This is a genomic window from Amycolatopsis sp. lyj-346, assembly GCF_046548975.1.
Lineage (GTDB): Bacteria > Actinomycetota > Actinomycetes > Mycobacteriales > Pseudonocardiaceae > Amycolatopsis.
This window is the reverse complement of the sequence record NZ_JAJPWT010000006.1, coordinates 230,687-433,374: the sequence shown is the minus strand read 5'-3', so window position 1 is coordinate 433,374 and position 202,688 is coordinate 230,687. Positions and strand designations below refer to the sequence as shown.

The 202,688-nt window shown below is 73.4% G+C and carries 158 protein-coding genes and 1 pseudogene (1 of these 159 cut by a window edge); 74 read left to right on the top strand and 85 right to left on the bottom strand.

Annotation, left to right across the window (positions count from 1 at the left end):
• Together ACLJQE_RS21785 and ACLJQE_RS21780 are read left to right on the top strand one after the other, a co-directional pair.
• Nucleotides 1–131 (top strand): annotated as a pseudogene (locus tag ACLJQE_RS21785) (hypothetical protein); the annotation flags it as partial.
• A gap of 127 nt (nt 132–258) precedes the next feature.
• On the top strand, nt 259–1,839 hold the full coding sequence (locus tag ACLJQE_RS21780) for a cellulose binding domain-containing protein (protein WP_410641145.1): 1,581 nt from the start codon (nt 259–261) through the stop codon (nt 1,837–1,839).
• 7 nt (nt 1,840–1,846) lie between these two features.
• On the opposite strand, the gene ACLJQE_RS21775 is transcribed toward ACLJQE_RS21780, so the two are convergent.
• The 8 genes from ACLJQE_RS21775 to ACLJQE_RS21740 all read right to left on the bottom strand — a co-directional run bounded on the left by ACLJQE_RS21775 (nt 1,847) and on the right by ACLJQE_RS21740 (nt 9,991).
• Nucleotides 1,847–2,848, bottom strand: a complete 1,002-nt coding sequence (locus tag ACLJQE_RS21775; RefSeq protein ID WP_410641144.1) for a proline racemase family protein — start codon at nt 2,846–2,848, stop codon at nt 1,847–1,849.
• Nucleotides 2,849–3,760, bottom strand: coding sequence for a dihydrodipicolinate synthase family protein (locus ACLJQE_RS21770; RefSeq protein ID WP_410641143.1), 912 nt, complete (start codon nt 3,758–3,760; stop codon nt 2,849–2,851).
• Nucleotides 3,761–3,833: 73 nt separating this feature from the next.
• Nucleotides 3,834–5,117 (bottom strand): NAD(P)/FAD-dependent oxidoreductase, encoded by a 1,284-nt coding sequence (locus ACLJQE_RS21765; protein WP_410641142.1) that lies wholly within the window; start codon nt 5,115–5,117, stop codon nt 3,834–3,836.
• Nucleotides 5,114–5,380: a (2Fe-2S)-binding protein gene (locus ACLJQE_RS21760; RefSeq protein ID WP_410641141.1), complete on the bottom strand. Its 267-nt coding sequence runs from the start codon at nt 5,378–5,380 to the stop codon at nt 5,114–5,116. The genes ACLJQE_RS21765 and ACLJQE_RS21760 overlap by 4 nt, the downstream gene beginning before the upstream one ends.
• Nucleotides 5,377–6,543 carry an NAD(P)/FAD-dependent oxidoreductase gene (locus ACLJQE_RS21755; protein ID WP_410641140.1) on the bottom strand — a complete coding sequence of 389 codons (1,167 nt, stop codon included), beginning with the start codon at nt 6,541–6,543 and terminating at the stop codon, nt 5,377–5,379. Before ACLJQE_RS21755 ends, ACLJQE_RS21760 begins: the two co-directional genes overlap by 4 nt.
• A gap of 66 nt (nt 6,544–6,609) precedes the next feature.
• A complete protein-coding gene (locus ACLJQE_RS21750) occupies nt 6,610–7,221 on the bottom strand; it encodes a helix-turn-helix domain-containing protein (protein WP_410641139.1) in 612 nt (203 codons plus the stop codon).
• Nucleotides 7,222–7,532: 311 nt separating this feature from the next.
• Nucleotides 7,533–7,829, bottom strand: a complete 297-nt coding sequence (locus ACLJQE_RS21745) for a DUF1540 domain-containing protein (protein ID WP_410641138.1) — start codon at nt 7,827–7,829, stop codon at nt 7,533–7,535.
• Between the two features lie 143 nt (nt 7,830–7,972).
• Nucleotides 7,973–9,991 carry a phosphocholine-specific phospholipase C gene (locus ACLJQE_RS21740; protein ID WP_410641137.1) on the bottom strand — a complete coding sequence of 673 codons (2,019 nt, stop codon included), beginning with the start codon at nt 9,989–9,991 and terminating at the stop codon, nt 7,973–7,975.
• Between the two features lie 455 nt (nt 9,992–10,446).
• Here ACLJQE_RS21740 and ACLJQE_RS21735 point away from each other — a divergent pair, with 455 nt between their 5' ends.
• The gene (locus ACLJQE_RS21735; RefSeq protein ID WP_410641136.1) at nt 10,447–10,773 is read left to right on the top strand and encodes a lycopene cyclase domain-containing protein; all 327 of its coding nucleotides are present in this window, start codon (nt 10,447–10,449) and stop codon (nt 10,771–10,773) included.
• 296 nt (nt 10,774–11,069) lie between these two features.
• On the opposite strand, the gene ACLJQE_RS21730 is transcribed toward ACLJQE_RS21735, so the two are convergent.
• Nucleotides 11,070–11,666 (bottom strand): TetR/AcrR family transcriptional regulator, encoded by a 597-nt coding sequence (locus ACLJQE_RS21730; protein ID WP_410641135.1) that lies wholly within the window; start codon nt 11,664–11,666, stop codon nt 11,070–11,072.
• A gap of 48 nt (nt 11,667–11,714) precedes the next feature.
• Between ACLJQE_RS21730 and ACLJQE_RS21725 the strand changes: the two genes are divergently transcribed.
• On the top strand, nt 11,715–12,569 hold the full coding sequence (locus tag ACLJQE_RS21725; RefSeq protein WP_410641134.1) for an alpha/beta hydrolase: 855 nt from the start codon (nt 11,715–11,717) through the stop codon (nt 12,567–12,569).
• Nucleotides 12,570–12,612: 43 nt separating this feature from the next.
• On the opposite strand, the gene ACLJQE_RS21720 is transcribed toward ACLJQE_RS21725, so the two are convergent.
• The 3 genes from ACLJQE_RS21720 to ACLJQE_RS21710 are packed head-to-tail and all read right to left on the bottom strand — an operon-like array spanning nt 12,613 to nt 16,008.
• Nucleotides 12,613–13,359, bottom strand: coding sequence for a succinate dehydrogenase/fumarate reductase iron-sulfur subunit (locus ACLJQE_RS21720; RefSeq protein ID WP_410641133.1), 747 nt, complete (start codon nt 13,357–13,359; stop codon nt 12,613–12,615).
• Nucleotides 13,356–15,278, bottom strand: a complete 1,923-nt coding sequence (locus ACLJQE_RS21715) for a fumarate reductase/succinate dehydrogenase flavoprotein subunit (RefSeq protein WP_410641132.1) — start codon at nt 15,276–15,278, stop codon at nt 13,356–13,358. Before ACLJQE_RS21715 ends, ACLJQE_RS21720 begins: the two co-directional genes overlap by 4 nt.
• A gap of 16 nt (nt 15,279–15,294) precedes the next feature.
• Complete coding sequence (locus tag ACLJQE_RS21710) at nt 15,295–16,008, bottom strand: succinate dehydrogenase cytochrome b subunit (protein ID WP_410641131.1); 714 nt, start codon at nt 16,006–16,008, stop codon at nt 15,295–15,297.
• Between the two features lie 85 nt (nt 16,009–16,093).
• On the opposite strand from ACLJQE_RS21710, the gene ACLJQE_RS21705 reads away from it, so the two are divergent.
• The gene (locus ACLJQE_RS21705) at nt 16,094–17,035 is read left to right on the top strand and encodes a LysR family transcriptional regulator (RefSeq protein ID WP_410641130.1); all 942 of its coding nucleotides are present in this window, start codon (nt 16,094–16,096) and stop codon (nt 17,033–17,035) included.
• On the opposite strand, the gene ACLJQE_RS21700 is transcribed toward ACLJQE_RS21705, so the two are convergent.
• Nucleotides 17,028–17,858 (bottom strand): TIGR03619 family F420-dependent LLM class oxidoreductase, encoded by an 831-nt coding sequence (locus ACLJQE_RS21700; RefSeq protein WP_410641129.1) that lies wholly within the window; start codon nt 17,856–17,858, stop codon nt 17,028–17,030. The two genes, ACLJQE_RS21705 and ACLJQE_RS21700, sit on opposite strands and share 8 nt — an antisense overlap.
• A 62-nt stretch (nt 17,859–17,920) precedes the next feature.
• Nucleotides 17,921–18,331: a YkvA family protein gene (locus ACLJQE_RS21695; protein WP_410641128.1), complete on the bottom strand. Its 411-nt coding sequence runs from the start codon at nt 18,329–18,331 to the stop codon at nt 17,921–17,923.
• Nucleotides 18,332–18,583: 252 nt separating this feature from the next.
• On the opposite strand from ACLJQE_RS21695, the gene ACLJQE_RS21690 reads away from it, so the two are divergent.
• On the top strand, nt 18,584–22,759 hold the full coding sequence (locus ACLJQE_RS21690) for an HAD-IC family P-type ATPase (protein ID WP_410641156.1): 4,176 nt from the start codon (nt 18,584–18,586) through the stop codon (nt 22,757–22,759).
• A 429-nt stretch (nt 22,760–23,188) separates the two neighbouring features.
• On the opposite strand, the gene ACLJQE_RS21685 is transcribed toward ACLJQE_RS21690, so the two are convergent.
• Nucleotides 23,189–23,767: a helix-turn-helix domain-containing protein gene (locus ACLJQE_RS21685; protein WP_410641127.1), complete on the bottom strand. Its 579-nt coding sequence runs from the start codon at nt 23,765–23,767 to the stop codon at nt 23,189–23,191.
• A 67-nt stretch (nt 23,768–23,834) separates the two neighbouring features.
• On the opposite strand from ACLJQE_RS21685, the gene ACLJQE_RS21680 reads away from it, so the two are divergent.
• Genes ACLJQE_RS21680 through ACLJQE_RS21665 form a run of 4 tightly spaced genes read left to right on the top strand, consistent with a single transcriptional unit; the run spans nt 23,835 to nt 27,017 of the window.
• Nucleotides 23,835–24,452, top strand: coding sequence for an SAM-dependent methyltransferase (locus ACLJQE_RS21680; RefSeq protein ID WP_410641126.1), 618 nt, complete (start codon nt 23,835–23,837; stop codon nt 24,450–24,452).
• A gap of 11 nt (nt 24,453–24,463) precedes the next feature.
• Nucleotides 24,464–24,943, top strand: a complete 480-nt coding sequence (locus ACLJQE_RS21675; RefSeq protein WP_410641125.1) for a DinB family protein — start codon at nt 24,464–24,466, stop codon at nt 24,941–24,943.
• Between the two features lie 17 nt (nt 24,944–24,960).
• Complete coding sequence (locus tag ACLJQE_RS21670; RefSeq protein ID WP_410641124.1) at nt 24,961–25,638, top strand: response regulator transcription factor; 678 nt, start codon at nt 24,961–24,963, stop codon at nt 25,636–25,638.
• Nucleotides 25,635–27,017, top strand: a complete 1,383-nt coding sequence (locus ACLJQE_RS21665; RefSeq protein ID WP_410641123.1) for an ATP-binding protein — start codon at nt 25,635–25,637, stop codon at nt 27,015–27,017. The genes ACLJQE_RS21670 and ACLJQE_RS21665 overlap by 4 nt, the downstream gene beginning before the upstream one ends.
• Here ACLJQE_RS21665 and ACLJQE_RS21660 read toward each other — a convergent pair.
• Entirely contained in the window at nt 26,997–27,497 is a 501-nt protein-coding gene (locus tag ACLJQE_RS21660) for an SgcJ/EcaC family oxidoreductase (RefSeq protein ID WP_410641122.1), read from the bottom strand. The genes ACLJQE_RS21665 and ACLJQE_RS21660 overlap by 21 nt on opposite strands.
• A 157-nt stretch (nt 27,498–27,654) precedes the next feature.
• Between ACLJQE_RS21660 and ACLJQE_RS21655 the strand changes: the two genes are divergently transcribed.
• A complete protein-coding gene (locus ACLJQE_RS21655; protein ID WP_410641121.1) occupies nt 27,655–28,149 on the top strand; it encodes a hypothetical protein in 495 nt (164 codons plus the stop codon).
• 55 nt (nt 28,150–28,204) lie between these two features.
• Here the strand turns inward: ACLJQE_RS21655 and ACLJQE_RS21650 are convergent, their stop codons facing one another.
• Together ACLJQE_RS21650 and ACLJQE_RS21645 are read right to left on the bottom strand one after the other, a co-directional pair.
• Nucleotides 28,205–28,558, bottom strand: coding sequence for an STAS domain-containing protein (locus ACLJQE_RS21650; protein ID WP_410641120.1), 354 nt, complete (start codon nt 28,556–28,558; stop codon nt 28,205–28,207).
• Between the two features lie 702 nt (nt 28,559–29,260).
• Nucleotides 29,261–29,680 carry an STAS domain-containing protein gene (locus tag ACLJQE_RS21645; protein ID WP_410641119.1) on the bottom strand — a complete coding sequence of 140 codons (420 nt, stop codon included), beginning with the start codon at nt 29,678–29,680 and terminating at the stop codon, nt 29,261–29,263.
• 306 nt (nt 29,681–29,986) lie between these two features.
• On the opposite strand from ACLJQE_RS21645, the gene ACLJQE_RS21640 reads away from it, so the two are divergent.
• The 4 genes from ACLJQE_RS21640 to ACLJQE_RS21625 all read left to right on the top strand — a co-directional run bounded on the left by ACLJQE_RS21640 (nt 29,987) and on the right by ACLJQE_RS21625 (nt 35,080).
• Complete coding sequence (locus ACLJQE_RS21640) at nt 29,987–31,363, top strand: protein kinase domain-containing protein (RefSeq protein ID WP_410641118.1); 1,377 nt, start codon at nt 29,987–29,989, stop codon at nt 31,361–31,363.
• 165 nt (nt 31,364–31,528) lie between these two features.
• On the top strand, nt 31,529–32,914 hold the full coding sequence (locus ACLJQE_RS21635) for a serine/threonine-protein kinase (RefSeq protein WP_410641117.1): 1,386 nt from the start codon (nt 31,529–31,531) through the stop codon (nt 32,912–32,914).
• A gap of 152 nt (nt 32,915–33,066) precedes the next feature.
• Nucleotides 33,067–34,131, top strand: coding sequence for a LacI family DNA-binding transcriptional regulator (locus ACLJQE_RS21630; RefSeq protein WP_410641116.1), 1,065 nt, complete (start codon nt 33,067–33,069; stop codon nt 34,129–34,131).
• 94 nt (nt 34,132–34,225) lie between these two features.
• The gene (locus ACLJQE_RS21625; protein WP_410641115.1) at nt 34,226–35,080 is read left to right on the top strand and encodes a protein kinase domain-containing protein; all 855 of its coding nucleotides are present in this window, start codon (nt 34,226–34,228) and stop codon (nt 35,078–35,080) included.
• Between the two features lie 64 nt (nt 35,081–35,144).
• Here ACLJQE_RS21625 and ACLJQE_RS21620 read toward each other — a convergent pair whose 3' ends face one another.
• From ACLJQE_RS21620 to ACLJQE_RS21610, 3 genes are all read right to left on the bottom strand, one after another.
• Nucleotides 35,145–35,453 (bottom strand): hypothetical protein, encoded by a 309-nt coding sequence (locus tag ACLJQE_RS21620; protein ID WP_410641114.1) that lies wholly within the window; start codon nt 35,451–35,453, stop codon nt 35,145–35,147.
• A gap of 182 nt (nt 35,454–35,635) precedes the next feature.
• On the bottom strand, nt 35,636–36,742 hold the full coding sequence (locus ACLJQE_RS21615) for a substrate-binding domain-containing protein (protein ID WP_410641113.1): 1,107 nt from the start codon (nt 36,740–36,742) through the stop codon (nt 35,636–35,638).
• Complete coding sequence (locus ACLJQE_RS21610) at nt 36,742–38,574, bottom strand: heparinase (protein ID WP_410641112.1); 1,833 nt, start codon at nt 38,572–38,574, stop codon at nt 36,742–36,744. Before ACLJQE_RS21610 ends, ACLJQE_RS21615 begins: the two co-directional genes overlap by 1 nt.
• Before the next feature lie 107 nt (nt 38,575–38,681).
• Between ACLJQE_RS21610 and ACLJQE_RS21605 the strand changes: the two genes are divergently transcribed.
• The 6 genes from ACLJQE_RS21605 to ACLJQE_RS21580 all read left to right on the top strand — a co-directional run bounded on the left by ACLJQE_RS21605 (nt 38,682) and on the right by ACLJQE_RS21580 (nt 48,631).
• Nucleotides 38,682–39,998 (top strand): ABC transporter substrate-binding protein, encoded by a 1,317-nt coding sequence (locus ACLJQE_RS21605; protein WP_410641111.1) that lies wholly within the window; start codon nt 38,682–38,684, stop codon nt 39,996–39,998.
• Nucleotides 39,998–40,930, top strand: coding sequence for a carbohydrate ABC transporter permease (locus ACLJQE_RS21600; protein WP_410641110.1), 933 nt, complete (start codon nt 39,998–40,000; stop codon nt 40,928–40,930). Before ACLJQE_RS21605 ends, ACLJQE_RS21600 begins: the two co-directional genes overlap by 1 nt.
• A gap of 104 nt (nt 40,931–41,034) precedes the next feature.
• Nucleotides 41,035–41,844 (top strand): carbohydrate ABC transporter permease, encoded by an 810-nt coding sequence (locus ACLJQE_RS21595; RefSeq protein ID WP_410641109.1) that lies wholly within the window; start codon nt 41,035–41,037, stop codon nt 41,842–41,844.
• Entirely contained in the window at nt 41,841–42,854 is a 1,014-nt protein-coding gene (locus ACLJQE_RS21590) for a hydroxyacid dehydrogenase (protein WP_410641108.1), read from the top strand. The genes ACLJQE_RS21595 and ACLJQE_RS21590 overlap by 4 nt, the downstream gene beginning before the upstream one ends.
• On the top strand, nt 42,851–44,776 hold the full coding sequence (locus ACLJQE_RS21585; protein WP_410641107.1) for a DUF2264 domain-containing protein: 1,926 nt from the start codon (nt 42,851–42,853) through the stop codon (nt 44,774–44,776). Before ACLJQE_RS21590 ends, ACLJQE_RS21585 begins: the two co-directional genes overlap by 4 nt.
• Before the next feature lie 159 nt (nt 44,777–44,935).
• Nucleotides 44,936–48,631, top strand: coding sequence for a glycoside hydrolase family 2 TIM barrel-domain containing protein (locus ACLJQE_RS21580; RefSeq protein ID WP_410641106.1), 3,696 nt, complete (start codon nt 44,936–44,938; stop codon nt 48,629–48,631).
• Nucleotides 48,632–48,694: 63 nt separating this feature from the next.
• Here the strand turns inward: ACLJQE_RS21580 and ACLJQE_RS21575 are convergent, their stop codons facing one another.
• From ACLJQE_RS21575 to ACLJQE_RS21560, 4 genes are all read right to left on the bottom strand, one after another.
• On the bottom strand, nt 48,695–48,982 hold the full coding sequence (locus tag ACLJQE_RS21575) for a hypothetical protein (protein ID WP_410641105.1): 288 nt from the start codon (nt 48,980–48,982) through the stop codon (nt 48,695–48,697).
• Nucleotides 48,983–49,033: 51 nt separating this feature from the next.
• A complete protein-coding gene (locus ACLJQE_RS21570; RefSeq protein ID WP_410641104.1) occupies nt 49,034–49,333 on the bottom strand; it encodes a hypothetical protein in 300 nt (99 codons plus the stop codon).
• Nucleotides 49,334–49,427: 94 nt separating this feature from the next.
• Nucleotides 49,428–50,822, bottom strand: coding sequence for an amino acid permease (locus ACLJQE_RS21565; RefSeq protein WP_410641103.1), 1,395 nt, complete (start codon nt 50,820–50,822; stop codon nt 49,428–49,430).
• Nucleotides 50,823–50,996: 174 nt separating this feature from the next.
• Nucleotides 50,997–51,461 carry a hypothetical protein gene (locus ACLJQE_RS21560; protein ID WP_410641102.1) on the bottom strand — a complete coding sequence of 155 codons (465 nt, stop codon included), beginning with the start codon at nt 51,459–51,461 and terminating at the stop codon, nt 50,997–50,999.
• Between the two features lie 359 nt (nt 51,462–51,820).
• Here ACLJQE_RS21560 and ACLJQE_RS21555 point away from each other — a divergent pair, with 359 nt between their 5' ends.
• Nucleotides 51,821–52,078, top strand: coding sequence for a hypothetical protein (locus ACLJQE_RS21555; RefSeq protein WP_410641101.1), 258 nt, complete (start codon nt 51,821–51,823; stop codon nt 52,076–52,078).
• A gap of 126 nt (nt 52,079–52,204) precedes the next feature.
• On the opposite strand, the gene ACLJQE_RS21550 is transcribed toward ACLJQE_RS21555, so the two are convergent.
• Nucleotides 52,205–52,594 (bottom strand): hypothetical protein, encoded by a 390-nt coding sequence (locus ACLJQE_RS21550; RefSeq protein WP_410641100.1) that lies wholly within the window; start codon nt 52,592–52,594, stop codon nt 52,205–52,207.
• Nucleotides 52,595–52,820: 226 nt separating this feature from the next.
• On the opposite strand from ACLJQE_RS21550, the gene ACLJQE_RS21545 reads away from it, so the two are divergent.
• The 3 genes from ACLJQE_RS21545 (at nt 52,821) to ACLJQE_RS21535 (ending at nt 56,835) form a co-directional block, all read left to right on the top strand.
• Nucleotides 52,821–53,828 (top strand): LacI family DNA-binding transcriptional regulator, encoded by a 1,008-nt coding sequence (locus tag ACLJQE_RS21545; RefSeq protein WP_410641099.1) that lies wholly within the window; start codon nt 52,821–52,823, stop codon nt 53,826–53,828.
• A 185-nt stretch (nt 53,829–54,013) separates the two neighbouring features.
• Nucleotides 54,014–55,099 carry a PucR family transcriptional regulator gene (locus ACLJQE_RS21540; protein ID WP_410641098.1) on the top strand — a complete coding sequence of 362 codons (1,086 nt, stop codon included), beginning with the start codon at nt 54,014–54,016 and terminating at the stop codon, nt 55,097–55,099.
• Nucleotides 55,100–55,242: 143 nt separating this feature from the next.
• Entirely contained in the window at nt 55,243–56,835 is a 1,593-nt protein-coding gene (locus ACLJQE_RS21535; protein WP_410641097.1) for a histidine phosphatase family protein, read from the top strand.
• 235 nt (nt 56,836–57,070) lie between these two features.
• On the opposite strand, the gene ACLJQE_RS21530 is transcribed toward ACLJQE_RS21535, so the two are convergent.
• The 4 genes from ACLJQE_RS21530 to ACLJQE_RS21515 form a co-directional block, all read right to left on the bottom strand.
• Nucleotides 57,071–57,913, bottom strand: coding sequence for an NAD(P)H-binding protein (locus tag ACLJQE_RS21530; protein ID WP_410641096.1), 843 nt, complete (start codon nt 57,911–57,913; stop codon nt 57,071–57,073).
• Nucleotides 57,914–57,939: 26 nt separating this feature from the next.
• A complete protein-coding gene (locus ACLJQE_RS21525; protein ID WP_410641095.1) occupies nt 57,940–59,115 on the bottom strand; it encodes an NAD(P)/FAD-dependent oxidoreductase in 1,176 nt (391 codons plus the stop codon).
• An 82-nt stretch (nt 59,116–59,197) separates the two neighbouring features.
• Nucleotides 59,198–60,142, bottom strand: coding sequence for an RNA polymerase sigma-70 factor (locus ACLJQE_RS21520; protein WP_410641094.1), 945 nt, complete (start codon nt 60,140–60,142; stop codon nt 59,198–59,200).
• Nucleotides 60,143–60,280: 138 nt separating this feature from the next.
• Nucleotides 60,281–60,427: a hypothetical protein gene (locus tag ACLJQE_RS21515; protein ID WP_410641093.1), complete on the bottom strand. Its 147-nt coding sequence runs from the start codon at nt 60,425–60,427 to the stop codon at nt 60,281–60,283.
• 221 nt (nt 60,428–60,648) lie between these two features.
• Between ACLJQE_RS21515 and ACLJQE_RS21510 the strand changes: the two genes are divergently transcribed.
• Nucleotides 60,649–62,076, top strand: a complete 1,428-nt coding sequence (locus ACLJQE_RS21510; protein ID WP_410641092.1) for a phytoene desaturase family protein — start codon at nt 60,649–60,651, stop codon at nt 62,074–62,076.
• Nucleotides 62,077–62,506: 430 nt separating this feature from the next.
• Here the strand turns inward: ACLJQE_RS21510 and ACLJQE_RS21505 are convergent, their stop codons facing one another.
• Genes ACLJQE_RS21505 through ACLJQE_RS21485 form a run of 5 tightly spaced genes read right to left on the bottom strand, consistent with a single transcriptional unit; the run spans nt 62,507 to nt 67,366 of the window.
• On the bottom strand, nt 62,507–63,160 hold the full coding sequence (locus tag ACLJQE_RS21505) for a LuxR C-terminal-related transcriptional regulator (protein WP_410641091.1): 654 nt from the start codon (nt 63,158–63,160) through the stop codon (nt 62,507–62,509).
• 2 nt (nt 63,161–63,162) lie between these two features.
• Nucleotides 63,163–63,714, bottom strand: a complete 552-nt coding sequence (locus ACLJQE_RS21500) for a hypothetical protein (RefSeq protein ID WP_410641090.1) — start codon at nt 63,712–63,714, stop codon at nt 63,163–63,165.
• Entirely contained in the window at nt 63,711–64,739 is a 1,029-nt protein-coding gene (locus tag ACLJQE_RS21495; RefSeq protein ID WP_410641089.1) for an alpha/beta fold hydrolase, read from the bottom strand. Before ACLJQE_RS21495 ends, ACLJQE_RS21500 begins: the two co-directional genes overlap by 4 nt.
• Complete coding sequence (locus tag ACLJQE_RS21490) at nt 64,736–66,496, bottom strand: ABC transporter ATP-binding protein (RefSeq protein ID WP_410641088.1); 1,761 nt, start codon at nt 66,494–66,496, stop codon at nt 64,736–64,738. The genes ACLJQE_RS21495 and ACLJQE_RS21490 overlap by 4 nt, the downstream gene beginning before the upstream one ends.
• 9 nt (nt 66,497–66,505) lie before the next feature.
• Entirely contained in the window at nt 66,506–67,366 is an 861-nt protein-coding gene (locus tag ACLJQE_RS21485) for a hypothetical protein (protein ID WP_410641087.1), read from the bottom strand.
• A 199-nt stretch (nt 67,367–67,565) separates the two neighbouring features.
• Here ACLJQE_RS21485 and ACLJQE_RS21480 point away from each other — a divergent pair, with 199 nt between their 5' ends.
• Both ACLJQE_RS21480 and ACLJQE_RS21475 read left to right on the top strand, forming a co-directional pair.
• Nucleotides 67,566–68,873 (top strand): M16 family metallopeptidase, encoded by a 1,308-nt coding sequence (locus tag ACLJQE_RS21480; RefSeq protein ID WP_410641086.1) that lies wholly within the window; start codon nt 67,566–67,568, stop codon nt 68,871–68,873.
• Between the two features lie 162 nt (nt 68,874–69,035).
• On the top strand, nt 69,036–70,325 hold the full coding sequence (locus ACLJQE_RS21475) for a M16 family metallopeptidase (RefSeq protein WP_410641085.1): 1,290 nt from the start codon (nt 69,036–69,038) through the stop codon (nt 70,323–70,325).
• Here ACLJQE_RS21475 and sbnA read toward each other — a convergent pair.
• A complete protein-coding gene (gene sbnA, locus ACLJQE_RS21470; RefSeq protein ID WP_410641084.1) occupies nt 70,292–71,230 on the bottom strand; it encodes a 2,3-diaminopropionate biosynthesis protein SbnA in 939 nt (312 codons plus the stop codon). The genes ACLJQE_RS21475 and sbnA overlap by 34 nt on opposite strands.
• A gap of 182 nt (nt 71,231–71,412) precedes the next feature.
• Nucleotides 71,413–76,680: an amino acid adenylation domain-containing protein gene (locus ACLJQE_RS21465; protein ID WP_410641083.1), complete on the bottom strand. Its 5,268-nt coding sequence runs from the start codon at nt 76,678–76,680 to the stop codon at nt 71,413–71,415.
• A 146-nt stretch (nt 76,681–76,826) separates the two neighbouring features.
• On the opposite strand from ACLJQE_RS21465, the gene ACLJQE_RS21460 reads away from it, so the two are divergent.
• From ACLJQE_RS21460 to ACLJQE_RS21445, 4 genes are all read left to right on the top strand, one after another.
• The gene (locus ACLJQE_RS21460) at nt 76,827–78,506 is read left to right on the top strand and encodes an ABC transporter ATP-binding protein (RefSeq protein ID WP_410641082.1); all 1,680 of its coding nucleotides are present in this window, start codon (nt 76,827–76,829) and stop codon (nt 78,504–78,506) included.
• Nucleotides 78,503–80,215: an ABC transporter ATP-binding protein gene (locus ACLJQE_RS21455; protein ID WP_410641155.1), complete on the top strand. Its 1,713-nt coding sequence runs from the start codon at nt 78,503–78,505 to the stop codon at nt 80,213–80,215. Before ACLJQE_RS21460 ends, ACLJQE_RS21455 begins: the two co-directional genes overlap by 4 nt.
• The gene (locus tag ACLJQE_RS21450) at nt 80,216–81,151 is read left to right on the top strand and encodes an NAD(P)/FAD-dependent oxidoreductase (protein WP_410641081.1); all 936 of its coding nucleotides are present in this window, start codon (nt 80,216–80,218) and stop codon (nt 81,149–81,151) included.
• A gap of 142 nt (nt 81,152–81,293) precedes the next feature.
• Nucleotides 81,294–81,599, top strand: coding sequence for a hypothetical protein (locus tag ACLJQE_RS21445; RefSeq protein ID WP_410641080.1), 306 nt, complete (start codon nt 81,294–81,296; stop codon nt 81,597–81,599).
• Nucleotides 81,600–81,649: 50 nt separating this feature from the next.
• Here the strand turns inward: ACLJQE_RS21445 and ACLJQE_RS21440 are convergent, their stop codons facing one another.
• The 10 genes from ACLJQE_RS21440 to ACLJQE_RS21395 all read right to left on the bottom strand — a co-directional run bounded on the left by ACLJQE_RS21440 (nt 81,650) and on the right by ACLJQE_RS21395 (nt 100,049).
• Nucleotides 81,650–82,627 (bottom strand): 3-oxoacyl-[acyl-carrier-protein] synthase III C-terminal domain-containing protein, encoded by a 978-nt coding sequence (locus ACLJQE_RS21440; RefSeq protein WP_410641079.1) that lies wholly within the window; start codon nt 82,625–82,627, stop codon nt 81,650–81,652.
• Complete coding sequence (locus tag ACLJQE_RS21435) at nt 82,624–84,579, bottom strand: ATP-binding cassette domain-containing protein (protein ID WP_410641078.1); 1,956 nt, start codon at nt 84,577–84,579, stop codon at nt 82,624–82,626. The genes ACLJQE_RS21440 and ACLJQE_RS21435 overlap by 4 nt, the downstream gene beginning before the upstream one ends.
• Before the next feature lie 613 nt (nt 84,580–85,192).
• Nucleotides 85,193–86,092, bottom strand: coding sequence for an ABC transporter permease (locus ACLJQE_RS21430; protein WP_410641077.1), 900 nt, complete (start codon nt 86,090–86,092; stop codon nt 85,193–85,195).
• A complete protein-coding gene (locus tag ACLJQE_RS21425) occupies nt 86,077–87,567 on the bottom strand; it encodes an ABC transporter substrate-binding protein (protein WP_410641076.1) in 1,491 nt (496 codons plus the stop codon). The genes ACLJQE_RS21430 and ACLJQE_RS21425 overlap by 16 nt, the downstream gene beginning before the upstream one ends.
• Nucleotides 87,564–88,250, bottom strand: a complete 687-nt coding sequence (locus ACLJQE_RS21420; RefSeq protein ID WP_410641075.1) for a hypothetical protein — start codon at nt 88,248–88,250, stop codon at nt 87,564–87,566. The genes ACLJQE_RS21425 and ACLJQE_RS21420 overlap by 4 nt, the downstream gene beginning before the upstream one ends.
• A gap of 1 nt (nt 88,251) precedes the next feature.
• Nucleotides 88,252–96,459, bottom strand: a complete 8,208-nt coding sequence (locus ACLJQE_RS21415; RefSeq protein ID WP_410641074.1) for an SDR family NAD(P)-dependent oxidoreductase — start codon at nt 96,457–96,459, stop codon at nt 88,252–88,254.
• A gap of 30 nt (nt 96,460–96,489) precedes the next feature.
• Entirely contained in the window at nt 96,490–97,596 is a 1,107-nt protein-coding gene (locus ACLJQE_RS21410) for a class I SAM-dependent methyltransferase (RefSeq protein WP_410641073.1), read from the bottom strand.
• A gap of 26 nt (nt 97,597–97,622) precedes the next feature.
• The gene (locus ACLJQE_RS21405) at nt 97,623–98,501 is read right to left on the bottom strand and encodes a sensor histidine kinase (protein WP_410641072.1); all 879 of its coding nucleotides are present in this window, start codon (nt 98,499–98,501) and stop codon (nt 97,623–97,625) included.
• Nucleotides 98,498–98,914, bottom strand: coding sequence for a hypothetical protein (locus ACLJQE_RS21400; RefSeq protein WP_410641071.1), 417 nt, complete (start codon nt 98,912–98,914; stop codon nt 98,498–98,500). Before ACLJQE_RS21400 ends, ACLJQE_RS21405 begins: the two co-directional genes overlap by 4 nt.
• 10 nt (nt 98,915–98,924) lie before the next feature.
• Entirely contained in the window at nt 98,925–100,049 is a 1,125-nt protein-coding gene (locus ACLJQE_RS21395; RefSeq protein WP_410641070.1) for a PucR family transcriptional regulator, read from the bottom strand.
• Between the two features lie 435 nt (nt 100,050–100,484).
• On the opposite strand from ACLJQE_RS21395, the gene ACLJQE_RS21390 reads away from it, so the two are divergent.
• Both ACLJQE_RS21390 and ACLJQE_RS21385 read left to right on the top strand, forming a co-directional pair.
• Complete coding sequence (locus tag ACLJQE_RS21390; protein ID WP_410641069.1) at nt 100,485–101,645, top strand: PucR family transcriptional regulator; 1,161 nt, start codon at nt 100,485–100,487, stop codon at nt 101,643–101,645.
• Nucleotides 101,646–101,760: 115 nt separating this feature from the next.
• The gene (locus ACLJQE_RS21385; protein WP_410641068.1) at nt 101,761–102,468 is read left to right on the top strand and encodes a response regulator transcription factor; all 708 of its coding nucleotides are present in this window, start codon (nt 101,761–101,763) and stop codon (nt 102,466–102,468) included.
• Nucleotides 102,469–102,526: 58 nt separating this feature from the next.
• Here the strand turns inward: ACLJQE_RS21385 and ACLJQE_RS21380 are convergent, their stop codons facing one another.
• Nucleotides 102,527–102,799: a hypothetical protein gene (locus ACLJQE_RS21380; protein WP_410641067.1), complete on the bottom strand. Its 273-nt coding sequence runs from the start codon at nt 102,797–102,799 to the stop codon at nt 102,527–102,529.
• A gap of 146 nt (nt 102,800–102,945) precedes the next feature.
• Complete coding sequence (locus ACLJQE_RS21375; protein WP_410641066.1) at nt 102,946–103,221, bottom strand: hypothetical protein; 276 nt, start codon at nt 103,219–103,221, stop codon at nt 102,946–102,948.
• Between the two features lie 285 nt (nt 103,222–103,506).
• Here ACLJQE_RS21375 and ACLJQE_RS21370 point away from each other — a divergent pair, with 285 nt between their 5' ends.
• Nucleotides 103,507–104,934, top strand: a complete 1,428-nt coding sequence (locus ACLJQE_RS21370) for a sensor histidine kinase (protein ID WP_410641065.1) — start codon at nt 103,507–103,509, stop codon at nt 104,932–104,934.
• A gap of 260 nt (nt 104,935–105,194) precedes the next feature.
• Here ACLJQE_RS21370 and ACLJQE_RS21365 read toward each other — a convergent pair whose 3' ends face one another.
• Nucleotides 105,195–106,673, bottom strand: coding sequence for an FGGY family carbohydrate kinase (locus ACLJQE_RS21365; RefSeq protein ID WP_410641064.1), 1,479 nt, complete (start codon nt 106,671–106,673; stop codon nt 105,195–105,197).
• A gap of 17 nt (nt 106,674–106,690) precedes the next feature.
• Entirely contained in the window at nt 106,691–107,569 is an 879-nt protein-coding gene (locus ACLJQE_RS21360; RefSeq protein WP_410641063.1) for an aldo/keto reductase, read from the bottom strand.
• Between the two features lie 255 nt (nt 107,570–107,824).
• Here ACLJQE_RS21360 and ACLJQE_RS21355 point away from each other — a divergent pair, with 255 nt between their 5' ends.
• The 4 genes from ACLJQE_RS21355 to ACLJQE_RS21340 all read left to right on the top strand — a co-directional run bounded on the left by ACLJQE_RS21355 (nt 107,825) and on the right by ACLJQE_RS21340 (nt 113,743).
• On the top strand, nt 107,825–108,919 hold the full coding sequence (locus ACLJQE_RS21355; RefSeq protein ID WP_410641062.1) for a helix-turn-helix domain-containing protein: 1,095 nt from the start codon (nt 107,825–107,827) through the stop codon (nt 108,917–108,919).
• A 12-nt stretch (nt 108,920–108,931) separates the two neighbouring features.
• Nucleotides 108,932–109,966, top strand: a complete 1,035-nt coding sequence (gene sbnB, locus ACLJQE_RS21350) for a 2,3-diaminopropionate biosynthesis protein SbnB (RefSeq protein ID WP_410641061.1) — start codon at nt 108,932–108,934, stop codon at nt 109,964–109,966.
• A 104-nt stretch (nt 109,967–110,070) separates the two neighbouring features.
• Entirely contained in the window at nt 110,071–112,269 is a 2,199-nt protein-coding gene (locus ACLJQE_RS21345) for a SulP family inorganic anion transporter (RefSeq protein ID WP_410641060.1), read from the top strand.
• Nucleotides 112,270–112,348: 79 nt separating this feature from the next.
• Nucleotides 112,349–113,743 carry an amino acid permease gene (locus ACLJQE_RS21340; protein ID WP_410641059.1) on the top strand — a complete coding sequence of 465 codons (1,395 nt, stop codon included), beginning with the start codon at nt 112,349–112,351 and terminating at the stop codon, nt 113,741–113,743.
• A 61-nt stretch (nt 113,744–113,804) separates the two neighbouring features.
• Here the strand turns inward: ACLJQE_RS21340 and ACLJQE_RS21335 are convergent, their stop codons facing one another.
• Nucleotides 113,805–114,950, bottom strand: coding sequence for a PucR family transcriptional regulator (locus ACLJQE_RS21335; RefSeq protein ID WP_410641058.1), 1,146 nt, complete (start codon nt 114,948–114,950; stop codon nt 113,805–113,807).
• A gap of 307 nt (nt 114,951–115,257) precedes the next feature.
• Between ACLJQE_RS21335 and ACLJQE_RS21330 the strand changes: the two genes are divergently transcribed.
• The 3 genes from ACLJQE_RS21330 to ACLJQE_RS21320 all read left to right on the top strand — a co-directional run bounded on the left by ACLJQE_RS21330 (nt 115,258) and on the right by ACLJQE_RS21320 (nt 116,531).
• Nucleotides 115,258–115,593: a winged helix-turn-helix domain-containing protein gene (locus tag ACLJQE_RS21330; protein ID WP_410641057.1), complete on the top strand. Its 336-nt coding sequence runs from the start codon at nt 115,258–115,260 to the stop codon at nt 115,591–115,593.
• A 145-nt stretch (nt 115,594–115,738) separates the two neighbouring features.
• Nucleotides 115,739–116,080 (top strand): hypothetical protein, encoded by a 342-nt coding sequence (locus ACLJQE_RS21325; protein WP_410641056.1) that lies wholly within the window; start codon nt 115,739–115,741, stop codon nt 116,078–116,080.
• 169 nt (nt 116,081–116,249) lie between these two features.
• Nucleotides 116,250–116,531, top strand: a complete 282-nt coding sequence (locus ACLJQE_RS21320; protein WP_410641055.1) for a hypothetical protein — start codon at nt 116,250–116,252, stop codon at nt 116,529–116,531.
• Between the two features lie 58 nt (nt 116,532–116,589).
• On the opposite strand, the gene ACLJQE_RS21315 is transcribed toward ACLJQE_RS21320, so the two are convergent.
• Both ACLJQE_RS21315 and ACLJQE_RS21310 read right to left on the bottom strand, forming a co-directional pair.
• Entirely contained in the window at nt 116,590–116,871 is a 282-nt protein-coding gene (locus ACLJQE_RS21315) for a hypothetical protein (RefSeq protein ID WP_410641054.1), read from the bottom strand.
• 48 nt (nt 116,872–116,919) lie between these two features.
• Nucleotides 116,920–117,192, bottom strand: coding sequence for a hypothetical protein (locus tag ACLJQE_RS21310; RefSeq protein ID WP_410641053.1), 273 nt, complete (start codon nt 117,190–117,192; stop codon nt 116,920–116,922).
• Nucleotides 117,193–117,468: 276 nt separating this feature from the next.
• Between ACLJQE_RS21310 and ACLJQE_RS21305 the strand changes: the two genes are divergently transcribed.
• Both ACLJQE_RS21305 and ACLJQE_RS21300 read left to right on the top strand, forming a co-directional pair.
• Nucleotides 117,469–117,747, top strand: a complete 279-nt coding sequence (locus ACLJQE_RS21305; RefSeq protein ID WP_410641052.1) for a hypothetical protein — start codon at nt 117,469–117,471, stop codon at nt 117,745–117,747.
• Nucleotides 117,748–117,863: 116 nt separating this feature from the next.
• Nucleotides 117,864–119,510, top strand: coding sequence for a glycoside hydrolase family 13 protein (locus ACLJQE_RS21300; RefSeq protein WP_410641051.1), 1,647 nt, complete (start codon nt 117,864–117,866; stop codon nt 119,508–119,510).
• A 34-nt stretch (nt 119,511–119,544) separates the two neighbouring features.
• Here ACLJQE_RS21300 and ACLJQE_RS21295 read toward each other — a convergent pair whose 3' ends face one another.
• From ACLJQE_RS21295 to ACLJQE_RS21255, 9 genes are all read right to left on the bottom strand, one after another.
• A complete protein-coding gene (locus tag ACLJQE_RS21295) occupies nt 119,545–120,150 on the bottom strand; it encodes a helix-turn-helix transcriptional regulator (RefSeq protein WP_410641050.1) in 606 nt (201 codons plus the stop codon).
• Nucleotides 120,151–120,269: 119 nt separating this feature from the next.
• Nucleotides 120,270–120,872 (bottom strand): LuxR C-terminal-related transcriptional regulator, encoded by a 603-nt coding sequence (locus ACLJQE_RS21290; protein ID WP_410641049.1) that lies wholly within the window; start codon nt 120,870–120,872, stop codon nt 120,270–120,272.
• A gap of 134 nt (nt 120,873–121,006) precedes the next feature.
• A complete protein-coding gene (fabG, locus tag ACLJQE_RS21285) occupies nt 121,007–121,741 on the bottom strand; it encodes a 3-oxoacyl-[acyl-carrier-protein] reductase (protein ID WP_410641048.1) in 735 nt (244 codons plus the stop codon).
• Nucleotides 121,738–122,697, bottom strand: a complete 960-nt coding sequence (locus tag ACLJQE_RS21280; RefSeq protein WP_410641047.1) for a beta-ketoacyl synthase N-terminal-like domain-containing protein — start codon at nt 122,695–122,697, stop codon at nt 121,738–121,740. The genes fabG (ACLJQE_RS21285) and ACLJQE_RS21280 overlap by 4 nt, the downstream gene beginning before the upstream one ends.
• Nucleotides 122,694–123,917 carry a beta-ketoacyl-[acyl-carrier-protein] synthase family protein gene (locus ACLJQE_RS21275; RefSeq protein ID WP_410641046.1) on the bottom strand — a complete coding sequence of 408 codons (1,224 nt, stop codon included), beginning with the start codon at nt 123,915–123,917 and terminating at the stop codon, nt 122,694–122,696. Before ACLJQE_RS21275 ends, ACLJQE_RS21280 begins: the two co-directional genes overlap by 4 nt.
• Nucleotides 123,917–124,168: an acyl carrier protein gene (locus ACLJQE_RS21270; protein WP_410641045.1), complete on the bottom strand. Its 252-nt coding sequence runs from the start codon at nt 124,166–124,168 to the stop codon at nt 123,917–123,919. The genes ACLJQE_RS21275 and ACLJQE_RS21270 overlap by 1 nt, the downstream gene beginning before the upstream one ends.
• A complete protein-coding gene (locus tag ACLJQE_RS21265) occupies nt 124,165–124,389 on the bottom strand; it encodes an MbtH family protein (protein ID WP_410641044.1) in 225 nt (74 codons plus the stop codon). Before ACLJQE_RS21265 ends, ACLJQE_RS21270 begins: the two co-directional genes overlap by 4 nt.
• Nucleotides 124,386–134,393 (bottom strand): amino acid adenylation domain-containing protein, encoded by a 10,008-nt coding sequence (locus ACLJQE_RS21260; RefSeq protein WP_410641043.1) that lies wholly within the window; start codon nt 134,391–134,393, stop codon nt 124,386–124,388. Before ACLJQE_RS21260 ends, ACLJQE_RS21265 begins: the two co-directional genes overlap by 4 nt.
• A 91-nt stretch (nt 134,394–134,484) precedes the next feature.
• The gene (locus ACLJQE_RS21255) at nt 134,485–146,724 is read right to left on the bottom strand and encodes an amino acid adenylation domain-containing protein (RefSeq protein ID WP_410641042.1); all 12,240 of its coding nucleotides are present in this window, start codon (nt 146,722–146,724) and stop codon (nt 134,485–134,487) included.
• A gap of 132 nt (nt 146,725–146,856) precedes the next feature.
• Here ACLJQE_RS21255 and ACLJQE_RS21250 point away from each other — a divergent pair, with 132 nt between their 5' ends.
• From ACLJQE_RS21250 to ACLJQE_RS21240, 3 genes are read left to right on the top strand one after another with little or no spacing between them, the layout of a single operon-like run.
• Complete coding sequence (locus tag ACLJQE_RS21250) at nt 146,857–147,792, top strand: ATP-binding cassette domain-containing protein (protein ID WP_410641041.1); 936 nt, start codon at nt 146,857–146,859, stop codon at nt 147,790–147,792.
• On the top strand, nt 147,789–148,580 hold the full coding sequence (locus ACLJQE_RS21245) for an ABC transporter permease (RefSeq protein WP_410641040.1): 792 nt from the start codon (nt 147,789–147,791) through the stop codon (nt 148,578–148,580). Before ACLJQE_RS21250 ends, ACLJQE_RS21245 begins: the two co-directional genes overlap by 4 nt.
• 23 nt (nt 148,581–148,603) lie before the next feature.
• Nucleotides 148,604–148,798 (top strand): hypothetical protein, encoded by a 195-nt coding sequence (locus ACLJQE_RS21240; protein WP_410641039.1) that lies wholly within the window; start codon nt 148,604–148,606, stop codon nt 148,796–148,798.
• Nucleotides 148,799–148,813: 15 nt separating this feature from the next.
• Here the strand turns inward: ACLJQE_RS21240 and ACLJQE_RS21235 are convergent, their stop codons facing one another.
• Complete coding sequence (locus tag ACLJQE_RS21235) at nt 148,814–151,636, bottom strand: helix-turn-helix transcriptional regulator (RefSeq protein ID WP_410641038.1); 2,823 nt, start codon at nt 151,634–151,636, stop codon at nt 148,814–148,816.
• A gap of 396 nt (nt 151,637–152,032) precedes the next feature.
• On the opposite strand from ACLJQE_RS21235, the gene ACLJQE_RS21230 reads away from it, so the two are divergent.
• On the top strand, nt 152,033–154,621 hold the full coding sequence (locus ACLJQE_RS21230) for a hypothetical protein (RefSeq protein WP_410641037.1): 2,589 nt from the start codon (nt 152,033–152,035) through the stop codon (nt 154,619–154,621).
• A gap of 22 nt (nt 154,622–154,643) precedes the next feature.
• Here ACLJQE_RS21230 and ACLJQE_RS21225 read toward each other — a convergent pair whose 3' ends face one another.
• A complete protein-coding gene (locus tag ACLJQE_RS21225; RefSeq protein WP_410641036.1) occupies nt 154,644–154,934 on the bottom strand; it encodes a helix-turn-helix transcriptional regulator in 291 nt (96 codons plus the stop codon).
• Between the two features lie 193 nt (nt 154,935–155,127).
• Here ACLJQE_RS21225 and ACLJQE_RS21220 point away from each other — a divergent pair, with 193 nt between their 5' ends.
• The 4 genes from ACLJQE_RS21220 to ACLJQE_RS21205 all read left to right on the top strand — a co-directional run bounded on the left by ACLJQE_RS21220 (nt 155,128) and on the right by ACLJQE_RS21205 (nt 157,986).
• The gene (locus ACLJQE_RS21220) at nt 155,128–156,054 is read left to right on the top strand and encodes a TerC family protein (RefSeq protein ID WP_410641035.1); all 927 of its coding nucleotides are present in this window, start codon (nt 155,128–155,130) and stop codon (nt 156,052–156,054) included.
• A 26-nt stretch (nt 156,055–156,080) separates the two neighbouring features.
• Nucleotides 156,081–156,461, top strand: a complete 381-nt coding sequence (locus tag ACLJQE_RS21215) for a bacteriophage spanin2 family protein (protein ID WP_410641034.1) — start codon at nt 156,081–156,083, stop codon at nt 156,459–156,461.
• Between the two features lie 379 nt (nt 156,462–156,840).
• Nucleotides 156,841–157,488 (top strand): DedA family protein, encoded by a 648-nt coding sequence (locus tag ACLJQE_RS21210; RefSeq protein ID WP_410641033.1) that lies wholly within the window; start codon nt 156,841–156,843, stop codon nt 157,486–157,488.
• Nucleotides 157,489–157,497: 9 nt separating this feature from the next.
• A complete protein-coding gene (locus ACLJQE_RS21205; protein WP_410641032.1) occupies nt 157,498–157,986 on the top strand; it encodes a hypothetical protein in 489 nt (162 codons plus the stop codon).
• Between the two features lie 19 nt (nt 157,987–158,005).
• On the opposite strand, the gene ACLJQE_RS21200 is transcribed toward ACLJQE_RS21205, so the two are convergent.
• The 5 genes from ACLJQE_RS21200 to ACLJQE_RS21180 form a co-directional block, all read right to left on the bottom strand.
• Nucleotides 158,006–158,974 carry an RNA polymerase subunit sigma-70 gene (locus tag ACLJQE_RS21200; RefSeq protein ID WP_410641031.1) on the bottom strand — a complete coding sequence of 323 codons (969 nt, stop codon included), beginning with the start codon at nt 158,972–158,974 and terminating at the stop codon, nt 158,006–158,008.
• A 16-nt stretch (nt 158,975–158,990) separates the two neighbouring features.
• Nucleotides 158,991–159,563, bottom strand: a complete 573-nt coding sequence (locus ACLJQE_RS21195; RefSeq protein ID WP_410641030.1) for a maleylpyruvate isomerase family mycothiol-dependent enzyme — start codon at nt 159,561–159,563, stop codon at nt 158,991–158,993.
• A gap of 408 nt (nt 159,564–159,971) precedes the next feature.
• Nucleotides 159,972–160,733 carry an isocitrate lyase/phosphoenolpyruvate mutase family protein gene (locus ACLJQE_RS21190; RefSeq protein WP_410641029.1) on the bottom strand — a complete coding sequence of 254 codons (762 nt, stop codon included), beginning with the start codon at nt 160,731–160,733 and terminating at the stop codon, nt 159,972–159,974.
• 6 nt (nt 160,734–160,739) lie between these two features.
• A complete protein-coding gene (locus tag ACLJQE_RS21185) occupies nt 160,740–162,149 on the bottom strand; it encodes a DHA2 family efflux MFS transporter permease subunit (RefSeq protein ID WP_410641028.1) in 1,410 nt (469 codons plus the stop codon).
• Nucleotides 162,150–162,284: 135 nt separating this feature from the next.
• On the bottom strand, nt 162,285–163,235 hold the full coding sequence (locus tag ACLJQE_RS21180; RefSeq protein ID WP_410641027.1) for a helix-turn-helix transcriptional regulator: 951 nt from the start codon (nt 163,233–163,235) through the stop codon (nt 162,285–162,287).
• Between the two features lie 63 nt (nt 163,236–163,298).
• Here ACLJQE_RS21180 and ACLJQE_RS21175 point away from each other — a divergent pair, with 63 nt between their 5' ends.
• Nucleotides 163,299–164,447, top strand: a complete 1,149-nt coding sequence (locus tag ACLJQE_RS21175) for an epoxide hydrolase family protein (protein ID WP_410641026.1) — start codon at nt 163,299–163,301, stop codon at nt 164,445–164,447.
• A 30-nt stretch (nt 164,448–164,477) separates the two neighbouring features.
• Here ACLJQE_RS21175 and ACLJQE_RS21170 read toward each other — a convergent pair whose 3' ends face one another.
• On the bottom strand, nt 164,478–165,047 hold the full coding sequence (locus ACLJQE_RS21170) for a copper resistance protein CopC (protein WP_410641025.1): 570 nt from the start codon (nt 165,045–165,047) through the stop codon (nt 164,478–164,480).
• 70 nt (nt 165,048–165,117) lie between these two features.
• Entirely contained in the window at nt 165,118–165,696 is a 579-nt protein-coding gene (locus ACLJQE_RS21165; protein WP_410641024.1) for a DinB family protein, read from the bottom strand.
• A 75-nt stretch (nt 165,697–165,771) separates the two neighbouring features.
• On the opposite strand from ACLJQE_RS21165, the gene ligA reads away from it, so the two are divergent.
• Nucleotides 165,772–167,763 carry an NAD-dependent DNA ligase LigA gene (ligA, locus tag ACLJQE_RS21160; RefSeq protein WP_410641023.1) on the top strand — a complete coding sequence of 664 codons (1,992 nt, stop codon included), beginning with the start codon at nt 165,772–165,774 and terminating at the stop codon, nt 167,761–167,763.
• Nucleotides 167,764–167,865: 102 nt separating this feature from the next.
• Nucleotides 167,866–168,312, top strand: coding sequence for a hypothetical protein (locus tag ACLJQE_RS21155; protein ID WP_410641022.1), 447 nt, complete (start codon nt 167,866–167,868; stop codon nt 168,310–168,312).
• 70 nt (nt 168,313–168,382) lie between these two features.
• Here ACLJQE_RS21155 and ACLJQE_RS21150 read toward each other — a convergent pair whose 3' ends face one another.
• On the bottom strand, nt 168,383–169,744 hold the full coding sequence (locus ACLJQE_RS21150) for a beta-1,3-glucanase family protein (protein ID WP_410641021.1): 1,362 nt from the start codon (nt 169,742–169,744) through the stop codon (nt 168,383–168,385).
• Nucleotides 169,745–170,081: 337 nt separating this feature from the next.
• On the opposite strand from ACLJQE_RS21150, the gene ACLJQE_RS21145 reads away from it, so the two are divergent.
• Entirely contained in the window at nt 170,082–170,999 is a 918-nt protein-coding gene (locus ACLJQE_RS21145) for a LysR substrate-binding domain-containing protein (protein ID WP_410641020.1), read from the top strand.
• A gap of 67 nt (nt 171,000–171,066) precedes the next feature.
• Here the strand turns inward: ACLJQE_RS21145 and ACLJQE_RS21140 are convergent, their stop codons facing one another.
• Entirely contained in the window at nt 171,067–172,116 is a 1,050-nt protein-coding gene (locus tag ACLJQE_RS21140) for an aldo/keto reductase (protein WP_410641019.1), read from the bottom strand.
• 100 nt (nt 172,117–172,216) lie between these two features.
• On the opposite strand from ACLJQE_RS21140, the gene ACLJQE_RS21135 reads away from it, so the two are divergent.
• The 8 genes from ACLJQE_RS21135 (at nt 172,217) to ACLJQE_RS21100 (ending at nt 180,111) form a co-directional block, all read left to right on the top strand.
• On the top strand, nt 172,217–172,801 hold the full coding sequence (locus ACLJQE_RS21135; protein ID WP_410641018.1) for a TetR/AcrR family transcriptional regulator: 585 nt from the start codon (nt 172,217–172,219) through the stop codon (nt 172,799–172,801).
• A 291-nt stretch (nt 172,802–173,092) separates the two neighbouring features.
• Nucleotides 173,093–173,854 carry a 3-oxoacyl-ACP reductase FabG gene (gene fabG, locus ACLJQE_RS21130; RefSeq protein ID WP_410641017.1) on the top strand — a complete coding sequence of 254 codons (762 nt, stop codon included), beginning with the start codon at nt 173,093–173,095 and terminating at the stop codon, nt 173,852–173,854.
• Between the two features lie 5 nt (nt 173,855–173,859).
• A complete protein-coding gene (locus tag ACLJQE_RS21125; RefSeq protein WP_410641016.1) occupies nt 173,860–174,312 on the top strand; it encodes a MaoC family dehydratase in 453 nt (150 codons plus the stop codon).
• A 150-nt stretch (nt 174,313–174,462) separates the two neighbouring features.
• Nucleotides 174,463–175,488, top strand: a complete 1,026-nt coding sequence (locus ACLJQE_RS21120) for a phosphotransferase family protein (RefSeq protein WP_410641015.1) — start codon at nt 174,463–174,465, stop codon at nt 175,486–175,488.
• Nucleotides 175,489–176,712 carry an acyl-CoA dehydrogenase family protein gene (locus ACLJQE_RS21115; protein ID WP_410641014.1) on the top strand — a complete coding sequence of 408 codons (1,224 nt, stop codon included), beginning with the start codon at nt 175,489–175,491 and terminating at the stop codon, nt 176,710–176,712.
• The gene (locus ACLJQE_RS21110; protein WP_410641013.1) at nt 176,709–177,893 is read left to right on the top strand and encodes an acyl-CoA dehydrogenase family protein; all 1,185 of its coding nucleotides are present in this window, start codon (nt 176,709–176,711) and stop codon (nt 177,891–177,893) included. The genes ACLJQE_RS21115 and ACLJQE_RS21110 overlap by 4 nt, the downstream gene beginning before the upstream one ends.
• Nucleotides 177,890–179,005, top strand: coding sequence for an acyl-CoA dehydrogenase family protein (locus ACLJQE_RS21105; RefSeq protein ID WP_410641012.1), 1,116 nt, complete (start codon nt 177,890–177,892; stop codon nt 179,003–179,005). Before ACLJQE_RS21110 ends, ACLJQE_RS21105 begins: the two co-directional genes overlap by 4 nt.
• 206 nt (nt 179,006–179,211) lie before the next feature.
• Entirely contained in the window at nt 179,212–180,111 is a 900-nt protein-coding gene (locus ACLJQE_RS21100) for an alpha/beta fold hydrolase (protein WP_410641011.1), read from the top strand.
• Here the strand turns inward: ACLJQE_RS21100 and ACLJQE_RS21095 are convergent.
• From ACLJQE_RS21095 to ACLJQE_RS21080, 4 genes are read right to left on the bottom strand one after another with little or no spacing between them, the layout of a single operon-like run.
• On the bottom strand, nt 180,098–180,955 hold the full coding sequence (locus ACLJQE_RS21095; protein ID WP_410641010.1) for a hypothetical protein: 858 nt from the start codon (nt 180,953–180,955) through the stop codon (nt 180,098–180,100). The two genes, ACLJQE_RS21100 and ACLJQE_RS21095, sit on opposite strands and share 14 nt — an antisense overlap.
• 59 nt (nt 180,956–181,014) lie before the next feature.
• Entirely contained in the window at nt 181,015–181,641 is a 627-nt protein-coding gene (locus tag ACLJQE_RS21090) for a TetR/AcrR family transcriptional regulator (RefSeq protein WP_410641009.1), read from the bottom strand.
• A gap of 41 nt (nt 181,642–181,682) precedes the next feature.
• Nucleotides 181,683–182,651 (bottom strand): phosphotriesterase, encoded by a 969-nt coding sequence (locus tag ACLJQE_RS21085; RefSeq protein ID WP_410641008.1) that lies wholly within the window; start codon nt 182,649–182,651, stop codon nt 181,683–181,685.
• 4 nt (nt 182,652–182,655) lie between these two features.
• Nucleotides 182,656–184,308: an AMP-binding protein gene (locus ACLJQE_RS21080; RefSeq protein WP_410641007.1), complete on the bottom strand. Its 1,653-nt coding sequence runs from the start codon at nt 184,306–184,308 to the stop codon at nt 182,656–182,658.
• A gap of 355 nt (nt 184,309–184,663) precedes the next feature.
• On the opposite strand from ACLJQE_RS21080, the gene ACLJQE_RS21075 reads away from it, so the two are divergent.
• Nucleotides 184,664–185,506: a hypothetical protein gene (locus ACLJQE_RS21075; RefSeq protein ID WP_410641006.1), complete on the top strand. Its 843-nt coding sequence runs from the start codon at nt 184,664–184,666 to the stop codon at nt 185,504–185,506.
• A gap of 42 nt (nt 185,507–185,548) precedes the next feature.
• On the opposite strand, the gene ACLJQE_RS21070 is transcribed toward ACLJQE_RS21075, so the two are convergent.
• Nucleotides 185,549–188,623, bottom strand: a complete 3,075-nt coding sequence (locus tag ACLJQE_RS21070; RefSeq protein WP_410641005.1) for a glycoside hydrolase family 2 TIM barrel-domain containing protein — start codon at nt 188,621–188,623, stop codon at nt 185,549–185,551.
• 169 nt (nt 188,624–188,792) lie between these two features.
• Between ACLJQE_RS21070 and ACLJQE_RS21065 the strand changes: the two genes are divergently transcribed.
• The 3 genes from ACLJQE_RS21065 (at nt 188,793) to ACLJQE_RS21055 (ending at nt 191,509) form a co-directional block, all read left to right on the top strand.
• Entirely contained in the window at nt 188,793–189,578 is a 786-nt protein-coding gene (locus ACLJQE_RS21065) for an enoyl-CoA hydratase-related protein (protein ID WP_410641004.1), read from the top strand.
• Nucleotides 189,579–189,633: 55 nt separating this feature from the next.
• A complete protein-coding gene (locus ACLJQE_RS21060; RefSeq protein ID WP_410641003.1) occupies nt 189,634–190,140 on the top strand; it encodes a dihydrofolate reductase family protein in 507 nt (168 codons plus the stop codon).
• 133 nt (nt 190,141–190,273) lie between these two features.
• Nucleotides 190,274–191,509 (top strand): DUF222 domain-containing protein, encoded by a 1,236-nt coding sequence (locus tag ACLJQE_RS21055; RefSeq protein ID WP_410641002.1) that lies wholly within the window; start codon nt 190,274–190,276, stop codon nt 191,507–191,509.
• Nucleotides 191,510–191,640: 131 nt separating this feature from the next.
• Here the strand turns inward: ACLJQE_RS21055 and ACLJQE_RS21050 are convergent, their stop codons facing one another.
• Together ACLJQE_RS21050 and ACLJQE_RS21045 are read right to left on the bottom strand one after the other, a co-directional pair.
• Nucleotides 191,641–192,411, bottom strand: a complete 771-nt coding sequence (locus ACLJQE_RS21050) for an SDR family oxidoreductase (protein WP_410641001.1) — start codon at nt 192,409–192,411, stop codon at nt 191,641–191,643.
• Nucleotides 192,408–193,160 carry an SDR family oxidoreductase gene (locus ACLJQE_RS21045; protein WP_410641000.1) on the bottom strand — a complete coding sequence of 251 codons (753 nt, stop codon included), beginning with the start codon at nt 193,158–193,160 and terminating at the stop codon, nt 192,408–192,410. The genes ACLJQE_RS21050 and ACLJQE_RS21045 overlap by 4 nt, the downstream gene beginning before the upstream one ends.
• 170 nt (nt 193,161–193,330) lie before the next feature.
• On the opposite strand from ACLJQE_RS21045, the gene ACLJQE_RS21040 reads away from it, so the two are divergent.
• On the top strand, nt 193,331–194,161 hold the full coding sequence (locus ACLJQE_RS21040; protein ID WP_410640999.1) for a hypothetical protein: 831 nt from the start codon (nt 193,331–193,333) through the stop codon (nt 194,159–194,161).
• Nucleotides 194,162–194,166: 5 nt separating this feature from the next.
• Here the strand turns inward: ACLJQE_RS21040 and ACLJQE_RS21035 are convergent, their stop codons facing one another.
• Nucleotides 194,167–194,991, bottom strand: a complete 825-nt coding sequence (locus ACLJQE_RS21035) for an alpha/beta hydrolase (protein ID WP_410640998.1) — start codon at nt 194,989–194,991, stop codon at nt 194,167–194,169.
• Nucleotides 194,992–195,048: 57 nt separating this feature from the next.
• Here ACLJQE_RS21035 and ACLJQE_RS21030 point away from each other — a divergent pair, with 57 nt between their 5' ends.
• From ACLJQE_RS21030 to ACLJQE_RS21015, 4 genes are all read left to right on the top strand, one after another.
• The gene (locus ACLJQE_RS21030) at nt 195,049–195,657 is read left to right on the top strand and encodes an SGNH/GDSL hydrolase family protein (RefSeq protein ID WP_410640997.1); all 609 of its coding nucleotides are present in this window, start codon (nt 195,049–195,051) and stop codon (nt 195,655–195,657) included.
• Between the two features lie 233 nt (nt 195,658–195,890).
• Complete coding sequence (locus ACLJQE_RS21025) at nt 195,891–196,253, top strand: hypothetical protein (RefSeq protein ID WP_410640996.1); 363 nt, start codon at nt 195,891–195,893, stop codon at nt 196,251–196,253.
• A gap of 180 nt (nt 196,254–196,433) precedes the next feature.
• Complete coding sequence (locus tag ACLJQE_RS21020) at nt 196,434–196,580, top strand: hypothetical protein (protein WP_410640995.1); 147 nt, start codon at nt 196,434–196,436, stop codon at nt 196,578–196,580.
• 63 nt (nt 196,581–196,643) lie between these two features.
• Complete coding sequence (locus ACLJQE_RS21015) at nt 196,644–199,838, top strand: BTAD domain-containing putative transcriptional regulator (RefSeq protein WP_410640994.1); 3,195 nt, start codon at nt 196,644–196,646, stop codon at nt 199,836–199,838.
• A gap of 5 nt (nt 199,839–199,843) precedes the next feature.
• Here the strand turns inward: ACLJQE_RS21015 and ACLJQE_RS21010 are convergent, their stop codons facing one another.
• From ACLJQE_RS21010 to ACLJQE_RS21000, 3 genes are read right to left on the bottom strand one after another with little or no spacing between them, the layout of a single operon-like run.
• A complete protein-coding gene (locus tag ACLJQE_RS21010) occupies nt 199,844–200,575 on the bottom strand; it encodes a metallophosphoesterase family protein (RefSeq protein WP_410640993.1) in 732 nt (243 codons plus the stop codon).
• Nucleotides 200,572–201,381, bottom strand: a complete 810-nt coding sequence (locus ACLJQE_RS21005; RefSeq protein WP_410640992.1) for a nucleotidyltransferase family protein — start codon at nt 201,379–201,381, stop codon at nt 200,572–200,574. Before ACLJQE_RS21005 ends, ACLJQE_RS21010 begins: the two co-directional genes overlap by 4 nt.
• A gap of 30 nt (nt 201,382–201,411) precedes the next feature.
• Entirely contained in the window at nt 201,412–201,795 is a 384-nt protein-coding gene (locus tag ACLJQE_RS21000; protein ID WP_410640991.1) for an STAS domain-containing protein, read from the bottom strand.
• Between the two features lie 235 nt (nt 201,796–202,030).
• Between ACLJQE_RS21000 and ACLJQE_RS20995 the strand changes: the two genes are divergently transcribed.
• Nucleotides 202,031–202,688, top strand: partial view of a hypothetical protein gene (locus ACLJQE_RS20995; protein WP_410640990.1) — the 5' portion only. It continues 152 nt past the right edge of the window; only the first 658 of its 810 coding nucleotides appear in the window; its start codon is at nt 202,031–202,033; its stop codon lies off the right edge, out of view.

The following is a 202,688-nucleotide window of genomic DNA, read 5'->3' as shown; positions in this document are numbered from 1 at the left end:
GCCTCAACGTCCGCTTCATGGGCATCAACGACCAAGCCCTCATCTCCTACCTCGTCTCCGCCTACTACTCCGCCGCCGTCCTCGTCCCCGACGCCCTCGCCATCCTCGAAAACGCCGAAATCGGCCGCTGAACCGCGGGAAACCGAAACTTTCGAAATTGCTGCCGCTTCGAAAGTTTCGGAACTCGCCCCCTTCTTGACGACGGAAACGAAACGGTCCTACCGTTTTCACATTCGTTTCACGGAAGGGAGCACCCCCGTGCCCGGTTCGCGGCTCCGCCCTGCCCTCGTCCTGCTGGTGACCACGCTGCTCGCCGCAACCGGAATGGTCACGGTGGCCTCCGGCGCCGCCGCGGCCGTCGAGGACGACGGCGCCGACTGCCCGGTTTCGCTGCCCGCCTCGTTCCCGTCGACGGCCAAGCTCCCCGATCCGTTCAAGAAGATCGACGGCACGCGCATCACGTCGAAGTCCGACTGGCGGTGCCGCCGCGCCGAGATCAAGAAACTGGCGGAACGGACGATCTACGGCCAGAAACCGACGAAGCCGGCCGGCGTCACCGGGAGCGTCTCGGCCACGAACATCACCGTGAACGTCAGCGAAAACGGCCGTAGTGCCAGTTTTTCCGCGGGTGTTCAGCTGCCGAGCGGAACGGGACCGTTTCCCGCCGTTTTCGTCGTCGGCGGGTTCGGCGCGGACACCGCCACGATCAGGGCGTCCGGCGCCGCCGTCATCAGTTACGACCCGTTGGCCGTCGGCAAGGAAGGGACCCCGCGGAACAACAAGCAAGGGGCGTTCTACAGCATTTACGGCTCCTCGAGCGGCACCGGGCTGCTGGCGGCCTGGGCGTGGGGCGTGAGCCGGATCATCGACGTCCTCGAGCAGTCGGGCAGTCAGTTGCTCAAAGTGGACGCGCTGGGCGTCACGGGCTGCTCGCGGTACGGCAAGAGCGCCTTCGCGATCGGCGTGCTGGACCAGCGCATCGCACTGACCATGCCGATCGAGTCCGGCACCGCCGGCGTCCCGGCGCTGCGCGCGATCGCCGGGGAAAGCGGGTCGCAGGGGCTGGGCAACGCCTACGGGGAACAGCCGTGGTTCGGGGACGCGTTCAGCGCGTACACCGGTAATCCGGCCGGGCTGCCGGTCGACACGCACGAACTGGCCGGCCTGGTCGCACCGCGCGGGCTGTTCATCATGGAGAACCCGCACATCGACTGGCTGGGCGCGCGTTCCGGCAGTGTCGCCGCGCTGGCCGGCGCGGAGGTGTACAAGGCACTCGGCGCGGGCGGCAACATCACCTACTGGTCCGACGTGCAGGACGGCACCCACTGCGCGGCCCGGCCCGAATGGCGGACACCGTTGCAGCAGCACATCCAGAAGTTCCTGCTGAAGACCGGCAGCGCGGCCGGGACGTTCCGGATCTCGGCGAAGAAGGCCGGGAACCTCGCCGAGTGGCGGGACTGGGCGACGCCGACCCTGACCGACGGCCCCGGCACGTCCACGACTCCCACCACGCCGACAACCCCGACGACGCCGACGAGCCCGGCGGGCGGTGACTGCACCGCGGCCGTATCGGTGAACCAGTGGCCGGGCGGGTTCGTCACGACGATCCGCGTCACCGCCGGCTCAGCCCCGCTGACGGGCTGGGCGGTGACGGCGAACCTCCCCGCGGGCGCGGCGATCACGTCGGTGTGGAACGCGGGCCGCAGCGGCACCACCGGCACGGTCCGGTTCACGAACACCGGCAACAACGGGACGCTCCCGCCGGGCCAGTCGACGGAGTTCGGTTACCAGGGCACGGGAACCGGCACGGGCACGACGGCGAGCTGCGCGACGGCCTGAGCGGAAGTCAGAGCACGAACCCGGTCGGGAACGGGTCGTCCGGGTCGAGCAGGTAGGTGGCCGTGCCGGTGATCCAGGCCCGGCCGGAGAACTCGGGGACGACCGCCGGCACGCCACCCACCGTCGTCTCGGCGACCAGCTCGCCCGTGAACGTCGTACCGATGAACGAAGAGTTCTCGAACGGCGTGTGCAGCGGCAGTTCGCCGCGGGCGTGCAGCTGGGCCATCCGGGCGGAGGTTCCCGTGCCGCACGGCGACCGGTCGAACCAGCCCGGGTGGATCGCCATCGCGTTCCGCGACGCCCGCGCGTCCGAACCCGGGGCGAGGAACTGGACGTGCTTGCAGCCGCCGATCAGCGGGTCGTCCGGGTGCTTCGGCGGCCGCTGCTCGTTGATCGCGGCCATGATCGACAGCCCGGCCGCGAGGATCCGCTCCTTCTCGGCCCGGTCGAACGGGATGTCCACTTGGGACAGTTCGAGGATGGCGTAGAAGTTCCCGCCGTACGCGAGGTCGTAGCGGACCTCACCCAGGCCGGGCACGGAAACCACGGCGTCGCGCTCGGCGAGGAACGACGCCACGTTGCGCAGCTTGACCCGGGTCGCCCGACCGTCGCGGACGGAAACCTCGGCGTGCACCAGCCCGGCCGGGGTGTCCAGGCGCACCACCGTCGTCGGCTCGGTCACCTCGACCATGCCCGTCTCCACCAGCACCGTCGCCACGCCGATCGTGCCGTGGCCGCACATCGGCAGGCAGCCGGACACCTCGATGTACACCACTCCCCAGTCGGCGTCTTCCCGGCAGGGCGGCTGCAGGATCGCGCCGCTCATCGCCGAATGGCCGCGCGGCTCGTTCACCAGGAACTGCCGGAGGTGGTCCAGGTGCGCCATGAAGTAGCGGCGGCGCTCGGCCATCGTGGCCCCCGGGATCGGGGCCACGCCGCCGGTCACCACCCGGGTCGGCATGCCCTCGGTGTGCGAGTCGACCGCCGTGATCGCGCGCGAAGACCGCATCTACGCCACCCCCAGCGCGGCGAGTGCGCGGCCCATGTCGGCGCGGACCTGCTCGCGGTGGACGTCCGAGAGCGGGCCACGCGGCGGGCGGCACGGCCCGCCGCGACGGCCCACCATGTCCATCCCGAGCTTGATGGCCTGGACGAACTCCGTGCGTGAGTCCCAGCGGAACGCGGCCACCAGCGGTTCGTAGAGCGCCCTGGCCTCCTCGAGCTTGCCCGCCGTGGCGAGCTCGAACAGGCGCGCCGACTCGGCCGGGAACACGTTGGGGAACCCGGCGAACCAGCCCGTGGCGCCCATCAGCAGGCTTTCCAGGACGACGTCGTCGGCGCCGCCGATCACGGCCAGCCCCGGCGCCCGCTCGCGGATCTCCAGCACCCGGCGGACGTCGCCGGAGAACTCCTTGACGGCCACGACGTTGTCGATCTGCGCGATCTCGGCCAGCAGGTCCGGCGTGAGGTCGACCTTGGTGTCGAACGGGTTGTTGTAGACCATCACCGGCAGCCCTGCCGACGCGACCGCCTCGAAGTGGGCGAGCACCTCGCCGCGGTTGGCGCGGTAGAGCGTCGGCGGCAGGCAGAGCACGCCGTCCGCGCCGTCCTCGGCCGCCGCCTCGGCCCAGTACCGCGCCTGGTGCGCGCCGGGGCCGTGGACGCCGACGACGACGATCCCGTCCGCTCCGACGGCCTCGATCGCGGTGCGGGCGACGCGGCGGCGTTCGTCGTCGGTGAGCGAGGAGTACTCGCCGAGGGAACCGTTCGGGCCGACGCCGCGGCAGCCGTTGCCGACGAGCCACCGGCAGTGTTCGGCGTAGGCGTCGTAGTCGACGGCCAGCCCGGCCGGCGCGGCGTCGTCGGCCCGGTACGGCAGCGCGGCGGCGACGACCACGCCGCCGAGGTCGCGGGTGCTCATGCGCACACCTCGCTGACGCTCGGTGCGGCCTGAGCCGACGGCGCAGCGTTGAATGATTCGCTCGCAAGCTCACTCATGGGAACTCCTTCGGATCGGCGAGCTCGCCCAGGCGGATCGGCTGGGCGATCGGACGGTGATGCCGCTCGGTGCCTCCACAGAGGTCGGCGACGGCGGGGCCGCACATCCGGCCCTGGCACGGGCCGAGCCCGGCGCGGGTGCCGAGCTTGAGCGCGTGCGGGCCGGGCGCGGCCGGATCCGCGGTGGCAGCCTTCAGGTCGCCGTAGGTGGTTTCCTCGCAGCGGCAGACGACGGTGTCCTCGCGCAGCCAGCCGGGCCACGCCGCGCCGATCGGATGGGCCGCGGCGAGTAGGCGAGCGAAAGCGCGCGCGTGGTCACGATTCTTGGTCAGTGCGCGGCTCGGTGGTTTCCCGGCGGCGGCCCACCCGGCGACCGCGCCTTCCGCCGCGGCGGCCACCGAACCGCCGATGCCGGTGATCTCCCCCGCCGCGAACACCCCGGTCACGCTGGTGGCCTGGTCGTCGCCCACCCGGACGTAGCCGCCGTCGAGGGCGCAGCCGGCCGCGACGGCCAGTTCGGGTTGCGGCACGAAGCCGTGTGCGACGCAGAGCGCGTCGACCTCGTAGGTGCGTTCGGTGCCGGGGACGACCGACCAGTCCGCGCGGACGCGCGCGGTGACGGCTTCGCGGATCCGGTCGTCCCCGCGGGCTTCGACCACGGCGCGGCCCATGCGGTACGGCACGCGGTGCCGGGCCAGCGTGCCGGCGTAACGAACCAGTTCGTTCATCTTGCCGACGTGCGCCGCTGCGCGCCACGACCATCCCTTGAGGACAGTGCGCGCCGGGTTCGCCTCCAGCACGGCGGCCACTTCGGCGCCGACGTTCAGGAGCGATTCGGCGACCGGCAGCAGGAACGGCCCGGCTCCGGCGACGAGCACCCGCCGCCCGGCGGCGACCCGCTCGCCCTTGGCCAATGCCTGCGCGGCACCCGCGGTGAACACGCCGGGCAGCTGCCAGCCGGGGAACGGCAGGACGCGGTCGTGCGCGCCGGTGGCCAGGACCAGCGCGTCGGGTTCGAGGGTGCGCCGGCGCCGGTTCGTCCCGTCGGCCGGCCCGCGCAGCACGTGGACCCGCTTGCCTTCCAGCGCCCAGACCGTGCTTTCCGGCCACCACGTGCACCGGTTCAGGAGTGCTTCGAACCGGTCCGAGGCTCCCCGGTGGTACTGCCCGCCGGGTCCGTCCGCCTGGTCCAGGACGGTGACCTCGGCCCCGGCGGCGAGCGCGTGCCCGGCCGCCGCGAGCCCGGCGGGCCCGGCGCCGACGATGACGACGTGCGTCACGCGCCCTCCTCCCGCGACTGGGTCCGGATCTCGTCGCCGTCGACGGCGCGACGGCGGCAGGCGCGGACGTCGGCGACGCCGTTGACGGTGAGCAGGCAGTCGAAACAGGCGCCGATCCCGCAGAAGACCCCGCGCGGCGCGCCGGACCGCGTGGTGCGCCAGGACAGCCGGCCGGCGGCGAGCAGCACGCCGGCCACCGTCTGTCCCGCGACCCCGGGCACGGTCTCGCCGTCGACGGTGATCGCGATCGGCCGCCCGGTCACGCCGGCACCGCCGGACGGTCCACCCGGAACTCTTCCACCGGCATCGACGGCGGCGCCCCGGTCAGCAGTTCGCGCAGCAGCCGGGCCGTCCCGACGCTCAACCCGATTCCCGCCCCTTCGTGCCCGGTGGCGTGCCACAGGTTTCCCAGCCGGAAGTCCTCGCCCAGCACCGGCAGGTGATCGTCGACGTACGGCCGGAAACCGCCGTACGCGCGCATCACCGCGGCGTCGGCCAGCGCTGGGAACAGCCGGACCGCCTTCGCCGCGATCGCACCCAGCACGTCCGGCCGGATCGTGTCGTCGAAACCCACGCGGCGGCGGGACGAGCCGATCAGCACCGTGCCGCCCCAGGTCGACTCCACCACCGCCGACGTCTGCAGTTCGCCGCTGCCCGTGCCGACCGCGCCGACGTAATCGGCGTCGTAGACCTTGTGCCGCACCACACCCGGCATCGGCGTGGTCACCAGGACCTCGCCGCGGCGGGGCCGGACCGCGATCGGCGCACCGAGCCGGGCGGACACGGGGCCCGACCACGGTCCGGCCGCGTTCACCACGACGTCCGCCTCGACCACTTCACCGGCCACGAGCACCCCGGTGATCCGGCCGGCCCGGACCTGCGCGCCGGTGACCTCGGCTTCGGTGCGCAGCCGGGCGCCGTGGCGCAGCGCCGAACCCAGCAGGACGAGCGCGGCCGCGGCCGGTTGCACCTGGGCATCCTCGGGGTAGCGGACGGCGGCGGTCAGCTCCCGGGTCAGCGCGGGCTCGGCCGCCGCGACGTCCGCCGCGGAGAGCCGCTCGGTGCGCACGCCGGCCCTGCGCTGGGCCTCGGCGAACGCGAGGAGCGTGCCGGCCCCGGCATCGGTGGTGGCCACGACGATGCCGCCCTTCGGGTCGAACTCCGTCGCGGCGGCCGCCCGCGGGTCGTCGTCGGCGATCTCGGCCAGCACCTGCGGCCACAACCGGGCCGACAGCTGCGCGAGCGTCAGTTCGGCACCCGGTCCCTTGTCGGAAACCAGGAGGTTGCCTTCACCGTGCGACGTGGTGCCGCCAGCGGGCCGGCCACGGTCGAGGACCAGGACGTCTAAGCCGGCCAGCGCGAGTTCCCGCGCACACGCCGCGCCGATGATTCCCGCCCCGATCACCACCACCCGCGTTCGGTTCATCGACCCTCCAGCGTTCGGTATAGCGAACGATAGGTCTCGATCAGGCCAGGGTCAATCCTGCCCGGCTCACTCCGGCAGGACGGGGTGCGGCCTGCCGTCGAGCCGTTCGTCCGCGCGGTACTGCAGCAGCAGCACCGACTGCACGGGACCGTCCGGCGCGGTGTAGCTGTGCGGCTCGCGGGCGTCGAACGCGACGTAGTCGCCCGGTCCGAGGTCCACCGTCCGGCCGGCGACCCCGACCCGCAGCCGCCCGGTCTGCACGACGGTGTGCTCGACGCCGACGTGCCCCTGCGAGCGCTGCGGCGCGTCGCCGCGGACGAGCTGGTCGTACACCTCGAAAACGCTGTTGTCGGCCTCGATCCGGCGCAGCGGCCGCAGGTCGACGCCCTCGCCGCGGAGCACCTCGACCTCGGCCGCCCGCACGACGGTCAGCCCGCCGCGCGGCCGGTGGTCGAGCAGGTCGGAGATGGCCACTTCCAGGGCCCGGGACAGGCTGAACACGGTCTCGATGGTCGGGTTGCCGGTACCCCCCTCCAGCTGCGAGAGCGTGGCCTTGCCGATGCCCGACCGCCGGGACAGCTCGGACAGAGTCAAGCCGCGCGCCGCCCTCGCCGCGCGGAGGTTGACCGCCAGCATGTCGCGGATCGACGGCTCACCGTCGTTCGGTAAAGCGTCCATCAGCGACGCCCTTCGTTCGATTTGCCGATCGGGCCAGGCGTCATGATGCCACGCTGTCGTTTAGGTGGCCGGCGCGCGGCAACGCGGCGGAGCGGCGGGCGCGGGGGCGATGCGGCAGGGACCGCAAGTGCGGGCGGTGCAGCAGGTGCAAACGGGTGCGGTGCGGCAGGTGCCAGCGGTGCGGCAGGTGCAAACGGGTGCGACGGTGCGGGAGGTGCCGGAGGTGCGAGCGGTACGGAAGATGCGGCAGCGCGGCAGCCGCCGCCGGGTGCCCTCGCGGCACGATCCGCCGCGAGTGCACCCGGCGAGCGCTACTTCGTGTACGTCAGGCAGTTCGCCGCGTGGCCGCCGTCGCCGGGGCCGACCCGGATGCTGTCCGCCGTGCACTCCAGGGACGAGTTGTGGCGGCAGTCCGTCCGGGAACACGCGCCGACCTGGGCCACGACGCGGTCCAAGCCGCCCTTCGTGTTCAGCGGGACGAACGTGCCGCAGTCGGCCGACCCGTTGTCGCCGCCGACGGTGATGGCGAAGGCGTGGCAGCCGTCGTGGTTGTAGCTACAGCCGCTGACCGTGCACTCGTGCACGGCGGGCATCTCGGTGGTGGTCATCCGCTCTCCTGGCTCCGTGGTGGGAAAACAGTCGGTTCCCCGACGCTCCCACCCGGAACCGGGCCTCGCAACGGAGGCGGCCACGGCCGGGTGATCCCTACCCGCCCGACCGGGTGACAAACACCCCCGATCGGGCAGGAACCTCACTGCGTGAGCGTGTTCGGGTCGCTGGTGCTCGGCCGCCCGGTCTCGATGTGTCCCGCGAGCCGGCGCAGGAAGCGCGGATCGCGGTCCGAAACGACCGAGACGTCGTACCAGTTGCCGCTGCGCCGGGTGTCCACCACCTCGACCACCCGCGCGCCCGGCCGCAGGAGCCGCGACGTCGAGCGGCGGCCGTACGCGTCGGTCAGCGTGAGCCGCACCGGAGCCGGGCCGCTGTTGGTCAGCACCAGGGCGAGGTTCCCGCCGCGGCCCTCCTGACGCGCGCTCACCTCGGGTCCGGCCTCGCCGCCGCGGAACTGCCGGACGAACCCGTTCGGCCCGTGGACGGTGTAGTCGTAACCCCCGGAGCCGGGCAGCGTCGCGGCGAGCGAGCGGCCGGCGCCCGCGGTGTACGTCCGCGGCTCGCCCCCGGGTGCGGTGACGTGGAACGTCGCGCCCGCCCGGCCCTGGTTGACGAACGTCAGGTGCAGGCCGTCGGTGGCCACCCGGGCGTCGGCGGCGAGGTCGTACGGCAGCGCCCGCGCCGGCCGCAGCCCGGGTTCCTGCTTCGGCAGCACGGCCCGGTCCGGGACCGCGGGCACGTAGTCCGGGTGCCGTTTCCGGTCCGGCGGGAAGTAGCCGGCCGTGTCCGGCAGCGCCGGAACCGCGGAGTCGGTCCGCGCGAAGTCGAACGCCGACGTCAGGTCGCCGCACACCGACCGGCGCCAGGCCGAGATGTTCGGCTCGTGCACGCCGAACCGCCGTTCGACGAACCGGATGATCGACGTGTGGTCGAACGTCTCCGAGCAGACGTAGCCGCCCTTGCTCCACGGCGACACCACCAGCATCGGCACGCGCTGACCGAGCCCGTACGGGCCGGCCGGGTTCGCCGCCGAACCGGCGAAGATCTCCCCCGCCGTGTCCACAGTGGACTGACCGGCCGTCGCGTAGGGCGGGACGACGTGGTCGAAGAAGCCGTCGTTCTCGTCGTAGGTGATGAACAGCGCGGTCTTGCTCCACACGTCCGGGTTCGCCGTGAGCGCGTCGAGGACCTGCGCGATGTACCAGGCGCCGTAGTTCACCGGCCAGTTCGGGTGCTCGCAGAACGCTTCCGGCGCGGTGATCCACGAGACCTGCGGCAGCGCCCCGGCCTTGACGTCCGCGCGCAGCCGGTCGAAGTAGCCTTCGCCGGCCTTGGCGTTCGTGCCGGTGCGGGCCTTCTCGTACAGGGCGTCGCCGGGCTTCGCGTTGCGGTACGAGTCGAAGTACAGGAGCGAGTTGTCGCCGTAGTTGCCGCGGTAGGCGTCTTCGATCCAGCCCCAGCTGCCGGCGGCGTCGAGGCCGTCGCCGATGTCCTGGTAGATCTTCCACGACACCCCGGCCTGCTCGAGGCGCTCGGGGTAGGTCGTCCAGGAGTAGCCCTTTTCGTCGTTGCCGAGGACCGGGCCGCCGCCCTTGCCGTCGTTGCCCGTGTAGCCGGTCCACAGGTAGTAGCGGTTCGGGTCGGTCGAGCCCATGAACGAGCAGTGGTAGGCGTCGCAGATGGTGAACGAGTCGGCGAGCGCGTAGTGGAACGGGATGTCCTCGCGCGTCAGGTAGGCCATCGTCGTCGAGCCCTTGGCGGGCACCCACTTGTCGTAGCGGCCCGCGTTCCACGCCGCGTGCGTGTCGTTCCAGCCGTGCGGGAGGTCCTGGATGAACTGCAGGCCCAGGTTGTCCGCTTCGGGGCGGAAGGGCAGGATGTCGCGCTTGCCGTCCGACTGCGCCCACACGGACTTCCCGTTCGCCAGCGTCACCGGCCGGGGGTCGCCGAAGCCGCGGACGCCGCGGAGCGTGCCGAAGTAGTGGTCGAACGACCGGTTTTCCTGCATCAGCACCACGATGTGCTCGACGTCCCGCAGTGTCCCGGTGCGGTGGTGCGCGGGGATCTCCGCGGCGCGCGCAATGCTGGTGGACAACACGGAAAGGGCGGCGGTACCGCCGGTCAGCTGCAGGAAACGTCGTCGGTTGACGTCCGTCATGGGGACTCCGGAGGTGTCGTGGTGGCGAGCCGGGTCAGTATGGGTGGCCGACGGCGAACCTGCACCGGAACCGAGGCCAACACCGCGGGAAACCCTGGTTAACGGCTGCGAGCGGACAGGCCGTCCGCAGCGCACTGGCCGGGTTCACCCTCGGGGAAGACACCGGCTCTTACGGCCGGCGGAGAACCAGCACCACCGGGCCCGGTTCGACGGCGATGACCCGCCCGGATGCCCGGGTTGTGGAGACCACGGGCTGAGCTCGAACACCGGACGGGGCACCGCCGGACCCGGGGTACCCGGCGCGCGCTCCGGCAAACGCGCGATCTGCGCGGGCCCGGCTGCGGAAACCGGTGAGGCCGGGCAGAATCCGGGGGTGCTGACCCGAGGAAGCCGAGGCCGGGGAACCGGTGTCCACGCCACCGGACGGACGACGCGGCGTTCCGGAGCGCGCTGACGTGGGCCGCGCGGAGTACCTGGTCGTCCTCGGCGCGTGCGTGCTGGTCACGCTGCCGATCGAGCTGGCGGGCGCGCGGGTGTACCGCAGGCCGGGCCGCCTGGTCCGCGCGGTCCTCCCGGTGGCGCTGGTGTTCCTCGTCTGGGACGCACTGGCCATCGGCGCCGGTGTCTGGCACTTCGACCCGGCGTTCGTCACCGGCCTGCGTGCCCCGTTCGGGATCCCGCTCGAGGAAGTCCTCTTCTTCGTCGTCATCCCGGTGTGCGGCATCCTGACCTACGAAGGGGTCGGCCTGACCGGACGGCTGCTGCGGCGGTTCCGCCGGTGAGGCCCGCCTCCGCTCAGCGGAGGTCCGAGGGGGGTCGACCTGCGAGCGGAGACGGGAGTTCAGGGCCGGTACGGGGATCGCCTCGCGGCGAAAGGCACGACACGGCTCCAGCCGGACTGGCTTCTTCGAAAAGGTCTTCTTCGAAAAGGCAGAGCCGTGAAGGCAAGGGGTGAGGCCCGGGGACACCGCCGTACCGACACTCTCTACAACGTCGTGGCCCTGCTGGTGTTCCGGACGGCGGGCGTGACGTGCGTCGCTCAGCGGACCGCCATCGGCCCGCCGGCACGGCTGCCTGCTCAAGGTCCCGGAGGTGTCCGTGGGACGGATGGGCCCTTGCCCAGGCGCAGGATCAAGGCGACCGCGTCCTCCGAGCGGCCTGCCGGAGCCAGGACCTCCTGGAGGAGCAGGCCACGAATCGCGGCAATGGTGACGGTGGCCGCGGTCAGCGCTTCCCGGGTGCCGAACCCTTCGCGTTCCGCCAGTGAGGCCAGCACGGTGGTCAGGTCGTCGAGCGAGTCGATGAACTCGCGAAAGTTCTCCGGGTGGTACGCCGCCAGTCCTGCGACGTGGAAGAAGCCGCGGACGCGCGACAGTTGCTCCGGGCGGGTGTAGGTCCGCCAGATCGCCACGACGAGGTCGTCGAAGGTGCCTTGCCGGGCGGCCTCGAAAAGCGCCTCGTTGTCACGGGAGCGCTGGGCCGTGAGCATGGCCGCCAGGACGCCCGGGAGCGACCCGAAGTGGTATCGCAGCAGGGCGTGGCTGGTCCCGGTCCGGGCGGCGATCTCACGGAGTGACACCTCCGGTGCGGGAAGGGCCTCGCCGAAGGTGTCGAGAAGCCGAGCCAGGAGGCGCTCGCGCGCGTCGCCGGTGCGTTCCGTGCTTGACAGGATCACTCCCACAGTTTATCCATTGGAAAAGACTAACGCTGTGAGGGATCTCCGATGAGCACCATGTGGCACGGCTGCCTCGCCGACACCGACTACTTCGAGCTGCGCTCCAGCGGTGGGCACGACTACGGCGTCTGGGTCACCACGCCACCGGGCTACGACCCCGCCTCGACGCGATTGCCTGCCGTGTATGTGCTCGACGGCAACTGGGCCGTGGGCATGACGGCTCCGCTCATCGTCACCCAGGCGGACCCCATGCAGCGGATCCGGCCCTACCTCCAGGTCAGCGTCGGCTACGCGGGCGCGGACGCACAGCACTGGGATCGGCTGCGCAACAGAGACCTCGTGCCACCCGGCGAGCCCGTCGCCAAGGAGCTCGTCGACGCCGTGGAGCTGGGAGTCCAGGCGGGCGCGAGGACACGCGAGGAAGCCGACGCCTACCTCGCCGAACTACGCGACACCCACGCCGATGCGTTCCTGAGCTTCCTCACCGCGGAACTGCACCCGCGGATCGAACGCGACTACCGCACGGCCACGAGCGGTCACGGCCTTTTCGGCTACTCCTACGGCGGGCTCTTCAGCCTCCACACCTGGCTCACCGGCAGCACGCTCTTCGAGAGCATCGGAGCGGGCAGCCCCGGCGTCGCCGGTGAAGACAGTCAGATCTTCGCCCAGCTCCGAGAGCTGGGTGACAGGCCGCACGCCGCCAAGCTCCACGTGACCGTCAACGAGCGAGAGCTGCTCGGAGACCTGGCCATCTACCAGAACATCACGAAGAACACGGCCACCGTCCTGCACCGCCTCACCGCACACGGCGCAGCCGTCACCAGCGCGGTCCTGCGCGAAACGCACGTGACCGGCCTGCAGGCCTCCTTCCTCAGCTACCTCAGGACCTGCCGGGCCCGGTGAGCGCGAACGCCGCCGGCCGGGCTCGCACGATCCTCGTGCGTCGTCAGCGGCGCCCGGCGCGGGTCGCCGCCAGGTACTCGCGGTTGAGCGTCGCGATGCTCGTGAACGGGATGCCCTTCGGGCAGGACGCCACGCACTCGCCCGTGTTGGTGCAGCCGCCGAAGCCCTCGGCGTCCATCGCGTCCACCATGTCGAGCACCCGGCTCGCGCGTTCCGGGCCGCCCTGGGGCAGCAGGCTCAGGTGGGTCACCTTCGCCGCCGTGAACAGGGTTGCCGAGCCGTTCGGGCACGCCGCCACGCAGGCGCCGCAGCCGATGCACGTCGCGTTGTCGAAGGCCAGGTCCGCGTCCGGCTTGGGGACCGGGGTCGCGTGCGCGTCCGGTGCGCTGCCCGTCGGCGCGCTGACGTACCCGCCGGCCTGGACGATCCGGTCGAGGGCCGAGCGGTCGACGACCAGGTCCTTGATGATCGGGAACCCCTTGGCCCGCCACGGTTCCACGTCGATGACGTCGCCGTCGGCAAAGGCGCGCAGGTGCAGCTGGCACGACGTCGTGCGCTCGGGACCGTGCGCCCGGCCGTTGATCACCACCCCGCACGAGCCGCAGATGCCCTCGCGGCAGTCGTGGTCGAACGCCACCGGCTCGTCGCCGGCCTCGATCAGCCGCTGGTTCAGCACGTCCAGCAGCTCGAGGAACGACATGTCCGGGCTGACGCCGTCGACCGGATAAGCGACCAGGCGGCCTTCGGCGGCCGGTCCGGCCTGCCGCCAGACGCGGACGGTGAGTTTCATGTGTAGCTCCGCTGGGTCGGGTGGACGTGCTCGAAAACCAGTTCTTCGCGGTGCAGCACCGGCTCGGCGCCGTACTCCCACGCGGCGACGTGGGCGAAGTTCTCGTCGTCCCGCAGGGCTTCGCCGTCGGCGGTCTGGTGCTCCTCGCGGAAATGGCCGCCGCAGGATTCCTCGCGCGCGAGCGCGTCGACCAGCATGAGCTCGGCCAGCTCCAGGAAGTCGGCGACGCGGTTCGCCTTTTCCAGCTCCTGGTTGAACTCCGCGCCACGGCCCGGGACCCGGACGTCGCGCCAGAACTCGGCCCGCAGCTCCGGCACCCGGTCCAGGGCCTTGCGCAGGCCTTCGCGGGTGCGGGACATCCCGCAGTGGTCCCACATCAGCAGGCCCAGCTCCCGGTGGAACGAGTCGGCGGACCGCGTCCCCCGCACCGCCAGCAGCCGGGAGATCCGGTCGCGCACCTCGGTTTCCACCTGGCGGACCACGTCCTCGGAGACGTCGCCGAGCCGCGTGCCGCCGAGGTAGTCGTTCACCGTCGCGGGCAGCACGAAGTAGCCGTCGGCGAGGCCCTGCATGAGCGCCGACGCGCCGAGCCGGTTGGCGCCGTGGTCGGAGAAGTTCGCCTCGCCGATCACGAACAGCCCGGGGATCGTGCTCTGCAGGTCGTAGTCCACCCAGAGCCCGCCCATCGTGTAGTGGATGGCCGGGTAGATCCGCATCGGCACCGCGTACGGGTCTTCGGCGGTGATGCGCTGGTACATGTCGAAGAGGTTGCCGTAGCGGGCTTCGATCGCCGGACGGCCGAGGCGCGCGATCGCGTCGGCGAAGTCGAGGTAGACGCCCAGCCCGCCGGGGCCGACGCCGAACCCGGCGTCGCACACGTTCTTCGCCGCCCGCGAAGCGATGTCCCTCGGCACGAGGTTGCCGAAGCTCGGGTACAGCCGTTCGAGGTAGTAGTCGCGCTCGCCCTCGGGGATCTCCCCCGGCGGCCGCGGGTCGCCGCTGCGCTTCGGCACCCAGATCCGGCCGTCGTTGCGCAGCGACTCGCTCATCAGCGTCAGCTTCGACTGGTGCTCGCCCGACCGCGGGATGCACGTCGGGTGGATCTGGGTGAAGCACGGGTTCGCGAAGTAGGCACCGCGCTTGTGCGCCCGCCAGATCGCCGTGGCGTTGGAGCCCTTCGCGTTCGTCGACAGGAAGAAGACGTTGCCGTACCCGCCGGTCGCGAGCACGACGGCGTCCGCGAGGTGCGTCGTGATCTCGCCGGTGACCAGGTCGCGCGCGACGATGCCGCGGGCCCGGCCGCCGTCGACGACCAGGTCGAGCATCTCCGTGCGGGCGTGCAGCTCCACGTTCCCGGCGTCGATCTGGCGGGACAGCGCCTGGTACGCGCCGATCAGCAGCTGCTGGCCCGTCTGGCCGCGCGCGTAGAAGGTCCGCTGCACCTGCACGCCGCCGAACGACCGGGTGTCCAGCAGCCCGCCGTACTCCCGGGCGAACGGCACGCCCTGGGCCACGGCCTGGTCGATGATCTGCGCCGACACCTGGGCCAGCCGGTACACGTTGGACTCGCGGGCCCGGAAGTCGCCGCCCTTGACCGTGTCGTGGAAGAGCCGGTACACCGAATCGCCGTCGTTGCGGTAGTTCTTCGCCGCGTTGATGCCGCCCTGTGCCGCGACGGAGTGCGCCCGCCGCGGCGAGTCCTGGAAGCAGAACTGGACGACGTGGTAGCCCTGCTCGGCCAGCGTCGCGCCGGCCGAGCCGCCGGCCAGCCCGGTGCCCACGACGATCACCCGGTGCCGCCGCCGGTTCGCCGGGTTCACCAGTTTCGCGGCGAACTTCCGTTCGTCCCACCGCTGTTCCAGGGGAACGGCGGGGGCCTTGGTGTCGGCGATCGGGTCGCCTGAGCGATAGCCGTTCATGTCACAGCCGTCCATGTCAGTGCACCAGTCCCGTCATGATCGCGACCGGGACGAGGGCGTAGCCGCCCGCGACCACGACCGCCGTCGTGCTGCCGAAGATCCGGATCGCCCGTTCCCGCCGCGGGCGGGTGACGCCCAGCGTGCGCGCCGCGCTCGCGAAGCCGTGGTGGATGTGCAGGCCCAGCATGGCCAGTGCGACCAGGTAGATCAGGTTCACCCACCAGACCTGGAAGTCCGCGACGAGGTTGTGGTACGGGTCGCCGGGGACGAAATCGCGGTTCACCGTGCCGACGGTGAAGTCGAGGATGTGCCAGACGACGAACACCGCGAGCGTCGCACCGCCCCAGCGCATCGTCCGCACCGCGAAGGTCGCGCGCGCCGGCTGCCGGTGGACGTACCGGACCGGCCGTGCCCGTCGGTCGCGCCGGGCCAGCTGCACCGCCGCGGTGACGTGCAGGACCAGCGCGGCGAGCAGGACCGCGCGCTGGAGCCAGAGGAACCACTCGCGGCGCAGCACCGGTTCGCCGATCGTGCGCAGCCAGTGGGCGTAGTGGTTGAGGTCGTCGGCGCCCAGGAACGTCTTGAGGTTGCCGGCCATGTGCGCGAACACGAAGGCGAGCAGGAGCAGGCCGCTCACCGCCATGACGGCCTTCTTGCCGATCGTCGAGGCCCAGAAGCGCCGGACGGCCGATCGTCGTCTTGCCGGGGGCCTGGTTGCGAGCTCGTTCACCACCCGGTCGACGTTAGGAGCGCGTCGACCAGAGGTCAAAGACATGATAACTCTGTTCTCCATAGGCAACAGCTATCGTGATGGCATGCAGTTCCAGCAGCTCGCCTACTTCGTCGCCGTCGCCGAGCACCGGCACTTCACCCGCGCCGCCGAACAGGTGCGGGTGGCCCAGCCGTCGCTGTCCCAGCAGATCCGCGCGCTCGAGCACGATCTGGGCGCCCCGCTGTTCCACCGGATCCGCGGCAACGTCTCCCTCACCGAGGCCGGGGAAACGCTGCTGCCGATCGCGCGGCGGATCCTCGCCGACACCGAAACCGCCCGGCTGGCCATCCGGGAACTGGCCGAGCTCGACCGCGGCCGCGTCCGGCTGGGTGCGCCGCCGAGCCTGTGCACGGGCCTGCTGCCCGCCATGCTCGCGGCGTTCCGCCGCCGGTACCCCGGCATCCAGCTGGAGCTGCACGAAAGCGGCTCGGGTGACCTGCGGCAGCGGCTGGCCGAGGGCGCACTGGACCTGGCGCTGCTGGCGGGCGCCCGGACGACGGCCGAGGCCGGCCTGACGGCGACACCGCTGCTGCTCGAAGAGCTGGTGGTGATCTCCGCCCCGGACACGCCGGTCGCGGGCGACCGCCTCGGCATCGCCGAGCTCGCCGACGTCCCGCTGGTGATGTTCCGCCGCGGCTACGACGTGCGGGAAGCCACGGTCAACGCCTGCCGCGCCGCCGGGTTCGAACCGTCGTTCGCGATCGAGGGCGGCGAGATGGACGCGGTGCTGGAACTGGTGCGCGCCGGCGTCGGCGCGGCGGTGGTCCCGAGCACGGTGGCCGGCGACCGGTTCCGGATGACCCGGTTCACGCCCGACGCGGGGATGACGCGCGTGGTGCAGCTGGCCCACCGCGCGGATCTGGAGCCCACCCGGGCGGTGCGCGCGCTGCGTTCGGCGATCACCGGGTTCGTGGCCGACCCGGCCCGCCGGGCGAGCCTGCCGCCGGGCATCGAGTCCCTGGTGGACGAACGGACCGTCAGCTGAGGCCGAACCGCTCGGCGAACGCGGCCAGCTCGGCACGCCGCCGGCCGGGTTCGGCCGTGCCGGGCGTCACGACCACCCGCGTCACGCCCTGGCGGGCGAGCTCCTCGACGTCCTCTGTGGACAGATCGAGGGAGCCCCACCGCGTGTACTGCAAGCCGTCCGGGTCACGGCCCGCTTCGCTCGCCGTGGTCCGGACGAGCTCGAACTGACGGCGCCGCTCGTCCGCCGTGAGCGCCCCGCCGGGGAAGTACCCGTCGCCGCGACGGCCCGCCCGGCGCGCCGCGGCCGCGCTCGAACCGCCGACGTGGATCGGCAGCTCGCGCACCCCCACGGGCTTCGGGAAGCTGCAGACGCCCTCGAACGAAAAGAACTCGCCGTCGTGGCCGACCCCCTCTTCGCCGCCCGACCACAGCAGCCGCAGGACGTCGATGGCCTCGTCCGCCCGGCGCCCGCGGGTGGCGAAGTCGACGCCGGCCGCACTCGCCTCGCCGGGCAGCGCGCCGATCCCGACGGTGAGCAGCCGCATGCGCCCGCCGGACAGCACGTCGACGGTCGCCAGCCGCTTGGCCAGCACCACCGGGTGGTGATACGGCAGCAGCAGGACGCCGGTGCCCAGCAGGATGCGGCTCGTGACCGCGGCGACGAAGCTCAGGCATTCCAACGGATCCGCGTACGGCAGCGACGGGGGCAGCGTCACCGGCCCGATCTTCGCACCCGGGTACAGGGCGACGTGTTCCGGCAGGTACAACGACTCGAACCCGCATTCCTCCGCGTCCCGCGCGAATCCCGCGATCGTTTCCGGGGCGGCACCGAAAAAGGGCATGCTGTAACAGATTCCGAACTTCACGCTCGCCAAGCTAGACCTTGACGCCGACGTCAAGGCAACTACCGGATCCTCGTCAGCCGGACGAGGGCGGCGAACCCGTCTTCGGTGCCGGGCCAGTGGGCCCGCACGGCGTCGAGCCCGGCACGGCGCACCACCGAGCGCAACACGGCGCTGACGATGATCGCGTCGTCGGCGTACCCGAGCACCGGGATGAAGTCGGGCACCAGATCGATCGGCAGCGCGAGGTAGGCCAGCAGCAGGCCGAGCCGGATCCGCACCCCGCGCGGCAGCGTCTTGTCGGCGGCGAGCCGGCGGACGAGCCGCAGCACGTCCGGCAGCAGCCGCAGCGCCTCCCGCAGCAGTCCCCCACGAGGCCGGACGACCACGAGCGCGACGACGAGGGCGGCCCACGCCAGCAGCAGCGCGGCCACGACCCCGATCAGCAGGTCCCACCAGAACGAACCGCTCACGGTCCCGCACCCACCACGGCGCCAAGGGTACGTCCGGGCGGCGCGCCAACACCGCACTTTCCCTATGAAAGTGTTCCGGAGTTACCACCTCCGGAACACTTTCATAGGGAAAGTGCGGACTACGGAGCCGAGTGGCACGGCCCGGCCCGTCGCGCGATCCGGGCGGCCGGGTTTTGACCTCCGTCCACCGGGGAACGCCGGACGGAGAGGGATCGGCAGGCGGAGGTCGGGGTGCTCGGTGGGTTGTTCGCAGTGACCAAGGCGGGGATGACGCTGGCCCTGGCCGGTCCGGTCCTCGTGACGCAGCAAGCGAAGAAGGCGGTCTCGGCGCTCGGCCCGCTCGCCGGGGAACTGGCCGCGGGGGCGGCGGGCACCGCGGCGGAAGCGACCCGGACGAGCAGCCGCACGGCCGTGCGGGCCGCGCGGGTCGTGCGCAACGCCGCGGGTGCCCGGTCCGCCGTGTGGCGCGCGGGGCGGCGGCTGCACGTGCCACTGCGGCCCACCGAAGACGCCGATCGCCCGGACGGGTCCGCGTTCGCCGCCGAACTGGCCGGGCTCACCGGCGTGGCCGGGGCCTACTGGGACGGCGGGCTCGGCAGCGTGGTCCTCTACCTGGCCGAAGAGGCCGCGGCCGACCACGTCCTCGACCGGATCGCCGACCGCTGCGAACGGCACGGGCTGACGCCCGCCGAGCCGGGTGACTCCGCTCCGGCCCACCCCGGTGACACCTACGGGGTGCGGACGGCGGCGCTCGCCCTCGCGATGGACGTCGCCGGGCTGGCCGTTTCGGTCGGTACCCGCGCGGTGCGCTCCGGCCGGGTGCACGAAGCCGTGCGCGCGGCGGTGTCCGCGGCCCGGGAACACCCGGCCGTCCGCGCGGCGCTCGACGAGCAGTTCGGCTGGTACACGGCCGAACTGGCGCGCTCGGGCGTGTCCGCCGCGGTGCGGGGGCTGAGCCAGGACCCCCTCGAACTGGTGCTGGACGCGCTCCTGCGCACCGGGCAGCTCACCGAGGCGATCGCGCGCCTCACCGCGTTCGACGCCGGGCACGACGACCTCTGCTCGCCGCAGCGGCCCAGCCTCGGCGTGACACCGCCGGAGCGCCGGACCCGGATCCCTTCGGAGGACTACGCCCGCAACGCCGTCGGCGGTGGCCTGCTCGCCGCGCTCGCCGACCTGCTGGTGCGCCGCAACCCCCGCGAAGCCGCCGAAGCGTTCCTCGCGGCGTCGCCGATGCCCGCCCGGTACGCCGACACCGCCTTCCACACGGCGATGGGCACCGCCTTCGCCCGCGAAGGCGTGCTCGTCCGCGACCCGGACCGGCTCAAAGCACTGGACACTGTGGACACCGTCGTGCTGCACGCCGACGCGCTGCACGGCGAAGACGGCCTCGACCCGCACGCCGAAGCCGTGCTGGACGCCGCGCGCCGGGCCGAAGCGCGGGTGGTCATCGCCGGTGCCGGCGCCCGGGACCGGCTCGGCGAGTTCGCCGCGCTCGCCGACGACGTCGCGCAGGAATCGTTCTTCGGGCTGGTGACGCGGCTGCAGGACGAAGGCCGGGTGGTGCTCACCGTCGGACGGCCGCCGTCCCGGTGCGCGCCGAACTGCGACGAGGTGACGGGCCTGCTCGCCGGCGACCTCTGCGTCGCCCTCGCCGACCGCAACGCGCCGGTGCTCTGGGGCGCCGACCTGATCGTCCGGCCGGGACTGACCGGTGTGTGGCGGGTGCTGCGGGCGGCCGGTGCCGCGCGGGTGAACAGCAAGCGGGCCACCCGGGTGGCGACCGCGGGCGGCCTGATCGGCGGGCTGCTGCTGATGTCACGCCGCCGGCGGACCCTGGTCCCGGCCATCCCGCGGCTGGACCCGGTGCTGCTCGGCGGGCTGACCGGGCTGGCGATGGGCACGCTCGCCGCGGTGCGGGTGGCCGCCGCCCGGCCCCCGGCCGGCCGGACCCGGATCGCCTGGCACGAGCTGACCGGCGAGGAAGTCCTCGACCGGCTGGCCGCCGCGGAAACCGAGCCGACGCACTGGGAGCTGACCACCCGGCGGCTGCGGGCGGGGGCCGCCGCGGTGACCCGGCACCCGGCCGCGGCGCCGGTCCGGTTCGGGGCCGGGCTCACCGCCGACGTCGTCGCCGAGCTGAACGACCCGCTGACCCCGGTGCTGGCGCTCGGCGCGGTCGCGTCCGCCGTGGTCGGCTCGCCGGTGGACGCGCTGCTGGTGGCCGCGGCGATGGGTCTCAACGCCGTCGTCGGCGGGGCCCAGCAGTTCCGCGGCCGCCGCGCGCTGGCGAAGCTGCGCGACGGCGAGCGTCAGCGGGCACGCCGGGAAGGCGGCCGGGTCGTCGACGCGCGGGCGCTGGAGCCGGGCGACCGGATCGAGCTGCGGGTCGGCGACGTCGTGCCGGCCGACGCCCGCCTGCTGACCGCCAACGACCTCGAAGTGGACGAATCCGCGCTGACCGGCGAGTCGCTCCCGGTCGCCAAGCAGCTCGACCCGGTCCCGGGCGCGCCGATGGCCGAGCGCAGCTGCCTGGTCTTCGCCGGCACCACGGTGGTCAGCGGCGAAGGCACCGCGGTGGTCGTGGCGGTCGGCTCGGAGACCGTGGCCGGCCGGGCGGTGGAGCTGGCCACCCGGACCGCCGCCGCGGTGGGCATCCAGGCGCGGCTGCAGGACCTCACCCGCCGCGCCCTGCCGCTGACGATGCTCGGCGGCGCGCTCGTCACGGGCCTCTCGGCGATCCGCGGCCGTCCGCTGCGCCGGGCACTGGCCGGCGGGGTGGCGATCGCCGTCGCCGCGGTACCCGAAGGGCTGCCGCTCGTGGCGACCGTGGCCCAGCGGGCGGCCGCCCGGCGGCTGTCCGCGCGCGGCATCCTGGTCCGCGCACCGCGGGCGCTGGAGGCGCTGGGCCGCCTGGACGTCGTGTGCTTCGACAAGACGGGCACGCTGACCGAGAACCGCCTGCGCGTGGTGACCACGACCGGGCCCGACGGCGAAGCGCGCGAGCCGGGGCCCGAGGACGGGGTGCTGCGGGCCGCCGCCCGCGCGTGTCCCGGCACGCTCGACGACCCCCACGTCCGCGCGCACGCCACCGACCACGCCGTGCTGGACGCCGCCGGCCCGGACGAGGGCTGGACCGAGCTCGCCGGCCAGCCGTTCGAGGCGAACCGGGGCTACTCGGCGACCGTCGGGCGCGACGGAGACGGCGAGGTGACGCTGGTCGTCAAGGGCGCCCCGGAGATCGTGCTGCCCGCCTGCGCCGGCGCGGACGAGCTCGCCCGCGCCGCGGAAGCGCTGGCGGACAAGGGGTTGCGGGTCCTGGCCGTGGCGTCGCGGAAGGCCGGGCCGTCACTCGACGGCGACGACGAGGAAGTGCTGGCGGACCTGGAGTTCCTCGGGTTCCTCGGGCTGGCGGACACGGTGCGGCCCACGGCCGAGCCGCTCATCGGCGGGCTGCGCGCGGTCGGCATCGCCCCGGTGATGCTCACCGGCGACCACCCGAACACCGCGCGGGCCATCGCGACGTCGCTCGGCTGGCCGTCCGACGCCCCGGTCGTCACCGGGGACGAACTCGCCGCGCTCGACCGCGCCGGCCGGGCCCGGCTGCTCGACGGCGCCGGCGTGATCGCCCGCGTCGCGCCGGAGCAGAAGCTGCAGGTCGTCGAGGCGCTGCGCGAGGCCGGGCGGGTGACGGCGATGGTCGGCGACGGCGCGAACGACGCGGCGGCCATCCGCGCCGCCGACGTCGGCATCGGCGTGCGGGCCAAAGCGTCGACCGCCGCCCGCACCGCGGCCGACGTCGCGCTGACCGACGAGGACCTGACCGTCCTGCTGGAGGCGGTCGCGGAGGGCCGCGCGCTGTGGCGCAGCGTGTCGGACGCCGTGGTGATCCTCGTCGGCGGCAACGCGGGCGAGATCGGCTTCTCGGTGCTGGGCACGCTGCTGTCGGGCGACTCGCCGCTGGGCACCCGCCAGCTGCTGCTGGTCAACCTGCTGACCGACCTGTTCCCGGCGATGGCCGTGGCGGTCACCCGCCCGGACGACGACGGCGCCGGCGGTTCCGGCGGCCTCGGGGAGGGGTTGTCCCGCGCGATCACCAGCCGGGGCGTGACGACCGGCGTCGGCGCGACGACGGCGTGGCTGATCGGCCGGTTCACCCCGGGAACGGTGCGCCGCACGAGCACGATGGCCCTGTGCGGCCTGGTCGGCACCCAGCTGGCCCAGACCCTGCGCGGCCGGAGCCGCAGCCCGCTGGTGGTCGGGACGGCGGTCGGGTCCGCCCTCGCGCTGGCCGCCATCGTGCAGACGCCGGGCGTGAGCCAGTTCTTCGGCTGCACCCCGCTCGGCCCCGTGGCGTGGGCCGGAGTCGGCGCGGGTGTCGCGACCGGCGCCGTGACCTCGGCCCTGCCGATCCTCCGCCAGCCGTAACTCACGTGATCCGGGCCGCAACTGGCGTGATCCGGGCCGCAATTCGCGTGATTGGAGCCGGAACTCGCGAGTTCCGGCTCCAATCACGCGAGTTCCGGGTTTGATCACGCGAGTTACGGGCTCAGTCCCGGCCGGCGGCTTCCGGGTACACGAAGTGGGGGTCGGCGTCGCCGAGTCCGAACAGGCGCCGGCCCTCCGCGAACCGGGACGTCAGGAATTCCGCCGGCCGCGGCGTACATCGTGCCGCCCAGGATGACCGCCGCCCCGGCTCCGGCCGCGGCGCCGAGGCCGACCGCCGCGACCCCGACCTCGGCGACCCCGACGCCCGCCGCGACGATCGCGCCGCACGGTTCGAGGATCGCGCAGCCGACGCCGCCGATGATCGCGCCGCCGATCGCGAGACCCCAGCCGGAAATCGCGAGCGTTTCGTCAGTGTGCGCGGGCGCGCAGGTGCGCCCGTTCCCCCTGGCGGCCGAACAGGATCAGCAGCTCGACCGGCTTCCCGTCGGCGCTGCCGAGCCAGTGCGGGATCGTCGTGTCGAACTCCGCCGCCTCGCCCGGGGGCAGGACCAGGTCGTGCTCGCCGAGGACCAGCCGCAGCTTCCCGTGGAGCACGTACAGCCACTCGTGGCCCTCGTGGGTCTGGTGGTCCGGTACCGGCGGCCGGTCCGCGCTGGGGATGATCATCTTGTAGGCCTGCATGCCACCGGGCCGCCGGGACAGGGGCACGAACGTCATGCCGTGGCGGTGGATCGGGGTCAGGTGGATGCGGGGGTCGCCGGTGCGGGGCGCGCCGACGAGGTCGTCGAGCGGGACGTCGTAGGCGCGGGCCAGCGGCAGCAGCAGTTCCAGGCTGGCCCGCCGCTGCCCGCTTTCCAGCCGCGACAGCGTGCTTTCCGACACCCCGGTGGCGGCCGCGACGTCGGCCAGCGTCATCCCGCGGTGCCGGCGCAGCGCCCGCAGCCGGGGGCCGACCGCGTGCAGCACGTCCTCGAAGTCGTCGCTCACCCCGGCCATCTTGCCGGAACCGCAAGAACGCGTGCCGGATCCGCCGGTGCCGGGTCAGGGTGGGCCCATGACACCGACCACCGAAGCGTCCCGGTTCTGGGACGGCCACTACACCGCCCACCTCCCGGCCACCGAGCCGGGTGCCAACGTCCGGCTCGCCGAGGTCGCCACCCGGCTGTCCCCCGGCCGGGCCCTCGACCTCGGGTCCGGCGCCGGCGGGGACGCGCTGTGGCTGGCCCGCCGCGGCTGGCGGGTGACCGCCGCCGACATCTCCGCCGTCGCACTCGACCACCTGGCGGCCCGCGCCCGTGACCTCGGGCTCGGCGACCGGATCACCACCGAGCGGCACGACCTCGCCGCGACGTTCCCGGCGGGCCCGTTCGACCTCGTTTCGGCGCACTACCTGCACACCTCCTTCCCGCTGCCCCGTGACCGCGTGCTGCAGCAGGCCGCTCGGGCCCTATCCCCCGGCGGCCGGCTGTTGGTCGTCGAGCACGGGTCCGTCGCGCCGTGGTCGTGGAACCAGGATCCGGGCAGCTACCCCGCCGCACCGCGGGTGCCGCCCCTCGATCCGGCGGAGTGGACCGTCGAGCGCGCCGACGCCCTCCCCCGCCGCGCGACCGGCCCCGGCGGGCAGACCGCCGAAGTCGTCGACCACCTGCTGCTCGTCCGCCGCACCCGCTGAAAGGCCCCGCCATGCCCCGAACCCGGCGGGACACCCCGCCCCCGCGCACCGGACCGTCCGAAAAGGACGTGCTGCGCGGCTTCCTCGACCACCTGCGGGCCGCGGTCGCCGCCAAGGCCCAGGACGTGCCGGAGCCGCAGGTGCGGACGCCCGGCGTCCCCTCCGGCACGTCGCTGCTGGGCCTGGTCCGGCACCTGGCGCACGTCGAACGCTTCACCTTCCTCGGCGAGGACGTCGCCGACTGGCCCGGCACGTTCCGGCCGCGGCCGGAGGAGTCCGTCGCCTCGGTCGTGGCGGACTACCGCGCCGCCTGCGAGCGGGCGAACGCGGTCATCGACGCCTGCACCGACCTGACGCGCCCGGTCGCCCGGCCCGGCCGCGGCGCGCCGTCGATGCGCTGGGCGCTGGTCCACCTGATCGAGGAGACCGGCCGCCACGCCGGGCACGCCGACATCCTCCGTGAGCTGCTCGACGGCAGCACCGGCCGGTGACCTGGCATGATCCGTCCGTGCGGGTACTGCTGGTGGAAGACGACCAGCCGATCGCCGACTCGCTGCGACGCGGTCTGGTGCGATACGGCTATGAAGTGACGTGGGTGCGGACGGGCGCGGAGGCCTTGGACGCCGGGCCCGCGGACATGGTGCTGCTCGATCTGGGCCTGCCCGATGTGGACGGTCTCGACGTCTGCCGTGAGCTGCGCGCGCGGGGTGACGTGCCGATCATCGTGATCAGCGCGCGGGCCGACGAGGTCGACCGGGTGGTCGGGCTGGAGATCGGCGCGGACGACTACGTGTCGAAGCCCTTCGGCGTCCGCGAGGTGATCGCGCGGATGCGGGCGGTGGCGCGCCGCGTGCGGCCGGTCGCCGACGAGCCCGCCGGGGCACCGTCGCCCGATTCGCCGGCCGGCGGGCGGCTGGTCATCGACCGCCGGGCGCGCCGGGTCCACGTGGACGGCGACGAGCTGGCGCTGTCGCCGAAGGAGTACGACCTGCTGGCCTTCCTCGCCGACGCGCCGGGCGCGGCGCTCACCCGGGAGCAGATCATGGAGGCCGTCTGGGACGCCCACTGGTTCGGCCCGACGAAGACCCTGGACGTCCACATCGGAGCGTTGCGCCGCAAGCTCGGCGACGCGGCCGTGGTCGAGACGGTCCGCGGGGTCGGGTTCCGGCTGGTGGTCGCCGGGTGACCGGCCCGACTTCGCTGAACCGCCGTCTGGTCGTCAGCTACGTGCTGCTGGTGGCGATCGCGATCGCCGCGTTCACCGTGCCGGTCGCGTTCGTGCTCACCGCCCAGCTGCGCGGCGACGTCGAGACGTCGGTGCGGCGCGAAGCCGACACCGCCGCGCTGCTGCTCTCGGCCGGGGACCAGCCGTCCCGGCAGGCGCTGGCGCGGCTGGCCGAGGCCTACGGCAAGGAAACGCCGGGGCGGCTCGACGCCGTCCTCGCGGACGGAACCGCGCCGGGACCGCTGCCGGTGCCCACCGCCGCGGACGACCCCGCCTTCCGCGACGCGCTGGCCGGGCAGGCCTCCACCCGGTGGACCCACGCGGCCGCGCTGGACGCCGACGGTCTCGTGCTGGCCGTCCCCGCGCGGGACGCGGCGGGCCGCGTGGCCGGGGCGATCCGGGTCAGCTACCCGTCGGCGCCGCTGGAGGCGCGGCAGCTGCAGATCTGGGGTTTCCGGGCGGTGCTCGCGGTCGCGGTGCTCATCGTCGCCGCGTTGCTGGGCGCGTTCTTCGCGCGGCGGCTGACCCGGCCGTTCCGGGAGCTCAACCAGCTGGCGGGCCGGCTGCGCGACGGCGAGCTGACCGCGCGTGCCGAGGAGTCCGGCCCGGTCGAAACCCGCACCCTCGCCCGCACGCTCAACAACGCCGCCGAAACCATCGACACGCTGGTGCGCGCGCAGCGGGCGTTCATCGCCGACGCGTCGCACCAGCTGCGCACGCCGCTCACGGCGTTGCGGCTGTCGCTGGACAACATCGCCGACGGCGTGCACGACCCGGACGTCCGCGATGACGTCGACCAGGCCACGGCCGAAGTCGTCCGGATGAGCAGGCTGGTGACCGGCCTGCTCACCCTGGCCAAGGCCGAAGCGGCGATCGCCGCGCCCGAACCGGTGCGGGTCGCCGACGTGGTCGGCGGGCGGCTCGGCGTCTGGCGCGCGGTGGCCGCCGACCGCGGCGTCGAGCTGCGCCAGGACGACGCCGACGCGGACCTGCTCGCCATGGTCAGCCCCGGGCACCTCGAGCAGGTGCTGGACAACGTGCTCTCGAACGCCCTGGAGGTGTCCCCCGACGGCGGCGCGGTCACCGTGTCGAGCGGCCGCCGCGACGACCACGCGGTGCTGGAGGTCGCCGACGAAGGCCCCGGGTTGTCCGAAGCCGAGCGGAGCCGGGCGTTCGACCGGTTCTGGCGCGGCCAGGGCCGGACCGGGCCGTCGGGGTCCGGTCTCGGCCTGGCCGTCGTGAAACAGCTGGTCACCGACGACGGTGGCACCGTGTCCCTCGGTGCCACCGACGGCGGCGGGTTGCGGGTCCGGATCGTGTTACCCCTCGGGCATCACTGACGAGTGGTGGTTGACGATCAGCCACTTGCCCTCGCGCAGTTCGTAGACGTAGGTGTAGCGCGCCCGCACCTTGTCGGCCTTGCCGTCCTTGGTCAGGACGAACTCGTAGACGCCGGTGTTCACCGCGGTGTCGGCGTCGAGGACGTCGACCATCTCGTCCTTGATCACGCCTTGGGGCTTGTTCTGGAGGAACTTCGTGAAGTAGTCCACGATCTGCGCGCGGCTGCGGCGGACCTCGTCGGACACGGTCGGCAGCAGGACGGCGTCCGGCGCGTAGAGGTCGGCCACCCGCTGCGGGTCGCCCGTCGCCAGCGCCGCGTTCCACTCCGGGAACAGCGCCGCGATCTGCTGTTCGGTGGGTCGCGCCGGGCCGGCCGCGGCACCGGTGGGCGTCGCGGCGGAACCGGTCCCACACCCCGCCGCCACTGCCGTGACCGCCGCGGTCGCCACCACGACCACACCCACCTGCATCTTGCGCATTTTCGCCTCCTGGCCGGGGAACTGCTGACAAATCCACTGTGGAACGGCGACCGGAAGGGGAATTCCAGCGCGCGGACAGGACCGGGGAAAAGTTCGGCCAAGGCGGCCGCACGCGTTCGCTCTGCGGGTCACCCGGAAGAGTGCTATTTGATCCGTTATGAGCGAATCACCCCACTACCCGCAGTCGTCCGCCTCGACGGGCCAGGCGCCCGCCCCGCCCCGGCCGGGCACGGTCGAAGGGGCCTTCTGGGCGTTCATCGCCGCGCCGGTGATCGGCCTGATCGGAAGCCTGCTGATCTTCGGCAACCGGGACAAGATCGCGTCGGCCATGCGCGACACGGACAGGCAACGCGGCGGCAACCTCACCGAGGCGCAGCTCGACCAGGCGGTGAACGTCACGATGATCACCGCGGTGGTGATCGCGGTGATCATCGCCGGGTTGTACCTGCTGTTCGCGTTCAAGCTGCGCGCCGGCCGCAACTGGGCGCGCATCGTGCTGACCGTGCTCGCCGCCCTGCAGCTGCTCTCGGTGCTGACCGGGCAGAGCACGATCGGCAGCTACGTCGCGGTGCTCGCGGCGGTGGTCGGCGTGGTGCTGTCGTACACGGGCCCGTCGAACGCCTACTTCGCGGCGGCCAAGGCGCAGCGCTGACCGGTTCCGCGCCCGGCCACTGACGTCAAGCGAGCAGACTGTCCGATTTGGACGGTCAGGCGTACCACATCCGGGCGGCCAGCCGGAGGAATTCCCGGCCGTCACCGGCACCCAGCGCGGTGCCGCGGTCGGGGTATACGTCCAGCACCCGGTCCGCCCCGGTCAGCCGCAGCGCCCGGCTCACCACGGCGTTGCCGCCGGTGACGATCCGGAGCCGGGCGTTCTGGGCGGCGGCGTGGTCGGTCACCGCGCTCAGCACGCGGACCCCCGCCGCGCCGAGGAAGTGCAGCCCGCCGAGGTCCAGCACGATCACCCGCGGTTCCGGGCTGCCGGCCAGCGCGGCGGCCACCGCCCCCACGACGACGAGCACCGTGCCGGCGTCGAGCTCACCGGCCAAGGTCAGGAACACCGGCTCACCGCGCGAGCACGAGACCCGCAATCGCCCCGACGCCACGCAAAAACACCCCATCTTCGAAAGAACCGGCACGAACGGGCACTGCGGCTCCTGCACGACCCGCCCGCGCGCCAGGCTAGTAAGGGCTTCGGACTGATCACAAGCCGTGACGGCGCGAGTCGACCCGATCGTGTTTCACCAGGGAGAGACGGGGGAAGACACGCGGAGCGGTTCGCTTCCAAGGAGGGTTGTCGTGGCGGCACCACCCGATCCGGCGGCCACCGGGGTGCGCACGCTCATCCCGGCCCGCATCGACCGGTTGCCCTGGTCCCCGTTCCACACGCGGATGGTGGTCGCCCTCGGAGTCGCCTGGATCCTCGACGGCCTGGAGATCACGGTGGCCAGCGCGGTCGCCGACACCCTCACCAAGCCCGAGACGCTGAACATGTCGTCGGCGGCCGTCGGGCTGCTGGCGACGGTCTACCTCGCCGGCGAGGTGGTCGGGGCGCTGTTCTTCGGCAGCCTCTCCGACAAGCTCGGCCGGCGGAACCTGTTCATGCTGCCTCTGGCCGCCAAGCGCCCCAATGTGGCCTTCGGTGCGTTCAACGCACCGAAGGCCACCTTGGGTGCGTTCAACGCAACCAAGGCCACCTTGGGGCGCTTCAGCCTGCGGCCCCTGCGGCGCTGCGGCCCCGCCCGGCCGGTCCAGGGCCGGGATCAGCCCGGCCCGCTGCTCCGCAACCGCGGCAGCACCGCCAGCCACTCCAACGCCTCCTCGGCGGTGCCGTGGACCGGCAGCAGCCGCTCCAGGCCCAGCACCCGGATCGGGCGCAGCACCGCCCGGCCCGCGGCCGCGATCGCGAACGGCACCCCGCTCACGTGCGCCTCCGAAGCCGCCACCAGCAGCTCCGTGATCCCGCCCGCGCCGCAGAACGACACGCCCGACAACTCCAGCACCAGGGCCCGCGGGGCGAGGTCGATCTCCTCACCCACCCGCGTGCGGAGCCGGCGCAGCACCGGCAGGTCTACCTCGCCGCGGATGGCGACGATCGTCGCCTCCGCCGTGGCGGTCACCCTCAGTGCCATCGCGGACGGGACGTCGACGCGAAACTGCGGCGGGGCGATCTGGTCGAGCACACGGGCCTCCTCGAAGCGAGGGACGACCGGGAGGCAGCCCGGCCTCCCGGCCCACCCACGGAACGGACGCGCAGGGTGGAGCGGGCGGCTGCCGGCTGAACCGCGATGCCCACACCGTACGCCTCCGCGGCGGCGGCGTCCGCCCCCGCCCGAATTCGTCGAATTCGGGCGCACGCGGGACGAATTCCCGGAATGCACCGGCCCGATCCGGATAACGGTTCCCGGTCCAGTCGGCCCCGAAGTCACACCGAACGCCCGTCTTCTGCTAAGAAGTGCATCGTTTTGTCGACCGATGCAGGGGTGCGGGTGGCTTTCGAGGAACAGCTCGTCAACGGGCGGTACCGGCTACTGGGGCACCTCGGCCACGGCGCGATGAGCCTCGTGTGGCGGGCCAAGGACGAGCGGCTGGACCGCGTGGTGGCCGTCAAGCAGTTCCTGCACGAGCCGGACGCGGGCGGCGACGTCTGCGAGCGGGCGATCCGGGAGGCGCGGCTGGCCTCGCGGCTGCGGCACCCGAACGCCGTCGCGGTGTACGACGTGTTCGAGGACGCCGGCTCGATGTACCTGGTCATGGAGTACGTGCCCGCCCGCTCGCTGACCGAGCTCCTCGTCGAACGCGGGCCGCTGCCCCGGTGCGACGTGCTGCGGCTCGGGCGGCAGATCGGGGCGGCGCTGGCCGCCGCGCACGGCGACTGGATCCTGCACCGGGACGTCACGCCCAACAACGTGCTGGTCACCGACGACGGCACCGCCCGGATCACCGACTTCGGCGTGTCCCGCGCGCTCGGCGAGCACCCGGCCGCCGACGACGGCGTCGTCGTCGGCACGCTGCCGTACCTGGCCCCGGAGGTCGCCCGGGGCGGCGAGGCCGGCCTGCCGTCCGACGTCTACTCGCTCGGGGCCACCCTCTACACCGCCCTGGAGGGCACGCCGCCGTTCGGCACCAGCGACGACCCGATCACCCTGCTGCGGCGGATCACCGAGAACCAGCTCAGCCCGCCGTCCCACGGCGGCCCGCTGACCGCCGTGCTGATGCGGATGCTCGAACGCGATCCGGCCGCGCGCCCGTCGATGCAGGAGACGGTGGACCTGCTGGCCGCCGTCGGCAGGCCGGGCCCGGCCGTCGTGCCCCGCCGGTCCCGGTTCCGCCGCGCCGCCGTGACCGGGGCGGCCGCGTGCCTGACTTCGGTGAGCGTGGCGGCCGGCCTCGCCCTCGCCGACCGGCCCGGGACCACCGCCGCGGCCCCCGTCGAGCACCCGCCGACGACGATCACCGCCGACCGCACCGTCCGCAGCACCACCACGGCCCCCGCACCGGTGCCGCCCCGCGCGTCCGGGGAGCCGTCCCGGCGCCCCGCGGTGCAGCCGTCCGGGACCGGCGGCTGCACCGCGCGCTACGAGGTCACGAACGCCTGGCCGGGTGGCGCCCAGGTGCAGGTGACCGTGCACAACGACCGGCCGACGCGGCTGACCGGCTGGACGGTGACCTGGGTGCAGCCCGGCGGGGCCGGCATCCGGGACCTCTGGAACGGCACCCTGAGCCAGGCCGGTTCGTCGGTGACCGTCACCGACGCCGGCTGGAACGCCCTCGTCGAGCCGGACGGTTCGGCCACGTTCGGGCTGAACCAGGACATCACCGGCGGCCGTCCCCCCGCTCCGGCCCTCAGTTGCCAGACGAACTGATACCGTTATCGTTCCGTCACATCCGGATTGCCCATTCTTCCGTAGCGGCCGTATTCGTTTCCGGCATCCGGAACGAATACGTCGAACGCTATTTCCTACCCCCACCCAGGTGAGTGAATTGGGCCGACCCGGCGAACTGCGCGCCGCCACCGGCCGTGTTCCCTGATGACGGAAACGACTGAGGGGAGCGTGCCCGTGCACGAAGGGGCAGTGATCGCCGGCCGGTACCGCGTACTCGGCCGGGCGGGTCACGGCGCGATGGGCACCGTGTGGCGGGCGAAGGACGAGCGGCTCGACCGCCTGGTCGCGATCAAGCAGCTCTTCCCCGACTCCCCCGCCGATCCGACGGCCGCGGAGCGCACGCGCGAGCGGACGATCCGGGAAGCCCGCGTCACCGCCCGGCTGCGCCACCCGCACGCGGTCGTCGTGTACGACGTCGTCGAGCAGGGGTCCGCGGCCTACATCGCGATGGAGTACCTGCCGGCCCGCACGCTGACCGACCTGCTGGAGGAGCAGGGCCCGCTGGTGCCGGAGTACGTGGCCGAACTGGGCGCCCAGCTCGCCTCGGCGCTGGCCGCGGCGCACGCGGAAGGCGTGGTGCACCGCGACATCAGCCCCAACAACGTCCTGGTCACCACCGACGGCTCGGCGAAGATCACCGACTTCGGGGTGGCCCACGCGCGCGGGGAAGGCACCGCCACCGGCCGCGGGCTGGTCGTCGGCACGCCGGCCTACCTCGCCCCGGAAGTCGCGGACGGCGCCGAACCCGGTTTCCCGTCCGACGTCTACTCGCTCGGCGCGACGCTCTACACCGCACTCGAAGGGCGGCCGCCGTTCGGCACCGACGAAAACCAGCTGGCCCTGCTCAAACGCGTCGGTGCCGGTGCCATCACCCCGCCGGCCACCAGCGGCCCGGTCACCGACACCGTCCTCCGGCTGCTGCACCGGGATCCGGCCGCCCGCCCCGCGATGGCCGGGGCCGCGCGGCTGCTGACCCGCGCCACCGTTCCCGGGGTGGCCCCGGCGGCCGCCCCGCCGGACAGCGCACCCGCGCCGGCCCGCCGCCGCCGCTCCCGGGTGGCCTTCGCCGGGACGGCGCTGGTGCTGACGGCGGCCGCCGTCGTGGCGGCGACGTCGCTCTCGTCCGGCCGGGAACCCGCGAGCGCGGCGGCCCAGCTCGCTTCGGCGCCGTCCGCCACCCCCTCCACGACCGCCCCGGCCGCTCCGCTCGCGTCCCGGACCACCGGCTGCGCCGCGCGCTACCAGGTGGTGAAGTCGTGGAACGGGGGCTTCCAGGGGCTGGTGACCGTCCGCAACAGCGGGCAGGCCGAAGTCACCGGGTGGACGGTCAGCTGGGCGACGCCGGCCGGGACGAGCATCGACGACCTCTGGAACGGCAGGCTCGTGCGGACCGGCGCCACCTCGGCGATCGTGAACGCCGAGTGGAATGCCGTGCTGAAGCCGGGTGAATCGACCACCTTCGGCTTCATCGCCCTGGCCCGCGGCGGCAACCGCGGGATGCCGGTGACCGAGTGCCGTCCCGGGGAATGAATCGGTGCACCGGCGTTTCCGGCCATCCGACCAAGGTGGCTTGACCAGCGGCATTGACCGGCATTAAGGTCGACATCCACCCCCTTCTTGTTAGCGTTAACTTCCGGCCGGACAACGGACCGGACAATGGGTCTCGAGAAAGTCCTCACCAAATGACGAATTTCCGCGACGTGGCGGACGAGCCGTCGGGCGGCGGCCGCGCCGCGGTGACGATCACCGACGTGGCGAACGCGGCCGGTGTCTCGGCGAGCACCGTGTCCTACGTGATCACCGGGAAGCGGACGATCTCCCCGGCCACCCGGCGCCGGGTCGAGGAAACCATCCGCGCCCTCGGCTACCGGCGTCGCGGCGGCGCGCCGTCACCCCGCGCCGGTGTCCTCGCGGTGGCGGTGCCGCCGCTCGGCGACCGGCAGCTGGGCATGGAGATGGAGTTCTTCTCCGCGGCCGCGGGCGCGGCCCGCGAACTCGGGTTCGACCTGCTCCTGGTCACCGACGAGGAAGGCACGACGGGCCTGCACCGGGTGACGTCGGCCGCGCTGGCCGACGCGGTGATCGTGCTGGACGCCGCCGACGACGACCCGCGCGTGCCGGTCCTGCTGGCCTCCGGCCGCCCCGCGGTGCTGGTCGGCGCGCCGGGGACGTACCGCGGGCTGACGTCGGTGACGCTCGACTTCGCGCCGGCCGGCCGGGCCTGCCTCACCCACCTCGCCGACCTCGGGCACCGGTCGGTCGCCCACCTCACGCCGTCCGCGCCCCGGCTCCGCTACCTGAAGGGCTTCGCGGAAAGCTTCCACGCCGCCGCGGGGGAACGCGCCGTGAAAGCGATTTCCCAGCCGTGTGCGCCGACGGCCGGAGACGTCGCCCGCTGCCTGGACGAGCTGCTCGCCGACGGCGGCCCGACCGGGCTGGTGGTGCACGACGAAGCGACGCTTCCCCTGGTCATGGGCACTCTCCGGCAACGCGGGCGGCAGGTCCCCGATGACGTCTCCGTCGTGGCGGTCTGCTCGGACACCGTGGCGGGACGGCAGCGGATCCGGCCCACCACGGTGGTAGTCCCGGCGGCCGAGCTGGGTGCGCTGTCCGTCCGGCGGGCGGTGCGCCAGCTCGACGGCGGACCGGCCGCCGAGCCCGGCACCGTGGTCCCCGTGCTCGTCACCGGGGAAAGCACCGCGGCCGCCCCCGCCGTCCGGGAAGGGGCAGCGTTGTCCGGAGGGTGAGAATTCCCGGACAATCGGGCTCTACACCGAACCCGGTGCCCGTCGCGGCCGTATTTTCTTTCGAGGGTCCGTCGACGTCGACAGGGGATTACGGGTGGCAGCGAAAAAGGGCGCATTGGCCGGGCGGTACCGCCTGCTCGAACCGAACGGCCACCACCCCGGCGGCACCGCGTGGCGGGCGAGGGACGAATTGCTCGACCGGTTCGTCGTCGTCGAGCAGCTGCCACCCGGCTGCCCGTTCGACGCGGCCCATTCCGACCGCGTCCGGGCGAAGGCGATCCGCGACGCGCGCGTGGCCGTCCGGCTGCACCACCCCCACGTGGTCGTGGTGCACGACGTCTTCGAGCACGACCTGACGCCGTACGTGGTGACGGAGGACCTGGCGACCAGCACCCTGGCCGAGCTGGTCGAGCGGCGCGGCAGCTTCCCCCCGGACCGCGTCGCGGCGCTCGGCGCCCAGCTGGCTTCGGCACTGGCGGCCGCGCACGCCGCGGGCATCGTCCACCGCGGGTTCGGCCCGGACAAGGTGCACCTCACGGCCGACGGGACGGCCAAGATCGCCGGCTTCGGGCTCGGCACCGGCGGTTTCCCCGCCCCGGAGGTGGCCGGGAGCGCGAGCCCCGGATGCCCCGCGGACGTCTATTCCCTGGGCGCGACCCTGTATTTCGCCCTCGAAGGGCGGCCGCCCGGCTCCGCCGTCCCGCCGCGGGCCCACGGGCCGGTTCTCACCGCCCTGCTGGACCTCGTGCGCCCGGAACCGGCCACCCGGCCGTCGATGGCCGAAGCCGAACGAACACTCACCGATCTCGCGGTTTCCCGTCCACTGGCGGCAATCCCGGCCCGAAGTGCGCGGCGAGGGCGTGTCCTGGTGACGGGCACCGTGCTCGTCATCGCCCTCGGCACGGCAGTGACGACGCACGCGGCCCTCCGCCGCCTCACGGCTTCCTGAGCCCCCCAGCGCCCCAAGGTGGCCTTGGTTGCGTTCAACGCACCCAAGGCCACCTTCGGTGCGTTCAACGCACCGAAGGCCACATTGGGGCGCTGGGGGCTGGGATCGGCGGGGGGACCGCCGGATCTTCCTGTGCCACGAAGGAAATGAGCGCGAACGCGCTCAGCGCGGTGACCACCGCCGCGCCCGCGACGAGCCACCGCGTGAGGTGGTCGGGGCCGGACCTGGCCTGCTTTTCCAGCGCCACGGCCGCCCGGACGCGGCGTTCCACGCGATCCGCCGCCGGCGGCGGAGAACTCTCCGCGCGGACCCGCTGAATCAATTCCTGAACCGAAATCTGCCGCCGGGCCGCGGACGCCGTCGGGCGCGCCAACCGAACCACCTCCGATTCCCCACATGCGAGATGTCGCATGTCCCGTCGCGGAGACTAGAAGGTGATCCACTTCTTGTAAATCGCGAGATCGCGATCCGGTCGTTATCGATTCGACACAACCGGATTCCCGTTCCGGCCGTAACACGGGAAAACCGCGATCGAATTCGACGATTTCACCCGCGCTACGGCAACGCCGGTTCCGCCGCACTGCCGCAGGATTCGCGCACCACGAGCGTCGGCCAGAGCTGCAGCCGGTGCACGGGCCGCTCGGTCGTGTCGGCGAGCCGGGCCAGCGCGAGCTCGGCGGCCACCGCGCCGAGCCGGTGCTTCTGCGGGCACACCGCCGTCAGCGGCGGGTCGGACGCCGCCGCGACCTCGTCGTCGTAGGAGACCACCGCCAGCTCGCCGGGCACCGCGATGCCGCCGTCGCGGGCCCGTTCGATCAGGCCGATGGCCTCCCGGTCGGCGTGCACCACCAGCGCCCGGACACCCGCCCGGCGGCAGCGCTCCAGCAGGGCGTCGTACTCCCCCGCCCAGCCCGGGGAGCCGTAGACCGGGACGTCGAGGTCCAGCGCCGTGGCGGCGTCCAGCCCCAGGGAGGCGATCGTCTCCCGCCAGCCGGCGCGCAGCGCCCGGCTGGTCGGGCTGGTCCGGGACGTCACGAGCCCGACCCCGCGGTGGCCGAGGGAGACCAGGTGCCGGACGGCCAGTCCCGCGCCGAGCGCGTGCGCCGTCGTGGCCGCGTCCAGGGCCAGCGTCGGCAGCTCCGGCGGCGGCAGGCGTTCGACGAGGACCACCGGGACGCTCAGCGACCCCAGCCAGCGCAGCAGGTCCAGCGCGCCGCGCCCGGTGGTGGCCGGCGCGACCAGCAGCGTCTGCACGCCGCGTTCGAGGAGCTTGGTGATCTGACGGCGGTCTTCGGCCGCGTCGTAGCTCGACGCGCGCAGGACCAGCCTGCCGCCCGTGGCGGCCACTGTGGACTGGGCACCTTGGACCACCGTCGGCCAGTAGTACTCCACCGACGGCGCGACCATGCCGACCAGCGCGCCGGGTGCGACCGGGCCGAACCCCGAAGCGGCGCGTCCGGGCTCCGGGTGGCCGCCGCGGGGCCGGGTCAGCGTGACGCCGCCGTGCACGCGCGTCAGCAGGCCGCGGTCGGCCAGCTCGGTGACGTCGCGGCGGACGGTGACGGCAGTGACGCCCAGCCGCTCGACCAGCTCGGTGAGCCGGACCGCGCCGTGTTCGCGCACCAGCGAAAGGATCAGCTGGTGCCGTTCGGAGGCGAGCATCACCGGACCTGCTCCAGCCGGACCCGCGCCGGGCCCTCGCGCACCAGCAGGGTGAGCCGGCTGAGGTGATCGCCCCAGGACGCCCGCAGCAGCGGGTCGGCCAGCGGCCGCCGCTCGAGGTCCGCGGTGGTCCACCGGGGCTCCCAGCTCAGCCGCAGGACCCGCCGGCCTTCCCGTGACACGAACGCTTCGCCGTCGCCCAGCTCGACGTCGCCCGCCAGGACGTGCCGGAGCCGGACCGGCCGGACGGACTCGTCGTCCTCCACGAGGACGTGGGGGCGGGGGTCGCGGACCAGCCGCACCGAACGGAGCCAGCGCGGCACGCCCGGGTAGGCACTGGCGAGGTCCGCGGACAGCGTGGCTTCGGCCGCGGTGAGCTCGACCCGGACGTCTCGCGCCCCGAAGTCCTCCCCCGGTTCCTGCGTGACGCCCGGCTCGGGCACGTTGTGCCACTCGCCGCGCAACGCCCAGGCCCGGTACCGGTCCGGGCCGAAGCTGGCCGCGGTGTAGGTCGGCTGACCGACGTCCGCCACCACCGGCACGCCGTCGACCGCCACCCAGTAGGACCCGACGTCGAGGTGGTTGTGCCGCTCGCCGTTGTGCCCGGCCTTGACCGCCATGGTCAGCCCACGCGTCGTGCCCGCCGTCTCCCGGGCGACGAGCACCTGCACCCGCGGCAGCCATTGTTCGCGGGCCAGCCAGGTTTCGCGGGGGTCCTCCGCCAGCGCGGTCCGCCAGCCCGGGTCGGCCAGGCCGGACAGGGCCCGGCCGAGGCCGGCCGACGGCCACACGAGCCGCCCGCCCGCGCGCGCCCGGCTCACCGCGTGCGCCCGGACGTCGTCGTCGCCGAGCCGCTCGCCCCACCGGTGCAGGACGTGCCACGGCTGGGCCGGCGACAGGCGGGCCGGAGCGTCCCCGGCGTTGACGTAGGCGTCGCCACCCAGGTGCATCCGGTGCGGGAAGCGGATCAGCGGGGCCAGCACGGGAAGGTCCCGCGCGTCGAGGCCGGTCGCGTCGGCGAGCAGGTCGAGGCACTCCAGCAGGCGGCAGGCGCCGTGCCACCAGTAGGCGACGCCCTCGTCGATCCCGCCGTCGTCGGGCAGCACGGCGACGTAGTGGTCGAGGCCTTCGGCCACCAGCCGCACCAGCCGCAGGCGCCGCTCGTCGTCGGGCTCGAGCAGGAGCGCGGCGGTGAGGACCCCGCTGTGGATCCACGGGTTCCAGTTGTGCGCGTCGCCGTCCAAGCCGAGCCAGTGCCAGTCGCGGATCCGCTCGAACGGCGTCAGGACGCGGAGGTCGACCTCACGACGCAGGCGCTTGCGCAGGCCGGGGGCGCGGAGGTCGAGGTGCGGGCCGAGGACGTGCCCGGCCCAGGCGAACAGCGCCGCGACCTCGGCCGCGCCCAGGTCGAGGAAGGGGTCGTCGGGGTCGGCCACGACTTCACCCCGCGCGGCCGTGTGCCGGTCGTGCGGGGCCCAGCACCAGGTGGTCGCCTCGGCCAGCGCGACCAGCCCGTCGATCGCGCCGTCCAGGAACGGCACCTCGCCCGGCGGCGCCTCGCCGGTCAGCACCGCGGCCAGCACCAGCGTGCTCACGCGTGCGCGCAGCTCTCCCGCGGGGTCTTCGTAGTCGGTCCGGACGCCGTCGCGGAACGTCCGCGCCCACGCCGTGGCCGTCAGGACCGGCGCCGGCCGCGCGAGCAGGGCATGGGCGTCGGCCAGCAGCGCGGCGCCGTCGGCGGCGTCCCAGACCGCCCGGTCGCGCACGTCCGGAAAGGAGGCTCGCACCATCGGATGCCCGTCGAAGAGCGCGCTCAGCCGCTGCCGCACCACCAGGGTCCCCTTCGATCCTGATCGTTTTTGATCGTTTTTGACCTGAATTGTTGACTCGAACTATGACACACCCCGACAGTGACAGCCATCACTTCGACGGAGGAGCAATGAAGCTTCGGGGATCGGCGGGACTGAACCGCCGGACGTTCCTATCGGCCACGGCCGGCCTCGCGGCCGGCGGGCTGCTCGGCGGCTGCGCGTCGTCGACGACCACCGCGTCCGGCGCCACCCGCGTGCGCGTCTGGTCGTGGCTCACCGGCATGGACAAGTACGTCGCCGGGTTCAACGCCGCGCACCCGGACATCTCGGTGGAGCTCAACGTGATCGCGGCCGGGCTGAAGGGCGGCTACGCCCAGCAGACCAACGCGCTGCGCGCCCACAACGCCCCGGACATCCTGCACGCCGAGTACCAGGGCCTGCCGCAGCTGCTCACCACCGGCGGGCTCCGGGACCTCACCGACGACCTGGCGGACCTGGAGCGCGGGTACTCCACCGCGGCCTGGCAGGGCGTGCGGCCCGGCGGGCGCACCTGGGCGGTCCCGATGGACCTCGCCCCGATGGTGCTCTACTACCGCCAGGACCTGTTCGACCGGCACGGCATCGCGGTGCCGCGCACGTGGGACGAGTTCCGGGCCGCCGCGCAGGCCGTGCAGAAGGCCGACCCGGCGGCGCGCCTGACGACGTTCCCGCTCAACGACGGCTCGTTCTTCGCCGGGATGTGCTGGCAGGCGGGCGATCCGTGGTGGCGGGTCGACGGCGGCTCGTGGCGGGTGGACATCAGCGGCGAGGGCACCCTGCGCACCGCGGACTACTGGCAGGGCATGATCCGCGACCGCCTGGTCGCCACCGCCCCGACCGGCGACCAGGACTGGATCGGCGCCATGCACACCGGACGGCTGTGGGGCCTGCTCGGCGCTTCCTGGAGCGTCGGCTCCCTGGTGAAGTCCATCCCGCAGGACAAGGGCCGGTGGGCGGTCACCACCATGCCGACCTGGGACGGCGTTCCCGCCAACGGCGTGCAGGGCGGCAGCGCGTTCGCCGTCTCGGCCGAAAGCAAGGTGCCGGACGCCGCCGTGAAGTTCCTGCGCTGGCTGAGCACCGACCCGGCCGTCGCGAAGATCGGCACCACGTTCACCACCCCCTTCCCCGGCTACCTGCCGAGCCGCGACGTGGCCAGGAACGCCTACAAGGGCGGGTACTTCCTCGGCACCCCGGTGTACGACGTGCTCGACGAAGCCGCCCGCCGGGTCCCGGACTGGACGTGGGGTCCCAACGCCCTGCGGATCTTCTCCACCGTCGTCGACCGCATGAGCGGGGTGAAGACGGGTGGCACGACACTGGCCACCGCCGTCCGGCAGACACAGGCCGACGCCGTCGCCGCGTTGCGGGAGCGGGGATTGACCGTGCTGGAAGGGAAAGCCTGATGACCGTCCTCACCCCCGAGCGCGCGGCGGGCGTGCCGGCACCGGCCCGCCCCGGCGCTCCGGCGCGGGGCCGCCGTGGGCGCGGCCGCGCCGGCCTCGTGCTGGTGGCACCGTTCGCGGTCCTGCTGACCGCCACCGTGCTCGTCCCGATCGGCTACGCGCTCTACCTCAGCCTGTTCACCGATCGCTTGTCCGGCCTGGGTTTCTCCGGCCCGCGGCAGGCGTTCGTCGCCCTCGGCAACTACGTCGACGTGCTCACCGACAGCGCGTTCCACGCCAGCTTGGGCAACGTGGCGCTGTTCGTCGTCGTCCACATCCCGATCATGCTCGGCTTGGCCCTCGTCCTCGCGCTGCTCATCGACTCCGCCGTGGTGCGGCTCAAGCGGGTGTGGTCCCTGTCGGTCTTCCTGCCCTACGCGGTGCCGACCGTGATCACCGGGCTCATCTGGGCCTACCTGTACAGCCCGAACTCCGGGCTGACCGCGCTCCTGCCGTTCGACCCGCTGGGCAAGACCGGCATCCTGCCCTCGATCGTCAACATCGCGACCTGGCAGTGGGTCGGCTACAACATGATCATCTTCTACACCGCGCTGCAGGCGGTCCCGCGTGACGTCCTCGAAGCCGCCCGCGCCGACGGCGCCGGGGGTTTCCGGACGGCGTGGTCGATCAAGGTCCCGATGATCCGGCCGACCATGTTCGTCGCCCTCGTGTTCACCGTCATCGGCTCCCTGCAGCTGTTCACCGAACCCCTGGTGCTGCGCGGGTTCACCGGCTCGGTGACGAGCACCTGGTCACCGAGCCTCTATGTGTACGAGGCCGCGTTCATCGCCAACGACTACGGCCGGGCCGCCGCCGCGTCCGTGCTGCTCGCGCTGGTTTCCGCCCTGCTCTCGGCGCTGGTCATGCGCCTGTCCGCCCGGAGGTCCCGGTGACCCTGTCCCCTGCCGCCGCAACATCCGAGGCCTCGCCTCGGGCCGGGGGCTCCGCCACCCGGAACCCCCGGAAAGCAGCTTCGCGGTGGACGTCACGCACGGTCGTGCACGTCCTGCTGGTACTGGCCGCGTTGTACGCGGTCCTGCCGCTGATCTGGCTGGTCACCTCGGCCACCAAGTCCGTCGGCGACTTCTCCACGACCGGGGCGTTCGAGTTCGGGCAGTTCAACCTCGGCGCCAACCTCAGTGCCCTGTTCACCCAGGAGAACGGCGTCTTCCTCGCCTGGATCCGCAACTCGCTGCTCTATGCCGGCCTCGGCGCGGTGCTCGGCTCGCTGATCTGCGCGGCCTGCGGGTACGCGATCGCCAAGCTCGACTTCCCGGGCCGCCGCGCCCTGTTCGCGGTGACGCTGGCCGGGGTCCTCGTGCCGACCACCGCGCTGGCCCTGCCGCTGTACCTGCTGGCGTCGCAGCTGGAGGTGGTCGGCACGTTCTGGGCGGTGTTCATCCCGTTGCTGACCAACCCCTTCGGCGTCTACCTGGCCCGCGTCTACGCCGAGGCGGCGGTGCCCGGCGAGATCCTGGAGGCCGCCCGGACCGACGGCGCGGGCGAGCTGCGGACGTTCTTCACCATCGGGCTGCCGATGATGCGGCCCGGCCTGGTGACGATCTTCCTGTTCCAGTTCGTCGGGATCTGGAACAACTTCTTCCTGCCGCTGGTGATGCTGACCGACCCGAAGCTGTTCCCGATGAGCCTCGGCCTGTACCAGTGGAGCACGCGCGTGACCCAGTTCCCGCAGTACAACCCGCTCGTCATCACCGGATCGCTGCTGGCCGTGCTGCCGCTGGTCGTCGCGTTCGTGCTGCTGCACCGGCAATGGCGGTCCGGGCTGGCGGCGGGCAGCGTCAAGTGACGCGCCGCCCGGAGACCCTGCTGGTGATGGCGCGGGACACCGCCGCGCTGCAGTTCGGCGACGCGGAGCTGGCCCGGCTGCGCGCCGCGGCCCGGCTGGGCGAGCCGTTGTGCACCGACGAGCTCACGTCGGCGCCGGTGCGCGCGCGGCTGGCGGAGGTCGAGGTGCTGATCACGTCGTGGGGCTGTCCCCCGCTCGACGACGCGGTGCTGCGGGCCGCGCCGCGGCTGCGGGCGGTGCTGCACGCGGCAGGCAGCGTCCGCGACCACGTCGGCGCGGCGGTGTTCGACCGGGGCCTGCTGGTCACCACGGCCGCCGATGCCAACGCCGAGCCGGTCGCCCAGTACACCCTCGGCGCGATCCTGTGGGCGTTCAAGAAGGTGCCGTTCCTCGCCGCCGACGCCCGGAAGTTCCGGGAGGACTGGGGTTACCGCGACCAGCGGGGCGAGCTGTCCGGCCGGGACCGCACGGTCGTGCTCGTCGGGTTCTCCCGCGTCGGACGGCGGGTCGCCGCCCTGCTGCGGCTGCTGGACCTGGCCCGCGTGCTCGTCGTCGACCCGGTGGCCGACGCGAGCGAGATCCGGGCGGCCGGCGCCGAGCCCGCTACCTTGGCCGAAGCCCTGCCCCAGGCGGACGTTCTGAGCCTGCACGCGCCGTCGCTGCCGGAGACGCGGCACATGATCGGCGCCGCCGAGCTGGCCGCCCTGCCGCCCGGCGCGGTGCTGGTCAACACCGCACGGGGAGCCCTCGTCGACACCGCGGCCCTGGAACACGCCTGCGCCGCCGACGGCCTGCACGCCGTCCTCGACGTCACCGAGCCGGAACCGCTGCCCGCCGGCTCCCCGCTCTACGACCTGCCGAACGTCGTGCTGACGCCGCACGTGGCGGGTTCGCTGGGTTCGGAAACCCGCCGGATGAGCGCCGAGGCGCTCGGCGAGCTGGAACGCTACGCCGCGGGCCTGCCACCCCGGGCCCCGGTGACCCGGCATTCACTGGCCGTGCAGGCATGACCGCCGTCGAGGACCGGCGGCTGTCGCCGTACACCGGCTGGACCCGCGGGCACTGGGCGGCGTACGCGGATCGGCTGCTCGCGGCGGCGGGCCGGTACCGCTCGCCGGCGGGCGCCCGGATCGACCTGCCCGGCCCGGCCAGCCGCAACGGCCGGGCCTCGGACGGGCTGGAGGGTTTCGCCCGGACGTTCCTGATCGCCGGCTTCCGCGTCGCCGGGGAGGGCGGCGCGGATCCGGGCGGGTTCCTCGAGCACTACGCCCGCGGGCTGGCCGCCGGCACCGATCCGGCCTCGCCCGAGGCGTGGCCGCGGCCCGACGAGCTCGGTCAGTCCAAAGTGGAGGCCGCGTCGATCGCGCTGGTGCTGCAGCTGACCCGGCCGTGGCTGTGGAACCGCCTGGAAGACGCCGTCCGGGAGCGGGTCGTCGCCTGGCTCGCGACGGTGATCGGGCAGCCCTACCCGCCGATCAACTGGGTGTGGTTCCGGATCGTCGTGGAGTCGTTCCTGCGCGAAGCGGGCGGCCCGTGGTCGGCGGCGGACATCGAGGAGGACCTCGCCGTGCACGCGTCGCTGCGGCGGCCGGGCGGCTGGCTCAGCGACGGCGACGAGCGCGCCTACGACCACTACACGGGCTGGGCGCTGCACCTGTACCCGTTGCTGTGGACGCACTTGTTCGACGTCACCGGTTCCCTGTGCCCCGGCTCGCTGCGCCACGAGTGGGCCGCGGATCTGCGGCAGTACCTCGACGACGCCGTGCGGCTGGTGGGCAGCGACGGCTCCCCGCTGCTGCAGGGCCGCAGCCTGGTCTACCGCTTCGCCGCCGCGGCGCCGTTCTGGGTCGGCGCGCTCACCGGGACGTCCGGGCTGTCCCCGGGGCTGACCCGGCGGGTGGCCGGCGGGATGGTCCGGCACTTCGCCGACCGGGGCGCCGCCGACGGCCTGCTGGACCTCGGCTGGCACCACGCCTGGCCCGCGATGCGCCAGGCGTACTCGGGGCCCGGCTCGCCGTACTGGGCGGCCAAGGGGCTGCTGGGACTGGCCCTGCCCGCGCACCACCCGGTGTGGACGGACGTCGAGGAGCCGCTGCCGATCGAGACGGGCGACGTCGCCCGCGTCGTCGCCGCGCCCGGCTGGCTGGTGTCGGGACGGCGCCGCGACGGCATCGCCCTGGTGGTCAACCACGGCACGGACCACGCGCACCCGGGTGACCAGCGCGCCGACGCTCCGTTCTACGCCCGGCTCGGCTACTCCACGGCGACGGTCCCGCCGCTCGGGGCCGTCCCCGACAACACGGTGGTCGTGCTGGACGCGGACGGCAGGCCGAGCCAGCGGGCGGGGTTCTCGACGTGCTACGCGACCGAGCTGCCGGGCGGCGTGCTGGCGGCGGCGTCCCAGGGCCGCGTCCGCTGGGTCGACACGTCCGGCGACGACGCTCCCGACCACGGGTCCGGCCGCGGTGGGCCGGTGGTGCCGGGGCCGGTGCTGACGGTCGCTTCCGTGGTGCGGCGCGGCGTGGAGGTGCGGCTCGTGCGCCTCGACGGCTTCGACGGTCCGGTCCGGTCGCTGCGGCTGAGCGGCTGGCCGGTGTCCGGCGGGACGCCACCGGTGACCGCTCCGGGGGTGGCCGCCGCGCGGACACCGGACCTGCGGTCGGAAGTACGTTCACTGCACGGCTTCACCACGGCGGACGTGGCGGTCGAGTCCGGCACCTCACCGTTGGGCGAGTGGACCGCCGTTCCCTTCGTCGCCACCGAGGGGCCGCCGGAACCGGGAGCCGTGTTCGCCGCCGTCGTGGTCCTGGATCGCGGCGGCCCGGCTGCTCCCGATCCCGTCCTGACGATCGCCGCGGCCGGCCGCAACGTCACCCTGGCCTGGCCCGACGGTGTCATCGCCGAAGTCGCCTTGCCCGCGGCAACCTCCTGAAGAGGAGGCCTTGTTCTGCACCGAATGTCCTATTGACCTTACCCGGCGCATCCTGTTCCATTTTGTTGGGTTCTGTCTGGGTCTTGTCGGAACATGGAGGTTCCTGCCGTGCGGCTGCGCACTCTGGGTGTGGTTCTGTTGGCTCTCGCGGGAACCCTCGTGCCCGTCGGCCAAGGCAACGCGGCGTCGGCACCGCCTGACGACGTCTACACGTACCTGGAAGACCCGCGGAAGGTCGGCGAAGGCCAGGAGCCGCCGCACGCGTTCCTCGCTCCGCACGCCGACGTCGATTCCGCCGTCCGGGGACGGGAACACACGCCGTTCACCCAGACGCTCGACGGGAAGTGGCGGATCGCCATGGCGGACAACCCCGCCCAGGTGCCCGCCGGCTTCCACGCCGCCGGGTACGACACCTCGGGCTGGCGGGAGGTCTCCGTGCCGCACACCTGGCAGACCGACGGCCTCGACCACCCCGTCTTCCGCAACATCGCCACCGAGATCCAGCCGGACGCGCCACCGCGGGTGCCCCGGGACGTCAACCCGACCGCGGCCTACACCCGCGACTTCGACCTGCCCGCCGACTGGGCACCGCGGCGCACGGCCCTGCGCTTCGAAGGCGTGACTTCGGCGTACTTCGTGTGGGTCAACGGTCAGTACATCGGCTACGACCAAGGCGGCTACACCCCGGCGGAGTTCGACATCTCCGCCGCGCTGCGGCCCGGCCCGAACCGGCTCGCCGTGCAGGTGCACCGCTGGAGCGCGGGCGCCTACCTCGAGGACTTCGACCAGTGGCGGTACGCGGGCATCTTCCGGTCGGTGACCTTGACCTCCACGCCCGCCACCCACATCCGGGACGTCACGCTGCGGACCGACCTCGACGCGACGTACACCGACGCCGTCCTCTCCGCCGCCGTCGAGGTCGCGCACAAACCGGAGGGCACCACTGGGAAGCACACCGTCGGGCTCAGCCTGCGCGACGCGGCCGGCAAGGAGGTCGGCGCCACCAGCCAGGACGTCGAGGTCGGCGACGCCGGCGCCGCGGTCACCCTCACCCTGCCCGTGCGGAACCCGGCCAAGTGGACCGACGAGACGCCGAACCTGTACACCACCGTGCTGACCCTCGCCGGCCCGGACGGCAGGACCACGCACGTCACCCGCGAGACCGCAGGTTTCCGCGAGCTCGAGATCCGCGACCGGCAGCTGCTGGTCAACGGCAAGCGCGTGCTGTTCAAGGGCGTCAACCGGGCCGAAACCGACCCGGAGCACGGCCGGCACGTGCCGCGCAAGGCGCAGGAACGCGATGTCGCGCTGATGGAGCAGCTCAACGTCAACGCCGTCCGCACGTCCCACTACCCGTCGGACCCGTACTTCTACCGGCTCGCGGACGAGCACGGCCTCTGGATCGACGACGAGGTCGACATCGAGACGCACAACCACGAGAACTGCGCCAACTGGTGCCAGGCCAACCAGCCCGAGTGGCGTGACGCCTTCCTCGACCGGCTGATCGGCATGGTGGAACGCGACAAGAACCACCCCAGCGTCTTCCTCTGGGACACCGGCAACGAAGCCGGTCTCGGCGCCCACCACTACGCCATGGCGGACTGGCTGCGGGCCAACGAGCCGACGCGCCCGATCTACCACCAGTCCAACAACCCCGACGGCGACGCGCCCTTCGCGGACGTCTGGGGCCCGCGGTACCCGTCCCCGGAAAGGTTCGCCGACCAGGCGAAGAAGACCACGAAACCGCTGATCTTCGGCGAGTACGCGCACGCGATGGGCAACAGCCTCGGCAACTTCCGCGAGTTCTGGGACATCATCCGGGCGAACCCGCAAACCCAGGGCGGGTTCATCTGGGACTGGGCCGAGCAGAACATCCGGCAGCCGGTCCGCACGGTCCCGGACGTCTCCGGGCACGGCATTTCCACGCACCTGTCCGGGGCGCCGAAGCTCGTCGACGGGCACCGGGGCAAGGCACTGGAACTGTCCGGTTTGGACGACTTCGCCGAGGTCTACCGCGACCGCAGGCTGGACCTCACCGGCACCGCGCTGACCCTGGACGCGTGGGTCAAACCGGGCAAGTGGACCGGCGAGTTCCCGATCATCACCAAGGGCGACCACCAGTACTCCCTGAAGATGAAGAACGAGACGACCCTCGAGTTCTTCGTCCACAGTGGCACGTGGATCCCGGTGCAGGCGCCGGTGCCGGCGGACTTCTACGGCAACTGGCACCGCGTCAGCGGCACCTACGACGGCACCACGCTCCGGCTGTACATCGACGGTCGCGAGGTCGCGCAGAAAGCCTTCAGCGGCCGGATCGACTCCTCGTCGGCCGAGGTGAACATCGGGCGTGACTTCGAGACGTCGTGGAACGACCCCTCGACCATCGGGTGGCTGGCCCGGGGCGTAGTGGACGACGTCCGCATCCACGACCGTGCGCTCGGCGCGGCCGAGCTGGCGGGGCCGGAACCGGCGCCCGGCGCGCTGCTGGCGCTGGACTTCGACAGCGTGACCGAGCGGGGCACGTCCCTGTCCTACGGCTCCAGCCTGTCCGGAGTGGACGGCCTGATCGGCTCGGACCGCAAGCCGCAGCCGGAAACCACGCAGCTGGCGTGGGCGCACCAGCCCCTGCGCTTCGCCTACGCCGACGGCGTGCTGTCGGTGACGAACGAACGCCAGTTCAGCGACACCGGGGACGTCGACCTCAGGTGGCGCGTCACCGAAGGCTCGAAGACGATCAACAGCGGCCGGCAGCCCTTGCGCGTCGCGGCGGCCACCACCGGCCGGATCCCGCTGCCGGCCGGGGCCGGTGCCCGCGAGCGCTTCCTCACGGTCGAGGCGGTCGTCAAGACCGCGCGGCCGATGCTGCCCGCGGGGCACGTCCTGGCGCACGACCAGTTCTCGCTCGGCGGCACGCGGATGCCCGGCCTCGACCAGGCTCCGCCGGACTGGGGCCGGGTGACGGCGCGGGAGACCGCGGACGCGGTCACCGCCCAGGCCGGCCCGGTCGCCTACCGGGTGGACAAGCGCACCGGGACGCTGTCGTCGATGCAGTCGTGGGGCAAGGAGCTGCTGGCGAGCGGGCCGAAGCTCGACGCGTGGCGCGCGCCGATCAGCAACGAGACGTTCGCCTGGGGCCGGGCCGAGGGCGAGGACTGGCGCAAGCTGGGGCTCGACCGGCTGCAGACCACGGTCACCGGGGTCCGCGTGGACCGCGCGGGCAGCAACGTCACCGTCGTGGTGGACAGCCGGGTGGCGGCGCCGGACGTGGCGAACGCGTGGTTCGACCAGACCATGACCTACACCGTGGACTCGACGGGTGTGCTGCGCCTGGGCCACAAGGTGACGCCGCAGGGCGCGGTGCGCACCCTGAACTACCTGCCGCGCATCGGGGTGTCCCTGGGCGTGCCGGACAGCTTCAACCGGTTCTCCTGGTACGGCCGGACCGCGGAGAGCTACGTCGACCGCAAGGACGGCACGCCGATCGCGGTGAACAAGTCCACTGTGGACGAACAGTACGTGGACTACCACCGCCCGCAGGACCACGGCAACCACACCGACGCCCGGTGGGCGCTGCTGACCGACGGCAAGCTGTCCGGCCTGCTGGTGAGCGGGATGAAGGACGTCAGCGTCACGCCGTACGACGACCTGGACCGGGCGGCCTACCCGTTCCAGCTGCAGCGGAACCCGGGCTGGTTCACGCTGCACGCCGACCACGCGGCGACCGGCGTCGGCGACACGCCGAACCCGGTCCGGGAGAAGAGCCAGGTGGCGGCGGACACGACGTACGAGTACACGTTGTCGATGCGGCCGCTGAGCCTGACCGAAGCGTGGGCCGCCCTGCCCGCGGGCGGCTGAGACCCGCACGGACGAAGAAGCCGCACCGAGGGCAGTCCCCCGGTGCGGCTTCTTCGTCAGCACTCAGACCAGGTCGCTCCGGACCGCGAGCAGTTCCTCACTCGACAGGTCTTCGCGGGCCGCGCCGGCCGCACGAAGCCCGTCGAGATCCGTGAAGCCGCCGTGGTGCACGGCCTGACGTGCGAACTTGGCCGCCACCTCGTAGTCGACGGCCTTCGTCGCGTTGAACGCGGCCATGGCCGCGTGGAACGCGGCGTCGAGCGTGCAGCCGACCGGCTGGAGGACCGACGGCACCTCCAGCGCGGCGATGACGGCGTCGGGCGTGTTCGCGAATTCTTCGATGCGGGTCACGTTCACTACATCCATTTCAATTGCGGAAATCGGCCGGGAAAGTCCCGGTGGTCAGCGGTTGGTGATCGCGTCGATCAGCTGCCGGGCGGACATGTCACCCGGCGAGGCGACCTCGACGGCCGGCACCCCGGGGTGGTAGCCGGTGCCGAAGGCCCTGCGGTACGCCTGGTCCGCCAGGTTGTGAGCCCGCGCCGTCTGAGTCGCCTCCTCGGCGGCGGCCACGGCCCGCAGGAGGTTGATGCAGCAGGTGGTGGGGTCCTCCGCGGTCGTGAACTCGAGCGGGCCGAGCTGCGACGGCGCGCCGGTCAGGTAACGGGCGACGGCGGTGTCGGAAGTGTTGATTTCGTTCATGGCACCGAGGTTAAGGTGCCGGATCCGCCGTGACATCCACCGAAACAACGAAACGGGAACGGCGATCGCCGAAGGTTTTTTTCCGCAGAAGCGGTCACTCGGTTCCGACACCGGCTGGAACGTCCCGCTTCGCCCGGATCTGCCGGGTAACGCCGACCGCCACCACGACCACGGTCAACGCGAGGCTGGCCAGCAGCTGCGGACGACCGGACGGCGAGAAGAGCATCGCCACGAGCAGGCCCGCCATCGCCACGATCGCCAGCCAGGTCAGGTACGGGAAGGCCCACATCCGCAGCGGCAGGCCGGCGGGGTGGGCGGCTTCCAGCCGTCGCCGCATCCGCAGCTGCGTCACGGAGATGGCGAGCCAGATGAACACCGCCAGCGCGCCGGAGGTGTTGAGCAGGAAGCTGAACACCTCTTCGGGCACGAAGTAGTTCAGCACCACGGTGGCGAACCCGACGACCGTCGACACCAGGACGGCGGCCCGGGGGACGCCGCCGGGCGAGATCCGCCGCCACGAGCGCGGCGCGTCGCCGCGGCCCGACAGCGAGAACGCCATCCGGGAAGCGGTGTACAACCCGGAGTTCAGGCACGACAGGACGGCCGTCAGCACGATCACGTCCATCACGGTCCCCGCCGCCGGCAGCCCGATCAGGTCGAGCACGGCGACGTACGGGCTCTTGCCGACACTGGCGTCGTCGTAGGGCAGCAGCGTCACCACGACGGCGATGGAGCCCAAGTAGAACACCAGGATACGCCACATGATCGAGCGCACCGCCCGGCGCGCGGCCCCGACCGGGTCCGGCGACTCCGAAGCCGCGATCGTGGCGATTTCGGCACCGAAGAAGGAAAAGACCACCACGAAGATCGCCGCGAACACCGGCCCGGCACCGTGCGGGGCGAACCCGCCGTGGCCGGTGAGGTTGCGCAGCCCCGGCGCCTCGACGCCGGGCAGCACGCCGAGCACCGCCGCGAGGCCGAGCAGGACGAAGACGACGATCGCGGCGACCTTGATCGAGGCGAACCAGAACTCGAACTCGCCGTAGGACTTCACCGAGAACAGGTTGGTCACGGTGAGCACCGCCATCAGCACGAGCACCCACGCCCACTGCGGCAGCAGCGGGATCCAGCGGTGCACGATGGCCGCGCCCGCCGTGGCCTCGACGCCGATCGTCGTCACCCAGAACCACCAGTAGAGCCATCCCACCGAGAAGCCCGCCCAGCGGCCGATGCCCTCCTCGGCGTAGGCGGAGAAGGAGCCCGTTCGCGGGTCGGCGGTCGCCATCTCCCCCAGCATGCGCATGACGAGGATGACCAGCACGCCGGCGAGGGCGTAGGTGATCAGCACGGCGGGTCCGGCGTCGGCGATCGCCTGCCCGGACCCGACGAACAGGCCGGCGCCGATCACCCCGCCGACGGCGATCATCGACAGGTGCCGGGAACTCAGTGTCCGGGACAGGCCCGGACCGTCTTCCCTCGGTGGTGCCATCAGGATTCCCCTGTTCTCGAAAACGGCGGTGAGAGCGCCATCACGCTAGGGCTACCGGCACCGGCCGTTCACTGCGCGAAGCCGGGAAATTCTTCCCCGGATCGACGGCACCGCGATCGGGCAACGGGAAATCCGGAAGACGCGGGTTCCGCCGCCGCGGAACCCGCGTCTTCGTCACGCCGGAACCGCGCCCAGCCGGGCGGCGATCAGGCTGTCCACGGAATCGGGTCCCGTTTCCGCGCCGCCGGGTCCGGTCTCGGCGCCGAAATGGCCGTGGCCGCCGAAATGGTGCGCGGCCGTGACGAGCGCCGCACCGGTCGCGAAAGCCGTCGCGACGCCGGCCAGAGCCGCCGCCGCCGCGGCGTAACAGGCTACCGGGGCGCCTGGCCGCTCATCGGCGAATCCGAATTGCCCGTCGCGCACGTCGAGCAATTCGGCCAGTGAACCGCCGGCGACCCCGGCGCCCCGATGAGCGCCCGCGTCCGGCTGGTGCCGGTGCCCGCGGTTGTGGCCGACGTTGGCGGCCCAGGCGTTCGCGACGTAGCCCGCGCAGGCCGTGACCGCGGCACCGGCGGCGACCGCCGCGACCAGCACGGCGGTTTCGCACAGGGTGGGCGCGACCGCGGGGGTGAGATACATTCCGCTCGCTCCGAAATCGGTGGCATCGGCGGCGGTGACGACCCGGGACGGTGTGGCCACGGACATTGTTCCCCTTCTCGGAAAATTGTCTCGGCATTGACTGTGCATTTCGGCGACTTGCCGGACATTCGATTGCCCCGGCCGCCGCCTTTGTCACGATGACACGGACCGGACAGCGGAACCAAGCGTGTTCAAGAAGTGTTCACCGCGATCGCCGTGTGCCTTGAATCACCCCTTCGCGCCCGGAAAAACCGCCACCGAATCGCACTTCCCCGTCATTCGGTGGATGCGGCGGACGGCCGGTGATCGCTAGCCTTTGCGGCACACAGCCCGGCTTCTCGATCCCCAGTGGAGGTACTGTGACCACGTCAGCCACCATCGAATCCCGCGTTCCGTCGCTCGAGGAGATCACCCCGCTCGAAATGGGGCTGCCCCAGACCGACAAGGCGTGGTTCCACGCTTTCGCCCACAAGGCCGTCGACGCCTGGGTCAACATCACCGGCGGCAGCGACGGCGTGCTGCACGAAAACCCGGACCCGGTCGACTTCGGCGAGGCCGGGGCCGCCCGGTTCTCCCTGGACGACCTCCTCGAGACCCGCGCGCGGCGCGTCTCCTGACCCCGGGTCCCCGACCGAGAACCGGGCCGGTTCCCGCCGGCCCGGTTCTCGCGCGTCCGGAAAAGAGAGATGCCGGAAGGGCCGTGGCCCTTCCGGCATCGGATCACCGAGCACCCGCCGGTGCGGTCACGGACGGCACGGGGTGACCGGGCCCTGGATCCGGCCGTTCCAGCTCGCCGGCGCGCGGAAGCACCAGTCCTGCGTGTTGGCCAGGTCCGTGCCGAGCATCTGCGTGCCGCGGTCGGAGGCGGTGAACCGCGTGGTGGCGGCGTTGGCCGGCACCCGGTACTTGTAGGTGCCGCCGAGCGCGCCCGCCGCCCAGGTCGTGCACTTGTGCTTGACCTCCGCACCACCGCCGTCGCGCGAGGTGAAGCAGATTTTGAAGACCACGGACTTGTTGGAGAAGACGATGGTGTGCTCCCCCGCTGCCGAGGCCGCCGGAGCGGCGCCCACCGCCGCCGCCATGGCGAGCGCACCGGCCGCGAGCCCCACGGAGATCTGCTTCTTGACGTTCATGGACGATCACCTTGATTTCTGTCGGGGTAAAATACTTACCAAGGAAATACAAGGGAGACTTTGACCTGTCCGGGGAAGCCCCACAATGAGCAGGTCGGGCAAGTATCTTCCGCGGCCCGCGGAAACCCCCGCGCACTCCGGAGCTGCTTTCCGCGTCGCGCGGAATCGTCCCGTTGCCGGGCGCCGGGCCCGGACACCCGGTACCGTGCGCTCGGAGGAGGTACGCATGCCCTCGATCCGCGACGTCGCAAGACAGGCGCACGTCTCCACGGCCACCGCGTCGCGCGCGTTGCGCGGGCTGCCTTCGGTCACCGCGGAAACCAGAGCCCGGGTCGAACGCGTGGCCGCCGAACTCGACTACGTGATCCCGTTCAACGCCTCCAGCCTGGCTTCGGGCCGCACCAACTCGGTCGGGATCGTGGTGCCGTTCGTCTCGCGCTGGTTCTTCGGCACGGTGATCGCCGGCGCCGAGACCGTGCTGCGCGAAGCCGGCCTGGACCTCGTCGTGTACGGCGTGCCCGACGAGGCGAGCCGGGCCCGGTTCTTCGACCGGATGCCGGTGCGCCGCCGGGTCGACGCGCTGCTGGTGCTGTCCCTGCCGCCGGCCCCGCGCGAGGCCGACGCGCTCCGGGCCCTGCAGGTCCCGGTGGTCCTGGTCGGGAGCACCGCTGAAGGCCTCTCCGCGGTCGGCATCGACGACCTCGCCGCCGCGACGCAGGCGGTGCGGCACCTGACCGAGCTCGGCCACCGCCGGATCGGCCTGCTCGGCGAGACCGATCCCCCGCCCCACGGGTTCACCACCCCCGGGCTGCGCCGCCGCGGTTACCTGCGTGCCCTGGCGGAAGCGGGGATCGAGCCGGCGGCCGGTCTGGAGGCCGCCGGCGGCTTTACCGCCGCCGCCGGCGAGACGGCGATGGAACGCCTGCTCGCGCGGCCGTCCCCGCCCAGTGCCGTGTTCGCGATGTCCGACGAGATGGCCTTCGGCGCGTTGAGAGCGCTCCACCGGGCCCGCGTCGCCGTCCCGGGCGAAGTGTCGGTGATCGGGTTCGACGACCACGAACTGGCGGCCGCCCTCGACCTTTCGACGATCGCGCAACCGGTGTTCGCCCAGGGGGAACGCGCGGCCGGGCTCCTGCTGGACCAGCTGCGGCGGCAGGCCCCGCCCACCGACGTGGTGCTCCCGACCGAACTGGTCCACCGGGGCACCACCGGACCGGCGCCCGCGGCACGCTGAGCCCCGCATGTTCCGCGATTTTCGGATCGGTTCCGCGGCCTGCCGCGCATCTTCCCGAAATCCGCGCAGGAATACCCGGCCGCAACGGTGCAACGCTTACACTGAACACGGCGGCCGTGGCCGCCCACGTCGAACTTCGCCGCGAAAGGGAACTCACGCTCGATGTCCGCTCAAAGAGCAGTCAGGTGAACGGCCTCCGCGCCGAAATCTGGAGCCGGCTGGCCGGCGAAATCGAGCAGGTGCCGCCCGAGCGGCGCGAGAAGGCGCGCGATCTGGTCACCATGGCCATCTCGTTGCTGTGCGAGGACATCGAAGAAGCGGCCCCGTGGGACGCGACCAAGGTGGCCGCGGCGCGGACCATGGGCAACGGGTGCGCCGCCGACGGCTGGCCGCTGGACCAGGTGCTCGAACTGCTGGGCCGGGCCGGCGAGGAGACGGTGGCCGCACTGGCGGCCGCGCCCGGCACCACCACCGGCCGGCTCAAGGCGCTCGCCGAGACGTGCAACCGCTTCCTGCGGGAACTGCTGCGGGGGTACCAGGAAACGACGCTCGCGGTGGTGTCCCCGCGGTCCGCGGCCCACGACGAAGCGGTGGCGCTCCTGCGGGGCACCGCGGCCACCGACCAGGGCCGGTTCGCGCCGGCCTACGCCGTGATGGCGTTCCGGACCGTTTCTTCATCCACAGTGGACGAGTCCGCGTTCGGCGAGCCGGGAACCGGCGTGCTCGCCGCACTCTGTGAACACGGCGGGTACGTCCTGATCCCCGCCGGCGACGAGGAAACCGGCTTCGCCCGGTGCGCCCGCCTCCACGCGTCCCTGCCGGACGGGACCTGGGCGGGGGTCTCGTGGCAGAAGACCGGGCGGCTGCCGGTGGGGCGGGCCGAAGCGGCGGAAGTGGTCACGGCGGCACTGGCGGCCCGGCGGCCACCCGGGTGCTACCTGCTCGGCGACGTGCTGGTGGAGTACGCCGTGCTGACCCAGCGGCCGGTGGCCGACCTGCTCGTCGCCAAGATCGAGCCGATCACGCGCAACGAGGTACTGCTGGAAACCCTGCGCGCGCTCCTGGCCGCCGACGGCAACCGCTCCAAGGCCGCGGCCGAGCTGATCATCCACCGCAGCACCCTGGACTACCGGCTGCAGCGGATCGAACAGCTGACCGGCTACGACCCGACGTCCCTGCGGCAGCTGCACGTCCTGAGCACGGCCCTCACCGCCCACGAGGCGACGACCACCCCGCCACCGCCGTTGCCGCTGGAGGACACCGGTTCCTGAGCCCGCGAACCGCGTCCGGCGGTTCCGGCCGATGCGGATGGCCTCCGCCGCCGGATCGGATGACGATACCGGAGCCGGTCACCGACCGGCGGTCGGTCGGCGCGGACCGGGTACTTTTTCCGCATTCTCGGAAGCAGGCGCGGATGGCCATTCACTTCGTCCGGCACGGTGAATCGCTGGCGAACGAGCAGAACCTCTTCGCGGGCAGGCAGGACACCCCGCTCACCGAGCTGGGCCGCAGGCAGGCACGGCAGGCGGGTGACCGCGTCGCCGCGCTCGGCGTCCGCCTCGACGAAGTCCACGTCTCGCCGCTGGAGCGGGCGAGGCACACCGCCGACGTCATCGTGGACCGGCTCGGCGAGCACCCCGAGCTGGTCGTTTCGGACGCTCTCGTAGAGCGTGACTTCGGCGTGTTCACCGCGCGGAACAAGAGCCTGGTCAAGAAGAGCATCGGCTTCCGCGCCTACACGGGGTACTTCCACCGCAGCACCGGATGCCCGCCCGGCGGCGAGTCCTGGGCACTGCTGCACGAGCGGGTCCGCCGGTACTACGAACAGGTCCTGCTGCCCCGGTCCCGGGCCGGGAAGAACATCCTCGTCGTCGCGCACAAGTACGTGGTCGAGATGTTCGCGGTCGTCGTCGCGGGCCTCGCGGACGAGGACTACCACGACCTGAAGGTCCCCAACGCGCGTCCGCTGTCCGAAGAAGACCTGCGCCGGATCGCCGGCGGCTCGGCGAAGACCTCGGCGGTGCACGACTTCGGCGAGCTCGTCGAGATCCGGCTCCCGGTGCTGGTGGCCGGGGCCGCCGCGCTGGGTGCGGCCGCCCAGCTGGCGCTGCACGTCCCGGTCCCGCCGCCGGTGTTCACCGCGGTGCTCGTCGCCCTGCTGGGGCTGAGCACGTTCTTCGGCATGCTCCGGCTGCATTCCGGCGTACTGCGGGGGTTCGGCCCGAGCCTCCGGAAAGCGCTGCCGCTGACCGGCCTGCGGGTCGGGGCCGGCCTGGCCCTCGTCTGGCTCTTCGCCGGTGGACCCGCGTCGTCGCTCGGCCTCTTCCTGCTCTTGCCGCCGGCCTTGCTGACTCCCGCGCTTTCCCTGTTGTGGGGCGGCGACTACTTCGCTTCCATCCGGCAGACGGTGACGGCTTCGCTCGTCCTCCCGGTCGTGGTGCTGGCCGCCGCGTGGTTCCCGCACCGGCTGCCCGGCCTCGCCGCCGCGGCGGCCGGCTACCTCGCGGTGCTGGGCGGGGCCATGGTGCTGCCTGCGGTCGCCGCGCAGGTGCTCCGCCGGCGCAACCCCATCCGGGCCGGGCAGCTGAGCACCAACTGGACGTGGGCCGGCGGAGCCGCACTGGTGCCGCTGGCCGCGGTCGCGACCTTCGCGCTGACCCCGGCGGACGGCGTGCACCCGGCCGACCTGCTGCCGACGGCGGCCGCCGTCCTCGCGACGTTGCTCGTCCTGCGCACGGTCACCTGGCTGTACCTCAGGAACCGGGCCATCCCGCCGGGCGAGGCCCGCGACCTGTTCATCACCCAGTGCACGCCCAACATCTTCCTGTGGTTCACGTTCACCGGCGCCCTCGGGCACGGCGCGGCGCTGCTGGCCCCGGTCGCCGCTTTCGCGTTCTTCGCGGCGATGCCGGTGGACGAGTTCGTCTTCGTGCGGCGGCACCGGACGGACCTGCGGGCCGCCATGGCGCGCGCGGTCCGTCCGATCGCGACTCCGCTGCGAGCGTGACGATCTCGTTCATCCGGTCGATGTGCGCCCCGGAACGGGCCGCTGACGGTGGTCGAGGCCGCGTCGGTGACCGGGTGCACCGTCGACGTGGCCGACGGCGCGGCACTGGGTTCGGCGCGGCCGCGCACGGACGGCCGGCACACCAGCTCATCGGCCTGCTCACGGACCTGTCCTGAGCGGGTGGCCGGCCTCACCCGCCGGAGTTCCGGCCGGTGCCCGCCGTGCCCGCGGGTGCTCAGCGGCCGAAGGCGGCGGCGTTGTCGCGCGCCCAGCCGGCGAAGGTGAGCGCGGGCCGGCCCAGCAGGTCTGCCACGGTCCCGGTCGTCGGGCCGGGACGCTCGCGGTAGTCGGCCAGGGAGCCGAGCAGGCGGGCGGGGACCTCTTCGGGCAGTCCCTGCGCGAGCATGCCGTGGCGCACCTGCTCGGGCGGGAGCTCCTGAAACGACAGTTCCCGCCCGATGGCGGCGCCGATGAGCCGTACCTTCTCCTCCTGGTCGAGGGACTCCGGCCCGGTCAGGGTGTACACGGACTCCGCCGGGGTGGTGCCGCGGAGAGCCCGGACGGCGACCGTGGCGATGTCGGTCTCGTGGATCGGCGAGCTGGCGGCCCGTGCGTACGCGCCGCGCACCACGTCGCCCGCCTTGATCTGCGGCGCCCAAGCCAGCGCGTTGGCGGCGAAGTCGGCCAGGCGCAGGACCGTCCACTCCAGACCGGAGCGGGTGACGAGGTCCTCGGCGGCCTGGAACTGGGCGGCGAAGCGGGCTTCCCCCGCGGGATACGCCACGGTGGTGGCCGACAGGAGCACCGCGCGCCGCACCCCCTGCTTGACGGCCAGCTTCAGCAGCTCGTCGAGGCCGGGGCCGGTGGCGCGCGGGCTGATCTGCACGGCTTCGACTCCCGCCAGCGCCGCCTCGATCCACTGTGGACGGAACAGGTCACCCCGGACGACCTGCACGTTTTCGGGTTGCGGGGCCTCGTCGAGCCCGCGGGTGACGGCGGTGACGGGAATGCCCTCTTGCACGAGCAGTTCCCGCACCCGGCGTCCCACGACGCCGTTGGCTCCGGTGAGCAGGATCATGGTGATCGTCCCCTTCTTGAGCGAGGTCAGACGGTGATCGCGGCCGGTGCTTCGGCCGCGACGGTGTGCCGGCGCCGCATCGGGGCCATTTTGGTCGGGTGGGTGATGCTCCACGCCGCGGTCTTGCAGATGAATTCCTTGAGGCGGGCGGCCGCCTTGCCGGTGAGGGCGGACGGCTTCGCCTGGTCGTCCGGGGTCACCCACTGCACGAGGGCGTCGTGACGGCCGAGGCTGATGCACTGGCCGGTGTAGCCGATCTTGTTCTCCGGGAGCGGGCGGCCGGTCAGGCGGGCGGCGATGGCGTCGGCCGCCAAGTGGGCCGAGGGAACTCCCGAGGCGCAGGACATCCGCAGCGGCGAGCCGCTCGCGCCCCGGGCGAACGCGGCGTCGCCGACGGCGTAGACGTCGGCGTGCGAGACGGACCGCATCGTGTCGTCGACGACGATCTGCCCCGTCGCGGAAACCTCCAGCGTGGTCGCCGCGGCGATGGGGTGGACGGCGAACCCGGCCGTCCAGACGGTCACCTGGGCCGGGATCGTGCGGCCGTCGGCGGTGATCGCGGCCGACGGCTCGACCTCGGCGACGGCGGTGTTTTCGTGCACGGTGATGCCCAGCCGGTCGAACGTCTTCCGCAGGTGGCTCTGCCCCTTCTCGCTCAGCCAGTCACCGAGGCCGGCGCGGGCGACGAGGGCGACGTCGAGGTCCGGGCGGGCCTCGGCGATTTCGGTGACGGCTTCGATGCTGGTGAGGCCGCCGCCGACGACGAGCACGGTGCCGCCCGCGGCGAGCTCGGCCAGCCGCGCCCGCAGCCGCAGCGCGGCCTGCTTGCCGGCGATGTGGTGGGCGTGCTCGGCGACGCCCGGAACGCCGCCGTCGGCGGCAGTGCTGCCGAGGGCGTAGACGAGGGTGTCGTAGGCGATCTCGTCGCCGGCGGCGAGGGCGACGGTCTTGCGTTCGGCGTCGACGGCGCTGACCTGCGCGATCCGCACCTGCACCCCCGTGCCGGCGAAGACCTCGGCCAGCGGGCGGGGCTTCAGGTCCTGTCCGGTCGCCAGCTGGTGCATGCGGACGCGCTCGACGAACTCGGGGTCGGCGTTGACGAGGGTGATCTCGGTGTCGGCGAGGTGCAGCCGCTTGGCGAGCCGGCCGGCGGCGTTGGCTCCGGCGTACCCGGCCCCGAGGACGACGATGCGGTGCTTCATGGTTTTGCTCCTGTCCGGTCGGTGTGTGCTTCCTGAACCGGACGGCGGCGCGAAACCTGACAACTGCGGGATGTGACCTGAGTCACCAGGTTTCGAGGAGCGGTTCCCCGTGCTCGGAGGTGTCCCACACCCGCGCCGCGCGCTCGAGCTTCCCGGGGTTCACCTGGGCGTGGACGGCCGCGATGCCGTCGGTGGTCACGTCCAGCGTGACGATCCCGGCAATCCGGTCGTCGACCACCAGCACCAGCGCGGGTACGCCGTTGACCACCGAGGAGTACAGGACGGGCCGCCCGCCGATCAGCGCCCACTTGGCGTCGCTCGGCTTGAACAGCCCGCTCAGGAACCGCGCCACCCGCAGCACACCGGTGACCGGCCGCGGCAGCGAGAAGAGCACGCCGCCACCGTCGCCGATACTGACGGCGTCGTCGGCCAGCAGCTTGACGAGCGAGTCGGTCCGCCCGCTGAGGGCCGCGGCGAGGAACTCCTCGACGATCCTGCGGGCGGCGGCCGCGTCGACCTCGACCCGGCGCCGGTCGGCGGCCAGGTGCTGCTTGGCCCGCCGGTAGATCTGCTGGCAGTTCGGCTCGGTGAGGTCGAGCACCTCGGCGATCTCCCCGTGCGAGTACCCGAACGCCTCGCGCAGCACGTACACGACGCGTTCCTTCGCCGACAGCCGCTCCATCAGCGTGAGCATCGCGATCGAGACCGATTCACGCTGCTCGACCGTGTCGGACGGACCGAGCATCCGGTCCCCGGCGAAGACCGGCTCGGGCAGCCACTGGCCCACGTAGGTCTCCCGCCGGGCCCGCGCCGAGGTGAGCCGGTTGAGGCAGAGGTTGGTGAGCACCTTCGTCAGCCACGCCTCGGGCGTCTCGATCAGCTCGCGGTCGGCGGACTGCCAGCGCAGGAACGTGTCCTGCACGGCGTCTTCGGCGTCGTTCGCCGACCCCAGCAGGCGGTAGGCGATGGCCTCCAGCCGCGCCCGCGCCCCTTCGAACACCTCGACCTCGTGCACCCCGACCGGCATGCCCCCAGTCAACCATTCCCGCGGCCGGCGGTGATCCGTTTTGGGCAACACACCGCACGACGCCCGGCCGGAGCCGGTGCACCCGGGCCGGCCCGGGGTGAGCTCTGCCGCGGCCGGTCGTGAGGGGAAAGGCGGGTGCTACCCCGCCGGGAGGCGCCGGTCTTCGCGGGCTCGGCGGGCCGCGATGCGGGCGTCCGCCCGGGCCTGGCAGAGCGCGACCGCGAGCCGGGTCAGCACCACCAGGACCGCCACTGCCGCCACGACCACCTGCGCTCCGGTGCCCATCCGGCCGCTCCTTCCCGGCTCGCGCCTGTTCCCCTCATGACACCACTCCGGCCCCCGCCGGCACCGGCCCGGCGGACCCGGGCAGGGAAATCCCTCACGACCACGACCGGCCGTCCGCCGTTCGAGGAACCTTCTCCCCGATTCGGTGTCTTTTCGCCCGCGAACCGCCGCCGGGGGCCGAAACTGGGCGTCCGTGATCCCCGGATGATCGGGAGCAGAGCATGAGCACCGCCGTCGTCGTCGGGGGCGGCCCCAACGGGCTCGCCGCCGCCGTGGCCCTGGCCCGCGCGGGCGTCGAGGTCACCGTGCTGGAGGCCGCCGGCCGGATCGGCGGGGGTGCCCGGTCGACCGAGGCGATCCGGCCCGGCCTGCTGCACGACGACTGCTCGGCGTTCCACCCGATGGCCGTCGGCTCGGCCTTCCTCGCGGAGCTGGGCCTGGACCGGTACGGCCTGTCCTGGGCGTGGCCGGAGATCGACTGCGCGCACCCGCTCGACGGCGGCGACGCGGCCCTGCTGCACCGGTCCGTCGCCGACACCGAAGCCGCGCTCGGCTCCGACGGCGCGCGCTGGCGGCGCGCGTTCGGACGGCCGTCGGCGCGGTTCGACGCGCTGGCCGAAGACATCATGGGCCCGCTGCTGCGGTTCCCGAAGCACCCCCTGACGCTGGCGCGGTTCGGCCTGCCCGCCGTCCTGCCCGGCGCGGTCTTCGCGCGGCTGTTCGCCACCGAGCGGGCGCGGGCGCTGTTCGGCGGGATCGCCGCGCACGCCTTCCGGCCCCTGCACCACCCGATGACCTCGGCCATCGGCCTCGGCATCATCGCCGCCGGGCACCGGCACGGCTGGCCGGTGGCGGTCGGCGGGTCCGGCTCGATCACCACCGCGCTGGCGAAGCTGCTGGCCGACCTCGGCGGCCGGATCGAGACCGGCGTGCGCGTCACCTCGGCCACGCAGCTCCCGCCCGCCGACGTGACGCTGTTCGACCTCACGCCCGGCGCGGTCGCGGACATCCTCGGCGACCGCCTGCCCCCGCGGATCGCCCGCGCCTACCGCCGGTACCGGCACGGGCCGGGCGCGTTCAAGGTCGACTTCGCCGTGGAAGGCGGTGTGCCGTGGGCCAACGCGGACGTCCGCCGGGCCGGCACCGTCCACTTGGGAGGAACGTACGCCGAACTCGCCGCGGGCGAGCGCGAGATCCACGCCGGACGGCTGCCGGCACGCCCGTTCGTGCTGGCCGGGCAGCAGTACCTGGCCGACCCCGGCCGGTCGGCGGGCCCCATCCATCCCTTGTGGACCTACGCCCACGTGCCGCACGGCTATCCGGGCGACGCCACCGAAGCCATCGTCGAACAGATCGAACGGTTCGCGCCCGGCTTCCGGGACCGGATCGTGGGCACGGCGGTCCGCTCGGCCACCCAGCTGGCGGTGTACAACCCCAACTACGTGGGCGGCGACGTCATCACCGGCGCGACGACCGTCCGCCAGCTCGTGTTCGGGCCGCGGATCACGCTCTCGCCCTACGACGTCGGCGTTCCGGGCATGTACCTGTGCTCGGCGGCCACCCCGCCCGGCGCGGGTGCGCACGGCATGTGCGGGGCGAACGCCGCCGCGCGGGCACTGCGCCACCTCCACCGCACCCGGCGAGGCTGACCGCGAGCGATCCGCGTTCCACCCGCGAGGTTTCCGGAGATCGCCGATGGTCACCGGGTACCGAAGGGAAATACGCTTCTCCCATGGCCGCGCCCGGTGGGGACACCCGGGCGTCCGGCCCTACGGCCGGGCCCGCGCGCCCGCGCGCCCCCAGGGCGGGTGCGCGGGCCCGGCATCCAGCGCAGGCACCTTCTCCATGGCAGCCGCGAAGATCGCGCCGAAGTGAGCCGCGGGCGTGACCCGCTTTCCTCCCGATGACGCGCAAAGGCGCGGACACGTCCGCGGACCGGCCCAAAGTCGCGAAACGCCGAGCGCCCCAAGGTGGCCTTCGGTGCGTTCAACGCACCGAAGGCCACCTTGGGTGCGTTGAACGCAACCAAGGCCACATTGGGGCGCTCGGGTCCCCGCAAACGCATCCCAGCGCCCCGGCTCAGACTCCGGCGAGACCTGAGCGGTAGGCGCAGATCGCCGCCACCGTGCGGTTCGGCACGTTCAGCTTCCGCAGGATGCTCAGCACGTGGCTGCGCACCGTCGTCACCGAAATCCCGAGTGCGTCGGCGATCTCCTGGTTGGCGCTGCCCGAAGCCAGCAGCAGCAGCACCTCCAGCTCGCGTTCGGTCAGCAGCTCGCGCAGGTGCCGGGCCCGGGGCCCGCGCGGGTTCCGGACCACGGTCTCGGCCAGCGCGGCCAGGTACCTCGGCGGTGCGAACCAGTGGCCCGAAGCCACCCCGCGGATGGCCGTGACGAGCTCTTCGGCGGGGCTGGAGGTGAGGACCACCCCCGTCACGCCCCGCGCGAAGAGCCCGACGACGTGGTCCTCGGCCGGGTTCGCCGTCACCGCGAGGATCCCGCCGACGGCGACCGTGCCGAACCGCTCCGCGAGCAGGGGCAGTTCCGGGGTCGCCGCGTCGACGATCCCCACCGCCCGGCCGGCGGCACTCGCCCGGGTGCACAGCTGGTCCCGGTCCACCACCAGCTCCACCGCGGCGATCTCCGGCGCGTTGGCCCGGAGCCAGCGGATGTTGTCCGCCGGGACGCTGAAGGAACCCGTCACGAGCACCGTGACGCCGTCGCCGCCCGTCATCGTCAGGCCAGCGGGTGGGGGTTCGAAAGGAAGAGCATCATCGGCTCCTCCGACTCGTCGTAGCCCGCCGACGTCGCGATCAGGAACTGCACGCGCTTGGCCTCCGGGTGGTGGGGCACCTGGTGGGTCGCGTAGTTCAGCAGGGTCAGGTACGGCACGGAGACCTGGACGTCCTCCTTGCGGTCCTTGAGGTCCGGCTGCATCTGGATCAGCCCCGACACCGCGTCGGTGACGACCTTCTCCGCCCGGCGGCCCGGGTACCAGAAGAAGTGCTGCCACCGGCGCTCCTCGACCTGGCAGAACTCCTTCCACGGCGTGACCTCGCCTTCGGGCAGCTCGTCGCGGATCAGCAGGTGGTAGTCGTGCATGCCGGGCCGCGGCGCGAAGAACCGCCAGTCCGGGATGAGGGAGCCGGTCGGGTCCCACTGGCGGATCTTGTCGAACTTGCGGGTGGGGTCCTGGCTGAGGGTGGTCGCGACCAGCCAGCTGCCGAGGACGCCGTAGAGGGCGTACCGGGCGCTGATCGCGGCGAGGGTGCGGGTCGAGGTGCTCACGGCTGGTCTCCCGGTGGTTCGAATTCGACGGGTTTGACGGCCCGGCCCGTGCGGGCCGCGTCGACGACTTCGAGCACGGCCGCGGTCACGCCCACGGCGGAGCCGGCCGAGCACAACATCCCGAGGTGGGTCGCCCCGGGCAGGGTCTGCTGCACCGACACCTCGGACATCGACGCCAGCTCGCGCTGGAGTTCGCCGTGCACCGGGTCGGCCTTTTCCGTTTCCTCCGCGGTCACGACGAACAGCGGGGTGCCCGCGGCGAAGGTGGTCGAACGGATCTCGTCGACGACGTGCTCGAGCCACGCGTCGATCTCCGCGTCCGAGGTGCGCCAGTTGCGGGTGCTCATCATGCGCGCGACGGTCGTGTTCAGCTCCCGTTCCTCGAGCCCGGCGAGCTGGCTGCCGCGGTCGACCTTGCGCAGCCGGTTGCGGCCGAAGCGGGCCCAGAACAGGCTGCTCCGCACGCTCGCCCTCATCAGCGGCAGGCCGAGGCGCTGCCGGGCCGAGCGTTCGAGCTGCTCGGGGTGGGCCGCGTCGACCAGCACCACGCCCGCGACCCGGTCCGGGTGGCGCTGGGCGTAGGCCCGCAGCAGCATGCCGCCGTAGGAGTGGCCGACCAGGACGAGCGGGCCGCGGACGTCGAGCACGTCCAGGAGCCGCTCGAACTCGCCGCAGATCCGTTCGGCGGTCCGCGGCCGCTCGCCGGGTTCGCTCCAGCCGATGCCGGCGCGGTCGTAGGAGATCGTCGGGACGGACTCCGCGACCGCCGCCTGCACCCGGCTCCACATCTCCAGCGGCGAGGACAGGCCGCTTTCGAACACCACCGTGGGGCCGGCCGCCGGCGCGCCCATGCGGCGCACGTGCACCTTCCGGCCGTCGACGTCGACGAGCTCGCCGAGCCCGGGCAGCTCCCGGTCGTCCTGGCGGGTCCGCACGGTCTGGTAGACGGCGCCGGCCGCGAACGGCACGGCGGTCAGCACCCCGGCGGCCGCGGACAGGCCGCACTTCAACGCCAGCCGGTTCATGAGTTCCTCCCTGCGGTGAGCACGGTGGCTTCGGGCAGCAGCTGCGTGGCCACCAGGCGCCGGTACAGGTCGTCGGCCGCCAGCAGCGACTGGTGGTCGCCGATCGCCCGGACCCGCCCGCCGTCGAGCACGACGATCCGGTCGGCTTCGACCACAGTGGACAGCCGGTGCGCGACCGCGACGACCGCGCGGTCCCGCGACACCTCGGCCACGGCCTTGCGGAGGGCGAGCTCGGCTTCGGCGTCCAGCTGCGAAGTGGCTTCGTCCAGCAGCAGCACCTCGGGTTCGAGCAACAGCATCCGGGCGATCGCGATCCGCTGCCGCTGGCCGCCGGAGATCGCCGCGCCCGACTCGCCGACCCTGGTCTCGAGCCCGTCTTCGAGGCCGTCCACCCACTCGGCGAGGTGGGCCAGCTCGACGGCGTGCCGGAGCTGCGCTTCGGTCGCGTCCGGATTGGCGTAGAGCAGGTTCTCCCGGATCGTGCCGTCGAGGACCGGGGCGTCCTGTTCCACGTAGCCGATCCGGCCGCGCAGGGTCTCCAGGTCCACCGACCCCAGGTCGACACCGCCGAGCCGGATCCGGCCGTTCCCCGGTCGCCACAGTCCCGCGGCGAGCGAGAACAAGGTGGTCTTGCCGGTGCCCGAGGGTCCGACGACCGCCGTCAGCCCCCGCTCGAGCGCGGCGAACGACACGTTGTCCAGCACGGGCTTGCCGTCGGCGTACCCGAACGAAACGGACTCGTACTCCAGCACCGAGGAGGCGAAGACCGGGGCCGCGGCCGTCGGCTCCACGCGCTCGTCCGGCAGGTCGAGCAGGCTCTCCACCCGCTGTCCCGCGGCCACGCCCAGCTGGATCTGGGCGAAGCTGGTGAACAGCGTGATGAGCGGCGTCAGCATGTAGAACAGGTAGAGCAGGTAGGAGGCGAACCCGGCGGTGTCGAGTGCGCCACTGGCGATCCGGGCCGCGCCGAGGGTGAAGACGACGGCGAACGAACCGTGGATGCCGAGGTTGACCAGCGGTGTCATCGCGGCCTGGAGCCGCACCGCGCGCATGTCGGCGCTGGTGGCGTCCGCGGCGTGCGTCAGCACCAGTTCGGCTTCGCGGTCCTCGGCGCGGCTGACCTTCACCGTGCCGATCGCGATCAGCGCCCGCTGGAGCGCGGCGCCGAAGCGGCCGACGGCCTCGCGGTTCGCCGCCATCGCCTTGCGCACCCGGCGGGCGACGAAGACGCTGCCGACCGCGGCGAAGGTGAGGCAGCCGACCGTCACCAGGGTGAGCAGCGGGTCGATGAAGGTCATGAAGGCGACCCCGCCGACGACGAGCACCAGGCTCGCGGCGATGTTCATCATGCCCATCATCAGCGACCCGTGCAGCAGGTCGGTGTCGGCGACCGCGCCGACGAACAGATCACCGCGCTGGCGTTCCCGGTGGGCCTTGATCGGGGCGCGCAGCAGCCGGTGCACGACCGAGCGCCGGGTCTCGAGGACCATCATCGCGCCGCAGCGGCCGAGCAGGTACATCTCGATCACGCGGAGCACGATGTCGCCGAGGAACAGCGAGATGAGCAGGACGAGGGTGCTCGCCGCGAGCGTGCGGCTGGTGAGCGCACCGACGACGTCGCCGACGACCATCGGCTGGATCAGCGACACGACGGCGCTGGCCAGCCCGACGATCCCGGCGACGCCCAGCGGGCTCCGGTAAGGAGCCAGCAGGCGCAGGACGGTCCGGGTACCGGACCTCTTCTTCTCTGTGGACACGCCGATTCCCTACTGTCCGGCCGTGATGCGCTTGGACAAGTGCTTGGAGTGGTGGACGACGCTCGGGTAGGTGGCGCTGAAGGCCCAGAGGAACCGGTTGAGGCCCATGAAGGCGGCGTTGCCGGCGTGGAAGGAGACGCCGGTGCCGAGCAGCCCGGCGGCGATCGGCTTCGGCGCCACCAGCACGAGCGGGAAGAGCATTTCGCCCACCCACACGCCCCAGCCGCCGAGACGGGCCAGCCACGGGTACTTCTTCAGCACCTCCCCGACCTGTTTCTGGCCGTAGGTCTTGGTGCGGAAGATGCCCTGCATCGCGCTCCCGTCGCGCCAGTACGGCGAAATCGCCTTGGCGGCCCCGGCCGCGAAGTAGGAGACCACCGACTGCCCGGCGATGAAGGCGGTGCAGGCCTTGCGCGCCTTTTCGTCGTTCGGGAAGAACTTGCTGGCCGCCACCGCGACGCACACGACGAGGTTGACGTGGTCCGACCCGTCCGCGCCGTAGTTGCTCCGCAGTTGCATCAGGACGTTCGAGACGGCGAGGAACGTCATCGCCGCGGCCTTGGTCTGCCGGTTGGTGCCCGGCAGCGCGACCAGCGTCGAAGCGGTCAGCCGCAACGAGGTCAGCACCTGGATGCCCGGGCTGGTGAAGATCTTGTCGAAGATCTCGCCGGTCTTGCCCCTGGCCATCCGCTTCGACCGGGTCCGCCCGATCCGCCAGCTGATCAGGCCGTCGTCATCGACGTCCTTCGGCCGCACCAGTGATTCCAGCGAACTGAGGATGATGCCCGTCGAAATGAGGATCTCGGTCTCGCGCAGCGCCTTGTCGACGCCGAGCATCCCGCCACCCGGGATGACTTCCGCCTGTGCCATGCGTCGCTCCGTTGTCGTTCGATACGCCCCGACCGATGACGTTCACCGGCGGCGAGACCGTTTTCACACGCCCCGATCGGCCTCGTCAATGCGGTGGATGCGCTGTTCCGTGAAACACGGAAGCCGCCTCCGCCGAAGTGATGACCTTGGACCGGGACGCACTTCGCCGCCGGGGCGCGCGGCTAACGTGGCGACGGTCATGGACACGTTTCTGCGCGCCGATCGGCGCTACCCGCTCACCCCGCACGTTCTCCCGAACGGCCTGCGGGTGCTCGTCGCGCCCGGCCACGACGCCGAGGTCGTCGCCGTCACGGTCGTCTACGACGTCGGCAGCCGTTCGGAACCACGGGGCTTCAGCGGTTTCGCGCACCTCTTCGAGCACCTGATGTTCCAGGGTTCGGCGAACCTGCCGCGCGGGGCGCACGCGCACTACGTCCAGAGCTGCGGCGGCGTCTTCAACGGCACCACCCACCTGGACTACACCGAGTACTTCCAGGTGCTTCCGGCGTCCGGGCTGGAGCACGCGGTGTTCCTCGAAGCCGACCGCATGCGGGCGCCGGCGCTCACCGCGTCGAGCCTGGCCAACCAGATCGACGTGGTGGCCGAGGAGATCACGGGAGCGATCATCTCGCGGGCGTACGGCGGGTTCCCGTGGCTGCAGCTGGCGCCGCTGGTGTTCGGCACCTTCGAGAACGCGCACAACGGTTACGGCGCCATCGACGAGCTGCGCACCGCGACGACGGACCAGGCGCAGGCGTTCTTCGAGCGGTACTATGCGCCGGGCAACGCCGTCCTGTGCCTGGCGGGCGACGTCTCCGCCGAGCGCGGGATCGACCTCGCCGAGCGGTACTTTTCGGACATCGCGGCCCGTCCGGTCCCGCCGCGGCCGGTCATCGCCGAACCGGACCTCACGGCCGAGCGCCGTGATTCCTATGTGGACACGTTGGCGCCGCTGCCGGCCTTCGCGTCGGCGTGGCGCGTCCCGGATCCCGCGGCCAACCTGCGCGGCTACCTCGCGCACCTGGTGCTGTGCCTGCTGCTCACCGACAACGCGCTGGGCAGGCTGACGTGCCGGCTGGTGCGGCGCGACCGCTGGGTGTCCTCAGTGGACTGCTCGCTCGGGCTCACCGGCGAGGTGTTCGGCGTCCGCGACCCGACGTGCCTGGTCCTGACCGCCGCCCCGGCGCCGGACGGGCCGGGCATCGACGCGATCCTGAAGGCCGTCGACGAGGAGACCGAGCGGCTCGCCGTCGACGGGCCGGAGCCGGCCGAGCTCACCGCGGCGACCCGGACGCTCAGCGCCCAGCTGGTCCGCACGCTCGACGGCCTGGCCGGGCGCGCCAGGCACCTCGCGGTGTTCGCGTTGCAGCACGGCAGCGCGGACGTGATCAACGAGCTGGGCCCGCTCAGCCGGGCGGTGACCGCGGCCGACGTCCGAGCCGCCGCGGCCGCACTGCGCCCCGAGCGGCGCGCCACGGTCGAACTGCGGCCGGGAGCCGCGCGGTGACCACCGCGCCCCCACCCCTCACACCAAGCCACCCCGGCCGCCCCGCGCCAACACCGGAGCTTTCACGTGAAAGCTCCGCCCAGGTGGGCACTTTCACGTGAAAGTGCCCACCTGGGCGGAGTGCGGCCGGCCACCACCCGACCTCCAGCCAGGAGCCACCCGATGACCGCTTTCGACCTGCTCGACGTCCCGGCCCCCGGCCCCCTGCGCGTCCCCGTCGTGCACGAACGCACCCTGCCGAACGGCCTCCGCGTCCTGGCCACCCGCCGGGCGAGCACGCCGCTCGCCGAGGCGTGCCTCAGCATTCCGTTCGCGCACGCCGATGCCGCGGCCGCGGTGCTGCTCGCCGGTGCGCTGGCCGACGAAACCCGCACCCAGGACCGCGTGCGGGCGATGGGCGGCGGCCTGTCCGCGGCGGTCGACGCCGACCGGCTGCGGATCGCCGGCAGCGTCCTCGCCGACCAGCTGCCCGCGTTCCTCACGCTGCTGGGGGAAATCGTCACCGACCCGGCCTACCCGGACGGCGACTTCGCGCTCACCGTCGAACACGCCGTCCAGGCCACGATCGCCGTCCTCGCGAGCCCGGCCCAGCACGTCGCCGAGGCGCTCAACACCCGGATGTTCGGCGACCACCCCTACGGCAGGCCCGCACCCCGGCCCGGGGAGTTCACCCGGACCGGCCGGGACGTCGTCGAAGCACTGCACGCCGAGCGGGTCGTCCCCACCGGAGCCTGCCTGGTGCTGGCCGGCGACTTCGAGCCCGGCGCGGCACTCGACGAGGTGGAACGCGCGCTCGGCGGCTGGCGGCCGGGACGCCGGGTCCGCATGCAACGGCCCGGTCCGTGGACGCCCGGCCGGTCGGTGGTCGACGAACCGGGTGTCCCGCAGTCGCTGCTGCGGATGGCGCTGCCCGTGCCCCGCTACGACGCGCCGGACTACCCCGCGCTGGCGCTGGCCGCCATGGTGTTCGGCGGCTACTTCTCGTCCCGGCTCGTGCAGAACATCCGTGAGGACAAGGGGTTCTCCTACGCACCGCGCAGTTCGCTGCTGCACGTCGACGAAGCGCACCTCGCGACGGTGTCGCTGGACGTGGTCACGGCGAACACGGCAGCGGCAGCCGGCGAGGTCGTCGCCGAGCTGGCGGGGATGGCGGACCGGCCGGTGACCGCGGCGGAGCTGGACCGCGCCCGCCGCTACTCCGTCGGCACCCTGCGGCTGCGGCTGGCGACGCTGACCGGGCTCGCCGCGACGCTGGGCGACCTCGACCTGCACGGGCTGCCGGTCTCGTGGCTCGGCGGGCACGACGCCCGGCTCGCGGCGGTGACCCCGGAGGAGGTGACGGCGGCGGCGCGCAGGTACCTGGCTCCGGACAACGCGGTCACCGTCCTGCTGTGCGACGAAGAGCGCGTGACCCCGGCTCAGGGCAGCTCGCGCACCCAGTCGTCGTTGTAGACCGAATCCAGGTACCCGTCCCCGAGGTCCGGGGCGATCGCCACGGCGACGACGTCCTCGCCCGGCCGGTTCCGGGCCAGCCAGCGGCGGGCGCCGCCGACGACCGTCCCGGTGGAGCCGCCGAAGACGAACCCGTGCGCGGCGAGCTCGCGGCACGCCGCCACGGTCTCGCGCTCACCGACGACGACCACGTCGTCCACAACGGACTCGTCGAGCTGCGCGGGCCGGATTCCGGTGCCGAGGCCCGGGATCTTCCGCACGCCCGGCGGGCCGCCGAAGGTGACCGACCCCTCGACGTCGACGGCGATCACCTCGGCGCGGTGCCCCCGGTCACGGAGGTAGCGGGCGCAGCCCATGAGGGTCCCGGTGGTCCCGGCTCCGACGAAGAGGATTTCGAGGCCGGGGAACGCGGCCAGGATCTCCGGGCCGGTCCGGCGGTAGTGCGCGCCCCAGTTGTCCGGGCTGCTGTACTGGTTGAGCCACACCGTGCCGGGTTCGGCGGCGCAGAGCGCCCGGACGTGCTCGATGCGGGCCGCGAGGAAGCCGCCGTCCGCCTTGGGCTCGGTGACCACGTGCACCTGCGCGCCCAGCGCCTGCATCAGCCGGCGGCTGGACGGCGTGCAGTGGGCGTCGGTGACGCAGACGAACCGGTAGCCGCGGCTGGCCGCGAGCATGCTCAGCGCCACGCCCAGGTTTCCCGACGAGGACTCCACGATCGTCATCCCCGGCCGCAGCACCCCGCGCCGCTCGGCGCCCTCGACCATCTCGGTCGCCGCTTTCAGCTTGATCGAGCGCGCGAAGTTGAAACCCTCGCACTTCAGGAACAGCGGGACGCCGACGCTGCCGCGCAGATCGACGTAGAGGTCGCTGCTGTTGAACTCGTGGGGAGAACCGATGACGGTCACCCGGCCAACGTTTCACGCCGGCCGCTGCCGCGTAATCCGCAGGACGGCGACGTGCCTTTCGGGAATCGTGGGTTCCGGCGCAACCGCGCGAAAGCTCCCCCGGTGGTGGCCGGGGGAGCTTTCGGGCGGGACCGCCCGGCTGGTGGTGATGCCCTTCACGGCCCGCGCCCGCCAGGCGGTGGTCAGCGGCGGGCCACCCGCCTCGCCCGGCCGCGGGACCGCGCCGACACCAGAACGTCGTCCTCCGGTTCCGCGGTCACCGGGGACAGGTGGGCCGCCAGCTCCCGCAGGCTCGGCCGGGCGAAGAGGTCCAGCACGGTGATCGGCCGGTCCAGTTCGGCCGCGAGCTCGCGGTGGGCCCGCACCAGCGTCAGCGACGTCGCGCCCAGCTCGAAGAACGTCCGCAGCGGGTCCAGTTCCCCGGCCGGGACGCCGAGCAGCTCGCCGAGCACCCGCGCGATCCGCTGCTCCACGGCCGGGTCCGCGCCGCGGCCTGCTCGTGGCCGCGGGACGCCGCGGTCCGCGGCGACCGGTTCGCGCGCCAGGCCCAGTGCCGCCAGGCCGCTCGGGTCGGGTTCGTCCCACGCGGTCGCGCCGGCCGCCGCGACGAACGCGGCGAACAGCGCGTCGAGGTAGCCGTCCGGGAAGGCGGCGTCGACCGCGTCCCAGTTGATCCGCAGCGCGCCCCCGGCCTCGAAGACCTGGCAGTCCAGCACGACGTGCGGGGTCTGGCTGATCGCGTATTCCGTGCGGCCGAAGCGGGACAGCAGCCGCGACGCGTCGGCGGGGGCGCCGTCCGCGGTGCGCGTGCTGCCGAGACCGCTGGAAAACACCACCGGGAGCAGCACCTGCCTGCCGCGCCGCGCGGTGAGTTCGCGCAGCACCTCGTTGCCGTGCACGTGCGCGTGGTCGAGGTCGGCGAGCAACCGCTGTTGCACGGCCCGGGCGCGATCGGCGTGGCTGCCCGCGACGCGGTCGACGTCCAGCAGCACGGTCGAGGTGTAGTCGCCGATCACCCCCGCGTGCCCGGCGGGCCGGTCGAACGACGTCACGACGAGGGTGAACCGGTCCCCGCCACCGCCGGCCCGCAGGGTGTCGGCGAGCGCGGCGAGCACGAGCCCGGTCGGCGTGACACCGTGGCGGCGTGCGTTGGCGCACAGGGCTTTCCAGCGGTCCGCGGGGATTTCCGCGTGCCGCCTCGTGAACCGGACCTTGCCCGCGCCCGGGGCCCGGACGGGCAGGGCGGGGCCGTCCGCCATCCGCGCGGCCGCGCGCCGCCAGTACTCCCGCGACCGTTCCGGGACGTCCTGGCGACCGGTGACCCACTGGCCGAAGGTGACGCGCGGCGGCGCGGGCAGGCGGGCGGGGTCGTGGTAGGCGGTGACGAGCTCGTCGGCGAGGATGACCGCGCTCTGCGCGTCGCAGAAGAGCAGGTCGAGTCCGAAGTGGACTCGCCAGGTCCGGTCGTCGAGCCGGCCGGCGGCGAGGTGCAGCATCGGGCCGCGCGCCGGATCGAGCACCCGGTGCGAACGCTCGGCGCGGATCCGCGCGGCTTCGTCCGGACGGCCGCGCAGGTCGAACACCTCGACCTCGCACGGCGGCGGGGCGTCGGAGACGTCTTGGAGCGTGTCCGGCGTGATCGTCGCGCGGAGCATCGGGTGGCGGGCGATCACCGTGCGCAGGGCCGTGGCGAGCCTCGCGGGGTCGAGGTCGAGGACGTCGACCTCGGTGTAGTAGTGCGGTGCGACGGCGTCGCCGAGCCAGGTGTCGGCCCGGCCCACCAGGTAGGCGAGCTGCATTTCGGTGAGCGGGAAGGGACCGGTGGGGCCGCCGGTGCCGCCGGTGCGCAGCCGGACTTCGACCAGGCCGCGGCCACCGGCCGGAACGGATTCCTCGACGCGGTAGCCGGTGTGGCCGGCCCAGTCGTGCAGGTCGCGCAGCCACCGGCCGGCATCGGCGAGCGCATCGGCGAGGGGCCGGTCGTCGGGACGTTCGAGCCGCATGGCCAGGACGAGCCCACCGGGATCGGGCAGGCCGGCGGCCGGAGGTGCCTGCGGTGCGGAGCAGGCGCGGACGAGGTCCGCGATGGAGACGTGGGCGACGAGCTCGGTGAAGGAGGGCCGGGTCCCGGTGCGGTCTTCGATGGCGTTGGCCAGCCGCACGACGTCGAGCGAGCTGGCCCCGGCGGCGATGAGGTCGAGGCCGAAGTCGACGTCGCCGAGGATGCTGCGGACGAGGTCGGCGACGGAACCGTCGGTCGTCGCGGGCGCCGCTGCGGCAGTTCGTGGTGCGGCAGCGGGAATCGAGGCGGCCGGAGCCGCGGCTCGGTGCGCCACCGCGGGCTCCGGCGCGGGTTCCGCCACCGCGGTCCCCCGCCGGAACGGGTTCGGCAACGCCTTGTGGTCCACCTTCCCGTTGTCCGTCACCGGCATTTCCGCCAGCAGCACGAACCGCGTCGGCACCAGGTACTCCGGCACCACCGCCGCCAGCCGCGCCGCCAGGTCCCGTTCCGTGCACGCCTCGGCCGGCACCACGTACCCCACCAGGCGCGGCCGCCCGTCCGGGCCCGGCACCGCCGCCGCCACGGCCTGGCGGACCGAGGGCAGCCGGTCCAGGGCCGATTCGATATCGCCCAGCTCGATGCGGTGGCCGCGGATCTTGACCTGGCGGTCCGTCCGGCCCAGGAACTGGATCGTCCCGTCGGGCCGCCAGCGTCCGAGGTCGCCCGTCCGGTACAGCCGCTCACCCAGCCGCGGGTGCACCGCGAACCGCTCGGCCGTCTGCTCGGGGTCACCGAAGTACCCGCGGGCGACGCCCGCCCCCGCGATGAACAGCTCCCCCGGTTCGCCCACCGGACAGGGCCGGCCGTCGTCGTCCAGCACGAAGAATCCCTGGCCGCGCAGCGGCCGGCCGTACGGGATGCTCGGCCACGCCGGGTCGACCTCCCCGATCGGGTGGGTGATCGACCAGATCGACGCCTCCGTCGCCCCGCCCAGGCTCATCACCCGCGCCCCCGGCGCCAGCGCCCGCAGCCGGTCCGGCAGGCTCACCGGGATCCAGTCGCCGGACAGCATCACCAGCCGCAGCGACCCGAGGCTCGCGGCCGGGTCGGACTCGGCGTACTCGACGACCATCTCCAGCAACGCCGGCGCCGTGTTCCACACCGTCACGCCGTGCGCGGCGATCAGCTCGCACCAGTGCTGCGGATCGCGCTGCCGCGCGTGGTCCGGCAGCACCATCGCCCCGCCCGCGCCGAGGACGCCGAAGATGTCGTACACCGACAGGTCGAAGCTCAACGCCGACAACGCGAGCACGCGGTCCGCCGCGGTGATCGCGAACCGGTCGGTGACGTCGTCGATGGTCGTCCGCGCCTGCCGGTGTTCGATCGCCACGCCCTTGGGCACCCCCGTCGAGCCCGAGGTGAAGATGACGTAGGCGAGGTCGTCCGGAGCAGCGGCGGGCAACGGGCCGCCGGTAGCACCGTCCACAGTGGTCACGGTGTCCACAGTGGTCACACCGGGCGGAAGCGGGACGTCCGCCGCGGCGACCGCGTGGGTGATCCCGGCCCGCGCGCACACCGCGGCGATCCGGGCCGCCGGCCACGCCGGGTCCACCGGGACGTACCCCGCGCCGCACCGCAGCACCGCGAGCACCGCGACGATCTGCTCGGCCGACTTCGGCAACGCGACCAGCACGAGCTCCCCGGCCGACACCCCCGCGGCCGCCAGCGTCCCGGCCAGCGCCGACGCCCGGGCGGCCAGGACGCCGTGTGACAGCACCTCCCCGGCCGCGAGCACCGCGGGCGCCTCCGGCGTGCGGTCCGCGGCGAGCCGCAGCGGCGCGTCCAGCAGCGGCCCGCAGTCCCCGAACGGTGACACGTCGAGGGGCTCGGGTGCGGCGAACGTCGGGTCCCAGCCCAGGTCGGCGGTGGTCCAGGCCGCGTCGTCCTCGGCGAGCCGGGTCAGCAGCGTGTACTCGGCGTCGGCCAGGCCGTCGAGGTAGCCCTCCCCGAACGCGGCGTCGACGGCGTCCCAGACGAGCCGGACGGCGCCGTCCTCTTCCCAGACGAGGTGGTCGAGCAGCACCTGCGGCGTCTGCGAAACCCCGAACACCTCCTCGCCGAGCCAGCCGGCCGGGGCGGTGCCATCACCGATGCCGATCCCGGAGGTGAACACCACCGGGTAGGCGTGGCCGAGCTCGCGCCGCACCTCGACGCCGGTGTACGAACAGTGGTCGATCGCTTCCCACAGCGTCTCGTTCGCCGTCCTGGCGTAGTCCACGAAGGACGTCGGTGCGGGCATCGCGACCAGCGCGGTGGTGGTGAAGTCACCGACCAGCTCGCGCGCGTTCGCGGGCCGGTCGAACAGGGTCGCGTTGAGCGCGAACGGCTCGGTCGCGCCCCACCGGTGCAGCACCAGCCCGAACGCGGCGAGCAGCACCGACGTCGAGCTCAGGCCGCGCGCGGCGGCCCGCTCGCGCAGCTTCGCCCACTGATCGGCGTCGAGGCGGCACTGGCGGCGGCGGAACCGCGGCACGGCGTCGCCGTCCACCGGCAGCCGGGGCCCCGCGGGCAGCGCGCGGCCGGCCCAGTAGGCGCGGTCGCGCTCGCGCCGCGCCCGGTACGCGGGATCGGTCTCGCGGTGGCGCACGATGTCGAGGAACGCCGACGGCGGCGCGGGCAGCGCGAAGCCCGGGTCGGCGACCAGCCGTCCCCACTGGGACATCAGCAGCTGCCAGCTGGCGAAGTCGAGGATCAGCACGTCGAAGCCGACGAACACCCGCATGCCGCCGCCGGGCAGCAGGGCCGCCCGGACGTCGAACAGCGGCCATTCGTGCGGGGCGCGGACCTGGTGGGAAAGGCGCTGACGCAGTTCCGCGAGTACCCCTTCGGCTTCTTCGGTGCGCATTTCGCGCAAATCCGTGCACTCGATGCGCACCGGCGGAACTTCGGCGCTCTCCCGTTGGAAACCGTCGCGGCCGATCGTCGTCCGCAGCATCGGGTGGTGGGCGACCAGCCGGGCGAGCGCCGATTCCAACGCGGCCACGTCCGTGGTCGGCCGGTCGTATTCGTGGTACCAGAACGTGGCGACGCCGCCGAGCGCGAAGTCGTCCCCGCGGCCGGTCCAGTACGCACCCTGAACCGGCGTCAGCGCCACGGGTTCTCCCGGTTCGACGGCGACCACCGGCGTGGTGTCCGGCAGTGCCGCAGGACCGGCTTCACCGAGGAATTCGAGTACGCGAAATGCCGGATTTTCTCCGAGGAACGCGGTCAGCGGCACTTCGGTTCCGCATTTTGCGGCCAAGGCGCGGCGCAGTTTCAGCGCTCCGAGGGATTCCACGCCGAGTTCGGCGAACCTCAGCGCGAGGTCGACTTCACCGGGCGGCACCCCGATGAGGTCGGCGACACATTCACGCAGCCACGCGGCCCCGGCCGTGGGATCGTGTTTCACACGCTCCTCAAAAGACACAGACGCTCCTCGCATTCACGGACACCACTCACGCGAGCGGCCGCTTCACCCTTGTCGACAACGATAACCATTGTCAACTACGCTGCGCGAGAGTGACCAAGCCCATCGGAAGGACGGGACACCCGGAAGTGACACCCTTGCGCGCCCTGCTCGCTCCGGTCCGTGTCCGGCTCCTCGCCGGCCTGGCGTGCCAGGCCGGCGCCGCGATCGCCGGGATGACCCCGTTCGCCGCCGTTGCCGAGCTGTGCCGCCGTCTCCTCGCCGGTACGCCGATGACCGCGCTGTGGCCCCTGGTGGCCGTCGCGCTCGTGGCCCTGCCGGTCCGTGCGCTCCTGCTGGTGACCGCCTCGACACTGACCCACCTGGCCGACAACGACCTGCAGCTGTCGCTGCGGCGCCGGCTGGCCCGGCACCTGACCCGGCTGCCGCTGGGCTGGTTCGCCGCGCACGACTCCGGCCGCGTCAAGCGCGCGGTCTCCGACGACGTCGGCGCGCTGCACCACCTCGTCGCGCACGCACTGCTGGACCTGACCACGGCGGTGGTCGCCCCCCTGGCCGCCGCGGCGTACCTGGCCACGCTCGACCCGCTGCTCTCGCTCGTCACCGTCGTGCCGCTCGCCGTGGGCCTGCTGCTGCACCGGAAGGCGATGCGGGACGTCCAGGCCCGCATGCGCGAGTACCAGGCGGCCACGGCCGCGCTCGGCTCCGCCGTCGTCGAGTTCTTCGACGGCATCGCCGAGGTCAAGGCCTTCGGCCAGACCGGCCGCGCGCACCGGCGGTTCACCGAGGCGGCCGAGCGCTACGGCGAGTTCGTCGCGGGCTGGGCCCGCTCGGTGACGCCCGCGATGGCGTGGAGCCAGTTCGCGATGTCCCCGGCGGTCGCCCTGTGCGTCCTGCTGCTCGCCGGGACAATGCTCTCCCCCGCCGACACGATCCCGTTCGTGCTCGTCGGCGCCGGGCTGTCCGGGCCGCTGCTCGCGGTGGGCTACGGCGTCCAGGACACCCGCGCCGGGCAGGCGGCCGCCGCGGACATCGCCGGGCTGCTCGCCACCGCCGAACAGCGGAGCTCCGGCTCGGCCACCGTGGCGGGCGCCCGGCTGGAATTCGCCTCGGTGCACTTCTCCTACGACGGCGAAACCGAGGTGCTGCACGGCATCGACCTGACGCTGGAGCCCGGCACGGTGACCGCGCTCGTCGGCCCGTCCGGCTCCGGCAAGTCCACGGTGGCCGCCCTCGCCGCGCGCTTCCACGACGTCACCGGCGGCGCGATCCGGCTGGGTGGTGCCGACCTGCGCGATCTGCCGGCGGCGCAGCTCTACCGGCAGATCGGCTTCGTGCTGCAGGACGTGCGGGTGCTGCGGACCAGCGTGGCGGACAACCTCCGGCTCGGCCGTCCGGAGGCACCGCTCGAAGACGTCCACGCCGCCGCCCGCGCGGCCCGGATCCACGAGCGGCTGCTCGCGCTCCCCCGCGGCTACGACACGGTCCTCGGCGAAGAGGCCACCCTCTCGACCGGCGAAGCGCAGCGGTTGTCGATCGCGCGGGCCCTGCTGGCCGACACGCCGGTGCTGATCCTCGACGAGGCGACGGCGTCGGTGGACCCGGAGTCCGAGGCCGCGATCCAGGAAGCGCTGTCCGAACTGGTCGCCGGCCGGACGACGCTGGTGATCGCGCACCGCCTCGCCACGGTGACCGACGTGGACCAGATCGTGGTGCTGAAGCAGGGCCGGATCACCGAACGCGGGACGCACGGCGAGCTCGTCGCGGCCGGCGGCGGCTACGCCCGGATGTGGGCGTGCGCGGCATGATCCGCCGGCTGATCGCCCTGCTCGGCCCCGGCCGCGCACGGCCGCTGAACCGCGCCGCGGCCCTGCTCGCCGTCGCCGCCGCGCTCCAGGGCGCCGTCTTCGCCTTCCTGCTGCCGATCCTCCGCGCGCCGGACGACGCGTGGCCGTGGCTGACGGCGGTGGTGGCGGCGACCGCGGTGTGCGGCCTCGTCCACCACCGCGGCGTCGTCACGGCCCGGCACACCGGGTACACGCTCTCGGCCCACCTGCACCGCCGGATCGGCGACCACGTCGTCACGCTGCCGCTCGGCTGGTTCACCCCGGCCAGGGCCGGCTCGCTGGGCCGCGTGGCGACGCAGAACGTCATGAGTGTCATGGGGGTGCCCGCGCACCTGCTCGACCCGCTGATCGGCGCGGTCGTGACGCCCGCGGCCGCGGCGGTCGCGCTCTGCGCCGTCGACTGGCGGACCGGCCTCGCCGCACTGGCCACCGCGCCCTTCGCCGTGGCGGCCTGCCGGTGGTCGGGACGGCTGGTGCGCCGCACCGACGAAGCCGCGGACGCCGCCGCGGGCGAGGCCGCCGCCCGGATCGTCGAATTCGCGCGCAACCAGCCGCTGCTGCGGGCCTTCGGCCTGAGCGGCCCCGGGCTGCGCCTGCTCGACGACGCGCTCGTCGCCCACCGGAACGCGGCCCGCCGGATGCTGAAGACCGCGCTGCCGGGCCTGGCCGTGTTCGTGGTGACGGTGCAGGCCGCGTTCACCGCCCTCGTGCTCGTCGCGGTCGCACGGGCACTGGGCGGGGAAGTCGACGTGGCGACCACGGTGGTCGCGCTCGTGCTGGCCGTCCGCTTCACCGAACCGATGCTCGTGGCCGCCGAGCTCGGCGCCGCCGTCCGGATGGCCGGCGGCGCGCTGGACCGCATCGAGCGCGTGCTGGCCGAACCGCGGCTACCGGAACCCGAGGCACCGCACCCGTTCGGTGCGCCGTCGATCGAGTTCGCCGGGGTGCGGTTCGGCTACGGCGGCCCGCCGGTGCTCCGGGACGTCAGCTTCACCGTGCCGCCGGGCACGATGACGGCACTGGTCGGGACATCGGGCGCCGGCAAGAGCACGATCCTGCGGCTGGTACCGCGGTTCTCCGACGTCGACGGCGGCGCGGTCCGGGTCGGCGGGGCCGACGTCCGCGACCAGCGCAGTGCGGACCTGCTGCGGCGGATTTCCCTGGTCTCCCAGGACACCTACCTCTTCGCCGGGACGGTCGCCGACAACATCCGGTTCGGCAGGCCGGATGCCACCGACCGGGAAGTGCGCTCGGCCGCCGAACGCGCGGGCCTCGGCGACCTCGTCGCGCGGGACTGCGTCGGCGAGGGCGGCAGGCAGCTCTCCGGCGGGGAACGGCAGCGGGTCTCGATCGCGCGCGCCCTGCTGAAGGACGCGCCGATCGTCCTGCTCGACGAACCGACCGCGGCCCTCGACGCCGCCGCCGAGCGAGCCGTCACCCGGGCGCTGGACGAACTCCGCGGCGAGCGCACGCTGCTGGTCGTCACGCACCGGCCGGCCACCGCGCGGGCCGCCGACCGGATCCTCGTGCTCGACGGCGGCCGGATCGCCGAGCACGGCCACCACGACGAACTGCTGCGGCTCGGCGGCCGGTACGCCGCCTTCCACACGCAACGCGAGTACGCCCGCGGCTGGCGGATCCCCGCCGGCCGGAACACCGAAGGAGACTGAATGTTCGAGGTCCTGGTCGTCGGCGGCGGTCCCGCCGGCCTCAACGCGGCCCAGACGCTGGGGCGCCAGCGGCGCCGGACGCTGCTGGTGGACAGCGGCCGTCCGCGCAACGCGCCCGCGTCCGCCATGCACATGTTCCTGTCCCGGGACGGCTTCCCGCCGTCGGAACTGCGCCGGATCGGCCGCGCGGAGCTCGCGCAGTACCAGACCGTCGAGGTCCGCGACGACCTGATCACGGCGCTGCGCGGCACGGCCGACGACTTCACGGCGGAGTTCGCCGACGGCACGACCGCGCGGGCACGCCGGGTGATCCTGGCGACCGGGCAGGTCGACGCGCTGCCGGAGATCGACGGCGTCACCGAGCTGTTCGGCAAGGGCCTCTACCACTGCCCGTTCTGCCACGGCTTCGAGGCGGCGGAGCGGCCACTGGCGGTGCTGGGCGGGGACTTCTCGCAGTCGATGCTGGCCCTCTACCTCGCGGACCGGTTCGCGAAGGACCTCGTCCTGTGCGCGAACGGGCCGCTCCAGGTGGGGCCCGAACTCCGGGACGCGCTGCTGCGCGCCGGCATCCCGGTGCGGGAGGAACCGGTCGCCCGGCTGGCGGGCGAGGACGGCGACGTCACCATCGAGTTCGCGGCCGGTGAGCCGCTGACGCGCTCGGCGGTGTTCCACCGGCCGGCCCAGCGGCAGCACACGGACCTGGCCGAGGGGCTGGGTTGCGAGCTGCTGCCGGACGGCTGCGTGCGGGTCGACCCGGCGCAGCGGACGACGGTTCCCGGCGTGTACGCCGCCGGTGACACCGCGCGTCAGGCCGAGCTGCCGGGCCCGACGCCGTTCGTGATCACCGGTGCCGCAGACGGTGCGAAGGCGGCGATCTGGCTGGAGCAGGAGCTTTTCCGAGCGGGGACGGACGTCCCCCTCCCGGGTGCCGGGTGAGCCTTCTGGTGGAGGCTCCTCCTCGGCGGCCGAACCTGCCGTCCGCTTCCCGGGGAAAGGGCTTCCGGGACCGGCACCGGCCGCGTTCCCGCTGGTTACCGTCGAGCCGCACCGTCCCTTACCGCAAAGGACTCCTCCCGTGATGAGTGTCATCGAGACCACCGCCACCCAGCAGGTTCCCGCCGACGGCGGGGTGCTGGAGCCGCTGGGCCTGTTCCGCAGCGTGCAGCCGACGAGCTGCGCCACCACCGCCGAGGGCGCCGCGCTGGCCGCACAGCTCGCCCGCATGGCGGGTCTGCACCGCGCCGCGGCCCACTGGGCCGAGCAGGCGGTCGACCTGGTCCGCGGCTTCGGCGGCAACGCGGTGGCCGACACCGGCGTCGCCTGCGCGCCGTCGGGCAGCGTGTCGGTCACCGACCTGATCGAGGCGCGGTCGGCGCACTCCTGACCCGTCCCGCCAGGGCCGCCCGGTTTTCTGCCGGGCGGCCCTTTTCGTGCTCAGGCGGCTTCGAGGACCGCGCAGGTGAACGTGAACCCGCCGCCGACCCCGATGAGCACGATCCGGTCGCCCGGCTCCGGCGTTCCGTCGCGGAGCAGCTGGTCGAGGGCGAACAGGTGGTCACTGCCGCCCAGGTGCCCCAGCCGCAGCCCGGACGCGAAGAGCGTGCCCTCGCGGTCCAGGCCGAGGGGACGTTCGTAACCGTGCTCGAAGGCGTTGGCACCGACGAACGGCGGGACGACCCACCGGGCTTCGGCGACGCTCGTCCCCGCCTCCGCCAGCGCCGTCTCCACCACTTCCCGGACGCCTTCGACGTGCGCGCGCACGACCGAGGCCGGGGTGCGGGTGCCCGCGGCGAAGAACTGGCGGGTTCGCTTGCGCACCACCGCGGGTTCCTCGGCCGGGCGGTCCCGGAAGGGTTCGTCACCGCGCTGGAGGCCTTCGAGCGACGGATCCGTCCGCGAAACGCAGGACAGCACGCGTGCTCGCCCGTGCCCGCGGCCGAGGACGGCCGCCGCGCCCGCGTCGCCGAGGGCGATTTCCGGGTCGACTTCGAAGCGGTCGATCGCGCTCGCGGGGAAGCGGTCGCCCACGGTGAGCAGGACCCGCGGGAAGTCCGGGCGGCCGGCGAGCAGGCTCGCCGCCGTCTCGATCCCGGCCATGGAAGTGTTGCACAGCGCGGAAAACTGCATCGACATCGCGGGCGCCGCGGCCAGCAGCCGGTCGGCGACCCAGCAGGAGGCCGACCAGGTGTCGAGCCCGGGGTAGGCCATCGAGCCGTGCAGGTGCGGCCCGACGGCCCCGGGCCCGGCCGCGTCGAGTGCCTGCCGCCCGGCCCGTACCGCGAGCTCGGGGCCGGACAGCTCGGACCAGGCCACCGAGACGATCCCGGTGTGCGCCGTGACGTGGCCGGGCACCGGGCGCAGGTCCCCGGCGTACCGGCCGGTGCCCTGGATCCAGACGTCGTCGAACTTCACCGCAGGTGTCCCTCTTCCAGTTCCAGTGTTCGATCGGCCCGTTCCCCGAGCCGCTCGTCGTGCGTCACCAGCAACACCGCCAGCCCGTGGGCGCGGCGGCGGTCGAGTGCGTCCAGCACCACGCCGGCCGTGGCGGTGTCCAGCGCCGAGGTCGGCTCGTCGGCCAGCAGCACGCGGGGCCGCGCCGCCAGCGCGCGGGCGAACCCGGCCCGCTGCCGCTGGCCGCCCGAGCACTCGTCCGGCCGCCGCGCGGCGAACTCCGGCCCCAGCCCGGCTTCCCCCAGCAACCGGATCGCTTCGGCCCGCGGGTGCCGCACGCCGTGCAGCACCCGCAGCGGGCGGCCCACGGCGTCGGCCAGGGTGCGAGCCGGGTTCAGCGCGCCGTAGACGTCCTGCCGCAGCAGTTCCACCTCGCCGGGCGCGGGCGGCGCCCACCCGTGGCCGCCGCGGAGCAGGCCGTCGCGCGCGAGAGCGCGCAACAGCGTCGTCTTGCCGGCACCCGACTTCCCGAACAGGACGACGAGTTCGCCTTCGCGCAGCTCCAGCCCGCCACCGCGGAACACGGGCTCGCCCACGGGGACGACGAGCCGCGCACCGGGCGGCCGCTCCTGCCCGAGGTCGAGGACGTCGTCGGCGACCCGGGCGAGCCACCCGCGGTCGTGGCTGACCACGACCGCGGTGCGCCCGGCCAGCACGGCCGTCACCTGTTCGAGGGTCTCGCCATCGAGGGCGCTGGTCGGTTCGTCGAGCACGAGGAAATCGGGGTGGCCGCCGATCGCCCGGGCCAGCGCGACCCGCTGCGCCTCGCCGCCGGAGATCTGGTGCGGGTACCGGCCGGCGATCCCGGCGGGCCCGGCGCCGACGCGCCGCAACGGGTCCAGCGCCGGATCCTGGCCGAGGAAGCCGACGTGCGCGCGCCGCCACCGGCGGGCCTGCCGCGTGCCGGGGCGGATGGGCACGCCGCGGTGGGCGAGGGCGCCGTGCCACGAAGTCGTGGCCGGGGGGAGCTCGCCGAGGAGCAGGTGCAGCAGGCTGGTCTTGCCCGCGCCGGACGTGCCCGTCACGCCCAGGACGTGGCCGGCGGGGAGCCGGACGTCGAGCTCCAGCACGCGATCACCGCCGTGCCAGGTGCCCCGGAGGGTGATTTCGCCGGGGGTGCCCGGTGCCTGGTGGACCACCCGCGGCGGTTTCCGCGGCCGGGCGCGCCCGGCGAGGTCGAGGGCGAGGGTCACCGCGGTGGCCACCACCGCGAGCGCGGCCGCCGGGGCCAGCACGGACCAGGGGTTGAGCTCGGCACCGGGCAGGTTCTCCCGCAGCATCGAGGCCCAGTCCGGGCTGGGCGGCGGCGGGCCGAACCCGAGCACGGTCACGGCGACGGCGAGCTGCAGGGCCGTGCCGGCCCGTAGGCCGAGATCGCCGAGCACGGTCCCCGCCACGGCGGGCAGCAGCTCCCGCACCGGGCTTTCCCCGTGGGCGACGGCGGCCTCGACGAACCCGGCCCGCCGCAGCGGCCGCGCGGTGGCGTGGACGACCCGGGCCGACATCGGCACCCCGAGCAGCAGGACGACGACCGGCACGGCGGCCCAGTAGGGCAGCACGACGGCCCCGACGAGGACGAGCAGCAGCGACGGAACCATGAGCACGGCCCCGCTGAGCCGTGCGAGAACCCGTTCCCCGCCCCGGCTCGACGCGGCCCCCAGCCCGGCGAGCGTGCCGAGCGCGGTGGTCAGCAGCCCGGCGGGAAGGGCCAGTGCGAGCAGGGTGGCCCCGCCGGCGAGGGTCCGGGTGAGCACATCCCGGCCGAGGACATCGGTGCCGAGCGGCGAGCCGGCCGCGGGAGAAGCCCACGGCAGCCCGACGGCGGCGCTGGTTTCGGTGCCGGAGAGAAGGCCACCGCCGAGCACCGCGGCGGCAAGCACGAGCAGCCCGGCGAGGGGCCACCACCGCCTCATCGGACTGCCGCCCGGACAACGCCCCCGCGGCAACCCGCCCACCGAGGAGCCGAGAGCGGCGCTACCGAGGCCTCCGCCTCCGCGGCGACCGGCCGCCCCGACCCGCCGGCAGCGGGCCCGGGAGAACCCGCCAGGCCACCGCGCAGCGCCGACAGCCGCCACCCCGGGACCACGCCAACCGGCAACCCCCACCCATCGAAGCCGGCCGTCCACCAACCCCGCGGCGGCCAAAGCCACCGCACCGAAGCCCCAGCCCCCACGGCGAACGGCAGCCCCGGCTCGCCGGCGGTGAGGCCGGAGGAATCCGCCCGCCCACCCCGCAGCGCCAGCAGCTGCCACCCCGGGACCACGCCATCCGCGGCCACCCCCGACCCCACCCCACCGAGGCCAGCCGCCCGCCAACCCCGCACCAGCCGCCACCACCCCGGGACCACTCCAACCGCAGCCACCCCCGACCCCACCCCACCGAAGCCAGCCGCCCACCAACCCCGCACCAGCCGCCGCCACCCCAAGACCACTCCAACCGCGCCAACCACGGCCACCCCCAACCCACCGAGACCGCCCGGCGATGGCAGGTCCGCCGAAGCCGGCACACCCGCCGCAGCCGAACCCCTCACCGTGCCCCCGCTTTCGCGATCCGGTCCGCCGCCAGCACCACCATGAGCACCACCGCCGCGTCCACCAGTGCCACCGCCTGGACCACCGGCACGTCGCGCGTTGCCACCGCCGTGGCCAGCAGCTGGCCGAAGCCCGGGTACGCCAGCAGGGACTCCACCACCGTCGTCCCCGCCAGCAGTGCCCCCGCCAGGACTGCCGCCCCTTGGGCCACCGGGCCCGCCAGATGGGGCAGCACGTGCCGGACCAGCACGCGGGCCGGGGGGACTCCGCGCAGGTGGGCGTCCACCACGAACGGCCTGCCCATGATGTCCGCGGCCGGGCCGCGGACCGCACGAGCCAGCCACGCCGCCGACGGCAGGGCGAGCGCCGAGATCGGCAGCACCAGCACCGCGGGCTCCTCCCACGCCGACCCGCCCACCGGCAGCAGTGACACCGCCGGCAGCCAGCCGAGGCCCGTGGCGAACACCAGCACCAGCCCGCTCACCAGCACCACCTCCGGCACCGCCGCGAACGCCGCCACCGCCGCCGACGCGGCCGCGCGCCGGGCCACCACCAGCGCGACCGCCACCCCGAGGACCACCGACAGCACCCACGCCGGAACCACGATCAGCGCGCTCGCCCCGAGCCGCTCCGCCAGCAACGGCCCGACCGGACGCCCGTCCACCAGCGACCGGCCCAGGTCGCCGTGGGCCAGGCCGGCCAGCCACGAACCGAACCGCTCCCACAGCGGCCGGTCCAGGCCGAGGCCGGCCCGCAGCTGCGCCAGCCGGGCCGGGTCCGCCTGCCGTCCCGCCAGTACCTGGGCCGCGTCCTGGGGCAGCGACGCGGTGAGCAGGAAGACGCTCGTCACCACCACGGCCAGGGTGAGCGCGGCCCGGGTCAGCGCTGCAGCCACACGCCGTCCAGGAAGATCCGGGCGAACCCCGTCCCGGACGGCAGGTTCCGCACCGACGGCGCCGCGACCGTCAGTGCCGCCCCGCTGCCCCACACCACCCAGCCGCCCTCGGCCGCCATCCGCCGCTGGATCCCGCCCAGCAGCCCGGAGCGGCGGTCCGGGTCGGTCGTCGCCATCGCCGTGGCGAAGTCGCGGTCGGTCGCCGGGTCCCGCCAGCCGGTCTCGTTGTAGCCGGCGGTGCTCAGCGCGGTCTGCCGGACCCAGACCGGGAACGGCAGGTCGGTCGTGTACCCGACGCAGAACGGCTCCACCGTGTACACCTGCGTCCAGTACGTCTCCGGCGGGTGCTGCCGCACCTCCACCGCGCAGCCCGCCTCCCGCAGCTGGTCCGCCACGGCGGTGGCCGTGGACACCATCCCCGGGTACGCGGTGGTGGTGTGCAGCACGAGCGACAGCCCGCCCGCGAGTGCCCGCGCCTTCGCGACGTCCCGGGCGGGAGCGGCGAGGCCGCGCGGGTACGACGGGTCGGCCGGGCCCGGCGCGTCGTTGCCCACCGAACCGTAGCCGAGCAGGACCGAGTCGAGGAGCGCCTGCCGGTCGACCGCCAGCTTCACCGCCTGCCGCACCTCCGGCCGGTCGAACGGCGCCTTGTCCAGCCGCATCAGCAGCGGGTAGGTGAGCGCGTCCGGCCGGGACGTGACGGCCAGCCGCCCGGTGCGCTCCGCCGTCTTGGCCGTCGCCGGGTTGACGTTGGCGGCGACGTCGATCACGGCCGAAACCACCGCCACCGAAAGCGCTTGCGGGTCGGCGAACCCGCGGATCTCCAGCCCGTCGAGCGCGGGCCGCGGGCCCCACCAGCCGTCGTTCCGCACCAGCGCGACGCCCTGCGCGTCCGCCCGCGCGAACTTGAACGGCCCCGATCCCACCGGGTCGTCGAAGGTCTCGGTGCCTTCGGGGACGACGAACGTCACGCCGGCCAGCGTCCGCGGCAGCTCGGCATCCGGCTGGCTCGTCACCAGTTCGAGCACGTTGCCGTCCGCGGTGGACCGTCCGATGTCGACGGTGCCGAGCCGGGCGCCGTTCGCGGCCGCCTTGCTCGCGATCCGGCGCAGCGAATACAGCACGTCGCGGGCGCGGACCGGGCGGCCGTCGGTGAACGCCGCGTCGGTGCGCAGCTCGAAGCGCCAGCGGGTGGCGTCCGGCGACGAACTCCACGCCGTCGCCAGCCGCGGGAGCACCGTGCCGTGCTCGCCCGGCACGCACAGCACGTCGTAGAGCGCGGCCATCCGGACCCAGTCGGACTCGTTGAACAGCGTGCCGTGCGGGTCGGTGACCGCGGTGGCACCGCCCGCGGCGACCGTGCCGTACCGCAGCGTGCCGCCGCCCGCCGGCGCCCCGGCGGACTTCCCGCACGCCGCCAGCGCGAACGCGCCGGTCAGCGCCAGCGCGGTCCGGCGCGAAACCTCCCGGCTCACGCGGCACCCCCGAACCCGGACCAGTCGCCGGTCAGCGACGACGTCACCCGCTCCTGCCACGGCTCGTCGCGCAGCACCGGGTGGTCCGTCGCGACGCGGGCTTCCGGGCAGCTCGACTCGAGCAGCCGCGCGGAACCCCGCACCACCGTGTGGAAACTCGCCGAAACCGTGCCGCCGGTGTCCTTTCCGGACATGCCGAGCACGTCGAGCATGCTCAGCACCCGCAGGATGCCTGCCTGTGCCGTCAGCACGGCGGTGGCCGCGGCGCCGTCCGGCTTCGCACGCACCGCCGTCGTGGCGATCCCGACGGCCGCCGACGCGAGCAGCGCGGCCTGCACGAGGTAGGGCTGCGTGGCCGGACGGCGGCCCGCGCCCGCCGGCTCGACGTCCACTTCGGACGGTCCGGTCAGCAGGCCGTCCGGAACCGGCAGGGCCAGCCGGGCCCGGCGGTACTGCTCGGACAGGTGCCCGGCGAACGCGATCGCCGTCTCCGGGCACACGGTGCCGAGCGCGGCCAGTGCGCGGCCGGTCTGCTCCCAGTGGCCGCCGCGCCGCGGGGCACCGTTGAGCGGGCTGCCGAGCAGCCGGTCGAGCACCTCCGCCCGGGGCACGGCGGGGTTGGCCGCGTCCGCGACGACCCCGGCCGGGAGGAGGTTCTGGGTGTAGAGCCAGTTGGGCAGCAAATCAGAGTCCTGTCTTCTCGAGCGCGGCGGAGATCCGGGCCGCGACCACTGCCACGGCGGGGTCGTGCAGGATCGTGTAGTGGTGGGCGTCGACCTCTTCGACCGTCAGCTCGCCCTCGACGTACGGCCGCCAGCCGAGGTCCGGTTCGTCGAAGGAGTCGTCGACGCCCATGCCGATCCGGCTGTTGCGCGGGGACACCACGCCCGCGCGCAGGAGCAGGACGGGCACGGTGGCGTCGAGCGGGCCGGCGTGGTGGCCGGCGAGGCCACGCAGGTGCCGGGCGAACACCTCGAACCGCCGTCCGTCGAGGGTCAGCCCGTCGGCTTCGAGCCGCTGCCGCAACGCGTCCGCGGCGAGCCCGTCGCCGTAGTCGAAGCCGAGGAACAATTCGACCGAGCGCAGGTAGCGCAGCCGCGTCTCCTCCTCGCTCTCGTCCGCGTCGAGGCCTTCGAGCGCGACGATCCGTTCGGGGCTGTTCGCGTCGATCATCAGCAGCAGTGCGACTTCTTCGCCGTCGGCGCGCAGGGCGCGGGCGAGCTCGTGGCCGACCGTCCCGCCCATCGACCACCCGCCGAGCAGGTAGGGGCCGTGCGGCTGGTGGTTCCGGACGACCCGCAGGTACCGCCGGACCATTTCCGGGATGCCTTCCGGGCCGGCGCCGTCCACCAGGCCCGGGTCGGTGAGCGCCACGACCGGGTTCGGCACGTCGAGCCGCCGGGTGAGGTCGGTGTAGCAGAGGACGTCGCCGCCGGAGGGGTGCAGCAGGAACAGCGGCGTGCCGGTGCCCTGCCTGAGCGGGACCGCGACGGCGTCGTCGGCCCGCAGCGCGCGGGCCAGCCCGGCGACGGTCGGGTCGGCGAGGAACTCCCGGGGCGGCACCGGCGGCCCGGGCAGCCGGCCGAGCATGCGGACCGCCAGCAGGGAGTCCCCGCCCAAGGCGAAGAAGTCGTCCGAGCGATCCACAGCGGACAGTCCGAGGAGGTCCGTCCAGAGCCGGGCGATCGTCTGCTCGGCCGGCCCCGCCGGCGCACCGGCCTCGAGACCGCCGCGGTTTTCGACGGTGGCCGTGGCGGTGGCGACGGCGCCGGACAGGCCGACGTGCTCGTCCCAGCCCCGGCCGGCGGCCAGCTCCCGTACCCGCGTCACGACGTCGAGGAACACGCTGTCCACCAGGCCGGCGCCGAAGAGGTCCTCCACGACGGCGACGTTGAGCACCAGCTCGCCTGCCAGCTCGAACACCCGCAGTTCGAAGTACACCTGCGGGGTCCGGATGTGCTGCGCGTAGCCGGAAACGTCGATGCGGCCCAGCGGCCCCGCGGTCTCCGGGCGTTCCCCGCCGACGGCGGCGTCCATGCCGAGGGTGCTCTGGAAGACGAACGGCGCCACCGGACGGGTGCTGCCGCGTCGCCGGGCGACCTCCCGGGCCACCTCCACGCCGCTGACCAGGTTGTGGGCCAGCGACTCGGTGAGCTCGCGGTGCACGCCGCGGGCCAGGGCGGTGAACGCGCCGCCGTCGCCGAGGTCGATGCCGAGCAGCGCGGTCGAGGAGAACGCGCCGATCATGCGGTCGACGTCCGGGTGCAGCGGCAGCCGGTTGGCCTGCAGGCTGTTGAGCAGGAACCGGCTCTGTCCGGCGGCCTTCGCCAGTGCGACCGCGTAGGCCGCGAGCAGCACCGCGGTCGGGGTCAGCTCGCGCCGGGCGCACTCGGCGCGCAGGGCTTCCCACTCGGGCAACCGCGACTCGCGGGCGGCCATCAGGTTCGCCGAGACGTCGCGCGGTGCGGTGCGCAGCGGCACGTCCGGGGCGGCGGGCAGGGTGTCGATGCGCTGCCACCACCAGTCGCGATCGGCGGCCCATTCGCCGCCCTCGCGGATCTCGGCGAGCGCCGTCGCGTAGTCGCCGAAGTCGACGAGCAGGGGCGGCAGCACGGTGTTGGGATCGGCGACGTAGGCGAGCAGTTCGCGTTCGAAGACCGCGGCCGACCAGCCGTCCACCACCAGCAGGCTGAAGGAGGTGAACAGCCGTCCCCGGCCGCCGGGCAGCAGGACCAGGCACATCGCCAGGCCCGGCCCGGTCACCGGGTCCGGCCCGTGGGTGCCCAGCCGGTCGCGGATCGCCAGCAGGTCGCCGCCGTCGCGCAGGTCGACGACGTCGAGGCGGATCTCGGCGTCCGGGTGCAGGCGCTGGGTGCCGTCGGGCAGGATCCGGGCCCGCAGCATCGGCTGGTGGGCGGTGACGCGACGCAGGGCATCGGCGAGCGCGGCGGGCGCGCGTTCGGCGTCCACTTCGGACAGGGCGACGTCGGTGCAGACGTGCGCGGAGTCGTAGGACAGCTCCCAGCCGCCCTGCTGGCCGACGAAGTAGGCCTGCTGGAGCGGAAGCAGCCCGAACGGTTCACCCGCATCCCGCCGGCGCCGGACGCGCGTGGCGAGCGCCCGCGGCGCGGGACCGTCGGCCGAGCGGACCCGCACGACGGCGGCGAGCTCGGTCAGCGTGGCCTCGGCCCGGATCTCGGCGGGCCCGAGGACGACGGTGAGCCGCTGCCGGATGAACGACGCCATCCGGACGGCCAGCAACGAGTCCCCACCGGCGGCGAGGAAGGAGGTGTCCGGGGCAAGGCCGGCCGGATCGAGGTCGAGCAGCTCACCCCAGATCGCGGCCAGTGCTTGCCGAATCGGATCGGCCTCGGCGGATGCCCCGGCCGGCTCGTCCCGCCCATCCCGCCCATCCGGCTCGTCCCGCCCATCCCCCATCTCGTCCGCCCGAGCGCCCCAATGTGGCCTTGGGTGCGTTGAACGCACCGAAGGCCGCCTTGGGTGCGTTGAACGCACCGAAGGCCACCTTGGGGCGCTCGGGGTGGTGGCCGGTGCCTGGTCGTCGTCGCCGGGTTCGGCCGTGGCCCAGTCCGTCTCGGCCAGCTTCTCCAGCCAGGCCACGTACTCGCCGAAGGCGTGGTCCGCCTCGGTGGCGTCCAATGCGGTCTCCGCGACGTCCCACTGCAGGATCAGCTCGCCGTGCCGCTCGTACGCCTGGTGGTCGAGCCACACCTGCGGGGTCTGGCTGACCCCGTGCACCACCGGGCCGAGCCACTCCGTGTCGTGCGGCTCGCCGCCCATCCGGTCCAGCCCGAGCATCCCGGTGAACACCACCGGGACGTTCCGCTGCCGGCCCGTGCGGCGGGCCTGCTCGGCCAGCACCTCCAGCCCCGAGAACGCGCTGTGGTCGAGGTCGTCGAACAACCGGGCCTGCGCCGCGGCGGCACGGGCGGCGAACCCGGCCACCCCGCGCCGGTCGGTTTCGAACAGCAGCAGCGACGAGAACTCCCCGACGATCCCGTCGTGGCCTGCCGGGCGGTCGAACACCGTGAGCGTCAGGCAGAAGTGGTCGCTGCCGGACCACCTGGCGAGCACGTCGGAGTAGGCGGCCAGCAGGACGGCGGTCGGCGTGACCCCCGCGGCCGCCGCGCGCTCGCGGATCCCGGCCCACCGGCCGGCCGGCAGGACTGCCCGGCGGCGGCCGAACCGCGGCCGCTCACCCGCCGGGCGCACCGGCAGCGGCGGCGCGTCCGGCAGGTCGCGGGCCAGCCAGTACTCCGCGGCCCGGCGGTGCTCGGCACTCCCCTGCCGCCGCTGGAGCGCGGCCACGCAGTCCGCGAACGTCGTGGCCGGGGCCGGCAGCTCGGCCGCCGGGTCGGCGTACAGCGCCCGCAGTTCGCGGTCGACGATCAGGTAGCTCGCGGAGTCGCACACCAGCACGTCGACCGACAGCAGCACGCGCTGCTCGCCGCCGGGCAGCCGGGCGACGTGCGCTTCGATCAGCGGCCAGCGGCCGGGGTCGGCCACGCGCCGCGAAAGGCGTTCACGCAGCTCGGCCAGGCCGGCTTCGGTGACGTCGTGCACCGGCACGCGGTAGACCGGCACTTCCGGCAGCACGAGGTTTTCGCCGTCGGCGGTGACGACCGACCGCAGCATCTCGTGGCGCGCGATCACGCGGTTCCAGGCGCGTTCGTAGCGCTCGACGTCCAGGCCGGGTGCCCGGTGTTCCAGGTAGAAGTGGCAGGCGACCTCGCCGAGCCCGTACCCGGCCGAGCGGCCGACCCGGTAGGCGTGCTGGACGCGGGTGAGCGGGAACGGCCCGCCGGTGGCGCGCACGACCTCGCCGGACGGCCGCTCGAGGGGCTCGCCGGCCACCGAGACGAGCTCCGCCAGCCCCGCGACCGTCGGCCGGGCCAGCAGGTCACGCAGCCGCAGGGTGATCCCGTGGTCGTCGCGCAGCCGGGCGAGTACCCTCGTCGCCAGCAGGGAATGGCCGCCCAGCGCGAAGAAGTCGTCCTCGCGGCTGGTCACCTCCTGCCCGAGCGCCTCGCTCCACACCGCCGCCACCAGCCGCTCGGCCGCGTTCGTCACCGCCGCACCGCCGTCCGACGCGCGGACCGTCCGGCTCGCCAGTGCCCGCGACCGGCTGTTGAGCTCCGCCGGCGACACCGCGACCTGCGCCGGGGGCTCGGCGGCCGCCGCGAGGCGCAGGAGTGCGTCAAGCGCGTCCGTGCTGTCGAGCGCGTGCCGCATCGTCAGCTCCGCCGCCGAGGCGCGCTCGGCCTCGGTGCCGAACCGCCAGCGGTCCCAGTCCACCGCGAGCCACGTCGCCGCGGAGCCGCGCATCGCGTGGGCGAACCCGTCCACGAACCGGCTCGCCGCCACGTACGCGCCGAGCCCGAAGCCGCCGATCGTGCCCGCCGCCGAGGACATCAGCAGCACCGTCCGCACCGGCCGCCCCTCGACCGCCGACCGCAGCGCCACCACGCCCGCGACCTTCGGTGCCAGCGACCGCAGCACCGTCTCGTCGTCCACTTCGGACAGCGTGGCCAGCTCGACGACGACCGGGGCGTGCACGAGCAGGTCGATCCGGCCGTGCTCCTCGATCACCCGGTCGAGCAGCGCGGCCACCGCGGCGGCGTCGGTGACGTCGACGGCCTCGACCCGGACGCCGGGCACCGGACGCGGGTTCCGCGACGCCAGCACGACGTGCGCCGGGCCGTCGTCGAGGAGCCGGCGGGCCAGCGCCCGGCCGACGTTGCCGAGCCCGCCGGTCACGACGACGACCGGGGCGGCGGGCAGCTCGCCGAGCGGGGCGGGCCGCCAGTGCTCCCACTGCCGCAGCCACCGCTTCCCGCCGCGCAACGCCAGTTCCCGGGCGCTTTCCCCGCTCAGCAGGTCGGCCACCTCGGCGAGCGCCGCGCGCGCATCGGGCACCTCGGTGACGTCGAGGGTGCGCCAGCGGACGCCGGTCTCCTGGCCGAGCACCCGCGGCAGGCCGCGCACCCCGGCCGCGACCGGGTCGACGTCCTCCGTCCCGATGACGGCCTCGCCATGCCGGGTCAGCTGCAGCACCGGCAGGTCACCGAGGTCCCGGTAGGCGAGCACGACGTCGGCGAGCCGCCGCGTCTCGTCGCCGGAACCCCCCGGCGGGGCCACCACCACGGCGACCGGCTCGCCCTCCCCCGAAGCGGCCCGAAGCGCGTCCGCCCACGGGCCTTCTCCGACGACCCGCACGCCCGGCGCCGCGGCGGGCAGCGGCGGCAGCTGCCGCCAGACCGGCAGCTGCAAGGGCTCGCGCGGGCTCGCGTCGTCGGTCACGCGCGGCGCCGGGGCGACCCAGTACCGCTCGCGCTGGAACGCGTAGCCGGGCAGCGGAAGCCGCCGACGGCCCGGCCGGTGCAGGGCCGCGAGCGAGACGCCGGCGCCCAGGGCCCACAGCCGGCCGAGGGCGTCGAGCGCGGCGGCCCGGCCGTCGCCGCCTTCGTCCTGGCGCGGGAACGTCGTGACCGACGGCCCGCGGCGCGCGGCCAGCGACGCGAGCATCCCGCCCGGCCCGACCTGGACGAGGACGGCGTCGTCACCGCACGCGGTGTCGAGCGCCTCGGCGAACCGGACCGTTCCGCGCAGGTGCCGGACCCAGTGCTCCGGGTCGGCCGGGTCGCTGCCGGGCAACGTCGTGACCAGCGGGAGTTCCGCCGGACGCGGCGAAAGCCGGGCCGTTACCGCGCGCAACGCGGGCATGGCGGGCTCGACGAGCCGGGAGTGCGCCGCGACGTCGACGCCGACCCACCGCGTGCGCACGCCGTCGGCGGCGAGCTCGTCCCGCAGCCGCTCGACGTCGGCGCGGGCGCCGGACACCGCGCAGGCGTCCTCGGCGTTCACCGCGGCGAGGTCCAGGCCCGGGTGCCGGGCCAGCAGGCGGTGCACCTCGGCCTCGCCGAGCGGGACGGCCAGCATGCCGCCGCCGTCGAGCCCGGTCATCAGCCGCGAACGTTCGGCGACCAGCCGCGCGGCGTCCGCACCGGACAGCACCCCCGCGACGACCGCCGCGGCGTACTCGCCGACGCTGTGGCCCAGCACGACGTCCGGCCGTACGTCCCAGCTCTCCAGCAGCCGCGCCATCGCGACCGACGCGGTGAACAGCGCCGGCAGCCCGGCACCCGGGTCGCGGGCCGCCCCGTGCGCCGGGTCGAGCAGCACGGCCCGCACCTCGGCGGGGAAGAACGCGGCCAGCTCGTCGACGGCCTCGGCGAACACCGGTTCGTCGCGGTACAGCCCGGCCGCCATGCCCGCGTACTGGGCGCCGCCGCCGGGAAAACCGAACACGATCCGGGGCGCGCGCGAGCGGGGCGAGGCCACCGGCGCGGCCCGCAGTGCCGCCGCGACGTCCTCGCCCGGCGCGACCGAGACGGCGGCGCGGACGGGGAACTCCTTGCGTCCCAGCGCAAGCGTGTGCGCGACGTCGGCGGTGTCACCGGCGGCGTCACCGGACAACCCGTCGGCGAGTGCCCGAGCGGTCGCCCGGCAGGCCTCGGCGGTCGCGGCCGAGACGACGATCAGCTGCGCGCGCTCGTCGCGGACGGCCGGGACCGGCGCCGGCGCCTCGCCGAGGACGACGTGGCAGTTCGTCCCGCCGATGCCGAACGAGCTGACCCCGGCGCGACGCGGGCCGTCCGCGGCCCACGGCTCGGTTTCGGTGACGATCCGGAACGGCGAGCCGTCGAGCTCCAGCGCGGGGTTGACCGGCGTGGCGTGCAGTGACGCCGGGATCGTGCGGTGGGCCAGTGCCAGGACGGTCTTGAGGAACCCGGCGATGCCGGCGGCGGAATCGGCGTGCCCGATGGTGCCCTTCACCGAGCCGAGCCCGCACCACGCTGCGCCGGCCGGACCGAACACCCGGCGCAGTGCCTGGACCTCGATCGGGTCGCCGAGCACGGTGCCCGTGCCGTGTCCCTCCACGTAGGACACCTCGGCGGGATCGACGCCCGCCACCGCGAGCGCCTCGGCGATCGTGCGTGCCTGCCCTTCCGCCGAGGGCGCGGTGAACCCGGCCCGGCGCGCCCCGTCGTTCGCCACGGCGGAACCGAGGAGCACGGCGTGCACGTGGTCCCCCGAGGCCAGCGCGTCCGCGAGCCGCCGCAGCACCACGACACCCGCGCCCTGGGTGAACACCGTCCCCCGGGCGTCCGCGGAGTAGGGCCGCGTCACGCCGTCGGCGGAGAACGGCCCGTCCGGCACGTGCAGGTAACCGCGGCCCTGCGGCACCCGCAGCGACACCCCGCCGGCCAGCGCGGTGTCGCATTCCCCCGCCAGCAGCGACTGCGCGGCGACGTGCACGGCGACCAGCGAGGTCGCGCAGGTGGCGCCGACCGCGATCGCCGGGCCGGTGAACCCGAACCGGTGCGCGGTGCGCAGCGGCAGGTAGTCCGCCACGTTGCCGGTGTGCAGCTGCAGGCTGCCCGCCGGGTCGGCGCCGCCGAGCGGGTCGAACCGGTGCGCGAGGTTCGTCGCGAGGTAGGCCGACAGCGCGGCCCCGGCGAAGGTGCCGACGACGCCGGCCTCACGGCCGCCGGCGTGCCCGGCGTGCTCGAGGGCGTGCCAGGCCGTTTCGAGGAACACGCGCTGCTGCGGGTCGAGCAGCTCCGCCTCGGGGCCGGACAGCCCGAACGGCGCCGGGTCGAACCGGTCCTGGTCGTCGATCAGGCCGCCGACCGGGACGTAGGCCGGGTTGCGCCGCAACGGCTCCGGGACTCCGCGCGCCGCGAGTTCCGCGTCGTCGAACCGGGTCAGCGCATCGCGGCCGTCGGCGAGCAGGCGCCAGAAGCCGTCCGCGTCGGGCGCACCGGGGTACCGGCAGGCGAAACCGACGACGGCGAGGGGTTCACTCATCAACCATTCCTTGGCAGCGGAGGGAGAACGTCAGACGCGTCCGACGAACAGGTACTGGCCGATCCGGCCGAGCGGGTGCCCGGGTGGTGGGAGGCAGCCGGCGGTCCGGAATCCGTTCGCGCGCAAGGAGTCCAGCCATTCCTCGCGGGTCGGGAAAATGCGGTCGGTGCCCCGGCGGAAGTCGGTGAAGTCCGCGTCCGGGTCGGTGGCCGGGGGTGACATCAGGAACTGCATGGAGGTCATGAGCTGGTGGTGCTCGACCGTGGTGTCGACGAAGACCAGCGCGCCGCCGGGCGCGATCAGCTTCCGCAGCCCGGCGAGGACCTCACCCGCGTGCCGGGCGTTGTGCAGCACGTTCGCCGCGAGCACCACGTCGAAGGACTCCGGGACGTGCCCTTGGGCGGCGAAGTCGCCGTTGACGTCGAAGAGGCCGTAGCGGACCCAGTCGTAGGCGGCGAAGCGTTCCTTCGCCGAGGACAGGAAGAACCGCGAGACGTCGGTGAAGAGGTAGTCCGGCCGGTGGGCGGCGAGCGCGGGCAGCACCACCGCGCTCGTGCCCCCGACGCCCGCGCCGATCTCCAGCACGCGCAGCGCCGGGCGCGCCAGTGACGCGACGACCTCGGCGGCCGCCGCGTTGGCGTACCGGCTGGCCACGTTGCGCTGGTAGACGTCGTCGGCGACGTCGAGGTCGGCGTCGGCGAACAGCAGGGCCTGCAGGGAAATCTCGTCGCGCAGCAGCTCCGGCAGGTAGGACACGCTGAGCTGGAAGAACCGGGCGAGCCCGGACCCGTGCTCGAGGCCGTGCGCGGCGGCGTCCAGCTCGGCGCGGGCCCGTTCGACCTCGGCGGCGCCGACCGGCCGCAGCAGCCGGTACCGGCCGTCCTCGACCGTCGCGAGGTCCCGCGCGACGAGTGCGCGCAGCCAGCGCCGGACGATCCGCCGGTGCCGCGGGGCGGCCTTCGTGGCCGCGTAGACCTCATCGAGGTCGTGGGCGCCGGTCAGGCCGTGCCGCCCCAGCGTGAACACGATCGCCAGCAACGCCACGGCGTCGAGCCGGTCCACCAGGGCCGCGAGGCCGTCCAGATCGGCGTCCGCGACGGCGCGTTCGCCCGCCGCGTGCCCGTTTCCCGTGATCACGCGGCCAGCCTAGATGACAATGATTTTCATTTCAATGTACGGTCCGCGGAACCTTCCCGGCGTTCCGCGGGCAGCCGGACCCGGATCCACGTGCCGCGCTCGCCCGGCCGGACCGAGACCGTCCCGGCGCAGGCGGTGACCACGGAGTGCACGATGCTCAGCCCCAGCCCGGCGCCGCGCTCCTCCGGCGGCCGCCGCCGCGCCTCGTCACAGCGGAAGAACCGCTCGAAGACCCGCAGGTGGTCCGCCTCGGCGATCCCCGGCCCGTCGTCGACGACGTCGAGCACGGCGTCCGCCCCCTCGGCGCGCAGCACGACCTCCGCGCGCGTCCCGGCCGGCGTGTGCCTGCCGACGTTGGCCAGCAGGCACGACACCGCCTCCCGCAGCCACGGTTCGACACCCGGCACCACGGGCGCCTCGCCGTCGCAGCGGTAGCTCACCGGGTGTCCGGGGTGCGCCGCGCGGGCCGCCTCGACCACTTCGCGGCACAGCGCGTCCAGCTCGACCGGCCCGGCGCGGTCCGGATGGCCTTCGTCGATCCGCGCGAGCAGCAGCAGGTGGTCGGCCAGCGCGGTCAGCCGCCGCGCTTCCCGCTCGACCTCGGCCAGCGCGTGTTCACACGCGTCGCGGTCGGCCAGCACGCCCAGCCGCAGCAGCTGGGCGTAGCCGATGATCACCGTGAGCGGCGTCCTGAGCTCGTGGCCGGCGTCGGAGGTGAACCGCCGCAGCCGATCGTCCGGTTCGGACAGCCGGGCGAAGCGCTCCGGCGGCCGCAGCGTCCGCCGGAACAGGGTCGCGGCGGCCGCCACCACGAGCGCGCACACGGCGACGTCCACCGCGAGCACCGCGCCCGCCAGCCGCGCCGCGATCGCGAACTGCGCACCCAGCGCCCGGGCCGTGATCACGAACCGGCCGCCGTCGACCCGGTCGACGACGCCGTAGTACCCGCCGAAGAACCGGTACTCCCGTCCGCGGCGGCCGCGCGCAGCACCGCCGGGCCGGGTACCTCGAACCCGCCGGCGCGGACGCCGATCCGTTCGGCCACCGCGCCGTCGGACCGCAGGACCAGCACGACGCCGTCCTCGTCGGTGGCGCCCGCACCCGGCCCCGGCACACCGCCGGCCGCGAAGCCGACCCGGGCGACCTGGTCCATCCGGTTCGCGTCGATCAGCTCCCGGTTGCGGATCTGCTGGTACAGCACGAGCGCGCCGGCGGCGAGGACGTTGACCACGAGCACCGTCGCGAGTGCCACCAGCCCGCCGGTCCACACCAGACGGCGGCGCAGCGACCACGGACGACGGGTGTTCCGCCGGGTCATGCCGGACCGGTCACCGCGGGTCCGCCACGGCCGCGAACCGCGCCCGGACCGCCGCCGCCCGCGACGTCGTCATCGCGACCGCCAGCACCTGCATGCCCGCCGGCTTCACCGGGTCGTGGCCGGTCAGCTGCGCGATCCGCTTCAGCCGGTAGTCGAGGGTGCTGCGGTGCACGATCAAGGCCTGGGCCGCGCGCGTGCGGTTGCCGTCGGCGCGCAGGAACGCGCGCAGCGTCTCGGCGAGACCGGGCCCGGCGAGCACCGGCGCGATCAGCCGTCGCAGCTCCGTTTCGACCGACACGTGCCGCATCGCCGCGTACTCGACCGCGAAGTCCTCCAGCCGGTGCACGCCGGCGGGCGCGTCCGACGCCACCGCCAGCGCCACGACGTCCCCGGCGGCCGCCGCGGCGGCCGGGACCTCGGCGGCCCGCGCCCAGTGCGGCGCCACCCAGACCGTCTCGGGGAGCGTTTCCCGCAGTTTCGCCGCCAGCTCGGGGCCGCGGCCCGGGTCGGCCTCCGGCACGAGCAGGTACCCCGCGCTCCCCCGGGCCACCGCCACGCCGCCCAGCGGGGGCAGCCGGTCGAGGCCGCCCAGCACGGCGAGCACCTGGTAGCAGGCCGCCGCGCCCGGCACCGGCTGCCCGGCGAGCAGCGCCGACGCGAGCTGTTCGCCGGCGAGCGGCGAGGCCGTCCGCGACCGCGCGTGCCGGTGGAACCCGCCGGCCAGGCCGCGGGTCACGGCGTGCCCGACGCGCACGACGTCCTTCAGCACGCCCGAAGTCCCCGGGCGCGCCCCGGCCGCCCGTTCGACGGCCCAGGCCGTGAGCCTGCCGACCAGGACGAGCAGCGGGTCCGGCAGCGCCCCCGCCGCGGCCAGCGCGCTGCCGACGCGGGCGGTCTCCTCGACCTCGCGCGCCGACGTCCACGCCCGCCGGTCGCCGGACGCGAGCGCGGCGACCGTGGCGCCGAGCAGCCGCCGCACGACGGCCCGCGCCGCCACGGGCTGCTCGTCGATCGCGGCCGCGACCTCAGCCCGCAGCTCGGCCGGGAGCCCGGCCGCCGACGGGACGGCCGTCCACGCCGAGGACGTGCCTCCGAACGCGAAGGCCGCCTCGGCGCGGATCGACGTGCTGGTCATCGCTGCTGCCTTTCGCCACGGGCCGAAATCTCCTCCACGTTATCGGTCCGACACCGTCTGTTCATTGCGCGGACACCGGAACATTCTTCGACGAAATCGAAATCGGACATCCGCCCGCCGCGACGGGCGGAAGGCCGTCCGCGGAACGCGGGCCCGCCGGTGAAATGTCCGGTATGCCCGCGGGGCGAGCGGGTAGCGACCTGCCGATCTCCTGGACCACCCGCTCCCCGAAATGGTTCAATTGACCGACCACGCAGGCCACACGTGAATTCGGGCACACTTCTTGCCCGAAAGCACAGCCATTTCCGCATGGACCGGGCGGATACGCAAATCGCTGAAACCTTTCCCGATGACTCTGATTACCCATCCGATCGGCCCCCGCTAGGTTCGGCACATCCATCCGCGAATCCACAGGGCAGAACCGGGGGTCATGTCATGACCACAACGCTGCGCCCCGAGCCGGGCCTCGTCGAACCGACCGATCTCGCCACGAGCCTCTGGGCGGACGTCGCGCCGGTCCTGCGCGACGTGCCGGAGCCGCTCGACGCGGCCCTGCACTCGCTGCTGCGGGCCGCCATCCCCCTCATGGTGTCGGCCGCCAACGGCGAAGATCTCTGGTCCGAGGAAACGGCCACGCGGATCCGCGCCCACGTCACGAAGATCGCCGACGCCACCAACGACGTCACCCCGATCGTGGGCATGGTCAGCGAGCTGACCTCGCGAGTGCTCCACGTCGTGATGTCCGGCGGCGCCGGGCGCCCGGCCGGCTCGCCGCGCGCGGTGTCGGCGGCGGGCAGCAGGCTCGTCGCCGAGCTCCTCGCCGGCGCTCACCACACCACCACGCGGAAGCACCGCGGCACGCTCGCCAAGGGCCGGTCGCAGCGCGCGCAGGAGCTGCTGCGGGGCATCCGCACCGAAGCCGACGACGACTACGACCTCGCGCCCGCCTACGCCGTGGTCGCCGTGCACTGCGGCGAGCCGCTCGACACGGCCACGATGATCGGCACGTTCGAACAGGTCGCCTCGGACGGCACACTGACCGCGCTCGGCCCGGCGGGCGGCTTCGCGCTGCTGCCGGCCGGCGACGAAGCCCGCGCGGCGCAGCTGACCCGGCAGGCGCACGCCGCCCTGCCCGGCCGGGTCTGGATGTCGGTGTCGTGGCGCCCGCGGGGCGAAGTCGCCTGGGGACGGCAGGAGGCGGGGAAAGTGCTGTCCCTCGCACTCGCCGCGGACCACCGGCCCGGCGTCTACCTGCTGGCGGACCTGCTCGTCGAATTCGCCGTCGCACGCGAACCGACGGTCAGCGACAACCTGGTGCGGATCATCGATCCGCTGCTGCAGCACCCCGCCCTGCTCGAGACGCTCAAGGTCCTGGTGGCCACCGACGGCAACCGCAGCCAGGCCGCGGAACGGCTGATCATTCACCGCAGCACGCTCGACTACCGCATCCAGCGCATCGAGCAGCTGACCGGCCTGCACCCGGGCAGTGTCCGCGGGATCAACGTCCTCAGCGCGGCACTGACCGCGCACGCCGTGGCGGCGCAGGCCGGCCGGGCGAGCACGCAGCTCGCGCACCGGCCCGGCGGCAATTCATGAACGTCCTTCACCGCGACGGACCCGAACGATTCTCACGTTCGAGAAATGCCGGGCGCCGGCACTGAGGCCGCGATTCACCGACCTGCCCGCGAAGATCGCCGAAGGAGGTCACCCGATGGGCGAATGGTTCAAGGGGCCGATGACCCCCGGATCGCCGCGTGGCCGGTTGCTGGTGGCCGACGACGAAGTGAGCATCGCCGCCATCCTCTTCACCACGTTCCAGTTCCTCGGCTACGACGTCGTCACGGCGGCCACCGGCCGGGAAGCGCTCCGGGCGGCGGCCGCCACCGCACCGGACGTCGTGCTGCTCGACGTGATGCTGCCCGACTTCGACGGGTTCGAGGTATACCGGCGGCTGCGCGCCGCGGACGTCACGGCGCCGGTCCTGTTCCTCAGTGCCCGCCAGTCCACCGACGACAAGGTGCACGGGCTCACCCTGGGCGGCGACGACTACGTCGCCAAGCCGTTCGACATCAAGGAACTCGTCGCCCGGGTGGAGGTCCTGCTGCGCCGGAGCGCCCATCCCGCCCCGGCCTGCGACCGGCTGCAGGTCGGCCGGCTCGAACTCGACCGCGCCTCGCGTGAGGCCTGGAAGGACGGGGCGCCGGTGCAGCTTTCGGCCACGGAGTTCGACCTGCTGTGCCACCTCATGGCCAACTCCGGCAAGGCCGTGTCCAAGGCGGAGATCCTGTCCGCGGTGTGGGGCCACGACTTCCGCGGCGACTTCGGCGTCGTCGAAACGTACGTGTACTACCTGCGGCGCAAGCTCGGCCAGGAGCTGATCCGCACGGTCCGCAACTTCGGCTACCTGATCAGCACCTGAATCCCGCAACGAGAATGGGCCCGGTGACACACCGGGCCCATCGCACTCGTGCCGCCGGTCAGAACCGGCCGTCGCGCAGCGCCACCAGTTCGTCGCCCGACAGCCCGGCCGCCTGGCCCGGGAGAGCCGTGGCCTCGCTGTCGGCGAACGAGCTGCCGCCGTGGTGGGCCTTGTAGTAGTCGACCCCCTTCTGGACAGCCCAGTTGGCGATGAAGGCGGCACCGGCGCCGTTGAAGGCCGCCCAGAAGCAGGACACCGGCGCGGCACCGACCACCATCTCCAGCGGCCGGATGGTGTCACCGACGTTGACGAAGGACTCGACGGAATTCATTTCGTTCACCACATTCCTCGGTAATGGACACTTGCTTTGACTTGCCTTGACTCGACGCGGGCCGGTCACCCGCCCGACGAAACACCGCACCCGGAAACGGCACTCTCCACCAGGCTGCCCAGTTATCCGTTCCCGGACGGAACCGGTCAGAACCGTGCGGCGAGCAGCTCCAGCAGTTCGTCACTCGAGGTCTGGCCGGCCCAGCGCAGGCTGTCGTCGCCGGGGGCGAAGTGCCCGCCCCCGCCCTGCGCGTGGTGCTGGACGTACCAGTCGACCGCCTTGTCGACGGCGTAGTTCACGCAGATGCCGACGAAGGCACCGGCGAAGGCGGCGGGCGTGCAGAGAACCGCCACCGACGGGGTCAGCATCTCCAGCGGTTCGAGCGAGCCACCGGAGTTGGCGAAGGACTCGATCTGGGTCATTCGAATCACCTGCAGTCTGTCGGGGAGATTTGTTCCGGGGAAGCAGCCGAGTTCTCACCTGCTCGGCAGCGCGACACTATCCCAGCGCAGCGGCCGATCACATCCACCGGAATACGTATTCACGCCCGGCGATATTCCGAACAACCGGAAAACCGATTCGCGGAATTACGAACGCCGCACCGCGCCCGGCGGTGCGCGGACGATTTTCCGCACATCGCGGACTAGGTCACCCGTTCGGCTGAACGTCTACACTGGACACCTCCGGCCGGGAAGGAAGGGCCTGCCGTGACGACAGCCGAGCGGCCGCCGCGGTCACTGCGCACCAAGCTCGTGGTGACCGTGCTGACCGCGACTTCGATCGGTCTGGCCGCCGCGCTGGTGGTCACGATCGTCGGCGTGCACGCCTTCATGCGGTCCCGGCTGGAGCGGCAGGCCACCGACTACCTGGCCGGGCTTTCCGAGTACCTGGCGCTCCCGCCCGGCGCCCGCGCGGCGGCGGCGAGACCGGCGCAGCGGGGCGTGTGCGCGGCCATGGTCGTCACGGCGTCCGGGCAGCTGGCGGAGTACTGGGGCACGCACCCGGCGAAGATCCCGGTCCCGTCCGTGGACCAGCTGAAGTCCATGGCCGCCGGCCATGCGATCGCCACGCTGCCCGGCTCGGCCTACCTCGGGGTGGCCGAAGTGCTGCCGGACGGCCGCTACCTGGTGGGCGCGGTGTCCGCTGAGGACTACGACCAGATCGCCCGCCGGATCGTGGCCGCCGGGTCCCTGGTGGTGCTGATCGTGCTGACCGTGCTCGCGCTCGTCCTGCTCCAGCTGAGCAAGCGGTGGCTGCGGCCGCTGGAGTCGGTCGTCGGCACCGCCCGGTCCATCGCCGGCGGCGACCTGTCCCAGCGCGCCGAGGTCGCCGATTCGACGTTCGAGGCGTACAGCCTCACCCGGTCGTTCAACACCATGGTGTCCCGGCTGCAGGATTCGTTCGACCGGCGCGAAAACGCCGAGCTCCGGTTGCGCCGGTTCGTCGCGGCGGCCGGGCACGAGCTGCGCACACCGCTGTCGGCGATCTCCGGCTACGCCCAGCTGGCGCAGCTCGGCGCGCTCGACGAGCGGGCGGAGTTCCACGCGGCGATGCGCCGGGTGTACGGGGAGACGAAGCGGATGACCGCGCTGATCGACGAACTGCTGCTGCTCGCGGAGCTCGACCGGGGCCGTCCGTCCGAAGCGGAACCGGTCGACCTCGGCCCGCTGTGCATCGACGCGGTGCACGACGCGCAGGCGGCCGCCCCGGAATGGGAGGTGCGGCACGAGATCGATCCGCACCGGACGTACCTGGTCGTCGGGGACGCGTTCCGGCTGCGGCAGACGGTGGCCAACCTGCTCGCCAACATCCGGGCCCACACGCCCAAGGGCACCAAGGCGCAGGTGTGGCTGTCGACCACGGCGCAGGACCACGTGATCGACATCATCGACGACGGTCCCGGCATCGATCCCGCCCTGCACGAGCGGGTCTTCGAGCCGTTCTTCCGCGCCGGCTCCCCGCGCACGACCGGCAGCGGGCTCGGCCTGAGCATCGTGGCCGAGCTGGTCCACCACCACGACGGCACGATCCGCGTGCTGCCGACCGACAGCGGCTGCTGGGTCCGGGTCCGCCTACCCGCCATGACGGCAACCCCGGCAGTCCCGGCCGGCATCGGCCTACCCGGCCTCAGCTGACCCGCACCCGGAGAGTCGGCCCGCGTACCGGCAGGGTCGGCCCGCGTACCCAGAGAGTCGGTCCCCGTACCGGCAGGGTCGGCCCGCGTACCCAGAGGGTCGGTTCGCGTACCGGCGAGGTCGGTTCTCGTACCCGGCCAGCCGACCCTCCAGGTACGCGGACCGACGGTCCGGGTACGCGAGGCGACCGGTTCGGTGCGCGCGGGCGCCGGCTTTCCGGCCCCCGGCGGACCCCCGCACCCACGCCCGCGAGGCCGGGCTCACGACACCGTGCGGAGCTGGGTCAGCAAGCCGGCCAGCTGCTCCCCCAGCCGGCGGGTCGCGGCGAAGTGCGCGGCCGCCAGCGGGTCCGGCAGCACCTCGCGGGCGGGCAGCCGGACGTCGGGGCGTTCGCACAGGCACGTCAGCACGCCGAGGCCGCGCCACGCCATGAGTGCCGCTCCCAGCGCCGGGGCCTGGTCCGTCCCGACGACCTCCAGGGGTACGTCGAGCGCGGCCGCCAGCAGCGAAGCCCACAGCGGCGACCGCAGGGCCGAACCGCCCGCGCGCACCCGCGTGATGGGAGCCGTCCCCGGGCCGAGCGCGTCGCGCACCGTGGCCAGCTCGCGCGCGACGCCTTCCGCCATCGCGCGGGTCATCGCCGCCCTGCCGTGTTCGACCCGCAGCCCGACCAGCGCCGCGTGGAAGTCCGGGTTGCCCCACGAGGTCGCGTCGGCCGCCGGCTGCGGGATCCCGATCAGGCCTTCCGCCCCGATCGGCACCAGTTCCGCCTCGGCCAGCAGGACATCGATGTCAACGCCGCCGAACGACTCCGCCGCCCAGCGCGCCACCGAGTCGCCGTTGCTGAACGTGCCCCGCGAGATCCACAGCCCGTCGGCGAACGTGTGGCACGACACCAGCTCCGACTCCGGCACCACCGGCCGGTCCTCGAGCACGCACAGGTCCGCCGAAGATCCCATCGACAGCGCGGCGCAGCCGGGGGCCATCGCCCCGACCCCGACCTGGGCGGTGGCCGCCCCGGACGCGCCGACCACCACCGGGGTGCCGGCCGGCAGGCCGAGCAGTTCGCTCGCCGCACCCGTCAAGCGCAGCACCGCGGTCGGCTCGACCAGGGCCGGCAGCTGCCCGCGGTGCACGCCGGCGACGTCGAGGGCGGGCTGCGCCCAGTCCAGGGTGGCCGATTCCACCCACCCGGCGGCCGACGACGTCGAAACGTCGGTCACCAGCTGCCCGGTGAGCCGGGCCAGCAGGAAGCCCTTCAGCCCGGTCCAGTGCGCCACGTGCCCGAACAGCCCGGGGTCGTGGCCGGCGAACCAGGCCAGCTTGGCCACCGGGGACGCCGGGGTCAGCGGCACGCCGGTCAGGCGGTGCAGGGCGGTCCCCTGTTCGGCGACGATCCGCCGGGTGGTGCCGACCGACCGGCCGTCGGTGGCGTTGAGCAGCGGGGTGAGCGGCAGGCACCCGGCGTCCAGTGCGAGCAGGGTGGGCATGCGGGCGGTGAGCGACAGGCCCCGCACGGGGTTGCCGAAGACCTCGCAGATCCCGGCCGCCTCGCGGACCGCCGAGGCCAGGGTGTCCAGCACCAGCCACGGGTCCTGCACCGGGTCGACCGGGTGGTGGGTGGTCCGCGGCAGTGGCCAGGCCACGGTCTCCCGCAGGCTCAGGTCGTCGCCGAGGACGGCGACCGTGATCACCGCCGCCCCGATCTCGACCCCCAGGACCACGTCCCCGCCCGTCATCGCGCCCCCGCCTCCGTTCAAGCGGCTTCGAGGCAGCGCAAGTGCTCGTCGCTCAGGACCAGCTCGGTCGCGGCGAGGCAGTCGGCGAGCTGGGCCTCGGAGCTCACGCCGATCACGGGCTCGACCGGCGGAGCGGCGGCGAGCATCCAGGCCAGCACCACCCGGTTCCCGGACACCCCGAGGTCACCGGCCACCTTCCGCAGCGCGACGAGCCGTGATCCGGTGCCGGGGTGGTCGTAGTGCGGCCAGAACGCGCGGTCCGGCCGGGTGTAGGCACCGGACAGCAACGGTGAGTACCCCTGGACGTTCAGCCCCGCTTCGCGGGCGTACCCGGCCATTTCCGGGGTCAGGATCTTCTGCGGGCCGAACGAGGCGCCCGGCATCGGCTGCAGGTAACTGTGCCGCTGCTGGAGCCAGGTGATCCGGGTACCCGCCTGCCGCACGAGATCGAGGTCGTGGTTGCTCAGCCCGATTTCGCGGATCTTCCCGGCCGCGACCAGTTCCTCGAACGCGCCGAGCGTGTCCGACGGCGGAACGGCGGGGTCCATGAGGTGGGCGAAGCAGACGTCGACGTGGTCGGTGCCCAGGCGGCGCAGGCTGTCCTCGACCGCGGACCGGATCGCGGACGGCGAAAGCCCTTCGAAGTCCATCAGGGCTCCGCCCGGCACCGGGCGGCCGCCGACCTTGGTGGCGAGCCGGATCCGGTCGCGGGCGCCCCGGTCGCGGAGCCAGGCCCCGATCGTGAGTTCGCTTTCGTCCCCGGTGCCGTCCCAGCTGGCGTAGCAGTTCGCCGTGTCGACGGCCCGGCCGCCCGACCCGGTGAAGACGTCCAGGAGCCGGAACGCGGTGGCGCGGTCGGTCGCCGTGCCGAAGTTCATCGTCCCGAGGCAGATCACGGCACCATCCCATCCGAGCGTTCTCGCGCCTTGGCCGAGTTTGGCACGGGCGTTCCGGGCCCCGGAATCCGCACAACGCGGAACCCGGTTCCGCGCGCCGCGCGTTCGCGGACCACTGACGAGGGAAAACCCGAATCTGAGGAAACTTTGAGCTACTTCAGCACCCGATCTGGTGAAGATGTCACCGGGTCAGGTAAGTCGATGACCGGGCCGGAGGAATCCGGTGGCCGGCCGAGACGACAAGGGTGAGGCCGGATGAGTGTGAACAGGACAATTTCCCCCGTGGCGACCGGGCTGCTGCCCCCGCGGGTCCAGCCCGCGCCGGCGGCGAGTTCCGGGGCGGACGTGCAGACGCCCCGCAAAACCGTGGTGCGGCACGTGCTCCCGCTGTTCTCCGACGTGCTGTCGGACGGCTTCGTGCTCGACGTGCTGTCGGCGCGCCGGGTCGGCCACACGTGGGCGGAGTCCGGGCGCAGCCTCGAACGGCTGCTGGACGCGGTGCAGAAGCTCACCGCGGATCTCGTGGACAAGGCGCTGAACCGGCCGGACCTGCGCGACAGCGGCACCCGCTGCCACGCGGCCCAGCGGATCACCGAGCTCGGCAACCGGATCCTGGTCGAGCTGACCCGCGGCTTCGCCGAAGCCGGCACGACCGTGCCGGACCACGAAGAGCCGACCCGGCGACGGCGAGCCGAGCTGCTGCTGAGCGGCGCGGCGGTCCCGGCGGCGGACCAGACCTACGCCGTCATCGCACTGGCCACCGCCGAACTCGACCCGGCCGCGGTGGACGAGGCGTTCCGCACCCACGCGGGCGAGGACACCCTGACCCTGCTCGCCGACGGCGGCGGGCACGCGCTGCTTCCCGCGCGGGACAAGGCGGACGCCGTCCGGCGCACCGAGCGGGTGCTGGACGCGCTCGGCGGATCCGCCCGCGCCGCGCTGGTCTGGCCGGGCACGCGCAGCGTGTCCGCGTGCCGGTCGGTGGCGGACGACATCCTCGCCGAGGCGACGTCGCTGGAGTTCGCGCCCGCGGTGCACGTCCTCGACGACGTGCTGCTCGAGTTCGCCGCCGCGCACGAGCCGGTGGTGTCCAACGCCCTGCTGAAGGTGATCCAGCCGCTGCTGGCCCAGCCGGTGCTGTGGGAGACGCTGCAGGTGCTGCTGGCCGAGGACGGCAACCGCGGCCGGGCGGCGGAGCGGCTGATCGTCCACCGCAGCACGGTGGACTACCGGTTGCAGCGCATCGGCCAGCTCACCGGGCACTCGCCGTGCACGGTCCGCGGCCTGCGCCTGCTGTCCACCGCCTCGGCCATGCACCGGCTGGCCGAACTCCGCCGCTCCGCCGCCTAGGAAGGACCGGTCTTGTCAGCAACGCACCCGATCCCGCCGTTCACCGTCATCACCGGCACCGAGGTGCGCCGGGTGCTCGACGGGGACGAGCGGACGGTCACCGCCGTCGTCGAGCGGGCCTACCGCACCCACGGCGCCGGCGACACGGTGAACCCGCCGTCGTACTTCCTGCGGTTCCCGGACCGGCCGGCCGACCGCATCATCGCGCTGCCCGCGTCGCTCGGTGGCGAGTCCGCTGTGGACGGTCTCAAGTGGATCGGCAGCTTCCCGGGCAACGCCGCGGCCGGCATTCCCCGCGCCTCCGCCGTGCTGATCCTCAACGACCGGCGCACCGGCTACCCGTTCGCGGTCATGGAGGCTTCGGTCGTCAGCGCGTCCCGGACGGCGGCGTCGGCCGCGCTGGCCGCGGACCTGCTGACCCGGGACCGCGGGCGGCCGGCGCGGATCGGGTTCTTCGGCACCGGGCTGATCGCGCGGTACATCCACACCCACCTCACCGCGAACGGCTGGCAGTTCGGCGAAATCGGGCTGCACGACCTTTCCGCGTCGTCGGTCGACGGTTTCGCGGGCTACCTCGCCCGCACCGGCACGTCGGCGGAGATCGTCCGGCACGAGCACGCCGAGGCGCTGATCAAGGCGTCGGATCTGGTCGTGTTCGCCACCGTGGCGGGCGTTCCGCACGTGCGGGAACCGGCGTGGTTCGCCCACAATCCCGTCGTGCTGCACGTTTCCCTGCGCGACCTCGCCCCGGAGATCGTGCTCGGCGCGGTCAACGTCGTCGACGACGTCGAGCACTGCCTGAAGGCGGACACCTCGGTCCACCTGGCCGAGCAGCGGACCGGCCACCGCGAGTTCGTGCACGGCACGCTGTTCGACGTCATGACGGGCGCGGTGGACCTGCCCGCGGACCGGCCGCGGATCTTCTCGCCGTTCGGGCTGGGCATCCTCGATCTGGCCGTGGGCAAGCACGTCTACGACCGGCTCGCCGCCGACGCGGCCCTCACGCCGGTACCCGGCTTCTTCGCCGACGTGAACCGCTACGGCTGAGCGTCTCCGCACCCCGGGTACCGCCCGTCCGCCAACCGCGGGACTCGCCCGGGAAACCCCTGTGGAACAAGACAAATCGCCGGGTTTCCCGGTTGCATGGCGGCATGGAACGACTCGCCGTGCTCCGCCACGACCTGCCTGCCTCGTTGGTCGTTTTCCTCGTCGCCGTACCCCTTTCGCTGGGGATCGCGCTCGCCTCGGGTGCCCCGGTGGTCGCCGGCCTGATCGCCGCCGTGGTGGGCGGGATCGTCGCCGGCGCGCTCGGTGGCTCCGCGCTGCAGGTCAGCGGGCCCGCCGCCGGGCTGACCGTGGTCATGGCCGAAACCATCCAGACGTTCGGGTGGGCCGTCACCTGCGCGATCACCGTGGCCGCCGGCGCGGTGCAGATCCTGCTCGGCGCCTCCCGGGTCGCGCGGGCCGCGCTGGCCATCTCGCCCGCCATCGTGCACGGCATGCTGGCCGGCATCGGCGTGACGATCGTGCTCGGGCAGGTCCACGTCATCCTCGGGGGCAAGCCGCGGTCCTCGGCGCTGGAGAACCTCGCCGAGCTGCCCGCCCAGATCGTCGCCCGCCACGACGCCGCCACCGCCATCGGGCTGCTCGTCATCGCGATCCTGCTGCTGTGGCCGCGGCTCCCGCGACCGCTGCAGCGGATTCCCGGTCCGCTGGCCGCGATCGCCGTCGCCACCGTGGTGTCCGTCCTGGGCGGGCTGACCCTGCCGCGGGTCGAGCTGCCCGCGGATCTGCTCGAGATCCGGTTCAGCCCGCAGCTGCCCGGCGGCGGCTGGGGTGCGTTCGCCGTCGCGGTGCTCACCATCGCGGTGATCGCGTCGGTGGAAAGCCTGCTGTCGGCGGTCGCGGTGGACCGGCTGCACACCGGGCCGCGGGCCGACCTGAACCGGGAACTCATCGGCCAGGGCGCGGCGAACATGGTGTCCGGGGCGCTGGGCGGCCTGCCGGTCACCGGCGTCATCGTCCGCAGTTCCACCAACGTCACCGCCGGCGCGCGGACCCGCGCTTCGGCGGTGCTGCACGGTGTGTGGGTGCTGGTGTTCGTCGTCGCCCTCGCCGGGCTGATCCAGGACATCCCGCTCGCCGCCCTCGCCGGCCTCCTCGTCCACGTCGGGGTCAAGCTGGTGAACCCCGGTCACCTCAAGCAGGTCCTCGCCCACGGCGACCTGCCGGTCTACCTCCTCACCCTGGCCGGGGTCGTGGGGTTCGACCTGCTCACCGGCGTCCTCGCGGGCATCGCCCTCTCCCTCGTGCTCATGCTGCGCCGCACGCTCTGGTCGGGCATCCACACCGAACGGGACGGCGAGCTCTGGCACGTCGTCGTCGAAGGCGTGCTCACCTTCCTCTCGGTACCCCGGCTGAGCCGCGTGCTCGCCACCGTCCCGGCCGGCGCGCCCGTGCGGCTCGACCTGGTCGTCGACTACCTCGACCACGCCGCCTTCGAAAGCCTGCACACCTGGCAGCACGCCCACGAAGCCGCGGGCGGCACCGTCGAAGTCGACGAGATCGGCCACCCGTGGTTCGCCAACGGCAAGCAGGGCCGTCCGACCCGCAGCGTTCGCGCCGGCACCGGCTTCGTGCCCCGCTGGCTCGCGCCGTGGTCGGCCTGGCAGGCCGCCGACGTCCCCGCCCAGCCCACCCGGCGGGGTGCCGCCGAGTTCCAGCGCCGCACCGCACCATTGCTGCGCGACACCCTGTCCGGGCTGGCCGACGGCCAGCGGCCCCGCACGCTGTTCATCACCTGCGGCGACTCCCGGATCGTGCCGAACCTGATCACCACCAGCGGCCCCGGGGACCTGTTCACCATCCGCAACATCGGCAACCTGGTCCCGCCCGGCCAGGCGGACCCGTCGATGAACGCGTCCATCGCCTACGCCGTCGGCGTCCTCGCCGTCACCGAGATCGTGGTCTGCGGGCATTCGTCCTGCGGTGCCATGGCCGCGCTCGCCGCCGGGCCGCCGCCGGGGCCGCTCACCGACTGGCTGGCGCACGCCGAACCGAGCGCCCGGCGGTCCGATCCGGTCACGCTCGACGGCGACCGCCCGGGCCGCGAAGACGACCGCCTTGCCCTGCAGAACGTGCTGCAGCAGCTGGCACACCTGCGTGAATACCCGCTCGTGGCCGAAGCCGAACGGGCCGGGCGCCTGCAGCTGACCGGGATGTACTTCGACGTCGGCCGCGCCCAGGTCCACCTGTGCGACCCGGCCGCGCGGGACTTCCGCGCGGTGGGTGCGCGCGTGGGCAGTCGGTCCGGGCAAACCGGATCCGCACATCGCGCAAATCACGGGTGAGGCCGCTCGCTCGCCGGAGATCGGCGTTCACAATTCCGTTCCGGTAGACCACCCGCGGCACCCACCACAAGGGACGGACATGAATTCTCCTGCCGAGACCGGCGAAACCACCGAAACCGACACCGAGGGGTACCACAAGACGCTCGGCAACCGGCAGATCCAGATGATCGGGATCGGCGGGGCGATCGGTGTCGGCCTGTTCCTCGGGGCGGGCGGCAAGCTCGCCGCCACGGGGCCCGCCCTGCTGCTGTCCTACCTCCTGTGCGGCGTCGTGGCCCTGTTCGTCATGCGCGCGCTCGCCGAGCTCGTGCTGCACCGGCCGAGCGCGGGCAGCTTCGTCACCTATTCCCGGGAGTTCGTCGGTCCGTGGGCCGGGTTCGTGACCGGCTGGATGTACTGGCTCAACTGGGCGATGGTCGCCGTCGCCGAGACCACCGCCATCGGGCACTACCTGCAGCGGTGGTTTCCCGGGCTGCCGGTCTGGGCCGGCGCGCTGCTGTCACTGGCCGGCGTGCTCTCGGTCAACCTCGTGTCGGTGAAGCTGTTCGGTGAGCTGGAGTTCTGGTTCTCCACCATCAAGGTGCTGGCCATCATCGTCTTCCTGGTCGTCGGGGCCGGCCTGCTGATCTACGGGGCGCACCTCGGCTCGGCGCCCGCGTCGGTGGCGAACCTCGTCGACCACGGCGGGTTCTTCCCCCACGGTTTCGCGATGCCGTTCCTGGCCCTGCAGAGCGTGGTCTTCGCCTACGCCGCCATCGAACTGGTCGGGGTGGCCGCCGGCGAGGCCGCCGAGCCCCGCAAGTCCATCCCGCGGGCGGTGAACAGCGTCATCTGGCGCATCGCGGTCTTCTACGTCGGTTCGATCCTGGTGCTGGCCACGCTCATGCCGTGGTCGGACTACCAGGCGGGCGTCAGCCCCTTCGTCACGGTCTTCTCCCGGCTGGGCGTGCCGTGGGTCGGCGACGTGATGAACCTGGTCGTGCTGACCGCCGCGATGTCCTCGGCGAACTCGGGGATCTACGCCACCGGCCGGATCCTGCGCGCGCTGGCCGACCGCGGCGAGGCGCCGCGGTTCACGGCGCGGATGAGCAGGCGGCGGATCCCGGTCGGCGCCATCGCCATGACCTGCGGGGTGTGCCTGCTCGGGGTCGTGCTGAACATCGTGGTTCCCGACGACGCGTTCGACGTCGCCACCGGGATCGCCTCGCTGGGGGTGGTGACCACCTGGGCGATGATCATGATCGCGCAGGAGCGGCTGCGCCGCCGGGCGCTGCGGGGCGAACTGGTGCGGCCGTCGTTCCGGCTGCCCGGCGCCCCCTGGACCAACTGGGCCACGGTCGGGTTCCTCGGGCTCGTGGTGGTTCTGATGGGGTTCTCCGGCGGGAGCAGCCTGATCGCCGTGTGCGCGATCCCGGTGCTCGTCGTGGCGCTCGGCGTGGGCTGGTGGCTCGTGTCCCGGCGCCGGGTCTCCTGAACCCGGCCGGCCACCCCGGCCGGGCCGGGGTGGCCGGGGTGGCCGGGTTGCGCGCACCGGTTCAGGACCGGGTGACCGTGTGCACGACCATCGCCGACGACAGCACGTGGGCCCCGCGGCCGGTGAGCGGGTTCTGCCCGGTGACCTCTTCGATCCGCCGGATCCGGTAGTCCAAAGTGGACCGGTGGATGAACAGCTCGCGCGCGGCGACGGTCCGGTTGAAGTCGGCGTTGATCAGTGCTTCGAGCGTGCCGTAGAGGACCTCGTTGGCCACCAGCGGGGCGATCAGCGCCTGCAGCCGCGCCGACGTCACGGGATCGCGGAGCACGGCGAACTCCAGCAGGACGTCCTCGAGGCGGTACGGCCCGGGCGGGCGGCCCGTCGCCGCGGCCAGCGCCAGCACGTCCGCCGCCTCTTTGCAGCCCGCGGCGAGCGCGGCACGGCCGGCGGACACGGTCGTCGTCCACGGCGCCTGGCCGAACCGGCCGGCCAGCGCGTCGAGCAGCGGGGTGATCCGCCGCTCGAGCCGCCGGGGGACGAGCACGACGACGCCGTCACCGATCGGTGCGCCCAGCACGCCGTCTTCGTGGTGCTCGTCGAGCACCACGGCCAGCCGGCCGGGCGGCACCGCCTGCGGGAACCGGGCGGCGACCACGACGTAGGCGTCCTCGAGGAGGGCCAGCTCCGCCGGGTCGAGCCGCTCCTGCCGGACGAGCCGCTGCACGAGGGCGCCGCGCGCCTCCCGCGCCGGAGCGGCGGGCACCGGCCGTACCGAGCCCGCGATCAGGTCCTGGACCAGCAGGTGCGCGGTTTGCACGACGGAGACCACCCGGCCCGGCTGGTGCTGCGCGACGACGCCTGCCACCTGCGCCGCGAACCGGCCCAGCAGGTCGGCGGCCGCACCGGGGGTCCCGCCCGCTTCCGCGAACGCCTCGCCGGCGATCCGGATGCGGCCGCGCTGTGCGGGCGTGACCGCGACGTCGTCTTCGACGACCCGGCGGTAGACCTCGGCCACCTCGCCCAGCAACGCCTTCGCCACGGACCGGGCCGCCTCCGGCGTCACGCCGTCGAGCAGTTGGCACCCGACGGCGGTGGCGGCGGCGATCCCCGGCGGCGGCACCGCGACGCCGTCGGCGGCAAAGCCGTCGGGTGGCGGTGTCCGGTAATGCGGTGCCCGGTAATTCGGCCGTTCGTCCAGCAAGGTCATGCGATTCCCACCTGTCCGCCGTCTTTCACCAGTCCCGGTTGCCCAGCGTGGTCCGGTTCGGTGACGCTCTTCCCGAGTTCGTCACGCAGGGTAAGCGTACCGATGGAGATCGCCACGAAGCAACGCTTGCAGGGGAATCCCTCAACAACCGGTCGCAAATCGGACACATCGGATATTGACCCCTCTTCGAACGCACCTGCCGAAGGAGATTTCAACGGAATGCGCAGCCGCCATCCCCTTGTCCGCGCCTCTCGCCGTCGGAAACACTCGATGCCGGAGAATCCCCGCTGAACCCATTCGAGGAATCATGACCGACGTGATCGAGCACACTCCGTCGAAGGAACCGGTGGTGCGCGTCCAAGGGCTCGAAATGAACCTGCGGACCGGCCAGGTGCGCCTTCGCGGGGAAGCGGTCCACCTGACGCCGACCGAGTTCCGGCTGCTGCGGACGCTCATGCTCAACCCGAACCGCGTCAGCCCGAACTGGCTGCTCGAACGCGCGCTCGGCGATCCCGGCGACAACCAGAAGGTCCGGTTCTACGTCGGCAGGCTGCGCCGGAAGCTCGGCGACCGCCACCGCGTGCTGATCCGCACCGCGCACGGCGCGGGGTACCGGCTCGCCGGCCGGACCGCGGCACCGTGATTTCCGACAAGGGAAACACAGGATCGTTCTTCGTAATTCGCGGATACGGCACGACGTTGGTTTTACCCTAATCTTCGCGGCACGGGCGAAACCGATCGTGGTTCGCCCGGATCCGAACGATCGAAAGGCCGCGTGGGAAATGAAGATGCGTACTCTGACGAAGATCACGACCGCCGTCGCCGCGACCGCGCTGGTGTGCGCGGGCCTGCTCGGCGCGACCGGCACGGCGGGTGCCACCACTCAGCCGGCGCCGGCCGGCGTCACGGTGCCGGGGCTCGGCAGCGTGACCCTGACCGGCAAGGTCGTGGCCGTCCACGGCAAGTACGTCACCATCGTCCTGGACGGCTCCGGCCGCAAGGTCGTGGTCGAGTGGACCCCGCTGACGAAGGTCGTCGGCGACCTGAAGAAGGACGTGAAGGTCCAGGTCGTCACCCTGGACTCGATCCTCGGCCTGATCAAGGCGGACGTGATCAGCGTCCTCGGCTGACCCGGAACCACCCCGGACGGGGCCCGCGGAGCACCTCCGCGGGCCCCGTTCGGCGTTCCGGCACAGTTCCGCTGCTGCCGGACTCGCGTTTCCCCAACCGCGCATGGTGACCCGCACCACGGCGATCTACCGTTTTCCTGATCATTCCGGCGAACAATCGGGGCCGACCATGAACCACGATCCGCACTCGGCGGGCGGCACGCTCACCCGCCGCGCCGTGAACATGCTCAAGGCCGTCCGGGACGGGCGCGCACAGTTGTCCCTCAGCTGCGAACCCGACCTCTACGTCGACGGAATCCCCTGCTGCGACCAGACGACGGCCCGCACCCTCGGCCGGCTCGGCCTGATCGCCGCGAGCCGGCCGGGCCGGTCCGGCGAACTGGTGCCCGCCGTCGTGACCGCCGAAGGCCGGGCCGCGCTCGCCACCACGGACTTCCGGGCCGCGGGCTGATCCGGCGCGCCGGACAGCCGAAGGCGGGCGCACGCCCCCGCGTGCGCCCGCCTGGTGCTCAGCCGCGGGTGAGTTCGTTCACCCGCACCGACAGCAAGTCCGAAGAGGACAGCAGCTCGCCGTGCGCCGGTCCGCTGTCGAGGAGCTCCTCGCGGTCGTCGAAGTAGCCGGCGTGCTTGTGGTAGAACGCTTTCGCGGCGAAGTAGCCGATACCGGCGGCCCCCAGCCCGACCGCCGCGAGGTCGACCGCGGCGGGCGTGCAGGCGATGGCCACCTCACGGCCGCCGTATTCCAGCGGGTCGAGCGACCCGGTGATCGAGGCCGGCGAAAATCCATTCATCTGATCCTCCATCGGTTCGATTCAGGCTCTGTCTGCAGCTTGTTCGGTTCAGGCCCTGCCTGCGGCATGGTCGCGCATTCCCAGCAATTCACCGACGGGCAGTCCCGACACCCCTTCCGGAACGTCGATCCCGTCGCTCTGCTGCACGCAACCGTGGTAGTGGCAATTCGCCCAGCCCACCCCGGCGCCCACCGCGGCTCCGGCCAGTGTCGCCGCGGCGATCGCCCACGTGCAGGCGGTGGGGTCCGCCACCGGTGCACCAAAGGAAAGAGGCTCCAGCCCCGGGGTCGCCGGGTCCTGCACGGACTCGATCACTTCCATGTCTTCTCCTCTGCTCCGGACCGCGGCCTGCGTCGATGCGCGGCCTTGGGACACGATAAGCGGCGCGTTGTCAACGGGTCATCCACCGATTGACGGAGAATTCCGCCACACCGTCCGGCGATCGGAGCCGGTATTGCGCGATTTCCTCAACATTCGCGGACATCCGACCGCAATCCGCCGGTTCGGTTGCCTGCCGGAAAGCAGCCGCCATCATGGATTTACCCGGGATCGCTCCAGGACCGGGGTTTCCGCCACCGAACAGGAGAAACGGGCACCATGACCACTGCCGTCGAAACCGCCGCGGCCCGCGAAGCCGACTCGCTCACCCCACTCGAAGTCCCGGACGCCGTCCTGCCGCTGGCCTGCGCCGCCGAGTTCGACACCGTGTACGTCGGCGTCACGGCCTTCACCTACGTCGTGCGAGCGACCCGGCACGCGTTCCGGACCGGGTTCGACGAGACCGGCTGCCCGATGGCCGAGGGCCCGGCCTCGCCGGACCGCATGTCGGCCATCGAGCTCCTCGGTGCCCGCAGCGCCGTGCTCGGCACGCTGTGACACCGGCGGGTCCTGCGGGCGATCGTGGGGCCCGCCACCGCAGGTCGGGGCCGGTCCGTGACGCGCGGGAAAAGGTCACCCCGCGTGCCGTCACCCGGACGTGCGAAGATCGCGGGGTGTCGTCGACTTCCTCCCGCCCGCGTTCGTTCTGGGACGACGCGGTGGTGTACCAGCTCTACGTCCGCTCGTTCGCCGACAGCGACGGCGACGGCGTCGGTGACCTCGGCGGGGTGATCCGGCGGCTGGACCACATCGCCGGGCTCGGCGCCGACGCGATCTGGCTCAACCCCTGCTACCCCTCGCCGCAGGCGGACCACGGCTACGACATCGCCGACTACCACGGCGTCAACCCGGAGTACGGCAGCCTCGAGACGTTCGACCGCCTGGTCGCCGAGGCGCACGCCCGCGGCCTGCGGATCCTGCTGGACCTGGTGCCCAACCACTGCTCGGACCAGCACCCGTGGTTCACCGCGGCACTGGCCGCCGGCCCCGGCTCCCCCGAGCGCGCGCGGTTCGTCTTCCGCGACGGCCGGGGCGACGAGCCACCCAACAACTGGATGTCGGTCTTCGGCGGCCCGGCCTGGACCCGGGTCACCGAACCCGACGGCACGCCCGGGCAGTGGTACCTGCACCTGTTCACCCGCGAGCAGCCGGACTTCGACTGGCGCAACGCGGAAGTCCTGGCGTACTTCGACGACGTGCTGCGGTTCTGGTTCGACCGCGGCGTGGACGGGTTCCGCATCGACGTCTGCCACGGCCTGATCAAGGACGCGGCCCTGCGCGACTGGGACCCGGCCGACGGCGGCTACAACGCCTACAGCTGGAACCAGCCGGAGGTGCACGACATCTTCCGGCGGTGGCACGCGCTCACCGACGGCTACGGCCCGGACCGCGACCTGCTGCTGGTCGGCGAGGTCTGGGTGCCGGACCCGGCCGACCTGGACCGCTACCTGCGCCCGGACGAGCTGCACCAGGCGTTCTCGTTCGACCTGCTCGTCCAGCCGTGGGAGGCGCCGGCACTGCGCGCGGCGATCGACCGGGCCGTGGCCCGCACGGCGGTCCACGGCGCCCCGGCGGCGTGGACGCTGGCCAACCACGACGTCCACCGGGCGGTGACGCGCTACGGCATCGTCCGCCCCGAGCCCGCCCCCGCCAGCAACGACGCCTTCGCGGCCCTGATGCGCCCCCGCGGCGAAGTCGACACCGCGCTCGGCGAGCGGCGGGCCCGCGCGGCGCTGCTCCTGCTGCTGGCCCTGCCCGGCTCGGTGTTCCTGTACCAGGGCGAAGAACTCGGCTTGCCGGAGGTCCAGGACCTCCCCGACGAGGCCCGCCAGGACCCGGTGTTCCACCGCACGGGCGGCCTCGAGAAGGGCCGCGACGGCTGCCGGGTACCGCTGCCGTGGGCCGCGGACGCGCCGGCGTTCGGATTCGGCACCGGGGTGCCGTGGCTGCCGCAGCCGGAGTGGTTCGGCCGGTACGCGGTCGACGTCCAGGAGAAGGACGACACCTCGACGCTGCAGCTGTACCGCCGCGCGGTCCGGGCGCGCCGGGAACGGGGACTCGGCGCCCCGGGCCCGGTGGAGTGGCTGGACACCGGCGAGGACGCGGTGCTCGCGTTCCGGCACGGGGAGCTGGTGTGCGTGGTCAACACGGGCAGCGCGGTGTTCACGGCACCGGACGGGTGGGGCGAGGTCGTGCTCACCAGCGGCGGGTCCGGCGTGGTGGCGGGCGATTCGGCGGCTTGGTTCGGGCCGCGCGGCTGAGCCCGGCTCGGCCGAGGTCGCGGGGTCCCGCGGCTCAGTCGCCGACAGCCGTGCGCGGCCCGTCGAGCAGCCGCGGGTCGACCCGCGGCGGCCAGGCGCCCGCCGTGTACAGCCCCGCGGCGTGGGCCCTGGCGACCAGTGCCGTCCGGTTGGGCACGGCGAACCGCCGGACCAGCGCGCCGACGTGGTATTCCACGCCCTGCCGGCTCAGGTGGGCGCTCCGGGCCAGCTCCGCCGTCGGCACGCCCGCGGCGAGCCCCTCCAGGACCAGGGCTTCCACCGGCGTCAGCAGCGGCTGCCGCGCCGGGTGCGGCCGCACCGCATCGCGGCGGATCGCGACGACGATCCGCCGCGATCCCGCGAGCGCCAGCGCGGTCAGCTCGGCGGGCACCACCGTCCCGGACGGGCCGAGGAGCACCACCCGTTCGGTCGCTTCGTGCCGGGCGCCGGTCGCGAGGGCGGTCAGGGCGCAGCGCGGCCCTTCGGCGAAGTCCGGGTGCAGGAAGTCGACGATCCTCCGGTGCCGCAGCTCGAACGCGGAGGCACCGAACAGCGCACCGAACCCGTCTTCGGCCGTCAGCACGCGAAAGTTCCCGTCGACGCACGCGACGTGCCAGCTCCTCGGTTCCCGTTCGCCCATGTCACCCACCCCGTAGTGCTCGGATGCCCTCATCCCTCGGATGCCCCTCATCCAACTAGCCGGGCCGGTCACCGGGGTACCCGCGATCCGCGCGACCGGCGGTGCCACAACGCGGAACCTCAGTCCTCGCGGGCGTGCGGCACCACCCGCGGCGGCCACTGCTCCGGCCGCAGCACTCCGGCGGCGTAGGCCATCGACACGAGCGCGGCCCGGTTCGGTGCGCCCAGTTTCCGCAGCATCGCGCCGATGCGGTAGTCGACTGCCTGGCGGCTCAGGTACAGCCGCATCGCGAGGTGGATCGCCGGCTCTCCCGCCGCCAGTCCCTCCAGGATCTGCGCGTCGAGGGCGGCGAGCCGCACCGGGGTGGTGGCCGCCACGGGCGGCACCGGGCGCACCAGCACCACCAGGCACGCGTCACCGTCGTCGTCGATGAGCCGGCCCGTCACGTCGGCGAGGAACGGGCTGGGGCCCAGCCCCACCAGGCGCTCGTCGAACCGGTCCGCGACGGCCAGCGCGCCCCGGACCGTGCTCTCCAGCGCCGGCAGGAACCAGCCGCAGAACGCCGTGCCGATCGCGTCGTCCGGGGTGGTGCCGAACAGGTCCGCGAAGGCCTCGTTCACCCTCCGGATCACCAGGTCCCGGCCGAGCTCGGCCATCCCGGTCCCCGGCTCCGCGAGGTCCGGGAGCCGCCGCTCGCTCCGGCGCAGTGCCACCTCGCTCATGCTGACCACCGTTCCGTCACCCGTGGCTCCACCGAGGTGCGGAGCCGGTCCGCCCACGCTAGGCACGAGACCAGCCCGCGGCGAAGACTCTTCGGGTTCGGCCGGAACCGGCGTCCGGCAAATGCGGAACAGGGTCACCGGACGAGCCCGCCGTCGACGTGCAGGACCGAGCCGGTGATGTACGCCGCCCGTCCGGAGACCAGGAACCCCACGAGGTCCGCGACCTCCTCCGGCGCGCCGAACCGCCCCAGCGGGACGTCGGCCAGCGCCCGCTCCCGGGTCCGCTCGTCGAGCACCGCGACCATGTCGGTGTCGATGAACCCGGGCGCCACCGCGTTGACGCGCACGCCGTACCGCCCGACCTCCTTCGCGAGGGCTTTGCAGAAACCGATCGTGCCTGCCTTGGACGCGCTGTAGTTGGTCTGCCCCGCGCTGCCGTGCACCCCGGCGATCGAGCTGACCGCGACCACGGTGCCCGCCTTGCGCTTCATCATCCCGAACACGACCGAGCGGCAGACGTGGTAGACGCCGCCGAGGTTGGTGCCGAGCACGGCTTCCCAGTCCTCGTCGGTCATCCGGACCAGCGGCCGGTCCCGGGTGATGCCCGCGGACGTCACCGCGGCCGCGACCGGGCCGAGCTCCCGCTCGGTGCGCGCGATCCAGGCGCGCACCCCTTCGGCGTCGCCGACGTCGACCCGCTCGGCCAGCACGCGCACGCCCAGCTCGGCGAGCTCCTTCTCCGCTTCCCGCGCGGCGTCTTCGTCGGCGCGGTAGCAGAAGCTGACGTCGAAGCCGTCGCGGGCCAGGCGCCGGACGACCGCCCGGCCGATGCCCCGCGAACCGCCGCTGACCAGGGCCACCCCGCTCACCGCGCGCTCCCCAGCCGCAGCAGCGCGCACGCCACCGCCCCGTCCCGGTCGGCCGAGCCGACGACCGCCAGCTCGCCCGGTTCCCCGGTCGCGAGCACCTCCGCCACCTGGAACATCGCCGTCGCGGCCCCGGTGTCGCCGATCAGCTCGGCCAGCGGGTCGAACTGCCCCGGAACGCCGGACCACGACCCGAACCCGACCTCTCCGGCCGCCACCCCGGCCGCGGCGAGCACACTGTCCACACAGGACTCCTTGGCCGCCTTGACCTCGCCCGGGCGGGCGACCCGTGACCGCACGGCGAGCACCTCGGCCAGCACCGGCCGCCGTCCGGGTGGCTCGACGCGCAGCATCACACAGCCTTCGCCGAGCACCCCGCCGGCCCCGCTGTGGGCCTCGATCCAGGACCGGGCGTCGGAGTACTCCTCGACGGCGCCGGTGAGCACGCTCGACGCGCGTCCGGTCCGCAGCAGGCGGACCGCGTAGGCCAGCGCCGAAAGACCGGCCACCCGCCCGCCGGCCAGCGTCACGTTGGGCCCGGTCAGGCCGTGCCGGATCGCGCAACGGCCGGCGGCGGCGTTCATGATCGAGTTGGGCATCTGCCCCGGGTCGACGAAGTACGGCTTGGCCTCCACGAAGGACGGCCGGGTGAAGTCCATCGTGGACTGCAGGCTGCCCATCGTGCCGAGCACGAGCCCGGTGCGGTCGCCGCGTTCGGCGGGCCGCTCGGCGGTCAGCCCGCCGACGGCCCACACGGCGAGCCCGGTGAGCCGGTCCATGGACCGGGTGCCCTTGCGGCCCAGCAGCTCCCGGACGTCGAAGCCGGGCACCACGGCCGCCTTGTGCGCGGCGCCGGCGGTCAGCGGGGCCGCCACCCCGGCCCGCAGGCCGTCCACGAAGGATTCCGCGGTGACACCGAACGGCGAAACCGCCGTCCAGGCCGTGATCACCGGGTTCACCGGAGCCCCGCCTCGTCGAACCGGCCGAGGACGACCACGGCGTTGTTGCCGCCGAAGGCCAGCCCGTTGTTCTGCACGATCCGCAGGTCGGCCTCGACCGCCCGGTTGGGCACGCAGTCGATGGCGCAGTCCGGGTCGGTTTCGCGGTGGTTGATGGTCGGCGGGATGAACCGGTGCGTGATGCCCAGCCCGCAGGCGATCGCGGCCAGCGCGCTCGCCGCCCCCATCGTGTGGCCGAGCATCGACTTGAACGACACCGTCGGCGGCGGCCGGTCCCCGTAGACGTCGCGGATCGCCGCCGTCTCGGTGACGTCGTTGGCCGGCGTGCCGGTGCCGTGCGCGGAGATCAGGTCCACCTCGTCCGGTGCCACGCCGGCGTCGCGCAACGCCAGTTCGATGCACTCCTTGATGCTCGCCCGGTCCGGCGCGACCGGGTGACTGGCGTCGCAGTTGAGCGCGTACCCGAGCACCTCGGCGTAGACCGGGGCGCCGCGGCGCAGCGCGGACTCCGCGGTCTCGAGCACGATCACCCCGGCGCCTTCCCCGGTGAGGATGCCCTTGCGCTCGGAGTCGAACGGGCGGCAGCAGTCGGGCGCGACCGTGCCGAGCCGGGTGAACCCGGCGAACGTCTTGCGGCACATGGCGTCCGCGCCGCCGCACAGGGCGAATTCGGCTTCGCCCGCCCGGACGGCGTCGAAGCCGGCGCCGATCGCGTAGTTGCCCGCCGAGCAGGCGGTGGCCACCGTGATCGCCTCCACGTCGGACAGGGCGAGGTCGTGCGCGATCCCGGCGGACAGGCGGGTCGCGGCCGAGCGCCGGGCGCGCACCGGGTCCATCGCCGCCGGGCCGTGGGCCAGCTCGGTCTCCACCAGCCGGTCGAGGTCGTGGGCTTCCCCGTCGGTGGTGCCGACGCAGATCATCCCGCGCCGGTCGCGCAGCCGGTCTTCGGTCAGGCCGGCGTCCTGCACGGCCATCCGGGACGCGGCGATCGCGAACCGGCTCGCCCGGCCGAGTTCCGCCGGGTCGAGCCGGTGGATCCACGGCCGCGGGTCGAAGCCCGCGACCTCGCAGCCCATCGTGTGCTCGAAGCCGCCGGTGTCGAACACGCTGATCGGCCGGGCGCCGCTGCGGCCCGCGCGCAGCGCGCCGGCGAACTCGGCGCGGCCGATGCCGATGCTCGACACCACGCCCAGCCCGGTCACCACCACTCGGCGGTCCATCAGAGGGCTTCCGCCTCGGTGACGACGCGGTAGACGCCGTCGAGGGTGAGCATGGTCTTCAGCTGCGACTCCGCGATCTGCACGCGGTAGCGCTTCTCGCACTGCGCGACCAGCTCGATCAGCGACAGCGAGTCGACGCCGTGGTCTTCGACGAACGAGCTCGTGCCGCTGACCTCCTCCGGCTCGAGTTCGAGCACGTCGCACACCAGGTCGCGCAGCTCGTCGTAGAGTTCGACCCGCACCTCGGTCATCGCGCGATCTCCTGTTCACCCATGGCGCGGACGAGGCTCGCCGGCCGCATGTCGGTCCAGTGCTCTTCGACGTGGGCCAGCGCGGCCTCGCGGCTCGCGTCGCGCAGGACCACGGTCCAGCCCGCGGGCACCTCGGCGAAGGCGGGCCACAGGGAGTGCTGCTGCTCGTCGTTGACCAGCACCAGGAAGGTGCCGTCGGCGTCGTCGAAGGGGTTGCTCATCGCTGCTCCTCTCGGGAATCGTGCACGGAGTCAAGCAGCTCCGCGTCGAGAATTTCGCCAATCCGCTTCAGGGGTCCGGGCTTGGTCAGGTCGGCGTGCGCGGCTTCGACCGCGTGGACGTCGACGGTGGTGGCGTGCGGGCCCCAGACCGCGGCCGGGTCGTCGGCGGCGTCCGCCGCGGCGAAGTGCAGCAGCCGCCCGGCGAAGTGACCGGGAACGAACTTCCGGGACAGCTCGTCGTTGTTGCGCCACACCGCGACCAGCCGCCGCAGGTGGTCTTCGCCGAAGTCCGGCGGCAGCCCGGAACCCGCGACGAGCGCGGCCACCTCCGCCGCGGTCAGGTCGCGGCCGTCCGGGGTGACGCCGACCGCGTCCAAAATGGCCGCATGGATCGCCTGCTCCCCCACCGCTTCGTCGTCGAGGGCGCGCGGCCGGCTGTCCAGGCTCGCCAGGAGGGCGACTTCTTCGCCCGCCTCCTGCAGCAGCACGGCGATCCGGTGGGCGACCAGCCCGCCGAACGACCAGCCCAGCAGGTGGTAGGGCCCGGACGGCTGGAGCTCGCGGATCCGGCCGAGGTAGTCGGCCGCCATCTCTTCGAGGGAGGCCGGCAACGGCTCGTCTTCGGCGAGGCCGCGGGCCTGGAGGCCGTAGAGCGGCCGCCGGGGGTCGAGGTGCGCCACCAGGCCGACGTAGGACCAGCTCAGCGCACCCACCGGGTGCACGCAGAACAGCGGCGGCCGGTCACCGCCGGTCCGCAGCGGCAGCACCGGGTCGAACGCGCTGCCGCGGATCCCGGCCTGGTCGAGCCGCTCGGCCAGCCCGGCGGGGGTGGGCCGTTCGAACAGGGCACGGACGCCGAGGTCGGTACCCAGTGCCGCGCGGATGCGGCCGACCAGCCGGGTCGCGGTGAGCGAATGCCCGCCGAGGTGGAAGAAGTCGTCGTCCGCGCCCACCGACGGCAGTTCCAGCACTTCGGCGAACAACGCGCACAACGCGCGTTCCCGCTCGGTGCGGGGTTCCCGGCCGCCGCCCGGCACGTCCGGCGCGGGCAACGCGGCCCGGTCCAGCTTCCCGGCGGCGGTCACCGGGAACCCCTCGAGCGCGACGAAGGCCGACGGCACCATGTACCGCGGCAGCCGTTCGCCCGCGTACGCCCGCAGGGCATCGGTGCCGGCTTCCCCGACGACGTAGGCGACGAGCCGGTAGTCGCCCGCGGCGAGCGGGCGCGCGAGCACGGCCACCTCCGAGACGCCGTCGTGGCCCCGCAGCACGGCCTCGATCTCGCCCGGCTCGACGCGCACGCCGCGCACCTTGACCTGGTGGTCGGTGCGGCCGAGGTACTCGACCTCACCGTGGTGGTTCCAGCGGGCGCGGTCGCCGGTGCGGTACATCCGGCTCCCCGGTACTCCGAACGGGTTCGCGACGAACCGCTCCGCCGAGAGCCCCGGTTTGCCCTGGTAGCCGCGGGCCAGCTGCACGCCCGCGAGGTACAGCTCGCCCGCCACCCCCGGTGGCACCGGCCGCAGCCACCGGTCCAGCACGTGGACCTGCGTGTTCCACAGTGGACGTCCGATGGGGACGGTCGCGGCCGGGCCCGGAGGCGACGTCCACGCGGTGACCTCGATCGCGGCTTCGGTCGGCCCGTAGAGGTTGTGCAGCTCGACGTCCATGCTCGCGTGGAGCCGGTCGCGCAGGGCCGGCGTCAAGGCCTCGCCGCTGCAGAACACGCGGCGCAGCCCGGTCAGGCCGGCGGCCTCGGGCAGGAACTCCCGCAGCATCGAGGGGACGAAGTGGACGTCGGTGACGCCGTGGCGGCGGATGACGTCGGCCAGGTACCGCGGGTCGCGGTGGCCGTCGGGCCGGGCGAGGACGAGCGTCCCGCCGGAGATCAGCGGCCAGAAGAACTCCCACAGCGCCACGTCGAACCCGCACGAAGTCTTCTGCAGCACGCGGTCCGGCCGGCCGAAGGTGTCCCGCATCCAGAGCAGGCGGTTGGCCAGTGCCGCGTGCGAGACGACCACGCCCTTCGGTTTGCCCGTCGACCCCGACGTGTACATGACGTACGCCGCGCTGTCCCCCGACACCGGGCCGGGGAAGCCCGCCTCGCCGTCGAGCCGGACGTCGTCGAGCACGAACACCGGCCGGGCGTCCTCCATGAGGTGGGCGACGCGCTCGGCCGGGTGGTCCGGGTCGATCGGCAGGAACGCCGCGCCGGTGCGCAGGACGGCCAGGAGCGCGACGACCAGGTCCACCGACCGCGGCAGCGCGATCGCCACCACGGATTCCGGCCCGGCGCCCCGGCTCGCCAGCGCGGCCGCGAGCCGGTCCACCCGGACGTTCAGCTCCCGGTAGGTGACTTCGCCGTCCTCGTCGATCGCGGCGATCGCGCCGGGTGTGGCGACGGTCTGGGCGCGGACCAGCTCCGGCACGGTCACCGGCGGCGTCGGGTGCGCGGTGGCGTTCCACTCGCGCACGACCCGGTCGCGTTCGGCGGGGTCCGTCAGCTCCAGGTCGCCGACCGGGCGGGCCGGGTCGGCGACGGCGGCCCGCAGCACCCGGACCAGCCAGCCGGTGATCCGCTCGGCGGTGCCGCGGTCGAACAGGTCGGTGCTGTACTCCAGCGAACCCGCCAGCCCGGCCGGGACGCCGCTTTCGTACTGCTCGGCGTAGTCGAAGAGCAGGTCGAACTTCGCGGTGCCGGTGTCCACGGTCTCGACGACCGCGGTCTCGACCACCGCGGCGGGCCCCGCGGGCTCCTCGCCGTCGGCCGGCAGGTTCCGGGCCACGAGCATGACCTGGAACAGCGGGTTCCGCGCCAGGGACCGGACCGGGTTGAGCGCGTCGACGACCAGCTCGAACGGCACGTCCTGGTGGGCGAACGCGGCCAGGTCGGTGTCCCGCACCCGCCGGAGCAGGTCGGCGAAGGACACTTCGCCCGAGACGTCGGTGCGCAGGACCAGGGTGTTGACGAAGAAGCCGACCAGGTCTTCCAGCGCGCGGTCGGCGCGGCCGGCGACCGCCGTGCCGATCGGGATGTCCGGGCCCGCCCCGAGCTTGGCCAGCGTCACGGCGAGGGCGGCCTGCACGGCCATGAAGACGGTCGTCCCGGTGCGGCGGGCCAGCTCGGCCAGCTCGCGGTGCGTCCCGGCGTCCAGCACCAGCGGCACGCGGTCGCCGCGCCGCGACAGCGCGGGCGGGCGGGGCCGGTCGAACGGCAGCGCCAGCTCGTCCGGCGCGCCGTCCAGTGCCTGCCGCCAGAAGGCGAGCTGGGCGCTGGCCACACTGTCCGGATCGGACACTTCGCCCAGCACTTCGCGTTGCCACACGGCGAAATCGGCGTACTGCACCGGCAGCTCGGCCCAGCTCGGTGCCGTTCCGGCGGCCCGTGCGCGGTAGGCCGTGGTGAGGTCGGCCGCGAGCGGGCCGAACGACCACGCGTCCCCGGCGATGTGGTGCAGCACCAGCACCAGGACGGACTCGTCCCCGCCCGTGGCGAACAGCCGGGCGCGCAGCGGCAGGTCGGCGGCGAGGTCGAACTCCGCGGCGGCGAACTCGTCGATCGCGAGCGCCCCGGTCGTGTCGAACCGCAGCCGGGCCAGTGCTTCCGGCGGATCGAGGACGTGCTGGTACGGGGCGCCGTCGTGCACGGGGAAGACCGTGCGCAGGCTCTCGTGGCGCACGACGACGTCGGCGAGCGCGGCCCGCACCGCGGCCGCGTCGACGTCTCCGGTCAGCCGCACCACGGTCGGGATGTGGTAGGCCGAGCCGCCTTCGCCGAGCTGCCCGAGGAACCACAGCCGCTGCTGCGCGAACGACAGCGGGATCCGCGCGGGCCGCTCCACCGCCCGCAGGGCCGGGCGGGCCGGCGCGGCCGCAGTCCCGATCACGCGGGCGAGCCCGGCGGCGGTCGGGGCCTCGAACACGGCCGAGACCGGCAGGTCGGCGCCGAACACCGCACGCACCCGGCCGACCAGCCGCGTGGCCAGCAGGGAATGCCCGCCGAGGTCGAAGAAGCTGTCGTGGACCCCGATCCCGGGCTGCCCGAGGACGTCGGCGAAGAGCCCGCAGAGGATCTCCTCGCGGGGGGTCTTCGGCTCGCCGCCGTCCCGCGCGGCCACCGGCCACGCCGGCTCGGGCAGCGCGCGCCGGGCGATCTTGCCGTTCCCGTCGACCGGCAGCGCCGGGAGCGGGACCAGGACCGCGGGCACCAGCGCGGCGGGGAGCCTGCTCGCCAAGGCCGTCCGGGCCGCGGCCGGGTCGAAGCCGGCGGCCGGCACCACGTACCCGGCCAGCGACGGCTGGCCCGCGGGATCGGGCCGCACCGCGGCGACGGCGTCGCGCACGCCGTCCAGCGCCTGCAGCGCGGCCTCGACCTCGCCGAGCTCGATGCGCACGCCGCGCACCTTGACCTGGTCGTCGACCCGGCCGAGGTACTCCAGCTCGCCGTCGCGGTTCCAGCGGACCCGGTCACCGGTACGGTACATCCGCGAGCCGGGCTCGCCGAACGGGTTCGCGAGGAACCGTTCGGCGGTGCCGCCGGGCCGGCCGGCGTACCCGCGCGCGACACCCGCGCCGCCGGCGTAGAGCTCACCGGCGACGCCCGGCGGCACGGGCCGCAGGTCCGGCCCCAGCACGTAGAGCCGGGTGTTGCGCACGGGCCGCCCGATCGGGACGACGTCGCCGTGGCCGAGGAACGCGTGCGTGACGTCGTCCGAGCACTCGGTCGGGCCGTAGGCGTTGACCAGGCCGATGTCCGGGAACCGGGCGAGCCACCGGTCGCGCAGGCCGGGCGGGAACGCCTCGCCGGTGACCACCAGCCACCGCAGATCCGCCAGCTCGACGCGCGGGTCCCAGTCGTCGAGGGCCGTGCGCAGCAGCGACGGGACCACCTCGACGACGGACACGCCGTCGGCGTCGGCGACGTCGAACAACCGCCGCGGATCCGCGCGCAGGTCGGCGCCGACGACCCGCACCACCCCGCCGGCCAGCAGCGGCGCGAACATCTGCCACACCGAGATGTCGAAGGTCAGCGGGGCGTTCTGCAGCACGCTGCCGTCCGCGGTCAAGCCGAGGTCCTCGATCTTGGCGAGCAGGTGGTTGACCAGTCCGCCGTCGCAGACCACCACGCCCTTGGGCCGTCCGGTCGAGCCCGACGTGAACAACACGTACGCGGCGTCGTCGGCGCGACGCGGCACCGGCGGGAAGTCCGCCGCGGTCCCGCGCCCGGCGACCACGCGCAGGCCGGGCACGGCCGCGGCGATCTCGGCCGCCCGCGCGTCCGAGGTGGGGGCCAGCAGCCAGCCCGCTCCCGCGTCAGCGAGCATCCCGGCGATCCGCTCGATCGGCGCCGCCGGGTCCACCGGCACGTACGCGCCGCCCGCGGCCCAGACCCCGAGCACCGAACCGGTGAACTCGCGGCCGGCGTCGCCGAGGATCCCGACGACCGCGCCCCGCCCGGGCAGGCTCGCGGCCACGCCCGAGGCGTACGCCCACAGCTCGCGGTAGGTCCAGGTGCCGTCGTCGTCGGCCACCGCCTCCGCGTCGGGTGTCGTGCGCGCGAAGGCCCGCACCCGGGTGGGCACGTCGGCGAACCCGTCGTCGCGGGCGGTGTCGTTCCAGGTGGTCAGGACCCGGTGCCGCTCGGCCGGGTCGAGCACGGTGAACGCGCTGAGCGGGCGGTCCGGGGCCGCGGCCAGCTCGCCGAGCAGCCGCACGAGCCGTCGCGCGATCGCCCGGGCGGTGTCCGGGTCGAACAGGTCGGCCGCGGCCTCGAGGAAGGCCCGGATGCCCGCGGGGGCGCCGTCTCCGGCGTGCTGCTCCCGCATGATGAACATCAGGTCGTAGTCCATCGCCTCGAGGGCCTGCTGCTCGAACCCGGCGTCCAGGCCGGCGAACTCGAACCGGGCCTCGTCGAGGTTCTCGAACTCGAGCATCACCTGGAACAGCGGGTGCCGCGCCGGCGAGCGCACCGGGTTGAGCGCGTCGACGACCCGCTGGAACGGCACGTCCTGGTGGCCGAACGCGGCCAGGTCGGTGCGCCGGACGCGGGCCAGCAGCTCGCGGAACGTCGGGTCGCCGCCGAGGTCGGTGCGCAGGACGAGCACGTTGACGAAGTTGCCGACGACGTCGTCCAGTGCTTCGTCGGTGCGGCCGGCGACGGCGGTGCCGAGCGGGATGTCCGTGCCCGCGCCGAGTTTGCCCAGCAGCACGGCGAGCGCGGCCTGCACGACCATGAACGCCGTGGTGCCGGTCTGCCGCCCGACGGCGGTGACCGCGGCGTGGATCGCCGCGTCGACCTCGAAGTCGAAGCCGTGCCCGCGGTAGGACGGCGTCGCGGGGCGCGGCCGGTCGGCGGGCAGCGCCAGCTCCTCCGGCAACCCGGCCAGCGCGGACTGCCAATAGGCCAGCTGCCGCGCGATCCCGCTGTCCGGATCGGACTGCTCGCCGAGGACCGATCGCTGCCACCACGCGTAATCGGCGTACTGCACCGCCAGCGGTGTCCACTGTGGAGCGTTACCGGCGAGGCGGGCGTGGTAGGCGGCGGCGAAGTCGCGGGCCAGCGGGACGAGCGACCAGCCGTCCACCGCGATCTGGTGCAGCACCAGGACGAACACGTGCTCGTCGGGTGCTTCGGCGAACAACACCGCCCGCAGCGGCAGTTCGGTGGCGGTGTCGAAGCGCTTGGGCACCGACGCGAGGTCCCCGGACGCGCGGACGTCCAAGCGGGCCAGTTCGCGGGCTTCCGCCGGGTCCAGGATCCGCTGCCGCGGTTCGCCGTCGACGACCGGGTAGAGCGTGCGCAGGGACTCGTGCCGCTCGACGACGTCGCCCAGCGCGGCGGCGAACGCCTCGACGTCGAGCTCGCCGCGCAGCCGGATCGCCAGCGGCGGCATCTCGAGGGACGCCGACGGCCCGGCGATCCGGTCCAGGAACCAGAACCGCTCCTGGACCGACGACAGCGGCAGGTCCCGGCCGGAGCGGGGCATCGCCGTCAGCGCGGGCCGGGCCGGGCCCCCGTCGAGCCGTCCGCCGAGCCGTCCGGCGAGTTCCGCGACGGTCGGGGCCTCGAAGACGGCCCGGACGCCCAGGTCGGCCCCGAGCACCGAGCGGATCCGCCCGGCCAGCCGGGTGGCGAGCACCGAGTGCCCGCCGAGGTGGAAGAAGTCGTCCCCGGGGCCGACCGACGGCACCTTGAGCACCTCCGCGACCAGCCCGCAGAGGATCTCCTCGAGCGCGGTCCGCGCGCGGCGGGTGGGCCGGCCCGGGAAGTCCGGCGCGGGCAGCGCCCGGCGGTCCACCTTGCCGTTCGGGGTGAGCGGGAACGCGTCGAGGACGACGAACGCCGACGGCACGCAGTGCTCGGGCAGCCGGGCGGCCACCCGCGCGCGCAGCTCGGCCGGGTCCGCCGCGCCGGTCAGGTAGGCGACCAGCCGCCGGTCGCCGTCGTCGTCGCGGGCGAGCACGACCACGCCGGTGACGCCGTCGTGGCCGGCGAGCACGGCTTCGATCTCGCCGGGTTCGATGCGGAAGCCGCGGATCTTCACCTGGTCGTCGGCGCGGCCGCGGAACTCCAGCTGCCCGGCTCGCCACCGGGCCCGGTCACCCGTGCGGTACATCCGCGTCCCGGGCGGGCCGAAGGGATCGGCGACGAACCGCTCGGCGGTGCGGCCGGGGCGGCGCAGGTAGCCGCGGGCGACCTGCACGCCCGCGAGGTACAGCTCGCCGGTGACGCCGGGCGGCACCGGCCGCAGTGCGGCGTCGAGGACGTAGGCGTCGGTGTTCGCGATCGGCCGTCCGATCGGCGGCGCGTCGTCCTGCGGGCCGTCGACGCGGAAGCCGGTGGCGTTGATCGCGGTTTCGGTGGGGCCGTAGAAGTTGACGACCCCGCGGGTCGCCGCGCGCAGCCGGTTCGCCAGCTCGGCGCCGACCGCCTCGCCGCCGACGATCGCCCGGACCCCGGCGAGCGCGGCGGCGTCCTCTTCGAGCACGTAGTGCCACAGCGCGGGCCCGGCGTCCATCAGCGTGATCCGGGCCGTGCGGATCAGCCGGGTCAGCGCGACCGGGTCCCGGACGGTGTCGCGGCCGGCGACGACCAGGGTGGCCCCGGCGGTGAGCGGCGCGAACAGCTCTTCGAGCGAGATGTCGAACGTCGGCGCCGCCACGGCCAGCACCCGGTCCCCCGGCGCGTGCCCGCAGGTGCGGACGACGTCGGCGATCGCGTTGGCCAGCGCGCGCACCGGCACCACGACCCCTTTGGGCCTGCCGGTCGAGCCGGACGTCGTGATCACGTACGCCGGGTGCTCCGGCAGCACGGTCCGCGGCGGGTCGGTGTCCGGCCGGTCCCCCGCTTCGACGTCACGCAGCACGACGACCGGTCCGGCGCCGTCGATCAGCTCGGCGACGCGGTCCGCGGGGTACCCGGGGTCCACCGGGAAGTAGGCCGCGCCGGCCTTGGCCACCGCGAGCGCGGCGACGACGAGGTCGGCCGAGCGCGGCAGCACGACGGCGACCACCGTCTCCGGCCCGGCCCCGGCGGCGATCAGCCGGTGCGCCAGCCGGTTGGCCCGCGCGGTCAGCTCCCGGTAGGTCAGCGTGGCGCCGTCGTGCTCGACCGCGACGGCGTCCGGCCTGCGCGCGGCCTGGGCCTCGACCAGGTCCACCACCGGCGGGCCCGGCTCGTGCCGCGGCCCGCGGCCGTCGGCCAGGACGGCGTCCCGCCGGGCCGGGGACATCGGCGCGAGCCGGGCCAGTGCCCGGTCCGGCTCGGCGACCACGGCGCGCAGCAGGTCGAGGAGCCGGTCCGCGATCCGGCGCGCGAGGTCGGCGTCGAGGACGTCGGCGCGGTGTTCCAGGCGCAGCCGCAGGCACCGGCCGGGCACCACGGTGAGGCTCAGCGCGTAGTGGGTGGCGTCCCGGGCTTCGGCGGCGCTCACGCGCAGCCCGGCGATCTCGCCGTCGAGGTCTTCGGAGGCCAGGGGGTAGCTCTCGAAGACGAAGGCCGCGTCGAACAGCTCGCCGAGCCCGGCCAGCTGCTGGACCTCCCAGAGCGCGAGGTGCTGGTGCGGCAGGAGGTCGAGCTGCTCGCGCTGCAGCCGGGCCAGTGCGCCGGAGAGGGTGGCGGCGGGATCGAGGCGGACGCGGACGGGCAGGGTGTTGATGAACAGCCCGACCAGGTCTTCGACGCCCTCGACCTCCGGCGGCCGTCCCGCGCTGACCGCCCCGAACACGACGTCGGAGCGGCCGGTGAGCTCGCCGAGCGCGATGGCCCAGCAGCCCTGCAGGACGGTGTTGAGCGTGAGAGCGTTGCTCCGCGCCCACGCGGAGACGTCCGTGGTCAGCTGCTCCGGCACGTCGACGATCAGCGCCTCGGGCAGCTTCGGCTCCCGGAGCTGCCCGGATCCGGCGACGAAAGTGGGCTCGGCGAGGCCGTCGAGGGCGGTGCGCCACGCCTGCTCGGCCGCGGGACGGTCCTGCTCGCGCAGCCACTTCAGGTAGGCGCGGTGGTCCGGCACCGGCGGGACGAGCTGGCCGGCGTAGAGGGCGAAGAGGTCTCGCAGGATCAGCGGCATCGACCAGCCGTCGGTGAGGACGTGGTGGTTGGTCGAGACGAACCGGTACCGCCGGTCGGCCAGGCGGATCAGCAGGAACCGCAGCAGCGGCGGGTTCTCGACGTCGAACGGCCGGCCGCGCTCGTCGTCGACGACGGCCTCCGCTTCGCCTTCCCGGCCGCGAAGGTCGATCTCGCGCCACGGAAGCCGCGCGCGGGCCGGGACGACCTGCACGGGCGCACCGGAGCGACGGCGACGGAAGCAGGCGCGCAGCGGGGCGTGCCGGTCGAGCAGCGCCTGCCCGGCGGCGCGGAGGGCACCGGGATCGAGGTCGCCTTCGAGGTCGACGACGAGCTGGACGTGGTAGACGTCGGCCCCGCCCAGCGCGGCGTGGTAGAGGAGGCCCTCCTGCAACGGGGTGAGCGGGAGGATGTCCTGCAGTCCGTCGGTCGTCACAGCGATCCCTTCCCCGCGTCGCCCGGCGCGCCGCGCCGGGAAAGCCCATCCGGCCACCGCAGCGGCGGGTTCTCCCGCCATCCTCGGTCGGTCACAGCGATTCCTCCCATGCGAGTCCGGCGGCGAGCTCGTCCAGCTCGTCGTCGCCGAGTGAGGTCAACGTGAGTTCGGCCGGTCCCGCCTCCGGGACCGCCGTCAGCAGGGCCTCCAGCGCCGTCAGCCAGCGGTGGGCGAGCTCGCCACCGCCGGTCAGCGCCGGGGCCCAGATCCACTCCGCCGCCAGGCGGTCGCCCTCGATCGCCGTGTTGACCGCCAGCGCGTGCGCCAGTGGCATGCCGGGGTCCGCTTCCGGCACCGGGGCGGGCTCGGCGGCCCACTCCCCGTCCGCGGCCGCGGCGAACCGGCCGAGGTAGTTGAAGCCGATCTGCGGTACCGGCAGCTCCGCCAGGCCGGAATCCGGGTCGAGGTGGCGCAGGATGCCGTAGCCGATCCCGTTGCCCGGCACCGCGCGCAGCAGCTCCTTCGTGCGGCGCAGGCCGCCGGGCTCGAGCCGGACGGGGTACACGCTGGTGAACCAGCCGACCGTCCGGGACAGGTCGGCTCCGTCCACCAGCTGCTCCCGGCCGTGGCCTTCCAGCGCCACCAGCTGCGGCCGCCCCAGCGCGTCGGCGAGCGCGGTCAGCAGCAGCTCCCGGACGTCGGCGTGCGGGTGGGCCAGCAAGACCGCCGTCTGCTCCGCCGTCAGTTCCAGCCGCAGCCGCCGGGCGGTGGCCACGGTGTCGCGGCCCGGGTCGAGCGGCCGGTGACCGAGCGCCGGATCCGGTCCACTGTGGACCGACTGCCAGTACTCCGCCTCGTCCGGTTTCGCCGCGGCGAGCAGCTCGGCCCACTGCCGCAACGGCGTCCCGACCGGCTGCAGCTCCCGGCCGTGCCAGGCCGCCGCCAGGTCCTCCCGCAGGATCCGCCACGAGACGCCGTCCACGACGAGGTGGTGCAGCACCAGCAGGAGCTTCCCCGGCCGGGCACCGGCGTCGAACCAGACCGCCCGCAGCACCTCGCCTTCCCACGGGTCCAGCTCCGCACGGGCCGCGGCCCCGTACCGTTCGAGCTCGGGCGGGAAACCGGTGACCCGGCGCAGGTCGACCGGAACCGTCCCTTGTGGACGTACCTGGAGCTCCCAGTCCCCGGTCACCCGCAGCCGCAGGGCGTCGTGGTGGTCGACGAGGGCCTGCAGCACCGCACGGAGGCGGTCCGGATCGGCGCCGGACGGCGTGCTGAACACCATCGCCTGGTTGAACCCGGCGACCGGCCCGCCGTGGTCGCGCAGCCACGCGACGATCGGCGTGCGCCCGACGGGGCCGGTGCCGTCCACCCGCGGCAGCGCGAGCGCCGGTCCGGCGACCTCGGCCATGCCACGCGCGGTGCGGGCGAGCAGGACGTCCCGCGGGGTCAGTGCCCAGCCGGCCCGGCGGGCCCGCGCGACCACCTGCAACGCGGTGATGCTGTCGCCGCCGAGGTCGAAGAAGCTGTCGTCGGCGCCGACGGACGCCAGCCCGAGGACGTCGGCGAGGACGCCGCACAACGCCTGTTCCGCATCGGTGTCCCCGGCCGCGGTCCCGGTGGTGAACACGGGGTCCGGCAGCGCGGCGCGGTCCAGCTTCCCGTGCGGGGTCCGCGGCAGTTCCGCCAGCACGGTGACCGCCGCGGGCACCAGGTGCCCGGGCAGCCGGGCACGCAGGTCTTCGCGCACCGCCACCGGATCCGCGTCCCCGGTGACGTAGGCCAGCAGCCGCCCGGAGCGAACGATCACGGCGGCCTGGGTGACGCCGTCGTGCGCGGTGAGCGCGTGCTCGACCTCGCCCGGCTCGACGCGGAAGCCGCGGATCTTCGCCTGCCGGTCGGCGCGGCCGAGGAAGCGCAGCTCACCGCGGCCGGTCCACGCGGCGAGGTCGCCGCTGCGGTAGAGCCGGGCCCCGGGCGGGCCGAACGGGTCGGCGACGAACCGGGCCGCGGTCGGCGCCGGGTCGCGGTAGCCGCGGGCCACCTGGGCACCGCCCAGGTAGAGCTCGCCGGGCACGCCCGGGGGCACCGGCCGGAGCCAGGGGTCGAGGACCCGGGCCGTCGTGTTGTCCAGGGGACGGCCGATGGTCACCGCGGTCCCCGGCGCGAGCGGCTCGGTGACGGTGACGGTGACCGTCGTCTCGGTGGGGCCGTAGGCGTTCACCATCCGGCGGCCCGGCGCCCAGCGGACGGCGAGCTCCGCCGGGCACTCCTCGCCGGCCACGACCAGCGTGATGCCCTCGGGCAACCGCGGCACGGTGGCCAGCACCGCCGGCGGCAGCACGACGAAGCCCGCGCGCGTGTCCTCGACGAGCCGGGCGAGGGATTCGCCGGCGACGCGTTCGCCCGCCGACGGCATGACCAGCGCCGAACCGGTCAGCAGGGTCGCGAAGAGCTCGCCGAGCGCGGCGTCGAAGCCGAGCGGCGCGAACTGCAGCACCCGGGTACCCGGCCCGAGACCGAACCGCCGGTGGTGGTCGGCCACCAGCGCGATCACGTTGCGGTGCTGGACGACCACGCCCTTCGGCGTCCCGGTCGAGCCCGAGGTGTAGACGACGTACGCGGCATTGTCCGGCGTCAGCGGCGCGAGCCGGTCTTCGTCGGTCGGTGCCTGCGAGGAGGCCGGCCGCGCTTCGAGGTCGTCGAGGACTTCGGGCGTCACGACGAGGACCGGCTCCGCATCACGCAGCAGGTGGGCGATGCGGTCCTCCGGGTAGGCCGGGTCGACGGTGAGCACGGCCGCGCCGGCCTTGAGGACGGCCAGCACCGCGACGACCAGCCCGGTCGACGGCGGCAGCAGCAGGGCCACGACCCGTTCGGGGCGGGCTCCGGCGCCGATGAACCCGTGCGCCAGGCGGTTCGCCCGCTCGTCCAGCTCGGCGTAGCCGGTTTCGGTGCCGTCGCCGAGCACCGCGAGCCGCTCGCCGGCCCGGCTCGCCTGGTACTCGAACACGCCGGGGACGGTGCACGCGGGCAGCTCCCGGCGTGCTCCGCCGGCGCCGGTGCCGTCGGCGAGGTCGACGGTCCCGGCCACCGCACCGGGTGCGGCCGTCACGGCGGCGAGGAGCCGGAGAAGCCGATCGGCCAGCGCCTGCGCGGTGGCGCGGTCGAAGAGGTCGGTGTCGAACTCCAGGTAGCCCTGCAGGCCGTCGCCGGTGGGCGTGAAGGAGAAGGCGAGGTCGCACTTGGCGGTGCCCGAGGCGACCGGCACCGCGGTCGCCGTGAGCCCGGGCAGGTCCAGCCGCGGCTCGGGGGCGTTCTGGAACGCGAGCAGCACCTGGAACGGCGACGCGACCCGCCCGGACGGCAGGTCCTGGTGGGCCAGCGCGGCGAGGTCGGCTTCGCGCACCCTGGCCAGCAGCTCCCGGAACGTCGGGTGGCCGGACAGGTCCGTCCGCAGCACCAGCGTGTTGACGAACAGGCCGACGAGGTCGTCGAGGCCGCCGGCGGACCGGCCCGCGACCGGCGTGGCGATCGGGATGTCCGTGCCCGCGCCGTGCTTGGCGAGCAGCAGGGCCAGCGCGGCGTGCACGACCATGAACGCGGTCGTCCCGCTCGCCGCCGCGAGCGCCGTGACGGCGTCGTGCAGGGCAGGCTCCACCCGGAAGGCCACGACGTCACCGCGCCGGGTGGCCGCGGCCGGGCGCGGCCGGTCCGCGGGCAGGCGGATCTCTTCCGGCAGCCCGTCGAGCGCTTCGCGCCAGAACGCCTCCTGGCCGCTCAGGTCCAGAGTGCGTTGCCAGAGCGCGTAATCGGCGTACTGCACGGGCAGCGGAGTCCACTGAGGACACTCCAGGCGCACGCGGGCGGCGTAGGCGTGGGAGAGGTCGCTCGCCAGCGGGCCGAGCGACCAGCCGTCGGCGGCGAGGTGGTGCACGACGAGGTGCAGGACGTGCTCGGTGCCGGAAAGGGCGAACAGCCGGGCCCGGATCGGCAGGTCGCGGCCGAGGTCGAACGGCCGCGCCGCGCAGGCCGCCGTCTCGCGGTCCAGCTCGGCTTCCGCCACGGCCACCACCGGCAGGTCCGGGACGGCGTCGAGGATCACCTGGTGCGGCACGCCGTCCGTCTCGGCGATGACCGTGCGCAGGCTCTCGTGCCGGGCGACGACGTCCGCGAGCGCCGCGTGCAGGGCGCCGCGGTCCAGCTCGCCGGAGAGCCGGATGGCGGCCGCGATGTGGTACGCCGCGGACCGGCCCGTGATGCGCTGCTCGGCCCACATCCGTTCCTGCGACGGCGAGAGCGGCAGCCGCTCCGGCCGCGCACCCGGCTGGGGGTTCCGGGCCGGGACTTCCGCGGCGGTCCGGACGACCACGGCGGCCAGCTCGGCGGGGGTGGGTGCCTCGAACAGCGCCCGCACCCCCAGCTCGACCCCGAATTCGGCCCGCACCTTCCGCACCAGCGACGCGGCGAGCAGCGAATGCCCGCCGATGCCGAAGAAGCCGTCGTCGGCCGACACGCGCTCGGCGCCGAGCACTTCGGCGAACAGCGTGCACAGCCGTTCCTCGGCGGGTGAGCGCGGCGCGAGCCCGGTGCCCGCCGCGAACTCCGGCGCGGGCAGCGCCGCCCGGTCGACCTTGCCGTTGCCAGTCAGCGGCAGGGCGCCGAGGACGACGAACGCGGCGGGCACCAGGTGTTCCGGCAGGCGGTGCCCGGCCCACTTCCGCAGGTGCCCGGTGTCGAGTGGCCGTCCGCCGGCCGGGACGACGTAGGCGACCAGGCAGTTTTCCCCGCGGGCGTCGGGCCGGGCCACGACGGTGACCTCGCCGATCGCGTCGTGCCCGGCCAGCACGGTCTCGGCTTCCGACGGCTCGACGCGGAAGCCGCGGATCTGCACCTGGTCGTCGGCGCGGCCGGCGAACTCCAGCTCGCCCGCGGCGGTCCAGCGGACGAGGTCCCCGGTCCGGTACATCCGCTCACCCGCGGGCCCGAACGGGCAGGCGACGAACCGCCCGGCCGTGAGCCCCCGCCGGTTCAGGTAGCCACGGGCCAGGCCCGGTCCGGCCAGGTACAGCTCACCGGTGGTCCCGGTGCCGACGGGTTCGAGCCGGTCGTCGAGCACGTGCACGCGCGTGCCGGGCAGCGGGCCGCCGAGCGGGCTCCCGGTCGCCGCCGCGTCCAGGAGCCGGTAGGTGGCGTGGACGGTCCCTTCGGTGATGCCGTACATGTTGACCAGCTGCGGGGCGCCGTCCGCGGACCGCCGGAACCAGCCGGCCAGCTTGCCGGTCTGCAGCGCTTCGCCGCCGAGGACCACCGTGCGCACGGAAAGGTCTTCTTCGGCGCCGTCACCCGCGACGAGCTGCAGGAAGGCCGACGGCGTCTGGCTGAGCACGGTGACCCGCTCGGCGGCCAGCAGCTTGCGCAGGTCCCACGGCGAGCGCGCGGTCTCGCGCGGCACGACGACGACCCGGCCGCCGTGCAGCAGCGCACCCCACAGCTCCCAGACGGAGAAGTCGAAGGCGTACGAGTGGCAGAAGCTCCACACCTGGTCCGGGCCGAACTCGAACCGGCCCGCCGTGGCGCGGAAGAGCCCCACGACGCTGCCGTGCGTGACCAGGACGCCCTTGGCACGGCCGGTCGACCCGGACGTGTAGATCGCGTAGGCGAGGTTCCCCGCACGGACGGTCACCCCGGGGTCGGTGGGTTCGAGGGCGGCGAGGCGGGCCCGCACCTCGGGGTCGTCGAGCAGCAGGCGCGGGCCGTCCAGCGCGACGGCCGTGGTCGTGACGACCAGTGCGGGCCGCGCGTCCGCCAGCACGTGGTCCCGGTGCCCGGCCGGGTGATCGACGTCGAGGGGCAGGTACGCCGCGCCGGTCTTGAGCACCGCGAGGACGGCGGCCACCTGGTCCGCCGACCGCGGCAGGGCGAGGGCGACCAGCCGCTCGGGCCCGGCGCCTTCGGCGATCAGCAGCCGGGCGAGCCGGTTGGCCCGCGCGTCGAGGGCGCGGTAGCTCAGTTCCGCTTCACCGCTGGTGACGGCGATGCGGTCGGCACCCCAGCGCCGGACCTGCTCGCCCCACAGTTCGGTCAGGGTCGCGGTCTCGGCGGGGACCGCGGTGCCGGTCCACTCGGCAGGCACCGCCTGCCGCCGCGGCCCGGCCGGCGGGGCCTCGCCGGGCAAGAGCGCGGCCAGCGCCGCCGGGGTGGGCGCGTCGAAGACGTCCCGGATCGTCAGTTCCGCCCCCAGCTTCGCGCCGATCCGGGCGACCAGCCGGGTGGCCGTGAGCGAGTGCCCGCCGAGCCGGAAGAAGTCGTCGTCCGCGCCGGCCGCGGGCAGGCCGAGCACCTCGGCGAACACCTCGCACAGTGCCGCTTCCCGCGGGGTCCGGGGCGGGCGGCCGATCGGCACCGCCGGCGGCTCGGGCAGCGCCGCCCGGTCCAGTTTCCCGTGCGGGGACAGGGGAAAGCGGTCGAGGACGACGAACGCGGCAGGCACCATGGCGTGCGGGAGCGCGCCGGCGGCGTGCGCCCGCAGGGTCTCCTGGCCGGCCTCCCCCACGACGTAGGCGACGAGCTGCCGGTCTCCCCCGGCGGCCGTCCGGGCCACGACGACGGCGTCGGCGACGCCGTCGTGCTCGCGCAGCACCGCCTCGACCTCGGCGGGCTCGACGCGGACACCGCGGATCTTGACCTGGTGGTCGGTGCGGCCGAGGTACTCGAGCTCGCCGTCGCGGTTCCGGCGGGCGCGGTCGCCGGTGCGGTACATCCGCGCGCCCGGCTCGCCGAAGGGGCAGGCCACGAACCGCTCCGCGGTGAGGTCCGGGCGCCCGTGGTAGCCGCGGGCCAGCTGGACACCCCCGAGGTACAGCTCGCCCGCCACGCCGGGCGGCACCGGCCGCAGCCGCTCGTCGAGCACGTACGCCTGCGTGTTCCACACCGGACGGCCGATGGGGACGGTGGTGACCGCGCCGGGCGGCGACGTCCACGCGGTGACGTCGATCGCGGCCTCGGTCGGCCCGTAGAGGTTGTGCAGCCCGGCGTCCAGGGTCCGGTGGACCTCGTCGCGCAGCGCCACGGAAAGCGCCTCGCCGCTGGTGTACACGCGGCGGAGCCCGGTGCCGGCGGCTTCGGGCAGGAACTCCCGCAGCATCGACGGGACGAAGTGGACGTCGGTGACACCTTCGCGGCGGATCACCTCGGCCAGGTAGGCGGGATCGCGGTGCCCGCCGGGCCGGGCGACGACCAGCGTCGCCCCGGTGATCAGCGGCAGGAAGAACTCCCAGACGGAAACGTCGAAGCCGCACGAGGTCTTCTGCAGGAAGCGGTCCGAAGAGGACAGCCCGTAGGCGTCCCGCATCCACAGCAGCCGGTTCGCCAGTGCCGCGTGCGGCACCAGGACGCCCTTGGGTTTGCCCGTCGAGCCCGAGGTGTAGAGCAGGTAGGCCGCGCCGGAGCCGGGCACGCGGACGGGCGGAGCGGCCTCCGGTTCCCCCGGTTCCCCCGGCGCCGCCGAGACGTCGAGCCGTCGCAGCTTCGGGTCCACTGTGGAGGGCAGCGGGCCCGGCCGGCCCGCGCTGTCGATCAAGACCACCGGAGCGGCGTCGGCGAGCAGGTGCGCGACGCGCTCGGCCGGGTACTCGGGGTCGATCGGCAGGAAGGCCGCACCGGAGTGCAGGACCGCCAGCAGCGCGACGACCAGGTCCACCGACCGCGGCAGCAGCACCGCGACCACCGTCTCCGGCCCGGCGCCCGCCGCCGTCAGCCGGCCGGCCAGCCGGGCGGCCCGCGCGGTCAGGTCGGCGTAGCTGACCTGCTCGCCCTCGAAGACGACCGCGGTCGCGTCCGGCGTCGCCGCGGCCTGGGCGGTGACGAGGCCGGGCACGGTCACCGGCGGCACCGGGTGGTTCGTCGCGTTCCAGCCGCGCAGGACGAGTTCGCGCTCGTGCGGTTCGAGGACGTCGAACGTGCCGACGCGCTGCGCCGGACCGGCGACCACGGCGGCCAGCACGCGCCGCAGCCGGGCGGCGATCCCGTTCGCGGTGGTGTGGTCGAACAGGTCCGCGCTGTACTCGAACGAGGCCTCGATGCCCGCGGGGATCCCGGCGTCGTAGCGCTCCTGGTACTCCACGAGCAGGTCGAACTTGGCGGTCCCGGTCGGCACCCGCTCGGCCACCGCCCCCGGGACGACCGGCTCGGCCTGGGCGACGAGCATGACCTGGAAGAGCGGGTTGCGCGACAGCGACCGCACCGGGTTCAGCGCGTCGACGACCAGTTCGAACGGGACGTCCTGGTGCGCGAACGCGGCCAGGTCGAGCGCACGCACCCGGCCCAGCAGCTCCTCGAACGAGGGGTCGCCCGAGACGTCGGTGCGCAGGACCAGGGTGTTGACGAAGAAGCCGGCCAGGTCGTCGAGCGCCGGATCGGGCCGTCCGGCGACCGCGGTGCCGATCGGGACGTCGGTGCCGCCGCCGAGGTTCGCCAGCAGGACGGCGAGGGCGGCCTGCAGGACCATGAACACCGTCGCCCCGGCGTCCCGGGCGAGCCGGACCAGCTCCGCGTGGGTCGCGGCATCGATGTCCAGCGGCACGCGGCCGCCCGCCAGGGACAGCGTCGGCGGGCGGGGCCGGTCGAACGGCAGGGCCAGCTCGTCCGGCACCCCGGCGAGGGTGGCGCGCCAGAAGTCCAGCTGCCGGCGCACGGGACTGTCCGGATCGGACTCCGAGCCGAGCATTTCCCGTTGCCACAGCGTGAAGTCCGGGTACTGGACGGCGAGCTCCGGCAGGTCGGGGGCCGCCCCCGCGGCACGGGCCCGGTACGCCGTCACCAGGTCGCGGGCGACCGGCGCCCACGACATGGCGTCCCCGGCGATGTGGTGGACGACCAGCAGCAGCGCGTGGTCCCCCGCCGGCAGGCGGAACAGCCGGGCCCGCAGCGGCAGGTCGGCGGCCAGGTCGAACGGCCGGTGCAGGAACTCCGACGTGGCGGCGCCGAGGTCGCCGTCCGTGATCGGCACGACGTCGAGCGGCAGCCGTTCGCGGGCCGCCGCCGGGTCGAAGACGTGCTGGTACGGCGAACCGCCGTCGACCGGGAACGCCGTGCGCAGGCTTTCGTGCTGGGCGACGACGTCACCCAGCGCGGCACGCAGGGCCGGCGCGTCGACCGGCCCGGACAGCCGCAGCAGCGTCGGCACGTGGTACGCCGAACCCGCTTCGCCGAGCTGGTCGAGGAACCACAGGCGCCGCTGCGCGAACGACAGCGGGATCCGGGCCGGCCGGTCGGCCGCGCGCAGGGGCGGGCGGGACGACGCCGTCGCGCCGAACGTCTCGGCCAGTCCCGCCACCGTCGGGTGCTCGAACACCGCCGACACCGGCAGGTCGGCCCCGAACACGGCGCGGATCCGGCCCACCAGCCGGGTCGCCGTCAGGGAGTGCCCGCCGAGTGCGAAGAAGCTGTCGCGGATCCCGGCCGCGGGCTGCCCGAGGACGTCGGCGAAGATCCCGCAGAGGATCTCCTCGCGCGGGTTCCGAGGCTGGTCGCCGCGGACCGGCCAGACCGGCTCCGGCAGCGCCCGCCGGTCGACCTTGCCGTTGCGGTCCACCGGCACGCGGTCCACGACGGTGAGCACCGCGGGCACCAGCGCGGCGGGCAGGTTCCGCGCCAGCGCCGCCCGCGCCGCGGCCGCGTCGAACGCGGCCACCGGGACGACGTAGCCGGCCAGCGCCGCCTGCCCCGCCGGGTCGCGCCGGAGCGCCACGGCGGCGTCGCGGACGCCGTCCAGCGCGCGGAGCGCCGCTTCGACCTCGCCCGGCTCGATCCGCACGCCGCGGACCTTCACCTGGTCGTCGACGCGGCCCAGGTACTCGAGCTCGCCGGTCCAGCGGACCCGGTCGCCCGTGCGGTACATCCGCGCTCCCGGCGGCCCGAACGGGTTCGCGACGAACCGCTCGGCCGTCGGACCGGGCTTGCCCGCGTACCCGCGGGCGACGCCGGTGCCGCCGACGTACAGCTCACCGGCCACCCCCGGCGGGACCGGGCGCAGCTCCGGGCCGAGGACGTACAGCTGCGTGTTGCGGACGGGGAGCCCGATCGGCACCGGGCCGCCGGAGCTCAGGACGGCGTGCGTGACGTCGTCGGAGCACTCCGTCGGGCCGTAGGCGTTCATCAGGCCGGTGTGCGGGAAGCGGGTCAGCCAGCGGTCGCGCAGGTCCGGCGGGAACGCCTCGCCGGTGACGACCAGCCAGCGCAGGTCCGGCAGGGCCACGTCGCGGACGTCGAGGGCGGTGCGCAGCACGGACGGGACGACTTCGACCACCGAGAGCCGCTCGGCGGCCGCCAAGCCGAACAACGCGCCGGGGTCCGCCCGCAGCCCGGACCCCACGACCCGCACCCGGCCGCCCACCAGCAGCGGCGCGAACATCTGCCACACCGAGATGTCGAAGGTCAGCGGCGCGTTCTGCAGCACACTGTCCACAAGGGACAAGCCGAGCGCGTCGACCTTGGCCTGCAGGTGGTTCACCATGCCGCCGTCGGCCACGACGACACCCTTGGGCCGCCCGGTCGAGCCGGACGTGAACAGCACGTAGGCGGCGTCGTCGGCAGTCCGGGGCACCAGCGGGAAAGCACCGGCCGGGCCGCGTCCGGTCACCACGCGCAAGCCGGGCACCGCGGCGGCGAGCGCCTCCGCCCGTGCGCGCAGGCGTTCGGTGGTCACCAGCCACCGGGCGCCGCAGTCGGCGAGCATCCCGGCGGCCCGCTCGGCCGGGCCGTCCGGGTCGACGGGCACGTAGGCCCCGCCGGCGCTCCAGACGCCCAGGACCGCCCCGGTGAATTCGCAGCCGGGACCGGCGAAGACCCCGGCCACCCCACCCCGGCGCAGGCCCGCCCCGGCGAGCCCGGTGCCCACGGCCGCCGCGAAGTCCCGGAGCTCGCCGTAGGACCAGGTGCCGTCGTCGTCGGTCACCGCGACCGTCTCCGGCGCGACGGCGGCGACGTCGTCGATGCGGCCCAGCAGCTCGCCGGCACCGGTCACCTCGTGGCGCGCACCGGCCGGGTGCCCGGTCACCGGCCCGGCGTCGAGGCGGGCCAGTGGCTCGTCCGGGCCCAGGCCGGCGAGGTCGGCCAGGAACGCCACGAACCGGGTGGCGTGCGCGGCGAGCTCGTCCTGGCGGTACCGCGCCGGGTTGGCGTTGACGTTGACCGCGAGGTCACCGGCGGGGGTTTCGCCCGCGATGAACTCGATGTCGTCGACGGGGCCGGTGGACAGCTCGTGCGCGGTGGCGCGGCAGCCGCCGAAGGTGCGTTCCGCCCCCAGGCCGAGGATGTTCACGGTCGGGCCGAACGGGCGCGGGTCGCCGGACAGGCCGACGTGGTCGCGCACCCGCTGCCCGCGGTAGCGCTGGTGCCGCACGGTCCGCCGGATCTCCGCCGCCGCCGCGGTGACGAGGTCCCCGCGGGTCATCGACGGCCGGACCGGCACGGGCAGCGGCAGCGAGTTCGCCACCATGCCGGGCACGGACCGCGCCGCCGCGCCCTTGCGGGCGGTGGTCAGCAGGGTCAGCAGGACGTCCGTGGTGCCCGCCATCCGCTGGACGTAGGCCGCCGTCGCCGCGATGAGCAGTTCGGGCAGCGCCACCCGGGCGTCCCACGCCGCCGCCTTCAGCTTCTCCGTGGCTTCGGCGGGCAGCCGCACGGACTCGCGGATGAAGTCGGCGGCGGGTGCCGGGGCCCGGGCCGACAGCGTCGTCGGCTCGGGGACGTGCGGGAACCGGTCCGTCCACATCAGCCGATCGCGCTCGTGGCGCGCGGAATCCGCGTGGTAGGCGACGTCGTCGTCGACAAGCAGCCGCAGGGGCGGCAGGACGTGCCCATCGGGTGCGGCGTCGTACAGCTCGGTGACGCGCCGGAAGAGCAGGCCCTGGCTGAAGCCGTCGGAGACCAGGTGGTGCGCGCACAGGTAGAACAGGTGGTGCCCGGGGGCGACCCGGAGCAACGCGCACCGCGGGAGCAGGGGTGCGGTCAGGTCGAAGGGGGTGCGCAGGTCGGCCCGCATCCACGCGTCGGCCGCCTCGCGGGTCAGGTCGAGCAGCACCACGTCGGGCTCGGCGGCCACGACGAGCTGCCGCGGCTCGCCGTCCCCGGCGGTGAACACCACACGCAGGCACTCGGCCTCCCGGAGCATGGCCCGCACCGCGGCGGTCCACCGCCCGGTGTCGAGCGGGCCGCGGATGTCGTAGAACCCGGCGACGTTGAACACCGCGTTGCCCGGCTCGCGCACACAGCGCCGCCACAGCTCGGCCTGCGCGGCAGTCAGCGGCAATGCGGTCTCGGGGTTCACGGCACTCCTCTCGAGCGGTGCGGGCCGCCAGTATCGGGAGCGCGCGACTGGCAAACCGCAAAAGCGGGCTTGGCGCCATGCCAGTGGCGGCCCGGCGAGGATCGGAGGCATCCGCCAGGAAAGGGGTCCGAAGTGGACGCGGTCGTCGAGACCAGCCGGCTGGGCAAGCGCTATCCCGGCCACGAGGCCCTGCGCGGCGTCGATCTGCACGTACCGGCCGGAACCGTGCTGGGCCTGCTGGGCCACAACGGGGCCGGCAAGACCACCACCGTCCGCATCCTCGCGACGCTGCTGGCGCCCGGCAGCGGGTCCGCGCGCGTCGCCGGGTTCGACGTCGTCCGCTCGCCGCGGGAGGTCCGGCGCCGGATCGCGCTCGCCGGCCAGTACGCCGCGGTCGACGCGCAGCTCACCGGCCGCGAAAACCTCGTCCTGCTGGGCAAGCTGCTGCGGCTGGGCAAGCGGGGCGCCCGCGCGCGGGCGGGCGAGCTGCTGGACCGGTTCGGCCTCACCGCCGCCGCGGACCGGCCGGCGGGCACCTACTCGGGCGGGATGCGCCGACGGCTCGACCTGGCGTGCTGCCTGATCACCCGGCCTGCGGTGGTGTTCCTCGACGAGCCGAGCGCCGGGCTGGACCCGGCGAGCAGGCACCTGCTGTGGGCGGAGGTCCGGGCGCAGGTCCGCGACGGCGTCACCGTGGTCTTGACCACCCAGTACCTCGAGGAGGCCGACCAGCTGGCCGATCGGGTCGTGGTCCTCGGCTCCGGTGCCGTCGTCGCCGACGGCACCCCGGAGGAGCTGAAGCGGAAGGTCGGTGGCGAATGGCTGGGCATCACGCTGGCGGAGCCGGCCGACGTCCCGTCCGCGGTGGCCGCCCTCGGCCCGGCGGCCACGGACGCCGACCCCGCGGCCGGCCGGCTCTCCCTCCCCCTCGACGACGGCATGGCCACGGTGGCCGCGGCCGCGGCCGCGCTGAACCGGGCCGGGCTGGCGGTGGCCGATTTCGCCGTCCGCCGTCCGTCCCTCGACGACGTGTTCCTCGCGCTCACCGGAAAGGAGCAGCCCGCATGATGTTCACCGAAACGGCCGCCCTCACCGGACGGCGGCTGCTGCGGCTGCGCCGGTCGCCCGGCGAGCTGCTGGCCGTCACGCTGACGCCGGTGACGATGGTGATCGTCATGGGTTACCTGCTCGACAAGACGATCGTGATGCCCGGCGGCGCCGGCTACCTCGACTTCATGATGGCCGGGGTCGGCGCCCAGGTGGCGCTGGCGTGCTTCGGCACGAGCGCCATCGCCATGGCGGACGACCTGCGCGGCGGCCTGGTCGACCGGTTCCGGTCCCTGCCGATCGGCCGCGTGCCGGTGCTGCTCGCCCAGTCGCTGTGCGACCTGCTGCTCACGGCGGCGGGCATCGCCATCGCTTCGGCCGTCGGCTGGCTGCTCGGCTGGCGCGTCCACACGGGGATCCTGCCCGGCCTCGCCGGGTTCGGGCTGCTGCTCGCGCTGGCGTTCCTGCTGTCCTGGACCGGGATCCTGGCCGGGTTGTGGTTCCGCAGCGCGCCCACGGTCGGCTCGATCTCCGGCCTGGTGCTGGTGGTGGGCTCGTTCGTGTCGACGGCGTTCGTCCCGCCCGACGGCCTGCCGGGCTGGCTGCGCACGATCGTGTCGTGGAGCCCGGTGAGCACGGTGTCGACGGCGTGCCGCCGCCTGTGGGGCAACCCGGTGGCGGACGCGGGCATCGGCCTCCCGGTCGTCCACCCGCTCCCGGTGGCGCTGGTCTCGATGGCGGTCCTGCTGGCCGTCGTCATCACGGCGGCCTGGCGGGTCTTCCGCTCGGCCGCGGCGGAAACCCGTTGAGGAGAAGCGTTGAGGAGAGCGTTGTGAATGTCGTCGAATCCGCGGTGAACACCACGACCGCCCCGCCACCGCTGGCGCTCGCCGGGCCGGGAGAACCGGTCTCGGCGATCTGCGACCGGTTCTTCGCCCACGGCGGCGGTGGCCGGGTGACCCCGCCCGTGCCGGGGCCGCAAGCGGACCTGTCGGTCGGCGAGCTGCTCGGGATGCGGTCCGGCTGAGCCGGGGTGCGCGGGTCAGGCCGTTCCGCTGCGGTCGGTGCCGGAAACGGTCAGCCGGCCCTCGATGCTGGCCGTCGCCAGGTCGAGGCGTGAGCGGCAGCCCGTCTTCGCGAACAGCCGCGTCAGGTGGCTCTCCACCGTCTTTTCGCTGATCTGCAGCGTTCCGGCGATCTGGCGGTTCGTCAGCCCCTGCTGGATCAGGCCGATGACGCGCAGCTCGGCGGGCGACAGGTCGTCCGAAGCACCGGGCCGGCGGGGCGGGGGCACGCCGAGCTCGCGCATCCGCGCCTTGATCGTCATGCGCAGCAGGTCACCGCCCAGGCGCCGGGCGATGTCGTAGGCCTCGTGCAGCCACGGGCGCGGTTCGTCGGCGACGGACGCGGCGATCAGGCACGCCAGCATCAGCTCGCCCTGGTTCTCGTGGTTGCGCACGGCCTCGACGGCGGAGCGCGCGCTCGCGAGGTCCCGTTCGGCCAGGCCGGCGACCATGAGATCGGCCATCTTCAGCCGCCGCCCGCCGTAGCGCCGGTACCACCGGCCGGCCAGCGTCCGCAGCTCGGCCACCTTTTCGTCGTGGCAGGCCTGTGATTCCAGCATCGCCAGCCGCACGAGCAGCCAGTGCAGCCCGATGACGTTGCCCCGATCGGCCGCCTCCGCCGCGGCGGCGTAGCCCCGCCAGCCCGTTTCGATGGCTTCGGGCAGCCGGCCGCTGCGCCACAACAGCCCGCACTCGGCCCAGGTCGCCAACGCGGGGAACGGGCAATCGCCGACGGCGGCCAGCCAGTCGGCGGCGAGCCGCGCTTCTCCGGCGCCCGACAGGATTTCCGCGGCGAACAGCCGGGCCAGGCCGTGGCCGGGCGTGCTCGGCCGCCCGCTCAGTTCGAGCGCCCGGCACGCGGACAGCACCTCGACCCACGTGCCGCGGTGGTAGCCGGTGATCACGCGGTGGTACAGGGCGAGCGGCCCGTCGTCCGGGGCACCGTATTCGTCGCCGAACAGGAAGCCGAACAGGGCCACGAGATCGTGCCGGCCCGTCCAGATCTCGAGCTGATCCCGCATCGGCGCGGCGTCGGGAGCGTCGCCGAGCCGGAACCCGCCGAACGCGGCCACCAGCCCGTCGAAACTCATGACGTCGCGGCCTTCGAACCACCGCCCGGCGAATTCGAGCGGCGCACGGCAGGCCGGCTCGGCCGCCAGCCGTTCCGTCACGGCCCGCGGCACCGGAACACCGGTGTGCAGGGCGGCGAGCGCCGCGGCGACGGCGAGTTCGTGCTCCTGCCCGGTGGGAACCCCGCCGTCCACGGTCTCGGCGACGACCTCCCGCAGCCAGTCGTACCGGCCGAGGCGCACCAGCAGCCGCAGCAGCGACCGCGTCAGCTCGGGCACCCGCCCGGGATCGTGGGTGGCGCAGTGAACCAGCGCGGCGCGGTACCACCGCGCGGCCGACGCGGGGTCGGCGGAAAGCACCCGGGCCGCTTCCCGGACGAGCAGCGGAACAACGCCCGGCCCGGACCGCAGCTCGGAACCGGCCAGCGCAACCTGCTCGGCAACGAGCGCGGGCTCCCAGGCACCGCGCAGGTACCCGGATCCGCGCCCGGCAACGACATCCGGACCAGGACGCACCCCGGCATCACCCAGCCCGCCATCCCCGACACCGGCCGCGAGCTCTCCGGCACCACGCGGATACCCCGCGCCACGCCCGGCAACGGCACCCGGACCCAGCCCACCATCCTCCACACCGGCAACAGGCTCCCCGGCCGCGAACATCGGGCGTTCCGGACCGATCGGCGCCGCAACCGCGGGCTCCCCCACCCCGCCCAGCAGGTACTCGGCCAGCTTCGCGTGGAGCACGCATATCCGCCGCTCCCCCACGTGGGTCCGCACCGCGGCCGCCAAGGCCGGGCAGGGCACGACCAGCTCGCCGTGCTCTTCGTAGCCCAGCACCCCGGTCTCCACGAGCCGGTCGGCGGCGCGGCCGCAGGCTGCCGGGTCCCATCCCGCCGCTTCGGCGAGGGCCAGCAGGTCGTCCATCCGGAAGCGCCCGCCGCCGCCCGCGAACGCGACCAGCTCCGGCGCCGGCTCCGGCAGCCCGGTGACCTCCCGCACGAGGTCGTGGTCCGGCGGCAGCGCGAGCGGTGCGGCGGGGCCGGCCAGGCACCACACTCCCCGCACCGGGACGAGCCGTCCGTCGCGGCGGAGTCCGTCCCGGATCGCCAGCACCGCGCCCGGATTGCCGCGCAGTGGCCCCAGCGCCGCCCGCACCGCCGGGGCCACCGCGGGATCCACCGGCCCGTCGACGGCGAGCAGTTCGTCGGCTTCGCCGTCCGTCAGCGGCCGCAGGTCGACGACTTCGTCGGCGAGCGCGCTGAGCAACGTGGGCTCGACGGCCTCGCGGCAGGCCGCCACGACGGTGCAGCCCGCGTAGCGTGCGGCCGCCACCGTGAAACCGGCGTTCGGCACCGCGTCGAGGTCGTCGAAGAAGACGGCCGCGGGCCGCGCGGCTTCGAACAACCGGGCCAATTCGGTGAACAATGCAGGGCCGGAAGGTGAACAACCGGGGTCGCCCGGGGGGCAGGCGTGGTGCCGCGTGCCGAATTCTTCGCAGACGGCGGCCAGTGCCGCCCGGATGCCGAATTCGTCGGACCCGCCGGCCGAAAAGCAAATGTGAATAGTTTTCAATCCGCGGTCGCGCCACTTCCGCCGCACCGCGTCGAGCAACGCCGTCTTGCCCGCTCCGGCCGGACCCCCGACCACCACGAGAACGGGTCGCCCCGCCGCCTTTTCGAGCGCGGCGAGCTCGTCGTCCCGCCCCGGCAAGGCATCGCAGTCCCGGGTCACCGGCCGCCTCCTTCCCGTCCACCGGCCGCGGACCGGAGAGTCCGCGGCCGCCGTTCTCTCGGGTGACGAGAGCTTGCCCCGTTCATTACGCCGTTCGGCGCCAAGAGTAATGAGGTTTACCCCATTCGGGGGTATCACTCAAATAGTCATGCACGCATGTGACCATGCGTGACCAAGTCGGAGATCCGTTTCTCCCGTCGGAGTGGCACTGGCCACGGCCCCACCGCGGAAGTCCTGTCGGTCCAATGTGGAGCGTCACCCGTTCGAGTGGTCTTTCGCGGCCCAACCACCGTCGATACCCTTGTGCACCACCAAAACTGACACTCCGGGCGGCAACGTAACACCGGCGGGCGGCGGCTAACCTGAGCCCACCCCGCAACGAACAGAGCAAGAAGCGTGCAGCCTGACCGATTCGTCCCGCCGTCCGAGCGGGTCGCCCTCGAGATCGTCGAGGCGCTCCGCTCGCCAAGCCGTCCGGTGCTGACCGTCCTCGCCGGACCGGACGGCGTCGACCTCGGCGCGGTCGAGGCCCACCTCGTCCGGCACCTCACCACCGACCCGCCCGGGTTCGCCCAGGTGCGGGTGGTCGACCTGGCGTTCGCCGGCGACGCCTCCGGCACCGCCCTGCTGGCCCGGATCCCACCGGCCGCGGTGCTGCGCGCCGCCGCCGGCACGCTGCTCATCCTCAAGGGCGTCCACCTGATGCCGGCCGAAGGCATCGGCTCGCTCGACGCGCTGGTCCGGCAGCTGGCCGCGACGAGGTCGGCGTGCGTGTGCACGATCGCGCTGCCCCTGCCCGCCGAGACCCGCACGGCGTTCCACGACAGCGCCGTGCGGTTGCACCGCGACGGCCTGCTCCACCACGTGAACCTGCGCCCGCTGCCCCGTTCCGCACTCCCCGCGCTCGTCACCGCGCTGCTCGACGCGGTACCCGAACCCGGCCTGTCCGACCGGCTGTGGCAGGTCACCCGGGGCTGGTCCGCGGTGGTCGAAGCGCTCCTGCGGATCGGCCGCACCCGCGACATGATCCGCGTGGTGGACCGGCACGCCTACGTCATCGGGCCGACGGGGCGGGTCCGGCTGTCGGAGCAGGACGACCTCGTGGTGACGATCCGCCGCCGGGGCGCGACCACGTGGGCGGCGGCCAAGGCGATCGCCGTGCTCGGCCCGCTCGGGCCGGCCGCCGCGCGGCTGGTCGCCACCGCGCTCGCGACGTCCGAAACCGAGGCCCGCCGCGAACTGGGCTTGCTGGCGCGGGCCGGGGTGCTGCGCCACGCGACGGCCCGGGACAGCTGGACGTTCCGGCAGCCGCTGGTCGCCATCGCGCTGATCTGGGCGCTGGGACCCTACGAGCGCCGCAGGCTCGCCCAGCTCGCCGTCGAAGCCCTGTGGTCCGGGGCCGCACACTGCGCCGACCCCGGCTACCTGCCCGAACGGCTGGTCGACGCCGGGCGGCTGGTCGACCCCGCCCGGGCGGCCGCGGAGCTGCGCGCCGGCGCCGCGGCCGCCGGCGAACGGGCCCTGATCTGGCTGCGCGCCGCGGCCGGGCTCACCGACGACCCGGCCGAACGCACCGAGATCCTGCTGCTGCACGCCCGCACCAGCCTCGACGGCGGCCACCCGGTCCGCGCGCTGGAATCCGCCGGAGAGGTGGCCCGCTCGCACGTCGGCGGCGAGCGGCCGGAAGTCCGGTTCCTCCACCTGACGGCGCTGTACGAGTCCGGCCGCCACGCCGAGCTGGCGGAGATCGCCGACGATGCGGACACGGCCGTCGAAACCCGCGCCTTCGCGTTGTTCCTGCTCGGCCGCTGGCGCGAAACGCACGAGCTGGTGCGGCGGATCCGCGCCGATCCCGGCGCGGCGCGGGTGCGGGACGCGGTCCGCCTGTTCGGTTCCGTCGTCGAGCTGTGGCTGGGCGACCGGACGGAGTTCGACCACGAGGTCGCCGAGCTGAGGCGGCGGATCGACGCGGGGGAACGGCCGTCCGGTGAACTGGCCCACCTCGCGGGCGCGCTCGTGGCGCTGAGCGAGCTGCGCCAGGCGCGGCAGCTGCTGACGGTGCCGGTCCGGCTGAGCACGCCCAGCCGGATGATCCTGGCGGTGGGCGACGGCGAGTTCTGCGAAGCCATGGAGCTGGCTCGCCGGCACATCGCCGCCAGCGCGGCGGGCGGATGCGACCCCGGCCAGACGGTCATGTTCCAGCTCGCCTCGACCCTCCAGCTGTGCCGCGGCCGGCTGTCGCGGGCCCGGGAGCTGCTCGCCACCGCGCGGGCCCGCGGGCCCGCGATGCCGCACGTGCTGGCGATCCCGGAAGCGCTGTACGAGCGGGCGCACGGCGAATACGCGCGGACGGAGTCGATCCTGCAGGCGGCCGTGTGCCAGACCGAAAAAGACGGTGTGGTGGCGCAGACGGACCTGCTCTGGATCGCGTTGGCCGACATGGCCGTCCGCACCGGACGGCCCGGAGAGCTGCCGGGACACCTGCGGAAGCTGGAAGAAGTGGCCGCGCGGATGGGCACCGAGCGCGCCGAGTTCAACCGCCTCACCCTGCACGCGCTGGTGCACGACGACCCGGTCGCGGCGAAGGAGGCGATGCGCCTGCTGCGCCTGCGCGACCAGCCGCTGGAACAGGCCGTCGCCCTGGAGCGGTTCGTGCGGTACGGCTTGGGCGAGCCGTCGCTGCTTTCGGAGTCCTACGCCATTTTCGGCGAACTGGACGCCCTGATGAGCCGGTCCTGGTCGCGCACGCTCATGCGCGCACACGGCGTGCAGGTGCCCGGACGGCAGGCGACGCTCGCCGAAAACGAGCGCCTGCTCGCGGTGCTCGTGGCCGAGGGGCTGGGCAACCGGCAGATCGCCACCCTGCTGCAGACCGGCGAGAAGAGCGTGGAGGGCCGGCTGTCACGGCTGTTCCAGCGCACCGGCTACCGGTCACGCGTGGAGCTGGCGACCGCGATCCTGACCGGCCAGTACACCGATGCCTGAGCCGCGCTCACCGGCGCGGCCGTCACGCCGGGGCCGCGGGTTCGACGCCGAGGGCCGCGACCAGATCGGCCACCCGGTGGTGCGCTTCCAGCGGGTGGCGCAGCCGGCCTTCCGGGTGGATCTTGTAGTGGTTGCGGCGGCCGACGCGCTCGCGCTCGAGGTAGCCCTCGGCGATCAGGTCGGCGAGGATCAGCTGCACCCCGCGCTCGGTGAGCCCCACCCGCTCGGCGATGTCGTGCAGCGTGCGGTCGGGATCCGCGGCCACGCACAGCAGGACGTGCGCGTGGTTGCTGAGGAACGTCCACGAAGCCATACCGGCCACAGTAACCGTCCGAACTTGACAGACGAAGCAGAGTTCGTCATTCTGGTGGCAGCATCATCATCGGAGGGGAGTACCCGCCCGGTCCGGCATCGTCAATCCGGCTGCCTCGAGCAGCCCGGTGCCGGCGTCACCGTCAGGTGACCGGGGAGACCTCCGGTTCGTCACCGAACCGGAGGAGTGTGCTGTGATCGTCCCGCTGTGGGCCTGGGCCGCCGTGCTCGGCGTCATCCTGGCCATGCTCGCGATCGACCTGGTGGCCCACCGCAAGACGCCCGTCATCGGCGTCCGGTCGGCCCTGGCGTGGTCCGGCGTGTGGGTGGCGCTCGGGCTCGCCTTCGGCGCCGTGGTCTGGTGGGTCTGGGGCGCGGAGTTCGCGGGCCAGTACTTCGCCGGCTACGTCATCGAGAAGTCCCTGGCCGTCGACAACGTCTTCGTGTTCGCGATCATCTTCAGCTACTTCGCGGTTCCCCGCGAGTACCAGCACCGCATCCTGTTCTACGGCGTCGTCGGTGCCCTGGTGTTCCGGGCGGTGTTCATCGCCGCGGGCTCGGTGCTCATCGCGAGCTTCGCCTGGATCCTGTACGTGTTCGGCGCTTTCCTGGTCATCACCGGTGTGCGGATGGCGCTGCACCGGGACGAGACGGTCGACTACGAGCAGAACCGGGTGCTGCGGGCGTTCCGCCGGCTCGTCCCGTCCACCGACGGCGACCACGGCGGCAAGTTCCTGGTCCGGCAGGCGGGCCGCTGGGTGGCGACGCCGTTGCTGGCGGTCCTGGTGCTGATCGAGGTCACCGACGTCGTCTTCGCGGTCGACTCGATCCCGGCGATCTTCGCGGTCACCCAGGAACCGTTCCTGGTGTTCACCTCGAACGCCTTCGCCGTGCTCGGCCTGCGGGCGATGTACTTCCTGCTCGCCGACGTCATGCACCGGTTCGTGTACCTGAAGCTCGGTTTGGCGCTGGTGCTGGTCTGGGTCGGCGTGAAGATGCTGCTGCTGGACGTCTGGAAGATCCCGACGGCGCTGTCGCTGGGCGTGGTCGCCGCCATCCTCGCGACGGCGGTCACCGCCAGCCTGCTCCGGACCCGCACCACCACCCGCACCACGGCTTGAATTTCTCTCGAAAGGAAACCATCATCATGCGCTTCAATCGCCTCACGACGGCTGTGTTCGCCGGCGGCGTCCTGCTGACCCTGACCGGCTGCGGCGTCGCGGAGACGGCGGGGCAGGTGGGCAACGCCGCCTCGACGGCCGCGGTCTGCGCGGACGCGGTCCGGATCGCCACGGCCAACCCGGACCTGACCAACCCCCAGGCGGCAGCCGACCGGGCCCACGCGGCCGCGGACGAGCTGACGGGGCTGGCCGCCAAGGCGGCGAACACCACAGCGGCCGACGCGATCAACAGCCTGGCGACGACAATGCGCGAGACCACAGTGGACGACCTGGTCAAGTCGCCGGCAGCCTGGGTCCAGAAGAAGGCGGACCAGGTGGCGACGTTGACCAAGGCCTGCGCCGGCTGAGTGCCCGGCCCGGCCGCGCCCGCGCCCGGCCGGTCTCGGCGTACATGGCTCACCCCTGGCCGGGCCGGGCTGGGCCGGCGCCCGGGAGGTCCGCACGAGCGTGGCGGGCGGGACTCACCCGCGACCGGCTCGACGTGCGGACCTCACCCCGCGACCGGGCCCGGCGTGCCTGGCTCACCCGGCCGGCCCGGCGTGCGTCACCCGTCCCGACCGAGCCCCGCGTGCGTGACCCACCCGCGGCTCGACCGGGACCGAGCCGGACCGGACCGGGCCGAGCCGGACCGAGCCCAGCCGGCGGCCGCGCGCCGCCTCCGCACCTCACCCCAGCCGCCCCACAGGCCGCCCACCCGCGTCCGTGACACCCACCCCAGGAGCCTCGATGACCGCCTTCCCCGCCGCATCCACCGCTGCCGGGGAGATGACCGGCGTGGCCGGGTGGGCCGTCGGGCTCATGGAGTCGCTCGGGGGCCCCGGGGCCGCCCTCGTCGTCGGGCTGGACAACCTCTTCCCGCCCCTGCCCAGCGAGCTCGTCCTCCCCCTCGCCGGGTTCGCCGCCGGGCGGGGGACGTTCACCCTCGGCAGCGCCCTCTTCTGGACCACCCTCGGGTCGGTTGCCGGTGCCGTCATCGTCTACCTGCTCGGCCGGCAGCTCGGGCACGACCGCACGCGACGGCTCGTGGGCCGGATCCCGCTCGTCAAGACCGCCGATTTCGACAAGACCGCCGCGTGGTTCGCCCGGCACGGTGGCAAAGCCGTCTTCTTCGGGCGCATGATCCCCGTCTTCCGCAGCCTCGTCTCGCTGCCCGCCGGGGTCGAGCGCATGCCGTTCGGGCGGTTCCTGCTCTACACCGCGGCCGGCAGCCTGCTCTGGAACACCGGGTTCGTCGTCGCGGGCTACCTGCTCGGCGAACACTGGCCGGTCGTCGAGCGGTATGCGTCGATCTTCCAATACGTCGTGTTCGCCGCCATCGCCGTCGCCGTCGGGCTGTTCGTGGTCCGCCGTGTCCGGGGACGCAAGCCCGTTTAAGGTTCGGGCATGAACGCACCTGCGGCACCCGTGTCCGCCCTGCGGGAACGCGTGTACGCGACGCTGGTCGGCCTGTCGACCGTGCTGCTCCTGCTGAACTACGCCGCCGACACGTCCGCGGGGGAAGCCGTCGCCGACATCGGGGCCGCGATGGGCGCCCTCTGCCTGGCCGGCGGGTTCGCCGACGTGAGCGCGTACCGCATCACGCACGGCCGCTTCCCGCGCGGCGACGACTTCCGCCACATCCTCGCGGCGACCGGCCACGTCCTGGAAACCGCGCTGCTGCCCATCCTCAGCGTCGGCGCCGCGGCACTCGGCTGGCTGCCGCTGGACACCGCCCTGTGGATCGCCGCCCTGTCGCTGGTGCTCACCATCGCCGCGCTGGCGCTGCTCGCGACGCGGCGGACCACCGTCCGGTGGCCGGTGAAGCTGCTGCTGTTCGTCGTCGAGGTGGCGATCGCCCTCGCCGTCGTCGGTGTGAAGCTCCTCGCCCACTGAAACCCCGGGAGCCGCGAGGTCACAGCCGGGCCGGCAGCCCGGCCGCCGTGACGAGCCGCGGGTCGTGGAACTTGACCGCGCGGGAGAAGCGGCCGGCGGTCACCGTGAACACCCACAGCCCTTCGGCCCGCCGGACGCCGTCGGCGTCGCACCGGTAGCTGCCCGCGGCGGGCTGGCCGTTGGCGCGGGTGGGCAGCAGCCGCGCGGCGCCGCGCGACGCGGCGAAATTGCGTTCCAGGAACGGCAGGCACACGGCCACGCCCCGGAACCACGTCGGGTGCGGCACGGCTTCGAGGCTGAAGTCGTCCTGGATGACGGCCCGCAGCGCCGCGGTGTCCTCGGCCTCGAACGCCGCGATGTAGCGGTCGAGCAGCGCGTGCTCGTCTTCCGGGCGGAGCGGCTCCGGCGAGCCGGCCAGGTCCAGTTCGTCGAGCCGGACGCGGGCCCGCTGCAGGAGGCTCTTGACGGCGGGCACGCTGATGCCGAGCACGTCCGCGATCTCGGCGGCCGACCACGAAAGGACTTCGCGCAGCAGGAACGCGGCGCGTTGCCGGGCCGGCAGGTGCTGCAGCGCGGCGACCAGCGCGAGCCGCACCGACTCGCGCCGCACGACGAGCTCTCCCGGGTCGCCGAGCACGGCGTCGGGCAGCGGCCCGAGCCACGCGACCGAGTCGTCGGCGAAGACGCGCGCCCCGGGGTCGTCCGACGGCGCCCCGAGCCCGGCGGGCAGGACGCGCCGGCTGCGGTGGTTCAGCTCGGTGAGGCAGGTGTTGGTGGCGATCCGGTAGAGCCACGTCTTGAGGGAGGACCGCCCTTCGAAGGCGTCCACACCCCGGGCGGCCTTGAGGTAGGTCTCCTGGACGACGTCTTCGGCGTCCTGGTAGGACCCGGTCATCCGGTAGCAGTGCGCGACCAGCGCCGGGCGCAGCGAGCCGAACTCGTCCCGCAGCTGCTCGCTGCCCGGCTGGGAAATCGCTTCGGAAGACACAGACACTCCCTGTTCGTCATGGACATCTTCGATGATCGCGCCCGAGGGCGGCGAGCAGCCGTTCGCCCGCCGGCCGGCCCGGTGGCAGGGCGACGGGCTCGGCGAACACGCCCCGGCCGGTGCCGCGGCCGAGCACCGACGGGAGTTCGGCGAGCAGCCGGGTGGCGAGCTCGCCGGGGATCGGCCTGGCCCGGTTCGCGTCCCAGCCGTGGACGGCGGCCTCGATCGTGCCCACGACGATCAGCTGGTGACACGGCAGCGGAAGCCCGTCGACGGCGACCGCGCGCCGGCCGCGGAGATCCCGCGCCGCGGCACCGAGCGCGGCCGCCGCCCGGCCGAGGTCGCGCTTGAGGACCCGCGCGGTGGCCGGTCCGGTCCGCGGCGCCCCGACCCGCGGCACGGCACCGGAGGCGAGTGAGGTGGCCACGCAGCGAAGGGACCGCGTGAGGTGATCGAGCGTGTCGGCGACGGTCCAGCCGTCGCAGGCCGACGGACGCCCGAGGTCGGCCGTCCCGACCTCACCGGCCGAGGCAACGGCGTAGTCGAGCGCGGCGGCGAGCATCGCCTCATCGGCAGGCTGCCCGGACACCCGGCACCCCCGTCTCCCCCGCGCGGCGGCGCGACCAGGCCCGCGCGGCCAACCGGGAATCGGCACCGAACCCGCACCGAACCCGGCCCGCCAACCCGGCCCCCGTGGCAAGGCTGCCGACCGCCCCCTCACGCATCCGGACCCTCCACTCCCGCACCCGGCAACCCAGCCCCCGCAACAACGCGAGCACCGACGGGCAACCCTTCACACATCCGGACCCCCGCCCCCACCGCGCCCGGCAACTCAGCCTCCGCAACAACGCGAGCACCAGCGGGCAACCCTTCACACATCCGGACCCCCGCCCCCACCGCGCCCGGCAACCCCACCCCCGCACCGCCGACCGACTCCCACAACCGCCCCCGCCGCACCCGGCAACCATGCCGCCGCACCAAGGCCGCCGACCACCCCTCAGACACCCGGCCCCGCCATCCCCGCCGCGCGGCGAAGCTCCTCGAGCCCGCCGCGCATCGCCGCCATCCCCGCGCGGTAGAACCGCGGCCCGAAGGACACCCTGGCGGCCCCCAGCGCCGCCAGGGTGTCCAAGTCCAGCTCGGCTCCCGTGTTGCCGTTGACCGGCCCGGGCACGCCGTCGACCACCTGCCCGAGGTCGGCCGCGCTCGAGATCCCGATCGGGTACACGCAGTCCGCACCGGCGTCGCGGTAGCGGCGGCCACGGCGGATCGCCTCGGCCGTCCGGTCGGGTCCGAAAAACCCGCTGTGTGGCAGGAAAGTGTCGATCCGCGCGTTGAGCACCAACGACCCGCCTGCCGCCGCGCGGATCGCGGCCAGCCGATCCGCCTGGGCCGCCGGGTCGGCCAGTCCCCCGGTGCGGTGGTCGGTGTCCTCGATGTTGCACCCCGCCGCGCCGGCGGCCAGGAGTTCGGCGACGAGCTGGTCCGGTTCCAGGCCGTAGCCCGCCTCGGCGTCCACCGTCACCGGAACCGGCACCGCGCGGGCGATCCGCGCCACGGCGGCGAACATCTCCCGCCACGGCGCCCGTTCGCCGTCTTCGTGGCCCAGCGCGTCCGCCACCGCGGCGCTGGACGTCGCCACGACCGGGAACCCGGCCTCGACGACGAGTTCCGCGCTCGCCTCGTCCCACGCGTTCGGCAGCACCAGCGGTTTCCCGTGGTGCAGCTCGCGCAGCAGACCGGCCTTCACGTCGGACATATCGCGTCACTCCTTCGTCGAACGGCGGGGAATCACGGAACCGGCCAGCGCGCCCGCCACGGCGAGGACAGCGCTGACCACGGCGGCGGCGGTGAACCCGGCGGAGAACGCCGCCCTCGACTCGTAGCTGCCGGCCAGTGCGAACCCGGCGACCAGGACCGCGACGCCGAACGCGCCACCGAGCTGCCGCATCGCGCTGAAGGCGCCGGAGGCCTTGCCGAGGAACCGCGGCGCCACCGACGTCAGGACCGCGCTCTGCGCGGCGGGCAGGCACATCGCGATCCCCGTGCCGGACAGCACGAGCGGCACGGCGATCACCCAGTAGCCGATCGCGGGCCCGGCGACCAGGGCGATCCAGAGCATCGCGAGGGCGTGCAACCCCAGCCCCGCGACGATGAACGGCCGTTCGCCGAACCGGCCGACCAGCCGCCCCGCCAGCTGCGGCACGACCGTCGTCGTCAGTCCCCACGGCGCCAGCCCGAGTCCTGCCGCCAGCGGCCCGTACCCCAGTCCTTCCTGCAGGAACTGCGCCATGAAGAACACCGCACCCAGCGCGGACGCCCAGTGGAAGAAGATGACGGCGTTGCCGGCGGCGAACCGGCGGGAGCGGAACAGGTGCAGGGGCAGCATCGGGTGGGTGGCTCGCCGCTGCCAGGCCACGAACGCGCCGAGCGCGACCAGGCCGGCCACGAGCGGCCCCACCACCGCGACGCTGGTCCAGCCGGCCGAGTTGCCCTGGACCAGGCCCCACACCACCCCGAAGGAGCCGGCCCCGGCCAGCACCAGGCCGGGGCCGTCGATGGCCGGGTCCGGGCCGTGGCTCTCCTCGGTCCGGGTCAGCGCGAAGCAGGCGAGAGCCACCCCGATCGGGACGTTGATCCAGAAGATCCACGGCCAGGAAATGCCTTCCACGACGGCGCCGCCGAGCAGTGGCCCGAGGGGCACCGCCACGCCGCTGACGCTCGCGAAGACACCGAGCGCCTTGGCGCGGAGTTCCGGCGGGAAGGCGGCCCCGAGCAGGGCGAGGGCGACCGGCATGACGAACGCGGCCCCGGCGCCCTGCAGCACGCGCCCGGCGATCAGCACCTCCACGCCGGGCGCGAGCGCGCAGATCAGCGACGCCACCGCGAACAGTGTCACCCCCGCCGCGAAGACCCGGCGCCGTCCCCAGCGGTCACCGGCCGCCGCCGCCGTCATGAGCAGGACGGCGAAGCTCAGGCCGTAGGCGTTGACCGTCCATTCGAGCTCGGTGACCGACGCGCCGAGGTCGCTCCTGATCGCCGTCAGCGCGGTCGCCACGACCAGCGCGTCGAGCACGACCATCATGGACGCGACCGAGGTGATGACCAGCACCCAGCCTCGCTGGGCCCGTCCGGCGGCCGGGGCCACCGGCGTGGGGGAAGTCCTGGTGCGCACTCGTGTCTCCTTGCCTCCGTCACCGGCGTTGTGCCGCTTTCGAAGACATGGACTCCGCGCGGTCCCCGAAGGAATCGGCGAACGTCAGCTTCCGCGTGGCCGCGTCATGCCCGGGACGTGTTCGGTGACCTCGGCTCAGCCGACCGCCCTGCCCAGCCGGGCCGCCAGCGCCCGGACGTGGTCGACGAGCTCGGGTGGCTCGTGCACCTGGAAGTCGAACCCCTTGCCCGCCACGTAGATCGCCAGCTCGTCGAGCGAGTCCGAGCCGGCGCGCAGGGTGCAGCTGTGCTCGTCGATCGGCTCCAGCGCCGCGGTGGTGGGGGCGATGCGCTCGGCCGCGGTCTCGGCGCTGACGTGCAGGGTGAACCGGCCCTGGTAGCGGTAGGCCGACGTCGAAATCGCCCGTGAGGTGTAGCCGCCGAGATCGGGGTCGGGCGGGGTGCGCGAGGTGAACCGCGGCCCGGTGGGCGTGCGGGGGTCGAGGCGGTCGACGCGGTAGGTGCGCCAGTCCGCGCGGTCGACGTCCCAGCCGACGAGGTACCAGCGCCGTCCGGTGTGCACCAGCCGGTGCGGCTCGGTCGTGCGGACGCTTTCGGTGCCGTCGTGGGCGCGGTAGCCGAAGCGCAGCCGCACCGAATCGCGGACGGCGGCGGCGATGGCGGTCAGGGTGTCCGGGTCGGCGGTGGGGCCGGTGTTGGCCAGCGGCACCGTCGCCGACCGCAGGGCGTTGATCCGGTGGCGCAGCCGGGACGGCAGCACCTGTTCGAGCTTGGCCAGCGCACGCACCGACGTCTCTTCGATGCCGGTGATCGAGCCGCCCGCAGCGGTGCGCAGGCCCATCGCGACGGCGACGGCTTCGTCGTCGTCGAGCAGCAGCGGCGGCAGGTCCGCGCCGGCCCCCAGCCGGTAGCCGGCGGTGCCCGCGCTGGCCAGCACCGGGTAGCCGAGCGCGCGCAGCCGCTCGATGTCGCGGCGCACGGTCCGCGGGGTGATGTCGAGGCGTTCGGCCAGTTCCGCTCCGGACCAGTCGCGCCGGGTCTGCAGGAGCGAGAGCAAACGCAGCAGCCGCGCCGAGGTTTCCCACATGCCACGCATTCTGCCGGTCGGCTAGGACCGAACCTGACCTAACCGGTCTCTACCGTGGGAGTCATGGAAAACACCAGCGAGATCCGGCCCTTCACCATCGACGTCCCCCAGGCCGACCTGGACGACCTGCGCGAGCGGCTGGCCCGCACCCGGTGGGCGGCCGACCTGCCCGGGACCGGCTGGAGCCGCGGGGTGCCGGTGGGCTACCTCAAGGAGCTGGCCGGGTACTGGCGCGACGGCTACGACTGGCGGCGGCACGAGCGGGAGCTGAACGCGTTCCCCCAGTTCGTCACCGAGATCGACGGGCAGGACATCCACTTCCTGCACGTCCGCTCGCCGGAGCCGGACGCCCTGCCGCTGATCCTGATCCACGGCTGGCCCGGGTCGGTCGCGGAGTTCCGGAACGTCATCGGCCCGCTGACCGATCCGCGTGCGCACGGTGGCCACCCGGCGGACGCGTTCCACCTGGTCATCCCCTCGAATCCCGGCACCGCCTTCTCCGGGCCGACCCGCGAGACCGGCTGGGACACCGGCCGGATCACCCGGGCGTACGCCGAGCTGATGCACCGGCTCGGCTACGCCCGCTACGGCGCACAGGGCGGCGACACGGGCGCGGTCGTCGGCCCCGGACTCGGGCGGCTCGCCCCGGACAAGGTCGTCGGCGTGCACGCCAACGGGCTCGCCGCGTTCGGCGCGCCGGACGAGGGCGTCGAGCTGACCGAAGCGGAGAAGGCGCGGCTGGAGCACCTCGAATACCTGAGCACCGAGCAGGCCGGGTACGTGGCGATGCAGACGACCCGGCCGCAGACGCTGGCGCACGGGCTGCACGATTCGCCGGTGGCCCAGCTGGCCTGGATCGTGGAGAAGTTCAAGGAGTGGACCGATCCGGCGGCCGAACTGCCGGAGGACGCGGTGGACCGGGACCTGCTGCTCACCAACGTGATGCTCTACTGGCTGACCGGCACCGGCGGCTCGTCGGCCAACTGCTACTACGAGACCGCCCACGCCGGCGCGTGGGGCGCGAGCGAGCGGTCCCCGGTGCCGACCGGGGTCGCGGTGTTCCCGAGGGACGTGTCGATCCGCAGCGCACTCGACCGTGAGCACACGATCGTCCACTGGTCCGAGTTCGCCCGCGGCGGCCACTTCGCGGCGATGGAGGCACCCGACCTGCTGGTGGCCGACGTCCGGGCGTTCTTCGGCACCCTGCGGTGAACTACTCCGGTTGCCGCCCCGGCGCCCGCGCTACGGCCGGGGCCGGCGCAGCCGCAGCGCGACGACGACCGCGGCCACCACGACCACGACGGCGACGAGGATCCACACCCACGCCGGCACACCGCGGCCGATTTCGTCCGCCGTGGGCCGGGCCGGGGTCGCCGACGCGGCACTGACCGGCGCCGCGGCCGACGCCGAAGCCGAAACCGGCGCCGCGGAACTGGCGGAGACCGGCGCGGTGAGCGTGAAGTGCACGGCGGCCGTCACCTTGTCGCCGTCGTCCGACACGACCTTGTAGGTGAGCGTGTAGGCGCCGGCCGGGCCGGCCGGGGTCACCGGCGCCGTGATCACCGCGTCGACGACCGCCGGGGTGCCGACGGTCCACTTCGCCCCGTCCGGACCGGTGACCGAGATCGGGTCCGGCTGCAGGGTGACCGGCTCCGCGAAGGTGAGCTCGATCTTGCGCGGCGGGGCGGCCAGGCTCGCGCCTTCGGCGGGCGAGCTCGACTCGAGCGCGGTGTGGGCCGACGCGGGTCCGGCCGTCAGCAGCACGCCGGACAGCGCGAGCAGGAAGGCTCCGGACAGCCGGGCGATCTTCATGCGGTTCCTCGATCCGGTGGTCGGCTTGGACGGCTCGCCGCGGGCGTCGGTCAGTTCTTCCAGGTTGCGGTCATTGGCCGAGGCGGCCGTCGATCCGTTCGCGGAGGAGGTCGACGTGCCCGAGGTGGCGGGCGTACTCCTCGATCATGCCGACCACCGCTTCGCGCAGCGACATCGCCCCGCCGCCGCTGCCGTGCCGGTTCGCGGAATCCTCGGCGGTGACGTCGAAACTCGGCGCGGCGGCCAGGAACTCCGTCGCGAAGTCGGCTTCGGCCCGCCACGCCGCCCAGGCCTGCGCGACGACGTCCGGATCCGGCACGGCGCCGTTGAAGTCGGCGTCGCGGTCGGGTCCGGTGCAGTAGAGCCGCGGGACGTCCTGCCCGGCCAGGAGCACCCGGAAGGTCGCCCGCTCCACCTCGGCCAGGTGCCGCACGAGACCCAGCAACGACATCGTCGACGGCTCGACCGCCCGCCGCGCCATGGCCTCGGCGTCGAGGCCGGCGCACTTCAGCTCCAGCGTGAGCCGCAGGCAGCGCAGGGATTCGGCCAGCGTGGTGCGCTCGTCGCCCAGGCGTACCCGGTGCTCGCGGGGGTCGTCGGGCGACGGCCGGCCGTCGGCGGTGAACATGTCGGCTCGTCGGGTCGCCATGTCGTCATCGTGGGCGACCCGCGGAACCCGCGGCAACCGGATTTCTTGTCGGTGGTGCCCGGTAACGTCCTTCCGGTGAACGCTCAGGAACGCATCCAGGAACTCGCCGATCGCATCACGGTGCTGCGCGACGCCTACTACCGGGGTTCGCCGCTGGTGGCCGACGCGGAGTACGACGCGGTCGAGGACGAGCTGCGGAGCCTGATCGAGGCGCACCCCGAGCTCGCCCCTGACCCGAACCCGCTGGACCAGGTCGGCGCGCCCGCGGTGCTGCACGCGCCGATCCGGCACTCGCGCCCGATGCTGTCGCTGGACAAGGCGACCAAGTCCGAGCAGGTCGAGGCGTTCTTCGACCGCTTCCCCGGCCAGCCGGTGGTGGTCATGCCGAAGCTGGACGGGCTGTCGCTGGCCGTCGTCTACGAAAACGGGCGCCTGGCCCGGGCGGTCACCCGCGGGGACGGCACGACCGGCGACGACGTCACCGTGCTCGTGCGGGCCCTGGCCGACGGGATCCCGGAGCAGGTCGACGCACCCGGCCGCGTCGAGGTCCGCGGCGAGGCCGTCATGCTGCGCTCCACGTTCGCCGCCTACAACACCGCCCACCCGGACAAGCCGCTGATCAACCCGCGCAACGCCGCCGCCGGCACGCTGCGCGCGAAGGACCCCGCCACCGTCGCCGAGCGGCGGCTGCGGTTCTTCGCCTTCGACCTGCACACCGAGCCCGACAGCGCGGAGACCGACCTCGGCAGCGCGCTGCACACGCTCGGCTTCACCGCGGCCGACATGCGGCGCTGCGCCGACGCCGCCGCCGCACAGCGCGTGATCGGCGAGATCGAGCGGCAGCGCAACGACCTGGACTACGACCTCGACGGCGCCGTGCTGCGGCTGGCGAGCCGGGACGCCTACGCGGCGGCCGGCACCCGGTCGAGCTCGCCCCGCGGCGCGCTGGCCTTCAAGTTCGCGGCCGAGGAGAAGACCACCGTGCTGTCCGACGTGGTCTGGGACGTCGGCAAGACCGGCAAGATCGCCCCGGTCGCCTGGCTGGAGCCGGTGTTCGTGGGCGGGACCACGGTCACCCGCGCGACGCTGGCCAACCAGGAGGTGATCCGCGCCCGTGGCATCAAGATCGGCGACACCGTGCTGGTGCGCCGCGCCGGCGACGTGATCCCGTTCGTCGCCGGCGTGCTCGACGCCTCGAAGCGCACGGGCGCCGAGCGGGAGATCGTCCCGCCGGAGGCGTGCCCGTCGTGCGGGCAGCCGCTGACCGAGCAGGGCAACAGCCGGGAACTGTTCTGCACCAACGTTTCCTGCCCGGCCCAGACCGTGCGGCGGCTGATCCACTGGGCGTCGCGGGCGGCGGCGGACATCGACGCCATCGGCGGCGTGTGGATCGAACGGCTGGCCGAAGCCGGGATCCTGGAGCACCCTTCGGACTTCTACGGGTTGACGAAGGAGAAACTGCTCGAGTTCGACCGCATCGGCGAAGTCTCGGCCACGCGGATGGTCGAGTCGATCGACGCGAGCCGGGCGGTGGGGCTGCGCCGGGCGCTGATCGGGCTGGCGATCCCGATGGCGTCCGAAGGCACGGCCGCCCGGCTGTGCCGGGCCGGGTTCGGCTCCCTCGAAGACGTCGTGGCGGCGGGCGTCGACGGGCTCGTGGCGGTGGAGGACATCGGGCCGAAGGTCGCGGCGTCGCTGATCGAGCACCTCACCCGGCTGCGCCCCGAGCTGGAGCGCCTGCGGGAGGCGGGGGTTTCGCTGGACGTGCGCGAGGAGGACCTCCCGCCGGTCGTCGCGGCGGGCGCACCGCTGGCGGGCAAGACGGTGGTGGTCACCGGCTCGATCAGCGACCCGCGGTCCGGCGAAAAGGTCCCCCGCCCGACGTTCCAGCGGCTGTGCGAGAAAGCCGGCGCGACCACGGCGACGTCGGTCTCGGCGAGCACGGACCTGCTCATCACCGGCGCGGACGTCGGGGCGAGCAAGCTGACGAAGGCCGAGAAGCACGGCGTCGAGGTCGTCGACCAGGGCGAGATCTGGCAGCAGCTCATCTCGGCGGGCATCGTGTAGCCGACCCAGTGTCTCGCTTCCCGGACGCGGGTCACCCGGTCGTGGAAACCCGCCAAGCGCGACACTGAGCGTGAGTACCCGACTTCGTCCGAAGGGACCGCGATGACCACGTCCGACCTCATGGTCGCCCGCCAGCTCGGGGTGCACGAGTTCCTCACCGCACGGGGCTGGCTCCTCGACGGCGACAGCGATCCCGCGCGGGTGTGGTTCGCCAACGACGTCCACGCGGGCTGGCACTACCCCGGGACCTACGGCGGCCGGCACATCAACGAGGTCGCCGACACCACACCGGTGCGGCTGCAGAGCTACTTCACGTTCGACAACGAGGGCGACGAAGTGTTCGCCATCGTCCCGGCGGGCAACCTCCGCGGCAGCGGCTGCCCCGAGCACGACACCCAGGAGCGGTTCTTCCCCCTGACCGCGGACGGTGTCGTGCAGCTGGACGAGATCGCCGCCCTGCTGGACACCCTCGAGCCCCGCGCGCGGTCGCTCGACCCGCGGGCGTTGATCGAGTGCCGGTACTTCGGCCCCTGCCAGCGCTCGGTGTGAGCCGTCGGTGCGGTGGCCGGTTCCCCGGGCCGGCGCCCGCGGAACCGGGCGCCGGCGCGGGGCGTGCCGGTCACCAGCCGACGGCGACCACCAGCCACTGCGGGTCTCCGTGCGAGACGAACGTGGACTGGGCGGCCACATCGTCGTACGGGAAGCCGTAGGCGAGGTGGTTGATGCCGTGGTCGTGCCAGAACTTCGCGTAGTGGTTCGCCGGCGCCGCCTGGTAGTACCGCGACGGGTCCTGCCACTGCGACTGCGGCAGGTGGGCCGTGTGCCGGTTCAGCGCCGCGCACATGTCGGGGTTGCCGGCCAGCGATCCGGCGCAGCCGGTGATGTTCGACGTGGGCTCGTCGACCCCCACGGACTGGGCGTAGGACGTGAAGTAGTTCGCGTACCGGCCACCGGCGCGGAAGTCCGGCGCACTGCCCGGGGCCGGGATCCGGTACGGCGCGTCCACCGTCGCCAGGTCCTTGAACTCGGTCGGCACCTCGGCCTGGAACTTGGCGAACGTGGCCGAGCGGTCCTCCTGGAAGGTCGGGTAGCCGTCGCCGACCTGCACGTCGTAGCCGTCGTGCGCGTGCAGCCGCATGGCGAGCTTCAGCGCGAACGCGTCCACCCGGGTGGTGTTGCCGTTGAACACGTCGGGGCCGACGGTGAACTCGATGAAGTCGGTGTACTGGCTGTTCGGCGTGCCCAGGGAGAAGTACATCCGCCCGGCCGAGTTGGCCGGCATGTCGAGGTAGGGCTGCTCGGCGATCGAGTGGGTCTGGCCGCCGAAGTTCCAGTACACCTGGCTGTCCGGGTACCTGCCGTTCGTCCGGTTGAGCACCTTGACCGTCAGCACGTTCCGCGCGGCCGGGATGGTGCTGGTGTCACCCCAGAACGAGTCGGGCGGGATGCCGGCACCGGGTGGCGTGGTCCCGCCGCCGGTGCCGGAGACCTGGAACTCCCACAGTGAGACGCCGTAGGGAGTGGCCCGGGCGGTCGCGTACAACCGCACGTACCGGCCGGAACCGGATACGTCGAGGGTCTGCGTACCGCCGGTTCCCGTCGTCGTCTGGTACACAGTGGACCAATTGGACCCGTTGTCGGACAACTGGATTTGGTAGGCCGTGGCGTAGGCGGCCTCCCAGCGCAGCACGACCTGGCTGACGGTCGCCGCGCCGCCGAGGTCGATTTGGATCCACTGCGGATCGCCGAACTGCGAGGACCACCGGGTGCCGGCGTTCCCGTCGACCGCGGCGGCCGCGGGCGTGCCGGAGGTCTCCACCGACGACACGGTGGCGGGTTTCCCTTGCGAGATCACCGCATCGGCCGCGCTAGCCGACGGGACGGCGAGGCCGAGCACGGCTACCGCGACGGCTGCCGCCGGCGTCACCCACCGGGTACCGGGTCCGCGGCGAGGGCGCCGCGGCGGGACGTTCGTGAACATGGTTCCTCCCTGGCCAGGAAGCGGACGAACCACCGCCAGTCGGGCACGGCGCAGTCCGGCTCGTCCCTGAACGCCGGGCGGATGCCCTCGTGGGCCGGCGGGAACGATCGGTGAAAAGGTTCATACCACCACCCCCGGCCTGTCAACCCTTGACAGATCCCACCAAGGCAGGACGTCGCCGCGAACCCGGGCTCCGCCGGCGGGCAGGGCCCGCGGCGACGTCCGCGGCGGTGCTGCCGAATCCGAACGGAGTGTTGATCGGGTCCACACCGCCACGCCAGGACCGATCGGCCATGACGGCAGCGAAAGAAACGCCAGACTGGTATGCAGTGGTGTCATGGCCTTCTCCGATATCTCGCTGACCGCGCTGCGGGTGTTCCGGGAGGTCGCCGAGCGGGGCACGCTCACCGCCGCGGCGGCCGCGCTCGGCTACACCCAGTCCGCGGTGTCCCGGCAGATCGCGTCGCTGGAACGCGCGGCCGGGACGCCGTTGCTGGAGCGGCGTCACGACGGCGTGCGGCTCACCTCGGCCGGGCAGATCGTGGTCCGCCGCGCCGCCGACGTCATCGACCAGCTCGACGCCACCGCCCTCGAACTCGCCGGACTGCCGGGCGAAGAGGGAACGGTCCGGCTGGGCTGGTTCCCGACGGCCGGGGCCGACCTGCTTCCCCGGGCGTTGTCGGCCCTGCGGCGGACGCACCCGGCGATCACCGTGCTCAGCCGGGAAGGCCGGACCCCGGCGCTGATCCGCGCATTGCGCGCCGGGACCGTCGAGCTGGCGCTGCTGGCCTCGGCGCCGCCGTTCCGGCCGCCCGACACCGAGACCCCGGCCCTGGTCCTGGTCCTGCAGACCCTCGCCGAGCGCAGCCTGCGCGTGGCCGTGCCCGAGCACCACCCGCTGGCACGCCGGGAGTACGTCGACGTCGCCGACCTGCGCGGCCGGCGCTGGATCGGCGGCTCAGGCGACGACCACGTGATGGGCGTGTGGCCCGGCCTCGACGAACGGCCCGAGATCGCGCACACCGCCCGCGACTGGCTGGCGAAGCTGCACCTCGTCGCCGCCGGCTGCGGTATCACGACCGTGCCCGGCTCGATCGGCTCCGTCGTGCCGCCGGGAGTCCGGGTGATGACCGTCCGCGGCGGCCCCGGAGAACAACGCCGCATCCTGCTCGCCCGCCTCCCACGACCGCTCTCGGAACCGGCGGCCCGCGTCGCCGCCGCGTTGCGCGCCGCGGCCCTGGAAACAGCCGCCTGATCGGGGGCCGATCATGATCGAGGAAGAGCAGGACCGCCTCGACGCGGGCCGCCGCGCACGATCGGCGTCACTTCAGCGCCATTCCCGGGACCCGGGCACGGATCGCGTCCATGGTCGCCTCGTCCGAAACGCCCTGCCAGTCGTACCGCGGCGTGTAGGGCGCGGTGAGGGCGCGGACGTCCTCGTCGCCGAGCTCGACGTCCAGCGACGCGATCGCGTCGTCGATCTGCTTGGTCGAACCGGCGCCGACCAGCGGAGCGGTGACGACCGGCTGGCGGTGCAGCCACGCCAGCGCGATCGAGGCACGGCTCACCCCGTGGCCGGCCGCGACCTTCCCGACCGCGTCGATGATGGCGCGGTTCGACGCCTCTTCCGCAGGTGAGTACAGCAGGTCGGCGTAGCCGCCGTCGGTCTCCGACCGGGCGGTCGACTTCGCGTCGTCCCAGGCACGGGCCAGCCGGCCGCGCGCCAGTGGGCTCCAGATGATCGTGCCGACGCCCTCGTCCAGGCACAGCGGGATCATCTCGCGTTCTTCCTCACGCGCCAGCAGGTTGTAGTGGTCCTGCATCGAGACGAACCGGGCCCAGCCGTGCTGCCTCTGCAGGTGCAGCGCCTTGGCGAACTCCCAGGCGAACATCGACGACGCGCCCAGGTAGCGCACCTTGCCCGTCTTCACCAGGTCGCTGAGCGCTTCGAGGGTCTCCTCCAGCGGGGTGGCGTGGTCGTTGCGGTGCACCTGGTAGAGGTCGATGTAGTCGGTGCCCAGCCGCCGCAGGGAGTGCTCGACCTCGGTCATGATCGCTTTGCGGGACAAGCCTTTCCCGTTGGGGCCGGGGCGCATGGGGTGGCGCAGCTTGGTGGCGATCACCACGTCGTCGCGGTCGGCGAAGTCCTTCAGTGCCCGGCCGAGAATCTCTTCGCTGGAGCCGTTGGAGTACATGTTCGCGGTGTCGAAGAAGTTGATGCCCGCGTCGAGGGCGTGCTTGATCAGCGGCCGCGCGTCGTCCTCGCCGAGGGACCAGACGGGGTGGCCGCGATCAGGCTCGCCGTAGGTCATCGCGCCGATCGCGATGGGCGAGACGTCCAGACCGGTGGTGCCGAGTTTCACGTAACGCATGGGAGATCTCCTGCCCAGAAACTTGCGGAGGATTCTCCGCAAGTGCCACCCAAACTAGCGGAGGATTGTCCGCGAGTCAACGAGGAGGCACTATGGGGTCATGACCGACCAGACGCCGGGCACCTACGGCACGCAGCGCAAGGCCGCCGCGCGCAACCGTGTCGCGATCATCGAGGCCGCCCACGAGCTGTTCGCGCAGAACCCGCTGGTGCCGCTGAGCGAGGTCGCCAAGCGCGCCGGCGTCGGCGCCGGGACCCTCTACCGCCACTTCCCCACCCGGGAAGACCTGATCCTCGCGGCCTACCAGCACGACATCGAGCGCCTGACGACCACCGCCGACGACGTGCTGGCACGGCATTCGTCCGCGAAGGCCGCCTTCATCGAGTGGTTCGAGACGCTGTCGGCCTACATCCGCATCAAGCACGGCCTCGGGGACGCGTTGCACAGCGCCGCGGCCCAGGAACTGATCAGCGCCTCCTGGGCACCCACCACCGCCGCGGTCAAGAAGCTCGTCGACGCCTGCGTGGCCGAGGGCACCATCGCCGCCGGACACGATCCCGCGGACATCATCATGTTGATGAGCTTCCTGTGGCGCGTCGCGAACAACGACGAGGGCACCGCACAAGGGCGGCGCCTGATCGCCGCCGTGTTCTCCGGCTTGGAACAAGCGCCCCGGCCGGAGTGAGCGCGTGCGCGTGGACGGCTGCGGGCTGATCCGCTCGCTCGCCTGGTCGGTGTCGACGTGGCTGACCCAGTCCCACCCACAGGGGAAAGGACCCAGGCGACCGTGTGACGTTGGCCACCGGCGTCTCCTCTCGCCCCTGGCTTCCTCGGCAAACCGCGCCGGACCGGGCACGGCGGCGGAAATCTGCGTACGTTGACACCGAAATGCGGGCCGCGGCCCGTATCGTTTGTGACCAACCGCTTAGTAGGCTCGCGGGCACGAGCCCGCTTCTCAACGACGAGGAGGTCCCCCGTGACCGATTCCCCTTCCCGTGTCGCCGTGGTCACCGGTGCCGGCCGCGGCATCGGAGCCGCCGTCGCGGCGCGGCTGGCCGATGACGGTTTCGCCGTCGGGCTGCTCGACCTCGACGAGGCCGGTGTCAAGCAGGGTGCCGAGGCCATCGTCGCCAAGGGTGGCAAGGCCGTCGGGGTCACCCTCGACGTCAGCGACGCCGAGCAGGTCGAGGCCGCCGTCGCCCGCGTCGCCGCCGAACTCGGGCCGCCGGTCGTGCTGGTCAACAACGCCGGCATCACCCGCGACAACCTGATCTTCAAGATGACCGAGCAGGAGTGGGACTCCGTGCTCGGCGTGCACCTCAAGGGCTCCTTCCTGATGACCCGCGCGGTGCAGAAGCACATGACCGAGCAGAAGTACGGCCGGATCGTCAACCTGTCGAGCACGTCGGCGCTGGGCAACCGCGGCCAGGTCAACTACTCCGCGGCGAAGGCGGGCATGCAGGGCTTCACGAAGACCCTCGCCATCGAACTCGGCAAGTTCAACGTCACCGCCAACGCGATCGCCCCCGGCTTCATCGCCACCGACATGACCGCGGCGACCGCCGAACGGCTCGGCATGAGCTTCGAGGACTTCAAGGCGGCGGCCGCGTCGCAGATCCCGGTGCAGCGCGTCGGCACGCCCGAAGACATCGCCAACCTGACGTCGTACCTGGTCAGCGAGGGCGCCGGGTTCGTCTCCGGCCAGGTCGTCTACGTTGCCGGCGGACCGAAGGACTGAGGCCGATGCGAGAGTTCCAGAACCTCGACGAGTTCGCGGCCGCGGCCGGCGAGCACCTCGGGTACAGCGAGTGGCTGACCATCACCCAGGAGCGCGTCAACCAGTTCGCCGACGCCACCGACGACCACCAGTGGATCCACGTGGACGAGCCGATGGCGGCGGCGGGCCCGTTCGGCGGCACCATTGCCCACGGCTTCCTGACGCTGTCGCTGCTGTCGGCGTTCGGCCCGAAGATCTACCGGGTCAACGGGATCAAGATGGGCATCAACTACGGCCTCAACAAGGTCCGCTTCCCCCAGCCGGTGAAGGTCGGCTCGAAGGTGCGCGCCGGCGCGGAACTGGTGGAGATCACCGACATCCCGGGCGGCAAGCAGGCGGTGTCGAAGTGGACCGTCGAGATCGACGGCGAAGCGAAGCCCGCGTGCGTCGCCGAGTGGGTCACCCGTTTCCTCGCGTGACCCGGCCCCGAACGCATCTTTCCCCAGGAAAGATACGTCCGAAGGCCCCCTGGACGTATCTTTCCTAGGGAAAGTGTGGCTTTACCGGGTCTACCTTGCGGCATACCGACCAGTCGGTATCATCGCTCGAACGAAGCTTGAGGAGGCACGATGAGCCGCACCGACCCGCCGGGTCTCGACCTGGGCCGCCTGCGCGCCCACCTGGAGGCGCAGCGGCCCGGCCTGGTCGCCGGGGAGCTGACCGCGGACGTCGTGGAGGGCGGCCGGTCGAACCTCACCTACGTGGTGGGCGACGGCCGGTCGCGCTGGGTGGTGCGCCGCCCGCCGCTCGGGCACGTGCTGCCGACGGCGCACGACATGAGCCGCGAGTTCCGGGTGATCTCCGGGCTGCGCGACACCGCCGTGCCGGTGCCCGAGGCACTCCTCCTCTGCGAGGACACCGACGTCGTCGGGGCGCCCTTCTACGTCATGAGCTTCGTCGAGGGCACGCCCTACCGGACCGCGGACGAACTCGCGAAGCTCGGCCCCGACCGCACCCGCGCGATGGCCGACGCGCTGGTCGGCACGCTCGTCGACCTGCACGCGGTGGACCCGGTCGCGGTCGGGCTGGGCGACTTCGGCCGCCCGGAAGGCTTCCTGGAACGGCAGCTGCGGCGGTGGAAGAAGCAGCTGGACGCGTCCCGCAGCCGCGACCTCTCCGGCGTCGACGAGCTGCACGACCGGCTCGCCGCGGCGGTGCCGGTGTCCGGCGCGCCGTCGATCATCCACGGCGACTACCGGCTCGACAACGTCCTGGTGGACGGCGAAGACCGGATCTCCGCGGTGCTCGACTGGGAGATGTCGACGCTGGGCGACCCGCTGACCGACCTCGCGCTGCTGGTGGCCTACGCCGAGCGGGACAAGGTCTCGCTGCCCTTCGTGTCCAACGCCAGCTCGGCCCCGGGCTACCCGGCCACCGACGAGGTCGTCGCCCGCTACGCCGAGCTTTCCGGGCGGGACGTCTCGCAGCTGAACTGGTACGTCAGCTTCGCGTTCTTCAAGCTGGCCGTGATCCTGGAAGGCATCCACTACCGCTTCACCCGCGGCCAGACGGTCGGGGCGGGCTTCGAAGGCGTCGGCGCCGGGGTCGCGCCGCTGATCGCGCACGGCAACGAGATTCTCAAAGAGGAGAAGTAAATGGACTTCGCGTTCGACGAGAAGACCGAGGAGCTGCGCGGGAAGCTCCTCGAGTTCATGGACTCGCACATCTACCCCGCCGAGCCGGTGTTCGAGCGGCAGCTCGCCGAACGCGACGACCCCTGGGCCATCCCGCCGGTCGTCGAGGAACTCAAGGCCGAAGCACGCAAGCGCGGGCTGTGGAACTTCTTCCTCCCCGGCGAGCACGGCGCGGGCCTGACGAACCTGCAGTACGCGCCCCTCGCCGAGATCACCGGCCGCAGCATCCGGCTCGCGCCGACCGCGCTCAACTGCGCGGCCCCGGACACCGGGAACATGGAAGTGCTGGCCATGTTCGGCAACGAGCAGCAGCAGAAGCAGTGGCTGGAGCCGCTGCTGAACGGCGAAATCCGCTCGGCGTTCGCGATGACCGAGCCGGACGTCGCCTCCTCCGACGCCCGCAACATCGAGACCGCCATCCGGCGCGACGGCGACGAGTACGTCGTCAACGGCCGCAAGTGGTACATCTCCGGGGCGATGAACCCCGCGTGCAAGATCTTCATCGTGATGGGCAAGACCGACCCCGGCGCCGCGCCGCACAAGCAGCAGAGCATGATCCTGGTCCCCCGTGACACCCCGGGCGTCACGGTCAAGCGCGGCATGCACGTCTTCGGCTACGACGACAGCGACCACGGCGGCCACGCCGAGGTGCTCTTCGAGGACGTCCGCGTGCCGGTCGAGAACCTCATCGCCGGCGAGGGCGACGGGTTCGCCATCGCCCAGGCCCGGCTCGGCCCGGGCCGCATCCACCACTGCATGCGGGCCATCGGGATGGCCGAGCGGGCGCTGGAGCTGATGTGCCGCCGCGCGATCTCCCGGGAGGCGTTCGGCAAGCCGATCGCCCAGCAGGGCGTGGTGCAGGACTGGATCGCCGAATCGCGCGTCAAGATCGAGCAGCAGCGGCTGCTCGTGCTCAAGACCGCGTGGCTGATGGACACCGTCGGCAACCAGGGCGCGCACACCGAGATCCAGGCGATCAAGATCTCCACGCCGGTCACCGTCGAGTGGATCCTCGACAAGGCCGTGCAGGTGCACGGCGCGGGCGGGGTCAGCCAGGACTTCCCGCTGGCCGCCATGTGGGCCGGGAACCGCACGCTGCGCCTGGCCGACGGGCCGGACGAGGTCCACAAGCGCTCGCTGGCCCGGCGCGAACTGAAGAAGTACCTCTCGGAGGGCGCGAAGTGACTGTCACTGCCGAAGACCTGACCCGCCAGGCGACGGAGTTCCTGGCCGCGCACGACCCGAAGTCGACCGGCCCGCTGGAGTTCCTGCGGGCCCGGTTCGACGCCGGTCTCGCCTGGGTCCACTTCCCCGCCGGGCTCGGCGGGCAGAACGCGCCGCGTGCTCTGCAGTCCGTTGTGGACAGGGTGTTCACCGAAGCCGGCGCGCCGGACAACAACCCGCGCCGGATCGGCATCGGCCTCGGCATGGCCGCGCCGACCATCCTCGCCTTCGGCACGCCGGAGCAGCGCGAGCGCTTCCTGCGTCCACTGTGGACCGGCGAGGAGGTGTGGTGCCAGCTGTTCAGCGAGCCGGGCGCCGGCTCCGACCTGGCCGCGCTGGGCACCCGCGCCGTCCGCGACGGCGACGACTGGATCGTCACCGGCCAGAAGGTGTGGACCTCCGGCGCGCACGAGTCGCAGTGGGCGATCCTGGTCACCCGCACCGACCCGGACGTGCCGAAGCACCAGGGCATGACGTACTTCCTGTGCGACATGACCGCCCCCGGCGTCGAGGTGCGGCCGCTGCGCCAGATCACCGGCGAGGCCGAGTTCAACGAGGTGTTCCTGACCGACGTCCGGATCCCGGACACCCAGCGCCTCGGCGCGGTCGGCGAGGGCTGGAAGGTCGCGCAGACGACGCTGATGAACGAGCGCGTCGCGATCGGCGGGTACGTCCAGCCCCGCGAGGGCGGGCTGATCGGGATCGTCGCGAAGACCTGGCGAGAGCGGCCCGAGCTGCGCACGCCGGAGCTGCGTGACCGCCTGGTGCGGCACTGGGTCGAGGCGGAGACGCTGCGGCTGGCCGGCACCCGGCTGCGCCAGCAGCTCGCGGTCGGCGCGCCGGGGCCGGAGGGCTCGGCCATGAAGGTCGCCTTCTCCGAGCTCAACCAGGCGCTCACCGGCCTGGAGGTCGAACTGCTCGGCGAAGAGGGCCTGGCCTACGACGACTGGACGTTCCGGCGCCCGGCGATCGTCGACTTCAACGGCCGCGAAGCCGGTTACCGGTACCTGCGCGCGAAGGGCAACTCCATCGAGGGCGGCACCTCGGAGGTCCTGCGCAACATCATCGCCGAGCGCGTGCTGGGCTTGCCCTCGGAGCCGCGCGTCGACAAGGACGTCGCCTGGAAGGACCTCCCCCGATGAGTCAAACACCGCGTGACCTGCTCTATTCCGACGTCGAGGAAGATCTGCGGGCTTCGGTCCGGGACCTGCTCAAGGCCAAGGCCGGCGCCGAAGCGCTGCTGGCGCGGGTGGAGACGGCCGAGCCGTACGACCTGAAGCTGTGGCGCACGCTGGCCGACGAGGTGGGCGTGGCCGGGCTGGCGGTGCCGGAGGAGCTGGGCGGCCACGGCGCGTCGGCCCGCGAGGTCGCCGTCGTGGCCGAAGAGCTGGGCCGCAGCGTCGCGCCGGTGCCGTTCCTCGGCAGTGTCGTGCTGGCGACGACCGCGCTGCTGCACACGGCCGACCGCGACTTCGTCGGACGGCTCGCGGCGGGACAGGCGATCGGCGCACTGGCCGTGCCGCTGTCGACGGCGCCGGGCGCGGGCTTCCCGTCGTCGGTGACGGCTTCCGCGGACGGCACGCTCACCGGGCGGGTGGGCACGGTCGCCGACGCGTCGGTGGCGGACCTGCTGGTCGTCCCGGCCGCCGGGCCGGACGGGCCCGCGCTGTACGTGGTCGAGGCACCGGCGGCGGTGTCGGTGTCGGTGTCGGAGCTGGTGTCGTTCGACCTGACGCGGCGCGTGGCCGACGTCTCGCTGGAAAACGCCCCGGCCACGCTGGTCGCCTCCGGGCCGGAGGCCGCCGCGGCGCTGGAGCAGGCGCTGCTGTTCGGCGCGGGCATCCTCGCGTCGGAGCAGACGGGCGTCGCCGAGTGGGCGCTCACCGAGACGGTGACCTACCTCAAGGGCCGCTACCAGTTCGGCCGGCCGGTCGGCGGGTTCCAGTCGCTCAAGCACCGGCTGGCGAACCTGTACACCGACCTCGTCCTGGCCCGCGCGGCGGCCCGCAACGCCGCGGACGCGCTGGCCACGGGCACCGACGTGCCGATCGCGGTGGCGGTGGCCCAGGCCCGCAACGCGCCGATCGCGGTCAAGGCGACCGAGGAGGCGGTCCAGCTGCACGGTGGCATCGGGATGACGTGGGAGCACCCGGCGCACCTGTACCTGAAGCGGGCGAAGGCGGACGAGATCGCCCTCGGCACCCCCGGCCGGCATCGCGCCCGGCTGGCGGACCTGGTCGACCTGCCGGCGTGAACTCCCGGAAGCGGCCCGTTCCCGGGTGGGAGCGGGCCGCTCGCCGACGACCACCGCGGAATTCATGAAGATAATTCAGTTTAGTTCGGAATTTTCGCTCACCTGAGCGAAAATTTTGTGAGCCAGGCCACTTCACGGCTAAAAGGGTGACAAAAATGCCCTTCCTCCCATGGTTCTCGCCGGCTCCCGGATCTAACCTGTGCGCCATGGAAACAGCCGTCGCGCCGGCCGACGCCGGTGCGCTGGAGCAATTGACCATCACCGTCGGCGGTCACCACCACAGCGCCCTCGCGGCCGGGCCCGCGGCGGGCGAACTGGTTCTGCTGCTGCACGGCTGGCCCGAGTTCGCCGACGCCTGGACCGAGCAGCTCCACGCCCTCGGCGAGGCCGGCTACCGCGCACTGGCGGTCGACCAGCGCGGCTACGCGGCCGGCGCGCGCCCGGACGGCGTCGCGCACTACACGCTCGATCACCTGGTCGGCGACGCCCTCGCGTTCGCCGACAGCCAGGGAGCGGCCCGCTTCCACCTGATCGCCCGCGACTGGGGCGGCATGATCGCGTGGGCCCTCGCCGCGGCCCACCCGGACCGGCTCCGGTCGCTGACGGTGCTCTCGACGCCCCACCCCTCGGCCCTCCAGCGCGCGGTGGCCACCGACGACGGCCAGTTCCACGACCTCGGCTACATCCGGTTCTTCCGCCACGAAGCGGGCAAAGCCGAAAAATACCTCTTACGCGACGAAGCCGCGCAATTACGTGCTGTTTACAACCGGCGCATTCCGAAAACCGTCGTCGAACGTTCGGTGGCCCGCCTTTCGGAACCGGGCGCGCTGACGGCCACGTTGAATTGGTACCGCGGAGCGACGAACGACGAGTTCGACATCCCGGCGGGCCGCATCACGGTCCCGACGCTGTACCTGTGGGGCCGCGAGGACCCGTACCTGGGCCAGACCGCCGCGGAACAGACGGTGCACCACATCGACGCGGAGTACCGGTTCCAGATCGTCGAGGGCGCGAGCCAGTGGATGGCGATGGAGGCCCCGGACGAGGTGAGTGCCCTGCTGCTGGACCACCTCCAGCGGCACCGGCGGGCGATCACAGGTCGCTGAGCGAGGTTCCGGTGACGGTCACCTGCCCCGCCGGACCCCGCCGCGGCCGCCGGGTCCCGGGCGGCGGCGGATCCCAGGCGAAGTTCGCCTGGCCGGCGAACCCGGAAACAGTGGCGGACACGTGGTGCTGCGCCAGCACCTGCCGGATCCGGCCGGGCAGCGGGCCGTTTTCGGTCCAGCAGCCTTCGAGGACGACCCGGGCGCCGTCCGTCATGAGGTGGTGGTCTTCCACCAGCGGTGCGACGACGTCCGCGAAGTTCGCGTCGTCGATCAGTTCACGGCTGGGGTTGGCGGCCGAACCGGTGATCGCGACGATGAAGTCGCCGCGGTCCCCGGCACCGTGGCCGACGAAGCCGAGGGTGCCGACCCGGGCGCCCTCCTGCGCGAGCTGCTGCGCGATCCGCCGCAGTTCCGCCTGGACGCCGGCGACACTCGACGCGGCGACGACGTAGTCGGCGCCGGCGGATCGGGCCCGGAGCCGGAACATGTCCGTCATCGAGCGTGGCCGCCGCGGATGGCGCCCGGCGGTCCCGGTGAACCGGGGCTCCGCGCGATCGCCGGTGGTGATGACGTAGATGCTGACGACCCGCTGCGGCGTGCTCCCGGCCGCGGTACCCGCCGGGGCCGTCCCGCTCGCGGCCGGCGTGGCGGGACCGGGCCGGGGCTGACGCTGGAGGGACACGTGGCCGCGGCGCAGCAGATCGCCGACCGCGGCGTTGCCGGCGGTGCGCTGGAGCACCAGCAACGGGTCGGCCGGGATCGCACCGGCCCGGGGCTCACCGGTGACCTGCGCTCGCGGCGCCGGCTGCCGAGGCTGCCGGCAGTGCCCGGACGTCCCGTCCATCCGGCCAGTATGCGGATCCGGGTCCGGGCGGGAAAGACTTCATCCGGCTGACGCCGGCCCTAGCCCACCGGCGGCCGCAAGGCGTCGAGCAGCAGGTCCGCGTAGTGGTCGCCGATCTGGCGGGCCGTCAACGACCCGCTTCGCCGGTACCACGACCCCAGGTGGTGCACCGACCCGAAGAAGAAGTCCACCACCACGTCCGCCGGCTTGTCGGTGCGGAACTCCCCCGACGCCTGGCCCTCCTCGATCAGCCCGCGGAACCGCTCGTGGTACTTGCGACGCTCCGCCCGCACCGCCTTCTGCTTGTCCGGGGACAGCTGGTGCATCGACTGCAGGAAGATCGTGTTGTCGTCGAGGTTGTCGATGCTGGACACCACGACGTCGGACGCCGCCGCCGACAGGCGCTGCCGCAGCGGCGCGTCCGACGTGGCCACGCTCTCCAGCTGACGGGTCTGCTCGCGCAGGACGCGCGCGTAGATCTCGTAGAGCAGGTCGTCCTTCGAGCCGAAGTAGTGGTACATCGCGCCCTTGGTGACGCCCGCCGCCTCGACGATCTCCTGGACGGACGTGCGGTCGAAGCCCTTCTTGGCGAACAGCTTCGTGGCGTGCTCCAGCAGCCGCCGGGGCACGGCGGCCTGGTCGTCGCCCGTGGCCTCGCCCGGCTTGCGGGTGCTTGCTCGGGTCACCGCACCTACCCCTTCCCGTCAGGACGACTCAGGATAACGGCTCAGCCGCGCCAGGCCAGGAACCGCCGCGGGTTGTCCACGAGCATGGTCGTGATGTCCGTTTCGGACACCCCGCGCTCCCGCAGCGCCGGCAGCACGTCCCGGGTGATGTGCAGGTAGTGCCAGTTCGGCGCGATCGCGGGCAGTTGCCCGGCGGGCAGCCAGTCGATGTAGCACGACGCGTCGTGCGAGAGCACCATGCTGCCCGCGTACCCGCGTTCGCACAGCGCCGCGACGGTGTTCACCCGTTCCTCGAACGGCAGCAGCAGGTCCAGGCCGAAGCGGTCCATCCCGAGCAGCGAGCCGGCGTCGGCGAGCTCGGTGAGGTACCCCAGGTCCGTCGAGTCGCCCGAGTGCCCGATGAGCACCCGGGTCAGGTCGACACCTTCGGCCGCGAAGATTTCCTGCTGCTCCAGCCCGCGCCGCGTGCCCGCGTGCGTGTGCGTCATGATCGGCGCGCCCGTCTCGACGTGCGCCTTCGCCACCGCGCGCAGGACGCGTTCGACACCGGGCGTCACCCCCGGCTCGTCGGTGGCGCACTTGAGCAGCCCGGCCTTGACGCCGGTGCCGGCGATGCCGTCCCGGAGGTCGCCGACGAACATCCCGATCAGCGGGTCTTCGCCCTGCAGCAGCGTGCCGGGCCCGCGGAAGTGCAGGTAGTGCGGCACGTCGTGGTAGGTGTACAGCCCGGTCGCGACGACGATGTTGACCTCGACCTCGGCCGCCACCCGCTGCACGCGCGGGACGTAGCGGCCGAGGCCGATCACCGTCGGGTCGACGATCGTGTCGATCCCGGCGGCCTTCAGCTCGGTCAGCCGCCGGATCGCCTCGGGGACGTGCTCGTCCTCGCGGAACCCTTCGTGCTCCGGGTAGTTGTCGGCGAATTCGGGGCTCAGCACGAAGAGGTGTTCGTGCATCAGCACCCGGCCCAGCGCCTCCGGCGCGATCGCGCCGCGGACCGTCTCGACCACCGCGCTACCCCCGCGCCCGCAGTTCGCGGCGGAGGATCTTGCCGCTCGTGGTCTTCGGCAGCTCGTCGAGGACTTCGACGGTGCGCGGGTACTTGTAGGCGGCGAGCCGTTCCTTGCACCAGGCGACCAGCTCCGCGGGATCGGCGGTCGCCCCGGGCGCCGGGCTGACGTAGGCCTTGACCGTCTCGCCACGGTAGGAGTCGGCGATCCCGACCACGGCGGCCTCCCGCACGGACGGGTGCGTGTACAGGACGTCTTCGACCTCCCGCGGCCAGACCTTGAAGCCGGACGCGTTGATCATGTCCTTCTTGCGGTCGACGACGTAGACCCAGCCGCGTTCGTCCATGAACCCGATGTCGCCGGTGAGCAGCCGCCCGCCGGGCAGCGCCTCTGCGGTGGCGTCGGGACGGTTCCAGTAGCCCGAAACGACCATCGGACCCTCGACGGCGATCTCCCCCGCTTGCCCGGGAGGCAGCTCTTCGCCGTTTTCGCCGAGGATCCGGACGATCGTGTCCGGCACCGGCAGGCCGATCGAGATGGTGCCGGATTCCGGGTCGATGGGCGCTTCCAGGGTGCCCGGGACCACGACGCAGCCCGCGGTGGTTTCGGTGAGGCCGTAGCCGTTGTGGATGTAGTGCCCGGTCTTCGCCCGGAAGGCCTCGACGACGGCGGGCGGCAGCGCGGCGCCGCCGGAGTACAGCAGCGCGAACGAATCGAAGTGCTCCCGGCTGAACGACGGGTGCGCCATCAGCGCCATGTAGGCCGTGGACGGCCCGACCGTGTACGACGGCTTGTGCTCGAGGAACGCGTCGAGCACGACACCCGGCTCGAAGCGGTAGGCCAGGGCCAGGGTGCCCTCGATGTCGATCGCGGAGCCGAGCTCGCAGACCATGCCGGTGATGTGGAACAGCGGCGCGAGCCCGAAGAGCGTCGAGCCGGCGGGCAGGCCGCTGAACGAGCCGAGCCCGGCGGCGTTGGTGCCGATGTTGCCGTGGGTGTTCGTGGCGCCCTTCGGCGTGCCGCTGGTGCCGGAGGTGTAGCTGATCAGGGCGGTGTCGTCGAGGGCGAAGGCGGGCTCCGGCGGTTTCGCCCCCGGCGTGGCCGCGGCTTCGAGGAGTTCGGTCGCGCCCGGCGTCTCCTCCTTTTCGACCTTGGCCAGAACTCGCTCGTCGTCGCGGGTCTGGAACTCGAGTTCGCTGGTGGTGAGCGCGATGCCGACGCCGTTGGCCGCCGCCGTCGCGCCGAGGTAGGCGTTCCAGCCGCGCTGCGAGCAGACGACCGCCTTCACGCCGGCGTCGGTGAACACGTGGGTGAGCTCGCGTTCCCGGTACATCGGGTTGACCGGCACCACGATTCCGCCGGCCTTCCACGCGCCCAGCAGGGCGATGACGAACTGCGGGATGTTCTGCAGCACCAGGGCGAGCCGGTCGCCGCGGGCGAAGCCGTGGGCGGTCAGGTACCGCGCAACGCCGTCGGAGAGCTCGTCGACCGCGCGATAGCTCAGCCGCGCGTCGAAGTACGCGATCGCGGCCCGGTCCGGGACGTGGTCCACGGCCCGGCGGAACGACTCGGGCAACGTCGTCGGCTTCGCCGGTTCCGCGTCCCGCACGCGTTCGTCGTAGCTCGCGAGCCAGGGCTTCGCGTCGTACCAGCTCATCCAGTGACCTCCTTTGGACACCGACCGGTCGGTATGCCGACGCTAGGAGGACACGGCGGCCCGCGTCAAGCCCGGGCCGGGTCACCGAAATTGCGCACAGCAATTCCGACGCGCCAAAACCACGCCAAAACAATGCAGCCAGATGCCGCCGTCACAGAGGTACACGTACCCCGGTTCGAAATGGTTCAGATCTTCTTTTTCGTCCGAATCACACTGGACAAACCCCTGGTCGAGCCGCCACTATGGCGTCGGCGACCAGGTTGGTCCGCCCCATCAGAGAACCCCGCCGTATCCCCCGAACACGGCGGAGTACCCATATGTTCACGCTAACTCACGCACGAAAACGGAGTCATTCATGCCTGCTTCCGGTGGACGACACCGCCTCTCCCGGCGGACGAAGATCGCGACGGCGGCCCTCGGCCTCGCGATCGCGGGCGGGGCGCTGGTGATCGCCACGACCGTCGGCGACCCCGGCGCCGCCAACGCCGCCTCGGGCGGTCAGGCGGCGGCCGGCCAGATCAGCTGTCCGGACGTGGCGAGCAAGCTCCCGGCCATCCCCGCGCAAGCCCAGGCCGAGGTGCAGCGCAACCTCGAGCTGCTGAACACCCAGATCGCCGAAGCCAACAACCGCCTGCAGACGACCGTCGGCCAGGGCGGCCCCAACTTCGTGCAGAACGCCATCCTCGGCCCGCTCGAAGACAAGCGCGTGGCGACGATCAACCGGATCGCCACCGCCATCGGCCGCAACGCCGAAAAGCCGCAGGGCCTCGACAGCCTGGCCACCTGCGCGGCGGGCGGGCAGGCCGGCACGGGCGCGGGTGCCGGTGCACCGGCACCGGAACCGGCTCCGGAACCGGCCGAAGGCAACGGCGGGCAGAACGGGAACACCGGCAACACGGGCGACGCCGGGGTCGGCCAGATCTCCTGCCCCGACGTGGAAAGCCGGCTCCCGGCCATCCCCGCCCAGGCCCAGGCCGAGGTGGAACGCAACCTCGAGCTGCTGAACACCCAGATCGCCGAAGCCAACAACCGCCTGCAGACGACCGTCGGCCAGGGCGGCCCCAACTTCGTGCAGAACGCCATCCTCGGCCCGCTCGAAGACAAGCGCGTGGCGACGATCAACCGGATCGCCACCGCCATCGGCCGCAACGCCGAAAAGCCGCAGGGCCTCGACGCTCTCGCGCCCTGTAGCCGATGACCACCGGGGTCCGGCGGGGGGTGCGCCCCGCCGGACCCGCGGTCACCGGGCCAGCAACGCGCTGATCCGCAGGAAGTTCCGCGCGGTCATCGTCACCCGCACCTCCGTGGTGACGACCGGATCGAATGCGAACGACGTCGGGTCGTTCGAACCGGTCCCCCACGTGATCCGCAGGTTCCGCACGGGCTCGAAGCCCCGGGGCGTGCGGCAGGTGACTTCGACGGCGACCGGCAGCGCCAGTTTCGCGTCCACGACGAAGTTCGCCGTGACGGCGCTGATCCGCTGGGCCGACGGCCAGGCCAGCGACACCCAGTCCTCGGCTCGCGGCCGGCTCACCGCCTTCAACGTCGAAGTCGCCGGTTTGACGTAGTAGTTGGACCAGCCGGTGGCCGGGTTCCCGTCCAGCATCGCCGCGGGCAGCGTGTCCGGGGCGCCCGAGTAGCTCGCGTCCGCGGTCGAGACGGCCGGGACCACGGGCGTTTCGACCGCGCGCGCTCCCGGGCCGTTGCGCTGCCCGAGCGAGGTGCCGGGCAAGGTGAGCTTCCCCGGGGTCAGCCCCGGAGCGCTCGCCGTCACGGTGATCCGCCCTCGCCCGCCGGTCGCCGCGATGACGGCGACGGCGAGCCCGTTGAACGCCGGGATCGTCGGCTGCTGGTAGCTCTGGGCGAGTTCCTGCCGTCCGTTGTCGACGCCGGCGACCCGGCCGGGGCCGGCGACGGTGAACCGCAGCACCGGTTCGACGCCGGGAACGACGACACCGCCGGCGTCCACGACCGACGCCGTCACGAACGTCATCGCCCCCGCCACCACCGGGTGCTCAGGCGGGTCCACGCTCAGCTTGACCGCCCGCGGCGGCCCGGCCGTAACGAGCCGGTCGCGCGCCACCTCGCGGCCGCCGTCCCGGGCGATCGCGGTCAGCGTGCCGGGCTCGAAGGGCACGGTCCAGCTCAGGTGCAGCTTGCCGGAGCTGCCGTTCGGGCTGGTGTAGCTGCCGGAGGGGTCGTTCTTGTCGTCACCGGCCGGCTCGGTCGTCTCCAGGTACGGAAATCCGTCCACAGTGGTCTTGCGGTCGAACTTCCTGACCCCCAGCGACTTCCCGTTCAGCACCAGCTCCACGGTGTCCACAGTGGAATAGACCCACACCGCGACGGGCTCGCCGGGCCGGTGGTTCGTCCAGTCCATCGGGGTCAGGTGCACCATCGGCGTGGTGACCCACTGGCTGCGGAACAGGTGGAAGGCGTCCTTGGGCAGGCCGGCGCTGTCGACCGCGCCGAAGAAGGACGTCTTGACCGGGAAGACGTCGTACGGCGTCGGTTCGCCGAGGTAGTCCTGCCCGGCCCAGAGGAACTGGCCCAGGCAGAACTTCCGGTCGCGGTCCTTCTTCAGCGAGTACTCGCCGCTGAACGTCCACGAGGCCAGGTTGTTGTCGTAGGACGACGTCGCCCGCTTCCCCGGCGTGTGGTTCTCGCCGGTGTTGAGCAGGTCCGGCTCCTGGTAGACGCCGCGCGTCGAGGTTTCCGACGACGACTCGGACTCGAAGAAGAACTTGTCCGGGTACTGCTTGTGCAGCCCGTCGATGGACTGGGCGGTGTTGTAGTTGACGCCGAGGCCGTCGAGCTGCTTCATGATGAGGTCCTGCGGCGAACCGGGCGCGGGCACGCTGCGGTAGCGGTCCGAGCCCATGATGACCGGCCGGGTCGGGTCGATCGCCCGGACCGCGGCGATCAGTCCCGCGGCGATCTCCGGGCCACCCGCCATCGACGCGTCCGGCACCTCGTTGCCGATCGACCACAGCACGACCGCGGGAGAGTTCTTGGCCGCGTGCACCATTTCGGCGATGTCCCGCCCGCTCCACTCGTCGAAGTCGCGGTGGTAGTCGTACTCGAGCTTGCCGGTCCGCCAGCAGTCGAACGCTTCGACCATCATGACGATCCCGAGCCGTTCGCAGACCGTCACCAGCTGCGGGTCCGGCGGGTTGTGCGCGGTCCGCAGCGCGTTGACGCCCATCGCGAGCATCAGCCGCATCTGGTGCTCCAGCGCGGCCGGGTCGACCACCGCGCCCAGCGCGCCCTGGCTGGAGTGCAGGTTGACCCCGCGCAGCTTCATCGGCACGCCGTTGAGCGAGAACCCGTTGTCGGGGTGGAACTCGGCGTAGCGGAAGCCGAAGTCCGCGGTGGTCGTGTCGAGCACGCGCCCGGCCACCACGACGTCGGTGCGCAGCCGGTACAGCCGGGGCGTGTCGATCGACCACAGCTGCGGGCGAGCGACCCGCAGCTCGCTCCCCGCCTTCGCCGTCCGGCCGGCGGCCACCGCCACGGTCGCCGAGCCGTTCGCCACGACGCGGCCCGCCGGGTCGGTGACGGTCGTCCGCACCTGTGCCGTGACCGGCGCGCCGGAGTCGTTGACGACGTCGGTCGCCACCCGCACGGTGCCCCGGCCGTCGGCGATGTCCGGGGTGGTGACGAACGTGCCGTGCCGGGCGACGTGCACCGGCTCGGTCACCACCAGGCGGACGCGGCGGTAGATCCCGCTGCCGGAGTACCAGCGGCTGCTGGGCAGCGGGTTCACCGCCCGCACGGCGAGGACGTTCGGCGTCCGCCCGTCGGTGTGCAGCCGTCCGGTCAGGTCGAAGGCGAACCCGGTGTAGGCGTACGGGTGGTTGCCGAGCAGTTCGCCGTTCAGGTACACGTGGGCGTCCGAGTAGACGCCGTCGAACTCCACCGACACGCGCTTGCCGTCGAGCGACGGCGGCAGCGTGAACGTCTTGCGGTACCAGCCGAGCCCGCCGCGGAAGAAGCCGGAACCGCTGCTGGTGCCCTTGTCGGTCGGCGGGAGCTCGATGCTCCAGTCGTGCGGGACGTCGACGACCTGCCACGCCGAGTCGTCGAAGCCGGGCTTGGGGGCGTCGGCGAAGCGGCCGCCGGGATCGGTGACGCCGTCGGGGTTGGCCAGGACGAACCGCCAGCCGGCACCGAGATCGTTTTCCCGCGCCTGCACCGGCTGCCCGAGCGCGTCGGCGGCCCGGGCGACCGGCGCGACGGCCGACGTGGCGACGGCGGCGCCGACCCCGCCCAGCACAACCCGTCTGCGGAAACCGCTCGGATCTTGTTCCGGCATCGGACAGGCCCCTTCCAGCGGCGACGTGCGGGCGGAAAGCACTATGGCACAGAGGTTTCCGGACAACCAAAGAGTTCGATAATTTCGAACTTTTGCCCGTTTGCCCGTTCAGCGCGTGACTTCCGACCAAGCGACCGCTTAGTATGGTGTCCGACACGAGAAGGCGGCGATGTCCACTGTGGATGGCGTGCGGTACGAGGCGGACGGCGCGGTCGCGACGTGCACCTTCGACAAGCCGGACCGCAGCAACGCGATGGACGTCCCGATGCAGGCCCGCTACGGCACCCTGCTGCGGCAGGCGGACGCCGATCCGGAGATCCGCGCGGTCGTCGTCACCGGGGCGGGCCGGGCCTTCTGCCCCGGCGCCGACCTGGGCTTGCTGGACACCATCGCCGGGGCACCACCGGCGGAGGGCGGCGAGAACTTCCGGGACGTGCTGGCGGCGACCCGGGTGGGTGTCCCGGTGGTCGCCGCGATCAACGGCGGCTGCGCCGGTCTGGGGTTCGTCATAGCGTGCTCGGCGGACGTCCGCTTCGCGGCCGCCGGCGCGAAGTTCACCACCGCGTTCGCCCGCCGCGGCCTGATCGCCGAGTACGGCATCGCGAAGCTGCTCCCGGAGCTCGTCGGCCAGGGCCGGGCCCGCGACCTGCTGCTGTCCGGGCGGACGTTCACGGCGGAACAGGCCCTGGACTACGGCTTGGTCCAGGAGGTCGTCCCGGCCGGAGAGCTGCTGTCGCACGCGCACGCGTATGCGACCGAGCTGGCGACGTACAGCGCACCGCGGTCGATGGCGGTGATGAAGGCGCAGTTCGCGCGCGAGGCCCTCCTGCCGCTCCCCGAGGCGGCCCGCGAGGCGACGGCGTTGATGGTGGAGTCGTTCGGCCGTCCCGAGCTGGCAGAGGGCCTGGCGAGCTGGAAGGAGCGCCGTCCGCCCCGGTTCCCCGCCGATCGATGAGTTTCCCCGGCTCCGGCCGTCGGTACCTGCATCCGACGTCACGGAGGTGGGTCAAATGGCCAAGCTGCTCTACGCGTTCAGCTGCTCGATCGACGGTTTCATCGCCGGTCCGGGCGGAGACATGTCCTGGTTGACACCGTTCCTGGGCCCGGCGCCGGTGGACCTGATCCCCCGCATCGGGTCCCTCCTGGTGGGCCGCCGAACGTACGACGGCGACGACCCGCACCGGGGCGCGCCGGGCGAAGGCAAGGCGTTCGGCGGCGGCTGGGAGGGGCCGCAGTTCGTGCTCACGCACCGTGCCGCTTCTCCGGCCCCTGGCGTCACTTTCGTCGCCGATCTGGAGTCCGCCGTATCGGCGGCCAAGGCGGCGGCCGGGGAGAAGTACGTCAACGTGCTCGGCGCCGAGGTGGCCCGGCAGTGTCTTGAGGCTGGGGTGCTTGACGAGGTGCTGGCCTTGCCGGTGCCGGTTCTCCTCGGGAATGGGGTTCGGGTTTTCTCGCGGGTTGGCCCTCCTGTTCGGCTTTCTTCGGTGGGGCCTTGTTGGTATCGGGTTGTTTCTTGAGGATCCGGTGTTTTCCGGTGGCTGCATGTGGCCATCACCGGAAACCCTGGCTGCCGACCACTATTGACATTCTCTCAACAGGTGCACCCGTTCGTGTGATGAACGTGAGTTCGATGGCCGGTAGTTTGGAGGTATGACCAGCAACGCAGTGCTTTCCTCTTCTTCTGATGCGGTGGCTTTGGCCGACCGCATCGGTGAGCTGGTGGCGTGTATGCGGTCTGCCGAAGCCGAACTCGGGGCTGTGCTGGTGGAGGTTGAGCAGCGTGGAGTGATGGAGCTGTTCGGCTACCGCTCTGCGGCCCGGTTGCTGGAGCAGCTGGCCGATATCCCGAAGTCCGCTGCTGAACGGATCGTGAAGCGGGCCCGTCTGGTGAATCCGGGCCGCACCCTCGACGGGAGCCCGATTTCCGCCTTGGCTCCGGCGACCGGTGTTGCTGCCCGGGCGGGGCGGTTGAGTAACCCCATGATCGACGTCATCACCGATGTCCTCGGCCAGGTTCCGCCCGAACACCACGCCAGCGCCGAGGCCGACCTGCTCACCTTTGCCGCCGAGGCCGGGCACAAGCAGGTCGCCGCGCTGGGGGCTCGCATCCTTGCCCACCTGGCCCCCGACGGTGAGGAACCCGCCGTCGCCGACCCGGTGATCCCGCCGCGGGAGCTGTTCCTGCGGCGCCGACGGTCCGGCACTTGGGAGCTGAACGCCAGATTCGATGACGAGACCGGCACCCGCGCCAGCGCCCTGCTGGATGCCCTGGCCGAACGCCGCACCAGTGACGACGGCCCCGACCACCGCACCCACCCTCAGCGCTACGGTGATGCCTTCTCCGACGCCATCGACCTGGCCCTCAACTCCCCAGAGCTGCCAATGCAGGCCGGGGAACGAGCCCACGTCATGGTCGCGGTGTCTCTCGAGGACCTGAAGTCAGGTGTGGGTACGGCGACCCTCGGGGATACCGGGAAGATCTCGGCCGCCGAAGCCCGCGTGCACGCCTGCGACGCCATGATCATCCCCGCCGTCCTCGGTGAGAAGAGCGAACCTCTCAACCTCGGACGACTCCGCCGGTTGATCTCCGCCGGACTCCGCCGCGCCCTCTTCCTCCGCGACCGTGGATGCGCGTTCCCCGGCTGCCACCGCCCACCCCGGCACTGCCAAGGCCACCACATTCGCCACTGGGCCGACGGCGGCCCCACCGACCTCACCAACCTGGTACTGATGTGCGCCCACCACCACCGGCTCCTGCACCGATCGGGGTGGGAAGTCCGGATCGCCGCCGATGGTCTACCCGAATTCCTTCCACCGGTGTTCATCGACCGACGCCGAAAACCCAGACGCAACAACCTCCACCAACCACTCCCCTTCGCAGCCTGAACACGGGAAAGGCCCGCAGCCACACGGCTACGGGCCCACACCCACGCGCACCCCGACGGCACCGCTTCCCATCCCGCCCGACAAGGCTCCCGCTCGGCTAAGATCTGTCTCGTCGGCCTGCGGGCCGGCGGTCACAGCTCTCCGACGGCCTCTTCGACCTTGCGCTGCAGCTTGTTCATCCCGCCGAGCCACCGGTCGGTATCGGTCGCGCGGGCCGTGTAGTAGCCCGCGACTTCCGGGTGGGGCAGCACCAGGAAACGCTTCTCCTCGATCGCCGCGAACAACGCTTCCGCGACCTGCTCCGGCTCGATCGCCGACGCGCCCATCAGCAGCTGGCCCGCCGTGCCGGTGCTCTCCAGCATGGCCGTGCGCACGCCCTGGGGGCAGATCGCCTGCACCGTGATGCCGCGGTGGCGGTAGGTCGCCGACAGCCATTCGGCGAACGCCAGCGCGCCGTGCTTGGTCACCGAGTACGGGGCCGAACCGAGGCTGGTCAGCAGGCCGGCCGCGGACACCGTCGCGATGAAGTGTCCCTGGCCGCGCTCCAGCCACGCCGGCAGCAGCAGGTTCGCCGCGCGGACGTGCGACATGACGTTGACGTCCCAGGTGCGCGCCCACACCTCCTCGCCGCTTTCCGCGCCGCCGAAGGGGGCGATGCCCGCGTTCGCGCAGAAGACGTCGATCTCGCCGAGCGTCTCGCGGGCGCTGTCGATCAGCTTCGTGACGCCCTCCTGGCTCGCGACGTCCCCGGCGAAGGCCGTTCCGCCGACTTCGGCGGCCACCTCCGCGGCCTTGTCGCCGTCGAGGTCGGCCACGACGACGCGGGCTCCGCCGTCGGCGAAGCGGCGGGCCAGCGCGGCACCGATGCCGCCGCCGCCCCCGGTGACGACGACGCCGGTCACAGGCCACCGCCGAGCGTCACGCCGCCGTCGAGGACCACCGTCTGCCCGGTGACCCAGCCCGCGTCGTCCGACAGGAGGAACGCCACCGCGCCCGCGATGTCGGACGGGATGCCGAGGCGCTTCATCGGGTACGCCGAGGCGACCTCCTCCTCGCGGCCCTCGTACAGCGCGGTCGCGAACGACGTCTTGACCACGGCGGGCGCGACGGCGTTGACGCGGATCTTCGGGCCCAGCTCGGCGCCGAGCTCGACGGTCAGCCGGATCAGCGCGGCCTTGCTGACGCCGTACATGCCGATGCCCGGCGAAGCGCGGAGGCCGGCGACGGAGGAGACGTTGACGACGGCGCCGCCGTGCTCCCCCATCCACGCGTCGCGGGCGCGCTTGGTCCAGCCCAGCGGCGCGAGCACGTTGACGCCGAAGATCTTCGCCGCGGCGGCCGGGTCGATGTCCAGCGTCGGGCCGTAGGCCGGGTTGATGCCGGTGTTGTTGACCAGGTAGTCGAGCCTGCCGAAGGTCTCGATCGTCTTGGCGACCGTCTCGTCCTGGTGGTCGGTGTCGTCGGCCTTGCCGGCCACGAACATGGCGACGTCGGGCCCGCCGAGGGAGCTGACGGCCTCTTCCAGCGCCTCCGGCTTGCGCGCGGTGAGGCAGACCTTGGCGCCGCGCTCGACGAGCGTCTTCGCGATCCCGAGGCCGATGCCCCGGCTGGCCCCGGTGACGATCGCGACGCGATCCTTGAACGAGTTCACGGCAGTGTGTCTCCTTCGGGTGTGGTGCCCGGCACATACCAAGCAGTCGGTCAGTGGCCATTATGCGCGATCCGGCCAGGGTCTCAAGGCGGACACACGTCACATGCGCGGGCCCCGAACGTGACCTTCTCCCGATACCGTCCGCGGATCACGAACACCGAGGGGGCACCGTGCGGAAGACCGGCCTGATCGTCGCCGCGGCGACGGCGGCACTGACACTGACGCTGACCGCCTGCGACCCCGGCCCCACCGGCGGACCGCCGTCGGCCCCCGCCACGCTCGCCGCTCCGGCCACCGAGGTCGCTCAGCTGGTGGCGGCCGCGCGGGCCGGCATCGCCGAAGCGCCGTCCGCCGCCTTCACCTCGGCCGCCGTGCTCGGCGCCGCCACCAAGGACGTCCCCGGCTCGCTCAGCTTCGACGGCAGCACGAGCAGCCTGACGATGGTGGTCGACGGCCGCGAAATCCGCGTGATCGGCAAGAAGACCTTCACCCACTCGCCGTCGGTGGTGCCCGGCAAGGACTGGGTCGGCACCGACCCGGACAGCGCCGACCCGATCGCGCAGGCGGCAGGCGCGGGGGTTCCGGCGCTCGTGAAACTGCCGGATCTCGGCCGGGCCCTGGTGGCGATCGAGCGGACCGGCCGGATCGTGTCGGCGGAGCAGACCCGGCTCGGTGACCTGCCGGTCAACCACTACCGCCTCGAACTCGACACCGCGAAGGCGCCGGAGCTGTTCCCCGAGTTCGCGGTGCCGCCCCTGGACGGCAAGCCGGCCAGGACGGCCACCGCCAAGCTGCCCGGCGAGCTGTGGCTCGACGCGGCGCGGCGGCCCGTGCGGTACGCCGTCGACCTGACCGCCGGGGCCCCGGCGGGCGCGCGCGGCGACACCACCTTGAAGGCCACGACCGACTACCGCGACTGGGGCAAGCCGGTGGACATCCAGCCGCCGCCCGCCGGCCAGGTCGTCGACCTTGCGGAGCTGCTCAAGAAGATGGGCACCTGACGCGGTCAGCGCGGCACCAGCGACAGCACCGCCTCGACCAGCTCGGGGCCGTCGAGCAACACCGGATCGTTGTGGTCGGCGCCCGGGATCTCCACCAGCCGGGCCGACGCCGCGGCCGCCACCTCGCGGCTCTGGGACGGCGGGACGATCGAATCCCGGCCGCCCACGACGACCACCACCGGGACGCGGAGCCGCGCGACCTGCTCCTTGACCGGGAAGCGGTCGCGCAGCAGCAGCCGCACCGGCAGGTACGGGTAGATCTCCGCGCCGACGGCCGCCAAGTCGACGAACGGGGACCGCAGCAGCAGCCCGGCCGGCGGGTGTTCGAGGGCCAGCTCCGTCACCACAGCGGAGCCGAGGCTTTCGCCGAAGTAGACGAGGCGTCCGGGCGGCACGTGCCGGTCCTCGGTCAGGAAGCGGTGGGCCGCGCGGACGTCGAGGGCCAGGCCGTCCTCACTCGGGTCGCCCGGATTGCCGCCGTACCCGCGGTAGTCGAGCAGCAGCACGGCCAGCCCCGCCTGCGCGAGCTTCGCGGCCAGCGGGGCCCGCCCCGCCCGGTTGCCGCCGTTGCCGCCCGCCACCAGCACCGTCGCCGCCGGCTCCCGGCCCACCGGACGCAGGTACCAGGCGCCGAGGTCCAGCCCGTCCGAAGTGCGGAGGCGGACGTCCTCGGCGGTCACCACGCCGGGCAGCACGCTCGCGGCGGCGGGCACCGGCCGGGGGTCCGGGAGGTAGATCAGCCGTCGCTGGACCGCCCAGAAGGCGGCGAGCAGCAGCACCACGACCACGATGGCCACCAGCACCACGCGCACGAGCACCGTCTTGGTCAACCGTGACCTCCAGCCCCACGGGATACAACGCGGCCCGTCCCACGTTGTACCCGGGTGATGACCTCACCACTCGCATTCTGCGTCCTCGGCGACTCGCTGGCGGCCGGCGTCGGCAGCACCCGGGAAGACGACACGCTCGGGCGGCGGCTCGCCCGCCGGCTGCGCGAAGCGGGCCACACCGTGCGCCTGCGGAACTTCGGCGTGCCCGGGGCCCGCTCGGCCGATCTCGAACGCCAGGTCGGCGTCGCCCTGCGCGAAGGCGTGGACCTGGCGCTGATCGTGATCGGTGCGAACGACCTCGCCGGGTTCGTCTCCCCCGCCGTCGGCGCACGCCAGCTGCACGACGCCGTCGCGAGGCTGGTGCGCGCGGGTGCCCGCGTCATCGTGGTACCGGCGCCCGACCTGGGCATCGTGGCGCGGGTGCCGGGGCCCTACCGGCAGCTGGTCTCGGCGGCCAGTGGCCACTACGCGCAGGCCCAAGCCGAGGCCGCGATCCGGGCCGGTGGTGCCGTGGCCACGGCCGGGCCCGAACTCGCCGCCCGCTTCGCCGCCGACCCGGCCCTGTTTTCCGCCGACCGGTTCCACCCTTCTTCGGCCGGCTACGCCGTGATCGCCGAAGGCCTGGCGCCGCACGTGCTGGCCGCCGCCGCGCAGCCGGCCGCCTGAGCCGGTTTTGCCCGGCTTTAACCGGCGCCCGGCAAGATCGGTTCCGCCAGGCGGTCGGAGCGAGGGACTGGGGGTCCGGAGCTCACCGGCCGGGGGGACTTGCCGGTGGAGGGTGCCGGTCGTCTGGCAGCCAGGGGGTACTGGGGGAGCACTTCCCGCGTCGATTGCGACGCGCGCTGCAGGCTGGGGGCCTGCAGCGCCCGCCCCTTCCGCTTCAGGGAGAGAGGGCAGACATGTACCGATCAACCCAGCGCGCCGCCATCGTGGGCGCGATCGCCGCCAGTGCACTCGCACTCGCCGCACCGGCCGCACTGGCCACCGTGCAGGGCGGCATCTCGAAGACGTGCAACACCGTCAACACCTGCCAGACGAGCGAGGTCTGGTTCCCGGGCGGCACCCTGTCGGTCGACGCCGACGTGCACGGCAGCGGCGGGGCGGAGTGGGCCGTCCTCAACGGCAACGGCACCGTCTGTCGCGCCGGGTTCAGCGCCGTGGACCCGGCGCGGTCCTGGACCTGCGGCGGCGTGCCGGCCCAGTGGCTGTACGGCGTCGTCTCCGGCGGCTCCCCGAGCGTGAACATCGGCCTCCGCTGGTAACACCCACCGGAAGAAGGAGAAGCACCATGAGGACGCTCCGCTTCTTCACCCGTTCCGTGGCGCGCAGCCAGCGGACCCGTGAGCTGGGCGCCGCTCGGCGCTTCTCCTACGAGATCTACTGATGACCACCGCGGCCGGGGTCCCCGAGCCTCGGCCGCGGTCCCTTTCCGGGAGACGTCCGTGCGCCAAGCCACCGCCGACCCCGGCACGTTCCTGACCGATCCGCTCGCCGCCCTCGATGGCCATGACCTGCGGATCATCGCACCCGACCCGGTGTTCGGCTCGCTGCTTTCCCCGCCGGTGGTGTGGCCCGTCCCGCCGAGCTGATCGATTCCCGCTACCCTCACCGCGGGATGGCCGGTTCGTCCGGTCAGCGGGGGGTGCGGAAGAGTGCTCAGCTTCGGGGTGCTGGGACCGTTGCAGGTCCAGCGGGACGGCGAGCCCGTCCCGGTCACCGGGCCCAAGGTGCGGGCCCTCCTGGCGGCGTTGCTGATGCGGCCGAACACGACGGTGTCGCTCGAGCGGCTCACCGAGCTGCTGTGGGGCGACGATCCGCCGGACACCGCGCGCAAGAGCCTCCAGGTGCACGCGGTCCGGCTGCGGCGGGCGCTCGGTGACGGCGTCGTCGAGACGCAGCCGACCGGTTACCTGCTGCGCGTGCGGCCCGACCGGCACGACCTGCTGCGGTTCCGCGAGCTGACCGCCGCCGCGCGGGCCGAGCCGCGCCCGGAGGCCGAACGCGAACTGCTCGCCGCCGCGCTCGCCTGCTGGCGCGGCCCGGTGCTCGCCGACGTCCCGGCCGAGGTGCTGAGCCGGGAGGACGTCGACCAGCCCGCCGAAGAACGGCTACGGGCGCAGGAGCGCTACTTCGAGGTCAGCCTCGAACTCGGCCGGCCCGGCGAGATCACCGGCGAGCTGGCGCGGGTGACCCGCCAGCACCCGTGGCGGGAGGCGTTCTGGGCGTTGTACCTGGAGGCCCTGCACCGTTCGGGCCGCCGCGCCGACGCCCTCGAGACCTACCGCGAGGTGCACCGGATGTTCACCGGTGAACTCGGGGTCGGTCCCGGCGAACGGCTGCGGCGCGCCCACCGGGCGATCCTCGCCGACGAGGCAGACGAGGCACCCGGAGAACCGCCCGCCGCCGCGCGGCCGGAGTTCCGGCCGCGGCAGCTGCCGCCCGACGTCGCCAAGCTCGTCGGCCGCGGCCCGCTGATGTCCACTTTGGATGAAGCCATCGGCCCCGGCCGGGCGCCCGGCCCGAATCCGCCGATCGCGCTGCTCGTCGGGCCGGCCGGGGTCGGCAAGACGACCGCGGCCGTGCACTGGGCGCACCGCGCCGCACGGCACTTCCCGGACGGCCAGCTCTTCGCCGATCTCCAGGGCTATTCGACGGTTCCGGCGCTCGCGCAGCTCGAGGTGCTGACCCGGTTCTCGCACGCGCTCGGCGTCCGGCCCGGCCAGGTGCCGACCGAGCTCGCCGACGCCGCCGCGCTCTACCGCTCGGTGCTCGCCGACCGGCGGGTGCTGATCGTGCTGGACAACGTGGCCGGGCCGGACCAGGTGCGCGCGCTGCTGCCGGGGAGCCCGGGCTGCGCGGTGCTGATCACCAGCCGCGACCGGCTCTGCGGACTGGCCGCCACCGTGGACACCCGGCTCGTGGAGCTGGGCGAGCTGCCGCCCGGCGATTCACTCGCGCTGCTGGCCTCGGTCGTCGGCGAGGAACGCGTCGCCGCCGAGGAGACGGCCGCCCGCGAGCTGGTGCGGCTGTGCGCCGGGCTGCCGCTGGCGCTGCGGATCGTCGCGGCGAACCTCGCGCTGTGGCCGGACCGGTCGCTGCACGGCTACCTCGCCGAGCTGGCCGGGCCCGACCTCGAGCAGCTCGGCGTCCGGCGGCCCTTCGACCTGTCGTTCGACGCCGTTTCCCCGGCGGCGGCCCGGTTCTTCCGCCTGCTCGGGCTGGTGCCCGGTGCCGACGTCGGCGTGGCGGGCGCGGCGGCACTGGCCGGGGTGGCCGAACCGCAGGCCGGCCGGCTCCTGTGGGAGCTGGCCGCGAGCCACCTGGTGCAACCCCGCGGCGGCGACCGGTTCGGCCTGCACGACCTGCTCCGCGCGTACGCCGCCGGGCGGGCGCGTGCCGAGCTCCCGGCGGCCGAGCGGGCGGCCGCCCTCGACCGGCTCTTCGGGTACTACCTGCGTGCCGCGGCCGGCGCGGCGACCGCCCTCTACCCGGACCTGCAGCGGCTGCCCGACGCACCCGAAAGCGGCGAAGCCGTCGAACCGGCGGAGGCCCGCCGGTGGCTGCTGGCCGAGCACGGCAACGTGCTGGCCGCGATCCGGTGGACCGCCGGGCGGGAGCCGGGGCCGTTCGCCTGGCGGGCGGCCGACCTGCTGCGCGGCTTCTTCCACTCGCACCGGCTCGACGCCGAATGGCAGGCGGCGGCGACCGCCGGGCTGGCCGCCGCGCGGCAGGCCGGCGACGAGCGGGCGGCCGGGGCCATGCGGCACAGCCTCGGCGCGCTGGCCTGGAGCCGCGGCGACTACGAGACGGCGCTCTCGGAACTCGAAGCCGCCCAGGCGTCCTACCTCGCGGCCGGGGCCCGCGAAGGCGCGGACTCGGTCCTGCACGCACTCGGCGTCGTGCACCTGGATCTCGGCCGGCTCGACCGGGCGATCGAGCACTTCACCGCGGCGCTGGCGGGCACGCTGCGCAGCGGCACGTCGATCCGGGCGGCGAACGGGCTGATCAACCTGGGTGCCGTGCTCATCGAACACGGCAGGCTCGCCGAAGGCATCGAGCACAACGAGCGTGCGCTCGACCTCTGCCGCCGGCTCGGTTCACCGCACGCGGCGGCGATCGCCCGGTGCAACCTCGGGTACGGCTACCGCGTGTCGGGCGACCTCGCCCGCGCCCGCGTCGTGCTCACCGAGGCGCTGGAAGCGTTGCGGGAGCTGGGTTCCCGCGACGACGAGGCGGACGCGCTGGTGCGGCTCGCCGCGGTGCACCGGGTGACCGGCGACTTCGGCCAGGCGTGGCCGGCGGCACGGCTCGCGGTGGCGGTGGCGCGCGAGGCGGGCAACCAGCGGTTCGAGGTGGACGCGCTCGGCGCGCTCGGCGACCTCCACCGCCAGACGGGCGACCCGGCCGCGGCGCTGGCGGAGTACACCGAAGCCTTCCGGCTGGCGGAAAAGATCGGTTACCTGCGCGGCCGGATCGCCACCCTGATCGGTCTGTCCACTGTGGATCCGGACGACGCGGTCACGCACGCCGGGACCGCGTTGCGCGACGCCGAAGAGGGCGGCTTCCGGCTGCTGGCCGAGCAGGCGCGGACCAGCCTGGCGTGGGCGGCGGTCACCGCGGGCGACCCGGCCACCGCGGAAACCCTGGCGGTCCGGGCGATCGCGGGTTTCCGGGCCACCGGGCACCGGATGGGCGAGGCGTACGCCTTCGTGGTGCTCGGCCGGGCGAGGGAAACCTCGACCGGCCCCGCCGCGGCCCGCGAATGCTGGCGCACGGCCGAGGAGATCCTGGCCGCCGCCGGCGAACGCCCGGTGCTGGCGGCGGTGCGGACGCTCCTGGCGCAGTGAGCGCGTCAGCGGCGCGCGGACAGCTCCGCCGGATGCAGCTCGTAGAGCGCGTACGCCTTCCGGATCACCGGCTGCGCCACGTTCCGCACGCGCACCCCGCCGGGAGTCACGCCCTGCTCGCACCCGAAGTGGGCGTGGCCGTGCAACGCCAGGTCCGCGCCCACCTCGTCGATCGGCTCGCACAGCAGGTACGAACCGAGGAACGGGTGGATCTCGGGTGGCTCGCCGTGCAGGGTGCCGGGAATCGGCGCGTAGTGCGTCAGCGCGACGACGACGTCCGTGTCGAGGGTTTGCAACGCTTTGCGCAACGAATCGGCCGACGCCATCGTGTGCTCGACGAAGTCCTTCATCTCCCGCTCGCCGAACCGGCTGGCGCACTTGCCGGCGAACCCGCCGCCGAAGCCCTTCACCCCCGCGACACCCAGGGAACCGTCCGGCAGGTCGAACCGGACCGCGTCGCCCTCGAGCACCTCGACCCCGGTCTCCTTCAGCAGGTTCGCGATCACCTCGGCGTAGTCGCTGTGGTGGTCGTGGTTGCCGAGGACCGCGGCGATCGGCACGCCGAGCCCGGCGAGCTCGTCCGCCACGACACGGGCTTCCTCGATGGTGCCGTGCCGGGTCAGGTCCCCGGCCAGCAGCAGGACGTCGGCGGTGCCGGCGAGGTGTTCCAGGGCCGGCCGGAGCAGGCCGCGGGAATCCTCGCCCAGGTGCACGTCCCCGACCGCGGCGATCCTCATCGGCCGATCTCCTCCGCGCTCGCCGGTTCGCGGACGTCGGCGACCCGGATGTCGTTGTGCACCAGCTCCCCGGTCAGGTACTCGCCGACGACGGCGTCCACCTCCGCCTTGCGCGCGGGGCAGGTGACTTCGCCGGTCAGGTGGACGTGCTCGCCCCGGACGGTCACGTGCACGCCGAGCTCGGCGGTGCGGGGGTCTTCGGCGAGGACCCGGCTGAGCCGGGCGACGAGGTACTGCGGTGGTTCGGGCACGAGTGCCTCCTTCGGGTCGATCACGGCCAGGTCGCCGAGCAGTGCCAGGAACGCCCGGGCGTACGGGGACGCCGACACCTGCACGGCGACGTCGGTCCAGTCGACCTGCTCGCGCAGGTCACGGGCGATCCGCAGCAGCGGCGCGAAGTCGCACCGGTGCGCGCTCAGCACGAGCAGCTTGTCCACCAGCAGGTCGGTGCCGGCGACGACCGGCGCCGCGGTGGACCCGATCCGCATCAGCGCGGCGCGGTCGAGCAGCTCGTCGGTCACCGGCCGGTGGTTGGGTCCGTGGATGAGGTCCACGAGGATGTCGCCGTCGTAGACCTTCGTCAGCCAGTCCTCCGGCGGGTGCACGCGACGCAGTCCCGCGGCGGTGAGCACCTCCGCGGCCCGCTCCGCGTCACCGGGTTTGAGGAACAGGTCGACGTCGTGGTCCGACGGCGGTCCGCCGCGGGCGTAGACAGCCAGCCCGCCGGCCACGGCGAACCGGATGCCCGTGCCGTCGAGCACGGTCACGACGCGGGTCAGGCTCTGCAACAGCGCCTCCGCTTCCATGGCAGAGGACTACCCGCGACCGGGGCCGCCCTAACCGCCGTTCGTCCCCGGCCGCTGCCGGAGCCACGCGCGGGCCCCGTCGACGGTCGGGTGCAGCGCGAGCGTGGCGTCCATCCGGGTGAGCTGCAGCGAGCGCAGCACCGGGCGCCGGTCGGCGACGACCGCGAACGGCAGCGCCATGTCCGCCGTCGCGGCGACCAGCTCGGCGATGACCTGCAGCCCCGCCGAGCCGCAGAAGGTGATCGCGCCCAGGTCCACGATGAGTGCGCCGGGCCGGCCGTCCAGCGCGGACCGGGCCCGCGCGCGCAGCACCGGCGCGGTGCCGAAGTCCAGGTCGCCCGCCGCCGCGACGACGACGGCTTCGGGCACGGCGCGGACGCGCACCGTCAGCGTGGGCGTCCCGTCCTCGGTCACGGGCTGCTCCTTCCGTCGCTGCCGACCCTAGATCGATTGCATCGTTTTGTCATCGATTTGCCGGGCAACCGCGGGACGAACGACCCGGCAGCTGACCCCGGACGGCCCCGCCCGCGCCGCTGCCGGGTGTCCGGTTTATCCCCTGGCCACCCGGGTAGCCAGCCGCCCTACCAGGCCGATGGTCGCCATCGGTACCCACTCAGGCGCGGAAGTGCCTCTCCCGCAGGAGGTCGAGATGACTCAGGGACCCGGCGGTCAGTCACCGCCGCAGCAGCACGGCAGCGGATCGCCGTCGAAGCCGGAAACCGCCAAGGAAGAAGCCCGCGAGGTGGCCTCCACCGCCACCGACCGGGGTGGTGAAGTCGCGCAAACCGCCGCGGACCAAGCGAAGCACGTGGCCGAGCACGCCCAGCAGGAAGCGCGCGACCTGCTCCGCGAAGGCCGGGAACAGCTGCAGTCGCAGGCCAAGGACGGCCAGCGGAAGGCGGCCGAAAGCCTCCACCAGCTGGCCGGGCAGCTGGAGCGGATGGCGGAGCAGACCGACAACCCCGGCCTCGCCGGCGACGTCGCCCGCCAGGTTTCCGACCGGACGCGCTCGGTCGCCGACTGGCTCGAGCGCCGCGAACCCGGTGACCTCCTGGACGAGGTGCGGCGCCTCGCCCGCCGCCGTCCCGGCACGTTCCTGGTCGGCGCGGCCGTCGCCGGTGCCCTCGTCGGGCGGCTCACCCGCGGCGTCGTCGCGCAGCAGAAGGAGACGGAGACCTCGCCGAACGGCCGGGCCGGCACTCCGCAGCCGCACGCGGGCCCCGCCGCGACCCCGGCGGTGCCGCAGCCGTCCGCCGGATACGCCGGGTCCCAGCCGCAAGGCCAGCCGGCCGGCACCGGATACGCCG

Excerpts from the sequence above, each read along its gene's own strand:
- ACLJQE_RS21775 (WP_410641144.1), bottom strand. The coding sequence starts at position 2,848 with ATGCGGTCTTCGCGCGCGATCACGGCGGTCGACTCGCACACCGAGGGC.
- ACLJQE_RS21770 (WP_410641143.1), bottom strand. The coding sequence starts at position 3,760 with ATGAGCACCCGCGACCTCGGCGGCGTGGTCGTCGCCGCCGCGCTGCCG.
- ACLJQE_RS21755 (WP_410641140.1), bottom strand. The coding sequence starts at position 6,543 with ATGAACCGAACGCGGGTGGTGGTGATCGGGGCGGGAATCATCGGCGCG.
- ACLJQE_RS21750 (WP_410641139.1), bottom strand. The coding sequence starts at position 7,221 with ATGGACGCTTTACCGAACGACGGTGAGCCGTCGATCCGCGACATGCTG.
- ACLJQE_RS21745 (WP_410641138.1), bottom strand. The coding sequence starts at position 7,829 with ATGACCACCACCGAGATGCCCGCCGTGCACGAGTGCACGGTCAGCGGC.
- ACLJQE_RS21740 (WP_410641137.1), bottom strand. The coding sequence starts at position 9,991 with ATGACGGACGTCAACCGACGACGTTTCCTGCAGCTGACCGGCGGTACC.
- ACLJQE_RS21725 (WP_410641134.1), top strand. The coding sequence starts at position 11,715 with ATGAGCACCATGTGGCACGGCTGCCTCGCCGACACCGACTACTTCGAG.
- ACLJQE_RS21720 (WP_410641133.1), bottom strand. The coding sequence starts at position 13,359 with ATGAAACTCACCGTCCGCGTCTGGCGGCAGGCCGGACCGGCCGCCGAA.
- ACLJQE_RS21715 (WP_410641132.1), bottom strand. The coding sequence starts at position 15,278 with ATGAACGGCTATCGCTCAGGCGACCCGATCGCCGACACCAAGGCCCCC.
- ACLJQE_RS21705 (WP_410641130.1), top strand. The coding sequence starts at position 16,094 with ATGCAGTTCCAGCAGCTCGCCTACTTCGTCGCCGTCGCCGAGCACCGG.
- ACLJQE_RS21700 (WP_410641129.1), bottom strand. The coding sequence starts at position 17,858 with ATGCCCTTTTTCGGTGCCGCCCCGGAAACGATCGCGGGATTCGCGCGG.
- ACLJQE_RS21680 (WP_410641126.1), top strand. The coding sequence starts at position 23,835 with ATGACACCGACCACCGAAGCGTCCCGGTTCTGGGACGGCCACTACACC.
- ACLJQE_RS21675 (WP_410641125.1), top strand. The coding sequence starts at position 24,464 with ATGCCCCGAACCCGGCGGGACACCCCGCCCCCGCGCACCGGACCGTCC.
- ACLJQE_RS21660 (WP_410641122.1), bottom strand. The coding sequence starts at position 27,497 with ATGCGCAAGATGCAGGTGGGTGTGGTCGTGGTGGCGACCGCGGCGGTC.
- ACLJQE_RS21655 (WP_410641121.1), top strand. The coding sequence starts at position 27,655 with ATGAGCGAATCACCCCACTACCCGCAGTCGTCCGCCTCGACGGGCCAG.
- ACLJQE_RS21635 (WP_410641117.1), top strand. The coding sequence starts at position 31,529 with ATGACGGAAACGACTGAGGGGAGCGTGCCCGTGCACGAAGGGGCAGTG.
- ACLJQE_RS21630 (WP_410641116.1), top strand. The coding sequence starts at position 33,067 with ATGACGAATTTCCGCGACGTGGCGGACGAGCCGTCGGGCGGCGGCCGC.
- ACLJQE_RS21615 (WP_410641113.1), bottom strand. The coding sequence starts at position 36,742 with ATGCTCGCCTCCGAACGGCACCAGCTGATCCTTTCGCTGGTGCGCGAA.
- ACLJQE_RS21605 (WP_410641111.1), top strand. The coding sequence starts at position 38,682 with ATGAAGCTTCGGGGATCGGCGGGACTGAACCGCCGGACGTTCCTATCG.
- ACLJQE_RS21600 (WP_410641110.1), top strand. The coding sequence starts at position 39,998 with ATGACCGTCCTCACCCCCGAGCGCGCGGCGGGCGTGCCGGCACCGGCC.
- ACLJQE_RS21585 (WP_410641107.1), top strand. The coding sequence starts at position 42,851 with ATGACCGCCGTCGAGGACCGGCGGCTGTCGCCGTACACCGGCTGGACC.
- ACLJQE_RS21570 (WP_410641104.1), bottom strand. The coding sequence starts at position 49,333 with ATGAACGAAATCAACACTTCCGACACCGCCGTCGCCCGTTACCTGACC.
- ACLJQE_RS21565 (WP_410641103.1), bottom strand. The coding sequence starts at position 50,822 with ATGGCACCACCGAGGGAAGACGGTCCGGGCCTGTCCCGGACACTGAGT.
- ACLJQE_RS21560 (WP_410641102.1), bottom strand. The coding sequence starts at position 51,461 with ATGTATCTCACCCCCGCGGTCGCGCCCACCCTGTGCGAAACCGCCGTG.
- ACLJQE_RS21550 (WP_410641100.1), bottom strand. The coding sequence starts at position 52,594 with ATGAACGTCAAGAAGCAGATCTCCGTGGGGCTCGCGGCCGGTGCGCTC.
- ACLJQE_RS21545 (WP_410641099.1), top strand. The coding sequence starts at position 52,821 with ATGCCCTCGATCCGCGACGTCGCAAGACAGGCGCACGTCTCCACGGCC.
- ACLJQE_RS21535 (WP_410641097.1), top strand. The coding sequence starts at position 55,243 with ATGGCCATTCACTTCGTCCGGCACGGTGAATCGCTGGCGAACGAGCAG.
- ACLJQE_RS21530 (WP_410641096.1), bottom strand. The coding sequence starts at position 57,913 with ATGATCCTGCTCACCGGAGCCAACGGCGTCGTGGGACGCCGGGTGCGG.
- ACLJQE_RS21525 (WP_410641095.1), bottom strand. The coding sequence starts at position 59,115 with ATGAAGCACCGCATCGTCGTCCTCGGGGCCGGGTACGCCGGAGCCAAC.
- ACLJQE_RS21520 (WP_410641094.1), bottom strand. The coding sequence starts at position 60,142 with ATGCCGGTCGGGGTGCACGAGGTCGAGGTGTTCGAAGGGGCGCGGGCG.
- ACLJQE_RS21515 (WP_410641093.1), bottom strand. The coding sequence starts at position 60,427 with ATGGGCACCGGAGCGCAGGTGGTCGTGGCGGCAGTGGCGGTCCTGGTG.
- ACLJQE_RS21510 (WP_410641092.1), top strand. The coding sequence starts at position 60,649 with ATGAGCACCGCCGTCGTCGTCGGGGGCGGCCCCAACGGGCTCGCCGCC.
- ACLJQE_RS21505 (WP_410641091.1), bottom strand. The coding sequence starts at position 63,160 with ATGACGGGCGGCGACGGCGTCACGGTGCTCGTGACGGGTTCCTTCAGC.
- ACLJQE_RS21495 (WP_410641089.1), bottom strand. The coding sequence starts at position 64,739 with ATGAACCGGCTGGCGTTGAAGTGCGGCCTGTCCGCGGCCGCCGGGGTG.
- ACLJQE_RS21485 (WP_410641087.1), bottom strand. The coding sequence starts at position 67,366 with ATGGCACAGGCGGAAGTCATCCCGGGTGGCGGGATGCTCGGCGTCGAC.
- ACLJQE_RS21480 (WP_410641086.1), top strand. The coding sequence starts at position 67,566 with ATGGACACGTTTCTGCGCGCCGATCGGCGCTACCCGCTCACCCCGCAC.
- ACLJQE_RS21475 (WP_410641085.1), top strand. The coding sequence starts at position 69,036 with ATGACCGCTTTCGACCTGCTCGACGTCCCGGCCCCCGGCCCCCTGCGC.
- ACLJQE_RS21455 (WP_410641155.1), top strand. The coding sequence starts at position 78,503 with ATGATCCGCCGGCTGATCGCCCTGCTCGGCCCCGGCCGCGCACGGCCG.
- ACLJQE_RS21450 (WP_410641081.1), top strand. The coding sequence starts at position 80,216 with ATGTTCGAGGTCCTGGTCGTCGGCGGCGGTCCCGCCGGCCTCAACGCG.
- ACLJQE_RS21445 (WP_410641080.1), top strand. The coding sequence starts at position 81,294 with ATGAGTGTCATCGAGACCACCGCCACCCAGCAGGTTCCCGCCGACGGC.
- ACLJQE_RS21435 (WP_410641078.1), bottom strand. The coding sequence starts at position 84,579 with ATGAGGCGGTGGTGGCCCCTCGCCGGGCTGCTCGTGCTTGCCGCCGCG.
- ACLJQE_RS21415 (WP_410641074.1), bottom strand. The coding sequence starts at position 96,459 with ATGAGTGAACCCCTCGCCGTCGTCGGTTTCGCCTGCCGGTACCCCGGT.
- ACLJQE_RS21400 (WP_410641071.1), bottom strand. The coding sequence starts at position 98,914 with ATGACCCGGCGGAACACCCGTCGTCCGTGGTCGCTGCGCCGCCGTCTG.
- ACLJQE_RS21395 (WP_410641070.1), bottom strand. The coding sequence starts at position 100,049 with ATGACCAGCACGTCGATCCGCGCCGAGGCGGCCTTCGCGTTCGGAGGC.
- ACLJQE_RS21390 (WP_410641069.1), top strand. The coding sequence starts at position 100,485 with ATGACCACAACGCTGCGCCCCGAGCCGGGCCTCGTCGAACCGACCGAT.
- ACLJQE_RS21385 (WP_410641068.1), top strand. The coding sequence starts at position 101,761 with ATGGGCGAATGGTTCAAGGGGCCGATGACCCCCGGATCGCCGCGTGGC.
- ACLJQE_RS21380 (WP_410641067.1), bottom strand. The coding sequence starts at position 102,799 with ATGAATTCCGTCGAGTCCTTCGTCAACGTCGGTGACACCATCCGGCCG.
- ACLJQE_RS21375 (WP_410641066.1), bottom strand. The coding sequence starts at position 103,221 with ATGACCCAGATCGAGTCCTTCGCCAACTCCGGTGGCTCGCTCGAACCG.
- ACLJQE_RS21365 (WP_410641064.1), bottom strand. The coding sequence starts at position 106,673 with ATGACGGGCGGGGACGTGGTCCTGGGGGTCGAGATCGGGGCGGCGGTG.
- ACLJQE_RS21355 (WP_410641062.1), top strand. The coding sequence starts at position 107,825 with ATGAGTGTGAACAGGACAATTTCCCCCGTGGCGACCGGGCTGCTGCCC.
- ACLJQE_RS21345 (WP_410641060.1), top strand. The coding sequence starts at position 110,071 with ATGGAACGACTCGCCGTGCTCCGCCACGACCTGCCTGCCTCGTTGGTC.
- ACLJQE_RS21340 (WP_410641059.1), top strand. The coding sequence starts at position 112,349 with ATGAATTCTCCTGCCGAGACCGGCGAAACCACCGAAACCGACACCGAG.
- ACLJQE_RS21335 (WP_410641058.1), bottom strand. The coding sequence starts at position 114,950 with ATGACCTTGCTGGACGAACGGCCGAATTACCGGGCACCGCATTACCGG.
- ACLJQE_RS21330 (WP_410641057.1), top strand. The coding sequence starts at position 115,258 with ATGACCGACGTGATCGAGCACACTCCGTCGAAGGAACCGGTGGTGCGC.
- ACLJQE_RS21325 (WP_410641056.1), top strand. The coding sequence starts at position 115,739 with ATGCGTACTCTGACGAAGATCACGACCGCCGTCGCCGCGACCGCGCTG.
- ACLJQE_RS21320 (WP_410641055.1), top strand. The coding sequence starts at position 116,250 with ATGAACCACGATCCGCACTCGGCGGGCGGCACGCTCACCCGCCGCGCC.
- ACLJQE_RS21315 (WP_410641054.1), bottom strand. The coding sequence starts at position 116,871 with ATGAATGGATTTTCGCCGGCCTCGATCACCGGGTCGCTCGACCCGCTG.
- ACLJQE_RS21310 (WP_410641053.1), bottom strand. The coding sequence starts at position 117,192 with ATGGAAGTGATCGAGTCCGTGCAGGACCCGGCGACCCCGGGGCTGGAG.
- ACLJQE_RS21305 (WP_410641052.1), top strand. The coding sequence starts at position 117,469 with ATGACCACTGCCGTCGAAACCGCCGCGGCCCGCGAAGCCGACTCGCTC.
- ACLJQE_RS21295 (WP_410641050.1), bottom strand. The coding sequence starts at position 120,150 with ATGGGCGAACGGGAACCGAGGAGCTGGCACGTCGCGTGCGTCGACGGG.
- ACLJQE_RS21290 (WP_410641049.1), bottom strand. The coding sequence starts at position 120,872 with ATGAGCGAGGTGGCACTGCGCCGGAGCGAGCGGCGGCTCCCGGACCTC.
- ACLJQE_RS21275 (WP_410641046.1), bottom strand. The coding sequence starts at position 123,917 with ATGGACCGCCGAGTGGTGGTGACCGGGCTGGGCGTGGTGTCGAGCATC.
- ACLJQE_RS21270 (WP_410641045.1), bottom strand. The coding sequence starts at position 124,168 with ATGACCGAGGTGCGGGTCGAACTCTACGACGAGCTGCGCGACCTGGTG.
- ACLJQE_RS21265 (WP_410641044.1), bottom strand. The coding sequence starts at position 124,389 with ATGAGCAACCCCTTCGACGACGCCGACGGCACCTTCCTGGTGCTGGTC.
- ACLJQE_RS21245 (WP_410641040.1), top strand. The coding sequence starts at position 147,789 with ATGATGTTCACCGAAACGGCCGCCCTCACCGGACGGCGGCTGCTGCGG.
- ACLJQE_RS21225 (WP_410641036.1), bottom strand. The coding sequence starts at position 154,934 with ATGGCTTCGTGGACGTTCCTCAGCAACCACGCGCACGTCCTGCTGTGC.
- ACLJQE_RS21215 (WP_410641034.1), top strand. The coding sequence starts at position 156,081 with ATGCGCTTCAATCGCCTCACGACGGCTGTGTTCGCCGGCGGCGTCCTG.
- ACLJQE_RS21210 (WP_410641033.1), top strand. The coding sequence starts at position 156,841 with ATGACCGCCTTCCCCGCCGCATCCACCGCTGCCGGGGAGATGACCGGC.
- ACLJQE_RS21205 (WP_410641032.1), top strand. The coding sequence starts at position 157,498 with ATGAACGCACCTGCGGCACCCGTGTCCGCCCTGCGGGAACGCGTGTAC.
- ACLJQE_RS21190 (WP_410641029.1), bottom strand. The coding sequence starts at position 160,733 with ATGTCCGACGTGAAGGCCGGTCTGCTGCGCGAGCTGCACCACGGGAAA.
- ACLJQE_RS21180 (WP_410641027.1), bottom strand. The coding sequence starts at position 163,235 with ATGTGGGAAACCTCGGCGCGGCTGCTGCGTTTGCTCTCGCTCCTGCAG.
- ACLJQE_RS21175 (WP_410641026.1), top strand. The coding sequence starts at position 163,299 with ATGGAAAACACCAGCGAGATCCGGCCCTTCACCATCGACGTCCCCCAG.
- ACLJQE_RS21170 (WP_410641025.1), bottom strand. The coding sequence starts at position 165,047 with ATGAAGATCGCCCGGCTGTCCGGAGCCTTCCTGCTCGCGCTGTCCGGC.
- ACLJQE_RS21165 (WP_410641024.1), bottom strand. The coding sequence starts at position 165,696 with ATGGCGACCCGACGAGCCGACATGTTCACCGCCGACGGCCGGCCGTCG.
- ACLJQE_RS21155 (WP_410641022.1), top strand. The coding sequence starts at position 167,866 with ATGACCACGTCCGACCTCATGGTCGCCCGCCAGCTCGGGGTGCACGAG.
- ACLJQE_RS21150 (WP_410641021.1), bottom strand. The coding sequence starts at position 169,744 with ATGTTCACGAACGTCCCGCCGCGGCGCCCTCGCCGCGGACCCGGTACC.
- ACLJQE_RS21145 (WP_410641020.1), top strand. The coding sequence starts at position 170,082 with ATGGCCTTCTCCGATATCTCGCTGACCGCGCTGCGGGTGTTCCGGGAG.
- ACLJQE_RS21140 (WP_410641019.1), bottom strand. The coding sequence starts at position 172,116 with ATGCGTTACGTGAAACTCGGCACCACCGGTCTGGACGTCTCGCCCATC.
- ACLJQE_RS21135 (WP_410641018.1), top strand. The coding sequence starts at position 172,217 with ATGACCGACCAGACGCCGGGCACCTACGGCACGCAGCGCAAGGCCGCC.
- ACLJQE_RS21125 (WP_410641016.1), top strand. The coding sequence starts at position 173,860 with ATGCGAGAGTTCCAGAACCTCGACGAGTTCGCGGCCGCGGCCGGCGAG.
- ACLJQE_RS21120 (WP_410641015.1), top strand. The coding sequence starts at position 174,463 with ATGAGCCGCACCGACCCGCCGGGTCTCGACCTGGGCCGCCTGCGCGCC.
- ACLJQE_RS21115 (WP_410641014.1), top strand. The coding sequence starts at position 175,489 with ATGGACTTCGCGTTCGACGAGAAGACCGAGGAGCTGCGCGGGAAGCTC.
- ACLJQE_RS21105 (WP_410641012.1), top strand. The coding sequence starts at position 177,890 with ATGAGTCAAACACCGCGTGACCTGCTCTATTCCGACGTCGAGGAAGAT.
- ACLJQE_RS21100 (WP_410641011.1), top strand. The coding sequence starts at position 179,212 with ATGGAAACAGCCGTCGCGCCGGCCGACGCCGGTGCGCTGGAGCAATTG.
- ACLJQE_RS21095 (WP_410641010.1), bottom strand. The coding sequence starts at position 180,955 with ATGGACGGGACGTCCGGGCACTGCCGGCAGCCTCGGCAGCCGGCGCCG.
- ACLJQE_RS21080 (WP_410641007.1), bottom strand. The coding sequence starts at position 184,308 with ATGAGCTGGTACGACGCGAAGCCCTGGCTCGCGAGCTACGACGAACGC.
- ACLJQE_RS21075 (WP_410641006.1), top strand. The coding sequence starts at position 184,664 with ATGCCTGCTTCCGGTGGACGACACCGCCTCTCCCGGCGGACGAAGATC.
- ACLJQE_RS21070 (WP_410641005.1), bottom strand. The coding sequence starts at position 188,623 with ATGCCGGAACAAGATCCGAGCGGTTTCCGCAGACGGGTTGTGCTGGGC.
- ACLJQE_RS21065 (WP_410641004.1), top strand. The coding sequence starts at position 188,793 with ATGTCCACTGTGGATGGCGTGCGGTACGAGGCGGACGGCGCGGTCGCG.
- ACLJQE_RS21060 (WP_410641003.1), top strand. The coding sequence starts at position 189,634 with ATGGCCAAGCTGCTCTACGCGTTCAGCTGCTCGATCGACGGTTTCATC.
- ACLJQE_RS21055 (WP_410641002.1), top strand. The coding sequence starts at position 190,274 with ATGACCAGCAACGCAGTGCTTTCCTCTTCTTCTGATGCGGTGGCTTTG.
- ACLJQE_RS21030 (WP_410640997.1), top strand. The coding sequence starts at position 195,049 with ATGACCTCACCACTCGCATTCTGCGTCCTCGGCGACTCGCTGGCGGCC.
- ACLJQE_RS21025 (WP_410640996.1), top strand. The coding sequence starts at position 195,891 with ATGTACCGATCAACCCAGCGCGCCGCCATCGTGGGCGCGATCGCCGCC.
- ACLJQE_RS21010 (WP_410640993.1), bottom strand. The coding sequence starts at position 200,575 with ATGAGGATCGCCGCGGTCGGGGACGTGCACCTGGGCGAGGATTCCCGC.
- ACLJQE_RS21005 (WP_410640992.1), bottom strand. The coding sequence starts at position 201,381 with ATGGAAGCGGAGGCGCTGTTGCAGAGCCTGACCCGCGTCGTGACCGTG.